This is a genomic window from Streptomyces sp. NBC_01410, from assembly GCF_045040195.1.
GTDB lineage: Bacteria > Actinomycetota > Actinomycetes > Streptomycetales > Streptomycetaceae > Streptomyces.
Genome location: NZ_CP109530.1, coordinates 7,274,000 through 7,504,685, shown reverse-complemented (window position 1 = coordinate 7,504,685; position 230,686 = coordinate 7,274,000). Strand labels below are relative to the sequence as shown.

Below are 230,686 nucleotides of genomic sequence, written 5' to 3'. Positions count from 1 at the left end.
CCCGGTGGACCGTGCCGCCTGTGCCGCGCCGTCTTTGGCCTCCATCCTCCTGGTGCACGCCAGGCGGGTGTAGCGCCATGTGGTGGGGGGTGGCATCGGCTCTGCTGGCCAACGTCTTCTACAGCACGGGCTTCGTACTGGAGAAGCGGGCGCTGTCGGGCCTGCCACGACTGAGCACCGGACAACCTGCGCGCGTCGTACGCCTGCTCATCGGCAGCCCGTTGTGGCTCGGCGGTTCGTTCGCGCTCGCCGCGGGCTTCGCCGCGCAGCTCGCCGTCTACCGCACCCTTCCCATCGCGGCCGCGCAGGGCATCTTCGTCTCCGGGCTCGTCCTGCTGCTTCTGCTCTCCTCGGTCGTGCTGGGCGAGCGCCCCAGCGGCCGCGAGCGACGGAGCGTGGTCGTGATCACCCTCGCGCTGCTGATGGTCGTGGCCTCGCTCCAGCACTCCGACTCCGTGGGCGGACATGCCTCGTCCGGCCGTGTGCTGCTGATCTGCCTGCCCGCGCTCGCGGCGGGGCTGTGGCTGTACGGCTCCGTGGAACGCAGGGCGCGCCGCCGTCACCGGCTGCCCACCGCGGGCGTCGAATACGGCGTTGCCGTCGGGCTGTTGTACGGAGTCAGCTCGCTCGCCATCAAGGGCGTCTCCGGCCATCTGACGACCCGCGGGTTCCAGGGCGCGGCCTTCGGCCTGCTGAAGTCCCCGTATCCGTACCTCCTGATCGTCACCGGAGTCACCGGCCTGATCCTGTCCCAGACCGCGCTGCAGCGCTGCCGGGCATCGCTGATCGTGCCCGTGTGCACGACCGTCACCTGCCTGTTCACGGCCGCGCTGGGCACGTTCGTCTTCGGCGAGTCCCTGCCCGAAGACCCGCTGCGGCTCGGGCTGCGGCTCGGCGGCACGGCGCTCGCCGTCTGTGTCCTGCTGATGCTTCCACGTCATGACGAACCCCCCACGCCGACAAAGGAGTTGGCCCATGAAGCCTGACGATCCGCTGCTCCGGATCATCGCCTGCCCGATCGACAAGGGACAGCTGACGCTGCTTCTGCCCGAGGAGGTCCTGTACAACCCGCGGCTGCACCGGCGCTATCCGATCATCGACGGGATCCCCCAGTTGCTTCCCTCCTCGGGTACGCGGGTGCCCGACGAGGAGCACGAGCGGATCCTCAGGCGGATCGGTCCATGACACTGGCCGCCCGGATCGCCCCTCGTCTGCCGCCCGCGCTGATCGCCACGGGCGTCGGTCTGCTGTATCCGCGGTACGAGCCGGAGCTGCGGCGGCTGGCGGACTTCTGCCCGGGCGGCGGCACGGCCGTGGATGTCGGCGGCTGGTACGGCCCGTGGTCCCGGCGGCTGGCCAGGCGGGCCGACCGGGTGGTGGTGATCGAGCCGGTCCCCCACCTCGCCCGGGTGCTGGCCGCCACCACACCGGCCCATGTCGACGTGGTGAACGCGGCGGCCACGGACCACGACGGCGGCACGGCGCACCTGTGGCTGCCGGCGGGCGACCGCGGCAACCGCGGTGTCTCCTCACTCGTCCGCAGAGACATCCACAGCAGGTCGATACCAGTACCGTGCGTCCGTATCGACAGTCTCGGCCTGACAGACGTCATCCTGATCAAGATCGATGTGGACGGCAGCGAGCTGGACGTGCTGCGCGGCGCCGAGGAGATCCTGGTCCGTGACCGCCCGGCGCTGTTCGTCGAGCTGGAGGCCCGGATCGGGCCGGTGGACCCGGTACTGAACCGGCTCGCCCACCATGGCTACCGGGGCTGGGTGCTGCCGGGCCGCGACTGGCTGCCGCTGTCCGACTTCGATCTGCCGGGCCGGCAGTTGCTGACGGCACACGTCGCCGAGCACGGACTGCTGCGCCGCAGCCTGAACCCCTTCCGGCGGCGGTACGTCAACTCGGTGCTCTTCCTCCACGGCTCCCGGCGGCCGGGCGGCGCGGAGGCGGCGAGCCGGGGCCGTAGCGGCCGAACGGGTACCGATGTTGGGCCGACCGGCCCTCTGCCGGCTGCCCCCGGTTCGGCGATGCTGAGGGGGCAGAGGCCGGTCCGAGTGACCGTGCCGCCCACCGAGTACGGAGGCAGCCCCATGACCCGCGCGATCGCTGTAGGAGTGGACGGATCCCCGGAAAGCCTGGCCGCGGCCGACTGGGCAGCCCGCGAAGCGACGATTCGGGGGCTGCCGCTCCGGATCGTGCACGCCTGGCTCTGGCAGACCATCGACGTGCCCGTGGTTCAGGACAGGGAAGCACTGACGCAATCGGCCAACTCCGTCGTACGGGAAGCCGAGACGCAACTGGCCGGCCGCTACCCGGACTTGTCGGTGTCCGCCGAGGTGGTGCCCGACACCGCTGTTGCCGCGCTGCTCGCGGCGAACGAGCAGGCCGAGATGCTGGTACTGGGATCGCGTGGGCACGGCGCCCTCGTCGGCTTCATGCTCGGCTCGTACGGTCAGCAGGTGATCGCTGCCGCCACGCGTCCCGTGGTCTCGGTCCGGGCCCGTGCGGAGGACGCGGGCGAGCCGGAGGGCGCTGAGATCGTCGTGGGGCAGCAGGGCGGGGCGGAGGACAGCGACGCGGTGCTGGGATTCGCCTTCGAGGCCGCGGCAGTACGGGGAGCGACGGTGCGAGCGGTGCGGGCCTGGAGTCTGCCGCCCGTCTTCGCCTACAGCCCTGGTTCGATGTACCTGGCCGACGAGGCAGGGGGGCTGGAACCCTTCGAGAAGAAGGCACTGGAGCAGGCGCTCGCCCCCTGGCGCGAGCGTTTTCCCAACGTGCCGGTGATCGAGCATGTCGAAATCGGGAGCGCGGGGGAGGTCCTCCTGTCGGCCGCCTCTCGTGCGCGGTTGCTCGTTGTGGGCCGCCGCGTACGCCGCTCCGGCATCGGTACGCGCATCGGGTCCGTCGCCCATGCGGCCCTCCACCATGCCACCTGTCCCGTCGCGGTGGTTCCGCACGCCTGAGAGCCGCCGGTCGGCGCGGAGCCGGGAAGGCGTCCGGCCCGGGGAGCGCCAACGGCCCGGTCTCTCGGAGGGGGCAGACAGTCACCTGTCGGACGGAGTGATGCGGCGACCCGTGAGGCGCGTGGGCCGGATCGACACCCACAGGTCGCGTTCACCTGCCCAGGGATCGGTGTGGGCCCGCTCGGCCAGCTGCCGCATCGCGTCGGGCTCGGTGACCGCCTGTGCGGGGCCGACGGCGAGCACACTCCAGCCCTGGCTCATGGCCTCGTCCACATGGTCCACCTCGAAGGCGACCTCTGCTCCCACAGCCGCTGCCGCATCGGAGCCAGGGGCCGTCCTGAAGACGATCGCATCGTCGATGACCTCGTAGTTCACCGGAACGACCGCCGGGCCGTCGGGCGTCGACACCGCGACACGTCCTACGCCGTGCGTGGACAGGCGGGCGCGGCATTCTTCGGCGGTGAGGTCCTCCAGCGTGGGGTGGCGGAGCGCCTGTCCCTGTCCGGGAGGCAGGTCCACCCCGCCTCCGCGCAGGTCGGCGACCCCGGTCCCCAGAGCCTCGGCCAGCCTGATGAGAGTCGCCGGGCTCGGGTGGGCCGACCGCTCTTCGAGATACCTCAGGTATTCCGGGGCGATTCTGGCGCGGCGAGCCGCTTCCGTACGGGTCAGTCCCTGGCGCTTTCGTTCGAGGGCCACGCGCCGTCCGATGTCGCCGGGGTCAGGGGCTCGCCGGGTCCTGTCGTCGGTCCCCCGGCGGGACACCTGCCGAAGGCTCTCCGGCCTGTGCTCACTGTGCCGGACATGCGCGTCGGGGCCCGGGAACACCAGCGTGATCTGTTCGGTGTCGGACCAGCGGACGTCGTAGGGAGGCGTGCCGTCCTCATGGTGGAGTCCGACGATCTCGCCGTCGCGCCGGGTCGAGCCCGTGGTCGGGCTTTCCACCACGAGTTGATCACCAATGTGGGCTCGCATGACCATCACCGCCTTCCGGCCCCCCAACCACCGTGCCACGCCTGGCGTGCGGTCGCATGGGGCGACATGCTGCCGAGCGGGCTGCCCGGTCGGGGCAGGCGCGGCATGTCGTCCAGGACGAATGACTCGAGCCGACAAACCCCGCTCCGCGGTGTGGGCCGCACGGCCGGCGACTGGGGACATTCGGCCCCAGCGCCGCCGGTGGGCACGACCTGATGCTGGAGGCGAGCCCCGAGGCCGGCCCGGCACAACGAACCTGATCCCGCCTCGCAGGCGCCCAGCGCTCCGCACGAAGGGAGGCCGTCGTGTCCGTGCCCGCTCTCGACACCACGACCATCGCCGCACTGGTGAAGGACGCCACCACCGCGCCGTCCATGCACAACGCCCAGCCGTGGCGGTTCCGGTTCCTGCGCGACTCCGGCACCGTCGAGCTGTACGCCGATCATGAACGTGCGATACCGCACGCCGATCCGGCCGGCCGCGCCCTCCACATCGGCTGCGGCGCCGCGCTGTTCACGCTGCGCGTCGCCGCCGAGCACGCGGGCCGGGAGCCGCATGTCCGGCTGCTGCCCGACCCCGAGCGCCCTCACCTCCTCGCGACGGTGGACCTGTCCGCGCCTGCCCAGCCCGGCGGCACTCTCGCCGGGCTGTACCCCGCCATCGCCCGCCGGCACACCAGCCGCTACCCCTTCGCGGACACGCCGATCCCCTCCCCCGTACGCGACGACCTGCGCGAAGCCGCACGGCTGGAGGGGGCCGCGCTGGACTTCCCAGGGCCCTGGCACCTGCGGTTTCTGCTGGACCTGGTGGAGGACGCGGAGAGGCTCGACCTGATGGACCCCGACCGCGTCGCAGACGTGGAGCAATGGACCCGCATCGGCGCGGAGACGGCTGCCGACGACGGTGTTCCCGAGTACGCCTTCGGGCCGCGCCGTCGCGGCGGCAGGGCACCTGTCCGTGACTTCGCGGGCCGGCGCCACCCGGCGGACCTGGGCACGACGGACTTCGAAGAGAAGCCCCAGCTCTCCCTGCTGGGAACGGAGAGGGATCGCCCCGGCGACTGGCTGCGCGCGGGCCAGGCCCTGCAGCGAGTGCTGCTCCGGGCCACCAGCCACGAGCTGGTCGCCTCCGTCACCACCCAGGCTCTCGAACGGCGCGACCTGCGCTGGGCGGCACGCGAACCGCTGTCGACGATGGCGCACGTCCATCTGGCGCTCCGCCTCGGCTACGGCCCCGTGGGCCCGACGAGCCCTCGTCGGGCCGTGCGGGACGTACTGGACTTCGTATGACCCGCCTTCGAATACTCCGTGAAGGACTCCAAGAAGAGACACGGCCATGAATACGACCACGATGATGCAGGCACTGCCCGCCGAGCACCGCGACCAGCTGCTGCGTATCGCGCGCGAGGTCAACTTCCCTCAGGGGACGCGAATCTTCGAGGAAGGCCGACGGGCGGACCGTTTCTGGATCATCCGCTCCGGCACGGTCACCCTCGACATGCATGTGCCGGGCCGCCGGGCGGCCATCATCGAGAATCTGGGCATCAACGAGCTCGTCGGCTGGTCCTGGCTGTTCCCGCCGCACACGTGGCAGCTGGGCGCCGAGGCGATGAGCCCGGTGCGGGCCTACGAGTTCGACGCCACGACGGTGCGCCTAATGTGCCAGGAAGACCCCGAATTCAGGGCAGCGGTCGCCCAGTGGGTCGGGCAGGTGACCGCCCACCGGCTGCATGCCGCCAGGACCCGGCTGCTCGACCTGTACGCCCCCTACGGCAGCGGCAGCCCGCGATGACCGTGCCCCCGGCGGGGCCGATCGGGGCCTCCACCGGACGCACATAGGGCCGGTCGGCCCTGGTACTCCTGCCCGGGCAGGGCGATGATCGTCTCGTCAGTCCTCACCGCGGGAGAGATCACGACCGAGGGGCCCGTCATGACCGAGGCACGGACATTCACGGCGGAGGATCCGGTACGGGTGTTCCTCGTCGACGACCACGAGGTCGTACGCCGTGGACTGACCGATCTCCTCGACGCCGAGCCGGACATCACCGTGGTCGGTGACGCGGGCAGCGTCGAACAGGCGCTGGCGCGCGGCCCGGCACTGCGCCCGAACGTGGCCGTGCTCGACGTGCGCCTGCCCGACGGCGACGGTATCGGTGTGTGCCGTGAACTGCGCAGCCGTATGCCGGAGTTGGCCTGTCTGATGCTGACCTCGTTCGACGACGAGGACGCCCTGCTCGACGCGATCATGGCCGGTGCGGCCGGCTACGTACTCAAGCAGATCAAGGGCTCCGATCTGGTGGCCGCGGTGCGTACGGTCGCGTCGGGCCAGTCCATGCTCGACCCGGCGACGACGGCCCGGCTGATGAGCAGCCTGCGCGCGGAGCCCGCCGGCACGGAAGCCGTGGCGCCTGCACTGGCGGCTCTCTCTCCACGTGAGCGGGACATTCTCGCGCTGATCGGGGAAGGGCTCACCAATCGGCAGATCGGCAAGCGGCTGTATCTGTCCGAGAAGACGGTGAAGAACCACATCTCCCGCCTGCTGGCCAAGCTGGGCGTCCAGCGCCGCGTCCAGGCAGCGGTCCTCGCGACCCAGCTGGAGCAGCCCGAGGCCACGGACCGCCCCTCCCGCTGAAGCGCGCGGTCGGAGCTACCGCGACGATCCGTCGTGACGCACCGGCACCCGCCAGCGCAGCTGGGTGCCGCCGCCTTCCGGCCGTTCACCGAGCGACAGCCCGCCGCCGAGTCCGGCGGCGCGCTCCTGCAGGTTCTTCAGTCCGCTGCGTACGACGTCCGCCGGGACGCCGCAGCCGTCGTCCGTCACGGTGAGCGTCAACTCCCCGTCGGCGCACCGCAGATGGACATCGACGGCCCGCGCGCCGGAGTGCCGGGCCGCGTTGCTGAGGGCTTCTCCGAGTACCGCGACCGCGTGATCCGCGACCGGGCCGGGGACGTCGGTGTCGACGAGCCCCTCGATCCGCAGCCCGGGAGAGAAGCCGAACGAGGCCGCCGATGCCTTCACCGCCGAGGTGAAGCGGCCTCGCAGCCCGCCCTCCCCGCCGCCCCCGGCGTGGGTCCGCAGCCCGAAGATCGTGGAGCGAATGATCTTGATGGTGTCGTCCAGGTCGTCGATGGCCCGGGCCAGCCGCTCGGTCGCCTCCGGGTGCTCCACGAAGCGCTGTGCGCTCTGCAGTGTCATGCCCGTCGCGAAGAGTCGCTGGATGGCGAGATCGTGCAGATCACGCGCAATGCGGTCGCGGTCCTGGAGCAGCGCGATCTTCTCCGCGTCACTGCGCCGCTCGGCCAGCTCCATCGCCAGCGCCGCCTGCCCGGCGAAACCGAGCAGAGGGTCGGCCTCCGCCTCGGTGAAGGAGGCACGGTCCGGCGTACGGCCCAGCAGCAGCACACCGCGTGCCGCTCCGCCGCTGCCGAGGGGCACCGCGACCACAGGCCCGAGCCCGGCCCACTGCGGCTCGTCACGGCCGGTGCGCGGATCCTGCCCGATGTGGGCGCTGATCACCGGTTCCGACGCCGCGAACGCCTCTCCGACGAAACCGTCCTTAGTCGACAGCACCATCCCGCTACGACGCCCCGCGGCGGGCCCGGCCGCCAGCGCCGGCCGCAGACTGCTCTCCCCCGCGTCACGCTCCGCGATCATCCCCATGTCCGCGGACGCGATCTCCCGGGCCTGCTCGACGATCAGCTGCAGCACCTCACCCCGAGGTGCTCCCGACAGCAGGGTGCTGGTGACCTCCGCGCTCGCCCGCTGCCAGCGCTCCCGGAGCCTGGCCTCCTCGTACAGCCGCGCGTTCTCGATGGCGACCCCGGCGGCCACGGCAAGCGTCGACAGCACCGACTCGTCCTCGGCGTCGAACTCCTTGGCGCTGCGTTTCTCGGTGAGGTAGATGTTCCCGAACACCTTGTCGCGGACCCGGATGGGTACACCGAGGAACGAGTGCATGGGGGGATGGTGCGCCGGAAATCCGTACGAGGCCGGGTGATCGGCGAGTTCGGCCAGCCGCAGCGGCTGCGGGTGCCGGATCAGCTCCCCCAGGATCCCGTGCCCGCTGGGCAGGGCCCCGATCTTTGCCCACCGCTCGTCGTCGATGCCGACCGGCAGGAACTGCGCGAGCTTGTGCTCGTCGCCGATCACGCCCAGCGCGCCGTACTCGGCGTCCACCAGCACCACGGCCGCCTCGACGATACTCCGCAGCACCTGCGCCAGATCCAGCTCCCGCCCGACCGACAGCACCGCCTCGAGCAGGCCGCGCACCCGGTCGCGTGTCCCGCGCACCGCGTCGATGCGCACCTGGAGCTCTTCCAGCAGCTCGTCCAGCCGCAGCTTGGGCAGCTGCTCGGCCGCCGTGTGCCCTTCCCTGCCCATCATTCCTCCGGCCGCCTCACGCAGACGGGGCGTTGGTGACCCCGTACGCAACCGTAGTCGCTCCGCAGGCCGCGCAGCAGGGCGTCGGACCTGTCACGGACGGCGCAGAACGTGGTGGGATGGCGCCGTGAGCCGCGCCGCAGAAGAGACCAACCGCCGCATGCTCCGGGCACGGGACACGATGGACCGCGCCTACGCGCAGCCGCTGGACGTCCCTGCCCTGGCGCGGATCGCCCATGTGTCTCCGGCGCACTTCACACGCACCTTCCGGGCCACGTTCGGCGAGACGCCGCACCGCTACCTGCAGCGCCGCCGTGTCGAGCGTGCGATGTTCCTGCTGCGGGAGACCGACCGCAGTGTGACGGACATCTGCTACCAGGTCGGCTTCGGCAGCCCGGGAACCTTCAGCCGTACGTTCCGCGACATCGTCGGCCGGTCACCGAGGACGTACCGCAAGGAGGCGGCTGCCACGGGCGTACCGACGTGCTTCACGATGGCCTGGACGCGGCCGAGCGCCTGACCGTCCGCACTGCCCGTACCGTCCGTCGACCGAGCAGTTTTGGATAAGTTTTCGTGGGGCCTTCCCACTAGCGTGATGCACATGTTGAACGCCATCACGCACTCGCAGATCTACGTCCTCGACCAGGACGAGGCCCTCGACTTCTACGTCGGCAAGCTCGGCCTGGAGGTCGGCGCCGACGTCGACATGGGCTTCATGCGCTGGCTGACCGTCAGCATCCCCGGTCACCCCGAGCGCCAGATCCTGCTGGAGAAGCCGGGCCCTCCCGCGATGTCCGACGAGACGGCGGAGCAGGTCCGCGAGCTGGTCACCAAGGGCGTCATGGGTGGCCATCTCATCTTCAGCACGGACGACTGCCGCAAGACGTACGAGACGCTGCTCGGCCGGGGCGTCGAGTTCACCGAGGAACCCACCGACCGCCCGTACGGAACCGACTGCGGCCTCCGCGACCCCTTCGGCAACCACATCCGCCTCACCCAGCCGAAGGCCTGAGGACAGCTCTCGCCGCGGGGATGCCGGTCCGCCGGCGGAAGAGAATGCCGGCCGGCGGACCGCCTCCCGATTCATCCCGCGGGCGCGCCCGCGGGGGCCGTGCCGTCGGCCCCTTCGTCCTTTCGCCAGGTCAAGGTGACTTTGAGATCCGCCGCCGCGTCGGCCGAGACCAGCAGACTGGTGAGGTGACCGGCCTTGGCGGAGACGTTGATGCCGAACTCGACGGTGACCTCTGCCGGGTTGACGGCCCGCACCGCGTTGAGCACCCCCTGCGAGATACCTTGAAGCGAGTCCATGACGTCGCGGAAATGGCGGGTCGAGTCGGCGACGTCCCTTGATTCGCCCACGCCCACATCGTTGCGTACCTCGATGAGGGCGTTGTTCGGCAGCAGGACTTGCGTCGTGTTCAGGCCCAGTTCGTCCATGGGATTCCTTTGCATCTCTCGTGTCTCGCAGGTCAGGTTCGTCGATTTCTTCGATGCGTGAGCGAACGGTCTATGTGCGGGTCCGGCCCGACGGGCGCCGCAGGCCGCCGCGACTGATGGACGACCCCGGGTATCCCGGCAGTGGCTCCCGCTTCCCCCGGCGGCGCAGCTCGACCGGATGGCTCGGCGTGGTCACGACACCGCGGCCCGACGTGCCGTTCGGCCAGACCGTCACGTTGAGGGGGCCCGCGCCGCGCAGTGCGCGCAGCGGTGACCAGTGAGTGGTGACCACCAGATTCTCGTACGCCGCCGAGCCCGGCCGATGCGTGGTCGCGGGCCACCACACACGCAGGGGAAGCGGAGGCCGGCCCGTTTGTACGATCCACAGCGTCGAGGGCAGGCCGAACAGCCTGACCAGCAGGAGCATCGCGAGGGCCGCCAGGACGGCGAGTTCGGCCAGCCAGGTCGCGGCCGCGGGAATGCCGAGGCTCGCCGTCTCCGTGTGCCGCTTCGGCTCGAACCGGTTCGCGGGCTTCTCGGCCCGGGACATCTGCCGGCTGTAGGGGCTGGTCAACCGGTAACCGATCGTCAGTTCCTCGTCGCGCGACGGCGGCGCGAGGGCGTACCACGGTTGGGGGACCGAGTCCCACGTCACCTCCAGCGCGGTGGAGACGGAGGCGCCGTTCTTGCCCTCGCCGAGTGCGATGTGGTCACGGCCTCGGGCCTCTCTGACCCGTAGCCCGCCCAGCCCGGAGCTGCTCACGGTGAAGTCGCTGACCCACAGGGGCAGCGCGTCGGTGCGGCAGGTGAAGGTCGCCTCAATCCGTGCCGAGAAGCCGTCGTCCGCCAACTCGGGACGGCCGAGTTTCAGCTCCACCGCGTCACCGGCCCTGACTTTCGCCGCGTCCGGCGCGAGCGCCGCCTCGAACTGGCGGTGCCCGAACTCGTCCGGGAGCCGGCGCAGAAAGTTCGCCGCGTCCTCGGGGCGCACCTCTTGAGTCTCCTCGCGGGAGAAGAGGCACCCGGCGATGGCCACACTGTCGGACGCCCGGCACCCGGACGAGCCGACGGGGAAGGGCCGGGTCGTGTCGGAGCCGCCCCAGGCGAGCACCGCGCTGCGCACCAACGGGTGGATCCTGCCTTCCTGTTGGCGTTCCCGCAGCCGCTTGATGCGCTCACGGATGGCGTCCCATGCCCGGGCTGTCGTCGCCGTGTGCTCGGTCTGCTGCGCGTCGGTCACCAAGATGACGGCCGCGGGCCTGATCTCGTTGCTGCTCTCCAGTTCGGACAGGGCCGCGGCGAAGCCACCGCTGATGTCCGTGCCGCCGCTTTCGACGGGCAGCCGGCTCACGACGGCTTCCGGGTCGGTCACCCGTTGCAGGGGGAAGACCGCGGTGGCCCGGTCGGGCGCCGCGCGGAAGGAAACGAGAGCGGCGCGGTCCCTGTCCGTCAGGGCGGAGAGCAGCGCCCGCACGGCGTTTTTCACCTGGCCTCGGTGCTGTGCCATGGAACCGGAGCTGTCGACGACGACGACATAGTCGCCTCCGGCGGTCAGGCCCATGGACCGCTTGGCCTGTTCCCAGCTCGCCTGTGGCGGCTCCACTGCTGTCACGGCACGTGATGCCTCCGTGCGGGACAAGTCGGCCCCGGACACGCTCGCTTGCGAGGAAGCGGCCAGGCCGGTGACGACGATTCCCGTGGCCGCCAGCCGGGTCAGGCCGGCGGCCATTCGTCTCCTACGTGTCACAGCGCCCCTCCCGCCGACTGGTTCGGCTCTTCTCCCAGCCGCATGCTGTGCGTACGTACCGCGCGTGCCTCCAGGTGCATCCGCAGCGCGTCGTCGATCCCGGCGAGACCCCGCCGATGCCGTTCGAGTGCCGCAAGGACGTCGGTGGTGTCCGGATCGGAGCGCGCTGCCGCGACGGCTCTCACGAGCTCGGCGTCCGCGTTGGCGTACAACCGCAGATCCTCCCTGGTCCGTTCGGTCTTCTCCGCCGCCGCGCGATGGCGCTCCGCGACGTCCTGCGCCTTGTGGGTGAGGCTGGTGAGATTGGCCTCCGTGTCCCGCAGCCCGGCCAGGGACTCGCGCAGTTCGGTACGGAGTTGCCGCGCGCGGTCGTACGTCTCCGCCACCTTGGGCCGCAGCACCCCTGCCAGTGCTTCGGCCGGTTCCAGCCAGGAGTCCAGGGCCACCGCGAGGGTGTCCTCCTCCGCCTCGGCGTCGGCGTCCGACAGTGCCGAGGACGCTTCCTTCAGCCGGGCCGCCGTTTCCCGAACGTGCGGGAGTTCCTCGGCCAGTTGCTGTCGCCGCTCCATGGAGGCGATCTCGGCGGTCAGCCGGGCGTGCTCCGCCTCGACGGCAGCCTCGTCCTGGGCGGGGTACTTCGCGTCGTAAGCGCTCTTGAGTTCCGAGAGCCCACGGGCGAGGGTGATGTTCTCCTCCGCCCTCTTCCGGAATTCGGCGCGCAACCGGTCGTCAAGGGCGGCCGCGTCGAGCAATCGGGAGATCCCGGCACCGACCCGGGGCATCGCGGCGATCGGTTCGCTCAGGGCGATGACCGCCTCGAAGGCCGTGTCGGGGCGCTCGGCCGCCTCCTTGAGTGCGGATTCCAGTGTCCGGTATGCCGTGTCGAGGGCCTGAAGCGCCTCGGCGAACGTGCCGGTCATAGGCCGTGCCCTGTACGGGAGCCGCCCGGCGAAGGGGACGGAGCGGACGACGGCATGGCGAGCGGCGCCACCTCGGTCAGCGGGCGGGAGACGATCGCCCCGTCGCTCACGCGCGCGAAGACCAGGACCGGCTTGGCCGGGCTGTCCAGCCGCAGGCCGATCCGGTAGCGCCCGGGAGTCAGCGTGAGCCCGGCGGTGTCCACCGGCAGCGGTGCGTACGGCGCTGTTCCCCCACGGCTGATCCACAGCGCCAGCGCGGCACTGCCCGACAGCTCGATCTCGGCGTCCCTGTCCCGGTCGGGGTCGTAGACGAATGCGGCCTCCCCGGTGTGCGGATCGGCGACGAGGGGCGCCAGCCGCTCGACCAGTTCCGTTCCCGACCTGCGGTGCACCAGCAGTGCGAGGAGGTGCTGGAACGCGTCGTTCAGGGTGATACGGCCTGCCGCGCTGAGCGCCGCCCCCCTGGCGGCCGCATGCTGCCTGACCGGATCGTCGTAGGCGGGCCGAGGATCCGGGGAACCGTCGGCCTGCCCGGCGACGGGGCCGGTGCGGCCGAGGCCGCGCAGCAGCGCCTCGCGGAGCGGACCGAAGCAGGCGCCCGCGCCGAGCAGCACCAGCTGGGCACCGCCGGTTTCCGGGCATGCCCGGTGCAGTCGGCTTGCCACCGCTTCGATGACGTCCGCGCGTTTCTCCAGGATGTCGAGCGCGGGGCCGACCGGGAGATCCGGCTGCGCGTAGAGGCGGAAGTCCTGCCAGACTTCCGGATCGCCCGCCGCCCGTTTCTCCTTCGCGTGCCGCAGGGCGGCGTCGGCGTGCCGCAGCTGACCGTATTTCAGGTCAAGCAGCAACTCCCGTGCAAATGCCAGCAATTGTGGGTGAGAGGCACGGGGGTTGGCCAGTTCGGCAAGGGCCCACAGCGGATCATGGGCGGGGTCGGGGGCTCCGGTGCTCGCCCAGGTGCGTGCCCGGGGCCCGTTGTCGGTGAACTCGCACAGCACCACTTCGCTGTGGGTGATGCCCAGATCGGCGACCACGACCCAGCGCCCTTCGGCAGAGATGGTGTCGCCGTCAAGGAGTCCCGCCAGGGCGGCGACAGGTGCGGACACGACGTCCACGGGCGCCTTGGTGACGCTGCTGAGCAGCGCCCTCAGCCCGGCGGTGTGAGCGTCCAGCGGGGTGCCCTCCACACCGGGTGCCAGCCAGGACTGCGGTACGGCGGCGGTGACGCGGGCCGCGTTGCCCAGCCGGGCGCTGAGCGCGCCGCGTACGGCATCCGCGTCGAGAGTGCCGCGCCCGGGTCCTCGGGCGTCCACGGGTGTGTCCTGCTGCTCGAATATGGGGGCGCCTTCCCCGCCCATCACGGCCACGCGAATGCCCCCGTGACCGATGTCGACACCCACGCTTCTTCCCGTACTCATCGCGCCGCTCATCCGGGCTTCTCCCCCTCGTCGTTCAGTAGGACTCTCAGCGCTTTCGCTCTGACGAGATCGTCGCTGCTGCGGCGCAGCCGCTCGGTGTGTTCTCTTTCGGCCCGGTCCAGTTCGGCGTCGGTCTGCGAGCCGAAGAGACCGGTCAGCACTGCCGACATCTCGTGGGGGACCTCTGCGCCGCCGACCGCTCGGTCAAGCAGATCGAGGATCTTCTCCATCCGGTCGAGGTCCCAGCCCAGCAACCGCACACCGGGCGGCGGGGGTTGAGTGCGGGGCTGTGCGGTCGGTGTCCGTCTGACCAGGTCACCCACTTCCCCGGCGATGAGTTCGTCGAGCCGGCGGTCCTCTCCGACGAGGCAGAGCAGCCAGGGGACAGCCGACCAGGACGCGGCCGGGCCGCCGTAGTGGTGTTCGACAGCCACCACGAGGCCTTCGCGGTCCCCGGGGCCGGCCGTGCCCAGGAAGGACCGCAACAGTCCTGCCCTCTGATCGGGAGCGGCGACCAGCGCGTCCACGAGCGCGGTGAACTCGTGTCCCGCTTGGGGCCCCGGAACCGGTTCAACTGGGGCCGGACCGGGTGCCAGCACCCTGTCGAGAACCAACAGAGCGGCTTCGGGGCTGCGACGGATGTCGAGAGCCTCCCGTTCCTGCCCCAGTCTGGAGACGAGGTCGGTGATCCGCTTCACCAGCCCCGCGCGGTCTCCCCCTTCGGCGCCCAAGCACTCCAGCAGCCGCTTGCGGTACTGCTCGCCGATCTCCGACGAGGGCAGCACCGGATCGGTGTCCTCGAAGTACACGTCGCTGTCGGAACGCGGCTCGTCGGCGACGGTGAGCATCGCGCGGACGCCGAAGGGCATCAGCGCAAGCACTCGATCGAGCTCGTCCAGCCTTCCCCCGCTGTCGAGTTCAGCCCCGTTCAGTGCAACGGGCTTCTGGGCGAGCAGGGCCGCGGCGCGGCGCGCATAGTGCTCGACGTCGTCCGCCATCGCCCCGGCGACCGTGCTCCACGAGGTGAGTCGCAGGCGCATGCTCGTGATGTCCGGGCGAGCCATGTGAACGGCGTCGTACAGCGCGCGGTATCCGGAAAACGACTGAACGCCGTCGTGGGCGGTCTCCTCGTACGCCAGTGCCGCCGTGCACGCCGCCTCCTGGTCGGCGATCGCCACCCACATCGTGCCGTCGGCGCTCTGGCCTGGGCCTATGAGAAATCGCTCCACGCCGTCAGGGGCTGGAGTCAGCCTGGGCTCAAGGAGGAACCTGAAGCTGATGTAGCGCGATACGGAGCCGTCTGTCATCGTGCCGCCCCCCGTCTGAGGCACAGCCGGTTCCACCGGGCCCTGATCCACCCAATCCGCTCGATACCGGCCTGCGCCCGTGCGATCTCGGCGTGCAGGTCCGCCTCCTTGCTGATCAGCTCCCTGGGCTGGTCACGGAATCCGGCGACGACATGGCCGGGGAACGTGGAGCGCGTCCCGTCTCCTGCCACCACGCACCTCATCAGCGTCCCGAGCAGCCAGATGTCGCCGTCCGCGATGCGTTCCAGAAGGTGGCGAAGCCGCTCCGTCTCACCGGACCCGTGCCAAGCGGCCAGCCGGGCCACCAGTGGCCCCGGTGGGCAGTCGCACCGCAGTGCCTCGCGGGCCGCCGTTGCGACCCGGGCCTCCGCCGCGTACTCCAACCCGTCGAACAGCGCGTCGAGTTCAGCGCGCGTGTCTTCGGCGCGCCGCTGCCGGGCCGCCCGCGCCTCCGCCTGCCGCAGCCATGGCTCGGCCGCTTTCCCCACCCGTCGGGCGATCCCGCGTACGACATCCAGGTAGCCGGGGTGGTCCGCGTCCAAGGCCGCGAGCAGGTCGCTCCCCGGCTCCGGCCCGCCGAGCACCAGCGCATACGGAGCCTTCAGCCAGTCGGGGGCACTCCGGCCCGGGGGGACGGCTGTACGCAGCAGAACGCGCACCCCGTCGAGACGGGATGACGGAGCGCTCTGCCGTCTCAGCAGCGCGAGCGGCACGGGAGAAGGCTCGGCGAGCGCGGCGCGCAGTTCTCGTGGCTCGTCGGCAGTCAAGTCTCCAAGCCTGCCGAGTACTTCGGCGAACCCGTCCAACGACGTCTCGCAGCGCGGCGTGAGCCGCCTCAGCAGTCCGGCCAGCAACCGGTCCGCAAGGCGCGCGGCCCGTGCCTGCCGTGCGTAGTGGAGGACGGTCTCCGGGCCGTCGGAGCTGCCGAGCACGGCGTACAGACCCGCCGTGAGCCGCTCCAGGTTCACCTCGGTCACCGGGAGTTCGAGATGACGCAGATCGACGGGAGCCAGAGCCACGCCGTCCGGCCAGCCGGGCTGGATACGGTCCCACAACCGGGCGCGCGCTCCCTCCGCACCCCGCGCACGGACCGGCCCCCTGCGCACAAAGACACGGGCCCGTTCCGCCGCGCCTGCTCCTTCCGCGAGATCTTCCTCGAGGCCCGCCAGGCTCGCCCGTCCGGCCAGGCGGATGACCGAATCGGCGTCGTCCACCGCACAGGGGTCCGCCAAGTCCATCAGTTCGGCGAACAGCTCATGGATCGCTTCCGCCGTGCCTGCACCCCTGCCGCTCCGGCGGGCCAGCTGCTTCCGGTAGCGCACTGCGGCTCCGGCCGCGAGGGCGGGCGGGGGCGCGGCCCAGGGCAGTTCGAACGCGTCCGGCGGCGCGGGATCACCGAAGAAGAGCCGGATGCCGTGCAGCCCGGTGCCCCGGGCGTAGGTGGCGGCGGAGAGCGTCGCGCGGACTCCGTACGGCAGCAGACCGCAGATGGCGTCGAGGCAGAGCAGCTTCTGCTCGACCGGTACCTGTCCTGCGCCGGTGATCACCACGCGTCCCGACAGCAGGGCCGCGGCCCCCGCCGCGAGCCAGTCCAGTTCGCGCACCCGCACACCATCGAGGGCGGCTTCCAACGCCGCCCCGGCGAGGTCGAGATAGGCCCATTCCTCGGGGTCGGCGGGCATCGAGCGGGCGGCCGCGTCCATGGCCGCGGCCAGATCCCGGTATCCGGCCGCGGTCTGGGCGGCGGGACCGCCGCCGACCAGGTGCCGTACTTCGGCGCTGAAGAACCGCAGCCGGTCGCTGAGCCGTCCGGAAGCGTCGCGTACGTCCGACTCGTCGGCCCGGCCGCAGTTCAGCGTGGGTTTGCCCGTCACCGTGTCGGGGCCCGGCCAGAAGACGTAGTACGGCCTCGGAGGTGCCTCGGCGCGGGCGGTCGGCGCCTCGGGCACATAGGGGCGGATCTGCTCGTCGAAGTAGTCCAGTTGGTTGTAGCTCGCCGAGAGCACCCGGTAGTCCCGCATGTCCCCGGGGAGTTTGCCGAAGACGGCCCAGGCCGCTGCGACCTGTCTGCTGTCGGCGGCGGGCGCATCCACGGTCAGCGCCTCCCGGGCGTGTCACGGCCCCGGAGCACGGCCAGGGACAGATCGATGACCGGCTCCAGCACATTCACCGGGAAGACAGGGCCGTCGATCCCCCTGACCCGCTTGCCCTCGCTGTCGTACCGGAACAGGTCGCCGTTGTTGACCCGTCGGCCGAACGGCTTGTCCTTCTCCCGGTGGAAACCGATCGCGGACGTGGCGTAGTAGCGGACCCGTCGCTGGTCGAACCTCCGCTCCAGCGAGGCGCGCACCAGATCGGACGCCTTGTCGTGGGCGTGGTGCTGACAGAGCCAGTTGAAGTAGGCGTGGGCATTGGCCTCGCTGATGGTGGGGGTGTGCGGGAAGTCTGCGGCAGGGACCACGAAGTGCCCGTCCAGCGCCGGTCCGTACACATGCTGATGGTCGAACTTGGTGATGCAGACGGCGACGTACTGGGGCAGTCTCCCGCCCACGAGACCCTCGCTGCGACCGGCCACCTCGTCCAGCATGTGCTGGAAGAACCCCATTGTCTGTTCCTCCTGGTCGTCCCGGTCGATCAGTGGGTTGTGGAGGTAGACGAACGCATCCGCCCGCGCCAGCTGCCGGGCGACCGACGGGCGGTGGGGGCTCGGGGTCCGGAAGTCGAAGATGCTTCCCGGCAGATCCTGGAGGTGCAAGGTGAACTGCATCGGCTGCTCGGCCTTGCTGCGGGCCCGCAGGAGGGAGGCAGGTATGTCCCGGGGCCTGCGCCGTCCGGGCTCAGGGGTGCCGAAGACGGTCCAGCTCGTGGGTTGCCCCGGGTTCACCGTCGCTGTGGGCAGCGAGCGTCCGGAGGTCATGGCGTCGATGACCGCCTGCTTCAGCCGGCGCGACTCCTCGTCCTGGGCGTCGATGAGCCAGTTGCCCTTGAGTTCGGTGCGCAGGGATGCGAGCAGCAGCGCCCACAGAAACGTGGTCTTCCCGGCCTGGGTCGGCGCCCAGAGGGCGATCTTCACCCCGTCGTCGTCGGGCCAGCTCAGCTCGTCCGGCGGTGTGCCCGGCGTCTTGGTCTCCCGCCGGCCGAAATTGAGGTCAGGTCCTTCTGATGTGGTCATGGTGGTCCACCTGTCCTTACGCCGAGGGTGTGAGCGGTGAGAGCGGGAAGGGGACCGGCCTCGCCGTGCGGGCCGACGGCGCCAGCGTGTTGGCGGCGTCCGCGAAGAACTCGGGGTCGGGGTCGTCGTCCGTGCCGAAGACCCCGCTGCTTTGCTGCTCGCCGCTCTCGACGGTCAGCTCGATGACGTCCCAGCCGTCGTCGGCGGCCTGCCGCCAGGTCCGGGCCGCGCTGCGCGCGGCCTCCCGGTCGTCGTAGTCCCCGTCTCCCGGCTCGGGTTCGACCAGCAGTACGGTCCGTCCGAGCCACTCGCCCGCCTCCCGGGCCAGGGTCCGCCAGTCCAGGCCCGCCGGGCAGGGCCTGGGATAGCCGCCCCACTTCCCGTCCGGGTCGCTGTAGGGTGCCCGGCTCGCGACGACGAGCAGGGAGCGGTCGCCGTCGTGCCAGCCTCCGAGTTCGGACATCCCGTCCAGCGCGTCCTCCAGTGCCGCGGCGTAATAGAGCACGGGCGCGTCGAACTCCTCAAGATCCTTGAGCTCTTCCAGCGCCGCGTCGAAGGACTTGAGCGGACGCTTGGGGGCGAAGGGCAGTGCACCGGGGTCGGTCCGGCCGCTGCGGCCGTGGTCATGGCGCCAGTAGGGGCGCACGCTGACATGGACGGACTCGGCCGGTCTTCCCTCCCTCACGTGCTCCAGCAGCCGCAGCGCTCCTTCGATGCGCAGCGCGTTGCGCTCCCCGCCGATCTCGATGAGGACGACCACGTCCAGCGGCAGCTCCCGCTGTGCGCGGTCCATCCGGTCGAGCAGTTCTCGCCAGGTCAGCGGTGATGTCTGCTGCTGGAGCCTGCCGTCCACCGAGATGCGTACGTCTCCCTCCCCTTCCAGGGTGAAGTCCAGACTCACCGAGGCGTCCGCCCGGACCTCCGTCTCGACGGCGCGGACCAGCTCCCACTCCTCGCGCCGCTCGCCGGTCAGGTCGACCACGGCGATCGCGATATTCACCGCGTACGAGCCGTCCGGTGCGGGCGGTGTGCGGACCTCGACGTGCTGGGCGCGCGAGGACGCGCCACCCGTCACGGTGAACAGCGGCAGCGGTTCGACGACATACAGGCCGGTGAGCTCGTCGTGACGGGTGAGGGCGAGGGCGTAGGCGTGCTGGGTCGGCAGTCCGCCCAGCAGATGGTCCACGGCCTCGGCGGGGGTGACCGACGGCTCGGCGAACAGTGTCGATGCGTTCGGGTGGCGTCGGCGCAGGATGCTCATCAGTCGTTCCGCCGACGGCCAGCCGGGCAACTGGGAGATCAGCACGACCCTGCCGCCCTCCGCGAGGCGGCCGACCGGCGCCAGAGCCTCTTCGGCGAAGGACAGTTCGCCCGCCCCTGCGCTTCGTCCGCCCGCGAGCAGGAAGCGGGCGTGGACGGGATCGTGCGGCAGTGCGGGAATCAGCGTCTGCCAAGGGATCGTCCGCGCCTCCGCGCTGTTCGGCCGCCCGCCGGGGCCACGGGTGACCGCGACGGCATACAGACCGTCACCACCCAGGACGGCAACGACGATCCGGTCGGCATCACCGTCAACGAGGGCCCGCAGTACGGGCGTGACGTCGTCGGACCTGGGCGCGGGCTCCGCCGCCAGTAAATCCTCGGCCGCGCGGCGTTCCTCCGCACTGACAGGTGCACCTGAGGAGCCGACGGCGTATGTCATCAGCCGGTCGGTCCACTCGGCGGCCCGGTCCCGAGGAGCACCGTGTGCGGCGCGCAGTGCGGCCTGGGTGCCCAACCCCCGCCGTGCGCGGTCGAGTTCCGTACGCAGGGCGGCCTGGGACTCACCGGTGACCGGACCGGCGACGAGCGGGCCGGTGATGTCCCAGCCGCAGTGCGCGGTGTCGGGTGAGGTTCCGGGCACACCGCAGACCGGGCACGCGGGAAGGCCCCCGGCTCCGGGGCCGGTGCCGGAACCGCGTCCCGGCAGAAGAGAGGGTGGTGCGGTCATACCGATGGCTCCCGGTAACTCGTCGGTACATCGTCGGCGGTGAGCGGAGCGGTGATGTCGGGCCGGCTGCGGGTGCGCTCGGCGGTTTGGCTGATGCGCACGGCCCAGCGCTGATGGGTCGCCTCGGCGAGGTTGCGCATCTCTCCCGCGTTGCCGAAGGTCTTGGCGTCGCGGTTGTCGTACAGATGGGTGACCAGACGCAGCAGGTGGTCGCTCAGCGCCAGGTCCGGGGTGTGACCGATGGTGGCGAGGATGCCCAGCAGAATGGCGTGGAGCTCTTCGGGGGTGTAGTCGGCGAAGTCGAGTTCGTTGCCCCGGCTGAAGCGCCGCCGCAGTCCCGGGTTGCTGGCGAGGAATCTGTCCATCTCCTGCGAGTAGCCGGCAACGATCACCACGAGGCGTTCGCGTTCGTTCTCCAGCCTGCTCAGGAGGGTGTCCACGGCTTCCTGGCCGAATCCGCCGCGGCCCTTGGCGGTGAGCCGGTATGCCTCGTCGATGAGGAGCACCCCGTCGATCGCCGAGTCGATGACCGCGCTGGTCTTCACGGCGGTACCGCCGATCACGTCCGCGACGAGTTCGTTGAGCTCGGGGCTGACGAGGTGGCCTCGCTTGAGAACACCGAGTTCCCGGTAGAGCTGCCCGATGATCTCCGCGACGGTGGTCTTGCCGGTTCCCGGATTGCCCCGGAAGACGAGGTGGCGCGAGGGCGGCGGCACCTTGACGCCCTTCTGCCGCAGCTGCTCGTCCACGGGCGACAGCGCGATGAGTCCCCGTACGTGCTCTTTCACGCTGTGCAGACCGGTCAGGGCGTCGAGCCGTTCGAGGGCGCTGCGGTCGTCGCGCTTTTGGCTGAGCCAGTGGCCGATCTCCGCCTCGGTGAACTCCCCTGCCTGGGACAGCCGTTTGAGCCAGGAGCCGGCGAGGACGTCTCCCTGCGCGGTCATCATGTTGACGAGCCTGTCCACCTGGTCCCAGTGCGGGACGACCAGGCCGTGGCGCAGCCTGGCGAGCTGGACGAGCCGGTGCAGCTCAGGGCGTTCCGGGGTGCGGATCTCTCCCGCGATCTTCGATCCGCTGCGCCCGCTGCGCCGTTCCACGTAGTCGGCGAGGGCCGCGGAGCTCCCGTACCGCCTGATCGCTTCGACGATCTGGGCCTGGCTGGACGCGGAGAAGACGAGGACGCACAGGTTGGTGCCCGCCGCACCCTGGACCCACTCGCCGAGGCGTCCGGCGAACTCTCGCCCGGCTTCGTTGCGGGCGAGAAAGTCCTCGGCCAGCTCGACGACGACCGCCGTGCGTACGTCGGTGCGTCGCATGTAGGCATTCAGGGTCTGCACGGCGGCGGCGTCGGTGATGGTGCCGCCCGTGCGGCCCGCGGCAGTCGGTGGCTCGTCGCCCTGCCCGTGGGCGAGGTCGGCCTGTTGTCCGGCTCCCCTGCCGAACTGGACACGCCGGCCCTGGGGGCCCACGATGGCGCGCGAGCGGCCCCGGCCCCCGGGCCGCCGGACGCTGAGGGATTCGGCGTCCAGGAAGTGCAGGGGCTCGGTACTGGAACTGAAGACCACGCGCCGGTACCCCGCGTTCTTCAGGAGCAGCAGGAGCGCCTCTTTGAGGGACCGCTGCTGGTAGTCGGTGCAGATGAAGGAGTCCTCGGTGCCGCTTCCGTACAGCACCAGGACGGGTTCGCCGGATTCGAGATGGAGGGCCTCTGCCAGCCGTTCCACGGTGGCGGGTGCCAGGGTTGCCGCCCGCTCGGCCGCGCCGGCGGTCATTCCGCCTCGATGCGCAGCGGGGAGCGGGTGGGCACATAGGCCGTCTGCTCAATCCGGCGCAGGTCGGCGAGACCGGGTTCCGGTTCGCCTGTCGCTTCGGGTTCGCGCACCTGAATGCCTGCGTCACGCAACCGGGCGGCCAGGGACCGGGCCCGCCTGAGCCGGATCTCGTCCGCACCGACGGCGTCGTGGAAGGTTGCCATCTCCAGTACGCAGTCGGGCCGTTCGCCGGGCAGCTGGGACACGGTGATGACGATCTCGCTGCCGTCCTCGTGGTTCACCTTGGCGGTGAAGGCGCCTCGTTCGTCACCGCCCTGATAGGTCCAGCCGTCCATCTCGTAGCCGTTCTCGATCAGTACGTCAACGGCGGTACTGGCGACATCGGCGCGGACCTGCGAGGCGAGCTGCTCGGCCCCCGCGAGCTGATTGATGTCCTTGAGGTGTTCGTACATCCGCGGCACGCGGTGCTCGAAGACCTGGCGCATGTCCTCGACGGACGAGGGACCCGACTCCTCCCTGACCCGGCGCAGCTCCGCCTCGATCTGGCGGTCGAGCAGGGTCAGGCTGCCGCTGCTCCACCGGTCCACATCCACTTCGGAATCGTTGAGTGAACCGTCGATGTTGACGCCGGAGCGGCGGCGGTTGTGATCGACCTGGTCGGCAAGCCTGCGCAGCGACCCGTCGGCGAGGCTGCGCATGGTGCGCCATTCACGGTCCCGCAGCTCCAACGCCACACGCAGCTCGCCGAGTTGCAGCCAGCACTCTTCGGCTGCGGCGAGGGTGGCCTCGGAGAATCCGGCGCCCAGATTGGCCTCGGCGCGCTCGATGCGCTGTTCCAGCTGGGCCAGCCGGCCGGGCGCGAATCGCTCGTGCGGCAGATGGCGGCGGATGTGGCCGGCCACCAGGACGGCCTGCTGAAGTGATTCGGTGGCCCGGGCAGTCGCCCGGGCCCGGTCGCCGAAGAGCTCGCTCATGCCTTCCTGCAGCTCGCTGACCTGACGGGTGCGCTCGGCCCGTTCGGCCGCGAGGACCTCCTCGGTCCAGCGATGTTCCGTTTCGATCAGCGCGTGGGTTTCCGCTCGTACATCGGTGAGGCCGGCGTCGATCCTGCCGATGAGTTCGGCTTCCTGCTCCGCCATGCGCCGGGCATGCTCTTCCAGGCGCTTGGCGGTCCGCTTTTCGAGATCGTTCATCTGCTTTCCCGCGGCGGAAAGCGATTTCTCGAATTCGCGCTGCCGCGCCTCCACGGTGGCGAATCCCCGCTCGAAGTCGCGTCGTGTGGTGCGGCGTACGTCGTCGAGAAGCGACGGCAGACTCTGGTTCAACTCCCGTAGGGAACGCGCGGCCTGGTGCAACCGCTGCCATTCGGCTTCGTCAACGACGATGCGCTTTCCTCGGCTCATGTTGTCTCTCCCCGCGCGGCGGAATGTAAGGAGGTACGAGGGGCCCTCGCGGCGGCCGCGTCGGCCGCCGCCGGATGACGCACGGAGGACAGCAGCCCGGGGGGCGGTACTCCGATGATCGTCAGTTCGCTGCCCCGCACGGTGACCCGGGCGGAGCGCGGCCCGTCGGCGAGGGCGGACGCCGCGTGGCGCAGCCTGCCGGTCAGATGGTGAACGGTCTGGTTGGCGCTGCCGCGCAGCCCCCGGCCGTCGTCGAGCCGGGCCACGTACTGTCCGTCGATCAGCACGTCGAGCCGGCCGAGCAGGTCGGCGACGCCGGGGTACGGCGGCCGTCGGCGCAGGCGGGAGAGCCGGAAGCCGGTGAAGCAGATGATGTCCGGCTCGGGGCGCCCGAGGGCGAGGGCACGAGCGCGTGCGTGGGCGGCGAGGGCAGCGAGGCCCTCGGCCTGGCGCATCGGCTCCCCTCCGGAGAAGGTCAGGCCGGTGACCCGCGGGTCGGCGAGCAACCGCTCGGCGAGTTCCCCGGGATCGATGACCTGAGCGGGCCGGTCAGGGATCCATTCGGGCGCCATGCAGCCACGGCAGTCGAAAGGACACCCCTGAACCCACACCACCCCCCGTAGCCCGGGCCCCAGCACTGTGGTCGTCGCCGCAGCAGCCACATTGAGCGCGGGAGAAACCAAGAGGAACACCCCCCGTTCCACTTCTTTCATCCGGCAAGACAAACAGCCTTACTGGAAACTGGAATTAATCATAGGTCATACGGCAACTGCCGACAGCTCTTTGAATGAATTCCATAAGTCCATCCATCTCCAGGGCATAGCGGATCCGCAAAGCGTTGGCCAATGATTCATCCTCGGTGGAGGTCATGCCGAGCTCCCGAAGGATCGCGATCCGCACATTCATGGCGTGCACCAGCCACAGCGCGTTGGTTTCGGCGTCCGCGCGCAGCAGTTCATGCCCCAGCGCCTCCGCCTCGTCGGCCGCCTCCAGCGCATCCGCGGGGCACCCGGCGGCCAGCCGGTGCAGAGCCTGGGCGATGAGCGCGTCGCGGACACCCCACTGTGCTCCGGCCGCACGGAACTCCGCTTCGGCCACCACGGAGTCGTCCAGGGCCAAAGGCAGGTCCCCCAGAAGACTCCGTACGTACGAGCGGCGCAGCCGCCACTCCGCCGCGAACCCCCTGTTGTCCTCCGAGCCCTCGTAGGCCGCCACCAGCTCGTCGCAGAGCGGCAGCGCGATCTCCTGGTGGCCGGCGGCGACATGTGTGTACGCCAGAGCGCCGAGGCTGTCGAGCACCTGCGGGTTCCCGGCGGCCGGGCCCGCCAACCTCCGGTAGGAGGCGAGGGCCTGACCCAGCGGAACCACGGCGTCGTCCAGCCGCCCCTCGAGCCGCATCGCCTCGCCCTGCAGCCGCAAGCCCCGGGCCAGCGCGCGCGCCGGGTCGTCGATCTTCCCGCACACCTCGCCGACGCGGACGAGATCGCGCAGGGCGCCCTCCGTGTCCCCGGCGCGGATACGCAACTCGACGAGGTAGAGCATCGGATGCGGCGCGTGCGCCAGGGGCGCGCAGACCTCCGGAGCCCCGAAGAACTCCCTCTCGACGCCCTCGGCGACGAACTCGATCGCCTCCGGCAACCTCTCCCGCAACACCAGGAGTTGACCGTGCTGAACGAGGGTGGTGGAGATCAGACCCGGGTTGGTCTCCGCGAGGACCCCGCGAAAGCGCAGATTGCGTGCCTGGAGCCGCTCGGACACTCCCAGTGCCTCCACCACACGTTCCAGTTCCACCAGGGTGACCATTTGCTGGGACATGGCGCGCGCCACCGGAGACAGCAGCCGTCCGGGCCGGGTCTCCAGCAGTTCGGCGCCCGCCGTGGCGGCCCGTGCGTACGCCGCCAGGGCGTTTTCCTGTTCCTCCAACGCGGCCTCGATACCGCCCAGGCCGATCAGCTCATCGACGAGCGCGGCCACTTGGCTGGCTCCCGGGTCGGTGTCGGCGAGCGACTGGCGCAGCTCCACCGTTCTCCGGGCGTAATCGCGTGCCTCACGCCAGTGCATCTTCTCGGCGTTCTCCTGGGGCACCACCCACAGGCTGAGGTCGTGCAGCAGATCGGCGGCCTCGCCCGGGAGGGTGACCCCGTCCTGGTTGTCGCCGGGCTCGGCAAGGGCCAGCGCCTCCCTGGCCAGCTCGACGGCCCGTTGCCGGTCCGTGTCCGCACACTCCTTGGCCAGCCGGTGCCGTACGAGGACCTGGGAGACCGTGTCGGGCGAGACGCCTTCCGCGATCTCCACGGTCTTGGTCGCCAGACGCAGCGCGAAGTCGGCTGTCGGCTCGAGTTCGTGGCCCTCGCCGGCCACCAAGTCCTCCGGACGGGGCAGCAGTTCCAAGAGGGATTCGGGGAGTGCGGCACCCATGTCGCGCAGTGAGGCCAGGGCGTGCACAAGCAGAAATCCGGCACGTCCGTAGCCCGCTTCGCGATGCTGGGCCGCGATCGCCGCGGCGCTGCGGCTCATCTCGCGCGCCCGCTTCGTCTCCCCGGCTTCGAAGGCGATGTGCGCGCGGGCCACCAGAAGGAAACACAGAGCCGTGTTCAGGGCCCGGATTCCCTGGCCGTTCAGCCATGTCAGGTGTGCCAGGGCCTCGTTCAGCAGTCGCTCGGTGTTGCGCGTGTCCTCGGCGGCGAAAGCGGTGATCGCCCGCGCGGATGCGACGGCGCCCAGTTCCAGGCCGTACAGGTCCCGGTTCTCCAGCGCTTCGGGCGGCAGGGATTCGTGTGCGGCGTCCGCCGCTCGCTGCGCCCGTTCCACCTGTCCCATCACGACGAGGATCTGCGCCTTGGTGGCCAGCGCCGCCGACACCATGGCCGCGTTGTCGATGACCTCGGGCGGCAGCGTGCGCATGGCGGCGATGGCCTGGTTCACGAGGTTCTCGGCCTCCGCCGCGCGCCCTGCGACCAGCAGAGCCTCCGCCGCCGACAGCAGGGCGACGACCCCGGAGCGTCCCGGTTCCTCGACCGTGCGGCAGATCCCGACCGCCTTCTTGCAGTACGCGACGGCTTCTTCGGCCCGCCCGGAATGGGCGAGTCCCACGCCGAGGGCGCCGTACGCGACGACGATGTCGTCGGTCTGGCTGCCCGGGTTCTCGCGCTCCAGGTCCTCGTACTGAACCACCGCGTCGCGCAGCGCCGCGACCCCCTCGGTGAGACTGCCCGTGGAGATCAGATCCGCCCCGTACTCCAGCAGCAGCCAGGGAGCCAGCTCGGACGCGTCCAGGTGGCCCATCAAGAAGCTGGACACCGGCGTCAGTTCGACACTGCTGACCGGCATGGCCTCCACGACGGCTTCGATGACGCCCTCGTCGAGTGCTTTCTCGGCGAGGACTTCCTTGATGACGGAGCCGAGGCCCCGGCCCACGCTCGGCGCGAGACGGACGGCGACGGGGAGGCGTTCCAACTGCCGCTTGCTCAGCAGGGTCACGGCAAGCGCTTGCGCCTCGGGGCTGTGCTGTGCGGCGCGGGCGAGCACGGTGAAAGCGTGCCGCAGCCGGTGCTCGTCGAGTCCGGTGAGCGCCTTGTCCGCCATGAACGGCTGCTGTCCGAACTCGACCGCGACATGGTGCTCTCCGATCAGGTCGGGGCGCAGCGGCGCCCAGTACCGCGATCCGTCGCCCTGGCCCACCGGGTAGAGCGAGCTCAGCCACTCCGCGATTTCCAGGCTCGTTCCCGTACGGAAGCCGAAGACCCGGCTGATGAGCTCGACGGCGGACTCCTGGTCGTCCGCACCGACGAGTACGGACAGCGCTACGGCCAGGTCCCGTTCGGAGGGTCCGACCTCCTGACTCAGCCGGTTCCTTCCGCTGCGGGTCCAGTAGCTGCGCTCCCGGTCCAGGAGTTCCTTGATGACCTCTGTGCCGGGCGTGACCGTGTGCTCGACCAGCGGGTTCTCCCGCGCCTTGAGGAGGGCGAGCAGGGCCGCGGCATGAACCTGGAGCACCGGTGGGTGGTCGTCGGGGCGCGTCTCCAGGGCAACCTGGGTGGGCACGGGTACACCGTGCCGCTTCGCGAACGCCTCCAGGGCGAAGGTGAACTCCGCCTGCCAGTCCTCGTCGGTGTCCGCGAGGCCGGCCAGCCCCAGCACATGACGGCTGTCATCCGCCTGGCGCCGCATCGCGCGGTCGGCGAGCTGCTCGCGCAGCGCCTTGGTCCACCAGGCTCCCGCCCTCCGGGCCAGCAGCAGCAGACGCAGGGTGGAGGACTCCTTGAAGTACTGGCCGCACAGATCGAGCAGTGTGCCGAGGCTGGACAGGCTCTCGGCGTAGTCGATCACCACCAGGGTGGGCTCTCCCAGTCCGGCGAGCCGCTTGATCATGTACGCCAGCCGCTCGGGCGACTGGTGGGTCACGGCCGCGCCGAGGGATCCTGCGATCCATCCGGCGCGCCGTCTGTCGTCCAGCAGTTCCAGAGCCGAGCGGGTCTTTCCCGCCCCGCCCTGTCCGGTGACGAGCCGCAGGGAGACGCCCTCGGCCGACTCGCACCAGCCGATCAGATCCCGTTGCCACTGGTCGCGGCCGTGGAAGGGGACGACTCCGTATTCGGGGCGCAGGGGCCACGAAGGGCTGTCCGCCTCGTCCGGCTTCGGCATGCGCCGCGGCATCGTCAGGAAGTCGTCGAGTTCGGGAAAGAGGGAGCGGCGGCGCGCCGCCCGCCAGCGTCCGCCACGGTTGACGAGTGTGGCCAGGGTGGGGTCGCGCTCGATGAGGGGCGGGAGCGAGACGGACCATCCTCCCGCTGCCAGACGCCGGTCGTCGGCGGTGCGCTTGATGACGGCGCAGATCCTCCCGGTCCGGGTGTTGAGGACGGGTGCGCCGCTCATTCCGGGCAGCATGACTCCCTCGCTGACCTGGAGCAGCTCCACCCCGTCCAGGACTGTGGTGCCCAGCGCGCGGTAGTCGGCCCGGTCCTGCAGGCGACGGGTGCCGTCGAACCGGCTAGTGAAACCGACCGTGCTGAGCTCGTCAGGTCTGCCCCCGGTGCCGGCCGGCTCCGTATCGAGGTCGGCGAACGGGTGCCCGGAAAAATGCGGAGTCTCGACGACGGCCAGGTCGGGCAGCGGGTAGTTGCCCCGCTGGGCGGGCGCCGACAACTCTTCCGGCAGTCTCAGCTTTACGGTTGCGGGCCGGGCCTCGCCCCGCCAGTGGACGGTGCAGTCGTCCTGCTGTACGACGTGTGCGGCCGTCAGGAGCGTGCCGGGTGCGATGAAGAACCCCGTCCCGTTCTGGCCGCCACAACTGATCCGCGCTGTCACGGCCAGGAGCAGGTCGGGCAGCGTCTCCTGTAAACCCTCGTGCCCCACGAAGCCTCCCCCAAGGCTGGTGTGCTGCCCCGTGTGCACCAAGCGCAGGGCACAGGCACGCGCCATGGCCTGATTCCGGTCGGAACGGCCACATCTGGACTATAGGTCTGGCCGTATTCGCTATGCCAGGGTCTGACGGGATCCGTCCGGATGGATCGTCAACTCGTCCACTTCTGAAGAAATTTGACGCCCGAAGACAGAGCCGGACCGGTATTCCCGTCAGCCCTCATGCCTGCCAACCACCCAGTCCTCGTTGCCGTTCGGCGCGACGGTAACCTCGAAACCGAGGACTTCCGCAGCCTGAGACCGTTGCCCTGAGGGACGCGGTTCGACGGCGACGACGGGTCGTCGGGGCGTCCTGAGAGCGCTCCCCGCCCGAGCGCAGATGCACAGTAAGGAGAACGCCCTGGACGGCGAGGAGCGTCGACGTGCCATTCTCGCGGTTGCCCGACGCAATGGATCGATGGAAGTCGCCGCCGTCGCGGCGGAGTTGAGGGTTTCCCCGGAGACCGTGCGGCGGGATCTGCGGGTGCTGGAGGAGTACGGCCTGGTCCGGCGTACGCACGGAGGTGCCTACCCTGTCGAGAGCGCCGGATTCGAGACGACGCTCGCAGCCCGCACCACCCGGTACGTACCGCAGAAGGCCCGCATCGCCACGGCAGCCGTCGAGTTGCTCGGCGAGGCGGAGACCGTCTTCGTCGACGAGGGCTTCACCCCGCAGCTGATCGCCGAGGCGCTGCCCCAGGACCGGCCGCTGACCGTCGTCACCGCGTCACTCTCCACCGCGGGCTCGCTGGCCGGGCGGGAGCACACACAGGTATTGCTGCTGGGCGGGCGGGTGCGGGGCAACACGCTGGCCACGGTGGATCACTGGGTGACCGGGATGCTGGCGGGCCTGGTGATCGATCTGGCGTATGTCGGGGCCAACGGCATCTCCCGGGAGCACGGGCTGACGACGCCCGATCCGGCGGTCGGGCATGTGAAGGCGCAGGCCATGAAGTCGGCCCGGCGCCGGATATTCTCCGGCATACACACCAAGTTCGGCGCGGTGAGTTTCTGCCGGTTCGCCGAGGTAACGGACTTCGAGGCCATCGTCACCGACACCTCGCTCTCGGCCGTGGAGGCCCAGCGCTATGCGCAGCTGGGCCCACAGGTCATCCGGGTGTGAGCGGTCCGGTCAGCCCTTCTCCGCACCGCCCTGCGGCCTAATCCGCTATCGCGGGGCCGATGCCGGGCTTGAGCGAGGACTGAGGTCACGAGGACAATGCGGCTCGTTCGGATTCGGCCAGCAATATGCAGAACTCGTTGCCCTCCGGGTCGGCGAGAACGACCCAGCCCCAGCCGTCGGGCTTGCGGCGATCGGCGACGAGGGAGGCGCCGAGCTTCAGCAGCCGCTCAACCTCTGCGTCCCGCGAGGTGTCCGGGCGCAGGCACAGATGGAGCCTGTTCTTGGCCGACTTCGGCTCTGGAACCTCGTTGAAGTGCAAGGCCGGGCCGCCGGGCAGCATGATCTCGGTCTCGTCGTCACCCGGTTCGTCCTCGGGATCCAGCGGGCGTCCAGTCACATCGCTCCAGAACCGCGCCAGTTGGTAGGCGTTCGCACAGTCGATCGCTATGTTCGTCACCGTTGAGATCATGCGCGCGATCATGTCCGAGAGGCGCCGCGCTCGCCACTGGAATATTGCCGCACCGCGGCCCACTGCTGCGGCCGAGAAGCACTCCTCGACTGCGATGCGGGCGCCGGCGGCCCGCACGACCTCCGCCATCAACCATGACGAAGACACTCCCTGGCTACGCGCAGGATGGGCAAAGTCCGCGGTAGGTGACCTCGACCTCTGACACCGTGAAGCCGAAGCGTTCCGCTGCCGGGAGGTCGGCCAGCGGATTGCCGGTCGGGTGGACATCGCGGATGGTGCCGCAGGTGGAGCACACCAGGTGCTGGTGCGGATGGTGTGCGTTGGGGTCGTAGCGCTTGGCGCGCCCTTCCGTGCAGACCTCTATGACCTCACCGAGGGAGACCAGCTCGCCCAGGGCGTTGTAGACGGTCGCCCGGGAGATCTCGGGCAGCCGTTGTGCCGCGTGGGCATGCACCTCGTCGGCCGTGAGGTGCACGTGGTCGCCGTCGAGGACCTCCGCAACGACACGCCGCTGGGAGGTCATCCGCCAGCCACGCCCCCGCAGTCGCTCCAGCAGGTCGCTCATATCGGTTCACCTATTCAGGTTCGGTGGGATACCCAGAGTTTACCGGTGGACATCCGGGTTCCGATGGGATACGGGTTTGGCGCGCTTATTGACTTGGATTCTGTCCATTGTAGGATCGGTTCCGGTGATAGCCAAGGGACAGGAAGACTCCAGTACGGCAGGAGAGACGTGATGGCCGGCCGCCAGGCCCGGTGCGAGGGACGTGTCGTGTCGACGCTGACGTCGGCTGCGCGGTCGGCGAGACCCCCTGCCTGCCCCGGTCCGACAACCCCGAATCTCGATCGACGAGGCCGAGGTCACCTACTGGGGCCCGAGCCCCGACTGTTCCACCGCCCGCAGTTCCTGAGCACCATGATCCGCCTGGTCCGGAAGGATTCCCATGTCTGAGAACCACGATGCAATCGTCACAGACGCGAAAACGGAGGATGGAGGTGGCTGCCCGGTCGCGCACGGGCGTGCCCCGCACCCGACCCAGGGCGGCGGAAACCGCCAGTGGTGGCCGGAGCGGCTCAACCTGAAGATCCTGGCCAAGAACCCCGCCGTGGCCAATCCCCTCGGCGAGGAGTTCGACTACGCCGAGGCGTTCAAGACCCTCGACCTCCCCGCGGTGAAGCGCGACATCGAGGAAGTGCTGACGACCTCGCAGGACTGGTGGCCCGCCGACTTCGGGCACTACGGCCCGTTCATGATCCGTATGGCGTGGCACAGCGCGGGCACCTACCGGATCAGCGACGGCCGCGGCGGCGCAGGGGCCGGCCAGCAGCGCTTCGCCCCCCTCAACAGCTGGCCGGACAACGGGAACCTGGACAAGGCCCGCCGCCTGCTGTGGCCGGTCAAGAAGAAGTACGGCCAGAACCTCTCGTGGGCCGACCTCATGATCCTCGCCGGCAACGTCGCCCTGGAGTCGATGGGCTTCGAGACCTTCGGCTTCGGCGGCGGCCGTGCGGACGTCTGGGAGCCCGACGAGGACGTGTACTGGGGTCCCGAGACCACCTGGCTCGGCGATGAGCGCTACACCGGCGACCGGGACCTGGAGAACCCCCTCGGCGCGGTGCAGATGGGCCTCATCTACGTCAACCCGGAGGGCCCGAACGGCAACCCGGACCCGATCGCCGCGGCCCGCGACATCCGCGAGACGTTCCGCCGGATGGCGATGAACGACGAGGAGACGGTCGCCCTGATCGCGGGCGGTCACACCTTCGGCAAGACCCATGGCGCGGGCCCGGCGGACCACGTGGGCGCCGACCCCGAGGCCGCCTCCATCGCGGAGCAGGGCCTCGGCTGGAAGAACACTTTCGGCACCGGCAAGGGCGCCGACGCGATCACCAGTGGCCTCGAGGTCACCTGGACCAGCACGCCGACCCGGTGGAGCAACAACTTCTTCCAGAACCTGTTCGGCTACGAGTGGGAGCTGACGGCGAGCCCCGCCGGCGCACACCAGTGGGTGGCGAAGGACGGTGCCGGTGCGGGCACCATCCCCCACGCCCACGACGCGTCGAAGAGCCTGGCTCCGACGATGCTGACGACCGACCTCTCGCTCCGGTTCGACCCGGCCTACGAGCAGATCTCGCGGCGTTTCCTGGAGAACCCCGACGAGTTCGCGGACGCCTTCGCCCGCGCGTGGTTCAAGCTGACCCACCGCGACATGGGCCCGGTCGTGCGCTACCTCGGCCCGGAGGTCCCGTCCGAGACGCTGGTGTGGCAGGACCCCCTGCCCGCCGTGACGCACGAGCTCGTCGACGCCGAGGACATCGCCTCCCTCAAGGCTCAGGTCCTCGAATCGGGCCTGTCGGTGTCCCAGCTCGTGTCCGCCGCGTGGGCGTCGGCCTCGTCCTTCCGTGGCAGCGACAAGCGCGGCGGCGCCAACGGTGCGCGCATCCGCCTCCAGCCGCAGAGCGGGTGGGAGGTCAACGAGCCCGACGAGCTGGCGACGGTTCTGCGCACCCTGGAGGGCATCCAGGAGTCCTTCAACGCGGCCCGGTCGGGCGGCAAGCAGGTCTCGCTCGCCGACCTGATCGTGCTCGCCGGCGGTGCGGGCGTCGAGAAGGCCGCCAAGGACGCCGGCTTCGACATCGAGGTCCCCTTCACGCCGGGCCGCGTCGACGCGTCGCAGGAGGAGACCGACGTGGAGTCGTTCGCCGCGCTCGAGCCGACCGCCGACGGATTCCGCAACTACCTCGGCAAGGGCAACCGCCTGCCGGCCGAGTACCTGCTGATCGACAAGGCGAACCTGCTGACGCTGAGCGCTCCCGAGCTGACGGTTCTCATCGGTGGCCTGCGCGTCCTGGGCGCGAACCACCAGCAGTCGTCGCTCGGCGTCCTCACCACGACGCCCGGGTCCCTGACCAATGACTTCTTCGTCAACCTGCTCGACCTGGGCACGACGTGGAAGGCGACGTCCGAGGACCAGAACACGTTCGAGGGGCGCGACGCCGCCACGGGCGAGGTCAAGTGGACCGGCACCCGTGCCGACCTCGTCTTCGGCTCGAACTCCGAGCTGCGCGCGCTCGCGGAGGTCTACGCGGGCGATGACGCGAAGGCGAAGTTCGTGAACGACTTCGTCGCGGCGTGGGACAAGGTGATGAACCTCGACCGGTTCGACCGCGTCTGATTCCGCCTGATCATGACGTCCAGGTCGGCCCGCGAGGGCCGGCCTGGACGTTTTGGCAAGGCAGGCCACGCGCCCCGAGGAAACGCACGGCGCACCGCCGCTTCCCTCACAGCGGGCCATACACGGCCCGTGCGCATTGCTTTCGACGCCATGCCCGAGCCCGAACTCTGCAGCAGCGCATGGCCGTTGTCCCCGCCGACGTCTGGTTCGCCGATCCCAGCGGCGCGAGTTCATGCGCGGACACCTGGCCCCGTCGTAGCCCTTCACCTCACCTCAGCGTGAGCCGGTCATCCCGTCCGAGCGTGGCCATTGCCGCAGTCCCCCGCCTCCACGCCGAAGGTCGACCCACCCCCTGACTGGCCCGGCAACCCCCTCCCGACCGGTCGACACGCTCACTCCTCGCGTTTGCACGTGATTACGCTCTGTGTTCCTATGTCACAGTCCGTAACATTCGGTCTATTCCGTTTGCATATTCACCACTCGCCCCCCAGGGCACGGTCATGCACACGGAGGCCGACAGGCCACGAGGAGTCCCATGTCACGACCACGACTGTCCACGCTGATCTCCGCCTGCGCCGTCATCTCCGCCCTGACCACCCCCCTCGTCACTGCCCTCCCTGCCGCCGCTCACGACGGCGCGTCCGAGCCGCGCCCCCTCCCCCGGGTGACAGAACGCGACACCGGCGGCAACGTCGCCGTTGACCAGGCCGAGGCCGCCGTCCTCGGCCAGGAGCACGCCGAGACGCACGCCAGGGCCCGCCGGGCGGCCGAGGACCTCGGCGACTACTCACAGCCGATGCGTACGGCACGCCTCGAGTCGCTCACCAAGTCCCAGGCGAAGCACAACGCCGCGTTCAGCGCGCAGGATTTCGGCGTCTTCAAGGAGTACTTCCCGTCACCCGACTTCGCCGTGCACGTGGCGCAACTGCCCACCGGCAAGGTCCTGATGTTCTCCTTCGAGAGGATCGAGACCAACCCCACGAAGGAGACCGCCCCCACCCAGATCATCGGCAAGGCGAATGCGGGCCGGGCGCATCTGTGGGACCCGGCCAAGGGCCGCGGCCCGGACGCGTTCAAGGAGGTCACGCCGCCCACCGTGATGATGCCGGACGGCAAGGACGAACCACGTCCCGCGCCGTTCTTCTGCGCCGGTCACGCCTTTCTGCCCAACGGCATGCTCGGCGTCTTCGGCGGCAATCTCGGCGGCAACCACGGCTCCGGTGCCAAGCTGTCCCTCGTCTTCGACCCCTGGACAGAGACCTGGTCCCTCAACGAGCAGATGTCCGTGGGCCGTTGGTATCCGAGCGCCGTGACCGGTGCCGACGGGCGGATCCTCATCATGTCCGGGCAGTCGGAGCTCGGCTGGGGCACGCCCACGCCCATCGTGGAACGCTTCCCGGCACTCGGCCTCCCGGTCCCGACCACGAAGACCGACGTCCCCGAGAACGTGCCCGTGGACGTCTTCAAGGCGGAAGCCCCGTTCAAGCACGACTATCCGCATCTGTTCTCTTTGCGTGACGGCAAGATCTACGGCCTCGGCCGCGATCACAACCAGCAGTGGCTCTTCAACCCGGTCACCGAGACCCGCACGAGCCTGCCCGACCGGCCCGGCGTCCTCCTGCGCAATTACGGCTCCGCGGTGCCGCTGCCCGCCGGTTTCAAGGGTCCCGACTCCGTCCTCGTCCTCGGCGGCGACCGGGACGACCCGAACACGTACCAGTTCGTCGGCGGCCAGTGGAAGACGAAGGACGCCCGCGCCTTCGGCCGTACGCAGGACGACACCCTGATCCTGCCCGACGGCACGCTGTTCACCGTCAACGGCTCCTACGACATCCGCGACTACGGGAACGGGCTCTACAACCCCAACGCCGACCTGAAGTACCGGCAGACCGAGATGCGCGACACCGACGGCAACTGGAAGCTCGGGCCCGCCCAGCGGCTGCCGCGCGGCTACCACTCCAACGCCGTGGTCCTGCCCGACGGCCGCATCATGGTCACCGGCGACGAGGCGCAGCAGATCGCCAACGACCCCGACATCAAAGACGACATGGACGGCTCCGTCGAGATCTACGAGCCGGCCTATCTGCACAACGGCGAGCGTCCCGACCTCTCCGCGGTGCCCCGGCGCACGGTCGGTTACGACGACCGGTTCACGGTCCTTACCTCGGACGCCGCGGACGTCAAGCGGGCCGTCCTGCTGGCCCCGACGACCGCGACCCACTCGGTGAACTTCAGCCAGCGCCATCTCGACGTGCGCATCAAGAGCCGGAGCGACGGATCCCTCGAACTGCAGGCGCCGCCCACGGCGGAAGCCGCGCCACCCGGCTACTACATGCTCTTCCTCCTCAACGAGGACGGCGTGCCGAGCGTGGCCAAGTTCGTGTCCTTCGGCCCGCCGAACACAGGCTGACGCCGCCCGCTGCCCGACGCAGGAATTCCATCCCCAAGAACCCGAGGAACTGGAGACACGATGACAGACCTGACACTGCGGGAGAGCACGGAGATCCAGGGCGATGTGATCGCCGGCTTCAAGAAGGACCACGTACAGCTACTGTTCCTGAAGTTCGACGACGCGACACGGGCACGCACCTGGCTGCGTCGCCTGAAGCCGCGCATCGCCACCACCCGGCAGGTCGCTGCGTTCAACGCGGCCTTCAGCAAGGCACGCGGCAACACCGGCGGTGACGACCCCAAGGCTCTCACCGCCGTATGGCGCAGCGTCAGCTTCACCCATGGCGGCATGCAGACGCTGACGGGCAAGGACCCCTTCCCCGGTACGGCGGAAGGCACGACGCAGCACGCGTTCAAGCAGGGCTCCGCCGTACGCGCCGGAATGCTCGGGGACACCGGGGAGAACTCCCCGGAGAACTGGCTCTTCGGCGACAGCAACGCGCAGCCCGTGCATGCGGTGCTCACCATCGCGGCCGACAGGGTCGCGGACCTCCGGGCGGCCCTCGCCCAGGAGCGGCAGGAAGCCTCCGTCCACAAAGTAGTGATCATCTTCGAGCAGGACGGCGGGACTCTGCTCGGTGACCGGAGGGGCAAGGAGCACTTCGGCTTCAAGGACGGCGTCAGCGAGCCGGCCGTCAAGGGATTCGACGAGCCCGACCCGATGCGTCCGGAGTGGAAGAACGGACACCCGGGCACCCGGATCATCCCGGCCGGCGAGTTCGTCGTCGGTGAGGAGACGGTCAGCGGCAAGCCCTCCGGTCTGCCGGAGTGGGCGCGGAACGGCTCGTTCCACGTGGTGCGCAGGCTCGGCCAGGACGTTCCGGGCTGGTGGGCGCAGATCGGGGCGCGGCTGAAGGAGCTGAAGAACACGAAGGCCGTGCCCCCGGAGGCCACCACGGAGTGGCTGGCGGCCCGGATGGTCGGGCGCTGGCGTTCGGGCACGCCCGTGGCGAAGTGCCCGCACGCCGACATGCCCTCCGACCCGGAGGCGGCGAACGACAACGACATCAGCTTCGCGAACGACCTGGAAGGGGAGATCACCCCGCTGTTCTCCCACCTTCGCAAGACCAACCCCCGTGACGGGCTTCTGTTCCAGCAGGGCGAGACGCCCGTACCGGAGAAGGGCAACCTCGACGGCCGGCGCATCATGCGCCGCGGCATCCCCTACGGCCTGCCCTTCGACCCGGCGGGAGCGGGCGGCCACGGACCTGACGCCGCTCGCGGTCTGGTCTTCGTCAGCTACCAGGCCGACCTGGTGAGGCAGTTCGAGTTCATCCAGAAGGACTGGGTCATCGAAACCGGCTTCCCGAAGCGCGATCCAAAGGTCGGCGCGGACCCGATGATCGGCCCGACGACCGATGTCTCCTTCGCCGGCAAGCAGGTGCGGTTCGAGCAGTTCGTACGGACCGAGGGAGCGGTGTACGCGTTCACGCCGTCACTGTCGACCCTCGACCGCCTGGCCGACGGCAAACTGTCGGACGAATCCCCGAAGATCAAGGTCCGGGTCACCGAGGACGGCAACCACGAGATCTCCGCCGTCTCCATCCTGGACATCGGTGACGAGGTCGACGCGGGCAAGGCGAAGCTGGTACTCCAGGACGACGGCAGGCTCGTGGTCTTCGACGAGAGGGAGTCCCCCCGCTGGGCCTCCAACAACCCGGCCACGCGGGGCGCTCGCGCCGTCTTCCAGGAGGACGGCAACCTGGTGATCTACACGCCGGACACCCAGCCGGTGTGGGCGTCGGCGACGGCCGGCAACCCGGGCGCCATGCTCGCGGTCCAGGCCGACGGCAATGTGGTGATCTACACCAGCACGGGCGAACCGATCTGGCACACCAACACCCGGCACTGACCGCCGTGAACGGGAGCAGTCCGCCGGAGCACCGGCGGACTGCTCCCGTGCGTCATGCCTCCGGTGCCCGAGAACTACTCATGGCCGCACCGGTCCGCGTGCGGCCAGGGCACGAAGCTTCCGTCCGCCCGTTCCACCAGGAGCCGCTTTCCGTGTGCCACCACACCGCGCGGCTGCAGTCCGCACAGGCTTGCGCTCGTGTACGCGGCGCACATGCTGTTGAGGTCGTGGACGAGGCCGATCCTGAACAGCGAACGGGTCTCCGCGATGGCCTCGTGGTCACCTGCGCGTATGACCACCCGAAGATCGGGTGCGACCGCCAGCGCGGCGACGGAGACCGCGATGTTGTCCAAGTCGTCCGAGGCGACGGCGGCCATCGCCTGCGCCTTGTTCAGGCCGAGTTCGCGCAGCACGAACCTGTCCGTCGCGTCGGCGACGACGACCGGCACGCCAAGTGCCCTGGCCAGCCGGAGGTTGGGAGCTGCCGGGTCCCGCTCCACGGCGACCACGCCGATGCCCAGGTCCTGCACCTGGGTACAGAGCCGCAGACCCACCTGTCCCAGCCCGACCACCACCACATGGCCCGCCCGGGGGAGGGCCCGGGGACCCACGATGCCGACCGAACGCGGAGCCAGGAGACGATCGATCAGGCCCGCGGTGAAAACGGCGGTGAACACGATGGTCAGGAGCATCGCGACGCTGGCGAACACCATGTACGCGTCCGAACCGTGCGCGGTCACGGGGCCGACGGCCGACACCGTTCGCGCCGCCTCGAACAGGGCCTCGACCGGCGGTCGGTGATGGAGAGTCACGGACCAGAGCCAGTCCAGGAACAGCACCAGGAGGAGCCCGGCGAGGCCGGTCAGCGTGATCCGCGAGCTGCTGTCGTGCGGCCGAAGCTGCCCCCGCAGCCTCCCGAGCCGTGCCGTATACCTCAAGGAGCGCGGTGGCCTGTAGGGCTCGAGACGGACACTGTCCCCCTCCCGGCGGGCGGCGACGTGGCCGGACGAGGTCCGTGTGAGGGCCAGTAGGTCGGACTCGACGCATGCGGCCAGGAAGGTCGGTGCGACGACGTCCGCCGGGGAGGTGACCCGGCAGTTCGGGACCACACGTACCAGCTGCTCGGCCACCGTCCGGTCGAAGATCGTAACCACCAGCGAGACGTTCGGACGGATGTGCTCCACCGCAAGGGCATAGCGCAGGGACTCGACATCATCATCGAGCAGGATCGCGACGCCTGCCACCTCCCGGTCCAGCGCCCGGCGCAGATCCTCGTCCGTGGGCTGAGCCAGGTGGCGCACCTGGTGACCGGCCGACTTCAGCGAGCCGCAGACCCTGCGCGCCACGTCGCTCCCGACGACGATGAAGCACTCGTCGGTACGCCGCCCGCCGGGAGGCGTGCCTGCGGCCGGGTCCCCCTCGGTAGCGCCGCCGTCGCGCGAACGCTCAGATTCCGAAGGTGCAGTCATCGGAACGATAGGGGTCGCAATCAAGGCAACGCAGGACACCGCAACCGGCGCAGCGCACCAACGACTGCCCGCAATGGCAGGCGGAGTCCTGCGTGTCCGGGGACCGGGGTGCATCGGCTGTGTTCCGAACGTCCGTCAAAGGCCGCTGTCCGTCGGGGCCAGGGCCGGTCGTGGCCGTCTCTGCGGGATCGCAGGCAATGCTCATCGGTACTCCCGTCACGAGGTGGTATGAGCGTCCCGGCCGACCATGGAGCACAGTGTCCGAGCGGCGTGGCCCGCTCAGCATCCGGCCTCCGGTTCGCCGTCGGGAAGATCTCGAAAGCCCATAACCCGGAGTTATGCGATTGCCGACCAGCACTGCAGCGGCGCGGCCGGGCCGCTACGCATGGCCGAAGCAGCGGGGGCGGGGACGGAAGCAGGGACGGAGGCCTCGGCCGGGCCCGGAGCCAGCAGTTCGAACCAGACCGTCTTTCCCTGGTGAGCCGCACGGACGCCGCAGCGGTGGGACAGCTCATGGAGCAACCGCATGCCTCGACCGGATTCGTCTTCGGCGCCGATTGCCATGAGGCAGGGGAAAGCCGGATGCGCATCGGTGACTTCGCACCGCAGTGACGTGCCGCGGACAGTCACACTGAGCAGGATCGGGCCGGCTCCGTGGCGTACGGCATTGGTAACCAGTTCGCTGACGAGCAGCTCGACGGTTTCCGAGTCCTCAAGGGGCTGTTCGACCAGGATGTCGCGGGTGAAGCTCCGGGCGGCGGACACGGAGGCCGGGTGGCGATCGAACCATTGAGATCTGGTCTCACCTCGGTATGGCCCGGGAACCAGGCGGCTGGGGTGGGCCGGGCCGTGGGCCGGGCGGCCGATCAGCGGGCCGTCCACGTCATTGATCGTCATGATCTGCCGCCCTTTTCGCATTCCGGATGACTTGAACCTCTGTCTCCACAGAACGCCGGCGGCCACCAAGAGATCAACGCGTAAGCGCACCCATTAAGTGGAGTAAACGATGGGTAGCGCCACCAGCCCCGGATTTCCTGGTTCATAACGCCATGTGATGAACAGGTGAGAGCTGCCCGAGGCGCTGACCGTCCCGCACTATGTCCCCCAACCGACATTCAAGCGGATCCTGCTCAGCGGCAATTCCAGGCGGCACCCCGCATGGACGGGCAGGTACGCTCCGCGATCGCCCGGAGGATCCGGAGGGTGAACCTCCGATGACGGCGCGATCCCCCGGGGCAGGTGAGAGCTCCCCTGAACGAGCCGCCGACCTGCCCTCCGCCACATCGCAACAGCTGCGAAGAGACGGCGAGCCGATCGCAGCTGCCGGGCCGAGCCCGGATCACTCCCCCCGGAGGCATACCTTGCGCTCTTCGACCTGGCCGCGGCGTCTTCTCCCCGCGGCGCCCCTGATCGTTCTGTCCGCGCTGCTCGCTCTGCTGGCCCTGGTCACCATCCCCGCCAACCCCGCCCATGCATTCAACGGGAGCACCTCCGCGTGTGCGCTCCAGGGCACGACCGGCTTCACCGATGAGGGCCAGCAAACCGACTACAACCGGTTCCAGAACCCGACCGGCACCAAGCGCGTAGGCGTGATCTACGTGGACTTCCCCGACGCCGTCGGCACCACCCTGCCCCTCACCCCGTACTACAACCAACTGTCCGGAGCCGCCAACTGGCTGTGGAACGCCTCCAACGGCAAGACCTGGCTGGATCTGCAAGCCCCGTACGGCAATTGGGTGCGCATGCCGAAGAACTCCACCGCCTACAACTGGCAACGCGAGTTCTCCTGGGCCACGCACCAGACCTATGTCAAGGACGCGCTCACAAGCGCCGCCGCTGCCGGCGTCAACCTCGCCAATTACGACACGTACTACATCGTGCCGACCAGCACCGCTGCCGCGATCAGTCACTCCCCCACCTTCATCCAGGACCCCAACAACGTGACCTGGGTCTGGAACGGGCAGACGAACAGTTGGCTGGTGATCCGCTGGGCGGTGACCTTCGGTCAGGACCTGTGGACCTGGGGCCCCAGGGTCGCCGTCCATGAGACCGGCCACACCTTCGGCCTGCCCGACCTCTACGCCTTCAGCGGCGAACTGCACCAGTACGTCGGCGGCTGGGACGTCATGGGCAAGGTCATCGGCCCCGCCCCGCAGTTCTTCGGCTGGCACGCGTGGAAGTTCGGCTGGATCACTGACAGCCAGGTCTCCTGTCTGTCCACGACCGGCTCATACTCCGCGACCCTCAACGGAGTGGAGTACGGGGGCAACGGCTACAAGCTGGCGGTGATCAAGACCAGCGCCACCACCGCCTACGTCGCCGAGTCCCGCAAGGCCGCCAACAACGACTCCAACGCCTGCGCCACCGGCGTCGTCATCTACAAGGTCGACACCTCCGTCACCACCGGCAACGGGCCGATCCGGATCGTGACGAACCCCTCCGCCGCCGCTCCCACCGGGAACTGCACCACGCTGGACATGCAGACCTGGAAGCCCGGCCAGTCGTTCCAGGACGACACCGCCCGCATCAGGATCTACGTGAACAGCTCCGACTCGTACAACGACACGGTCTGGACCTACAAGTGGTGACCGCTTAGCAGGTGTTCTTGTCAACGGGCGGTGTGGCCGGCGCGACATGCGCCGGCCACACCGCCCCGGCGTGCCGCTCAGTCCAGCAGCCGCGCCGAGTGCGGATGGCGTTCGTGCCACCGTGCGTACGCCGGGGTGGCGGCGCGGGTGGCCAGATAGCCCCTTCCGACCCTGCGGAAGATCTCGTCGCCGTGTGCGGCGAGCGGGCCGTCGCGACGCCAGGCAAGCACATGGCGGTACCAGATCGGATTCCCGGCGAGAGGGCGGACCGCGACGCCGGGCACCGCGATGAACGTGGCCTGGCAGAGGCTGACGGCCAGACCCGCCCGTACGAGCTCGATCAGCTGCCGGCCCTCCGCCTCGTAGGGCGTTTTCGGCTGGCGGTCCGCCAGGGCGAAGACGGACGCCCAGTATTCCCGGGTGCGGTCGGTGTCCGGGTGGGGCACGGCCCAGTCCTCCTCGATGAGCTGGTTCAGGCTCACCTCTTCCTGCTCTGCCAGCGGGTGGGCGGACGGGAGCAGGGCAAAGACGGGCTCGGTGGCCAGTGGGCGCAGTACGACCTCATCGCGTGGCGGGAGCTCCTGGCCAGGGTTGTCACCGAGGACCGCAGCCTCCAGGCGTCCCGCGGCGAGGTCGTCGAGCAGGGGTGACGGGGAGTACTGGCAGCGGACCGTCACCTCCGATCGGGGCGACAACTCCCTTACCGCCACGACGAGATCGGCAAGCATCGGGGCGCCCACCGATCCGAGGCGGATGCGGTCGGGTGTGGTTCGGCAGCGTGCGGCGCGGGCAGTGTCGGCCAGCAGGCCGTCGATGCCCGGCAGGATGGCACGTGCGCGCGTGAGCACCAGCTCGCCGAACGTGGTGGGGACGGCACCGGCCTGTCCACGGTCGAAGATCGCCCCGCCCAGCATGATCTCGATGCGCCGCAGCTGGGCGCTGAGCCCCGGCTGGGTCATGCCCAGCGATGCGGCGGCGCGGGTGAGACTGCCGGCCTCCGCGATCGAGCAGATCACTCGCAAATGCCGTACCTCGAGATCCATGGCGCGGATGCTAGAGACCTGCGGGAGCTCACGAACAGGGGAGGGAAACCTGCAGTTCTATGTGAAATGTCACATGTAATTCGTGCAGACACCCGGTGCAAGCGCGAGGACACTGCACCCGGGCCGACAGCGACAGCCGTCTTCAAAGTGCCGCGACCATCCGCCGGTCGTCCTTTCGCGCTTCGCCGGAGCGGGCTTAGCGTGGGGTGTACGAGGTTGCGGGTGTGACGCGGGATGTACGGGCAGCCACCCGGCCCGTGGCCGTGGTGAACGGCAGGGTGCTCATGAAGGTTGGTCCCGATCCCAGCCCCCGCGCCGCGGGCGGCGGAGGTTTCGCCTTTGTGGGCCGCCGGCGGGAGTCGGGCCTGCTGCGGGGCGCCCTTCAGCATCCACCCGCGGTGGTGCTGATCGAGGGAGAGGCCGGGGTCGGCAAGTCCCGCCTGGTCAGCGAGGTGACCGCGGACCTGGTCGGCCAGGGCGGGCGGGTCCTCTACGGGTGCTGCCACCCGCTGCGCGAACCTTTTCCCTATGGGCCGGTCATCGACGCCCTGCGTCAGGCCGGCCCCTACCTGCCACCGGCCCCCGAGATGTCCCCGCTGGCCGGCGTTCTGGCGCCGCTGCTGCCGGAACTGACCGACCACTTGCCTCCCGCGCCCGCCGAGGTGCAGGAGACCGGGGCTGAGCGCTACCAGTTGGTACGGGCGGTGCGCGCGGTCCTGGAGGCGTGCGGCACCGCGGTCCTGGTCATCGAGGATCTGCACTGGGTGGACGAAGCCACCCGCGAGCTGCTGCTGCTCCTGGCCCGCGACCTGCCGCCGCACCTGGGCCTGGTGCTCACCTACCGGCAGGAAGAGCTGGCGCCGCGCGCACCCGTCCTGGGCGCGGCCTACCGCCGCCCGCCGGGCACCAGCGGCGCGGAGATCCACCTGGCTCCGCTGACCGAATCCGACATCCATGACCTGACCGCTGCCGTCCTGGGCCCGCGCGCCACGCACGCACTGGGCCGCATCCTGTTCGACCGCAGTGCGGGCCTGCCCTTGGTGGTCGAGGAGGACCTGATCACCTTGAGTGAACAGGGACATCGGGGACACCTGAGCGTTGAGGTGGTCGATCCGGTGACCAGGCTCGGCCAGGCGGTGGTGCCTCGCGGGCTGCGGGAAGCGGTCACCACACGGGTGCGGGGCATGACGGCGCAGGCGGTGGCGGTGGCGGAGGCCGCCGCGGTGCTGGCGGTGCCCACCGCCGAACCCGTGCTGACCCAGGTCGCCGATCTCGACCCCGAACAGGGCATGGAGGCCTTGATGGAGGTGCTGGGGGCCGCGGTGCTGCGCGAGAACCGGCCGATGGAGTACGGGTTCCGCCACACGCTCGCCCAGCAGGCCGTGTACCAGACCATCCCGGGGCCGCAGCGTCGCCGCCTGCATGAGCGGGCGATCGCGGCCCTGCGCATGTCGGACAGCCCCCCGCTGGTGCAGATCGCCCACCACTTCCGTGCCCTGGGCGACCGGGAGGGCTGGCTCACACAGGCCGAGGCGGCCGCCGCCCAGGCGCTCGCGCTGGGTGACCAGGGCACCGCCGCAGCCGTTCTGCACGCCATCCTCGCCGAACCCGGGCTGGATGAGGAGGTACGTACCCGCGTGGCGCTGGCCCTCAGCCGCACCGCCACCTACAGCGTCGAGTACACGGCGTCGGCGGCGGTCCTGCAACGAATCCTGTCCGACCCCGAGCTGCCCGCCGCCACCCGCGGTGAGATCCGCGTCGGACTCGGCCTCATCCTCACCAGTCAGGCCGGCGCCCCCGCAGGCATCCGGGAGCTCGAGAGCGCCATCGAGGAGCTGGGCGACCAGCGCCCCGAGACCGCCGCGCACGCGATGAGTCATCTGGCCCTGTGGGCGACGTTCCGAGGGCGGCCCGCCGCGGAAGCACTGGCCTGGATCGAGCGCGCCGAACGCGCTGTGCAGGCCAGTCCCGATGAGGCGGCGCGGGCCACGGTGGACGCCAACAAGATCGCGGTGCTGGCCCAGATCGGGCATCCGCAGGTATGGGAACTGGTCGACCAGCTGCCCCGGGAAGGCAGAGACCTGGCCGTGCTGAGGCAGACCGCCAGGGCGCTGTACAACGCGGCCGATGCGGCGCTGGATCTCGGCCACGACGACCGGGTGGGCCCGCTGCTCGAACAGAGCCGGGACCTCGCCCACCGCACCGGTGCCCCGCAACTCGACGCCACCTGCCGCATACTGCGCCAGGAACTCGCCTGGTACTCGGGCGCCTGGAGCGACCTGGAGGCCGCCTACGCGTCCTTGTTCGCCCAGATCCCGGACATCCAGATGCTGGAGATCGAGGGATCGCTGGTTCTGGGGGCGCTCGCCGAGGCCCGAGGACAGTGGAGCCAGGCTCTGAAGAGGTACACCACCGCGAGAGACGCGAGTGACTACGCGGTCTGGAGCGCCGATGCGGCCGCCGGTATCGGCCGGGTGAGGCTTGCCCAGGGTGAGCCGGAGACGGCGTGGGCGATCAGCGCCCCGGCAGCGGACAGCCTGCGACACAACGGGCCCTGGCTCAGAGCCTCAGCCGTGGTTCCGGTCGCGGTCGAGGCCGCCCTGGCAACCGGGCGGCCCGAGTCGGCCAGGGAGCTGACCAGGGAGTTCGAGCGGGCAATCGAAGGCCAGGACGCGCCGGCCGCGATCGCCCACCTTCACCTCTGCCTCGGACTGCTTCTGCGCGACAACGACCCGGCCCGGGCTCGCGATCACTTCGACCGTGCTCGCGCCACGTTCCGGGGCATCGGCCGCCCCTACCCCGCAGCCCAGGCCGCCGAACACGCCGCCCGTACCTTGATCCCCACCACGCCCCACCGCGCCGCGCGGGACCTGACAGAGATCGACGAGGTCTACCGGCACCTGGGGGCCACCTTCGACGCCGCCCGCTGCCAGCGCACTCTGCGCGACCTCGGCGAAACCCGCCGCCCGGTCGGACGCCGCGGCTACGGCGAGCAGCTCTCCCCCCGCGAGCAGGAAGTCGCCGGCCTTCTCGCCACCGGTGCCTCCAACCGCGACATCGCCCATGCCCTCTTCCTCTCCCCCCGCACCGCGGAACACCACGTGGCCAGCGTCCTCAAGAAACTCGGCGTCACCAGTCGCCATGCCGTCCGCGACGCGCTGACCACCAACAACCCATAGGTCGCCGCGAGGTGGCGAATGCGGGTGCCAACGGGCCCCCTGGCCCCACCGGTACGGCCGGCCGCACATAGGCACACCTGGGGTCCGAACTACGCAGCGTTCTCTTCCACGGGCGGTACCCCATACCCAGCGATCCGCGGTACGGGCTGCCATCGGTGACCGGACTGTGTTCGTCCGGCCATGGACTTGGCCACCTTCTCTCCGTCTCCTGGATGAACCGGCCACATTCATCCGGGGAAATCCCGTTATGACTGGAGAGTCTGATGGCGGAGGAGAAATTCGCGGGCCTCGACCTTACCGAGTACGGCACGGTCAGGATCGCTGGATACCTTCGGTGCTTTCCCTTCGATGCCTGGGGAATGGAAACGCATCGGATCGCACTTCGCAGCTGTGCCGGAGAACTCGGACTGCCTGAGCCCTCGATCTACCTGGACAACGGCTTGCGCTCCCGGGGGCCGTTGCCGGGCCTGGAAAGGCTGATGGACCTGATCGCTTGCGGCGTCTACAACGTGCTGCTGATACCCGGGCCGTTCGTCTTCTCCGTCGCTGATCCAGAGGCCTCCTCAATCGTCGGGCGGATCACTGGCTTCGGCTGCACGGTGCTGGAACTCCCGCCCCTTCACGTCCCGCGGCACTCCGGACGGGAGCCGCCCGGTTCGATGACGCCGTCTTCGGTCTGCGCTGCCGATGACGCCATGGCCGGCCCGACGACAACGGTCGGGTTCAAGCCATTGACCGATCACCTTGGTGCGATGTGAAATGTCACACGCCACATGGCGCAGCGGGCTCCTACCCGGAACAGGGAAGAGCCGCGTCCTGAGCCGGCTGCCACTCACCGTGTCGCCCGCCGACCGATCCCCCAGGTCCTCCCAGGTCCTCACACCCGACCGTCCGCATTGCCTCGCAGAGGAGCGTCCCCCCGTGAAGAGACCCACCGTCCCCGTCCTGCCCTCAACCGCCCGCACCACATCCCGCGTCGTGGCGCTGACCTCGCTCCTCACGGTGGCCGCGCTGTCCACCACGGGCTGCAACGGACTGGTCGGCGGCAGCTCCGAGGGTGACAACAAGGGCCCCATCGTGCTCGGGATGGACATCCCGATGTCCGGCAGCAGCGCGGACATCGGCCCGTACATGAAGAACGGCGCGCAGCTTGCGATCGACGAGATCAACGCCAAGGGCGGCGTGCTGGGCCGGAAGCTGAAGCTGCAGGTCGAGGATGACGCCTGCGACCCGAAGACCGCGGTCGCGGCTGCCAACAAGCTGGTTGCGGCAGGCACGGTCGTCTCGGTCGGCGGCTATTGCTCGGGCGCCACGCTGCCCACCCTGCCTGTCTTCGGCAAGCGGGACATCCCCATGATCATTCCGGCGGCCAACTCCACCGAGCTGGTCGCGCAGCAACTCGACCATGTCTTCCTCATCAACGGCACCGGCAGCCAGCAGGCGGTCGCGGCGGTCAAGTGGCTGACCAAGGACGGGGCCAAGAAGGTCGCCGTCATGGACGACAACACCAGTTACTCCAAGGACATCGCCGACCTCACCTCGGTCAAGCTGGGCATCGGCGGCGCTCCGCCCAAGGCCGGTGAGGATTCGGTCAACCCCGGTGAGAGCGACTACAGCCCGAATGTCACCAGCGTGCTGAAGTCGAACCCCGACTACATCTACTGGACCGGCTACTACCAGGAGGGCGGCCTGCTGATCCGCCAGTTCCGCCAGGCCGGCTACAAGGGCAAGTTCCTCGTGGGCGACGGCTCGGTCGACGCGAAGCTCGTCGAGATCGCGGGCGCCGCGAACGGCAAGGGCGTCTACGCGACCATGACCCAGACCCCCGAGACAACTCCGGGCGCCGGCAGCTGGATCGCCGCCTACAAGAAGAAGTTCGGCTCCGAACCCGGCCCGTACTCGACCCAGTCCTACGACGCCGTGCGGGTCGCGGCCGAGGCCATCAAGAAGGCCGGAAGCACCGACGGCGACAAGATCATCAAGGCGCTCGAGGACCTGAACGGCTTCGACATCTTCTCCGGCCCGCTGAAGTTCACCGATGAACACACACTGAGCAACGGCGGATTCGTGATCCTGGGCGTCAGAAACGGCAAGTTCGTCCTTCAGGACTCCCTCAAGTAACCGGAGGAGTTCGCATGGCACAGCTTATCTGGAACGGGCTGTTCGTCGGCTCGTTCTACGCCCTGGTCGCCCTCGGCTACAGCATGGTCTACGGGATCATCAAGCTGCTCAACTTCGCCCACGGCGACCTCTACATGCTCGGAGCGTTCTCCGGATTCGCGCTGCTCGGCACGCTCGGCGCCGTCCCCGGCGGTTCGTTGGCCGCCCTGTTCGCGGTGCTCGTGCTGACGATGCTGGTGACCGGCCTGAGCGGCGTCGCGCTTGAGCGGGTGGCCTACCGGCCGCTGCGCGGGGCACCGCGGCTGTCGCTGCTCATCACCGCTGTGGGTGCGTCGTTCGCGCTGGAGTACGGGGTCCGCATCATCGCGGGGCCCAACCCGCGGGTGTATCCGGTACGCCTCGACGGCACCGCCGTCTCGGTGCTCGGCGCCAGGATCACTGTTCAGCAGCTCGTCCTCATGGTGGTCGCCGTCGGTCTCATGGTGACGCTCAACGCGCTCGTCATGCGCAGTCGCCAGGGCCGGGCGATGCGTGCCATCGCGCTGGACCCGAAAGGCTGTCTGATGATGGGCATCGACGTCGATGCGGTCATCTCCCGTACGTTCTTCATCGGTTCGGCCCTTGCCGGAGCGGCCGGAGTCATGGCGGGCGCCTACTACGGGAAGATCGACTTCCTGATGGGCTTCATCATCGGGCTCAAGGCGTTCACCGCGGCTGTCATCGGCGGCATCGGGAACATGAAGGGCACGATGCTCGGCGGCCTCGTCCTCGGTCTGCTGGAGTCCTTCAGCACCGACTGGTTCGGAGGCGAATGGCGCGATGTGTTCGCCTTCGGGTTCCTCATCCTCTTCCTGACCGTGCGGCCCACCGGCCTGCTCGGCGCGCGTGTGACGGAGCGAGTGTGATGACGGCCGTCGAGAACCAGAACCCACCGGTCAAGCCGGTCAGGGGCCGCGGCCCCTCGGTCATCACGCGGCTGCTCGAAAGCCGCAGACTCGGCTGGGCCGGGCTCGCGATCGGCCTGCTGGCCCCGTTCGTGACCGCCACCCCCTATGCCCTGAACGTGATGACCAGCGCGGCGGTCTTCGTGATGCTCGCCGTCGGTCTGAACATCGTCGTCGGCTACTGCGGCCTGCTCGACCTCGGTTTCGCCGCCTTCCTCGCCGTCGGCGCGTACACCGGCGGCATACTCGCGACGCGGCTGAACGTCCCGCTGCTGGCCACCGTGCCGGTCGTCGTTGTGGTGACGGTGGTGGCCGGAGTGGTGATCGGAGGCCCGACGCTACGGCTGCGCAGCGACTATCTGGCGATCGTCACCCTCGGCTTCGGGGAGATCATCCGCATCGTCGCCAACAACCTGGATATCACCGGCGGCCCTTCGGGGATCTACGGCATACCAGGGCTGCTCGGCGACACGCTCTCCGATCCGGTCGTCTTCTACTACACGACCGTGGTGATCGTCTCGGTCGCGGTGCTGTTCGCCGCCCGGCTCGGCCGCTCCCGTATCGGCCGTGCCTGGCGGTTCGTCCGGGAGGACGAGGACGCGGCCGAAGCCAGCGGAGTCAACACGTACCGGGTCAAGCTGGCGGCCTATGTCGCGGGCGCGGTCTGGGGAGGTCTCTCGGGCGTCCTGTTCTCCGCCCAGCTGTCGGCGGTCTCCCCGGCCAGCTTCACGTTCCTGCAGTCCGCCCTCGTCCTGATGGCGGTCGTGCTCGGTGGCATGGGCTCCACCCGCGGTGTCGTGGTCGGCGCCATCGCCATCAGCCTGCTCCCCGAACTGCTGCGGGACCTGGCGGACTACCGGTTCTTCGTGTTCGGCATGCTCCTCATCGTCGTCATGCTGCTCCGCCCCCAGGGCCTGTGGCCGCACCGCGCAGGCGAACCGGACGAGACGGCGGCGGCCCGAGGCACGCCCGGCGTACCAGCGACCGCACTGTCGGCGAAGGAAGACGAATGATGCTCGAAGTCAATGATCTGCGGCTGGCCTTCGGAGGAGTCCGCGCTGTCGACGGCCTGACTTTCTCGGTCGGCGAGAGTGAGATCGTCTCGGTCATCGGCCCCAATGGTGCGGGGAAGACGTCCGCGTTCAACTGCGTCAGCGGGTTCTACAAGCCGACCGGGGGTACCGTCCGGCTGGCCGGTCAGGACCTGACGGGCCGGCGCCCGTCGGCGATCGCCGCCTGTGGCCTCGCCCGTACCTTCCAGAACCTGAGGCTGTTCGGCGAGCTGTCGGTGCTGGACAACGTACGGGCGGGCACCCACCTCTGGCTGAAGCAGAGAGCCGTCGACGCGTTGTTGCACACCCCCCGCTACCGTCGCAGCGAACGCGAGGCCACCCACGAGGCCCACAAGTGGCTCGACTTCGTCGAGCTGCGCGGCGACCGTGCCGGTCTCGTCCGTAACCTGCCGTACGGCGAGCAGCGCCGCGTGGAGATCGCCCGCGCTCTTGCCCGGCGGCCGAAGCTGCTGCTGCTCGACGAGCCGGCCGCGGGGCTCAACCACGGCGAGAAGGCCGAACTGCTGACCCTGATCCGCCGGATCCGGGAACTGGGCATGGCGATCGCCCTGATCGAACACGACATGGGCCTGGTCATGGAGGTGTCCGAGCGGGTGGTCGTCCTGAACTTCGGTAAGGAAATCGCGGACGGCCGTCCTGACGACGTGCGACGCAACCCGGCAGTCATCGAGGCCTACCTCGGCCGGGATGCCGACGAAGACGAGGTCCACGCCGCTCGCACGGAGCTCGTGGGGGACGGAGCACAGCATGCTTGAGATCCACGGCCTCGAAGTCAGCTACGGAGGAGTGCGGGCGCTGCGCGGGCTCGACCTCACCGTCGGCGAAGGGGAGACCGTCGCCCTGCTCGGCAACAACGGCGCCGGCAAGACCACGACGCTGTCCGCCGTGTCAGGTCTGGTCAGACCCGCTGCGGGCCGGATCGTGCACGAGGGCGAGGACATCACCAGGACGGCTCCGCCGAAGATCGTCGCACGCGGGGTGGTGCATGTCCCCGAGGGGCGGCGGATCTTCAGCACGCTGACGGTGCACGAGAACCTGCTGATCGGCGGCTATCTGGTGCGCGACGGCGCAGAGCTGTCCCGACGGGTCGACGAGGTGTACTCGCTGCTGCCCCGGCTGGCCGAACGGCGGACCCAGCACGGCGGGACGCTGTCCGGCGGCGAGCAGCAGATGCTCGCCATGGGCAGGGCCCTCGTCGCCCGCCCCCGCCTGCTGATGCTCGACGAACCGTCGATGGGCCTGGCCCCGCTCATGGTCGCGGCCGTGATGGAGGTGATACGGGACATCGACCGCGGGGGCACGGCCGTGCTCCTCGTCGAACAGAACGCCAACGGGGCGCTGAAAATCGCGCACCGTGCGTATGTGATCGAGAACGGTGAAACGGTACTGGAGGGGACGGCAGCCGAACTGTCCGCCGACCCCCGCGTCGCCGAGGCCTATCTGGGTGGGGTTTCATGACCGGCTGGCTCGGACGGGTCAGGTCCGAACTCCGCCCGCTCGACTCAGGCCCGTGGTCGTCGAGTTGGTCGCGGTCGTCGACGGCCTGTTGGTCATCATGCCCGCATGCGGGGGCCAGAGACGTGTCGCAGTCCGGATGAGGTCGGCGACTGCTCTGGACCGGCTGTGCGGTGGCCAGGCGATCACGGTGGTGACCGTCGGCGCGTCCAGCACGGGCACGGCGGCGAGGTCACCGTGCAGTTGGGCTCGGCTCGACTCCGGTGAGACCGCGCAAGCGCGGCCGAGCGCGATCAGCTGTAGCAACTGCGTGTGGTCGCGGACCTGCGGGCCGGGGCCGGGCGGGTAGGTGCCGTCGCGGTCGGGCCAGCGTGGCAGGGGCAGGCCTGGCAGCGCGGAGATGTCGGCCATGTGCACGTGGGCCCGGCCGGCGAGCGGATGCCCGGCCGGCAGGACCACCACCTGGCTCTCCCTGCTGAGCTCTTCGGTGTCCAAACCGGCCGTCGAGTCGAACGGCCGGTGCAGCAGCGCCACGTCGGCCCGGCCCTCACGCAGGTGTCGTTCCTGCTCGCCCGGCCCGCACAGGGTGACGTCGACGGGGACCGCGCCGGGTTCGGCGGCGTAGGCGTCGAGCAGTTTCGCCAGCAGTTCGCTGGACGCGCCGGCTTTCGTGACCAGGACCAGGCCGGGACGGCCGGTCGCGGCGAGGGCGGCGCGACGTGTCCGGCGGTCGGCGGCGTCGACCGCGTCGAGGGCCGCCCGGCCCTCGGCCAGCAGCACCGAGCCGGCCTCGGTCAGCGTGACGGTGCGGCTGGTCCGGTCCAGCAGCGCTGCCCCGAGCCGACGTTCGAGCTGCTGGATCGCCCGTGACAAAGGCGGCTGTGCGATCCCGAGCCGCTGCGCGGCGCGCCCGAAGTGCAGCTCCTCAGCGACAGCGACGAAATATCGCAGTTCCCGGGTCTCCACGCAGCCATCGTATCCCCGGATCGATACCTGGGAGGTATCGATGCCCACCCGATCAGTGTTGGACCCCTCGCCAGGGTCCGGGCCAGCATTGTCCCTATGAGTGAACGAACGATTGCGCTGGTCACCGGCGCGAACAAGGGAATCGGGTACGAGATCGCGGCGGGCCTGGGAGCCCTCGGCTGGAGCGTCGGCGTCGGCGCCCGCGACGATCAGCGCCGCCAGGCCGCGGTGGAGAAGCTGCGCGCGGCAGGCATCGACGCGTTCGGTGTACCGCTGGACGTGACCGACGACGCGAGCGCGACTGCCGCCGCACGGCTGATCGAGGAGCAGGCCGGACGTCTCGACGTGCTGGTCAACAACGCCGGCATCGCCGGTGGCATGCCGCAGGAACCCACCCGGGTCGATCCCGCCACCATCCGGACGGTCGTGGAGACCAACGTGATCGGCGTCATACGCGTCACCAACGCGATGCTGCCGCTGCTGCGCCGCTCTGCCTCGCCACGGATCGTGAACATGTCCAGCAGTGTCGGCTCCCTCACCCGGCAGTCGGGAACCGCTGCTGAGCAGACGACGGGTCCGGTGGCCGTGGCGTACGCGCCGTCGAAGACGTTCCTGAACGCCGTCACCCTTCAGTACGCCAGGGAGTTGAGCGGCACGAACATCCTGATCAACGCAGGCTGCCCCGGATACGTCGCGACCGACCTCAACGGCTTCCGCGGGGTGCGTACCCCCGAACAGGGCGCGGGCATCGCCATCAAACTCGCGACCCTGCCCGACGACGGCCCGACCGGCGCATTCTTCGAGGACGCCGGCGTAGTGCCCTGGTGATGTGCACGGCGGTCATCACCCGCCGGGGTGAGACGGCTTCGCCAGCGCGTCCTGGGATACGGCGTGTGACGCGCTGACCGCGGGAGACAACTCAATCGGCCGGGTCGCGTCCAAGTAGGCCCACCAGGCTTCCGGGCCAACCGCCTCCGGCCTGGCAGCGGCGTGCGGGTCCAGGGAAGGGAACCAGGGATTTCCCGGAAGCCCCGGGGCGTCACCCGGCCCTAGCCTCACAGGTGTTGACCGGTCCGGCACACAACTGCCGGGCAGCGTCCGTGCCGTACTCGCACGATCAGGGGGTGGTCGCAGTGGGCAGTCCCGATGTGATCGCCGATGTGTCCGACATCCTGCTGAAGGTACTCGCCGCCGCGGTGCGCGAGTCCGGCTCCCAGGCCCAGGTGCGTCTCGTCGACCTCATCGGTCAGCAGCAGGGCGGCAACGCCGGGCTCGGTCTTGAGCTCTTCCTCTACGAGGTCGCCGAGGACCCCAGCGCACGCAACCGGGGCCCCCGCCACACCGTGGTGGAGGACCCGGTCACCGGTGCGGTCCGCCAAGAGCTCCGCCGGGCCGACATGGCCCTGTTGCTGCGCTATCTGCTCGTCCCGACCGGCGGCACCCCGGACGCCCAGCAGCGAATGCTCGGCCGGGCGATGCGGGCGCTGTACGACGACGCCATCCTGCAGGGTCCGTTGCTGGTGCCGGCCGCGGAGAGCAACAGCGTGGCCGAGGCCGGGGAGTCGCTGAAGCTGCGCCTGGCCCCGCTGTCGCTCGACGAGCGGGCGAAGGTGTGGTGGGCGATCTCGCAGCCATACCGGCTCTCCCTCAACTACGAGGTGCGGGTGGTCAATCTGGCCTCCCGCGACATCACCGCTGAAACAGCCGTAACCGGTGGCGGCGTCGGCGTCGGACAGCGCGTGGGAGCCCGCACGTGACGGCCGGCGGCGCGGCGGTGGACACCGTACGGATCGCACCGGGACCGGTCTGCCTGCTGCCGCTGGATGCCTTCACGGGACGCGCGCCCGTCGTGCGGGTCACCGCTGTGGTCGAGCGGCGCCTGGCCGGCGGGCGGTGGGCTGCCGAGGACGACGTACCGGTGGTGACGACTCCGAGCGGGGCGATCGTGTTGCCTTCCCTGGCGAGTGCGCATCCGGCTCCCGTGCCGGGCGCCGTGCAGCGGCTGCGTATCCGGCTCGTCTCGCCGTACCTGCTGGACGCGGAGCATCCGGACGGCGTGGAGTTCGACGCCCCGGCGTCGACTGCACCCGCCGTGACGCGCGTACGGCTGTATCCGTTGCCCGCCTATCCGTTCCCGCCCGGAACCCGGCTGCTGCGCGGGCGGGTGCGGCGTGGCGGGCCCGCCGGTGCGGCGGTGGCCGGAGCGGCGGTCAGCGGCCGGGCACGTGCGGACGCGGGCTCTGTGCCGCGGGTCGCCGAGTGGGCGGAGTACGCGGCGACGGCATGGGACGGCGCCTTCCGGCTGCCGCTGCGGCGGCCCGGCAGCAAGCCGCCACTGCCCGCACCGGATCCTGCCGTGCCCGAGGCCGAGTGGTTCACGGTCACGGCGCTCGCCGATCCCGGCCACGCCGGCGGCCCCGAGGCGTCGATCCATCTGACCGCGCTGGACATCAGCGGTACCGAGCAGCTCATCGAGATCCCGTAGCGGAGGAAGCCCCGATGCCCGAATATCTCAGCCCAGGCGTATTTGTCGAGGAGATCTCCACCGGCCCGAGGCCGATCACCGGGGTGGCCACCAGCACCGCCGGCATGGTCGGGGTGACTGCCCGGGGTCCTGACTCGGGCAAACCCAAGCTGGTGACAAGCCTGTTGGACTTCCACCGGCTCTTCGGCGGCTTTCTCCCCCGGCCGAGCGACGCCGACGTGGCCACGGCCGACACGAACGGCATCCGGTGGTGGCTGCTGCCGCTGGCGGTGAAGGGATTCTTCGACAACGGCGGGCAACGGCTCTACGTGAAGCGGATCGTGCCCCCGGCCGTGGGAAGCACCGCGGCTTCCGCGACGCTGCTGGACGATGCCACCCCGCCGGTAGCGGTCCTCGGCGCGCAGGCCGCACAGGCGGGCGAGGGAGGCAACAGCCTGCATGCCGTGCTCCGGATCGCGCGCTCCGCCACCTTCACCGTGGTGGCGCCGGCAGCCCCGCCCGCGGGCGACCCCCCGGCCACCGTGACGATCGCCGGCCTGGGCGCGATCGAAGACGGCAGCACGGTCCTCCTCGTCCCCGCCGACCGTACGCAGCAGCCCAGTCTGCACACGGTCTTGAGCCACGCCCCCGACGGCGTCAACCACACGCTCACCCTCGACCGCCCGCCCGCAGCCGCGGCCGTCGCGGGTGACACTCTCGTCCTGGCCGGCTTCCGGCTGGACATCATCGACGCGCCGCCCGGCGTCGCGAGGCAGACCCGGACGATCCCCTCGGCGCCCAACCCGCCCGCCGCCGACCTGGGGATGCTCGCCACGGCCGTCGGATCGGACCCGGACGCGCTGCTCTCTCTCACGATCGGCGCCGATCCGCTGCCGTTCCTGGGCAGGGGCATCTCCAGGACCGACCCTGGCCGGCCGCTCGCCACACTCGATCTGGTCGGCGGCGTCAGCGGCGGGGGAGGTCTCACGCCCGCCGACTACATCGGCGTGGACGGAGGCAGCGGGAACCGTACGGGCATCCAGGCCCTCGAGGATATCGACGAGGTGGCGATCTGCGCGGTGCCCGGCGTCTGGGAGCCGACCGTCCTCGACGGCCTCACCACGCACTGCGAGATCCTCGGCGACCGGTTCGCCGTGTTCGACGGACCTCCCACCGCCGACCTCGAAGGCATCAGGGACTTCCGCCAGCCGCTGTCGACCGACCGGGCGGCCCTGTACTACCCCTGGCTCCAGGTGCCGCATCCGGCGGGTGCCGGCACCGCGAAGGCGCCCCCGTCGGGGCACATGATCGGCGTCTACGCCCGTACCGACGTGGAGCGGGGAGTCCACAAGGCACCGGCCAACACGGTACTGCGCGGCATCGTCCCCGGCGCCGGTCTGGCCTCCGACGTCACCCGGCGCGAGCAGGACACCCTCAATCCCGTCGGGATCAACGTGCTGCGGGCCTTCCCCAATCTTGGCCAGCGCGTGTGGGGCGCGCGGACCCTGTCGGACGACACCCGGTGGCGGTACGTCAACGTCCGGCGGCTCTTCCTCTTCATCGAGGAGTCGCTTGACGAGGGGTTGCAGTGGGTCGTCTTCGAGCCCAACGCCGAGCAGCTGTGGGCCTCGGTCCGGCAGAGCATCAGCAGCTTCCTGACCGAGGTCTGGCGGGCCGGCGCGCTGGCCGGCACCACCCCGGAAGAAGCGTTCTACGTCGTCTGCGACCGGTCCACGATGACCGAGGACGACCTCGCGCAGGGCCGCCTGGTCTGCCAGGTCGGGGTCGCCCCCGTCTTTCCCGCCGAGTTCGTGATCGTGCGGATCCAGCAGGCGACCCGCGAGTCGAACACGTCCTGAACACCCGCACCGCCGCGACCACTCACAACGCTTCAACCGCCGCAAAAGAAAGGGGACGGCTGTGCCACCCGTTCAGCGTGACGATCCGTACGGCGCCTACAACTTCCTCGTGCAGGTCACCGGCGTCGCCGCCAACGGCCAGGACGTCCAGGCGTCCTTCACCGAGGTCTCCGGGCTCACCGTGGACATCCAGCCGATCGACTACCGCAACGGCAGCGAGGACATCCGGGTGCGCAAGATCCCCGGCCTCAAGAAATTCTCCAACCTGACGCTGAAACGCGGCATCACCGGCCATCCGGAATTCTGGAACTGGATCAAGAAGTCGATGAACGGCCAGACCCAGCGCGCTCCGGGAGCGATCCTCCTCCTCGACGAGAACCGCCAGGAGGTCATGCGCTGGAACTTCGACCGCGGCTGGCCGGTGAAGTACACCGGCCCCTCGCTCGGCGCGACCAAGAACGAGATCGCGATGGAGACGCTCGAACTCTGCGTCGAAGACCTCCAGATCGACGTGTGACCGGGAGACCGCCGTGTCCGCATCCGCCCTCGAGCCACCCCTGCCCGCCGAACCGTTGCTGCCGGGACTGACCGCGACGGCAGCCGCGGCGGTGGATCCCGTCCAGCCGCTGCGCACCGATGTGGCCTGCTTCGCGGGGCGCACCCGGCGCGGCCCGGTGGCCACCCCGGTCCGCGTCACGGACTGGGCGGCCTACACCGCGGCCTTCGGCGGCCTGGATGCCGCACTCGATCTGCCCTACGCGGTCCGCGGATTCTTCGCCAACGGCGGCACCGCGCTGTGGGTCCTGCGGACAGAACCGGCGGGCACGACCGCCGCCACGGCCGCCTGGCCGGCCGGGGCGCCCTCACCCTTCGCACCCGCGGCGGGCTGCCGGATCGATGCCGTGTCCCCGGGCGGCTGGGCCGACGGCACCCGGGTGACGGTCCGTCATCGCCTGACCGGATCCGCCGGGCACCCCCAGGTGCTGGTGCGGGTCGATGCCCCCGGCGAGTCCCCCGAGTCCTTCGGCTGGCTGCGCCCCACCGAACTCCCCGACGCCGTAGCAGCCGTCTCCCGGCTCATCCGGCTGATCCCCGACGGCCCCGCGCCCACCGGCCGGGCACCGGGCGCCCACGCGGGAACGCACACGGCCACCCTGGGCGGAGGAACTCCCGCCCCTGGCAGTCCCGATGACACCGGGACACTCGCCGACGCCTACGCCGACGCGGTACGGGCCATGGTGGAACTACCGGAGCCCGCCCTGCTGTCGCTGCCCGACCTGGACCGCGGCGGGGTCGGCAAGACCCACCGCGACGAGCTGGCCGATCTGCTGATCGAGGGGTGCGCGGACGCGCTCGACCGGCTCGCCCTGCTCGACCCGCCGCTCACGGGCGCCAGGACCTCCGACCCCGCCGCCGCCACCCGGCAGGTCACCGGCTGGATGGAAGCACTGCGCCGGCGGCATGACATACCGCGCCTGCAGGCGTGCGCCGTCCACTGGCCACCGCTGCGGGTGCCCGACCCACTGGCGACCGCGCTCCCGGCGCTGCGTACGGTGCCCGCCTCCGGCCATGTCGCCGGAGTGGCGGCGCGGCTGGACCGCGAGCGAGGCGTGTTCGCGACCCCGGCCAACGCCTCGCTCGAGGATGTCGTCGATCTCGCCCACGTACTGCGCTCCGATCAGGAGGTGTCGGTCTACGGATCGGGCGCCAATCTGCTGCGCTGCCCGCCCGGCAGAGGCCCTCTCGTGTGGGGCGGTCGTACAGCGGTGCCGCAATCGCAGGCGCAAGGGGTGGGCGACGGCTGGTTCATCGCCCACCGCAGGCTCGTCCACCGGCTGGTGCGGGCGGCCCGCGAGGTGGCCGGGCCGCTGCTCTTCGAGCCCGACACACCCGGTCTGCGGCTGCTGCTCGTCCAGGGGCTGACCGAAGTACTGCTCGGCCTGTTCGAGGCGGGTGCGCTGGCCGGGGACCGGCCCGCGGAGGCCTTCCGGGTGCGGTGCGACGAAGGGCTGAACCCTCCGGAGCGGGCGGCGCTCGGGCAGGTGGTCTGCCAGGTGGAGGTTGCTCCGGCCGCCCCCATGGAATTCATCGCGATCCGGCTGCTGATGGGCGGACGGGACCGGCTGGAGGTGGTGGAGGGATGACCGAGCAGGCGCTGGAGTTCTTCGCCGAGCCGCTGCCGAAGTACCGGTTCCTGGTCGTGCTCGGCCCGGCCGCCGCCCATCTGCCGCCCGCGCAGACGGCGTTGCTGCCGCTCACCGCCCAGGGCGCCTTCCAGCAGATCACCGGACTCGGTGCGCAACTGGAGGTCACCTCGTATCCGGAGGGCGGGGTCAACGACCGGGTACGGCAGTTCCCGGTACGCCACTCCTGGAACCGGATCGTGCTGCATCGCGGGGTGGCCCGGGGCACGGGCCTGTGGTCCTGGTACCAGGCCGGGCTCGGCAATCCGCTGGGCGCGCGCCGCAGCGGGGCGGTGCTGCTGCTGGACGGAGCCGGTGTGCCCGGCGCGGTGTGGGCCTTCCGGGGCGGCCTGGCCTCGAAGTGGACAGGCCCCGATCTGCACGCGGAACGCAGTGAAGTGGCCGTGGAGCAGCTGGAGATCGCGCACGAGGGTCTCGTGGCGGTGGAGCAGGCGGTGCCGGGGCTGGGCTGACGCACGCGGCAACGGCCGTGGGGAAATGCACCGCAAGTCGTGATCACGGTTCGGGAGAGAACAATGCTGACGATCCATCACCTTTCGGTCGACTTCGAGGTCGGCGGCGATGACACGGCGGTCTTCGCCCGGCTGTTCGCACAGCACATCCGGGAGTGGTCGCAGCGGCAGGAGGATGTCAGGGCCCGCGGCCGATTGCTGGCCAGGGAAGCGTCCCTGACCGGCTGCGAACCGGGCCAGGACCCTTCCGGCGGGTCCGCGGCCGGCTGCTTCGGGGGTGCCTGATGCCTGCGCTGCCCGGCCTCTCGGGGCGGGACGCCGCCGCGACGCAGGCGACCCTGAGCGTGCACCCGCCCGGTTCCGTGTCGGGGCCCGTGACCCCGCTGCTGACGCTGCCGGTCAATCCGACGGAGTACGCCGTCTCCAAAGCGGTGACGTTCGCCGAGATCGGCGTCCCGGGCCTGGACGCGCCCCCGCTGCAGTTCGTACGGGGCGGCGCGCGGACTCTCAAGCTGGACGCGCTGGTCGACGCGGCCGAGGAGCCGGTGCGCGGGCGCCGCGATGTACAGAAGCGGTGGCTCGATGACTTCCAGTCTCTGACGGTCCGTCAAGGCACTACCCACGCACCGCCGGTGGTGACCTTCGCCTGGGGCGCCAATCCGTCGTTCACCGGTGTGGTGGACAGCCTCTCCATCACCTACGTGCTCTTCGACCGGGACGGCACACCGACCCGGGCCAAAGTGTCGCTGTCGCTCAAGGAGTTCAGGACGGCGGAGGAGCAGAAGCTCACCACGCCCTTGAGTTCACCGACCGTGCAGAAGGTCTGGACGGTGCGGCGCGGCGACACGCTCTCCTCCATCGCCGCCGCGGTGTACCGGGACTCCGGGCGCTGGCGGGAACTGGCGGCCGCCAACGCCCTCGCCGATCCGCGGGCGCTCGCCCCGGGGATGGCGCTCGTCGTCCCCGCGCTGGACCGGGGGTGAGGTGTGATGGCGCTACTGGGAAGCACGACCGCGACACCGCTGCCGGCCGATACCTACGCCCCGTGTTTCGAGGTCGCCCTGGACGGCTCCGAGATCGCCGACCAGATGCGCAGTTGCGTGCTCGACATCCAGGTGGTCCGTGAGCTGGACAAGACCGGCACGTTCTCGCTGGCGCTGAGCAACTGGGACGAGCTGAATCTGCGGCTGCGTTTCGACGACCCGAAACACTTCGCCCCCGGCCAGGTGGTGGAGGTCCGGCTCGGCTACACCTCACAGCACCGGCCGCCGGTGGTGGCCAAGGGCCAGGTCACCACGATCCAGCCGGACTTCCCCTCCTCGGGGCCGCCCACGCTGCAGATCTCCTGCCAGGACCGCACCGCGCAGATGAAGGCCCGCAAGCCACGGGCCGACGAGGTGAAGAAGTATCTGGACCTCGCCGACTGGCAGATCGCGCAGAAGGTCGCGGAGCGGCACGGGCTGGAGCTGGTGGCCGAGAAGGAGGGCGTGGTGCATCCGCTGGTGATGCAGAAGAACCAGGACGATGTCGCCTTCCTGCTGGAACGGGCGAAAGGCGTCGACCGGGAGTGCTACGTGGCGCCCGACCCGAAGAGCGGGGTGGAGCAGCTGTACTTCGTCTCCCCCGCCGACGGCAGGGCGGGTTCGACGGCCCGCCGGCCGCGCACCTTCGACCTCTGGTACGCGGTGCTGGCCCGCGGCGCCCGCTCCGGACGCCCGGAACAGGGCGAGGCGTCCGGGACCTCCCCCGCACCCAACCTGATCTCGTTCCGCCCGACCCTGACCCTGTCGGGGCAGGTCGCCAAAGTGACGGTGCGCGGCTGGGATCCCCGGACGAAGAAGGCGATCGTCGGCAGTGCGACACAGGCGGATCTGCAGGCGGAGCGCGACGCCGGGCGCAGCGGTCCCGCGGCCGCCGCACAGGAGATGGGCGAGAGGGAAGAGGTCATCGTGGACCGCCCGGTGAGCTCGGAGCAGGAGGCGCGGGCGCTGGCGGTGAGCGTGCTGCGCGGCAAGTCGTACGAATTCGTCACCTGTGCGGGCCAGTTGGCCGGCCTGCCCGACCTGGTGCCGAGCGACTCGCTCCGGATCGGCGGGGTGGGGAGCAGGTTCGGCGGCACCTACTACACGACCAAGGTGACGCACTCCTTCAACTCATCCGGATTCCTGACCTCGTTCGAGGCACGGCGTACTTCCGAGGGGCGGTGACGAAGCGATGACGGGAATGCCGGGATCGACCGTGGACAAGCGGTATTTCGGTGTGGCCACGGGTGTCGTGGAGCGGGTGGAGGACGACCCGGAGAAGGAGTGCCGGGTGCAGTTGAGACTGCCGTGGTTCGACAGCGCCACGATCACCGAGTGGTGCCGGGTGGCACAGCCCTACGCGGGCAACGGATACGGCACGAGCTTCGTGCCGGAGTTGGGCGACGAGGTGCTCGTCGCCTTCGACCAGGGGGACATGCGGTTCCCCGTCGTCATCGGCAGCCTCTACAACGGCATGGACAAGCCGCCCACACACCGGGCGGGCGGCCGGGACGAGAAGCTGCTGCGGACCAAGCACGGCCACGAACTGGTTCTGGACGACAGCTCCGGCAACGAAGCCGTCCGGCTCACGTCGTCCGCCGGGCACCGCATCGAACTGGACGACGCGGGCAGCTCGGTGGTGGTGCGCACCGCGTCCGGCGGCAAGGTGACGGTGACCGCCGACGGCTCTGTGGAGATCAGTGCCGGTTCCGGCCCCGTGAAGGTCACCGGCGGCTCGGTGACGCTGGACGCACCGCAGGTTCGGCTGGGGACCGGAGCTTCGCAGCATGTGGTCCCGTGGGAGACCTTCCTGCCCTGGTTCATCGGGCACACCCACCCGGTCGTCTCGCCCGTCGCCACCGGTCCCGCGCTCCCCGCGCCCGGCCCGCCGCCGATGTCGACGACGGTGCAGGTGGCGCTGTGAACGGCGGCGCGCCCGGCGGCGCGGAGGCCTTCCTCGGACAGGGCTGGCGCTTCCCGCTGCTGCCGGACGCCTCGGGGCGACTGGCATACACGGCCGGCGAGGACAGCGTCCGCGACTGCCTGCTGGTGCTGGTGCGCACCGCGCTGGGCGAGCGGGTGATGCGCCCCACGCTGGGCACCCGCGCCCCGGAACTGGTCTTCGCGCCCGGCAGTTCGCGCTCACTGCGCGAGCTCGAGGACTCGGTACGTATCGCCATCCGCGACTTCGAGCCGCGGGCGGCCGTGGACGACGTACGGGCGCAGGCGCAGCCGGGCGAGGAGTGGCGGGTGACGGTCTTCGTCGACTACCGGGTCAGGGCGACCGGTCGGCACGAGACGCTGGTCTTCCCCTACTACCTCGACGGCGGCTCGGGACTGGTGGGCGGCGCGGGCGCGTTCGGGGCAGCCGGACCGGCGGGCGGCGGTGAAGCGTCATGACCCTGGCGCCGCTGCGGCTGGACGATCTGTCCTGGGCCGATCTGGTGGACGCGGTCCGCTCACGGATCCCCGCCGAATCCTCGGGCCGCTGGACCCTGCACGCCCCCGTCGACCCGGGCATGACGCTGCTGGACCTCCAGGCGTATCTGCTGGAGCAGCAGGTCTACCGGCTCGACCAGGTCCCCGACGCGGTCGTGCACGCGGTGCTGCGGCTGCTGGGCGTGCCCGGACCGGCCCCGGCGACGGCCGCGGTGACCGTACTCCAGATCGTCCCGCAGGCGCCCGGCACCCGGCTGCGGATCCGGGAGGGCACGTCGTTCAGCCGTGAACCGGGGCGCGGCAGGGACTTCTCCCTCGACCGGGACCTGGACGTACTGCCGGTGCGCGTGGCCGGGTTGTCGGTGCGGGACACGACGGGCGACCGGGACCGCACCGCCGACCTCGCCGCCGGCCGCCCGGTGCCCCTGACCGGCGCCTACGGCCGCCCGGCGCGGATCCGGATCCGGCTGTCTGTGTCCGGCGACGGATTTCCGGACGGCGGAACCCTTTCGCTGCTGCTCGCGCTGGAGGAGCCGACGGGGCCGTGGACCGGGAGCCGGACACCGGACGGCTGGACCGCCGGGGCCGTAGCCGACGTGCCGCCCCCGGCTCGACTCAGCTGGTCCTACGGGGCCGTTGGCGATACCGCCCCGCTGCCCGAGGGGGCTGTGGCGGACGGCACCGGCGGACTGCGCCGGTCCGGCCTGGTCCGGCTGGCCCTGCCTGCGACGGCCGCCGGGGCCGAGGTGGAGCTGGTGCTGGCCACGCCCGCCGCCACCTACGCCGCGCCGCCGCGACTGCTGCGGCTGTCCCCCAACTCCGTTCCCGCGCACCACGCGCAGCGCGTCCGCCTGGAAGAGGCTCCCGACGGGCCCGTGGTGGCTCAGCTCTCAGGCCGCCCGCCGCTTCCCGGCCTCACCGTCGTACTGCCAGGCGACGCCGCCGGCCGGCTGATCGACGTCGCGCGCTTCACGCTGCGTGAGACGGATGACGCCGGCAGCGGTCGTACCCACGACTGGACGGCCGTGCCGGATCTGGCGTTCAGCGGGCCGCTGGACCGGGTGTTCACCGTGGACCGGGCCTTGGGGGCGCTGCGCTTCGGCGACGGACTGACCGGGCGGATCCCAAGGCCCGACGTCACCGGGCCGGGGACCGTATTGCGGGCGGAGTACCGGCTGGGCGGCGGGCCGACCGGCAATGGCGGCGCAGACCCGGCAGTGGGCGCCCCCGCCCGCGCTGCCCAGCCGGCGGCGCTGCTGGCATTCCCCGCGCTGGCCGGATTCGCCCGCCCGCAGCCGCAGCGCGCGGCCGAGGAGGAATCGCCGCCCGGGGACTGGGTGTTCACCGGCGGATCTTCGGACACCGAACCACCCGATGCTCCCTGCACCGCTCGTGCCCTCGTTCCGTCCACGGGCGGTGCAGAGCCCGAGACCCCTGCGGCCGCGCGCCGCCGGGCGGCCACCGCGCTCGCCGTCGTCACCCGGGCCGTGACCGCCGCCGACCACGAGGAACTCGCCCTGTCCACGCCCGGGGTCGCCGTCGCCCGCGCCCACGCACTGGTCGGCGCCCACCCCTCGCACCCCTCGCGGAACGTGCCGGGCGCAGTGACCACCCTCGTCGTCCCCCGGGTGCCGCGCGCCGCCGGCGACAGCACCGCGCCCGACGCCGTACCCCTGCCCGTTCCCGACCCCGGCGCGCTGGCCGCCGTAAGCGCCCGGCTGGAGGCCGGACGCCTGCTGGGCGCCCATGTGTTCGCGGCGCCCCCGCGCTACCGTCCGGTCCGCGTCCGCATCACCCTCACCGCGGACACCGCCCGTCGGCAGCTCCTCGACGCGGCACTGCGTCGCTTCCTCGACCCCCTGACCGGCGGCGACGACGGCACCGGCTGGCCCTTCGGCGGCGTACTGCGCCCCTCGGCGCTGCTGCGAGCGGCCGAACGGGCTCTTCGAGCGGCGGGCGACCGCACCCCGGTGCAAGGCGTCGCCGCTGCCCTGGACGACGGTCCCTACGAATCCTGCGGCGATCTTCCGCTGCGCCCCGGTGAACTCCCCGGCCCCGTCGAGATCCTCGTGTGCACCACACAGCCGTCCGGTGCCGCTCCACGGGAGGTACGCGCATGACCGCCCACGGCCCCGACCGCTCCACCGCTCCCGATCCCTCCGCGAGGCTCGCCCCCGGGGCGGACGAACCGTGGTGGACGCTGTCCGCCGGCTCCGCGCGTACAGCACTGCTCGACGCGGACGGCCGCCCGGTGCTGCTGGGTGCCGCACGGGACGAGCTGGTCGCCGCGCTGCGCGCCCGGGTCGGCGGCTTCACCCCCGACTGGACCGGGACGGGCCCCGACGACGCGGGGGACGCGCTGCTGCGGCTGTTCGCGCTGATGGCCGAAGCGGTGGCCGCCCGCGTGGACCGGCTGCCCGCCAAGCTGCTCGTCGAGCATCTGCGGATCGCCGGGGTCTCCCCGCTGCCCGCCACGCCCGCCCAGGTGCTGCTTCGCCTCACCGCAACGGCGTCCGCCGGAGGGGGAGTTCAGGTCCCGGCGGGCTTCCAGGCCGGGGCGCCCGGCGAGGGCGGCGCCGAAGTGGTGATGGAGACCGTGGACGACATGTGGGTGTCGCCCGCCGAGCTCACGTCCCTGGCCGTGGGCCGCCCCGCGACCGGCAGTCTGCCGGGCCCCGTGGACGAGGTGACGCCGGGTCAGGACCCTTATGCGGACGGCTTCCTCCCGTTCGGCGTCCACAGCGCGCCCGGCTCGGCCCTCTGGCTGGGGTTCACCGCCCCCGAGGCGATCGAGGGCGGACTCTCGCTCGCCTTCGTCGCGGCCCCGCGCCCCGGCGGTCCGGCCGCCGCCGCCCGGGGAGCCGTCGCTCCGCCCGAGGCGGCCCCGCCGCAACTGCGCTGGTCCGTACTGGACGGTGACACCTTCCGCGCGGCCGACGTGGTGGTGGACCACACCGGCAGTCTCGCCGACACCGGGACCGTACAGCTGCGGCTGCCGACGGGCTGGCGGCCGGGCCGGCCGCCCGGCGGGGCCCAGCTTCCCGAAGCCCGCTGGCTGCGGGTGCGGCTCACCGCAGGGACGTACGCCGAGCCGCCGCGGCTCGCCGCCGTCCTGCCGCACACGGTGCTCGCGAGCGCCGTACGGACTGTGCGCGACGAGGTGTTGAGCCCGGCACCCGCGGATCCCCGGGAGCAGGACGGCGGCGCGGGCGTGCGGCTGCGCGTGGCGACGGCGCCCGTCGTTCCCGGATCCCTGACCGTCAGCGTCGCCGACGACCCCGCCGCGCCGCTCTTCCCCGTCGACGGCGCGGCCCCCACCGCGCACGACCCGGGGCCCGTGTGGCGGGAGGTGCCCGACCTGGTCCTCGCGGGCCCCGCCGACCGGGTGTTCGCGCTCGACGCCGACACCGGCGTCCTCACCTTCGGTGACGGGGTGCACGGGGTCGCGCTGCCGCCCGGCGTGGGCAATGTACGGGCCGTCAGCTACCGCACCGGAGGCGGCAGGCAGGGCGCCGTCGCGGCGGACACGGCCACAGTGCTGCGCACTGCGGTGCCCGGGGTGGCTTCGGTGACCAACCCGCTGCCCGCGACCGGCGGAACGGACACCGAGCCCTTCGGCGCGACCGTACGGCGCGGCGCGGCCGAGATCCGCACCGCCGGGCGGGCGGTCACCCCCGCGGACCACGCGCTGCTCGCGATGCGCGCCCCGGGTACGCGGATCGCACGCGCCCACGCCGTACCCGGGCACCACCCGGACCATCCCGGTGCCCGGCTGCCCGGCATCGTCGGCGTCTACCTGGTGCCGCCCGACGAGGACCCCGCCACCGCCGGTGCGCCGCTGCCCTCTGCCGGCGACCTCGAGTCCGTCACGGATCACCTGACGCGCACCCTTGCCCCGACCGGTATCACCGTCGTCACCGCAGCGCCCCGGTACGTCCGCGTCGACGCCCGGATCGTGCTGGCGCTCGTGACGGGCGCCGACCGTGCCGCAGCCGTACGCCGCGCCGAGGACGGGCTGCGCCGCTTCCTGCACCCGCTCGCCGGGGGCGCCGGCGGCGACGGCTGGCCCTTCGGCGGCCCCCTCGTCCACACCGCGCTGGCGCGCCGGCTGCTCACCGACGAGGAGGTGGCGGCCGTGCCACTGCTGACGCTCACCGTGGACGGCCTGCCCGTGCCGCCCTGCACCGATACGCCGTTGCCCGCGCACGCCCTGGTCCGCGTCGGACGGGTGACGGCCTCGGTCGTCACCAACACCGCCGCCGACATCACCGCGCAGAAGGGGAGGTGAGGCATGGACGTCCGCACCGACGCACCCGCGCACCTGCTGCTGGACTCCGCCTCGGGCTGGCGCCCGGCCGCAGGAGCGGCGGATCCCCTCCCCGAACCCGTCCAGGACGGCGACGCGCTGGTCCTGCCGCCGGGCGTGACAGAGGCGGCGCTGGTCACCGTCCCGCTCGACAGCGGCATCTCCCGGTGCCGCTGGCACCGGATCCGTGTCGACGCCGATGTCCCGTCGGGCAGCGCGCTGGTCGTCCAACTGGCCACCACCGGCGACGATCCCGACGGCATGCCGGGGCCCGACGACTGGCAGACGGCCGCAGGACCGGCCTACGACGTCCTGGTGGACCAGCCGCCGGGCCAGTACGTCGTCGTGCGGCTGCTGCTCGGCCGTACCGACGCCTCCGCGCCCGGTCCCACCGTGCGGCAGCTCCGACTTGACCTTCCCCGGGCCACCTCGGCCGACCTCCTCCCGGCCGTCTACCGCGAGGATCCGACCGCCGACGACTTCACCGAGCGGTTCCTCGCTCTGTTCGACTCGGTGGTCGAGACCCTCGACCGGGCCACGGAACGGGCCCCGGCACTGCTCGACCCGGCCGGCGTGCCGGACGGTGTGCTGCCGTGGATTGCGGGACTGCTCGGCATCGATCTGGGGCCCGACCCCGACCCGGCGCCGGGCGCGAGTTCCGGCGGCGGCCCCGGGAGCGGCACGAACCCGGGCGCCCCGGACCCGGGGACTGCGCAGCTCGCGCCGCCCGTGCTGCGCCGGCTCATTGCCGCGGCGCCCGAGTTGCGCAGACGGCGCGGTACGCCCTGCGGGCTCGCCCTCGCCCTGGAGATCGTGCTGGGGGTGCGCCCGGCGATCGTGGAACCGGCCGCAGCGCCGTGGGGTGCGGTGGGCCGGGACACGCGTCTGGGTGAGGTGCGGCTGTTCGGACGGTCGGCCACGCGGGTGCGGCTCGGCGGCCCCGCGGTCCTCGGTTCGCGGCTGGCAGGACCCGGCGCCCACCGGAGCGGAGCACCGTTGCGATCGCTCGGCAACCCGGACGATGACCCGCTGACCGGCACCACGTTCCGTTTCCGTGTACTGATCCCCCCGGGCCCGCCGCCCGGCACCCGGCGTCCAGCGTCGACCGACGGCACGGCCAGGACGGCTGCCGATCTGGTCGAACGGCTCTCCCCCGCCCACACCACGGCGACCGTCTGCATCGGCGGTCTCGGCTTCACCGTGGGCGAGCGCAGCGCGGTCGGTGTGGACACCCTCCTCGTCAGCCCCGCGCCGTCCCCGGCCGGCGTGGCTGTCCTGGGCGCCGACACCGTGCTCGGGGCGGACCGTTCGGGGCGACGCGGCATCCGCCTGGACGGCACGTCAGGTGCGGGCATCCGCACGGTCGCCCTGCACGAGGGCGGCAACGGCGCACACCCCGACGAGAAGAAAGGCAGGACCCCATGACGGCTCCCCCGACCGGGCGTGACAGCGCCCCGCGGACCGGCCGGCGGCGGCTGACGTACTTCCACGGCCAGTTGCTGTCCGCACAGGATCTCCGCCAGGAACAGGGGCAGTTCCTCGCACGGCTGCGCCTGCACAACCTCGCCCTGCACGGTTACGGCGTGGCCTACGGGCTGTGGACGCGCCCGGTGCCACCACCCGCCGCCGAGTGCCCCGATCCGGAGCGCGCTGCCCCCTGGTTCGAGGTGACCGACGGCCTGGCCGTCGACCGGCACGGCGACGAGGTGATCGTGCCGTGCGGCGTCCGGCCGAGACACGACCTGTGGCAACTGCTCGACGAGGACGAACGGTGCCGCGCCCTGGAGGAGATCCGCTCCGGTCGCGACGGCGTCACCGTCTATCTGACGATCCATCACTGCGAGGAGCCCGTCGACAGCGTCCGCGCCGTCTACACCGAAGCCTGCGACGGCCTCCCGCGCACCGCCTACTCCCACATCCGCGAAGGCTTCGCCCTGCGGGCGACAACCCGGCGGCCCGAGCCTGACTCCTGCGACCCTCCGTGCCCCTGCGAGCCGCCCACGGAGGGCGCACCGGAGTGGCACGGATGCGGTGACGGCAGGATCCTCGGCCCCGGGCTGCTGCTCGCCCGCGTGAACCACGTACGCCCCGACCGCGCGCTGGCCCCCGAGCAGATCCATCCCGAGGTCCGCCGGCCCCTCTCCCGGCGTCCCGCGACCGTGATCACCCGCATCTCATGGCCGCACGGCGGCCGGCTGACCACCCAGCAGGCCCGCGCACTGCTGGGCGAACGCGGCCTGCGGATCCGCTTCTCGCGGCCGGTGCGCACCGCCACCCTCCAGGACCCGGGTATCGCCGACCTGTTCCAGGTCACCGGCGGGCGGGGCGTCCACGGCACCGTCATGCGCCTGGAGACCCAGATCGAAACCGACGGGCCGGACGACGAGACCACGGACCGGATCACCATCCGGCAGACGGACATCGAGTACCTCAACGACGGCGACCGGATCCACCTGGTGCTGCGCACCCCGTTCGTCCTCGACATCTGCGGCGACCCGGTGGACGGCACCCACACCGGCGGGCTCGTACCGCAGCCCGGCGGCCCGGTCGCCCACCGTCCGGGGCTGCTGCCGCCCGACGGCTGCGGACCCCGCACCTCCGGGACGCCCTCAGGCGCGGCCGGCGTCTTCGAGAGCTGGATCTTCATCGACAACCACCGTCCGGACCCCGACGCCGAGGCCGAAGCCGAGGCGGAACCCACCGACCGGACGGACAGCGCGGCCGACGACAGCGAGACCCTTGAGGGGCAGCCATGACCACCTCCGGCACGCACACCGCCGGCCCCCGTGACTGCGGCTGCGGTTGCGGCGGAAGCGGCAGCACCGCGTCCACCACCTCACCTGCCGGATTCCGCGCGGGCGGACCGGTCCGCCCGGTCTTCTCCGCGGGCCAGCTGCTCACCGAGGACGACCTCGGACAGCTCACCGCCTGGACCACCGGACGCATCCGGCTCCACAACCGGTTGCGTTACGTATCGCCCGAAGGACAGGGCGCGGTCCTGTGCGGGCTCGCCGTCAGCTGCGACTCCTGCGCCCGCGGTGCGGTGCGCATCGGCGAGGGCCACGCGGTGGACGGCCTGGGCAACGACATCCCGGTCATCTGCGTCGAGGACGTGGATGTCGTCGCCCTGGTACGGGAGTTCCGCGCCACGGGCGGCGGCTGCCCCGACCCCTGCCCGCCCGGACCCGAGCGCACCTACGGCCTTTTTCTCCGCTACGAGGAGGAGTTCGCCGAGCCCGTCGCCCCGTACGATCCCGGCGACGGCTGCACGCCGGCCGGCTGCGTACCCACGCGGGTACGGGAGGGCCACCGCTACTCGGTGGGCTGCGTCCCCGACCCTCCCCGCGACCGTCTCTGCGAACTGCTGCGCCGCCGGTTCGGTGACGACCGGGAGTTTCTGGAGGCCTGCCAGAGCGAGAGCCGGCCCTCGGCGAGCGAACTCACGGACTGGCTCACCGCCCGCCTCGACGTCAACGGCGACCTGTGCGACCGCACTCCCCTGGCGCTGCTGTGCGAGGTACCGCCCAAACCGACCGGCAACGGCGTTCAGCACAACCTGCACCGCAAGGTGGGTGCCTGGCGCGCCTTCGAGGCGTATCTGGGCGCCGCCGTCCGCTCGCTCCTCGTCGTCCCCTGCCCCGGCGGCTGTGCCCCGGAGGTGCTGATCGCGGAGGTGACGCTGGACGGCTGCGATGTCGTACGGGCCGTGCCGGCCGGACGGCGGGGCGCCCAGTTGCCCGATCCGGTGGAACAGCGGTGGCGCATCCAGCTGGCCCGGCTCTTCGAACACGACGTCAGCACGGCGCAGTTGCTCGAGTTCCTGCTGGACCTCCTGGACCGCACGGGCTGCCTCCCGCCGCAGCCGACCGATACGTAGTAAGGAGCGCAGACATGCCGGCACCCCTGCGGCCAGAATTCCACGAGGGCCAGATCCTGGCCGCCGACGACCTGTCGGCCGTGGTGCGTTACGACCGTGACGCCGCCGCGCGCCACCACCGGCACCTGCACACCTGGGGGATCGCCTCGGGCCTGGAGGTGACGGTCCGCGCGCGGGCCGGCTCGGACATCTACAAGACAGTCGTCGTCGGCAGCGGCACCCTCCTCGACCCGTCGGGGCGGGAGATCGTGGTCCCGGCGCCGGTGGAACTCTCCACCCCCGACCAAGGGTTCGTGATCAGCGACCCCGACAACACCGCCGCCCGCCCGCTCATGCTCATGTGGAGCGACCAGCCATCGAACGGCGCCGCGACCGTGTCCTCGGGCGGCTGCGCCACGAACGGGGCAGCGCGCACCTCGGAGGGCTTCGCCCTGGTGGTGGGCGCCCCCGGCGACGAACTCGACCTCGGCGACCAGCAGCCGCCCCCGCCCGACGCGGGACCCGACTGGCTCGGCGGCGGCGACCGGGGCCGGGTGCTGCTCTCCTTCGTGACCTGGGGCGGCGGCCGGGACGGCGGCTTCACCGCGGTGCTGCCACGGGCGAACGGAGTTGGCCGACGGTACGCCGGCGTCCTCGCCGACCGGGTGTCCGCGCGCGGCGGCACACTGGAACTGGCGGCCGAGCCGCGCCCGGTGGCCGGAAAGGTGGGCGTCCGGATCGGCGGTGAGCACGGCAGTCTGGACATCGGCCGGTTCAACGCGGCCGGAGCACTCGCCCCGGCGCTGCGCGTCCTCGGCGACGGCAGTACCCAGATCCACGGCGACGTGAAGATCACTGGCGGGCTGTCCGTCACCGGCGCCGTCGACAGCCCGCTCGTCACCGGCAGCGTCCTCGTCCAGTCCGGCACCGCGACACACGGCGTCATCCTGCCGCTGCCCCCGCCGGTGACGGCAGATCAGGTGGAGTCGGGCGAGGTCGTTCTGCACCTCCAGGTGACGCCGCGGCTCCAGACGTACGGTGGGCCGCACGAAGGCGGTGTCGACGGATCCGGCTTCGGCGCACTGCCCGTGGTGCTGCGCTGCGAGGTGGACTCCCAGCGCCGGCTGAGCTGCCTGATCGCCTGGTACGGCGGGTTCGGCCCCGACGAGGCACTCGACTCTCCGACCGTACTGCCGGGCGCCGCCGACTACTTCGTGCTGGCCACGGCCCGGCCCACCACCTGACGCATCCCCACGGAAGCAACGAGGGAGAGCAACGATGACGATCACCGCGCAGGATCAATCGGTATCGCAGACACCGGAGTTGACCGTCACGGTCGTCCGCCTCGAACACACCGGCCATGTTCTCGCCGCACTCACCCGCGCCACCACCGGTCCCCCGCCCTCCGTACGGCTGCTGACGCGGAGCGCATTCCCGCTGGCCGTCCCGGGTGCCTCGGGGCTCGTCCTGGTCCCGGCCGAACTCCTCACGACCGAGGAACTCAGCGCGCCCCGGGACATCCTGGCCGCGCCCTGGCGCTGGTACGTCGACACCGGCGGCGAGCAGGCCGCCACCCCGGCAACGCCACAGCTCAAGCCGGTCTCCTGCCCCGCGCCCTCCGTCGGCGTCACCGAAGGATCGCTCACCATCACGTCCTCCACCACTGACGGCGCGGCCCCCGTCCTCGCGCTGGTCCATCCGACCGCCCAGTGGGGCACAGGCAGCGCCGTCAGTCTTCAGATCCGCGACGTCCTCGGCCCGGACGGAGCAGCCCTGCTGGGAAATGGCGCCGTCGAGGACAGCGACGAAGCCCTGGTCTTCGTCCGGGGGCGGCCGGTGACCGCGTACAGCCCGGGCGGGATCGACTGACGTAGACCAGCGGACGGACCAGGGCAGGACGCAGGTGACAGGCATGGTGACGGTTCACATGGATGCGACGACCGACGACGGTCTGATCGCCGCCCTCGGCGGCTGCACCGTGCTCGAATGCCGGGTGCGCGTCGTGAGGACGGACGGCTGGAGCTGGGGACCCGATCCCGCCGAACTGGCCCGTGGCGCGGTCGCGATGCTCCCCCGCGTGGTGGAGATGCACCTCGCCGGGGCACTGGCCCGCGCCGGTGTGTCGCTTCCCCCGCCCGTCGCGGGACAAGCACCGTACTCAGGCCTCATCCCGCAGGACATGGAGGTGACCGTCCCCGTGCACATAAGGTCCTTTGCGACTCTCGACGAGCTGGCGGGTGCCGCCCACCTGACGGACAGGACCATCGAGCCCGGATCCGGTCCTGACGCGACAGTGCTCCCCGACCACGGTCACGCGGGCCCATCGGCTCCGGGCACGACGCCGCTTTCCCGTCAAGCCGGATCCGATGCCGGACCCGGCGCCGACGCCCGTGCCGAAGCCCTGCGGGAGCCCGGCCGACCGGTGCCGCCCGCGCCTGCCCCCGACCGCGACCAGGTGCTGGTCGGCCTCCTCAACGAAGCCTCCGCGTGCGGGGCGTTCGAGACCGTACTGGCCGGGCTTCCGAAGGACGCGCTGCTGGTTCTGTTGCGCGCCCTCGATGCGGCGGGCAGCCGCCCGGCGTCCGGCCCCGGCTCTGCGGCCGAGGCGGCAACTCCGTTCCCCGGCAGGGCCGGAGCAGTCCCCGGCGATGCCCGGGACACAGACCGCGACCCCGACGCACTCGCCGCCGCCCTCGATGCGGCCCTGCGGTCCGAGCCACCCGTCGGGACGGACACCACGCTCCATGCGACTCACACCCCGCTCACCGCCACCGGACCCGAGCCCGCCCCCGACGCCGCGCCGCCCGCACTCCCCTCGCGGATCCCCCCGGCCCCCGGCCGGGCAGAACAGCACCACGCAGGTCCTGCGTCCGGCACGGTGACCGACATCGACCGCGTACTCCCCTTTCTCCTGCTGCCCCCGCTGCACGAGCGCGGCTATCTGGAAGCGATGGCCGCCGTCCTGAGCGGTGGTGGCGCACAGGCCCCCGACAGCACGGCCTTCGCCGCCTGCCTCGCGCACAAGGTGCTGCCTCCGCCGGCGCACGGCTGGCTGCGCTCACCGCAGGACACGCACGCGGTCGCCGTCTTCGCGGGCACGACGACGACAGGCCACGGCGCACCCGACATCTCCGCTCTGGATCTCGAACGGCATCTGGGCCCGCTGCTGGCCCTGCTCGACTCCCGGCTCGGACTCCAGACCGCCCAAGGACACACCGCCACCAGCCCCCTGCTGCTGCGGGCGGTGGCCCCGGGCCGGCTCCTCCTGCTGGACGTCGATGGCCTGTACCCGGTGTGGGACGCGACGAAGCCCGCAGAACTGCTCCGCCCCTGGGAACTGGCCGGGTCACCTCTCGTACTGCTGCCCTCCCAGCCCGATGTCCCCGCGGCCGGAGGGCTGACGCTCGCCCTGGACGCCCTCGGCATCGGCTTCGTGACCGATCTGCCGCCGGCCCGCGGCGAGCAGCTAAGCCGGGTGCCCGCTCCGCGCCGCTGCTGGACCAACACCGGGGCACGGCTCCCCGCCCGCTCCGCCCCGGACGACGCGCTGGTCGGGGCCGCACGGCGGCTGACGTACGAGGCGTCCCGCGCCGCACGGTTCACCGAGGCGCTGGTCGAGCTGCGTCCTGCCGTCCGCACGGGCCAGGCCCCTGCGGTCGAACGCACGGTGACGCTGGCCGCCGCGGTCGCGCTGGCCGATCTCTCCTGGAAGCTCTGGTCGGAGCGGGAGCCCTCCGACCCGATGTGTGCCCTCGACCGCTTCGCCGACCTGGGAGCCCGCGTGGCATTCCACGACAGCACCGTCGAGGTGCGCCTTCCGCTGGGTGCCCGCCACTCCGACCTCTACCGCCACCGACTGCTCGCCGACGTACCGGACGTGCCGTGGTTCGGCGGCCGCACCGTCGTGTTCTCAGGAGGGTGACATGCCGACCCGATCAGGCGCCGCCGCGGCCCACTTGACCCTTCGCTACGGCGCGATCCACCGCGCGCTGCGGGCGGCCGCGGCCCGCCGCGCGAAACGCTCCGGCCTGCTCGCCGGGGCCGAGCTGTCCCCCTACTGCGTCACCGACGAGCAGGCCGGACTGCTCCTCGACTCCACCGATCCCGCCGTGGTGCACCCGGCGCCCTGGAGCGGCGGCCCGCCCGCCGCACAGACCCACGCCGAGCGCGAACTCCGCTTCCAGGCGGCCGCAGAGGGCATTTCGCTGCCGCTCGACGAGCTGGCGTCCGCAGCGGACCTCGACCCTTTCGAGTGCGACGCGCTGCTGCTGTGCCTGGCGCCGGCGCTGGCCGCCGAGCACGCCCTGCTGTTCGGGTATCTCCTCGACGACCTCGACCAGCGCCGCCCCACAGCCGAGTTGATCCTCACGGTCCTGGCACCCTCCCCCACCGAGCGGTACGACCGGCTGCCGGCGCTGGGGCCGTACGGGCGGCTGCGCCGCTTCGGACTGCTGATCCAGGACGGCGACCCGGACACATACGGCGGACCGGAACCCTCTGGCGCCGATCTGCTGCGCCCGCTGCACATCCGCGCCGAACTGCCCGCCTTCCTCCTGCACGGGCTCGGGGATCCCGCACTCCTCGCGTACGACCCCGGCCAGGTACCCGCACCGCACCCTGCGCTGCTGGACGGGCCGACCCGTGGCCGCACCGCGCGGCTGGCCGCCCATCTGCAGGCGCACCCGGCCGGGATCGCAGCCCTCTGGGGGCTGCCGGACGGCAGCCAACTCGACGCGGCACACGCCGTGGCGGAGCAGGCGGGGCTCGCACTGCGCGCCGCTCCTGACCTGGAGCTGTGCCGGACCCCCGCCGAGGTACGGGCCGCCACAGGCCGGTCGCTGGCCGCGGCGGCCGCGCTCGGTACCGCACTGTGGCTGCCCGTCGACCGCTTCCACGACCCCGACGCCCGATGGGCCACGGCAGCGGCCGCCGACGTGCTGACACGGACCGGCGTCCCGGTCGTCCTCACCGGGCAGACCCCGTGGCGCCCCCTCGATCTGCTCTCCTCGGGCTGCTACGCGGAAGAAACCACGGACGAACCCGGCTACCGGGAACGCCGCACCCTCTGGAGCACCGCCACCGCCGGGGCGGACCCCGATCCCCGCGCCCTCGACGACCTCGCCGCCCGATTCCGGCTGTCGCCCGCCCAACTGCGGTCAGCCGTACGGCTCGCCGAGTCCGGCGGCATGCTGCTGGATACGGCGGTGCGCCGCGTCCTGGCCGCAACTCCGGGCCGCCTCGCCGATGTCCGCACTCCCTCCCGCGACCCTTCGGACCTCGTACTCCCCGCCGAACAGGCACAGCAGATCGGCGAACTCGCCGCCGCGTTCCGGGCCTGGCCCAAGGTCTCCCAGGAGTGGGGTTTCGGCGGGCAGCACGGCGGCCCCGGCCTCAAGGCCCTGTTCACGGGCGAGCCCGGCACCGGCAAGAGCCTCGCCGCCGAGGTGATCGCCGCCACACTCGGCGTCGACCTGATCAGGGTCGATCTCGCGCAGACCGTATCCAAGTGGGTCGGCGAGACCGAGAAGAACCTCGATGAGGCCTTCAGCCACGCGGAAGCCGCAGGCGCACTGCTGCTCTTCGACGAGGCCGACGCCGTCTTCGGCAAGCGCGGCGCGGTCAGCCGCGGCACCGACCGATACGCCAATCTCGAGGTCGGCTATCTGCTGCAACGCCTGGAGCGCAGCCCCGCGTTGGTCGTCCTCACCACCAACCTCCAGGGCAATCTGGACGAGGCATTCACCCGCCGCTTCCAGTTCGTGGTGCACTTCACGCGGCCCGGCGACCGGGAGCGGTACCGGCTCTGGCGGATGGCGTTCCCCGACAGCGCCCCGCTGGACCCGCAGTTGACGCTGGAGGGGCTCGCGCGGCTCGATCTCACCGGTGCGGGCATCATGGCCGCCGCCCGGGGCGCCGCGCTACTGGCGGCGGAGAGCGGAAGCGCGGTCATCGGCCGGGACCATCTCGCCGAGGCGATCGCGCGCCAGTTCCGCCAGGAGTCGCGGCTACCACGGTCCGGCGAGCTGGAGTTGGCGCTCGGCCCGGTGCCCGTACGGGAATCCCCCGCGTCAGTGGCGGCAGCAACCTCTTGCGTGCTGCCATGAGCGCCCCCGTGCGGACCCCCTCCACGCCACCGCCCGCCGTGACACAGGCGGGCGCCAGGCCGGCGCCGCCTCCACCCGGCAAGCTCAAGGCAGTACGGAAACGACCGGCCCAGGCGGCAGCCGCTCCGGCGCAGGAGCGCGGGGCCACCACCGCCACACCCACCAAACGCCCAGGCCGCGCCAGGCCCGCCGTCGGCAACGCCGCCACCGCCGCGCTGGCCGCCCGGGGCGCGCAGGCGCCGGCCGGCCACGACCAGGGCAAGACCCCAGGGCGCCCCGGCGCCGGCAAGAAGGCCGCCGCACCGGGGTTGCGCCGGATCGCCGCCCAGGTCACCGCGGGCAAGCGGATCCTCACCCGGCACCCCGCTCCGGCCGCCGAGGCCACGGCCGCCCAGCGCGCGGCCGTGGCGCCACCCGGTGAGCGTGCCGCGTTCGCCGGGCAGGACCAGGCGGCGGCGATCGCCTCGGCGCAGGCGAAGCCCTTCGGCCGGGCCGAGTTCATCGCGAAGTTCGAGAAACGCATCAAGGAGCAGCAGCCGGCCACCGCGGACGAGGCCAAGGCACTCGCGGACCCGGCCCGCCCGGACACCCTCACACCCCAGCTCTCCGGCGAGGTGAACGCCGCCGCCAATGCCTCGTCGAGTGAGGTGCGGGCGACCGCGGCGGCCCCGCCGGACCCGGCGCGTGTACCCGAGCGTCCCGCCGTACCCCTGTCGCCCGACCGCCCTCCGCCCGTCCCGGCCCCGCCCCGTGCGGCGGACGCCGTACCGGCGCCGGTGCCCGTCGCGACGGTGGACCTGTCCGCGCATGCGAGCGGGACGACGACAGAAATGGACAAGGCGGGGCTCACCGACGAGACCCTGCGGCGCGCCAACGAACCCGCGTTCACGGCCGCCCTGCAGTCCAAGAAGGCCGCGGAGAAGGACTCCGCCGCGGCGCCGGGCTCCTTCCGGGCCAAGGAGGCGGAGCAGCGGGCCGCAGCCGAGCAGCGTGCGGCCGCAGCCGGCAAGACGGCGATGGCCGCCATGGCCGGAGTGCGTGCCGCTACCGGCAAATCGGTGGCGGGCGGCAAACAGGCCGCCCAGGCACGTACTGAAGCGCGCCGTGCGGAGATCACGGCACAGCTCACCGGGATCTACGAGGAGACCAAACGCAATGTCGAGGCCGCGCTGGCGGGCCTGGACGACACGGTCCGCACGCTCTTCGACGACAGGGCCGGGCAGGCCCGGAAGCGTTTCCTCGCCGCGTGCGAGAAGAGCTGGTGGGACTTCTTCTCCGGCGAGCCCGACTATGCGAAGCACTCGGCCGTCTACACCGCCGAGATCCGGGGCGTGGTCGACGAGGTCGCCACCGTCGTGGAGAAGCGCGTCAACGACGCGCGGCAGAAGGCCGCGGACGGCCGGCGCCGGATGGCCGATTTCGTCGCGGGCCTCGAGCCCGCGATGCGGGGGTTCGGGGAGGAGACGGCTGCCGGATTCGCCGCGAAGTTCGACGAGTTGGAAGCGTCCATCGACGAGAAGGCCGACGCGATCGTCGACCAGCTCGCCGAGTCCTACGCGCAGGCGCAGGAGGCGACGAACGCGGCGCTGGCCGAGGTGAAGGAGTCCAACAAGGGCCTGTGGGAGCGGGCCCGCGACGCCGTGGTCGGCGCGATCAAGATCCTCATCGATCTGAAGAACCTGCTGGTCGGCGTGGTGAAGCGGGCGGCGGGTGTGGCCGAACGGATCATCAAGGATCCCATCCGCTTCCTCAGCAATCTGGGCGCATCGGTCAAGGCCGGGCTGACGCAGTTCCTGTCGAACATCGTCAAGCACCTCAAGGCGGCCCTCCAGGAATGGCTGTTCGGCAATCTGGCGGCAGCGGGGGTGGAACTGCCGGAGCAGTGGGATCTGCGCGGCATCGTCAAGATGGTGCTGTCGCTGTTCGGGATCAGCTGGGCCTTCATCCGCTCCGAACTCCTCAAGCACATGCCCGAGTCGGTGCTGAACACGGTGATCGGCGCCATCAAGATCATCGGAGTGATCCGGGACAAGGGCATCGGGGGCCTGTGGGAGGAGATCAAGGAGAAGATCGGGGACCTCAAGCAGCAGGCCTTCGAGATGATCAAGGGCTTTGTCGTCGAGACCGTCCTCAAGGCGGGCATCACCTGGCTGCTGTCCCTGATCACTCCGGCCGGCGCCCTGGTCAAGGCGGTCATGGCCGTCTACGACTTCGTCACCTTCCTGGTGGAAAAGGCCCGCGCACTGGCCGAATTCGTCAACAGCATCCTCGACACGCTCGAGGAGATCTGCAACGGCGTGTCCCAGAAGGTCGCCACGAAGATCGAGGACTCCCTCGCACGGACACTCCCGCTCGCCATCGACCTGCTCGCCCGGGTGCTCAAGCTCGGCGCGATCCCGGCGAAGATCAAGAGCGTGCTGGAGAAGGTCGGTGCGCCCGTCCGGGGCTTCATCTCCAAGATGATCGCCAAGGCGGCCGCGTACGGCAAGAAGCTGCTGGCCGGCGGGAAGAAGGCCCTCGGCAAACTCGTCGGCAAGGCGGACCGGCGTACGCCGGAGGAGAAGCGGCGCGATGTTCAGGCTGCCGTCGAGCTCGGTGTCACGACGGTCAACAAGCTGAAGGGAACCGCCCTCGACGAGAAGGTCCTCAAAGCCGTTCTCCTCGCCATCCGGATCCGGTACCGGCTCAAGTCCCTGGAGCCGGTGGACGACGACGGCGTGTGGAGCGTGGAAGGAAGCTTGAGTCCGAAAGTCAAGAAGAAGACCAAGCAGTCGTCCCTCGCGCCTCCCGGAAAGCCCAACTACGGCGCACTGGACAATGCCGACCGCGCCACCGGGATCGAAGCGACGCTGACCAAAGCTTCGATCGGCGGCAGGACCAATCCCTCGGTCGACCCCGCAGGCTGGGAGAGCAACAAGGGCTTCCACCGATCGCACCTGCTCGGCGCCCAGCTCGGTGGCTCCAACAGCGACAAGAGGAACTTCGTCACCTTGTACGCGCGCGCGAACACGCCCGAGATGCGCGGCATCGAAAACGCGGTGAGGAAGGCCGTGGAGGTCGCGGGCCAGCGGGTGGTGTACATCGTCACCCCTGTGTACAAGAAGAAGAACCTGCGGCCCGCCGAGAAACGCATCAAGGAACTGCTACGGCCGACCAAGGTGCACATCAAGGCCACAGGAAAGAAGTCCTACAGTGTCAACGAGACCGTGAGAAACGAGCCTTAGGCTCACGCCCCGCCCACCGTGTCATACGTCCGCGCCAGTTCACTGCGCGACCGCACCCCCAACTTCCGGTAGACATTGCCGAGATGAAACTCCACCGTCTTGGGGCTGAGGAACAGCGCCGCCGCCGTCTCCTTGTTGGTGGCGCCGCCCGCGACCAGCGCGGCGATACGGCTCTCCTGCTCGGTGAGCTGTCCGCACGCCGTCCGTACAGTGCGGGCGCCCGCCGCGCGGAGTTCGCTGCGGACCGCCTCCTCCCACGGGACCGCGCCGAGCGCCCCGAACGCCGACAGCGCCTCCTCCAGGGCGTCGCGCGCCTGCGGGGTGCGTCCCGTACGGCGCAGCCACTGCCCGTGGCAGAACACGGTCCGCGCCCGCTCGAAGACGACCGCACCACGCGCATGCCATTCCAGGGCCTCGTGGAAGGCCGCCTCGACAGCACCGGGCGTGCCGTGACCGCCGGCCTCCAGCAGCAGGGCGCGGCAGCGGGCGCTCACCGCAAGCGCCCAGGAGGGGCCCGAGCGCCGCATTTCGGCGTCGAAGCGGGCGTGTTCGCGCACCGCTTCCCCGATCCGCCCGCTGCGTACGTAGGCCTCGATCAGGTTCGCCGCCCACGGGGTCACCGACGGGTCCTCGATTCCCGCACTCCGCGCCAGGGCGCCCGCGCGCTCGTAACCGGCCACCGCCTCCTCGTACTTGCCCGCACCGAGCGCCAACAGGCCCTCGGCCACTGCGACCTGGCCCATGACGAGTTCGAGGCCGTGCGCCCGCGCCACTCCGGCAGCACGGGCCAGCACAGCTCCGCACTCCGTGACACGGCCCTGCGCTGCCTCGAGCCACCCCACCGCGACCAGCCCCTGGGCCAGCGAAGCGCTCTCCACCTGCCGCTCCGCGCACTCGACCACCTCCATCGCGTCAGAGCGGGCGCCGTGCCAGTCCCCGGTCCACAGCCGGATCCAGGCCCGGCAGCCGAGGGCGGCCGCCCGCCGCACCGCGTACGCCCTTCGCTCGGTGCCGGACTGCTGCTCCCCCAGTACACGGTCCAGGAGCACGCAGGCCGCCTCGTACTCCTCCAGCCGGCCCAGCACTTCCGCCCGCCCCACCAGAGTCCCCGCCGCCTCGCCCGCCATCTGCGCCAGCAGCAGTTCGCCGGCCTGCGCACGTTCCCCCCGCAGGGCCAAGACCTGCGCGAGATGCACGGCCGCGGCCTCGGCCAGATCCCCGCCGCACAGCCGGGTGAGCCGGTACGCCTGCCACGCGCTGCCGAGTGCGGCACGGCTGTCCGCCGCGCGGACCGCGGAATCGGAAGCCTCCAGCAGCAGTTCGGCCGCCCGGGAGGGCTCGCCCGCCAGCCGCCCGGCCGCATCGCGCAGCACCCGGTGCGCGATCCGCGGATGCCCGGTCGCACCGCGCTGCCGTGCCTGCAGGACGCCCAGTTCCCGGCGCAGACCCGGCTCACGCGCAAGTGCCATCGCCTTTCCCAGCAGCACCGGTACGTGCTCCGCTGCTCCGGCCCGCTGCCGGCAGCCCGCCGCCAGGCCCAGCAGCCGGGCCGCCTCGTCGTCATCGTCGGCGAAACCCGCGGCGCGCTCGTACAGTTCGGCGCATGCGTCCGGGTCCGCCTCCGCGGCCGCGCTCGCCGCCGCCTCAATGGCCTGTGCCACGGCCGGGCTCGGGGCGATGTGCGCGGCGGCCAGGTGGCGTGCCGCAGCCGTGCCGTGCAGGACCTGCGCGAGCGCCCGGTGGACGGCGCGCCGCCGCGATGTACAGGCGTCGTGGTACGCGACCAGGCGCAGCCGCCGGTCGGCGAAGGCCAGGCGCCCCCGGCGCAGTTCGAGGATCCCGTGCTCTTCGGCGGGCACCAGCGCGTCGGGCTCATGGCCGAGCAGCGCCAGTGCACGCTGTACGTCGCCGCTGCGGCCGTCGCCGGCCGCGGCGGGCACGAGCAGGGCGGCGCGGGCGGTGTCAGGGAGCCGGGCCAGTGTGGGCAGATGGGCGTCGCGCAGCCGCTCACCGGGGGTGAGCGGGTCGTCGAGGGGCAGGTTTCCCGCGCACTGGCCCGGCGTGAGGGCGAGCGGCAGCTCGGTGAGTGCGAGCGGATTGCCCTCCGCGACGGCGAGCAGCCGCTCGGCGACGTAACGCCGCAGCGGATGCGGGGCGCCCTGCTGGAGCAGGGTCCGCGCGTCGGCCGGGTCCAGCGGTCCCAGCCGCAGTTCCGGTACGCCGGTGACGGCCGGGCGGATTGCGGACATGGCGGCGGAGCAGCGGTGTTCCGCGGTGAGGAGCATGGCGATCGGCTCGCCCGCGATGCGCCGGGCGACGAAGAGCAGCACCTTCATGGACGGGGCGTCCAGCAGATGCGCATCGTCGATCGCGAGCAGCAGAGGACGCCGGGCGGCCGCGGCGCCGAGAAGACCGAGGGCCGCGGCGCCGACCGCCAGAGCGGTGTCCCCGGGCCGGTGGTGCCCGGTGGCCAAGAGGTGGCCGAGCAGATCGCGCTGGGGGGCAGGGAGCTGCGGCACAGAGCAGCGGTGCGCCTGGACGACCTGGTGCAGGCCCGCGTAGGGCAGCCCTGATTCGGCGGCAGTGCCCGCGAAGTACACCGATCGGAAGGTGGCGTCGAGGGTGAGGAGCCTGCGGAGCAGGGTGGTCCGTCCCACCCCCGGCTCTCCTATGATGAACAGCGCACCGCCACGCCCTGATGCCGTCTCACGGAGCAGCCGGGCCACGGCTGATGTTTCGACGGTCCTCCCCAGCACACGCACATTGCGCGCGGCAGTTCGGGAATCAGACGCGACGCCCCGCGCCTCCGGTTGCCGCTTCCCCCCTACGCAAGTCTGGCACGCGACGGTCCACCGGAACCGGGAAATTCCAGACATTCACCCGATCTCGCGACGCCTGCCCGACGGCGGACGGGGAACTGCGTCGCGCTGATCCGACCAGCCGGATCAGCGCACCCGTCCCCGCGGTTTCAGCGCCACCGGCGGCAGTTCGGGAGCAGCCAGCGGACCGCCGTCGTAGCCCTTCACCTCGCCGAAGCGGGAGCCGGTCATCCAGTCCGAGCGGGCCCGCTCGATCTCCTCGCGCGAACGCGCGACCTGGAGGTTCCCACGGAGCGCACACATCGAGAAGCACCGCGGTGTGAGCACCCGCATGCTCGACGGCCGTCAAGTCGCCGTGGGCGTGGAGTGGCGCCAAGGCGGATGTGAAGGACCGGGACCCTCGCAAGCTCCAGCACCCCGCCATATCAGCCAAGGGTGCCCCGGTCTTCATCGGGGCACCCTCGCCGTTTCAGACGGGCTACGGCTGGATGGGGTGGTCGTCGGCCGGTGCGATCTGCCTCGGCGTACCAGCTCGCGCTTGTCTTCGGCGTCCGTGCGAGCATCATCCGGTCACCGACTGCCGGTGGAGGCGAGGGACTTGCCCCCGGCCGCACGGCGACCCTTGTCAGGACGCCGTACGGCCCAATCGGTAGGCGGAGGCTCTTCAGGCCGACGGCATCAGCACACGCGCCACTCCCTTCTCCTTGTTGTGCCGGTCGGCCCAATTGGTGAGGGCCGTGCTGCACGCGTGATCGACATGCCGCAGATCGAGAAGGTCGAGCTCGATGTGCCGGTCCTTCGGCAGTCCTTCGAGGGTGTCGAGGATGCGGGGCAGCCGGAGGAAGGTCGCGTTGCCGGAGAGGACCACGCGCAGGGGTCCGTTCCGCTCGGCGCCTTCGTCCACCTGCACGTGGACGTGCGACGTCTCCCAGGCCGTCTTGGCGACAGCGAGCAGCAGCCCCGCCAGCACGCCCTCGAACATGCTGGTGGCGATGATGGCGACCGCGGTCGCCATCAGGATCAGCGCCTCCCCGCGGTGCTCGCGCCACAGCGGCCCGAGTTCCTTCAGCGGGATGAGCTTCCAGCCGGAGTAGACCAGGATGCCGGCGAGCGCGGCGACCGGTATGAGGCCGAGCGCGGCCGGTACGAGCGCCGCGAAGAGCAGCAGCCACACGCCGTGCAGCACCCGTGACGCCTTGGTTCGGGCACCCGCCTGCACGTTGGCCGAGCTGCGCACGATGACGGCGGTCATCGGCAGCGCCCCGAGGGCTCCGCACAAAGCGTTGCCCGCCCCCTGCGCCATCAGCTCCTTGTCGTAGTCGGTACCGGGTCCGCTGTGCAGCCGGTCGACGGCGGCGGCGCTGAACAGACTTTCCGCCGAGGCGATGAGCGTGATGGCGGCGACCGTGCCGATCGCCCCGACCACTCCGGCATTTGTGATGCTGCCGAGGTCGTCGAAGGACGGTGGCCGGATCGCGCCCAGCAGTCCCTGCACATCGACCCGCTTCACGGACAGTCCGAACAGCGCGACGACGGACGTGGTCAGAGCGACGGCGGCCAGCGGTGCGGGGACCACTCGGACCTTCGGCGGCAGATGTTTCCACAGTGCCATCAGCACCACGGTGACCGCGCCGAGACCGAAGGCGGTCAACGCTTCCGGCGAGCGGGCCGTGCGGATGAGCAGCTCGGGCATGCCCATCAGGTTTGCCGGGCCCGAGCCTGGCGCCTTCGCGTCGGCCATGGCGTAGAACTGACCGGCGATCAGCACGAGACCGATACCGGCCAGCATCCCTTCCACCACGGCGATGGAGATGGCGCGGAACCAGCGGCCCAGCCGCAATGCGCCCATGCCCAGCTGGAGAACGCCCGCCGTGAGGACGAAGACGCCCAGGGCCCCGAGTCCGAATTCGTTGACGGCTTCGAGGACGAGGACCGTAAGCCCCGCGGCGGGTCCGCTGACCTGGAGGCTGCTTCCGGGGAGCAGCCCGGTGACGAGCCCCCCGACGATGCCGGTGACCAGGCCGAGTTCCGCCGGGACGCCGGAGGCTACGGCCACGCCCACGCACAGAGGCAGGGCGACGAGGAAGACGACGACGGACGCGGTGAGATCGGCTCGCAGCGTCGAGGCTGACGGTCGCTCCACGCGCTGCGACGCGGCCCGCCGGTGGCGCCCGCGGTTCCCGCGTTCGCGGGTGTCGGCGGCGCTCACAGCGGGAGGAACGCGTCGTCGTGCGACCCGTGGACGAGCACGGCGCCGGTGTCTATCTCGTAGAACCATCCGTGCAGCCTCAGCCGTCCATCCGCGGCCCGGCGGGCGACGCAGGGGTAGTCGCCCAACCTCCGGAGCTGGCGCAGCACATGGTGCTGGACGGCCTGGGCGATGGCGGGGGACGAAGTGTCCGCAAAGTGGGGCGGCGGTGACGCACTCTCGAGCCAGCCGCGAACCGCGGGGACGGCGGAGAGGTCTTCGCGGCGCACCATCGCGCCGACGGCACCGCAGTGGGAGTGGCCGCAGACGACGATGTCGGCGACGCCCAGCACTTCTACGGCGTACTCGATGGTGGCCGCTTCGCTCGAGTGCCGGTCGGGGTCGTGTTCGGGGAGGATGCTGCCCGCTGTGCGGAGTTCGAAGAGTTCACCGGGGCGGGCTCCGGTGATCAGCGATGGGATCACCCGCGAATCGGAGCAGGTGATGAACATCGCTTGTGGGGACTGACCGTCCGCGAGGCGGCCGAACTCCTCGGCCTGGGCGGCGGCCCGCTGCCGGAAGGCGCGGGCATTCTTCATGAGCATGTGCATGGGGGTGTTCCTCCAGCGCGCCTGGGCGCGCGGTGGTGAGCCGTCATGTCGGATCGGATCGCAGGTACGTGGTGGGGGCCGTGCGGGATTCGACGCATCGATCAGAGGCGGAACACCTGCAGCACGGCGGGCCGCGGTGCAGGGCACTGTTCGGTTGGACCGAGAAGTGGTGCCCCGTGCACCGGGGAGGCGGCAAAGCCGCCGTCACCCGTGGGGGCCGATGAGGGGCGATCGCCTGTGGGCGGAGACTGGGCGGTCGGCGGGCTGTTGGGCCGGCCGCCGTTGCCTGAGGGGGGTGGCTTGTCCTGGGGATCCGGATCGTCCCGGGACGAGTTGGCGGGTGAGCCGCGTAAGCCGGGTTCGTCGGTCGGGTCGGATTCGCCTGGTACCTCGGGTGAGAGGTCGGCGACTTGGGTAGTCCCTCCGGCGCTCGACTCCTCTCCCGCTGCGGCGAATACGGGTGCCTGGCAATGCGCGAGGACCGCGAGCAGCAGGGTGCACAGCGCGGCGAGTGCGTACGGTGCTGCGTTTCGCCGCGTCACGGTTCCTCCCGACTTCAGCCCTCAACATTGGTCCAACTGGTCAGTAACTCCAGCCTCTTCAGTCACTGTGACACCACGGCGTCGCAAAAGTCAGCGATTCGTTAAACATTCGTGAGCGTCACACCTCTTGACAGTCACCATTTGGCAGGGCTACCGCGAGTCACCCCAGATGAGGCGCTGATGACGTCCGGCATCGCCGCAGGACGGCCTTCTGCGTCGGCGGCCGGGGCGGCGGGCCCCGACGGCGGCGGACGTGTCCGGGGCGCCCCCGGACACCCGCGATGAGCGAGCGGGTCCGACCCCTTGGGCTCTCGGGCAGCCGGGCGCGCCATCTCGATCACCGCGCGCGCTCAACTCCCCATCGCGCCAACGCAACGCCGCTCGCTCCCGCGGTGACTGCGTCCCGTCACTGGTCACGAGCCTGGACGGCTTCTCCAAAGCCCTTGCCGAACTACGGGAGAGCCGGCCCGAATCCGCGACCGGTGTCCTCGCGGCCCCGTTGCGGGATGCTGCCCAGACTCCGGCAGGAGACTGGTCCAGCGTGATCGTCGGGCTCGGGTGGCCGAGCCAGCGCGCCAGCGTGACCACGGACTCACCCGCTTCGAGGATGATCGACGCATAGATGTGCCGGAGCATGGGATCGCTTCGGAGCGCATGACGGTCAATCGTGCAGGTGGGTACAGACGCTCACTTCTGCGTTCAGGCGGAGTCGGGCAGTCCGGCCGGTAGTGCGTCGCGTTCCTGCTCGACGACGGGCTCGCCGGAGGAAGGGAGCAGTTGCGGGATGCCGTCGACGATCGGATAGCGGCGGTGCAGGCGCGGGTTGTAGAGAGCGCCCCCGGTCTCGTCGAGGATCAGCGGACCCTTGTCGAGCGGGCAGGCGAGAATCTTCAGCAGCGGGTTGTCAGGCTTCATGGCAGGGTTCCCTCGGAAGTGGGGGTGGCCGCGTCGTGCCGCGGCATGGTGAGCAGGACCGTCAGGGCCAACGCGGTGCCGCCGAGGCGCAGCAGCAGCCGCAGCGGGTCCTCGGGCAATGGCTCGTCGAACGCGATCGCGCCGCTGACGATGGTGAACACGCAGGTCACCGTCGAGCAGACCGGGACGATCAGCGACGCGCGGCAGCGCTGCAGGGCGGTCTGGGACAGCACCAGTCCGCTGATCCCGGTGAACAGCAGAAGGTACGGGTAGGGGGAGGCGAGCAAGGCCGGCACGGAGCCTTGGAGGTCCGAGGTGCTCAGGTGCCCGGAGATGCCCTTGATGGCGAGCGAGCTGACCCCGTACAGCAGACCGACCGCCACCGCGTAGGCCACTCCGGTGGTCGGCTGCCGGTGACGCCGGCGCGCTCGCCGTTCCGCGGCCGCGTACAGGAGCAGTCCGGCCGCGAGTGTCGGCACGCACAGTGCCAGCAGGAGACCTGAGGGCGCGCTGCGGCTGATCTCCTCGCTGCTCTCGTACAGCGAGGACACCACCATGACCAGCGCCAGCCCGATGACGGCCACCGCGCGCTGTTCACGGCCGGAGGGGCGCTCACCGAGCACCACCGACGAGACGCGTGAATCCTGAGTCGGATGGAGCCCAGGAGGACCACGAGGGCACTTGTTGGCGACTAGCAGCGGGGCACAATTTCCGCAGCTCAGCGCACTCTTCCCCGCGGTTTCAGCGCCACCGGCGGGAGTTCGGGAGCCGGCAGTGGAGCGCCGTCGTAGCCCTTCACCTCGCCGAAGCGGGAGCCGGTCATCCAGTCCGAGCGGGCCTGCTCGATCTCCTCGTGCGAACGGCCCACGAAATTCCACCACATGACGATCTCCTCCTCGAACGGCTCGCCGCCGAGGAGCATCAGACCAGCGTCGGATTCGGCGCGCAGCGGGAGTTCGGTGCGGCCGCAGCCCAGGTAGAGCATCGAGCCTGGCAGTACCGGCACGCCGTCTACATGAGCCTCGCCCGACATGGCGAGTACCGCGTACTCGAAGTCGGGGTCCAGCGGCAGGTTCAGTTCGGCGCCGCGCGTGAGCGCCAGGTCGGCGCCGACGAGCGGGGTGTACGTGGTGCCGGGCGAGGCGGCGCCCGCCAGTTCGCCGAGGATGACCGTGGCGCTCAGGCCGGGTGAGGTGACCGTCGGCAGGTCGGTGTGGTGCTGGAAGTGCGGCTCGACGTTCCGCTGCCCGTCGGGCAGCGCGACCCAGAGCTGGGCTCCGTGCAGGAAGCGGGCGTGCGGCTTGGGGCTCTCCTCGGAGTGGCTGATCGCGCGGCCCGAGGTCATCAGGCCGAGTTCGCGCGGCCGGATGGTGGCGAGGCTGCCGGTGCTGTCGCGGTGCAGCACCTCCCCGTCGTGAAGCCAGCTGACGGTCTGGAGGCCCATGTGCGGGTGGGGCGGGACCTGCATGCCGGGCTCGTCGGCGATGTCGTCGGGCCCGTAGTGGTCGACGAAGGCCCAGGCGCCGACCATCCGGCGGCCCAGGTTGGGCAGGAGCCGGCGGACCACGGTGGACTCGCCGAGCTGGACCCGGCGGGGGCTGAGGAGTTCACGGACGGGCTCGGCGACGACAAAGCCACGACCGCCGCAGACGGAGAGGGCGGCCTGACGATCGAGATTGCTCATGGGGCTCAACCTATTCCTGTTGGGGCGCGAGCCGTCAGTCCCCACGCCCACCTGATAGTGGAATGTTCAACCATCCTTCGGTGTTGAGCTGCGTGCAAGCAGCGGACCGGGGAGATTCCGAGGAGGAGAGCACTTGACTCCTCCCCTCCCTAAGGGAGGGGATTCCTGGCTCACGTTGGCTGCGGACCCGCGGTCCGCCAGCTCTTACACGATCAGCACCAGCCGGGTTGAGACCAGCCCGGACGAGCATCACGCGGGCGGAGTTCTTATCCCTGGGGGATACGGCTCCGCACGCGGTGCAGGCATAGGTTCGTTCGGAAAGAGGTAGTGCGTGCTTGGTTCTCGCTCCGCACTGCGCGCAGTCCATCGTGGTGTGCGCGGGATGTACCAGGTGCACGGCACGTCCGTGCCTGCGGCCCATTTCGATCAGGGCCGCTTTGACGGCACCGATCGCGGCGTCGGCGGCCTTGTTGGCCATGGTCGATTTGGCGAGGAACTTCGGCCGGAAGTCCTCGACGGCGAGGGCGTCATGGTCGCGGACCACGTACTTGGCCCACTTGCGGGCGGTGTCCTGCCGCTGCCGGGCGACCTTCCGGCACAGCTTGGCCCGCAGCCGCCTGGCCTCACGGTAGCCCTTCGATCCGGGCTGCCCCTTCTTCGGCCTGCGCCGGGCCATCATCCGGTCGTACCGGGCCAGCTTCGCCTGGGCTCTCTTCCCATGCCCCGCATGGGGCAGGTCGTGCATGTCGGACGTGGTGGTGGCGGTCTCCCTCACCCCCCAGTCCACACCAATCACACGGCCCGTGGCAGGCAGGGCCTCAGTCGTGGCGGGGACAACGAACGAGCAATACCAATGCCCAATGCCGTCGCGGTACACGCGCACGCTGGACGGAGGTTTAGGCAGATCCCGCGACCACACCACGGCCAGGACGATGCCCCCAGCCAGGTGCAGGCGACCGTCCTGCAACCGGAAGCCACGCTGCGTGTAGTTCAGCGACGGCTCTGCCTCACGCTTCTTCTTGTACTTCGGCATCCCCGCCCGCTGACGAATCGGCAGCCGCGCCCTCATGTCCTTCAAAGCTTTGGCGCGGGACCTGGCGAAGTCCCGGATGATCTGCTGCTGCGCGACCGAACTGCCCTCCCGCAGCCACACGTTCGCAGCCCGGGCTTCGGTCAGCATCTTGTCCAGCCGGGCCGGGCCGCACTCCTCGTCCCCGGCGTGCGCCTTCCTCGACCGGGCGCAGCACTCGTTCCAGATCCACCGGCACCGCGCCCACTCAACCTCCAGCGCGGCAAGCGCGGTGGACGACACACGAAGCCTGTAGGTGTACCGGGCATGCCCAGCATCCTCGGCCATCTGTAGTGTCGTCATGCCACCAACCTACTACTACGATGGGCCGCATGGATCACGAAGTACGCATCACCCTCAGACTCCCCGCCGACCTCCACGCATGGCTCACCACTCAAGCAAAGTCCGCCCGGCGATCCCTCAACTCCGAAATCCTGCACCGCCTCGAGGCCGAGCGCGGCACTCCCGTTACAGACGACGAATCACCCTGACCGCGATTCGGCTTCCCCTGCCCCGCAGGGGCCCGATCCCTCCCCGGCCCAAAGGCCGGGGCACCCTCGGAGGTACCCAGTGAACGAGACGTACTACGAGTTCGGCACCCCCGCCGAGCGGTGGGACCGGGCGCAGCTGTTCTTCGACGCCAAGGAGTACGTCACCGCCGCCCGCATTCTCGGCGGGCTGGTCGCGGAGGCGCCGGAGCAGATCGCGCCGCGGCTGCTGCTCGCCCGCGCCTACTACCACTCGGCGCGGCTGCGCCTGGCCGAGGCGGAGCTGCGCGCCGTCCTGGAGCTCAGCCCCGTGGAGTACTACGCGCGCCTCATGCTCGGCCGCACGCTGGAGCGTCAGGGGCGGCCCGAGGACGCCGCGCCCCATCTGCGGATGGCCGCGGCGATGTCCGGAGAAGCCTCGCCGGTCTGACCGGCAGGGGTCAGGCCAGCAACCAGGTGATGAGCGAGAGTGAGCCCATCGACAGCAGCGTGGACTGCAGGACGGTGTCCCTGGCCAGATCCGTGTTCAGCCGGTATTCGGAGGCGAAGATGAAGGCGTTCTGCGCCGTCGGCAGGCCGGCGCAGAGCACCACGGCGAAAAGTTCGTGCCCGCCGAGACCGAAGCCCCAGCGTGCGAGCGCGTAGGCGAGCAGCGGCTGGACTGCGATCTTGAGGGCCACCAGCACCCGGCGCTCCGCGCGGCCCGCGGCGTCGGGACGCTCCGCCCGCGCGTTCAGCGACATACCGAGGGCGAAGAGCGCAGCGGGCACGGCCGCACCGCCGAGCATCTGGACCGGAGCGGTCAGCTCGGCGGGCAGCCGCCAGCCCGCGGCCGCGACCGTCACCCCGGCGGCGGACGCCGCGATGATGGGGTTGCGCAGCGGCAGCATCAGGATCCGGCCCCAGCGGTCGCGCGCTCCGCGCCGTACGTCCAGATCTATGAGAACCAGGATCAGGGGCGTGATGAACAGCGTCTGGAACAGCGCGGCCGCGATCATGAACGAGGCGTCGTCGAGGACATGAACGGCGATGGGGATACCCAGATTGGCGGAGTTGACGTACGCCCCGGCCATGGCGCCTATCGCCCGGTCGGCCCGACGGCGGCGGAAGACCCACCGCCCCAGCAGCAGTCCCACCGCGAACACGATGACGAGGCTGGCCGCGAACACGGCGACACCGGGACTGGCCAGCTTCGACACCCGTGACCTGGACAGCGTGAGGAACAGCAGCGCGGGCATGGCGAACGCGAAGGCGAACCGCCCCAGCACGCTCTGCGCCTGACCGCCGAGCACATTGAACCTGCCCGCCGCCCAACCGACGGCGGTGATCGCCCAGATGGGCAGGAAGCCGGAGAGCAGGGTCACCCGGCCAGCATGCAGGACCGCGATCATCGCGCCGCGGCCGCCCCCGAGAGCGCTACCTACGCGTCCCAAGGCAACGGGAGTGGGGCCCGGTCTTCACCGTCGGGCGCCCAGGAAGTGGAAGCCGGGACGGGGGTGCATCAGGAAGTCGTGGTGGGAGATGTTCCACGCGTACGCCCCGGCCAGCGCGAACACCACACGGTCCCCCGCCCGTAGACCCGCCGCCGGGACCCGGCGGGCCAGGACGTCCTTGGGTGTGCACAGCTGGCCCGCCAGGGTGACCAGATGCTGACGGGCCACGGGCCGCGGCCACGCGTGCGGCCAGTGGTCGACCGGAAGGACCACGCAGGGCTGGTCGTGGCCCTTGGTCGCCGGGGTGCGCAGATGGTGCGTGCCGCCGCGGACGACGGCGAACTCCTCGCCGTGGCTGGGCTTCACGTCCAGGACCTCGGTGGCGTACCAGCCGCAGTAGGCGGTCAGCGAGCGGCCCGGCTCGATGCGCAGTGTCAGACCGGGGTGAGCGGCGGTGATGCGGGCGAGGCCGGCGCCGAAGGCGGGCCAGTCGAAGCGGGCTTCGGGGGCGGCGTAGTCGACGGTCATGCCGCCGCCGACGTTCACCTCGGGCAGCTCGATGGTGTGGCGGGCGGCGAGGCTCGCCGCCCAGGTCACGATGGACTCGGCGGCGGCGAGCTGGCGAGGGGCGTCGAGTCCGCTGGCCAGGTGGGCGTGGATGCCGAGGAGTTGAAGGTGCGGGTAGGTACCGTCGGTCAGGAGACGGACGGCGGCGTCCGCCTGGGTGGGGTCGAGGCCGAACGGCGTCGGGCGGCCGCCCATGGACAGGGCACTGGCCTGAAGTGATGCGCCGGCCAGCGGAAGGTTGAAGCGCAGCAGTACGCCGACGGGCGCGGCACAGGCCCGCAGCAGGGCCAGATCCGCCAGCATCCTGAGCTCGTGGAGGCTCTCGACGTGGAAGCGCTCCACGCCGAGGTCAAGCGCCGCGGTGATCTCGGCGGGCGTTTTGCCGGGGCCGCCGAAGGCCAGCGGACGCTCCGGGACGATCTTTGCGACGTGGGCGAGTTCGCCGCCCGACGAGACCTCGTAGCCGTCCACGTACGGGGCGAGGGCGGCCAGGATCTCCGGTTCCGGGTTGGCCTTGGCGGCGTAGTACAGCTCGACGCGGTCGGGCAGCACCGAGCGGACGGACGCGGCGTGCCTGCGCAGCGCACCGAGGTCGTACAGATAGGCGGGCAGGGACGGGGCCGGGAGCGACAGGGCACGCTCGCGCACCGGCGGTGTGAGGACGGTCATCGGGCGCTCCAGACATCATCGGTGCGGGTCGCCCCGGAGAGCACGTCCCGGGGAAGCGCGTCGTCGCTGAAGGGGGAGGGCAGGCGCACATAGCCGGCGTCACGGTCGGCCGTGCGCTCCCAGCGGGTGAGCAGGTTGGCCTTGGCCGGCAGCGGCGCTCCGGCCAGCAGGGCGGCGAGCCGGGGCGGGCAGCCGTGCTCGTCCGCGTACTCCTCGAGCGCCCGCCGGACAAGGGACCACAGCGCCGCCTCGGTCTCCGGGTGGAGATCGGCGAGCGCGGCGAGCATGTCGGACACATGGTTCACGACGAGGCAGTAGACGACCCGGTCCCAGCCGCGTTCGGCGTCGTACGTCAGCGGACCCGCGACCTCCGGCGGCAGCCCGGCCAGCCCCTCGGCGTGGTGTCCGGCGATGAGCTTGGTGCCCTCCAGGTCCCGGAACAGGACGCGGGCGGGTCTGCCGTCGGCGTCGACGCAGACGACGACGTTCTGGAGATGCGGTTCGAGGACCAGGCCGTGGTCGAAGTAGGCGGCGAGGACGGGCGGGACGAGCAGCGCGAGGTATGTCCGCCACCAGCTCAGGGCGCTCGCGGGGTCCGAGCCGGCCAGCAGCCGGGAGATGTGGGCTGGGCCCGTGGGGTATTCGTCGGCGACGGCGGCGGCGAGGAGCGGGGTGGTGCCGGGCCGCAGATGGCTGGCGAGGCCCTCGCGGACGATGACGCCGAAGCCTTCGAGGAGTGCGAGATCGGGTCGCCCGCCCGGGCCGGGGAGCGCGAGGCTGCGATAGGCGGGTTCGCGGAGGATGCCGCTGCCGGGGAAGCGGGCGGCCAGGTCGGCGAGGACCGGTCCCAGCAGGCTGGTGAGCGCGACGGCACCCGACAGCTCGTAACTGGCGTTCTTGCGCACGCAGTTGGTGATGCGCACATTGAGGCTGAACTTCAGGAAGGTGTCGCCGTCGTAGAGCGTGCGGACGGACGCGGTCGCGGCGAACAGGGTCCGGCCGGTGCCCAGGTCGAGTACGTCGCCCCGGGCCAGGGCCGCCCGCAACGACGGGTGTTCGTGGAGCAGTTCGTACTGCCAGGGGTGCGCGGGCAGCAGCCGGTAGCCCGCGGGGACCGCGTGCAGCCGGTCCAGCGGGTCGGTCGCGCCGGGCTCGGCCCACTCCTGGACGACCAGCTCCTCCCGCACGGCGAGCAGCCGGAGCGGGAAGGCTGCCGCGGCCTCGGGGGCGTACGCGGACCAGAGGGCGGGATCGCCGCTGCGGGCTTTGGGGGTGGGGTGGAAGCGGTGGCCGAGGGTGAGGGACTGTTCGGATACCAGATAGGCCGACAGCGGGCTCCCGTCCAGCCGCGGACGCGGTACGGCCAGGGCGGCGCCGACTCCCTGGTGGCTCGCGTCGACCTGGGCCAGGAATTCGTCGTTGCGCGCGCCGGTACGCAGCGAGAGCTCGGCATGGGCGTACTCGGCGAGGCGGCGCCAGCCGAGCTCGAACCAGCCGCTGCCGGTCTGTTCGGCGACCGGGCCGGTGAAGCGGTGCGCTCCGACGAGGGACGTGCGGCGCAGGGCCACCCTCAGCAGCACCCCGAGCCGTGGCAGACGCAGCAGCAGATGGCCGTCGATGACGGCGGTCTCGTGCTCGGGACCGGAGACCTCGCGGAGCAGACAGTTGAGGAGGGTGTGGGTCACGGCCTCGTCCGCGGTGGGAAGCCGGGCCGGGACCGCGGAACGGCCGGGGGCCGGCGCCAGAGGCTCCGGCGGATACGGCGGGCGGCAGGCGGGTTGTGTGCCGGGCACCGGCGCTCACACCTCCCGCGACAGGTAGTTGGGACCGGTGGTGTAGTGCTTGTTGATGTCGGACGCGCCCGAGCGCTCCTTGCTGAGCAGGGTGCCCGCGGTCACCATCGCCTTGACGGGAAGGCGCGCGGCATCCAGGACGTGTTCGCGCAGCACGGCGCCAGGCTGCCCGGGACCGGCCCCGAGCCGCTCCACGGCTTCGGTGAGACGGTCCCGTACGAGACTCAGCAGCCGGTGGAGCGGGGCGCGGCCGTGGCCGGCGAGACCGAAGGCGTACGCACCCGCGCAGAGGTGGACCGTGATGGTGGTGAACAGATCGACGACCGGAGCGTCGGTGTCACCGAGGATCCGGGCATCGTCGAACTCGCAGGCGTCGGGCGCCTGCGCGCTGAGGGCCGAACGCATCCGGACGGCATTGATGCGCGGTCCGTCGTTGTCCTTGAGCAGCAGCCTGATCCGGGTGCGGTTCGCGTGCGTGTCCAGCACCAGCGAGATGTTCTGCTGATGGGACTCCAGGGCGATCCCGTACCCGAAGAGCGTCGTCTGCCAGTCGAAGAGCAGGGCGAGCACGGCGTCGAGGAGTGCGAGGGGATCGCCGCCGTGGAAGCGGTCGGCGAGGTGGTCGATCAGCAGCCGCCCGCCGGTTTCGCTCAGCAGGGCAGCCATCGGGACGACGACGGCGTCGTCCAGACCGGCCGGATACCGGCGGAGCAGAACGGCGAGAAGTTCATGCCCGGCGTGGGCGAAGCTCGTCTCGTCGGTGTGCAGGACGCTGTCCCGGAAGCGGGGCTCGCGGGCGATCACGGTCCCGAGCAGACGCTGGACCGCGGCGCCGTCGACGAGTGTGCCGGGCTTGATCGTGCGCCGGTTGCGCATGCCCAAGGTGGCGGTGGGCAGGGGCAGTTTGAGATGGATGCGCGGATACGGAGCGAGGGCCACGGTCCGCATCGACAAGGTCGGCACGACCTCCAGGTGGGGACGGTCGGACAGCACCGCGCGGCTGTCGAGCCCGGAGCTGCGCAGTGCGTCGCGCAGCGGTGCGCCCACGGTGAGCGGATGCACGGGCAGGGCGACATGGCTGTCGTCGAGCTCCGGCAGGCCGAGCGCCGACACAGTGGGCCAGGCCGGGTCCGACGGACCGGCAGTGCCCCGCATCGTGACTACGTCCCTCGGCAGCGCGAGCCAGCGCAGCCGGAACCGGGGGTGGAACTCCGGTGCGTACGCACGCAGTTGGTCCGTGGTGAGTCCCAGGCGGCCGCGCGCGGTGGGGTAGACGGGGTGGTCGAGGCGGGCGGCGAGCGTGTCGTGCGCGAGCCCGCCCGCAAGTCCGGTCCACTGCCCGGGATCGGTGCCGTACCGGGCGGCGAGCAACGCGCCGGTCTCGTCGTGCGTTGCGGCGTGCAGCCGAAGAGTCGCGAGCGTCTGACGGCATTCCTCGGCGAGGGCGTCGAAGCCGCCGCGGTCCTCCGGGTCCGCGAGCGCGCCGAGCGCGGCCAGGATGTCGTCGGCGGTTGTCAGTTCCCTGCGGTCGGACTCCCGGCGCAGCAGGGGCAGGCGGGCGCCTCTCTCGTACTGGAACCCGTCCTCGCGTACGGGCAGCTCGAGCGCGTCCCCGTCTGCGGCGTCCACACGCAGCCAGGTCCCGTCCGGGTGCTCTATCGCGGTGGAGCGGGTGCGCAGACCGGCGACGTCCTCGCGCAGGAGCGCGCCGAGCAGGCGGAGGACGAGGTCCGTCTCGGCCGGACAGACGGCTGTGGTTGTGGCGGTCACGGAGTGATCTCCCAGCGCTGGGCGGCGAGGAAGTCGGCGACGGCCCCGTCCACGCTCTTCTGGTCGGTGCCGATGGCCCGGACGACGCCCAGGAGGTCGCGGTTGGTGCGGTACACCTCGTGCCGCTCACCGATACGCCGCAGGGGCCGGTAGGTCAACTCGACGTCGTCGATGATGAGTTCGGCCGCCTCGGGCGCGGACGTCAGTTTTCCGGCACGCTCGGCGCACGGGTAGTCGAGCCGGGCGGCGCCGCCGGTCCGGGCCCTCAGGTCCGCCGGCAGGGGCTCGCCCAGATGCGTACGCAGGATGTGCTCGAAGAGCGGGATGCCGAGCAGCCGGGCGAGGAGCAGATCGCACTGGTCCCCGATCGCGCGGTAGTTGACCTCGATGATGCGCGCGCGTCCTTCGTGCACGACGAACTCGGTGTGGCAGGCGCCGAATCCGACACCGAGGGCGTCCAGCTGGGCCAGGACCTGCTCGACCACGGGCTCCGGGTGGGCCGGAACGTAGGTCAGGCGCTCCTCGACGAAGTACGGGGGCGGGGACAGTTCGGTGCGGAAACCGCCGAGCACATGAAGGACCCGGCCGTCGCCGAGCGTCTCCATGGTGTGCAGCTCGCCGGGCAGATACTCCTCGACGACCAGGGCGGCTCCCGGCCGGCGCGCCCGTATCTCCTTGCAGCGCAGAGCAAGGTCCCCGGGCCCCTCGACGAGGACGACGTCCTCGCTGGCGACTCCCTCGCGCGGTTTGACGACGCACGGATACGGCATGCCGAGACCGGCGAGCGCGGATACGGGGTCCTGTCCGGCGGCGATTTCCACCGAGCCGACCGTGTCCATGCCGGTGGCGGAGAGGTGGCGGCGCATCTGAGCCTTGTCCTTGGTGCGCAGCGCGGTCTGCCAGCTCTTGGCGGGGAGGCCGAAGTAGTCGGCGGCGAGGGCGGTCTGGGTCTGGAGATGGTCGCTGTTGGTGAAGACGGCGTCCGGCGGGCGGTTGGTGGAGATGCGGGTGATGACCGCCCGGAAGTCGCGTACGTCGCAGGCGAGGATCTCGATGTCCGGGCAGACGGCGCGGTGTGCCTCGGGCTGGTCGGTGAGCAGGGTGATGTCGAGGCCGAGCCGGCGGGCTGCGGGGAGGAACCCTTCGGTGACCGAGTCGGTCGGGTTGAGGGCAAGCAGGTACAGCTGCATGAAGGGTTTTCACTTCCGCGCGCGAGGTCGGACCGTCCGAAGCGACCCAAATTCTTCTGGGACACGAGCGGAAAGCCTAAGTTAGGTATACCTAACACTGTCAATTCGTCGCCGCGCGGCCCCGGTTCACGGAATGGCGCCTCCATGTGGTTAAGGTGAGCCTTGCCTTACCGCTTGTGAGGCCTCTTGTGTGGCCTCCCCTGTGTTCGCCCTTGGTATTGAGGAGTACCCGTGACCCTGGCCCCGGCGCTGGCGGCCCCGGCCGGACCCGCCGTGAGCTGCTCCGCCCTGCTCGCCACGACGTACCAAGGGCTCGCCGGGCTCTGCGAGTCCTTGGACGTGGACGTCACGGCTCCCGGCTCGCCGGCCGCCCAGGGGTGGGCCGACGGCGCCGAACTGGCGGAGCGTCCGGAATTCCTCGAAGCGTTCCTCGACGCCGAGGCCCGGCGTATCCAGGAGGAGCACGCCCACACGGCCCGGCGGGACGTCGCCGCGTCGCGTGCGCTGCACGGCTACCTCTGGTCCGTCTGCCTGCTGATGAGCGGCCCCTGGTATCTGGAGCGGCGCGTGCCGCGGATCCGTCCGCGCGACGTCCGGATCAGCCTCACCACCGGAGCGTTCGTGATCGTCCCGGGCCCTTTCGCCTGTCTCCCCGACGATCCGGCGGCCGGCCTTCCCGGCGCCCGCGTGGTGGCTCACGAGGAAGCGCTGCGGGCCGAGTTGCGGGCCGCGGTCGCCGACCACGTACGGCCCCTGCTCGCGGCGGTCGGTCCGCAGATGCGGCGCGGGCCGCGGGCGCTGTGGGGCATGGTCGGCGACGACCTGGTCTCCGGCATCTGGTACCTCGGCCGCATGCTGGACTTGGAGGAGCATGCGGTGCGGGCGGCCGGTGAACTGCTTCCGGGGCCTGTGCCGCCCTTCCCCGGCGGCGCCGACTTCCGTCGGCTGACGGGCCGGGCAGGGCAGTCGTATCTCACGCGGACCCGGCTGGGCTGCTGCCTCTACTACTCGATCCGCCCCGCCGAGGCCTGCGGCACCTGCCCGCGGACCTGTGACACCGAGCGGCTGCGCCGGTTCGGGGGCGACGCACCCGGCAACACCGTCAGTGCAGGTGACTGACGACGTTGACGACTCGTCCGTTGGGATCGCGTACGAAGAAGCGGCGTACGCCCCACTCCTCGTCGCGCAGCGAGTGCACGATCTCCGCTCCACGCTCCAGCATGGCCGCGTACACGGCGTCCACGTCGTCCACCTCGATGCTCAGGTCGGCCGGGACCGGCGCGGTCGCGTCGTGGGTGGCGAGGGTGACCTGGGCGGTGGGGTTGGACCGGGAAGCGAGCGTCATGACCCAGCCGTGGTTCATGACCTCCTCGAGACCGATGAGGCCGTAGAAGTCCCGGCTCTCCTCCATGGCCTCGGTTCGGATGTCGGGCACGACCCGGCGTACGGACATCGGCGCTTCCTCTCTGCGAACGGACCGTCCACGGTACGACTCCGGCGGCACGGAGGGCCCGCGAACGGTCCGTTCGGGCGTACTAGGGAGTGTCTTCGAAGTCCCGTCGTCCGCCCGAAGGGCGGGCCTGGCGGCGTCTGGTGCGTGCGATCGCAAGGCGGAGGATGGAGCCCACGCGGAGCGTAGGCGACGGACGACAACGCAGCGAGCGTGCGTGCCAGGCGTCGCCAGGCAGACGGGACTTCGAAGACACGACCTAGCTGAACGGGTCCAGCGTGATGTACGCCTGCTGCGGGTTGCCGTCGTGGACCAGCGACTCATGGGCGCCGACGTCGTCGAAGGCGAAGGCGTACGCCTTGCCGTCCACCATCTGCGCGTGGATCTTGCGGGCGTAGTGATTGGTCACCACGTCCTGGTAGAAGTTCGCCGGACCGGTGTCGGGCTGGTTGGGGTTGGTGAGGAGGGTGGAGCGGTTGAATCCTGCGCACAGCGTGCGCGAGATCGGGCCGCGCACCTGGTCGTTTGGCGCGTCCAGCCGCTTGTAGCAGCCGAAGATGCTGTCGGAGTCGGGCTTCTGGAACGAGGTGACGACCGCTCCGGAACCGTTGGTGAAGTTCATGACGCCGCCCGAGACCCTGCCGTAGTACTTGGTGCCCGGCTGGTTGGCGAAGGGTGTGACGGTCAGCGTCGAGGCGGAGTACTTGCTCCACACCCGGTTGACGTAGTCGTCCATGACACCCGCCGGCAGGGCGCCGGCCTCGATGCCGTGGCCGGGTGCGAGGGCGCGCAGGACGGTGCCGTCGGAGCGCCTCTGGATCAGGTTGCCCCAGCCGCCGGGCTGTCCCCTGAGGGCGTTGTAGAAGCCGTTGTATCCGCCGGGCTTGAGATGTCCGGTGCTCCTGGTGGCTCTGCCCGCCGGCCGGACGCCGACGGCGTACGGGGCCGAGAACATGTCGACCTGGGTGCTGTTGATCCACAGACCGGCGTCGTTGAGCGTGTACTCGGACCAGTTGAAGAGGATGTTCCGGTTCGGGTCGGTCGGATTCTGCACCGCGGGCTGCACGAGGCCGCCGGTGGTGAGCTTGAAGACGAGCTTCTGCCCGTAGGAGAAGTAGATCCTCCCGGAGAACTTGGGTATGCGGATCGTCTTGGACTGGCCGGCCGCCGGTCCGGCGATGGAGGCGTCGGGCGCGGGCGTGGGCGGGTTGCCGCCGGCGGGCCAGGCGTGGAAGGTGCCGTTCGCGTCGGCCCAGCCCTGTTGGCCCGTGGTGAGCAGCGTCCCGAGGTTGTAGATGTAGATCTGGTCGCCGCGCCCGGAGTTGTTGGTGAAGGTGAGGGGAATGGTCGCGGGGACCGCGGCCTGTGCGGGGGGTGTGGGTCCGGCCGCCGTGATTCCCGCGGCGAGCAGCACCGCGGTGACCAGTAACGCCAGGACGTTTCGTTTGGCGAGCACGCTCATCCTCCCAGTCGGGTGGAGCTGTGGGGGTCACTCTGAGAGCGCTCTCAGCGTCATCTCCCACAGCGGGAGCGTCAAGCACCTCGACAAAGCTCGGTGAACTCGCCCCGTCCCGGCGGCAGTTGCCGGTCGGAGCGATCGGCGCCGCCGCGCGGCTCGCTCCGTTCGGCCCGCCCGCACCTTCGCGCAGTGGGCGCGGCGCACTATCGCGGCGTTAATGTGGCATTTCGTTACGGCACTCAGCCGCGGTACGTCTCCAGCAGGCGCAGCCACACCTCGCTGATCGTCGGGAACGCGGGCACCGCATGCCACAGCCGCTCGATCGGCACCTCGCCCGCGACCGCCACCGTCGCCGAATGCAGCAACTCGCCCACGCCCGGGCCCACGAAGGTGACCCCCAGCAGAATCTCGCGGTCCAGGTCGACGACCATCCGGGCGTGGCCGCGGTAGCCGTCGCCGTACAGTCCGGCGCCCGAGACCGACGCCAGGTCGTAGTCGACGGCCCGGACCCGGTGTCCCGCCTCCTCGGCCTCGGCGAGCGACAGGCCGACGGCCGTGGCCTCCGGGTCGGTGAAGACGACCTGCGGGACGGCGGCGTGGTCGGCCGTGGCGGAGTGCGCGCCCCAGCGGTCGGTCTCCAGGAGCGGAACATGCTGTGCCCTGGCCGCGATGGCTGCGCCCGCGATCCGGGCCTGGTACTTGCCCTGGTGGGTGAGGAGCGCGCGGTGGTTCACATCGCCCACCGCGTACAGCCAGTCGCTGCCCTCGACCCGGCAGCTGTCGTCGACGGGCAGCCACGAGCCCGGCGCCAGGCCCACTGTCTCCAGGCCGATGCCGTCGGTGCGCGGGGAGCGGCCGGTGGCGAAGAGGACCTCGTCGGCCTCGATCCGCCCGCCGTCGCCGAGGACGAGCGTGACGGGACCGGTGCCGCCCATGCGTTCCACGGAGGTGACGGATGTGTGCGTACGGACTTTGGCACCGGCCTCGGTCAACGCCTCGATGACATGCTCGCCGACGAAGGGTTCCATCCGGGGCAGCACTCCCCCGCCCCGTACGAGCAGGGTGACCTGGGAGCCGAGCGCCTGCCAGGCGGTGGCCATCTCCACGCCGACCACGCCGCCGCCGACGACCGCGAGCCGCCCGGGCACCCGGTGGGCGCTGGTGGCCTCGCGGCTCGTCCACGCCTTCGCGCCGACCAGACCCGGGATGTCGGGCAGCACGGCACGGCTGCCGGTGGACACGACCACGGCGTGCCGGGCTGTCAGCACATGATGCTCACCCTCGGGACCGTCGACCAGGACCTTCTTGGGGCCGTGCAGTCTGCCCGTACCGCGATAGATGCGGGCGCCGATCGAGTCCAGCCAGCGGACCTGGCCGTCGTCCTTCCAGTGGGAGACGTATTCGTCACGGTGGGCCAGCACGGCCTCGGCGTCGAGCGGTCCCTGCACCGCGTGGCGGAGGCCGGGAACACGGCGGGCGTCGGCGCGGGCGAGCCCGGAGCGGAGCAGCGCCTTGCTCGGAATACACGCCCAGTACGAACACTCGCCCCCGATCAGCTCGCTCTCCACGACCGCGGTGCTCAGGCCCGCCGCCCTGGTGCGGTCCACCACGTTCTCCCCGACAGGTCCTGCGCCCAGCACCACAACGTCGTACTCCACGGCTTCCGTCATAGGGACAGTCTGGTCCCGGGTGTGCGTCCTGGCCACATGGGCAGGGGCAGGAATAGCACGGCCCCGGGCACCGTTGTCGGGGGCGAGTCCACGGACATCAGGAAGAGGTAGCGCGTCATGAGCACTGTTGAGCTCACCAAGGAAAACTTCGATCAGGTTGTAACAGACAACGACTTCATCCTGATCGACTTCTGGGCTTCCTGGTGCGGTCCTTGCCGTCAGTTCGCCCCGGTCTACGAGGGTGCCGCCGAGCGCCACCCCGACCTGGTGTTCGCGAAGGTCGACACGGAGGCTCAGCAGGAGCTCGCGGCCGCGTTCGAGATCCGCTCCATCCCGACGCTGATGATCGTCCGTGACAACGTCGCGGTCTTCGCCCAGCCCGGCGCGCTGCCCGAGGCCGCGCTGGAGGACGTGATCGGTCAGGCCCGCGCGCTGGACATGGACGAGGTCCGCAAGTCGATCGACGAGGCCCAGAGCGGCAGCGCGGGGGCGGAGACCGCTTCGGAAGCCTGACCGCCGCCGCGGCCGCCCGGTCGCCCTGGTCGTCCCGGTGCGGGACGACCAGGGGTGTCATAGGGCAACGGTGCTCACACCACGGGGACTTGATCGCAACAGCGGGGTTTCAGCGTTCTGCCGGGTCGACGACTCGCGCCGAAAGCCCGTAGTCCAGTTCCGATCCGTCAACGAGCAGCGCCTCGACCGTACGTGTGACCGGGTCGATGTCCGCCTCCAGGCCGTCGCCGGAGAAGCGCGGATATCCGGATGACCCGTACTGACCGGTGGCCACCACGACGGCCGAGCGGATGGCGCTCGCGGCCAGCTGGGCCACGTCGCTGCCCTCGACATGCTCGGGCACCACCAGGATCTCGAAGCGCTGCGGATCTGTGCTCATGCAAGAGACGCTAGACACGCACCGCGCGGCCCGCATGTCGTCGGGCCGAGGGCGTGGGGCGCGCGGGTCAGCTGGACTCGCGGAGCAGTGCCCGCGCCTCCATCAGATCGTGCCGCTCCGGCTCGGCGCCGGGGTCACGCACGACACGGTCGACGAGTTCGGCGAGCCGCTGACCGGTCACCATGTCGATCTGCACGGTGCTCAGCCGCGGCCGCAGCAGACTTCCGAGCAGCAGATCGTCCGCACCGATCACCGCGGTCCCGCCGGGGACATCGATGTTCGCGTCCTGAAGGGCCCGCATCAGGAGCATGGCGTACTCGTCGTTGTACGCGTAGACGGCATCGAGACCGAGTGCGCGCCAGCGGGCGGCGAGCCCGGCGGCCGATTCCTCGTCGTACGGCAGGGGCAGCGGCTCGATCCGGGCGCCCGTGCCCGCCGCGGCCCGCCGGGCACCTTCCAGGCGCGGCTCGGAGAACAGCTCCAGGCCCCTCTCCTGCGGCATGACGACGCCGATGGCGCGCCGGCCGCGCCCGACCAGATGCGCCACAGCGCAGTGGCCGATCTCGCTCTGGTCCATGACGAGGGAGTGGGCGCCCTCGACGCGCTGCGGTCCGAGGGTGATGACGGCTTTCGCGCCGGAGCGTTTGAGGACGTCGACACCGTACGGGGTGAGCGCGACCTCGCCGAGCGAGACGACCGCGACGGGACGCAGTTCGGCCCAGGCCCTGGCCGCCTCGTCGCCGGCGAGGCCGAGGCTGCCGTACTGCACGACGGTGTAGTCGAGGCGGCGCAGCGCCCACTGGAGCTCGTTGAAGAAGCGGCTGTAGAGCGGCCCTACGGGGAAGTGCGCGGTGGGGAGGAGCACCATCCGGGTGTGCCCGGCGCGCAGACTGCGGGCGGCCGCGTGGGGCACATAGCCGAGCTCTTCGGCGGCTTCGCGGACGCGGCGGCGGGTGGGCTCGCTGATCCGTACGGCGGAGGTGTTGTTGAGCACGTAGGAGACGGTGGCCCGGGAAACACCGGCCAGCCGGGCGACGTCGGCACTGGTCGGAACGGGGCGTTCTGCGGACTGCTTGGGTGACTGGCTCATCGCCCTCGGCATCCTTCCAGAACGGCTCCGCACGGGGTCCGGCAGATGGCCGGAAACGAGTGCCGCGCAGCATCGTCCGTATCCGCGGCGATGGTCGTGGCGGACGAGCCGAAGGAATGAGGGCGGCACCCGCCCTGCTGGAAGGACCGGGCAGGTCCTACCGTGTGGCGGGTGACGATCTCCCCTGACGCATCCCACAGCCCTGCCGAGCTGCCCGGCCAGTCCGGCCCCGCGGCCACCACCGAGGCCGATCCCGCCGAGGTCGGCCCTGTCCGCACCTCGTACGCCCCCGACCGCGACGGCGACCCCGACCCCGGCGAGATCGTCTGGACCTGGGTCCCGTTCGAGGAGCTGGACGGACGCGGCAAGGACCGTCCGGTCCTGGTGGTGGCCCGTGAGGAGGCCGGAACGCTGCTGGCCGTGCAGTTGTCCAGCAAGCGCCACGACCGGGACCGTGAGTGGGTGGCGATCGGCGTCGGGCCGTGGGACCGGGCGGGACGCGAGTCCTGGGTGGATCTGGACCGGGTGCTGCGGGTGCACGAGCGGGGTATGCGCCGTGAGGCGTGCGCGCTGGACCGGCCGCGTTTCGACCGGGTCGTGCACCGGCTGCGGGAGCGCTACGGCTGGAGCTGACCCGGCGCCCTAGAACTGGAGCTGACCGGCGAAGGCCCGGCGGAAGGCTCCGAGCGTCGGCCCGGCGGAGCTACGGTCCAGTACGGCGAAGACGATCTGCTCGAAATGGCCCGCGAAGCGGCCGTCCTCAGTGAGCAGGGCGTGGAACGCGGCCGCGACCACCGCGGGGTCGTTGCGGAAGACCCCGCAGCCCCAGGCTCCCAGCACCAGGCGCCGGTAGCCCTCCCGGGCCGCTGTCTCCAGCACCCGCTCGGCGCGCGCGGCAACCGCGGCCGGGATGCGGTGCGCCTGCTCGGGGGTCCGGCTCGTGATCACCCCGGCGTTCGGCGCGGGCGAGGTCAGAAATCCCACGGTGCATGGCTCGTCGAGGAGCCGTCCGCGGTCGTCGCGGAAGACCGGGACGCCAGGTGAGTGGATGACCCGGTCGGTGTAGAAGGGGCTGCGCTCGGCGCGGTGGTGCTCGTAGAACTCGGGGGCGCGCAGGAGCGTGGCGTAGAGCGCCGAGGCGCGGCAGAGCGCCTCTTCCTGTGCCTGCGCGCCGTTCAGATAGCCGCCGCCGGGGTTGCGCGCCGAGGCGAAGTTCAGAACGGCGACGGGGCCGCTGTCGGTCGCAGTGAGACGCCGGGCCGCCTCGGTGCTGCTCTCCCCCGTGACCTCGAAGGATGTCGTGCGGTCGGTGTCCGGCACGACGTCCACGGCCTCGGGTCCGTACATCCGGGTCCCCGCCAGTGCGGCGGCCAGCTCCCGACCGATGTCCACCGTCCGGCCGTCGGAGGCCAGGTAGTGGCCGGTCTCGACGATCTCTTCGGTCTGCCGTGCGATCCCCCGCAGTCGTGCACTCATGGCGACATCGTGGGCGTTCTGCCGCGGGCGCGGCAATCGGATTTCTTACGTCCCACGAACATCCAACGGGCACTCTTGTGCGAACCGGCGGCCTTGGCTTTAGGTTGGCAGAGTGCCTTTGAAAGAGGAACCGGACATGCACCCACCCGATGCAAGCGGCTTCGGCCACCCCATCGAGGAAGCAGAGGCAGAGGATCTGCTCCGATGTATCTGCTTCAAGAACGGCCCGCCCCGCTTCGTGGGCGTGGAGGTCGAATGGCTCGTCCATGAGCTGGAGCGGCCCGATCGCCCCGTCCCCGCCGGCCGTCTCGTCGCGGCCCACGACCAGATACGTGCTCTACAACTGAATTCGGCCCTCACCTTCGAGCCCGGCGGACAGCTGGAGCTCAGCTCGCCCCCCGCCGCTTCCCTGATGGAGTGCATCGACTCCGTCGCCGCCGATCTGGACGCCGTACGCACCGCGCTCCGCCCGGCAGGCCTCACTCTCAGCGGAATCGGGCTCGATCCCCTCAATCCGCCGCGCAGGCTGCTCCACGAACCCCGCTATGACGCCATGGAGGCGTACTTCGACCGGACAGGTGCGTCCGGCCGCGCCATGATGTGCAGTTCCGCCTCGGTCCAGGTGTGCCTTGACGCCGGTGCCGAGGAGCCGGGCCCGCTCGGGCACGGTCGTCGCTGGCAGCTCGCGCACCTGCTCGGCGCGGTGTTGATGGCGTCGTTCGCCAACTCGCCCGTACAGGGCGGGCGTTACACCGGCTGGCGCTCGACCCGGCAGGCCGTATGGTCCTCGCTCGATGCCGTACGGCCGCTCGCGCCGCCCCTCGGCGTGGAACCGCGCTCCGCCTGGACCGCGCACGCCCTGGACGCACCGGTGATGTGCATACGGGGGGACGGCGACCCGTGGGAGCTGCCCGACGGGCTCACCTTCCGTCAGTGGATACGCTCCGGCGTCGTACGCCCGCCGACCCGGCAGGATCTCGACTACCACCTGACCACCCTCTTCCCGCCCGTGCGGCCACGGGGCCATCTCGAACTGCGCATGATCGACGCGCAGCCGGGCGACGACGGCTGGATGGTGCCGCTCGCGGTCACCACGGCGCTGTTCGACGACCCCGAGGCCGCCGAGACGGTCTACCGCGTCGTGAAACCACTGGCGGAGTACGCAGGTTCGCGGCCCGCGCCGCGCAATCCGCTGTGGACCAACGCCGCACGGCACGGACTGGCCGATCCCGAACTGCACGCCGCCGCCACAACCTGCTTCGCCGTCGCCCTGGAGGCGCTCCCCCGCATCGGCGCGTCCTCCGCCGTACAGGACGCCGTCGCCGCATTCAACGAGCACTACGTCCTGCGGGGTCGATGTCCTGCCGACGAGCTGCGCATCCCCTCCCTCGGGAAGGAACCGATCAGATGACCGAAGACCTCCGGCTCCGCGCCCTGGACGCGCTGACCGCCGCCCGAGCCCGTACGGCCACGCTCACCTCGTGCGTCGACGACCATGAACTGACCGCCCAGCATTCGCCGTTGATGTCCCCGCTGGTGTGGGACCTGGCCCATATCGGCAACCAGGAGGAGCAGTGGCTGCTGCGCACCGTCGCCGGACGTGAGGCGCTGCGCCCCGAGATCGACTCCGTCTACGACGCCTTCGAGCATCCGCGGGCCCTGCGGCCCACGCTGCCGCTGCTCGCCCCGGCCGAGGCGCGCGCGTACGCCTCCGATGTGCGCGGCAGGGTCCTGGACGTCCTGGAGAGCACCCCGCTGGAGGGCCGGCCGCTTCTCGACGCCGCCTTCGCCTTCGGGATGATCGCCCAGCACGAGCAGCAGCACGACGAGACGATGCTGATCACGCATCAGCTGCGCAAGGGGCCCGCGGCCCTCACCGCGCCCGAGCCGCCGGCCGGCAGCGCGCAGGGCCTGCCCGCCGAAGTCCTGGTCCCGGGCGGCCCGTTCACGATGGGTACATCGACCGAGCCCTGGGCGCTGGACAACGAACGGCCCGCGCACCAGCGGGTCGTTCCGGGGTTCTTCATCGACACCGTGCCCGTGACCTGCGGCGCCTACCAGGCCTTCATCGAGGACGGCGGCTATACCGATCCCCGCTGGTGGGCGGCCGAGGGCTGGGAACAGATCCGCCGGCACGACATCGCCGCGCCGCTGTTCTGGCGCCGCGAGGGCGGCCAGTGGCTGCGCCGCCGCTTCGGCGTGACCGAGCCGGTGCCCGCGGACGAGCCGGTGCTGCATGTCAGCTGGTACGAAGCCGATGCGTACGCCCGCCAGGCGGGGCGGCGGCTGCCCACCGAGGAGGAGTGGGAGAAGGCCGCCCGCCACGATCCCGACTCGGGCCGCTCGCGCCGCTTCCCGTGGGGCGACGAGGATCCGAAGCCCTCGTACGCCAACCTCGGTCAGCGCCATCTGCGGCCCGCCCCGGTCGGCAGTTATCCGGAGGGAGAATCGCCGCTCGGGATACGGCAGTTGATCGGCGATGTGTGGGAGTGGACGGCGAGCGACTTCCTGCCCTACCCGGGCTTCGCGGCCTTCCCGTACCGCGAGTACTCCGAGGTGTTCTTCGGCAGCGCGCACAAGGTGCTGCGCGGCGGGTCGTTCGCCGTCGACCAGGTGGCCTGCCGCGGCACCTTCCGCAACTGGGACCTTCCGGTGCGCCGTCAGATCTTCTCCGGCTTCCGTACGGCACGGGACGCACACGTGCGGGAGGAGTCGGCCTGATGTGCCGCCATATCGCCTTTCTCGGCCCGCCGCTGCCGCTTCGGCAGCTGCTCATCGAGCCCGCGCACGGGCTGTTCAGGCAGTCCTGGGCGCCGCGTCACCAGCGGCACGGAACCGTCAACGCCGACGGCTTCGGCGTCGGCTGGTACGCCGAGGGCGACCCGGTCCCCGCCCGGTACCGGCGCCCGGGCCCCATCTGGGCCGACCTTTCCTTCGCCGATCTCGCCCGCGTGGTCCGCAGCGGCGCCCTGCTCGCCGCCGTCCGCGACGCCACCGAGGCGGGCGCGGACGGTGAGGCGGCGGCCGCGCCGTTCGCGGCCGGGCCCTGGCTGTTCAGCCACAACGGCGCGGTCACGGGCTGGCCCGGCTCGCTGGCCCCGCTCGCCCTGACCCTGCCCGCGGCCGAGCTGCTGTCGCTGGAGGCACGCTGCGACTCCGCGCTGGTGTGGGCGCTGGTGCTGCACCGGCTGCGCGAAGGCGACGAGCTCGGCCAGGCGCTGGCCGACACGGTCCGCGAGGTCGGCGAGGCCGCGCCGGGCTCCCGGCTCAATCTGCTTCTCACCGACGGAGAGACCGTCGCGGCCACCGCGTGGGGCGACACGCTCTGGTATCTGGCCGAGCCCGGGCGCCGCACGGTCGTCGCCTCGGAGCCTTACGACGACGATCCGCACTGGCGCGAGGTCCCCGACCGCACCCTGCTGGCGGCGACCCGCACCGATGTCCTTCTGACCCCGCTCAAGGAGCCACCCGCGTGAGCCCGTTCCTGCTGACCCGAACCCTGCCCGAGGACGCCACCGACGCCGCTCTGCGCGCGGACGTGCTGCACGGTCTGACCCGTACGCCCAAGACGCTGCCGCCCAAGTGGTTCTACGACGCCCGCGGCAGCGAGCTCTTCGAGGAGATCACCCGGCTCCCCGAGTACTACCCGACCCGCGCCGAGCGCGAGATCCTGCTCGCCCGCTCGACCGAGATCGCCGCGGCGACCGGGGCGCGCACCCTCGTGGAGCTGGGCTCGGGCTCCTCGGAGAAGACCCGGCATCTGCTGGACGAGCTGCCGCAGCTGCACACGTATGTGCCGGTCGACGTGAGCGAGAGCGCGCTGACCGGCGCGGCCGAGGCGCTGCTCGCCGAGCGGCCCTCGCTCAATGTCCATGCCCTGATCGCCGACTTCACCCACGGTCTGTCCCTGCCCGGCACCCCGGGACCGCGGCTCATCGCCTTCCTCGGGGGCACAATCGGCAATCTGCTGCCCGAGGAGCGCGCGGCGTTCCTGCACTCCGTGCGCTCGATGATGGACCCCGGCGACGCGCTGCTGCTCGGCACGGATCTGGTGAAGGACGAGAACGTGCTGGTGCGGGCGTACGACGACGCGGCCGGGGTGACGGCCGCGTTCAACAAGAACGTGCTGTCCGTCATCGCGCGTGAGCTGGATGCGGACGTCGACCCCGACGACTTCGAGCATGTGGCGCTGTGGGACCGCGAGCAGGAGTGGATCGAGATGCGGCTGCGGGCGCGCTCCGCACTGACCGTGAAGATCCCCGAGCTGGATCTCGTGGTGCCGTTCGAAGCGGGCGAGGAGATGCGTACGGAGGTGTCGGCGAAGTTCCGTCAGGAAGGTGTACGGACCGAACTGGCTGCGGCGGAACTCGAGCTGACGAACTGGTGGACGGACACGGAAGGCAGGTTCGCACTCTCTCTGGCGACGGCCAGCTGAGCCGCGCGGGCCAGTGAGCGGCGGTCGGGGCAGCTCCCCGCGGGGATGGCCGGCAGCAGCCGGATCTCCGCGGTGAGCCCGCCGGCCGCCACGACCCGCCACAGGGACGCGGTCAGCGAGTCCTCCCCGACGAAGGCGGCGGCGCCGGTGGGCAGATAGCTGATGCGTACGGGCTGGACGTCCGCGCCCGCGTCCAGTGCGGCCTGGAAGACGGCGGGCCTGAAGCGGCCCTGGGCCCGGCCGCACCAGGTGGAGCCCTCGGGGAAGGCTATGACGCGCGCGCCGCCGTTCATCGCGGACGCCATCTCGCGGACGGTGCCGGGCAGCGTACGCAGCCGGTCGCGCTCCAGGAAGAACGTGCCGCCGCGAGCGGCCAGCGGTCCGAGCAGCGGCCAGCGCCGGACCTCGCTCTTGGCCAGCATCCGTCCGGGCAGGGCCGCCGCGATCAGCGGTATGTCCAGCCACGAGATGTGGTTGGCGACGACCAGGGATCCCACGGTGCTCGGCGTCCGGCCCGCGCCGACGACCCGGACGCGGACGCCGAAGGCGCGTACCACCGCACGCGCCCAGCAGCGGGTCGCCAGATGACGGAACCGGGTTCCGAGTACCACCGCGAGCAGCGCGACCACCGGCCCGAGCAGAAGTCCGGCGAGGACCGTCGCGATGCCGGCGAGCAGCCGGGCGGCGGCCCTGAGCGAGCCGGCCGCCGGGCCGTGATGGGTCGCGCAGCCCCGCGGGGTGCAGGGCGCGCTGGGCAGCCAGACGCTCATCGCACCGGGGCGAGGGAGAGGAAGTGGCGCAGGTAGCGCGGGTTGGTGCGGCGCAGCGAGAGCAGCACATAGAGGTCCGCGACACCGAAGTCCGGGTCGTGGGCGGGCGCTCCGCAGACCCAGGCGCCGAGCCGCAGATAGCCGCGGAGCAGTGCGGGCAGCTCGGTGCGGCCCTCGGGGCGGGCGACGGAGTCGGGGTTCCACAGCTTGTGCGGGGTGACCCAGTACTCCTCGGGGGCGAGGTTCTTGGCCTTCACCGTGTCCCAGGTGGCCGCGGCGAGGGTGCCGCCGTCCGCGAGCGGGATGGAGCAGCAGCCGGCCAGCCAGTTGTGGCCGGTGCGGGTCATGTAGCGGGCGAGCCCGGCCCAGATGAGGGCGATGACGGCGCCGTTGCGGTGCAGGGGGTGGACGCAGGAGCGGCCGACCTCGACGAGGTCGTCGCGGATGGGGGCGAGCCTGGCCAGGTCGAACTCGGTCTCGGAGTAGAGCCGGCCCGCGACCCGGGCGCGGTCGGGCGGCAGCAGGCGGTAGGTGCCGACGACCTCTCCGGTCTCGGCCTCGCGCACGAGGAGGTGGTCGCAGTACGCGTCGAAGGCGTCGATGTCCAGACCCGGCTCGGGCCCCTCCAGCCTGGCGCCCATCTCACCGGCGAACACCTGGTGCCGCAGGCGCTGCGCGGCCCGTACGTCCTCCTCGTCCCGGGCGAGCGAGACGACGTAGCGCTGCTCGTCCCCCTCACGCAGAGGCCCGGGGGCGGGCGAGGGCAGGGGCGCGGCGAGCTGGGTGGGGAGCTGCGCGGGGACGGCGAGCGGGGCGGCGAGTGGGGCGGCGACGACAGCTGGCGATGCGGGCATGACGGTCTCCTGTGCCGGACGGAAGGGGACGGACCGCGGGTGCGGCGGCCCGGCTCCTTACTTCTTCCGTGGCTGGCTGGATTCGACATGACCGCCCGGCGGAGTGTGGATGTGCGACGGCTGAATGCCGGGGAATGGCGTGCCGGGGACCTGGCACACAGGGTAAGGAGAGCCGTCGGTTCAGTGAGGAGCGAGGGCTTCGGCATCCGCTTGGGGGCCTTGCGCACCGCCCGCCGCAGGTGCCAGGACACGTCAGGCGGCCCGGTCATGCGCGCTACGCGGAGTCGAGATGGGCGAACACCACCACATTCTCGGTGTAGTCCTTCTTCTTTCGGTCGTACGAGCCCCCACAGGTGATGAGACGCAGCTGCGGGTTCGGGGTATCGGCGTAGACCCGCTCATTGGGGAAGCGCGCCTTGCTGAAGCTCTCGACGGAGTCGACCACGAACGAGGCGACCGTGCCGTCCTCGCGGGTGATGGCGACCTTGCCCCCGGGCTTGAGCAGACGCAGCTGCACGAACACGGCCGGGCCGGTCTTGGTGTCGACATGGCCCGCGACAATCGCCGCGCCGCGCTCCCCGGGCGAGACGCCTCCCGCGAACCAGCCGACCAGGTTGCTGTCGTTGGCGGGCGGTGCGTCGAGCCGCCCGGACTTGCCGATGGACAGGGTCGTGAAGGGGGCGTTGACGCCGATCTGTGGGATCGAGAGCCGCTTCGGCGCGGAATGGGGCAGCACCAGCTCGCCGACGGGCGGCGCGACCGGGCCGTACGTGGGCGGGGCAGCGACCACCGGAAGAACCTCGGGAACGCTGTCCGCGGAGGATCCGGAGGAGTTGAGGATGACGATGACGCCCAGCCCGATCGAGGCGATGGCCCACAGCATCGAGCGGCCGACGGAACGGGATGCGGAGGCGGGCGGGTTCGGGCCGGGGGACTGCAGGGCGGCCATGGGGGCGTGCCTTTCGTGGACGTGGGCCGGTGGGTCGCGAGCGGGCGGCCGCGCGGGGGTTGCTGGGGCGTGTTCTGAGAACCAGCCCTGGGAGAACCAGCCACCGCGGCCACCGTCCGGGAAGGACGGCGGCCGCGGCGGGAAGTGACTACGGGTGGCCCGGGCTATCAAGCCACCGCGCCACTCGTCGCGTTGCGGCGGCGCAGCGTGTACGCACCGAAGCCGATGCCGCCGAGCAGCAGGAGGGAGCCTGCGGCCAGGCCGCCACCGGACTCGGCCAGACCGCCGCCACCGGCGTGGACGCCGCCCGCCGGCTTCTCCTTCTTCCAGGAGCTGCCGCTCTCCGAGGAGGAGCCGCTGTCCTGACCCCAGTCCTCGGCCACGAGCTTGGCCAGGGCGCCACCACCGGTGTGGACACCGCCCCACGGCTTGTCCTTCTTCCAGGCTTCCTTCTTCGCCGGCGCCTCGGTCGTCGCCGACTCCTCAGTGGCGGTCGCCGACTCTTCGGTGGTGGTCGCCGACTCTCCGGTCGTCGCCGACTCCTTCTTCCAGGACTCCTTCTTCGACTCGCCGGTCGTCGCGGAGTCTCCGGTCGCCGACTCTCCGGTCGTCGCGGAGTCCCCGGTCGTCGCGGAGTCTCCGGTCGCCGACTCCTTCTTCCAGGACTCCTTCTTCGCCGACGGGTCGGCCGCGGTGGAGGAGTCTTCCGTGGTGGAGTCCTGCGCGGTGGAGTCCTGCTTGCCGGTCTTGCCGTAGCCGCTGCTGGAGGAGGAGCTGTCTTGCCCGTAGTCCTCGTCCAACGTGATGGCATTCGCAGCGGGCGCGGTGATGGCGAGGACCGCCGTCACGGCGGCCGAGGCGAACAGTGTGCGGGCAGAGCGCATGGGGCACTTTCCTTTCGCCGCGCTGCGAAGGCTGACACTTCGTCGGCTCATCGGATCGCAGTACGACATGATCCACCGTCAGCCCGATCACGGCTCAGCACCAGTCGACACCACCGCAATCGAGGGAGACCCTGGGCCCTTCGAGTGGCGAAGGCCGGAATATCACTCGTTGGACTGCACAACACGCCGAGGCGATGTTTCAGCAGCGGCAATCACGTCTTCACCTGACGGTGCATCACCTTGAAACAGTTCTGACCTGCGAAGACGAGAAGCAGGCGGGCGGAAACCATGCTCGAAGCCTCGTTCTCGCCGAGGACCGGCGTCCGGCGACGCGATCCCTCCGAGCGCACCCTCAGCCCCGGACTCGGCGCCGACCGGTCGCTCCACCGCCAGGCCGGGACGGCGCTCGGCACGGCCCCGGACGACCGTCCGGTCCCGACGCCTCGCGCGCCGCCTCCCGGTGGGGCACCGTGGAGTGAACGCATCGAGAGGAGTGCGACACACATGTCGAATCACACCTACCGGGTCACCGAGATCGTCGGCACCTCGCCCGACGGCATCGACCAGGCCATCCGCAACGGCATCCACCGGGCGTCCCAGACCCTCCGCGCTCTGGACTGGTTCGAGATGACCGAGGTCCGCGGCCAGATCGTCGACGGGCAGATCCAGCACTGGCAGGTCGGGCTCAAGGTCGGATTCCGGCTCGAGGACGGCAGCTGACAGGCCGGCCGCACGGACATCCGGGTGCCTGAGGGCTCACCCGTACGGACCCTCAGGTGCGGCCCTCGCCGCTCGTGATCCATGCGCCTGGGGAATCCTCGCGCGGCGCGGACGTTGAATCCTGTGTGAGCGCATTGATCGAGTCGACCCGCCTCTCCGTACTGGACCGTTCCCGCATCCGCGAGGGGCACGACGGGCCTGCGGCCCTGCGGGACACGGTGCGGCTCGCCCAGGAGCTGGAAGCGCTGGGATACCACCGCTTCTGGGTGTCCGAGCACCACAGCGTCCCCGGAGTGGCGGGCTCCGCGCCGACTGTTCTCGCGGCCGCGGTCGCCGCCGCGACCTCGACGATCCGTGTCGGCACGGGCGGAGTGATGCTCCCGAACCATCAACCGCTGGTCGTGGCCGAGCAGTTCGGGGTACTCGAAGCGCTCTTCCCCGGCCGGATCGACATGGGTCTCGGCCGCTCGGTGGGCTTCACGGACGGCATTCGCAAGGCCCTGGGCCGGGACAAGCAGGACGCCGAGGACTTCTCCGGGCAGCTGGAAGAACTGCTCGGCTGGTTCGACGGCCGGCAGACGGCGCATCCGCAGGTGCACGCCCGCCCCGCGGAGGGCCTGCGGGTCCCGCCGTATCTGCTGGCCACCGGCCAAAGAGCACAGATCGCAGCCGCCGCCGGCCTGCCGCTGGTCATCGGCGACATACGGGGCCGCGACCGGATACTCGCGGCCATCGACCGCTACCGCCGGGACTTCCGGCCGTCCACCTGGTCCGAGCGGCCGTACGTAGTCGTCTCGGGCACGGTCGTCGTCGCCGCCACGGAGCGGGAGGCGCACCGGCTGCTGAAGCCGGAGGCCTGGTCGCTGGCGTACTCCCGGACGCACGGCGTCTTCCCGCCGCTCGCCCCGCCGGAGCGGATCGACGCGCTGACGATGACGGCCCGGGAGCGCCAGTTCTACGAGTCCGGGCTCGGCGGCCACATCGCGGGCACCGAGGAGCAGGTCACGGACGCGCTGGAGAAGGTCGTCAAGGACAGTGGCGCCGACGAAGTGCTGGTCACGACGAGTACGTACGACCGTGAGGCCCTGCTGGACTCCTTCCGCGGGCTCGCCCGGATCGCGGGGCTGACCGGCGCGAACAGTCGTCCGCTGTCACAGCCCTCACGACCCGTTTGTGCGCTGTAGCGCCTACGCCGCCGTGTCGAAGGTGTAGTGGCGGGTGTGATCCAGCATGTCGGCCGGGGTCACGTCGTTCCAGGGGCGCATGGTCTCCTGCAGATCGACGACATTGGGCGTGCCGGCGGCCGGGAGATAGGTCGAGTCGGGGTGACGTGTCTGCCACTCGGCCCAGAGCTTGTCGATGAAGGCGTGATGCATCCAGAACACCGGGTCGTTGGGCGAGACTCCGGTGGCCATCTGGCCGCCGACCCAGACATGCACCCGGTTGTGCAGATTGACGCCGCGCCAGCCTTCCAGGTGATTACGGAAGCCGTCCGAGGCGCTGTTCCACGGCGGAGCGTCATAGGTGGCCATGCCGAGTACGGAGTCCACCTCGGCCCGGGTCGGGAGCTGACGGCCCCCGGCGCCGAGGTCCCGGCGCAGATAGCCGCGGCCGTCCACGCGTATGCTCACCGGCCATTTGCCGGCCGCGAAGGCGAACGGGCCGTCCGTCACCCGGCCGTCCCTGCTGCGCCCGGTGCCGCCGAGGAAGTCGGCCGCCCAGAGCGAGGAGGCGGCGGTGCGGTCGGCGGTCCAGTCCCAGTACGGGAGCGCCACGGAGGGGTCCACGGCCTGGAGCTGCTGCTCGAACTGTATGAGGAACCTGCGGTGCCAGGGCAGGAAGGAGGGCGAGCGGTGGCCGACGCGCTCGCCGTTGTCGGTGTCGCCCATGATGAAGGCGTTGTGGGTGGTGACGAAGGTGTCGTACTGCCCATTGCGCTTGAGTTCGAGCAGCGCGTCGACGAAGCGGCGCTTCTCGGTGGCGGTGAGCTGCGCCTGGTTCTTGCGTACGGTCATGACGGTGCGGGCTCCTGGATCAGGTGGTGACGAGCGGGACGAGGGCGGCGCCCTGGAGTTCGGCAACGGCGGCGCGGGCCACCGCGCGGGGCGTGGCGAACGTCTCGTAGTGGTTGACGACGCTGATCCAGGTGCCGTCGGCGTTGCGCATCACATGCAGTTCTTCGCCGTCGATGTGTACGGCGAAGCCGCCCCCGTGTCCGCCTCCGTGATGTCCGCCTCCGTGGTGTCCGCCTCCGTGGTGTCCGCCTCCGTGATGCCCGCTCGCCTCGGAGGGCGCGCCTTGTATACGGCGGCCCTGGAAGACCTCGTCGAACGAGGCCGGTTCGGCCGAGTGGCCGGAGACGGTCCGCCCGGTCCGCGCGGCAGCGGCCGTGGTGCCCGCTACGGCCACGGCGGCGGCCGCTCCTGCGACGGCGCCCAGGGCGCGTCGGCGGGTGAGTTCAGGCATGGCAAATACCCCCAGATGTTTCGGTGGTTCGGTTCGGTCGGTCACGGGCGTGGTCGGCGCCCGTGACCCGGCTCCATGCCTACCGGTTCACCCGAACTCCGGGGAAATCTCCGGGAATTGGTTCGCTGCTATGCGGACATGTCGCGATACGCAGTGCAGCGTTGAACAAGGTTGATCTTGCTGTCTGCGCGTCCCGTTGCCGCCAGAGACGTAAATTCTGCGGCGGATGTGACAGTTACGTGAAGAGTTTGTTGCTCACGTCGGGAAGACGTGCGCGGCCTCACACCGGGAAGCTGTCCGGATCTCATGGCTCAGCGGCGGGCCTTCCGGCTCGCCCGCAGCCACTCCTTGTTCATCGCGGCAATGGACGGCAACGGGATCCCCTTCGGGCAGGCCGTGGCGCATTCGCCGGTCAGGGTGCAGCCGCCGAAGCCCTCCTCGTCCATCGTGGCGACCATGTCGAGCACGCGCGTCTCGCGCTCGGGCGCGCCCTGGGGCAGCACATTGAGATGGTTGATCTTCGCCGAAGTGAAGAGCATCGCCGAGCCGTTGGGGCAGGCCGCCACGCACGCGCCGCAGCCGATGCACTCGGCGTGCTCGAAGGCGAAGTCGGCGTCCGGCTTGGGGACGGGCGTGGCATGGGCCTCGGGTGCCGCGCCGGTGGGGGCGGTGATGTAGCCGCCGGCCTGGATGATCCGGTCGAAGGCGCTGCGGTCCACCACCAGGTCCTTGACCACCGGGAACGCGGAGGCACGCCACGGCTCGACGTCGATCGTGTCGCCGTCCTGGAAGGACCGCATGTGGAGCTGGCAGGTGGTGGTGCGTTCGGGGCCGTGCGCATCGCCGTTGATGACCAGGCTGCACGCGCCGCAGATGCCCTCGCGGCAGTCGTGGTCGAAGGCGACGGGGTCCTCTCCGCGAAGGATGAGTTCCTCGTTGAGGGTGTCGAGCATCTCCAGGAAGGACATGTCCTTGGAGATCCCGTCGACCTCGTACGTGGCCATGGCGCCGGGCGCTTCGGCGTTCCGCTGGCGCCAGACGCGCAGTTTGAGCTTCATGCGTAGCTCCGCTGGGTGGGGTGGACGTACTCGAAGACCAGGTCTTCCCTGTGCAGAACGGGGGCTTCCCCGGCGCTGTGCTCCCCCGGCGGACGACCCCCGGACCCCCGAAATTCCCAGGCAGCCACGTACGAGAACTCCTCGTCCCTCCGCGCCGCCTCACCGTCCGGCGTCTGGGACTCCTCGCGGAAGTGGCCGCCGCAGGACTCGGAGCGGTGCAGTGCGTCGAGGCACATCAGCTCGGCGAGCTCCAGATAGTCGACGACGCGGTTGGCCTTCTCCAGCGACTGGTTGAACTCTCCCCCTCGCTTCGCTGGGGGGACCCCCAGCCCGGTGCCGGGCACCTTGATGCGGCGCCAGAACTCCTCGCGGATCTGCGGGATGCGCTCCAGAGCCTTGCGCAGGCCCGCGTCCGTACGCGCCATTCCGCAGAACTCCCACATGAGTGCGCCCAGTTCGCGGTGGAAGGAGTCGGGCGTGCGGTCGCCGTCGACCGCGAGCAGCAGGTTCAGCCGGTCCTCGGTCTCCGCGAGCACCTCTGCCACCACCGGGTGCGAGGCGTCGACGCTCTCGGTGTGCGGGTTGCGGGCGAGATAGTCGTTGATGGTGGACGGCAGGACGAAGTACCCGTCCGCCAGGCCCTGCATCAGCGCGGACGCTCCCAGCCGGTTCGCGCCGTGGTCGGAGAAGTTGGCCTCGCCGATCGCGAAGAGCCCCGGGACGGTGGTCTGCAGGTCGTAGTCGACCCAGAGCCCGCCCATCGTGTAGTGCACGGCGGGATAGATCCGCATCGGCACCTCGTACGGATTCTCGGCGGTGATCCGCTCGTACATGTCGAAGAGGTTTCCGTACTTCTCCTCCACCGCCTTGCGGCCCATACGCGAGATCGCGTCCGCGAAGTCCAGATAGACGCCCTGCCCGCCGGGTCCCACGCCGCGGCACTCGTCGCAGACGTTCTTCGCGGCGCGCGAGGCGATGTCGCGGGGGACGAGATTGCCGAAGGACGGGTAGATCCGCTCCAGGTAGTAGTCGCGCTCGTCCTCGGGGATCTCGTTCGGCGGCCTGCCCTCGCCCTTCGCCGCGGGCACCCAGATGCGGCCGTCGTTGCGCAGCGACTCGCTCATCAGGGTCAGCTTGGACTGGTGGTCGCCGGTGCGCGGGATGCAGGTCGGGTGGATCTGGGTGAAGCAGGGATTGGCGAAGTACGCGCCGCGCCGGTGGGCGCGCCAGATGGCGGTGGCGTTGGAGTTCATGGCGTTGGTCGACAGATAGAAGACGTTGCCGTAGCCGCCGGAGGCCAGGACCACCGCGTCGGCGAAGTGGCTGGAGATCTTCCCGGTGACCAGATCGCGGGCGACGATGCCGCGGGCCCGCCCGTCGACGACGATGAGATCGAGCATTTCGGTACGGGCGTGCATGGTCACGGTGCCTGCGGCGATCTGCCGCGACAGGGCCTGGTAGGCGCCGAGCAGGAGCTGCTGACCGGTCTGGCCGCGGGCGTAGAAGGTACGGGAGACCTGGACGCCGCCGAAGGAGCGGGTGTCGAGCAGTCCGCCGTACTCCCGGGCGAACGGCACGCCCTGGGCCACGCACTGGTCGATGATCTCGACCGAGATCTGGGCGAGCCGGTGCACGTTGGACTCGCGGGCGCGGAAGTCGCCGCCCTTGACGGTGTCGTAGAAGAGACGGTGGATCGAGTCACCGTCGTTGCGGTAGTTCTTGGCCGCGTTGATGCCGCCCTGGGCTGCGATGGAGTGGGCCCGGCGCGGGGAGTCCTGGTAGCAGAACTGCTCGACGTGGTAGCCCTGTTCGGCCAGTGTCGCGCCCGCGGCGCCGCCCGCGAGGCCGGTGCCGACGACGATGACGGTGTGCTTGCGGCGGTTGGCCGGGTTGACCAGCCGGGCCTCGAAGCGCCGACGGTCCCAGCGCTCGGCGACGGGCCCTTCGGGCGCCTTGGTGTCGGCGAGGGGAGCGCCGACCGTGTAGTTGAGAAGGCTCATGTCAGCCCACCACTCCTGTCATGACGGCGACCGGTACGGAGATGAACCCAGCGGTGAGGACCATCGCGAGGACATTGGCGACGGTCTTGAGCGTGCGGTCGCGGGTGGCGTTGCCGACACCGAGGGTCTGGGCGGCGCTCCAGAAGCCGTGGCGGACGTGCAGTCCGACGGCGAGCATCGCGACGATGTAGATGACGTTGCCGTACCAGGTAGAGAAGGTCGCAACGACGTTCTCGTACGGATGGCCAGGCGCCGCGTTCTCGTTCACCGTCAGAGTCGTCAGGTCGAGCAGGTGCCAGACGATGAACAGCGCCAGGATGATCCCGCCCCAGCGCATGGTGCGGGTGGCGTAACTGGCCCTGCGCCGCTTGTGCGCGTACTGCACCGGCCGGGCCCGGAGGTCCTGCCTGCTGAGCTGGTACGCCGAGACCGCGTGCCCCACGACGGCCGCCAGCAGCACGATGCGGACGATCCACAGACCCCACGAGTAGTGCAGTACAGGTTCGCCCATGGTGCGCAGCCAGTGGCCGTAGGCGTTGAACTCCCCCGCTCCGAAGAAGACCTTGAGGTTGCCCATCACATGCGCGACCAGATAGCCGAGCATGATCAGGCCGCTCACGGCCATCACCGTCTTCTTGCCGACCGTCGATCCCCAGAAGGTGCGCGTGGGCGACGGTTTTCGATCCGTCCGCGTTGCCAGAGCCATACCGGGAACGCTAGGGCCGGGACACTCAAGAGGTCCAAGACATGATCCGGCTCATCTCCATAGCCCTGGCCTATCGTAGAAGCCATGCAGTTCCAGCAGCTTCTCTATTTTGTGGCGGTCGCCGAGACCCGGCACTTCACCCAAGCCGCCGAGCGCGTCCATGTCTCCCAGCCGTCGCTCTCCCAGCAGATCAGGGCGCTGGAGAAGGAGCTGGGCGCCGAGCTGTTCAGCCGGGCCCGCGGCAATATCGCGCTCACGGACGCGGGCGAGGCGCTGTTGCCACTGGCCCGCCGGATCCTCGCCGACGCCGACACCGCCCGGCACGAGGTGCAGGAGCTGGTGCAGCTGCGCCGCGGCAGGGTCAGGCTCGGCGCGACACCCAGCCTCTGCACCGGGCTGCTCCCCGATGTGCTGCGCGCCTTCCACGATCTGCATCCGGGCATCGAGCTGCTGATCGAGGAGAGCGGTTCGCACGATCTCGTACGGGAGCTGGCGCGCGGCTCTCTCGATCTGGCCCTGATCGTGCTGCCGCTGCCGCCCGCCTCACCCGCGCTGACCACGGTCGAGCTGCTGCGCGAGGACCTGGTGGTGGTGTCGTCCGCATCGGTGCCCGGACCGCGGAGCCCGGTGCGGATCGCCGATCTGCGCGATCAGCCGCTGGTGATGTTCCGGCACGGCTACGACCTGCGCGAGCTGACGGTCGCCGCGTGCCGCGCGGAGGGCTTCGAGCCGGGCTTCACCGTGGAGGGCGGCGAGATGGACGCGGTGCTCGGTTTCGTACGGGCGGGGCTCGGCATCGCGGTGGTGCCGAGCATGGTCGCCGACCGGGCCGGCCGCGACCTGCGGGTCACACCGCTCGCCCGGCCGGGACTGCGCCGTACGATCGCGCTCGCGCACCGCAGCGACGTGGCGCCGCCGCGGGCGGCCCGCGAGCTCCAGCGGGTACTGCTCGGCTCGCGGGCGGCGGTGCGTTAGCTACGGCCCCCAGTTATGGCTACCGGACTGGCCGGTCACACCGCGTCCGCCAGAGACAGCGCGTGCAGCTTGTCCGGCGGGCCCGGGCGCGCGTAGTACCAGCCCTGAGCGGTGTCGCAGCCGAGCTCCCGCAGCTGCTCCGCCTGCGCGCCCGTCTCCACCCCCTCGACCGTGACCGCGAGTTCCAGGCTGTGCGCCAGCGAGACGATCCCCTCGACGATTTTCAGGTCGACGGGGTCGGCCGGATGGCGCTGCATTCCCTGGGTGAAGGAGCGGTCGAGTTTGAGGACGCTCACCGGCAGCCGGCGCAGGTTCGCCAGGTTCGAGTACCCCGTACCGAAGTCGTCGAGCGCTATGTCCACGCCCATCTCGGCGAGTTGGCGCAGCGGCTTGAGCAAGTCCTCGTCCGCGCCGATCAGCGCGGACTCGGTCACCTCCAGGCACAGCGCGCCCGGTTCGAGGCCGGAGCGTTCGAGGACGTCGACGGTGTCGGCGACCAGGCCCGGGTGGTGCAGCTGCGCGGGCGAGAGGTTCACATTGATCCGCAGCGGACCGCCGTCGGAGTGGCGCTCCTGCCAGTATCTGGCCTGGCGTACGGCTTCTTGGAGCACCCAGCGGCCCAGCGGCACGATCAGTCCGGTGTGCTCGGCGAGCGGAATGAACTGGTCCGGTCCCAGCACTCCGTGCTGCGGATGGCACCAGCGTACGAGTGCCTCCGCACCGTGCACGCTTCCGTCGCCCAGATGCACCAGCGGCTGGTACTCGATGAAGAACTCACCGCGCTCCAGAGCCGCGGGCAGCGCGGTGGTCAGACCGTGCCGGGTGATCGCGCGGGCGTCCGCCTCAGGATCGGCGAGCTCGAAGCGGTTGCCGCCCGCGGACTTGGCCCGGTACATCGTGATGTCGGCGCTGCGCAGCACCTCGGCGGGGGTGCGCTCGCCCGCGGGGCCCTCGACGATGCCGATGCTTCCGCGGACCGTGAACTCCCGTCCGTCGACCCGGATCGGGGATGCGAGAGCGCCGAGAATACGGCCCGCGAGCTCGTCGACACCGATCTGCGTATCGGGTCCGGTGGTCAGCGCCACGAACTCGTCGCCGCCGAGGCGGGCCACCATCTCGCCCTGCGCGGTGGCGCAGCTCTGCAGCCGGTCGGCGACCTCCACAAGGAGCCGGTCGCCCGCCGCGTGGCCGAGGCTGTCGTTGATCGCCTTGAATCCGTCGAGATCGAGGTAGCAGAGCCCGAAGCGTGAGCCCTCGCCGCCGGACAGGGCCTTCTCCAGCCGTTCGAAGAAGAGCGTCCGGTTGGGCAGCCCGGTCAGGGCGTCGTGCGTGGCCTCGTAGCGCAGCCGCAGGTTGAGCAGCCGACGTTCCGTGGTGTCCTCCATCAGCGCCAGCTGGTACTGCGGCTTGCCCTCGGCGTCCCGCAGCAGAGAGACCGTCAGATTGGTCCAGAGCACGGTGCCGTCATTGCGGAAGAACGGCTTCTCGACGCGGTAGTCGTCGCGTTCGCCGCGTACCAACTCCCGGTACAGCTCCCAGACATGGGGCCTGTCCTCGGGATGGGACCACTCGGTCACCTTCCGGCCGCGCACATGGTGTTCGAGGCCGCCGAACATCCTCGTCAGGGTCTCGTTGACCTCGAGGATATTGCCCTCGAGGTCGGCGATCCCGATGCCGATCGCGGCTCCCTCGAACACCGCCCGGAAGCGGGCCTCGGTCGCGTGCAGCGCCTGTACGGCGTCGCTGCGGGCCAGCAGCGAGGAGCGGGCGATGGCCTCCTGCTCGGCGAGGGTGCGCTCGCGCAGCCCCTGGGCGAAGCCGGCGGCCAGCGCGTGCTGCAGCTTCGCGCAGCGGGCCCGGCTCTCCTCGGCCGACTGCTCGGGATCACCGCTGCCGCAGTAGAGCACCAGATAGGCGTCGACGACGCCGAGCGTGCGGCTGAGCGCCTCCGGGTGGGTGCAGTGGACATCGATGAGGGCTGCCCCGATCCGCTGGGCGCTCTGCGGGTCGAAGGGGCGTGCGTGCAGCGACTGGCTCAACTTCCGTGCCAGTGGCAGCAGATGCTCCTCGACCTCGGGCCGGGTCAGCGAGGTGGCCGTCACCGGGAACACGGCACGGCTCCAGATCGTCGCGAACCGGCGGAGTCTGTCCTCCAGGCTGTCCGGGTCCGCCGGGGAACCCGCCGCCTGCGCCGGCGCCATCACGCCTTGCGCCCCACCCCTGCGAAGCCCGAGAAGGCATATGGGTCCTCCTGCTCGGTGGGGGTGTCGGGCCGCCAGTGCGGCATGGACACCAGGCCGGGCTCGACCATCTCGTACCCCTCGAAGAACCGCGTGATCTGCTCGTGCGAGCGCATGATCAGCGGGTTGCGTATGTTCCGGTAGACGCCCACGGCACCGCCCGCCTGCTCCTCGGACAGCGGGATGCCTTCGTACGAGGCGTGGGTGACGACGACGAGACTGCCGGGCGCGAGCGCGTCCCGCAGCAGGGCCACGGCGTTGTACGGGTCGTCCTCGTCCTCGACGAAGTGCAGTACGGCGACGAGGAGCAGCGCCACCGGCCGCTCCAGGTCGAGCAGTCCGACGACCTCGGGGTGGTCGAGTATCTGCTGCGGCTTGCGCAGATCGGCGGAGACGACGGCCGAGCGCTCGTCGCCGTCCAGGACCGCCCGGCTGTGCGCGACGGCGACCGGATCGTGGTCGACGTAGACGACCCTGGCCTCGGCGCTGGCCTGCTGCGCCACCTCATGGACATTACCGAAGGTCGGAATGCCGGAGCCGATGTCGAGGAACTGGGTGACGCCCTCGCTCACCGCGTAATTCACGGCCCGGCGCATGAACGCCCGGTTCGCCTGCATGATCTTGGGCAGGCCCGGCATGAACTCCATCGCCCTGCGGGCCGCTTCCCTGTCGACCTCGAAATTGTGCGAACCGCCCAGGTAGTAGTCGTAAATGCGGGACACGCTCGGCACCGATATGTCGATGCCGTGCGGGGCCCAGGCGGGACGCTCCATCGATGTCTCCAACAAGTCGCCACGGGGGAGTTCGGCCATGTCCATGGCCAGTGTTCGAGCCGAGGCTACTGATCGCCCGCCTGGAGAGCGAGCCCAAACGGAAATTAGCGGTCCGTTCTTGGTCACACGTGTTGCTCCGCACGGGTGTTGACATAACGACCGGCCCGCCTGCACGCGGGGGGCGTGAGACGGGCCGGCCGGGCCGGAGGCGCAGCGTGGGGACTACTTGGGCGCTCCGACCGGCTTGCCCTGGGGAGATACCGCGTACCAGGTGCCGCCAACGCCCTGACCGTTGGTGTCACCGGCCTTGGCGTCGCCCGCGAAGGTGTAGATCGGCCAGCAGTCGATGGTCTGCTGCTTGATTCCGTCCGGGCGGTCGAAGGTGACAAAGCCCTTCTTGAGGATTCCCTCGGTGTCGTTCTTGTTCATAGGGGCGACAACCGGCCACTTCTTGAGGCAGTCACCCGTGCAGGCGGTCTTCATCGGCCATGCCGAGTCCTTCATGAACCGGTAGACCGTCATTCCGTTCTTGTCGACGACAATCTCGCCGAGCTTGGGGTCCTTGCGGACCGAGAGGCCCGCGAGATCCGCCTGCTCGCCGCCCGCTTCCTCGCCGCCGTCGCCGTAACCGCCCTCGCCGGAGTCCGAGCCACCGCCGGCGCCGCCCGCGGCCTTCTTGCCGTCGGGGGCGGAGGCGAACCACGTGCCGCCCACGCCCTGGCCCTTGGCGTCACCGGGCTTGGCGTCCTTGGCGTAGCGGTACATCGCCCAGCCGCCGATGGTGAGCTGCTTGGTGCCGTCGGACCGGGTGACCTCGCCGATCAGGGAGGGGTCGACGCCGGGAGCGGCCGAGGCACCGCCGGCGGCCACGACGGGCCAGGTCTTCGCGCACTCGCCTTCGCAATTCGACTTCGGCGGGCTGGCGGTGTCCTTGTCGAAACGGTAGAGAGTGAAGCCCGCGCTGTCGGTGACGACCTTGCCGAGCTCCTTGCTGTCCCACACGGCCAGCTGGCCGGCGGGCTTGGCCGCCGCCTGGGCCGCGGTGCCGGAATCGGCACCGTAGTCGGAGCCGTAGCCGCCGCTGCCGGGCTGGGCGGGATTGACGGCGCCGACGGCCTGGCCGTTGGGGGTCTCGGTGCCCTTTTCCTGACCGCACGCCGTCGTCAGCGCGAGTACGGCCGCCGCAGTCACCGCGAGCGAGGCGTTACGCCAGGTGTTCATGTCCACTCCCGTTAGTCCATCGAACCTGTTGCGACGCCTGGGTGCGCCGTGTTCATGGCCCTAGGTACGGACAGCGGGGCGGGATGTGTTCAACGCGTCGGGAAAAATATCCGAGGTCGCGAACGCGAATCGTCGAAATCCCGCTTCCATCAGGGGAATTCACCCCACAACGGAATGGCTTGATCTCAACTGCCCCACAGGTTCCTTCAGTCACTCAGTCACTCAGTCACTCAGGGAGCCGAACCGGTCCAGTGCTCCGCGCACCTGCTCCCGCATCGACCGGCTGCCCTGATGCCCGGCGTCGTCGACAACCACGAGTTCCGCGCCGGGCCACGCGCGCGTGAGTTCCCAGGGGGTGTCGAGCGGGCTGCTCAGGTCGAGCCGGCCGTGGAAGAGCACGCCCGGGATTCCCTTCAGCCGGCCGGCGTCGCGCAGCAGGGCGCCCTCCTCCAGCCAGGCGCCGTGCGCGAAGTAGTGGGAGGCGATCCGTACGAGCGCCAGCCGCGCGGCCGGCGGGCGGCCGCCGTAGGGGCTGGGCACGCCCTGGGGTTCCATGGACAGCACGGTGTCCTCCCACCGGCACCACTCGGCGGCGGCGCTCTCCCGTACGCGGGGGTCGGGGTCCGCCATCAGACGCGCGTAGGCGGCCACCGGATTGACCTCGTCACCGGCGACCGGGGCGAAGGAGCGGAAGCGGTCCCATGCCTCGGGGAAGAACCGTCCGACGCCGCGGTAGAGCCAGTCGATCTCGGACCGCCGGGTCGTGGTGACCCCGTTGACGACGATCTGGGAGACCCTCCGCGGATACCGCTCGGCGTAGGCGAGAAGCAGCGTCGAACCCCACGAGCCGCCGAAGAGCAGCCAGCGCTCGATCCCGAGGTGCTCGCGCAGGCGCTCCATGTCGGCGAGGAGATGGCCGGTGGTGTTGTGGGTCAGATCGGACGCGGGGTCGGCGGCGTGCGGTGTGCTGCGTCCGCAGCCTCGCTGGTCGAACAGGACGACGCGATAGCGGTCCGGGTCGAAGTAGCTGCGTACGCCGGTGGAACATCCGGATCCCGGGCCGCCGTGGACGACGAGTGCGGGTTTGCCCTCGGGGTTGCCGCAGACCTCCCAGTGGACGAGGTGCCCCTCGCCGGCATCGAGCATCCCCTGCTCGTACGGCTCGATCGGCGGATACAGCTCGGACATACCCTGCGCTCCCTGTCTGTACGGACGGCTCGGCCGCCCAGTACACCCCGGGCCGGGGCCGCCGCGCCGCTCCTTTCTCATCCGCCGACCCGGACAACGCCCCGACACCCCCTGGCCGTCCGCCGCACGGGGGACACGGGTGCCCCATTCGCGCTACAGCGATCGCGGGGTGTAACCCCCGCTTCTAGCGTTTCGGGCATCGAGGTGCATTCCCCGCATTTTGTGGAAACAGGTTCCGCAGCTGCTCCTCGGAGACCCGGAGGACTGACCATGCGCGCGAAACGTGCCGCATCCGCCGCTCTGCTGGGAGTGGCCTCACTCGCCCTGACCGCCCCCATCGCCATGGCCGCCGACAGCCAGGCGTCGTCGCCCGTCTTCAGCGTCGCCCCCTCGACCGTCTCGCCGGGCGGCCGCGTCACCCTGTCCGCCAGCGGGTGCAACACGACCTCCACCGCCTCTTCCGGGGTCTTCGACACCGTCAGCATCAGCCCGGGCTCCTCGGCCACGGTCACGGTCGACCTCGACGCGCGCCCGGGCGCCCAGTACTCGGTCCAGTTCAACTGCCCGGGGCAGGGCACGGGCTCGTTCAACCTCACCATCAGCGGCGGCCGGTCCACGCCGACCATCAGGACCACGTCCGCCTCCACCGCGCCCGCGGGTGTCAGGGGCGGGCTCGGCGGCAGCATCGGCGGGCTGAACGCCGGGGAACTCGCCGCGGGCACCGCGCTGGTGGTGGCCGCGGCCACCGGCACCATCTTCGTCGTACGCAGGCGCGCCGAGAGCCGCCGGCACTGACACCCGCCCGCCCCCTGACCGCTGATCGACCCCTGGGGGGTGTCCGGCGGACACCCCCTAACCGCCCGTCGCCCCGAGTCCTGGCCAGGACTCGGGGCGACGGGCGGTTACGGCCTACCGGGAGGTTCGGCCGGTCAGACCTTTCCGCTGATCATGCGGCGGCGCCGGACGATGAAGAGCGAACCGCCGACGGCCGCCGTGGCGACGAGTCCGCCGCCGATCGCCATTTCGGTGCCGCTCGGGCCGACCGAGCCGCCGAGGCCGCCCATCGCGCCGCGGGCCGCCAGCACGGTGAACTGCGCGGTCGCCACGTTCTGGCTGTCGTTGCACCTGACGGCCAGGTTGTACTGTCCCGGCGCCGCGTTGTCGTTGACCCGTGCGGTGGCGGTCGAGATGCCGTTGCGGGGCTGGGAGAGATTGGTCTGCGGGAAGGCGTTGGACGTGACCGTTCCGCCGCGGTTGCAACCCCGGACGGTGACGGTCAGGGTGCCGCCCTGGTGGACAGCCTCCGGGCTGACGGAGAGGACCTGGACTCCGCCGTCGCCCCCCTGTCCTCTTCCACTCTGACCCCCTTGGCCGACGTCGCCGCCCGCGGCGGCCATCGGGGCAGAGAGCCCGACGGCCGCGATGGCGGCCGCGGCCACTGCGAGAGCGCGTGATGCACGCATCGTAGAACCTCCTGTGGAAGACGCCCCAAAGCGGCGCTCCGGGAGATTCGACGAGTACGTCTTCCACGACGAACCCTCACCGGGCGGGACAACCACCGCATTTCGGAATTGGTCCCTTCCGGTGAGCGACACGCCGACGACACGCCGGGAGATCTGACGGAGTCCCAGGTCACGGACCGTCAGAATTTTTATCCGACAAATACGTCGGATGGGCCAGCGCCACCCGGCCCGCCACCCGTTCGCCCCTCCCTCCTCGCCGGTCCCCCTGCGCTCACTTAGCGTGCGTACAGGGCCTACGAAAAGGGAGTGTCATGGGCGAGTTGTACAGCGGCTCGGAGTCGAGGAAACGCTCGCCCTGGGGCGTACTGGCTCTTGTCATGCTCACCGGGTTGGCGATGATGAGGAATGGCGTCGACGTGGGCCTGGGCCCGCCCCAGCCGGCGGCCGCCGCCTCGCAGAGCCGCCCCGGCGAGACCTTCGCCCCGCTGGTCGCCGCTCAGACACTGCCGTACGCACCCGCGGAACGCGTGCGCATCCCTGCGATCAAGGTCGACGCGCCGGTCATGAACGTGGGCCTGGACTCCGACGGCTGGATCGAGGCACCGCCGCCCCAGGACCCCAATATCGCGGGCTGGTACCAGAACGGCATCTCCCCGGGCCAGCGCGGCACCGCGGTCGTGGTCGGCCATGTCGACAACCTGTCGGGGCCCGCGGTCTTCTACGGGCTCGGCTCCATCGAGAAGGGCGAGCACATCGAGGTCGCCCGCTTCGACGGGAAGGCCGCGGTCTTCGAGGTGTACGGAGTCGAGGTGTTCTCCAAGGCGAACTTCCCCGGTGCCCATGTCTACGGCGACACGGGATATGCCGAACTGCGCGTGATCACCTGCGGCGGCGGCTATTCGAAGGGCCGCGGCTACGACGGCAATGTCGTCGTCTTCGCCCGGATGGTCAAGGTCCGCTGATCCGGGCCCGGATGAGCCGGCCCGCCAGTCCGCTGCCAGTCCGCCGCCGCTCGCTGCTGCTGCTGCTGATCAGCGGTGCGGCACGGTGATGCTGTATCCAGCGTCCAGCAGTTCGGGCAGATAGCGGCGCAGAGCAGCGACGCTCTGCGAACGGTTGCCGCCCGCGTCGTGCGAGAGGATCACGACGCCCGGCGCCACGCCGCCGAGCACCCTGCGGACGATGGACGCCGTGCCCGGCTCGGTCCAGTCGCGCGAGTCGAGGGTCCAGCCCAAGGGCTCCATGCCGAGTTCCGCGCCGATTTCGAAGGAGAGCTTGTTCCAGGCTCCGTACGGGGCGCGGTACCACAGCGGCGCGGCGCCCAGGGTCTGCTCGACAAGCTCGCTGGTGCGGCTCAGTTCGCTGCGGATCTTCGAGGGCGGGAGCCCGGGGATCAGTGGGTGGGACCAGGTGTGGTTGCCCACAATGTGTCCGTCGTGGGCAATCTGGCGCAGCAGTTCGCGGTTGTCGGCGGCCATCGAGCCGCAGACGAAGAACATCGCGCTCACGTGGTACTGGCGCAGGGTGCTCAGAATGCCCGGCGTGTAGCGGGGATCAGGCCCGTCGTCGAAGGTGAGCACCAGGCTGCGGCCCGGCGCCCGAAACCGCTCGAAGGGTCTGGTGCGCACGGGCGGCAGCGCACGGCGGAATCGCGGTGGGACGTCCGCCGTCATGGGCTGCAACCGGTACGCCGACTCCCTCACCGGCGGGCCCGCGGCGGCGGGCTGGGCGCCCGCTGCCGGGCCCGGGGCTGCCGCCCCGTCGGGGCTCCGGCCCAGCTCGGTGAAGAGCGTCCCGGTGGTGGCGGCCGCGCCGAGGCAGGCCGCGATACGGAGTACCGATCGACGGCTCGGGAGCATCTGATCAGATTTCATGACTAACTGCTCGCACGGTCGGGGCCCCTGGCACCTCACCCACACCGTTCGGGCGGGTGAAAGCACCCGATGGGAGCAACCCGGGAGCGCGCGCGGGCGCGTCAGTTGCGGCGCACGAGCGGGAAGGGCAGTGTCTCGCGGATGGTCAGCCCGGTGAGGAACATGACGAGCCGGTCGACCCCGATGCCGAGACCGCCGGTCGGCGGCATCGCGTACTCCAGCGCGTCCAGGAAGTCCTCGTCGATCTCCATGGCCTCCGGGTCGCCGCCCGCGGCCAGCAGGGACTGCGCGGTGAGCCGGCGCCGCTGCTCGACCGGGTCGGTCAACTCCGAGTAGGCGGTGCCCAGTTCGGTCCCGAAGGCGACCAGGTCCCAGCGTTCGGCCAGGCGCGGGTCACGGCGGTGCTGGCGGGTGAGCGGGGAGACGTCGGTCGGGAAGTCCTTGTAGAAGGTGGGCAGCTTCGTCCGCTCCTCGACGAGGCGCTCGTACATCTTGAGGACCACGTCGCCGCGGGTGTCGTCCGGGATGTGCGGCACACCCACCCGGTCGCACAGTCTGCGCAGCACGGCCTCGTCGGTGTCGGCGTCGACCTCCTCGCCGAGCGCGTCGGACACCGCTCCGTACAGCGTCCTGACCGGCCAGACGCCGGAGATGTCGTGCTCTACCAACTTGCCGTCCGGGCCCGCCTTGTGCGCGATCGGGGCGCCGAAGGCGGCGGTGGCCGCGCCCTGGATCAGCTCGCGGGTCAGATCGAGCATCACGTCGTAGTCGGCGAAGGCCTGATAGGCCTCCAGCATCGTGAACTCGGGGTTGTGCTTGTAGGAGACGCCTTCGTTGCGGAAGGTGCGGCCCATCTCGAAGACCTTCTCCAGACCGCCCACACACAAGCGCTTGAGATAGAGCTCGGGGGCGATCCGCAGATAGAGATCGAGGTCGTAGGCGTTGATGTGGGTGGTGAAGGGGCGGGCGTTGGCGCCGCCGTGGATCTGCTGCAGCATCGGCGTCTCGACCTCGAGATAGCCGCGCTCCAGCAGGCCCTGGCGCAGCGCCTGGACGGCCGTGGAGCGGTGGCGTACGACATCGCGGGCGCCGGGGCTGGACACCAGGTCGAGATAGCGGCGGCGGACGCGCGCCTCGGGGTCGGCGAGGCCGCGGCGTTTGTCGGGCAGCGGGCGCAGGCACTTGCCGGTCAGCTGCCACGCGCTGACGAAGAGGGACAGCTCTCCCTTGTCGCTGGCGCCGATCTCGCCGGTGGCGGTGATGTGGTCGCCGAAGTCGACGTCGGAGGTGAAGCCGTTCAGTACGTCCGCGCCGCAGGTGTCACGGGTGAAGGCGAGCTGGAGGTCGCCGGACCAGTCGCGCAGCACGGCGAAGACGACACCGCCGAGGTCGCGTACGAGCATCACGCGCCCGGCGACGGTGGCCTTCCGGCCGGTGCGGGTACCGGCCGCGGGCGCGGGGTTGAGGCTTCGGATCTCGGCGAGCGTGTCCGTGCGCTGGGCGATACCGACAGGGTAGGGATCGATGCCGTCCGCCCGCAGCCGCTCCAGCTTGCGGTGACGGATGCGTACCTGCTCGGGCAGCCGCTGCTCCCCCGCCGCCTCCGCCGAGGCCGGGCCCACCAGGCCGAGGGAGTCGATGGACGGCAGCCCCGCGGTCGTGACGGGGCTGACGACGCCCCGGTGCCGTGCCTTCCCCTTGCCCCAGAGCTTGCGCAGGCTCGGTACGGAGACGAAACCTTCCGCGATCGCCGAGGCCATGCCGACCCGGGCGAGGGAGCCGGCGTCTCCGTAGCAGAGGAAGCGCGGATACCACTCGGGCTGGTACTTCACGTTGGAGCGGTACAGGGCTTCCAGCTGCCACCACTTGGAGAAGAAGAGGAGCAGCCTGCGCCACATCCGCAGGACCGGGCCCGCGCCGATGCGGGCGCCCTCCTCGAAGGCCGAGCGGAAGACGGCGAAGTTGAGGGAGATCCGGCGGACGCCGAGTCTGGGGGCCTGGGCGCAGAGTTCGGCGACCATGAACTCCATGACGCCGTTGGGGGCGGTGCGGTCACGGCGCATCAGGTCGAGCGAGATGCCGTCCTTGCCCCAGGGGACGAAGGAGAGCAGGGCGATCAGATTGCCGTCGGCGTCGAAGGCCTCGACGAGCAGGCAGTCCCCGTCGGACGGGTCGCCGAGGCGGTCCAGTGCCATGGAGAAGCCGCGTTCGGTCTCGGTGTCCCGCCAGGCGTCGGCCTTGTCGACGATGCCCCGCATCTCCTCGTCCGTCAGGGCGGAGTGGCGGCGGATCCGGACGGTGGCTCCGGTGCGCTTGACCCGGTTCACGGCCTGCCGGGTGACGCGCATGTCGCGGCCGTCCAGGTCGAAGCGGGCGACGTTCAGGATCGCCTCGTCGCCGAGCTGGATCGCGCCGAGTCCGGAGCGCGCGAAGGCCGTGGCGCCCTCCTCCGAGGCTCCCATCACGGCGGGGGCCCAGGCATAGCGCTTGGCGAGGTCCAGCCAGGCCTGGATGGCCGGGGCCCAGGACGCCCGGTCGCCGATCGGATCTCCACTGGCCAGAGCGACTCCGGCCTCGACGCGGTAGGTGACGGCGCCCCTGCCGCTGGGCGAGAATACGACGGCCTTGTCGCGACGGGTGGCGAAGTAGCCGAGTGAGTCCTGGGCGCCGTACGCACCGAGCAGGGCCCTGATCCGGGGCTCCTCGTCGCCGTGCAGAGCGGCTTCCATGCGCTGTGAACGAAAGAGTGTGGCGGCCGCGCTGAGCAGGGCGATCGCTCCGAAGAGACCCAGCAGGAAGAAGAGGAAGCGGGGCGGGTGGCCGTCGAACTGGTCACCCGAGGCCAGTCCGCCGAGCACCCGGTTGGCGGCCCACAGCAGGCGCTGGTTCTGCGGCAGAGTGCCGGGGAACAGCTCGACAAGGCCCCAGCCGACGAGTACGCCCGCGGCCAGCCCGATGACCAGGACGAGCAGCGCGTGACGCAGCGACGCGCGCCGGGACTCGGCGTAGAACTCCCCGCGTGCCGCGACGAGCACCGCGACGGCGGCGGTGCACAGCACCAGATTGGGGATCCACGTCCACTCGTGGTCGACGGCCAGGACCAGTACGTCCGCGAACAGCAGGAGGGCCAGATAGCTGACGACCAGCCACCACGCGGCCTTCTTCCGCGCGCCGATCGCCGCGGCGAGCAGCAGCAGGAACACCGCGTAGGCGAGGTTCGCGCTGACGGGGATCGCGACGCGGTCCAGGAAGACGGCGACGGGGCGCAGCAGGCGCCGCAGCGGAGGGATGAGCGCGAGGATCACGCAGAAGGCACCGAGAGCGGCGAAGAACATCGCGAAAGCGCCGGGCACCCTGCTGAGCAATCCGCCACGGGCTGACGTGGGCTGCTCCACGGTGACACTCATGATCTGCACTTTAAGGAGGCCACCGGCGGGGCGCCTGTTGGAAAGGATGAGGTCCGTTCCGGTTGATCGGGCCCGCAGGACCGGCCGGGCAGGGCATAACCTCGATGCTGTGACAGAACAGCGGCCCCAGCAGCAGCCTCAGCGCTTCGAGCGCGGCACCGACGGCCCGAAGGTGATCGTCGTCGGCCTGGACGGATCCGATTCCTCGATGCGGGCGGCGGCGTACGCCGGAGGTCTCGCCCGGCGGCAGAACGCCCTGCTCGCGATCGTGTACGTCCAGCCGGTGATGCCGACGGGTGCCGCGTTCGGTGCTCTGGTCGGGGACGCGACCGGGGACGTCGCCGAGGAGCTGGTGGGCGAGATCCGCTCGGCGGCCGAACGGGTCAAGGGGATCTGGGACGTCCGCTGGGAGTTCCACACCGTCCGCGGTGACCCGTACAGCGGACTGGTCGCCGCGGCCGACGAGCTGAAGGCGGACGCCGTGGTGGTGGGTGCTTCGGAGTCGGCGGGCCACCGGATCATCGGCTCGGTGGCGGTCAGGCTGGTCAAGGCGGGCCGCTGGCCGGTGACGGTCGTTCCGTAACGCCGTCAGCCGTCAGCGGCCGAGGGTGAGGCCGTCCCCGGCGGCGCCGCGGCCGAGCACCGCCGCGCGGATCGCCTGCTGTGCCTCGCGAAGCTCGTCCCGGCCCGCCTCTCGTCGCAGCGCCTCCGGGAGATTGATGACGCGTCCGGCGTCGGTGTCCGTCCACGTCGGGACGAACTCCGCCTTCTTCGCCACCCAGCGCCGACCGGGCTCGGCGGGCGGTGCGAAGGTGAAGCGGCCGATGGACCCGTGGACGGCGCCCATGCCGTAGACGATCCAGGTGCCGTTGACCTTCTCGTACGGCTGTGGCACTTGGGCCCGTGTGCCGAGGACGAGGTCGATGTCGGGGCGGCCGGCGCCGGTGGACTCCGTGAGCCGCCTGCCGAGGTTCAGCTGATGCTCGTCGGGCTCGGTCTGCCACCGCGTGCCCCAGTCCAGACTGACGACGACCACATCCGCTCCGGCACTGCGGGCGGCGCGCGCGTCGGCGACGATCTTCTTCTCGTCGATAAGACTGACCGCCCAGGGCCGCTTGCCGTCGAGCGCGGAGCCGTTGGTGCCGGAGGTGTAGGCCAGTTGGGCGACCTTGGCGCCGCCGGCCTTCAGCCAGGCGGGGCGGCGAGCCTCGGCAGCGGTACGGGCCGATCCCGCATGTCTGACGCCCGCCGTGTCGAGCGCGTCGAGGCTCTGGTTCGAGGTGGTGGAGCAGGAGTCGTACCCGGTGGAGCCCAGCGCCTTCGCGAGCTGCGGCAGGGACGTGGTGGTGGGGTAGTGGCAGATCGCCAGATCGGCCCGGGAGACGACGGGCTTGATGCCCGCGAGCATGGGCCGGAAGTCGTAGCCGTCGCCGCCCGCGTCCGCCCTGGCCCGGCCGACGACCGAGTCGTGCGCGAGCATGTCACCGCCGGCGACGAGCGTGAAGCCGCGGGTCGCGCCGGCACCGCCCGCGGCGGAGGGGGCGGGGTGCACGGTCCCCCGGTTCTGCGGGGTGCGGGCGGGGCCCGTCTGTCCCATGCAGCCTGCCGCAGTGGTGAGGAGCAGGAGGACGGCGGCCACCGTTCCCTGACGCGTGCGCTGAGTCATCGGTCAGGGTTGCCGGTCGGGGCAGGGTCGAGTCAAGCGACAAAGCCGTCATGTCACTGAGACGGAGGTAGGGGGTGTCCGCCGGACACCCCCTGGGCGATGTCCGGCCGTTCGATTGCTCCCGGCCGCCCGCTCGTCGCACCATTCGCCGCTCCGTGCGACCACTCGCCGACAACCGCTGCACGTCACCTGTCCCTTCGCGCCCTGATGCGTTCGTATACGCCACGTGGCGGCGACCTCTGCACGAAAGGGTGTTTGGCAATGGCGACGGCGACCGAGACGACCGACGAGCGGGCCATGGCAGAGCTGCAGCGTGAGCACGGGCCCGCACTGCTCAGCTTTCTGCTCGGTCTGACCTACGGGGACCAGCAACGCGCCGAGGACCTGCTGCAGGAGACGCTCGTACGTGCCTGGCAGCACCCCGAGGCCTTCGACGGGCCCTACGAGTCGATGCGGCCCTGGCTCTTCACGGTCGGCAGGCGGCTCGCGATCGACGCCAGGCGCTCCCGGTTGGCCCGGCCGACCGAGATCGGCGACGGCGTCCTGGCCACCACGCCGGACCCGGCGGACGTCACGGAGACGGCCGTCGCAGCGATGGATGTCCGGGCCGCGGTCGAGTCGCTGAGCCCGGAGCACCGCGCGGTGCTGGTGCACATCTACTTCCACGGGCTGAGCGTGAACGAGGCGGCGGAGGAGCTCGGTATACCGGCCGGAACGGTCAAGTCGCGTTCGTACTACGCACTGCGTGCGCTGGCCCGCTGTCTGCCGGGGTACGCGCGGCGCCGCTGACGACCAGCCCGGCTTTCGCACCGCTCGTCGCGCCGGGCCGACCGTTCGTCGCGGCTCCAGGTGGCGGCGGGGCGAGGCGGCACGGGTGGGCGCACGGGGGGCGGCTGAACCAGGAGGGCGCGCCGTGCGTAATGTCCGAAGTGACCATCGCACGCTTTGACCATCCGAGGACGGTTCCTGTGACCGAGACGCCCTCATCCCGGCGGTCGGCGATCGCCGAGACGGCGCTCGCCGCTCTGGCGCTCGGCCGCTGCCCCGATGCGGCTGCCGCCCGGGCGGCCCGTCGTGCGCGCCGCTGGCTGCGCGGCGCCTCGCCCCAACCGGCGTACTCCACAGCCGGGTTGATCGAAACGGCGCTGCGTACGCTCGCTCTCCGCGAAGGCGAGCCGGTCGATCTCGGTCACCCGCTGCTCTCCGCACCCGGCTGCGCCGCGCTCACCCGGATCGTCCACGCGGTCGCTGTCCACGTCGATCTGGCCGTGGTCGGCGGCGCCCCGATCGGCAGGCTGGGCGGGCTGCTGGCCCGTGACATCGCGACCGGTACGCCGTGCCCCTTCACCGGCCGGCCCGGCTCCCCCGCCCTGCTCGCGGCCCGGCTTCTGGTCGAGCATCCGGCGGCGGGCCGCCTGCCGGTGCGCGAGGCGGTGGCCCGTATCGCGGCCTCGCGGCGGGACGAGGCGCGCATCGAGGACGAGCCGCCCGCCACGGCGCTGGCTCTGCTCGCGCTCAGCGCGGCGGACGCGGGCAGTCCCGCGTGGCGCAGATGCCGGGCGGGGCTGTTGCGCATTCAGCTCCACGACGGCAGTTGGCGGCACCGGCCGGTCCCGGTGGCGGCCTGACGCCATGGCCCGGGCCGGCCGTCCGTCTGTCCCTCTGTCTGTCCGTCGATCCGTCCGAGAATCAGTCCCGCGCGCCCCGGATGTCCCTGCGGTGTCCTTGTCCCCCTCGGGCCACGTCCAAGGAGCGACAGTATGCGAAACCTCACGCGCAAGTTGAGTAAAGACGGGCTCCTGACCGTGTCTGACGGTGGAGGCTCGTCGTCGTGTCGGCACGAAGTCGTCCGGAAGGAAGGTGGAAAGGGTGCAGCCCGAGAGTACGAACGGAACCAGCGGCGGCGGGCTGGCAGTCCCCATGGCGTGGCTGTGCGCCGAGTACATCGCCGACGAGATGCTGCGGGCGGGCGCGCTCGTGCAGGGCGGTTCGCTCGAATACCGCGCCGGCAGACAGACGCTGGCCCTCACCATCTATCTGTGCGACAGCGCGGACGAGCTGGCGGGCGTGCGGGTGGTCTCCCGGATCGACGAGTGGCTGTCACTGACCTCGTACGGCCATCCCTGGCAGGAGTGGGCGCAGGAGCGGCTGACCGCCCGGCAGGAGCGGGAACGGGACCTCGACGAGGGAGCCGATCCGGATCTGGCACTCGCGCTGGACGCCTGGCGCTGGCTGCGGCAGACGGAGCTGCTCGCCGCCGATCTCGGGGACAGCGAGCCCTGGCACCCGGCCGGTCCGCAGTCCGGCGCCGTGGACGAGTACGCGGAGATATGGACTCCGGCCTGGCAGCTGGGTCTGCCGCTGAGCCACCTGGCCATCCATCTCTTCTGCTGAAGGTCCGGCGACGGCTATGTCTCAGCCCGTGGACCGACGGCCTGCCGAGGGGTGCACGCCCGAGTGGTACTTGGGGAGCCGGATCGTGATCTTCATGCCCGCGCCGACGCCCGTCTCGACGACCAGTCCGTGATCGTCGCCGTACACCTGGCGCAGCCGCTCGTCGACATTGGACAGGCCGATGCCCGACGAGGCCGTCCGCTCCCCCGCGAGGATCCTCCGCAGCACGGCCGGGTCCATGCCCACGCCGTCGTCCTCGATGGTCACCATGGCCTCGGATCCGGCGTCCTGTGCCGCGATGGTGACGCGGCAGTCGTTCCTGGAGTCCTCCAGACCGTGTTTGACGGCGTTCTCGACGAGCGGCTGCAGACACAGGAACGGCAGGGTCACCGGCAGGACTTCGGGTGCCACCTGGAGCGTCACCTTGAGACGGTCCCCGAAGCGGGCACCGGCGAGCGCCAAGTACTGCTCGATGGAGCGCAGTTCGTCGGCGAGATTGGTGAAGTCGCCGTGCCTGCGGAAGGAGTAGCGGGTGAAGTCTGCGAATTCCAGGAGCAGTTCACGTGCGCGCTCGGGATCGGTGCGGACGAAGGAGGCGATCGCGGCGAGCGAGTTGAAGATGAAGTGCGGCGAAATCTGGGCGCGCAGTGCGCGGATCTCGGCCTCGATGAGCCGGGTGCGGGACCGGTCGAGCTCGGCGAGTTCCAGTTGTACGGAGACCCAGCGGGCCACTTCGGTCGCGGCCCGCACCAGGACGGCCGACTCCCGCGAGCCGTAGGCGACGAGCGCCCCGAGCACACCCTCCTCGCCGGTGAGCGGGGCGATCACGGCCCAGCGCAGGGGGCACTCCAGGTCCTCGCACTCGGTGTGGACGCTCTGGCTGCGCCCGGAGTCCAGCATGTCGGCGACGCGCACCATCACCCGTTGCTCGTGGTGGTCGGCGCCGGGACCGTCCCAGGCGAGCACGGATTCACGGTCGGTGAGGCACAGCGCCTCGGTGCCGAGCAGGGAGCGCAGCCGCCGGGCGGCCTTGCGTGCGGTGTCCTCGGTGAGGCCCGCGCGCAGCGGGGGCGCGGCGAGCGATGCGGTGTGCAGGGTGTGGAAGGTGGCGCGCTCGACGGGTGTGCCCAGGTCGAGGTCGGGTTTGGTGCCGCGCCGTGCGGTCAGTCTGCCGAGTGCGACACCGGCGGCGAGCAGGAGCGCTCCGGCCACGGCCAGTGCGGCCGTCGCAGTCCCGGTCATCGTTCCGCTCCTTCGGACTGCGGCCTGGCGACGAGGTCTTCCGGCAGATGCAGCCGCGCGAGGATGGCGGCGGCGCCGGGAGGTATGTGGCGCTGGGTGGCCAGGGACACCAGCACCATGGTCAGGAAGCCGACGGGTACCGACCACACTGCGGGCCACGCCATCAGGGTGTGCACCCACCCGGCCGGGGCGAGGCCCGCGCGGGTGGCCATCACCGCGGTGAGTGCCGAGCCGCCGCCGGCGACGAGCCCGGCGGCGGCGCCGGGCGGGGTGAGTCCGCGCCACCAGATGCCGAGCACGAGCAGCGGGCAGAAGGAGGATGCCGAGACGGCGAAGGCAAGCCCCACGGCGTCGGCGACCGGCACATTGGTCGCCATCACGCTCAGGGCCAGCGGCACCGCCATGGCGAGCAGGGTCGCGAGGCGGAAGTGCCGTACGCCGCGCGAGGGCAGCACGTCCTGGGTGATGACACCCGCGACGGACATGGTCAGTCCGGATGCGGTGGACAGGAACGCCGCGAACGCCCCGCCCGCGAGCAGCGCCCCGAGCAGGTCCCCGCCGATGCCGCCCACCATCCGCTCGGGCAGCACCAGCACGGCCGCGTCCGCGTCGCCGGTGAGCGAGAGTTCGGGGGCGTAGATCCGTCCGAGTGCGCCGTAGACGGGCGGCAGCAGATAGAAGGCGCCGACCAGCCCGAGGACGACGAGTGTGGTGCGCCGGGCGGCGCGCCCGTTGGGGCTGGTGTAGAAGCGGACTGCGACATGCGGGAGCCCCATCGTGCCGAGGAAGGTGGCGAGGATGAGTCCGTACGTCGCGTACAGGTGGTAGCCGTCCCTGCCGCCGGACAGCGGCTGGGACCAGCCGGCCGGATCGGAGCCGGAGGAGGCCCGCTGGGGCACCTCGGCGCCCTGCGGGAAGCCCAGGCTGGTCCCCGCCCCGATGCGGTGGGTGCCCCGGTCGAGGGTGACCTTCCCCTTCTCGTACGGGGTGTTGTCGATGTCTCCGGTGACGGTGAGGGTCAGCGGTTTGTCGAAGTCGACGCGGACGGTGTCGTCGATGCGCACGGTGGTGTGTTCGCGGAACAGGGCCGGTGCGTCGAAGCGGGCCCGCGGTGTGTCGTCACCGGCCCAGACCGCCAGGAGGAAGAGGGCGGGCACCAGCAGAGCGGTGAGCTTGAGCCAGTACTGGAAGGCCTGCACAAACGTGATGCTGCGCATGCCTCCCGCCGCGACGGCCCCCGTGACGACGAAGGCGACGACCACGCCGCCCACCCAGTCGGGTGCGCCGGTGAGGATCTCCAGCGTCAGTCCGGCGCCCTGGAGTTGGGGCAGAAGGTAGAGCCAGCCGATGCCGACGACGAAGAGGCTGGCGAGTCTGCGCACGGCCGCGGACTCGAGCCGCGCCTCGGCGAAGTCGGAGAGGGTGTACGCGCCCGAGCGGCGCAGCGGGGCGGCCACGAGGACCAGCAGGACGAGGTAGCCGGCGGTGTACCCGACGGGGTACCAGAGCATGTCGGGGCCCTGGAGGAGCACCAGTCCGGCTATGCCGAGGAAGGAGGCTGCGGAGAGGTACTCGCCGCTGATGGCGGCGGCGTTGAGACCGGGCTTCACGGTGCGCGACGCGACGTAGAAGTCGGAGGTGGTACGGGATATGCGCAGGCCGAGCGCGCCGATGAGCACGGTGGCCAGCACCACGACGGTGACGGCGGTCACCGCGTAGGTCTGGTTCATGTCCGGTCACCGACGCGCACGGTCAGCGGCCCTCGACAAGTCTGCTGAAGTCCTGCTCGTTGCGCTCGGCACGGCGTACGTACCAGCGGGCCGTCAGCCACATCACCGGGTAGACGGCCACGCCGAGCGCCACCCAGACGAACGGCTCGGGTGAGGAGAGGGTGCCGCCGAAGGCGGCCGGGAGCGCGAACAGCAGCGGCAGTGAGCCGACGAGCAGGGCGAGCGCCCCCAGTGCGTAGAGGGCGGCCCGCAGCTGGCTGCGCATCAGGGAGCGGACATAGGTGGCACCGAGTGTGGTCTGCTCGCTGATCTCGGACCGGGCGGGCGCGTGCCCCGGTGCACGCCGGGCGGCGCGGGGCACTCCGGTGACCACCTCGCGGCGGGGCTGTTGCTCTGCAGACATCGTCGTCCGCTCCAGCATCGGTAGGCGAACTGTCGGGAGCTGTGGAGTCTACGCAGGCCCGATTACCTGCGGTAGGGGTGTCTTGTGAATCAGACCAGGTCAGTGGCCGGTGCGCCGGCCGCAGTCGCTCAGCGCGATCTCCAGCTCGACATAGGACTCCTCGGCCCTGCGGAAGGCGACTTCGAGGGCCGCTTCCGCGCGCGGGCCGACAAGCCCCTGGGCCGACTCCTGGATCTCGTACAGCACATCCGCCCAGCGTCCCGCGGCGCTCTTGACCGTGGCGAGCAGGGCCTGGAGGTCATCAGCGCCGGCCACCCGGGTCGCGGGCAGGCTCCGGAGTTCCTCCAGCAGTGCTTCGATGTCGGACATCAGGCCCCTTCCCCGCTTGCCGGATCAAGGTTAGGCGGCGGCCGGGGGCGGCTGCGGCCGAATGGGAGACCGGTCGGTCAGCGGACGGCGCGCGTCGCCGTGCGGCTGCGACGGGTCGACGAGCGGCCGCCCACGGCCGCCGAACGGTCACACGTCCGCGTGTCAGCCCCTGGCGTGCCGCATCAGCAGATCGCGCAGCTGGCGGGCGTGACGGCGGCTGACGGCGAGCTCCGCGTCGCCCACCCGGACCGTGGTCGTCCCGGCGTCCAGGCGCAGTTCGTCGATGCGGGCGAGGGCGACGAGGTGGCTGCGGTGTATGCGTACGAAGCCACGGGAGGCCCAGCGCTCCTCCAGTGTGGACAGCGGGATGCGCACCAGATGACTGCCGTCCTTGGTGTGGAGGCGGGCGTAGTCGCCCTGGGCCTCGACATAGGCGATGTCGTCGATCGGTACGAACCGTGTGACACCGCCCAGTTCGACCGGTATCTGCTCGGGACCGGCGCTACTCCCGGCGGGGGTGTGCTGCGGAGCAGCCGCTGCGGTGTGCGGTACGGGGGTGTGCGCCGCATGGTCCTCCGGCGCGGGCCGCCGGGGCTCGCGCGCCGAGACGACCAGGTCACGGACCCGCCGTACGGCTTCTGCCAGCCGCTCCCTGCGCACGGGCTTGAGGACATAGTCGACGGCCTTGAGGTCGAATGCCTGGACGGCGAAGCCCTCGTGGGCCGTGACGAACACGATCAGCGGCGGGCGCGCGAACCCTGCGAGCAGCCGGGCGACATCGAGGCCCGTCAGCCCTGCCATGTGGATGTCCAGGAAGACGACATCGATGCCTTCCTCGCCGTCCGGGCCCGCCTCCAGCGCGCGGCTGATGCGGCGCAGTGCCTCGGTGGCGTCCGTGGCTCCCTCCGCGCTCCGGATCCGGGAGTCGGAACGCAGCAGGTAGAGCAGTTCCTCAAGTGCCGGTTTCTCGTCGTCGACAGCCAGTACGCGCAGCATGCTGCGGAGTGTAGGCGCGCCCGGACGGCGGGACTACGGGGTGTCGCCGCCGAGACCGCCGGGCAGGTCGGCGCCTGTCGCGTTGCGCTTGTGACACATGGGTTGAGCAGAGCGCGCACCTGATGCGTACTCCATGGCGACAGACCGCAACGAAGTCAGCACCGCAAGAGACGAATCGAGGACGCCATGAGCATGCAGCAGCGGCACCGGGACGTCGCCGCCTATGCGCTGGGCGTCCTGGAACCCGCGGACGCCTTCCGCTTCGAGGAGCACCTCGCCGAGTGCATGATGTGCACCGTACAGCTCTCGGACTTCACCTCGGTTGCCGCTTCGCTGGCCGAACTCGGGGGACCCGAGCGGGTCGAGGCCTCCCTGAGCCCGCGCCTGCTCGACCGGCTGACCGGCGAGGTCGCGGCGGAACGGCGGCGGGGCCGCAGACGCCGGCTTCAGCTGGTGGCGGCGGCCGCCGCGCTGATCGTGACCCTGCCGGTGGCGGCGGTCGCCCTCCGGGGCGGCGGCTCGGGACCGGCCGGCCAGCGGGTCGAGGCGACGGACGCCAAGACGGGCGTCACCGCGTCCGCGGCACTGCAGGACCGGCAGTGGGGCACCGCGGTCTCGCTGCATCTGTCCCAACTCAAAGGGCCGCGCACCTGCTCGCTGGTCGCCGTCGGCAAGAACGGCATCGAACACCCGGTCCTCAGCTGGGCGGTGCCGGAGGGCGGCTACGGGATCCCGGGGTCACCCGGGCACGAGGAGCCGCTGGACATCGAGGGCGGTACGGATCTGCCGAGCGGCGAGATCGCCCGCTGGGAGGTCCGCGCGGCCGACGGGCAGCCGCTGGTCACCCTCGGGGGGTAGCCTCTGTGCCGCCCGGCGCCGACAGCTCGCCTATTTGAGCAGGCGGGAGAGCCGGCGGTCGGCGAGCGGCTTGCCGCCGGTCTGGCAGGTGGGGCAGTACTGCAGCGAGGAGTCGCTGAAGGAGACCTCGCGGATGGTGTCGCCGCAGACGGGACACGGCCGACCGGTGCGGCCGTGAACGCGCAGGCCGCTCTTCTTCTCGGCCTTCAGCCGGCCCGCCGCCACTCCGCGGGAGCGCTCGACCGCCTCGGTCAGCGTGGCGCGCAGCGCCTCGTACAGGGCGGTGATCCCGGCCTCGTCGAGGTTCTGCACCGGTTTGAACGGGGACATCTTCGCGGCGTGCAGGATCTCGTCGCTGTAGGCGTTGCCGATGCCCGCGATCAGGCTCTGGTCGCGCAGGGCGCCCTTGACCTGCCGCCGTTCCCCGGCGAGGAGGGCGGCGAAGGCGTCGCGGTCGAAGCCGTCGGCGAGCGGATCGGGGCCGAGGCGTGCGATGCCCGGCACTTCGGCGGGGTCGTGCACGAGGTGGACGGCGAGGCGTTTGGTGGTGCCCGCCTCGGTCAGGTCGAAGCCGCCGCCGGATTCGAGGACGGTACGCAGGGCGAGCGGCCCCTTGCCGGGGCGCGGCGGAGCGGCCGGGAACTCGTCCTTCCACTGGAGCCAGCCCGCCCGGGCGAGATGGGCGACGAGATGGAGCCCGCCCGCGCTGATGTCGAGCCACTTCCCGTGCCGGTCGACGGCGGTGACCTCGGCGCCCTCGACGGCGGTCAGGGGCGGGTCGTACGTCTTGAGGACGCTGATCGCCAGTGGCAGGACGCGGACGATCCGCTGTCCCACGAGGTGATCGTCGAGGAACTCTCTCAGCGCTTCGACTTCGGGCAGCTCCGGCATGCATCCAGAGTGCCAAAGGCATCAGGGGGCCGCAGGTTCACGGCTCGCGCAGTCCGTAGACGCGGCGCGCGGTCCCGTCGAGACGGCGGTGCGCTCGCCCTCGCTCAGCCGATGGGTCAGAGCGGGGGCCGCGGCCACCACCTCGGCACAGCTCGCGGCGAGCCGGCAGACCGGCCGGTCGGAGCCGAACATCAGCCGGTCGGGGCCGAAGGCATCGAGGACGGATTCGGCGTACGGGCGGGCGATGGAGGGCCGAGCTGTCCGATCTATCGGCTGAGCGCGAGGAGTTCGTCGAGCTCCTCCCCCAGGCTGCGAGCGAGCCGGTCGAGGTCCGGAACGGCCTTGCCGTCGGCGACCAGGCCGGCATGCACCCGCCCGCCGTACGTCGACAGCGCGATCGCCAGGGACTGCCCGCGGGCGAGCGGCGCCATCGGGTAGATCTCCCGCAGCGGGCAGCCGCCCAGCGACAGGGCCGAGCGCGGCAGCGGCACGCTGGTCACCAGGACGTCGAACAGCATCCGGGCCGCCCCTCCGGCCAGGGGCGCGCCGAACCGGTGTGCCAGCGGCGGCAGTTGGTCGGCGAGTACGGTGAGCGCCCCGGCCCCGCGGGAGGGCCCGGCCGCCTTGTTGCGGTCCATGGCGCTGCGTACGCGATCCAGCCGTGAGCGCGGATCCGGGTCGCCGACCGGCAGTTCGAGCAGATACGCGGAGAACTTGTTGCCCGATCCGGGCGGGCTGCCCGGCCGGCGCCGGGAGACGGGCACCAGGGCACGCGGGCCGACGTCCGGCAGCGGCTCGCCGCGAGCCTCCAGCCAGCGACGCAACCCACCGGCGACGACGGCGAGCAGCACATCGTTGGCGGTCCCGCCCGCCGCTCTGCGGACGCGCTGGACGTCTTCGAGGTCGAGCACGGCGGTGCCGAGCCGCCGGGTGCCGCTGGAGCCGGCCGAGAGTGCGGGCACGCCGCGCGGGTCGAGCCTGCTGGCCCGTACGACCGAGGCGCCGACGCCGACGGCCCGGCCCAGCTCCTCGATACGGCCCCGGGCGAAACCGGCCACCTGCCGGGGGCCCGAGAGCCAGGACGTGGGCTGCACTGCCCGCGCCCGGCGGACACCGACGGTGCGGGCGTCGGCGATCTCGTCGAAGATCCCGGCCCCGATGGCGACCGCGCGCATACCGTCGGCCAGCGCGTGGTGGAGCTTGACCAGCACCGCGAACGGGCCGCCGGCCTCCCCGGTCAGCAGGTACATCTCCCAGGGCGGCAGGCCCCGTTCGAGCGGCCGCTCCATCAGCTCACCGGCGATCGAGACGGCCCCGGCGGCGAAGTCGCCGTCGGGGATGCGGATCTGATGCACATGCCGCCGTACGTCGAAGTCCTTGGCCACGGACCAGGCCGCACCGCCAACGGGCAGCAGGACGTCCCGTACGTGCATCCGCAGCCGGCGGATCGCCGCGGCGCGGGTGGCGAGCAGTTCGAGGACACCCTCTCCGCCCTGCCCTCCCGGGGCCGGGGCGAAGCAGGCGAGGGCGCCGAGATGCATCGGATGTCCGGCGGACTCGAGATGCCAGAACGCCAGGTCGAGGGGGGCAAGAAGCTCGCTGCTCAAAGGGGTCCTCTTGTCCTAGAAGTGTCCCGGAAGGCCACGGAATGCGAAGTCAACCGCCTGCGGTCGGTTACGGTCAAGTACGATCAGTTCACGGACAGTTAACAACAGGTAATCATCGGCGGCCCTGCCTGTCCGGAACGATGAATTCGCACCAGACACACTTGCCGGTGCCTCTCGATTCGACGCCCCAGGCCTCGGTCAGCCGGTCCACCAGCATCAGCCCGCGGCCCGAGACTCCCGACTCCCCCGCCTCGCGGCGGCGCGGCAGCGCGCTGGAACGGTCCTCGACCTCCACCCGCAGCCGCCGCTCGGGGCCCGCCAGCGCGCGCAGCGTCACGATCGCGCCTCCGTCGGTGTGCACCAGCGCGTTGGTGATCATCTCGTCCGCCGCGAGCTCGATCTCGTCCGACCGCTCGCGCGCGCCCCACGCCCGTACCGCCGCCCGGATCATGTGCCGGGCCGAGCGCAGCGCCTCCGGGTCGTTCTGCCCGACATGCTGCTGGAGCCGGCCGCCCGACTGCGAGGTGAACGCGCCCCTGCGGCGCAGCAGCAGGAGCGCCACGTCGTCCTCGCCGCCCCGCTCGTCCACCACCTCGCACAGGCGGTCGGCGAGCAGCTGCAGATCCCGCGGACCGGAGCGCACCAGCGAGGTCAGCAACTGCATGCCGTCGTCGAGGTCGATGCCGGGCTGTTCGACCAGCCCGTCGGTGCAGAGCACAAGGGTCTGTCCGGGATCCAGTTCGACGGTGCTGACGGGGTATTCGAGCCTGCCGAACTCCGCCGAGAGCCCCAGTGGCAGCCCGCCCTCCACAGGCAGCCTGCGGCAGTCGCCGTCGGTGTCCCGGATCAGCGGGTCGATATGCCCGGCGCGCACCAGCTGCACCACGCCGGTCGTGAGGTCCGCCTCCGCGTACATGCAGGTCGCGAAGCGTTCGGTGTCCAGCTCATGGAGGAAGACCGAGGCACGCGCCATCACGGTGGCCGGGGTGTGCCCCTCGGCCGCGTACGCCCGCAGGACGATCCGCAGCTGCCCCATCACCGCGGCCGCGTCGGTGTCGTGCCCCTGTACGTCGCCGATGACCGCGCCGACCCGTCCGCCGGGCAGCGCGATGATGTCGTACCAGTCGCCGCCGATGTCCCGGCCCAGCCGCGCGGAACGGTAGCGCACGGCGATCTGCGCCCCGGGCACGTAGGGGATCCGACGTGGCAGCATCGCCTGCTGCAGTCCCTCGGCGAGGTCGTGCTCCTGCTCGTACAGGACGGCGCGCTGCAGGCTCTGCGCGATGCTGCTGCCGAGCGCGACCAGCAGATTGCGCTCGTCGGGGGTGAAACCGGTCTTGTCGCTGTACAGCAGGCCGAGGGCCCCGATGGGGCGGGCCTGGGCGATCAGCGGCAGATAGGCGGCCGCGCTGATGTCGAGCCCTTTGATGTGCGGCCACAGCCGCGGGTAGGACTCGGCGAAGTCCTCTTCGGACTCGATGAAACGGGGCGCGAGGGTGCGGATCACCTCGCTCATCGGGTACTCCTCGTCGACGCGCGTGTAGCGCGTGCCGGGCACGAAGGAGCTCTCGGGACCTTCGGCGACGAGATGGATCCGGCCCGCCTCGAGCAGCCCCATGACCAGGCTGGTGGCTCCGAAGCGCTCCAGGCCGTGCGAGCCCTTCAGCACGTCGATGACGTCCTGGACGGTCCTGGCGTGGGCGAGGGCCGCGGTGGTGCTCTCCACGATGCTGGTCTGTCTGCGCCGGTCGCTGTCTGCCGCCACCCGCGCGGTGTACTGCGCGAGCTCTTCGGTGGCGTCGCGGATGATGCCGATGATGCGCAGCGGACGTCCGCTCTCGTCCCGGCGGACGGATGCCTGGGTGTGGGTCCAGCGCAGCTTTCCGTCACGGCGGCGGATGCGGAAGTACGCGCCGTAGCGATCGCTGCCCTTCTTGAGCGCCTGGGTCACCATCGAGTCCAGCCGGGCGGCCTCGTCCGCCGGCACCCGGCTCGAGAGACTTTCCGGGCGGCCGTCGTACTCCTCGGGTCGCAGATCGAACACCTCAAGAGCGGGCCTGTCCATATGCATGAGCCCGCTGACCAGGTCCCAGTCGAAGCTGCCCATCCGATTGAGGGTCAGGCTCAGATCCGAGTCGGCCGGCCAGTCGTCGGGAAGCGACAGGGCACCCGCTGCCCGATCAACCATGTCGCCACTCTGCCATCATTTGTCGGATTCTTCGACCGATTCGGACCGATCCGCTCAGCCCTGGAAGGTGTCCGGCTCCGCCGGTTCCTCGGAGGGCAGGAGCAGGTCCGGCTGGGACGGAGCGACCTCCTCGGAGGGCACATCGGGCTCGACGGGCGGGGGCAGCTGCTCATTGGGCATGTCCGGCACCGGTTCCACGGGCGGGTTCACCGGCTGCTCGGGCGGGGCGGGGCTGCTCGTACCGTCGCTCGGCCCGGTCGAGTCGCCCGGCTGTGTCGAGTCACCGGCTCCGGGCGGCTCGGTGAGCGGCGGGTAGGTGAAGATGTCGTCCGGGGTCACGGGCGGGAGCACATCGGGCCGCTTGTCCTCTTCGCCGTCGGTCCCGGCGTTCCGCTCGATCCAGGTGTTGTTGATGACGTTCACGATCACCAGGCTGTTGATGATCTGGACCGTGGGCTTGATGACGACCACCTTGTCGGGCCGGTAGCCGTCCCAGGACTGACCCGTGTGGAGCACGGCCCCCTTGACGGCGACCGGTGGCTTCAGCGGGTTTCCGCAGGCGCATCTGACCTTCGGTGCTCCGTGTCCGTCGACGAGGACCGCGGTCCCGGCCTGCAGCACGGCCTGGAAGCTGACGGCGGAGCCGGCGCGATAGCCGTGGTTGGTGACACGCGTGTCGGCGCGCAGGACGACCGGGGTGAGTCCTCGCAGATAGTCGGGGATGTCGGCCTGGGAGATGCCCGCGCCCCGGGCGAAGGCACGCGCCCTGGCCTGGTCGCCGCCCAGGAACATCGCCTGCTGCTCGACGTCGCAGCTGCCGATCGACTGGGTGCCGCCGTAGAGACCGGGCGTCGCGCCGGACAGCGTGCGCAGCGTGAGGCCCCTGGTGGGGCTCGGCTCGCTCGACGGTACGGGCGGCACAGGCGGGGGCGCACCCCCGGAGAGAGCGGTGGTGGCGGTGTACGGGTCCGGCCCCTGGGCCGCGGCCGGCTGGAGGAAGACCTCCCCCTGCCCGTCCGTCGCCGCGCTGCTGGCGCCGCCGCAGCCGGCGGCCAGGAGCGTGACGAAGAGCGCCGCGGCAACCGCGGCGTACCGACGACGTTTGGGTGGACGCACGAAGTTCTCCCGCCTCTTCACCCGCTGTGTTCCTTCGAGCCGATGTGATTCCTCCAAGTTCTGCCGGACTGCCGCCGCCCTCGCGACTTGAACGCGTTCAAGTTTGGCCCTAGTCTCTGAGCGCAGAGAGTTGAACACGTTCAAGCCTGGGGTGGGGTGCGCGATGTCCGTACTGGTCAACGTGATCGTGATGCTCGGCATGCTGGTGGTCGTGCCCGCCGGACTGCGCCTCATGGACGCCGCCGAGCTCGCGTCCATTCGGCGGATCTGGCCGGTGTTCGCGGTCCCGGGAGCGGTCGCGCTCTGGCTGCCGCGCTCGACGACGGCCGCCGTCCTCGCGGGCCTCTACGCACTCGGCACGCTCGCCCTCGCCGTGCAGGCCCCAGCCCGCACCCGCTCGCTCGCGCCGGCCGAGGTCGCACAACTCACCGCGCTCGTGACCCCGTCCGTCGCGGCGCTCGCACTCGTCGCGGAACGCGCCGGGTACGAGCTCTTCGGTTTCGGCCTGACGGTCCTCGCGCTCACCGTGCCGCACTTCCACTTCGCCGGATTCACCGCTGCCCTGGTGGCGGGCCTGGTCTGCCGCACAACGCCCGGAGCCGCCGGGCGCTTCGCCGCGCTGAGCGTGCCGCTGGGCACCCTGCTCGTCCTGGCCGGGTACTTCCTCGACGACTGGGCCGAACTGCTCGGGGCACTCGTACTGACCGCGGGCATGTGGACCGTGGCCCTGCTGACCTGGCGCGATGTCCGGGCCGGCGGACGCGACGGGGTCACCCGCACCCTGCTCGCCGTCTCGGCCGCAGTCCTCGTGGCGACGATGCTGCTGGCCCTGAGCTGGGCGCTCGGCGAGGCCACCGGCCTGCCCCACCCGAATCTCACCTGGATGGCCGCCACCCATGGCCTCGGCAACGCCCTCGGCTTCGCGCTCTGCTCGGTGCTCGCCTGGCGACGACTCAAGGAGACGACCGTATGAAGGACGACGGCATCAACAGCGTCCGCCCCGCCACCGGCCGCGGCCTCAGCTACCCCGAGGTGGGCGCCACCCGGCTCGGCCCGCTGCCCGACGGCTACCACCATCTCCACCACACCACCCGCATCGGCCGCGGCCGGGCCGTCTTCGACGCGGCCGGCGAGGCGGTCACCACCTGGCGGATGCACCGCACTTCGGGGGCACGGGTGCGCAGCGCGGCGGTTCGCGCCGAGCCCGGCGCCCGGCTCCAGGTCTCGCTCGGCGTGGGACCGCTGCGCATCGCCGCGCCGTGCGAGGTGATCTGGACGGCGTACGAGAGAAACCGCACCGGCTTCGCGTACGGCACGCTGGCCGGGCATCCCGAGCGCGGTGAGGAGTCCTTCGTCGTCGACATCCGCGACGACGGCTCGGTGTGGTTCACCGTCATGGCGTTCAGCCGCCCCGCCCGCTGGTACACCCGGCTCGCCGGCCCGCTCGTGCCCGTAGTGCAGAAGTGGTACGCCCGGCGGCTGGGTCACACCGTGCGGCGGCTTGCCGCGGACCGATACTGGAAGTGATGGAGTGGTTCACGGACAGCGACTACTGGCTCAGCCGGCTGGTCTTCCAGCGGGCACTGGCCGCCGTGTATCTGGTCGCCTTTCTCACCGCCGCGCTGCAGTTCCGGGCGCTGATCGGCGAGCGGGGCATGCTGCCGGTGCCCGCGTACGTACGCCGGGTACCGATGCGGCGCGCGCCGAGCCTGTTCCAACTGCGCTACTCCGACCGGCTCTTCGCACTCTGCGCCTGGTGCGGGGCGCTGCTCTCGGCGGGCCTGGTCGCGGGCGCCGCCGACGACATCCCGCTCCCGGTCGCGATGCTGTGGTGGGCGGCGCTGTGGGTGCTCTATCTGTCGATCGTGAACGTCGGTCAGACCTGGTACGGCTTCGGCTGGGAGTCGCTGCTGCTGGAGGTCGGCTTTCTCGCCGTCTTCCTCGGCAATGAGCGCACGGGCCCCCCGGTGCTCGTGCTGTGGCTGCTGCGCTGGGTGCTGTTCCGGGTGGAGTTCGGCGCGGGACTGATCAAGATCCGGGGCGACCAGTGCTGGCGCGATCTGACCTGTCTCTACTACCACCACGAGACCCAGCCGATGCCGGGCCCGCTGAGCTGGTTCTTCCACCGTCTGCCCAGGCCCTTCCACCGGGTGGAGGTGGCGGCCAACCATGTGACCCAACTCTTCGTGCCCGTCCTGCTGTTCACCCCGCAGCCGATCGCGAGCGGAGCCGCCGCGATCATTGTGCTGACCCAGCTGTGGCTGGTGCTCTCGGGCAACTTCTCCTGGCTGAACTGGATCACGATCGTCCTCGCCATGTCCGTCGTGGACGGCTCCCTGATCGCCGATCCGCACGCGCTGCCCGGCTCCCCGCTCTGGTACGAAGTCGTGGTCATCGCCTTCAGCGCGCTGCTGCTCGGCCTGAGTTACCGCCCGGCCCGCAATCTCCTCTCCCGGCGGCAGTCGATGAACCGCTCCTACGACCCCTTCCACCTGGTCAACGCCTACGGCGCGTTCGGCACGGTGGGGCGGGTGCGCTTCGAGCTGGTGGTCGAGGGCACGGACGAGAGGACGATCCACCCGGGCACGGTCTGGCGGGAGTACGGCTTCAAGGGCAAGCCCGGTGATGTGCGGAGGCTGCCGCGCCAGTACGCCCCGTACCATCTGCGGCTCGACTGGATGATGTGGTTCGCCGCGCTCTCCCCCGCCTATGCCCAGCCCTGGTTCGGCCCCTTCATGGAGCGGCTCCTCGACGGCGACCGGGACACCCTGCGGCTGCTGAGCCGCAATCCTTTCCCGGACGCCCCGCCCGCGTACGTCCGCGCCAGGCTGTACCACTACCGGTACACGACCTGGCGCGAACTGCGGGACACGGGCGCCTGGTGGCACCGGACCTATGTGCGCGAATTCCTCAGACCGACCAGGCTGCTGTGAACACCCGGGCGATCGCCTCGCCGTTGACCTTGAGCAGCGGCTCGCACCGGCTCTCTGACCGTCCGTGCCCCCTGCCTGTGGAGGCAGGGGGCACGGGGGCGAAACGGTCCGCTCAGTCGATGCTGGGCAGGATATGCGGCTCGGCGAGGTCTTCCTCGTAGCCGGCCAGCCGGATCGGGGCCGATCGGGCCCACACTTCGAGACTGCCGAGTTCTTCGGACCGAGTGGTCCGTTCGCCGCTGCGTTCTTGCGGGCGCTTCTCGTGCTTCTTCACTTCTGATGTCACCGCGCACTCCTCTGTGTCGCGTAACTGGGACAGGGCAGTTCGGGTCGCGGTGGCGCCGTTACTCGGGCGGGACCGCAGCCTGGTTGCAGACTTGTCCCAGGACGGTCAAGGGAGTTTCGTGGATCCCTTGGTGGCGTCCGTTCACCCCAGGGTAACCATATGAGCGGCCCCCTGCTCGATGGGGCCTGTAAATCTCCTGTAAAACCAACCCAATTCCGGCCAACGATCTACCTCTGTGCGGGGCTTCGCGGGACCGTACGCGGATGATTTCCGGGCGGGCAGAGGCCGCCTCGAAGGCAGAACGGCCCTGGTGACGGGGGCTTCAGGGGTTTCGGTCGCGCCGTCGCCGGGGCACTGACCGCGGCCGGGGCGAAGGTGATGGTCACGGCCCGGACACGGATGGAGTAACAGAGGCCGTGGCCGGGCTGCGGAAGTCGGGGCGCACAGTCGGCTGCGCGGGCAGCGTCAGCAAGGCAGCCATGTTGCACCTCACCCAGCAGCTCACGGGCGAACTCGCCCCGGGTGTACGCGTGAACGCTGTCTCACCCGGGCCGGTCCCCACCGAAATGGCCCGTTTTGTCTGGGAGAGCCCTACCAGTTCGCCGGAGCGTAGTCCTTGAGGAAGCAGCCGTAGAGGTCCTCGCCGTCCTCGCCGCGCACGATGGGGTCGTAGACGCGGGCCGCGCCGTCGACCAGGTCGAGCGGGGCGTGGAAGCCCTCGTCGGCCAGGCGCATCTTGTCCGGATGCGGGCGCTCGTCGGTGATCCAGCCGGTGTCCACGGCGGTCATCAGGATGCCGTCGGTCTCGAACATCTCCTGGGCACTGGTGCGGGTGAGCATGTTCAGCGCGGCCTTGGCCATGTTGGTGTGCGGATGGCCGGCGCCCTTGTAGCCGCGGCTGAAGACGCCCTCCATCGCGGAGACGTTCACCACATAGGTGCGCTTGCCCCGCGAGGCGGCCATGACCGGGCGGAGCCGGCTGATCAGGATGAAGGGCGCGGTGGAGTTGCACAGCTGCACTTCGAGCAGCTCGACCGGGTCCACTTCGGAGACCGTCTGGATCCAGCTGTTGGTGTCGTGCAGATCGGGGACGAGACCGCCGGCGTCGATGGCGGTGCCCGCGGCGATGCGCTCCAGTGAGGCCGAGCCGCTGACAAGTGCCAGCTCCGTGACGTCCTGGGCGCTCAGGCCCTCGCCCGCGCCGGAGGGCAGTGCGGCCACGGAATCCACGGCGCCGCTGCCGAAGGTGCCGATGACCTGGGCGGGCGGCAGCTCGCCGGCGGGCAGCGGCGCGGACTCTGCGGCGACCAGTTCGCTGTAGGCCCCCGGGGAGCGGCGTACGGTCTGGGCGGCGTTGTTGATCAGGATGTCCAGCGGGCCTTCGGCGGCCACCGAGTCGGCGAGCGCGACGACCTGGGCGGGGTCACGCAGATCGATGCCGACGATCTTGAGGCGGTGGATCCACTCGTCGCTGTCCGGCATCGCCTTGAAGCGGCGGATCGCGTCGTTGGGGAAGCGGGTGGTGATGGTGGTGTGGGCACCGTCACGCAGCAGTCGCAGCGCGATGTACATGCCGATCTTGGCCCGGCCGCCGGTGAGAAGGGCGCGCTTGCCGGTCAGATCCGTGCGGGCGTCACGGCGTGCGCGGTTCTCGGCCGCGCACTTCTGGCACAGCTGGTGGTAGAAGGCGTCGACCTCGACATAGCGGGCCTTGCAGATGTAGCAGGACCGGGGGCGCTGGAGTATCCCCGCGATCTCGCCGCTGACCGAGGAGGACGGCAGCAGACCTTCGGTCTCGTCGTCGATGCGCTCGGCGGAACCGGTCGCGGTGGCCTCGGTGACCGCCTTGTCGTGGGCGGTCTTGGCGGCCCGGCGCTCCTGGCGGCGGCGCTGCTTCACGGTGCGGTAGATGCCCGCGGTGGCGCGGCGCACCATGATCGCGTCGGGGTGGTCGACGTCCAGCTTGTCGAGCTCGTCGAGCACGCTGAGGCAGACGGCCAGGCGCTCCGGGTCGATGCCCGGGCCGAACGCCGGGCTGTCCTCTGTCACCGTCATTGCCTTTGCCGTTCCTCAGTCACTCGTACGCAGTGGTTTTCAAAAGCGCAACTTTACTGAGCAAAAGGGTGACGACAAAATCCCGTGACCGGCGGCTTCGGGACAGGACCTCGCCCGCGGACCCAGGTCCGCGGGCGAAGGCCCCTGCGAGTTCCCGACCGGGTCACGCGAACAGGCCGGTCAGCCACGCCCGCCAGGCGTCCTCGTTCTTCCCCGCGTCCGCGCCGCTCGCGAAGTCGTGCACGCTGACGCCGACCGGCGCACCGAAGTGATTGCGGCCGAAGACGCGGTACATCGCCTCGTCCGTGCGCAGCCCGACGAAGTACGGGTTGCGGTAGTCGAGGACCGCGTCGACCGCTCCGGCGCCCGGCACCTCGACCCGTACGGTCGCGCCCTCGGCGGCGTCGTCCGGCAGCCCGAGTCCGCGGCTGACGACCTCCAGGGCGCCCGGGGCGTTCGACGCGGCGGGAGCGTCCAGGGTGGTGAAGGTGACCGCCCGGCCGGTGAAGTGCTTCAAGTACTGCCGCAGGGTGTGCAGATAGAAGTCCGTGTGCTTGCTCGCACCGTCGTACTGGTTGTCCCAGTCGTCGACGAAGATGCCGCTGTGCACGTAGCGCACCCAGGAGCCGCCGCCCTCACGAGGCTCGATGACATGGTCGAGCTGGTTGTAGGTCTGCTGGGGAATGTCCTCCACGTTCTCGGTGCGCCCGGTCAGCCGGCGGGGCGGATCCCATGCGGTGACGGTGCTGCCGAAGGGACCGGCGCCGCCCTTCTTGGGCTCGTACTCCAAGGGCCACAGCCAGCCTCCCGTGCCGGAGGTGATCGCCTCCCAGACTTCTTCGGGGCTTGCGTCGACCTCGAACTCGCGGACGATCTCGAACTCTTTGGACATGGTGACTCCCGGTACTCAGGCGCTCTCGGGCGCATTCTCAATGGCGGGGACGGCGGGTGGTGTTTTCACCGTGGGGTGGAGGGCGACGACGATGCGGTGCTCTCGGCCGCCCGGCGCGTCCTGGTCGTGGTACTTGGCGATCAGCGCGCCGACGCCCTGCGTCAGCTCCTCCACGAACGCGGCCCGGTCGGCCGCCGAGGCGAAGCGCACCTCGCCGTCGAGGGCGTAGGTGGCGAGCCGTTTACGGGCCTTGGCGGCGCCCGTGATCAGCGTGCCGACGTCGCGCACGAGCCGCGCGGCGACCGCGAGCATCCAGCGGGCGGAGAGCTGGTCGCGGAAGCGGCCCGGGTCGGGCTGCACGGCGGCCAGGGCGAGCGGCGAGATGACATAGGAAGCCGCGGTGGCCCGCATCAGCCGCTCGGTGACATTGCCCTTCCTGCGCTCGCCGGCGAGCTCGACCAGGCCGTGCCGCTCCAGTGCCTTGAGGTGGTAGTTCACCTTCTGGCGGGGCAGCCCGACCCGGGCGGCCAGCATGGCCGCCGAGGCTGGACCGGCGGCGAGCTCGGCGAGCAGCCGGGAGCGCATGGGGTCCAGCGAGACGGCGGCAGCCGCCGAGTCCTCGATCACGGTCACGTCCAACATGTCTTCACTCTCTCACCGACAACTTTTTTTGTCCAGACTCATTTCATTGTCGGCGAGCGATGATGGCGGGACGCAGGGACCTGTGCCGCGAGCGCGGCTTCGACGCCGCATGACCGCCGCATGTCGGTGGGCCTCAAGAACGACCTTCCCCAAGTCGCCCAGCTGGTGGGGGACTTCGGCCTGGCCTCAAGTACGCGCTGCCGGTCGACAAGTTCTGCGGGCGCGCCCGCCAAAACTGGGGCTCAGCTTCATGCGCAAGAAGCTCGACCTGGGGGGTGTGGCGTCAGCCGTGCTGAGGTGGCGGCCTTGAGGATCTGGTCCTCAGTACGCGGCGAGCACAGCCTGGACGGTCTTGCCGCCCCCGGGTCCACCCCGTACCGCGAAGTGCTGCGACAGCTCGCGCACCATCACGATGCCCCGTCCGCCCTCGTCCAGGTCCAGCGGCGAGCACAGCCGCGGGTGTACCGGACTGGCGTCCTCCACCTCGACGGTGACCAGCCCCGGGTCGACGTGCAGCCGCAGCCGGCAGCTGCTCCTGCCGTGCCGGGTGGCGTTGGTGACCAGCTCGGACACGACCAGGGTCGCGTCCTCCACCTGGTCGCCGGACAGCTTCTCGCCGCAGCCCCGGGTGAGGTAGGCCGTCGTCAGGTGACGTGCCCAGCGGGCGGAGTTCTCTGCCTGGGGCAGGAGATACGTCGCGCATGCGGCGCGCCGACGAGAGCGTCCGTGCGCACGCATGTCATCACTCCGTTTCCGATCGGAACCAGCCAGGAATGCCATGTGGGGCTTTTGTCCGCGGTCCAAGCGCAACGACAGGCCCCTCACCCCAGTGATTCCCGCGGGGGGTGATCGGCAATCGGCCATGGCGCCGCGATGCGGCTTCAGAGCACCGGTCGGCCCTTGCCCAGCGCGATGACTCCGTTCTTGGAGACGGTGTAAAGCTCCTGGTCACGCTCGGGATTGACACCGATCGTCGCGCCGGGCGGGACATCGACGTTCTTGTCGAGAATCGAGCCGCGCACCACCGCTCCCCGACCGATACGCACGTTGTCGTGGAGGACCGAGCCCTGCACCACCGCTCCCTCCCCCACCGTCACACCCGGCGAGAGGACGGAGCGGGTGACCTGTCCGCGGACGATGCAGCCCGGGCTGACGACGGACTCGCTCGCGATGCCGGCGCCGATGAACCGGGCCGGCGGAAGCTGCCCGGGGTGGGTGTAGATGGGCCAGCGGCGGTTGTCGAGGTCGAAGACCGGGCGGTCCGAAATCAGATCCATATGCGCTTCGTAGTACGTGTCGAGCGTGCCCACATCGCGCCAGTAACCGTGCTCCCGGGCGCTCTCACCGGGCACATGGTTCTCATCGAAGTCGTAGAGCTGCGCCATACCCCGCTCGGTGAGCATCGGCAGGATCGAGCCGCCCATGTCATGGACGGAGTGCGGGTCCTCCGCGTCCCGGTGGAGTGCGTCGACGAGGACCTTGGTGGTGAAGAGATAGTTGCCCATGGAGGCGAAGACCCGGCCGGGGTCGCCGGGCAGCCCGGGCGGGTCGGCGGGCTTCTCCAGGAACCTCTCGACGCGGGAGCCGTCGGATGCGGGGGTGATGATCCCGAACGAGGACGCCTCGGAGCGCGGCACCTTGATCCCGGCGACCGTCACGCCCGCGCCGCCCTCGACGTGCTGCTTCAGCATCTGCCGCGGGTCCATCCGGTACACATGGTCCGCGCCGAACACCGCTATGTAGTCCGGCCGTTCGTCGTTGACGAGGTTGAGGGACTGCAGAATCGCGTCCGCGCTGCCGAGATACCAGCGCCGTCCGAGCCGCTGCTGCGCCGGGACCGGCGTGACGTAGTTGCCGAGCAGGCTCGACATCCGCCAGGTGGTGGTCACATGGCGGTCCAGGGAGTGGGATTTGTACTGCGTGAGCACACAGATCCGCAGGATGTCGCCGTTGACCAGGCTGGAGAGCACGAAGTCGACGAGCCGGTACATGCCGCCGAAGGTCACCGCCGGTTTCGCGCGGTCGGCGGTCAGCGGCATCAGCCGTTTGCCCTCCCCTCCGGCCAGTACGATTCCGAGCACCGAAGGTCCACCGCGCATCGCCGCCCCTCTCTGCATGCCGTGTCCGCTACTCCTGCTTGAGCAACTCCTCGTACACCTCGTACGTGCGCCGGGCCACCTGGTCCCAGCCGAACTCGCGCACCGCGCGCTCGCGTCCGGCGGCGCCCATCCTGGCGGCCTGTCCGGCGTCGTCGAGTAGTCGGTTCACGGACTGGGTGAGACCCGACTCGAAGGCTTCGGGACGATCGGCGTCGTACGGCACGAGCAGCCCGGTGCGTCCGTCGTCCACCACCTCGGGGATGCCGCCGACCGCGGACGCGACGACTGCCGTGCCGCAGGCCATGGCCTCCAGATTGACGATGCCCAGCGGCTCGTACACGGACGGGCAGATGAACACGGTCGCGTGGCTGAGGAGTTGGATGACCTGGGGTCGCGGCAGCATCTCGGGAATCCAGTGCACGCCGTCGCGTACCTGCTCCAACTCGTCGACGAGCTGCCGGAATTCACGGCCGATCTCCGGCGTGTCCGGGGTGCCCGCGCAGAGCACCAACTGGGTTCCGGGATCGAACGAGCGGGCGGCGCGCAGCAGATGCGGAACGCCCTTCTGGCGGGTGATGCGCCCGACGAATAGGGCGAAGGGCCGGTCCGGGTCGAGGCCGATGCGCTCCAGGACGTCCGTGTCGGCGTCGGGGCGGTACATACGGGTGTCGATGCCGTTGTGGACGACGCGCACGCGGTCCGGGTCGAGGGCCGGATAGCAGGCGAGGATGTCGGCGCGCATGCCGTGGGAGACGGCGATCACGGCGTCGGCTGCCTCGATCGCGGTGCGCTCGGCCCAGCTGGACAGCGCGTAGCCGCCGCCGAGTTGTTCGGCCTTCCAGGGGCGCAGCGGTTCGAGCGAGTGGGCGGTCATCACATGCGGGACGCCGTAGAGCAGCTTGGCGAGATGGCCGGCGAGGCCGGCGTACCAGGTGTGGGAGTGGACCAGTTCGCGGCCCTGCAGCTCGGCGGCCATCGCCAGGTCCACGGAGAAGGTGCGCAGGGCGTCGTTGGCGTTCTCAAGTCCCGCGAGTGCCTGGTGGCGCAGGACACCTTCGGCCTCACCTTCGCCCCAGCAGTGCACTTCCAGATCGGCCAGGGCTCTCAACTCGCGGACCAGGAACTCCACATGGACCCCGGCGCCCCCGTAGACGTCCGGCGGATATTCGCGCGTGAGCAGTCCCACCTTCACGGAGTCTCACCTCGCGAGGGCGGTCGGCTCAGCCCCCATGGCCTGTCTCTCTGCCGGGGGTCCGGGGGTGGTCCCCCGGGAAGACACAGCACCTCATGATGGTCACTCAGATGCGGCGTGCGGGGAAGAGCACGGCCAGGATCACTCCGCTTCTGTCGCCTTCACCGCATCGTGCCGTGCTGCGGCGGGCGGTCGAAGACGCAGTCGCCGCAGAGCCCGCCGCCGGGGCAGCGGTAGTAGAGGCAGCAGGTCCGCCGCCGCATGGCGGGACCTTCGACCGTGCCGGACAGATCGGGGTGGGCGAAGAGCCCGGCGGCGAGGGCCGAGGCCCGCTCGGCGACGTCCGTCCGGCCACCGCGCCCGGCCCAGGCACGCAGTTCGCGCACCGCTCCGGCGAGCGCGGAGCCCGCGTTGCCCCACAGCAGCTGCCGTGAGATGCGGGTGTCGCCGGTGAGTGCGTCGGCAAGCGGTACGAGATGGCCGTACTGGACCACCTCGCGAACCGTGGCCGCGCTGGCGGGCACGGTCCGGGTGGCTGTCAGACAGAGATCGTCGGGTGCGCCGAGCCGCGGGTCCCAGTGCAGCCGGGTGGGGTCGAGATCGGGGAGCTCGCCGTGCAGCGCGGCACATCCGAGCGCCACCGACCACAGGCGGGCAGCGAACCCGAGGTGCGCGACGGAGGCAGCTACCCGCCGCTCGGGGGTGCGCAGCCGTGCGGCGACCGTGTCGACCCGGGCGGTCAGGGGTGCCGTGTCGCCCGCGTACAGCCGGGCCAGCGGCATATGCCCATCGCCAGGCTCGCCGGTCCGCAGGGCGAAGAAACCGCCCACGGACGCCACCTCGTCGAGATCCACACCCACGTTTCCGTCCCTGGTGTCAGCTTCTTGTCAGCCCTGCCGCGGCGCCTGGCCGCCTGCGTCACGGTAGCGATAGCGTCGGCTGTCCCCCTGCGCGCTGACCTGCCCACCCGTCGCAAGGGGGACTTTTGACCTAGGCTCGTACTACGTCGGCAGTACGTCCAAGTGCCTGCTCAAGGACGACGACGCGAACGCTGAAGAGGGAGATCGTGGTCTCTATGAGTTCCCTCGCGCTGGCCGTGGTGCTGTCACTGGTCTCCGCGGTCGCATATGCGGCCGGGGCGATCATGCAGGAGCATGTCGCCGCCACCACCTCGGCCCGGCCGTACGCCCCGCTGCACCACGCCGCGTGGTGGGTCGCCGTCGCCCTCAACGGCCTCGGCGCCCTCCTGCACGTCGCGGCGCTGGCGTACGGGCCGCTGAGCGTGGTCCAGCCGCTCGGAGCGCTGACGATCGTCTTCGCCCTGCCGATGGCCGCGCTGTTCGTACGGCGCAGGGCGGGCGCGGCCGCCTGGCGCGGCGCGATCATCACCACGGCCGGGCTCGCCGGACTGCTGGCGCTGACCGGAACATCCGCATCCCAGTCGCTGGACGGCGGGCAGCGCGGACTGCTCGCCGGTGCGACCTTCGGCGGGGTGGCGCTGCTCTTCCTGGTCGCCCAGACCGTGAACCGGCCGATCATCCGCAGTGTGCTGCTCGCCGCCGCGGCGGGTGTGGCCTTCGGCATCGCCTCGGTGTTCACCAAGACCGTCGCGGTGGACTGGACGTGGTCGGCACCGCTCGACCAGTGGCCGAGCCTGGTGGCGATCGCCGTCCTGGCCTGCGGCGGGCTGCTGCTGTCTCAGTCCTCGTACCACGGCGCGGGCCTCGCGGCCCCGCTGGCCACCGTCACGGTCGTCAATCCGGTGATCGCGGCAGCCGTCGGCCTCACGATGTTCGGCGAGACCTTCCGGTACGGCATGGTGGGAACGGTGTTCGCGCTGGCCTTCGGGGCTGTGGCGGCGGGCGGGCTGATCCTGCTGACAACGGAACGGATCAAGGCCACGAGTACGGAAGCGGAAGCCCCGGCTCAGGCAGAGCCCCCGGCGCAGATACGCGCGGCGGAGGCGCCCTCGCGACAGACGGCGCGCCACGCAGAGCCGCGGGTGCTCCACGCGGACGGTGCGCCGCGGCCCTCGGACCGGCGGGTGCTGTCCTCAGACGCTGACGCCGCCGGACCTGAGGTAGGCGAGGGGATCGATGTCGGACCCGTATCCGGGCCCTGTACGCACTTCGAAATGCAGATGCGGCCCTGAGGAGTTGCCGGTCGAGCCCGAGCGCGCGATCCGCTGACCGCTGCTGACCTGCTGGCCCGAGCGCACAGTGAGCGCCGACAGATGCGCGTACTGGCTGTACCTGCCGTCCGTGTGCCGGATGACGACCTGGTAGCCGTACGCACCGCCCCAGCCGGCCGAGACGACGCGGCCGGAGGCGACGGCCTTCACCGAGGTGCCGGTGGGGACCGGGAAGTCGACGCCCGTGTGGTAGCCGCTGGCCCAGGCGGAGCCCGGCTTGCCGTACCGCGTGCCGACGCTCGCCTCGACGGGGGCGCTGAATCCGCTCTTGTGCGCGGGCTTGGTCGCGTGCGTCTGCTTGGGGGCCTGCTGTTTCGGCTGGGCCTTGGGCTTCGGTGCCTGCCTCTTCGGTGCCTGCTGCTTGGGGGCCTGCTGTTCGGCGGCCTGCTGCTTCGGCTGAGCCGTGGGCTTCGGCTGAGCCGTGGGCTTCTGCTGGGCCGTCGGCTTCGGCTTGCCGGGCACCTCGACGCGGAGGATCAGCTTCTGGCCGGGGAAGATCAGGTCGGGGTCGCTGCCGATGACGGTGCGGTTCTGCGCGTACAGGCGCTGCCAGCCGCCGGCGACGTCCTCCGAGTCCGCGATCTTGGAGAGCGAGTCGCCGCGGGCCACCGTGTAGCCCTCACGGTGCGTGGGCACGGTGGTCGGCGTGGCCTTGCGGGGTGCGGTCTTCCGCTCGCTGTGCGTCTGTAAGCCCCTGGCCGGTGCGATGTCGGGGGCGTCGCCGCCACGGGTGAGACCCGCGCGGGCGGAGCAGGCGGGCCATGCCCTCGGGCCCTGGCCCTTGAGTACCTTCTCGGCGATGGCTATCTGCTGGTCCTTGCTGGCCAGATCCGCGCGCGGGGCATAGTGCCTGCCGCCGTACGCCTCCCAGGTGGACTGGGTGAACTGAAGCCCGCCGTAGTAGCCGTTGCCGGTGTTGATCTTCCAGTTGTTGGTGGACTCGCAGGCCGCGACCTTCTCCCAGACATCCACGGACGCGGCATGCGTCGTGCCCGCGCCGATGAGCGGCAGGGCCATGCCCGCACCGCCCGCGGTGACGGTGAGGGAAGCACGGTTGATACGGCTCGGCTGGTATCGGCGGTGCCGACCGGTTGCGCCCATGGTGAGACTCCCCCACTGCCATGTAGGTCACGCATGCAGTCACGTCGCAAGCGGTCAACTTAGGTGCTTGGCCCGGACCATGACAAGGGTTCAGGCCCGGCGCACTGTTGCCGGGCGGCTGCCACCGCGCGCCAGGAAGTCGGCCAGCGGAAGCGTCGCAGCCCCGACCGTGACCGCGTCCGGGCCGAGCCGTCCCAGCTCGATGGTGGTGCGGTCGGCCGCGTGCCGCAGGGCGTACTCCCCCGCGTACCGGCGCACTTCGGGAAGCAGATGCGGGCCGATGAGCAGTCCCGCCCAGCCGCCGATCAGGATCCGTTCGGGCCGGAAGAGATTGATCAGGTCCGCCACGGCCGCGCCCAGGTACTCGGCGGTGTCGTCGAGGAGGGAGAGCGCCACCGGGTCGGGCTTCGGTCCCTCCTCGCCGGGGAAGGCCGCGGCCAGCAGGGCGGCGAGCGCGGTCTCGTCGTCGGCGTCGGCGGGGAGCGGTCCGCCGGCCTCCTGCCACCGTTCGCGCAGCGCTTCGGCCCCCGCGTACGCCTCCAGGCAGCCGAGAGAGCCGCAGCGGCAGCGCCGTCCCCGGATCTGTACGGTCGTATGGCCCCATTCGAGGGCGCTGCTGCGGGCGTTCTCGTCGGGGGTGGCGGCATGCACGACACAGGCGCCGACTCCTGAGCCGATGAGGGCGACGGCGGCCTCGCGGGAGCCGCGCCCGCCGCCGAACCACATCTCGGCCTGGCCCAGCGTCTTGGCGCCGTTGTCGATGAACACCGGGACTTCCGCGGGCAGTTCGACGGCGTCCCGGAGCAGTTTCTCGAGCGGCACGGCGCTCCAGCCGATGGTCTGGCCGTGCACGATCGCGCCGGTCGCTCCGGCACCGGTGTCCTGCTCGATGATGCCGGGGACACCGATCCCGATGCCGAGCAGCCTGTCGGCACCGACGCCCGCCTCGTCCAGGACATCGGCGATGCCGGTACGGACATGGGCGACGATGCGCTCGACGTCGTAGCCGTGCTGGGCCAACAGTCGTTCGGTGCGGGCGAGTTCGGTGAGCGAGAGGTCGAAGAGCTCGACGCGCACGCGGGTCTCGCCGATGTCGATGCCGATCAGCAGGCCGCTGGTGGGGGTGACGCGGAGCAGGGTGCGCGGGCGGCCGCCGTCGGAGTCGACCACTCCGGCTTCTTCGAGCACCCCTTCGGCAACGAGTTCCGCGACGACGTTGCTGATGGAACCTGAACTCAGCCCCGTGGCCGGCCCCAGCTCCTGGCGGCTCAACGGGCCGTCGAAATACAACCGTTGCAGAACCCGCGCGCGGTTGCCCCGCCGCAGGTCACGCACTGTCCGTCTGTTGCGCTCCGCCATGGTGCTCCTTCCCTGGAGGGAACATACCCCGGTCACAGACCTTGACGCGCCCTTCTCTCACCTCTTAAATCACGGCATAAATTAAGTCATGGAGGCCGTTCGGGAACCGAACGCAGCCACCCCCGGGAAGGGGCCACCTCTCATGCGCACGTTCAGAGCCGCAGCAACCTTCAAGGCCGCAGCAAGCCTCGCCGTCGTCACCGCGCTCGCCGCCGCCACCGGCTGCGGCGGTGGCACCTCCGCCGACGGAGCGGGCAGCAACGATTCGCCGAGGACGCTCACCTACTGGGCCTCCAATCAGGGCCCCAGCATCGAGGCCGACAAGAAGATCCTCACACCCGAGCTGGAGAAGTTCGAGAAGCAGACGGGTATCAAGGTCAAGCTCGAAGTGATCCCCTGGTCCGATCTGCTCAACCGGATCCTCGCCGCCACCGCCTCCGGCCAGGGTCCCGACGTCCTGAACATCGGCAACACCTGGTCGGCCTCCCTCCAGGCGACCGGCGCGCTGCTGCCCTGGGACCAGAAGAACTTCGACGCGATCGGCGGACGGGACCGCTTCGTCGACTCGGCGGTCGCATCGGCCGGGGCCGAGGGCAAGGACCCGGCGGCCGTGCCCCTGTACTCGCTCGCGTACGCGCTCTACTACAACAAGAAGATGTTCGCCGAGGCCGGGATCTCGCAGCCACCGGCCACCTGGGACCAACTGGTCGCGGACGGCAAGAAGATCTCGAAGAACGGGAAGTGGGCGCTGGGCGCCGAGGGCGGGAGCCTCGCCAACAACATCCACCAGGTCTTCGTCCTCGGCAAGCAGCACGGCGCGGACTTCTTCGACTCCTCGGCCAAGCCGACCTTCACCTCGGACGGCGCGGTCGCGGCCGTGAAGCAGTACGTCGACTTCATGGCCAAGGACAAGATCGTCGCCCCGGGCAACGCGGAGTACGCGCAGAACCAGTCGCTCCAGGACTTCGCGCGCGGCAAGACGGCCATGGTGCTGTGGCAGGCGGCCGCATCCACCTTCGCCGCCCAGGGCATGAAGCCCGCCGACTGGGGAGTCGCTCCCGTACCCGTCCCCGCGGGTGCTCCCGGCACCGGCCAGAACACCAACTCCATGGTCGCCGGGATCAACATGGCCGTCTTCAAGAACACCAAGAACATCGACGGCGCCAAGAAGTTCGTGAAGTTCATGACGAGCGAGGCGGAGCAGAAGCTGCTCAACAAGACGTACGGATCCATCCCGCCGGTCAAGGCCGCGCAGCAGGATCCGGCGTTCTCGGCCCCCGACCTGAAGGTGCTGCGCGACACGCTGGCGACCAGTGCCGCGCCGCTGCCGCAGGTGCCCGCCGAGTCGCAGTTCGAGACGACCGTCGGCACGGCCGTCAAGGATCTGTGGGCCGATGCCGCGGCCGGACGGCCGGTGACGACCGAGTCCGTCAAAGCGCGCCTGGCCAAGGCCGAGCAGCTGATGCAGCAGTGAGGCCCGTGCGATGACCGCCACCGTGACCGAGGACCGCACGGACCGGGCGGGCAGCGGTGAGAGCGTGGGCACGGGGGAAGCGCGCAGGAGACTGCCGCGCATCCCCGACCGGATCCGCCGTGGCGGCCTGCCCTATCTTCTGCTGCTGCCCGCCGTCGTGCTCGAACTGCTCGTCCATCTCATCCCGATGGTCATGGGCATCGTGATGAGCTTCCGTCAGCTCACCCAGTTCTATGTACGCAACTGGGGCGAGGCCCCGTGGGCGGCGTTCGACAACTACAAGGTCGCCGTCGACTTCACGCCCCGCTCGGCGAGGCCCTGCTCCACTCCTTCTACGTCACCTGCGTGTTCACCGTCATCGCGGTCGGCCTGTCCTGGCTGTTCGGCGTGGCCGCGGCGATCATGATGCAGGAGAACTTCCGTGGCCGGGGCCTGCTGCGGGCCGTCTTCCTCACTCCGTACGCCCTGCCCGTGTACGCGGCCGTCATCACCTGGGCCTTCATGTTCCAGCGCGACAACGGCCTGATCAATCACGTCCTGCACGACCAGCTCGGCCTCACCGACGAGCCCTCCTTCTGGCTGATCGGCGACAACAGCCTCATCGCGCTGGTGGTGGTGGCCGTCTGGAAGTCCTGGCCGTTCGCCTTCCTCATCCTCATGGCGGGCCTGCAGAACATCCCGCGCGAGCTGTACGAGGCGGCGGCGATCGACGGCGCGGGCATCTGGCAGCAGATCCGCAGGATCACCCTGCCGTCGCTGCGCCCGGTCAACCAGGTGCTGGTGCTCGTGCTGTTCCTGTGGACCTTCAACGACTTCAACACGCCGTATGTGCTGTTCGGGCGGGCGGCACCGGAGGCCGCCGACCTCATCTCGATCCATATCTACCAGTCGTCGTTCGTCACCTGGAACTTCGGTTCGGGCTCGGCGATGTCCGTCCTGCTGCTGCTCTTCCTGCTGGTGGTCACGGCCGTCTATCTGCTGCTGACCTCGCGAACCTCACGGGGAAGGAGGAGCGCCGATGCCTAGGACGGCCGTCTCTCCCAGTGCACCGCCGCGGTCCTTCGTATGGACGCGCCGTATCATCCTGAGCTTCCTGACGGCCTTCGCGCTGCTGCCCGTCTATGTGATGCTCAGCAGCTCGCTCAAGCCGCTTCAGGACGTGTCGGGCACGTTCCGGTGGATCCCCTCCGGGCTCACGATCCGCCCGTACATCGACATCTGGCACACGGTGCCGCTCGCCCGCTACTTCCTCAACTCACTGATCGTGGCGGGCGCGGCGACCGTGCTGTCCGTGGTGATCGCGGTGTTCGCCGCCTACGCGGTGAGCCGCTACCGCTTCCGCGGGAAGCGGGTCTTCACCGTCACGGTGCTCTCCACGCAGATGTTCCCCGGCATCCTCTTCCTCCTCCCGCTGTTCCTGATCTTCGTCAACGTCGGGAACAGCACCGGCATCGCCCTCTACGGCTCGCGCGGCGGACTGATCCTCACCTATCTGACGTTCTCGCTGCCCTTCTCCATCTGGATGCTGATCGGCTACTTCGACTCGATCCCCCGGGATCTCGACGAAGCCGCGATGGTGGACGGCTGCGGGGCGCTCGGCGCGCTCTTCCGGGTCGTCGTTCCGGCAGCGGTCCCCGGCATCGTCGCCGTGGCCGTCTACGCCTTCATGACGGCCTGGGGCGAAGTCCTGTTCGCCTCCGTCATGACCAACGACACCACCCGCACGCTCTCCGTCGGGCTCAAGGGCTACGCCACCCAGAACGACGTCTACTGGAACCAGGTCATGGCCGCGTCGCTCGTCGTCAGCGTGCCCGTCGTCGCCGGGTTCCTGCTGCTCCAGCGCTATCTCGTCGCCGGCCTCACCGCGGGCGCCGTCAAGTGAACCGTCCCCGACCCCAGCAGAAAGGCAGTCCGTGAACGACCTCAACGCCCTTCCGGCCGACTTCACTTGGGGCGCGGCCACCGCCGCGTACCAGATCGAGGGTGCCGTGGCCGAGGACGGCCGCTCCCCGTCGATCTGGGACACCTTCTCCCACACCCCGGGAGCGGTGGCGGGCGGCGACACCGGCGACGTGGCCTGCGACCACTACCACCGCTGGCCCGAGGACATCGCGCTGATGAAACAACTCGGCCTCGGCGCCTACCGGTTCTCGATCGCCTGGCCCCGGGTCGTGCCGGGCGGCGACGGTCCGGTGAACAAGGCGGGCCTGGACTTCTACGACCGGCTGGTGGACGGGCTCTTGGACGCGGGCATCACGCCCTTCGCGACGCTCTACCACTGGGACCTGCCGCAGGCGCTCCAGGACCGCGGCGGCTGGCCGTCCCGCGAAACCGCCGAGCACTTCGCGGCGTACGCCTCCGTCGTCACCGAGCGCCTCGGCGACCGGGTCAAGGACTGGGCAACCCTCAACGAGCCGCTGTGCTCGGCCTGGATCGGCCATCTGGAGGGCCGGATGGCACCGGGTCTCACGGACATCGGGGCCGCCGTGCACGCCTCGTACCATCTGCACCTCGGCCACGGCCTGGCCGTCCAGGCGATCCGCGCGGCCTCGCCCGACGCCCGCGTCGGCATCGTCAACAACCTCAGCCCGATCGAACCGGCCACCGACCGCCCTGAGGACCACGCCGCCGCGGCCCGGGCGGACGGCCACACCAACCGCTGGTGGCTGGACCCGATCCACGGCCGCGGCTATCCGCAGGACATGCTCGACCTGTACGGCGTCGAACTGCCCGAGCGGGCAGGCGACTTGGAGACCATCGCGGTACGGCTGGACTGGCTGGGCCTGAACTACTACTTCCGCCAGATCGTCACCGCCGACCCCACCGGCCCGCTGCCCCACGCCAAGCAGATCCACCTCCCGGACGCCCGCCACACGGCCATGGACTGGGAGGTCCACGCGGACGGCCTGGAACAACTCCTGCTGCGCCTGACCGAGGAATACGGCGCGGCCCGCATCCACGTCACCGAAAACGGCTCCGCCTACCCCGACGTGGTCCGCGCGGACGGCACGATCGACGACCCGGAACGGGTGCGGTACCTGGAGGAACACGTGGCAGCATGCGCCCGGGCGGCCCGCCAGGGGGCCCCGGTGGCCGGGTACTTCGCGTGGTCGCTGATGGACAACTTCGAGTGGGCGTACGGCTACGACAAGCGCTTTGGCCTGGTGCACGTGGACTACGCGACGCAACGCCGCACGATCAAGGCGAGCGGGCACCGGTACGCGAACATCATCCGGGGGGCGTCGCGGAGGGGGCGGAATGCGGCGTGAGCCGGCGCCCACGCCACCCGGCTTTCCCATCCCGGCCGAATGACCGCTAGTCGTTTCCGCCCGGCTCCTCGCGGCGAGGGGCTGGGCCTGTCACTCCGGGGTGAACTCGTACTGCAGCTCGTAGAGATGTCCTGCCTTGACCATGACCGTGGCTTCGATGGGGCGGTCGTGGTCGCTGTACACCACGCGCAGGGTCCGGAGGACGGGCAGATCGCTGGGCAGTTGAAGTGCCGTGTACTGCTCCTGTGTGGGAACTCGCGCGGAGATCCTGTCCACGCTCAGCCGAGGCCGGTATCCGAGTTCGGCGAGGAGCGTCGGCGTGCCGCCCTTGATCTTGCGGCGCTCCATCATCGCGGTACCGCGGGCAATCTCCACGGGGTAGTAGGACGTGACCAGTTCCGCCGGCTCGTCGCCGAGCAGGAGCACCTGGCGACGCATCAGCGCTGTGCCGCCCTCCGGAAGATTCAAGGCGGCGCAGACGTCCGCAGGGGGCACGGCTTCCGCGACTTCGAGCAGTCGGCTCCGCGCAGGCGCGCCGTGCTTGGCGGCCTCGGTGAGCCAGCGGTACGGCGCACCCGGCTCCGCCGGAGCCATGTACGACGCGGGCCGCATGGTCCGCTGCCGGTGTTCGCGGACCGTGACGGCCGCGCCTGCCCGTCCGATGACCAGGCCCTCGTCCTTGAGAAGCTGCAATGCCTTCTGCACTGTGGCGTTCGAGGCGTCGAACCTGGCCTTGAGCTGCACGGTGGATGGCAGTTTGGCCCCGGGACCGAGGTCGCCGCTCATGATTTCGTCGCGCAGGTCGGCGGCGATCCGCTCGTGCAGGGAACGGTGGTCGAACGCGTTCGCTTCGGTCGTGGGCACTGTCATCCGATTCTGATCTCGTATCGCAGCCGCTGACGGTCGGCGGGCATGGTCATCATGTCCACCTGAATCGGCTGGTCGTCGCTGTCCAGTGTGGTCCGTGTCAGTTGCAGGACAGGGGTGTCCGGCCCGGTCTGCAAGGCCTCCCGTTCTTCTGCATGGGGCATCCGAGCGATCACGTCCTCACGGACGCGTACGCCAACGTGCCCGAGCTCGGCGAGGAGCGTGACCGCACCCCCGGGGATCTTGGCCGTCCCGGCAAGACGGGTCCCCCCGGCGATGTCCAAGGGGTAGTAGGTGTCCGTCAGTTCGCACGGCCGACCGTCGAAGAACATCATGCGCCGACGCACGACGACCGCATCCCCTTCGGCGACGCCCAGCGCCTCCGCCACCTCAGCCGGCGCGGCCACTTCGCCCGCGTGAACGATGCGCTGACTGCCTCGCTTGCCTGCCTCAGCCCCCCAGGCATCGGGCTGCCCCTTCCCCCGTGCCGTCAGATACGGCATCGAGGTGCTGACCCAGTCGCTGGTGCCCACGGCGTCCTCCTGTACTGGTGACGATCCCAACCTTGCTGCTTTACACGGTAAGCGCATCACTCACCGTATCCACCCTGGGGGAAGCTTGCCGCTTTTCGTGAATAGCAGTACGGTGCTCGCGAGCCTACAACCCCGGATCAAGGTGGTGTTCACCGTGCCCCTCTCACGGCAGCAGAGATTCCCCCGATCCCGCATCTCTGTCGGCGCTGCGCGCGCCTTCGTTATCGGCACCGCCACAGAGTGGGGCGTCGCTGATCGGCAGGACGACATACGGCTGTGTGTCTCCGAACTGGCCACGAACGCCCTGCTCCACGGAGTGCCACCGGGCCGGGAGTTCTGCGTGAAGCTGACGACGGACGGTGACCTCTTACGGATCGAGGTACGGGACAGCGGTGACGGGCACCCCGAGGTCCGTTCCCCATGCGTTCACGAGAGCACGGGGCGCGGGCTTCGCCTGGTCAAGGAGCTGGCCGATGACTACGGAGTCGTCGAACACACCGTCGGGAAGACCGTATGGCTCGCATTCAAACTGCCGCCCGCATTGGAAGGACCTCGCTGAATGGAAGCCTTCGAACGCGCCCGCCTGGATGCCTACTTCGGCCGGATTGCAGCGCGCCCTGGCCCTTGCCCTCGGGCCCTTCCGCCGCTGGTTCTATCCGCCCTGGTGCCCGTCGGAGCGGAAGGTGCGGCGGTGGGTCGCGGGGCCCACCCCCCGGCGGGCGGCGAAGTGGTGGCGCAGGGTGTCGCTGCTGCCGAAGCCCGCGCGGGTGGCTACCCCGTCGACCGGCAGGTCAGTGGTCTCCAGCAGTTCCTCGGCAAGCTGTAGCCGTTGGTCGAGCAGCCATCGGTGGGCGGTGGTGCCCGTGACCGATTTGAAGCGTCTGGCGAAGGTCCGCGTCGACATCGCCGCCCGCGCGGCCAGGCTCTCCACGGTCATCGGGTGGTCGAGATGCGCCTGCATCCAGTCGATCAGGCCGGACAGTTCATAGGTGGTGCGGACCTCAGGGACGGGCATTTCGATGAACTGCGCCTGCCCGCCGGATCGGTGAGCGGGCACCACCATGCGACGAGCCAAGGCGTTGGCTGTCGCGGCGCCGTGCTCGCGGCGCACCACATGGAGACAGGCGTCGATTCCGGCAGCCGCTCCGGCGCTGGTGAGGATGGGACCGTCTTCGACGTACAGCACCTCACGGTCGACCTGCACGGTGGGATACCGCTCGGCGAGCAGGTCGGTGAACTGCCAGTGGGTTGCGGCTCGTCGCCCGTCGAGCAGGCCCGCTTCGGCGAGCAGGAACGCCCCCGTACATACGGAGAGCACCTGCGAGCCCCGGGCGACCGCGGTACACAGCGCCTCCAGAAGTGCCGGCGGCGCGGCTCGGTCCAGCTGTGGCCAGGCGGGGATGGTGACGAGGTCCGCGGCCGCCAGCCGGTCAAGACCGTGGTCGACCTGAAGGGAGAATCCGGACGCCGTTCTGACCGCGCCCGGGGAGGGCGCGCACACGGCGAAGTCGTAGACCGGCAGGCCGTCGGCCAGGCGGTCCAGGCCGAAGACCTGACAGACCACGCCAAGCTCGAAGGCCGCAGCCTGCTCTCCGACCACGGCAGCCACGTTGCGGATCACGCCACCATGATGGCAGAAAATTCCCGGACCATGGCAACCATGCCACTGTTCGCCGGGTGCCCGGGCTCGTCAGGCTGTGCTCATGGCAATCAGCGAACACATCAGCTTTCCCCTTCCGGGGAGCGGGCGCGCCGTAGTCGCCGTGGCCGCGCCCGGACCCGGGCCACAGCAGTGGGCAGGCGCGCCGAGCGCCGCCCTCGACGTCGACGGGTCCGTGGTCCTGGCCTACCGCATGCGTGCCGAGCAGGACTTCAATGTCATCGCGCGATCCGCCGACGGCGAGCGGTTCACCACCGTCGGCATCCTGACCACGGACCGCTTGGGCGCCGCCATGGTCGAGCGCCCGGCCCTGGCGCCAACCGGCTCCGGCATATGGCGGCTCTACGTCAGCTGCGCTACTCCCGGCACCAAGCACTGGTGGATCGGCGTTGCCGAAGCCCGCGATCCGGAGGGACTGGCCGAGGCCGAGATACGCCCGGTGTTCGAGGGCGACAAGGACACGGCGGTCAAGGATCCGGTAATCCGGTACGACGGCCGGAGGTGGCACGCATGGATCTGCTGCCACCCCCTCGACGAGCCGGGCGAAGAGGACCGCATGACGACGGCGTATGCCATAAGCGACGACGGATTGCGCTGGCAGTGGCAAGGCACGGTGCTGACCGGCCGCCCCCGTGAGTGGGATGCGCGTGGCGCACGGCTGACCAGCATCCTGGCCGACGGCCGCGCCAGCTATGACGGGCGCGCCAGTGGGCGAGAGAACTGGTTCGAGCGGACCGGGCTGGCGGCGGTGACCGGTACCGCCGGAGGGCGACGGATCACGCCGCTCGAGAACTCCCCTGTCGTGGACGTCCGTTACCTCGACGTCCTCACGCTGCCCGGCGGCGGCTACCGGATCTATTACGAGGCGCGACTGCCCGACGAAAGCCATGAGCTGCGGACCGAATTGATTCCGCCCATCGGCGCAGGCTGACGCTGCCGCCCTCCGGATCAGCCGTTGTCGACCTCGGTTCGCTCCGAACCCAGTCTGCCCAGCGGGTCTTCGTCGTGCCTGGCCTCAGTTGCCGAGGTCGAAGCGGGCGCCTGCCTGGGCGGCGAAGGAAGCGCGGTAGGCGCGGGGGCTGGTGGCGAGGCGCGAGGCGAAGTGCTGGCGCATCGTGATTTCGCTGCCAAAGCCCGTACGACGGGCGACTTCGGGCATGGGTAGGTCGGTGTGTTCAAGGAGCTTTTGGGCGGCCGCGATGCGCTGGTCCAGGAGCCAGCGAAGGGGTGTCGTGCCCGTGGCCGCGGCGAAGTGGCGGGCGAAGGAACGTGACGACATTCCCGCGTGGGCGGCGAGATCAGCGACGGCGAGCGGTTCGTGGAGGTGCTGGAGGGCGTATTCGCGCACGGATGCGAGGGCGTCAGCGTCGCGGTCGGTGCGTGGAGTGGGGTGTTCGATGAACTGAGCCTGGGTTCCTGTGCGGAAGGGGGCGGTGACCATCGAGCGGGCGATCGTCGCGGCCGCCTCGGCGCCGTGAGCCGTGCGGACCAGGTGCAGGCACAGGTCGATGCCGGCGGCCGTACCGGCGGCGGTCCAGATGTTGCCGTCCTCGATGAAGAGGGCGTCGGGTTCGACGGTGACGTGGGGGTAATGGGCGCGGAGCAGATTGACGAGGTTCCAGTGTGTGACCGCGCGGCGACCGTCGAGGAGGCCGGCCTGGGCGAGTGTGAAGGCGCCGCCACACAGGGCGGCGATAGTGGTGCCGCGGACGTGGGCGCGGCGCAGGGCCTCGAGTACCGGTTCCGGTGCGCGGGTGAGATGGTCGTCCAGGCCGGGGACCAGGATCAGGTCTGTGCGGGCCAGCCAAGCGAAGGTGCGGTCGGGGCTGAGGCTGAGGCCCCCACGCATGGGGACGGGCGTGGTGTTGGCAGCGACGCGGCGCAGGTCGAAGGCGGGGACACCGCGCTCGGTGCGATCCGTGCCCCAGACCTCGGTGATGACGGAGACGTCAAAGGCCCGGATGCCCGGAAAGCTGACGAGGGCGACACGGTACGGGACGGGTTCGGTGGCCACCGTGGCAGTAAACCATCGATCGCTGACTTGCGCTCCTCTGGAGCCAGGTCGATCGGGGCGGCAGCATCGTGGGCATGGAGATCACACAGAGCGCAGCACTGGTCGTGGTGGACGTACAGAAGGGCTTCGACGAGCTGGACTTCTGGGGTCGGCGGAACAATCCGGAGGCTGACGCGAACATCGCCTCGCTCATCGACGCATGGCAGGCCACAGGGCGACCGATCGTCTTCGTGCGGCACGACTCGTCGAAGCCGGAGTCGCCGCTGCGACAGGGGCAGGAGGGGAACGACTTCAAGGAGTACGTCGAGCAGCGGCGAGGGAAGGGGGCTGGGGCTGAGCTGTTCGTGACGAAGACCGTGAATTCAGCCTTCTACGGCACGCCAGACCTGAATGCATGGTTCAAGGCGGAGGGCATTTCGCAGTTCGTGGTGGCCGGGATCCAGACCAATATGTGCGCGGAGACGACAGCACGGATGGGCGGGAACCTCAGGTACGAGGTGCTCTTCGCGCTGGACGCGACGTATACGTTCGATCTCGAGGGGCCGTTCGGCTGGCGGCGGTCCGCAGACGAACTGGCGCAGACGTCGGCTGTGTCACTGCACGGCGGAGGCTTCGCGACGGTGGTGACGACCAAGGAGCTCGTGGCCGCAGCGGCCTGAGCGACGCCCCGCCCATACGTCATAACCGATCGACACCCTGATCGTGATGGCGTTAGCTGGCCGGCATGCCAGAACTGCGTACCGATCGTCTCCTGCTCCGCCGGTGGCGGGAGTCCGACCTCGAACGGTGGGCGGCGATGAACGCCGATCCCGAAGTCCGAGAACATTTGGGGGAACTGCTGACGCGGGAGCAAAGCGATGCCGCGGTGGCACTCATGCAGGCCGAGTTCGACGAGCGAGGTTTTGGGTGGTGGGCGCTCGAAGCACGGGAGACTGGTGAGTTCATCGGCCGCGTCGGCTTGGACGAGGTGGACGAGGACATGCCGTTCGCGGGGGTGGATATCGGGTGGCGGTTGACGCGTTCGGCGTGGGGTCACGGTTACGCCACCGAGGCCGCCCTGGCCTGCCTGGCCTTCGGCTTCGAGGCCCTCGGGCTGCCGGAGGTCGTTGCGTCGACGACCGTCAACAACCTTCGTTCCCAGGCAGTGATGCGCCGGATCGGCATGACCCGCGACCCGGCCGACGACTTCGAGGATCCGAGCGTGCCCGAGGGGCCGCTTCGCCAGTGTGTGCTGTACCGGACCCCCCGCAAGATGCCCACGGGCTACGCCACGCGGCGGGACACGACCCAGGTCGGCTGAACCAGGTCAGAGTTCGATTCGGCGCTTCCACCATGGAAGGTCAGGTGCCGCGAAGGGGTTGTTGACCGTGCGCCGGAGAGTCTGTTCATGGGGCGCAGTTGGTGACTCAGGCCGTACTCCGTGGTCACCTGCGCCCGACGCGCCGGTGACCGAAGAGTTGGTGTCGTCAGATTCGCGGCCGGCGCGCCGAGTGGACCTCAGGCATCCGTACGCCGTATGTGCAGATGGCCATCGAGAGGGTACGAGGGCGGCGCTGCCGGCAGGACTCTGTCGAACTCGTACCGGCTCTTCTGCGCAACCCGGCACGATGCCTGGTTGTCCACCTGATGAAGGAGTTCGAGACGTTCCAGACCATCGGCCCCGAAGGTGTCGAAGGCCCAGCGGGTGAGAACCTCCAGAGCGCGGGGGGCCACGCCCCGCCCGCGAGCGTGCGCCGCTGTCCAATAGCCCACTTCCGCCGAGGGTTCGCCGGTCGTGACGTCCTTGAGGACTACGTTGCCCACCAACTGTCGGTGAGCTGAACCGAGTTGTGCTTCAAGGACTGCGAAGCCGAACCGGTCTCCTGCTGCCCAGCTCTGTTGCTGGGCCTGGACCCATCGCGCCCCGTCGGCATCGTTGTCCACGGAAGAGCTGGTCCAGTGGCGCAGAGCGGGATCCCGGCAGACCTCAACCAGTGCGGCAATGTCCTCCACACACCAGGGGCGAAGAACGAGAGCGGGAGCGGACTGCGTCGCGCCCGCCTGCAGTATGACGGCGGCAATCACCAAGCGATCATAGGCTGGCTCAGCCCTTGTCGACCTCGTCGATCCGCCGCCGCAGGCGCCGCATCCCCCGGAGCCACCTGTCCGTGTCGGTCGCCCGGAACGCGTAGTGGTCCCGCACCTCCCCGTGCGGCAGGATCAGGAAGCGCCCGTCCGCGAGTCCCTCCATGACCTCGTCTGCGACCTGCTCGGGTTCGAGGACGTTGCCGCCGAGGACCGCCTTGGCCGCCGCGTCCGTCTTCTCGTACATCTCGGTGCGGACGCCCAGCGGGCAGACGACCTGGACCGTCAGGCCCCGGTCGCCGTACGTGGCCGAGAGCCACTCGGCGAAGGCCAGCGCGCCGTGCTTGGACACCGAATACGGCGCCGATTCGAGGTGGGTCAGCAGGCCCGCCGCGGAGACCGTGGCCAGGAAGTGACCGCGTCCCCGTTCCAGCCACGGCCCGACGAGGTGACGGGCCACCCGCACGTGTCCCATGACGTTCACCTGCCAGACCTGGTCCCACACGTCCTCCGGGGCGTGCAGCCCCCCGCCGGGCTCGATGCCCGCGTTCGCGCAGAACAGGTCGATCTCGCCGAGGTGGGCGCGCGCCGCCGCGACCATGGCGGCCACGCTCGCCTCGGCTCCGGCGTCGCCCGGCACGGCGAGCCCGCCGACCTCGGCGGCGACCCGGGCGGCCGCCGCGCCGTCCAGGTCGTTGATCACGAGCCGGGCGCCCTCGGCGGCGAAGCGGCGGGCGAGCGCCGCTCCGATGCCCGATCCGGCGCCCGTGACGACCACACCCGCGTCCTTGAGATTCATCGCCGCCATCTCGATCACGCGTCCGCGACCTGGAGGACGAGCTTGCCGAGGTTCTCGCCGCGGAACAGCCGCATCAAGGTCTCGGGGAAGGCCTCGACCCCGCCGGACACGACATCCTCCATCGACCGCAGCCGGCCCGCCGCCAGCCACTCCCCCAGCTGCGTGGTGGCCTCGGCGTACCGGTCGGCGTAGTCGAAGACGACCATGCCCGTCATGGAAGCGCGGTTGACGAGCAGCGACATGTAGTTGCTCGGGCCCTTGACCGGTTCGGTGTTGTTGTACTGGGAGACCGCGCCGCAGATGACGATGCGGGCGCCGCGCGCCAGCCGGGTCAGCACGGCGTCCAGGATGTCGCCGCCGACGTTGTCGAAGTAGACGTCCACGCCGTCGGGGGCGTGCTCGCGCAGTGCCTTGCGTACGTCCTCGGTCCGGTAGTCGATCGCGGCGTCGAACCCGAACTCTTCGACCACCGCACGGCACTTGCGCTCACCGCCGGCGATGCCGATGACCCGGCAGCCCAGGATCTTCGCGATCTGGCCGACCACACTGCCGACCGCACCGGCCGCGCCGGAGACGACGACGGTCTGACCGGCCAGCGGACGCCCGATGTCGAGCAGGCCGAAGTAGGCCGTGATGCCCGTCATGCCGAGCGTGCCGAGGTGGACGGGCAGGGGCGCCGGCTCCGGGTCGACCTTGATGACGCCGCGACCGTCCGAGACGCAGTACTCCTGGACACCGAACGTGCCCGACACGTGGTCCCCGACCGCGAAGCCCGGGTGCCGGGTGGCGATGACCCGGCCCACCGCGCCGGCGCGCATCACCTCGCCGATTTCGACGGGGCGTATGTAGGACTTGCCCGCGTTCATCCAGCCGCGCATCGCCGGGTCGATCGACAGGTAGAGCACCTGCACCAGGAACTCGCCGTCGCCCGGCTCGGCGACCGGCTCCTCGACGTGCTGCCAGTCGGTGGGCCGGGGCTCCCCCACGGGGCGGGCGGCCAGGCGCAGTTGACGGTTGGTACGGCTCATCTTCGGCTCCTCGGCCGTAGCGGGCGGTCCAGCACGTACCAACTGGTCGGTACGTCTCCCGTGAGGCTAGATGCCGCCGCAACAGGAGGCAAGCGGCCCACCGAAGCGCACGAGTGGTGCCCATCACATCGCCGGTTGCCGGCCCGCCCCGCCGGAGGGGGATGGTTCCGGCGGGGCGGGAGTTCATACGGAGGCCGGTGCCGAGGGCTCCGTTCCCGGCTGGGTGACCACCGACGCCGCCACTTGTGCCGCGAATTCCAGCATGCTCACCGCGCGGTCCGGGCTCAGAGCGCGCTCCCAGCCACCCGTCGTCGCAAGCCAGGCCAGGACGCCCGCCATGAAGGCGTCACCGGCACCGATGGTGTTGACCACCTCGACCGGGACGGCCGGGACCGAGACGGGCGGGCCGGACGGGGTGTGGGCGGTGGAGCCCCGGGCGCCGCGGGTGAGGATCACCAGGCGGCCGCCCGCGGCCAGGCGACTGCAGGTCTCGTCCGGGGCCGTGTCCGGCCACAGCCGCAGCAGGTCCTCGTCGCTGGCCTTGACCACATGCGCGAGTTCGCACAGGTCACGCAGCAGGTCCAGGCTCCGGCCGGGGTCGATTGTGCGGTCCTCGCGGACGTTGGGGTCCACCACGAGCAGCGAGTGCCGGGCGGCGGCCCGCGCCGTGGACGCGACGGCGCCGGCCGCCGGATCGACGACGGCCGCCAGACCTCCCGCGTACACCGCGCCGAAGCGGCCCACGTCGGCCGCCCGGTCGGGGAAGCGGAAGGTCGCCGTGTCCTGGAGGTGGAAGTGGTAGCCGTTCCCCGACTCCCCCGGGTCGGCGACCGCCAGCGCCGTGGGCAGGTCGGGGCGGGCGCAGAGGGTGAGGTCGACACCCGCGTCCGTGAGCCGCCGTTCGATCGTCCGCGCGAAGCCGTCGGCGCCGAGGGCTCCGGCGAATGCGACGGGCCTGCCGAGGCGGGCCAGACCCGCCGCGACATTGGCGGGGGCACCGCCGGGCTGGGCGCGCAGGCTGTCCGGCTCGCCCGGCACGGGGACAAGGTCGATGAGCGCCTCGCCCAGGACCAGCACGGAGCCGGGCCTGCCCACCGAGCCGCGCCCGCCTGCCAAGCCGGGCCTGCCTACGGAGTCGAGTCCGCCTGCCGAGCCGGGCTTGCCCACCGGGCCGAGCCCGCCACTCACGGCTCCACCACGATCTTGCGGCCCTGCCCCGCCTTGAACCGGTCGATGGCCTCGGGGTACTGGTCCAGCGGCAGCCGGTCGCTGATGAAGACGGACGGGTCGAGCACACCGCTCGCGAAGAGCGCCGCGGCCCGCTCGTAGCTGTGCAGCACCGCCATGGAGCCGGTGATGGTGATCTCCTGGTTGTAGATGCGGTACGGCTCGATCACGGCGGTCGTCGCATAGTCGGCGACGCCGAACTGCAGAAAGGTACCCCCCTTCGCGACCCGTCCCAGGCCGTCCTGGATCGCCCCCGCGTTGCCGGTCGCGTCGATGACGAAGTCCCAGCCACCCGGCTGATCCAGTTCGTCCGCGCCGGCTGCCGAGCGGGAGCAGCCGAGCACCGACGCCGTCGCGAGGCGGTCCGGGTTGATGTCGAGTATGTCGATGCTCGCGGCGCCGGTGCGCTTGGCGAGTTCCAGCATCATCAGGCCCATGGTCCCCGAGCCATAGATCAGCACATTGGCGCCGAGGGTGCTGCTGTTCAGTACGTCGTATCCGCGCACCGCGCAGGACAGCGGCTCGATCAGCGCCGCGTCCTTGACGTCGATGTGGTCGGGCAGCCGTACGCAGTTGGCGACGGGCGCGACGGCGAACTCCGCCGCGCCGCCGGGCTCGGTGACACCGATGGCGGCCCACCGGTCGCAGAGATTGCCGCGGCCTGCACGGCAGTAACGGCATTCGTGACAGTGCAGGGACGGATCGACGGCGACCTTGTCCCCGACGGCGAGCTCGGTGACGTCCCTGCCGATCCCGACGATCTCACCGGCGAACTCGTGCCCGGGCAGGATCGGCAGGGTGGGCGCGAACTCGCCCTGCAGAATGTGCAGATCGGTGCCGCACAGACCGCACGAGGCCACCGAGACGACGACCTCCCGAGGTCCCGGGGTGGGGTCGGGAACCGTCGTGACGGAGACCTTGCCGGGGGCTTCGACGATCGCTGCCCTCATTTAACAGCTCCAAGGGAAAGGCCCTGGACGAGCTTGTCCTGGGCGGCGTATCCGGCGGCGAGCACCGGCAGGGACACAACGACGGACGCGGCGCACAGCTGGGCGAGGAACAGGCCCTGGCTGGTGACGAATCCGGTCAGGTAGACGGGCGCGGTCTGGGCGACGACGCCTGTCAGTACGCGGGCGAAGAGCAGCTCGTTCCAGCTGAAGATGAAGCAGATCAGGGCGGTGGCCGCGATCCCGGGGGCGGCCACCGGCGCGACCACCCGGGCCAGGACCGTGGGCAGGCGCGCGCCGTCGACCTGCGCGGCTTCGATGATCGAGACCGGTACGTCCGCGAGGAAGGACTGCATCATCCACACCGCGATCGGCAGATTCATCGAGGTGTAGAGGATGACGAGGAGCCAGATGTTGTCCAGCATCCCGGCGTTCTTCGCGAAGAGATAGACGGGCAGCAGCCCGGCGACGACCGGCAGCATCTTGGTGGACAGGAAGAAGAACATCACGTCCGTCCACTTGCGTACGCGCCGGATGGAGAGCGCGTACGCCGCCGGGAGGGCGAGGAGGAGCACCAGCAGGGTGGAAAAGGCGGACGCCGTCAGGGAGTTGATCAGGGAGGGCCAGGGGCTCGGCCCGCCGCCGGCGCCGAAGAACTCCCGGTAGCTGTCGAGGCTCAGCGGGGCCGCGACGGACGGCGGATTGGTCGCCGCGTCCGCCTCCGAGTGCAGGGAGGTCAGCAGCATCCATGCGGCGGGCAGACAGAATCCGATGCCCGCCACCCAGGCCAGCAGGCCCAGCACGGCGGACCGGCGCCTGGCCCGGCGCGCCGCGGGCGGCAGAAGCCCGGGCGGCTTTTTCGACGGAGCCGGGGCGGCTGCGGGAGCGGGAGCGGTATGAGCGGTCATGCGCGGTTCGCCTCCTCACGGAAGAGGGACGAGACCACCCGGAGCGCGAACGTCGCGATGATCATCGTGCCGATCACGACGACGACTCCCGCGGCGGACGCCAGTCCGTACTCGTGGGCCTGGTAGAAGGTCTGGTAGATCGTGTACGGGAGGTTGGCGGTGCCGAGCCCTCCGGAGGTGATCGTGAACACCGCGTCGAAGTTCTGGACGATGTACACGGAACCGAGCAGCACGCCCAGTTCGAGATAGCGGCGCAGATGCGGCAGCGTGAGATAGCGGAAGGACTGCCAGGCGCTCGCGCCGTCGAGGCGCGCGGCCTCCATCATCTCGGCGGGCCTGCTCTGCAGCCCCGCCAGCAGGATCAGCATCATGAACGGCGTCCACTGCCACACCAGCGCGGCCTCGACCGCGATCAGCGGCATGCCGGATATCCAGTCCGGCTGGGCGGGAGTGTCGTCGCCGAAGAGTCCGGCGACCCAGTTCCAGGCCCCGTTGAGCAGTCCGTACTCCGGGTTGTAGAGCGCGTGCTTCCACAGCAGCGCGGCCGAGACGGGGACGATGAGGAAGGGCGTGATGAGCAGGGTGCGCACCATGCCGCGGCCGAAGAACGTGCGGTCGAGGAGCAGGGCGAGCAGCAGTCCGAGCAGCACGGTGGCGATGACGACGCTCGCGGTGAGCAGGACCGTGGTGAAGACCGAGTCACGCAGCTCCGGGTCGGTGACCACGGTTCCGTAGTTGGCGAGCCCGGCGAAGCTGCGCTCGTCGGGGCTCAGGGAGTTCCAGTCGAAGAGCGAGATCACCAGCGTTGCCACGAAGGGCAGTTGGGTGACGGCGATCAGAAAGATGAGGGCGGGAAGGAGCGGGGCCCGGGTGGCCCAGGCCCGTACGCCCCCCTTGCGCTCCTTCGGCTGCCGCGCCTGCTTCGAGCGGACCTGCGGGTTCAGCGGCTGGGTGGTGACGGAGGCACTCACTGCTGCTCCTTGCCGACCTTCTCGGCCAGCTTCTGCGAGTCGGCCAGGGCCTGGTCGACCGACTGACGGCCGGCGATGGCGGCGCTGATCTCCTGTGAGACCTTGGTTCCGAGGTCGGTGAACTCGGGGATGCCGACGAACTGGATTCCGGCCGCAGGGCGCGGCTGGACGCCTGGGTTCTCCGGGTTGGCGCTCGCGATGGCCTTCTGGGTGATGTCCGCGAAGGCGCCCACCGCCTTGCGGTACTCGGGGTTGGCGTAGGTGGAGGCCCGCTTGCCCGCGGGCACATTGGCCCAGCCGCTCTTCGCGCCGACCAGAGCCTCGTACTTCTTGCTCGACGCCCACGAGATGAACTTCCAGGCGCTGTCGGTCTTCTTGGACGCCTTCTGCATGCCCCAGGCCCAGGTGTAGAGCCAGCCGGAGCTCTGCGTCTTCTCCACCGGCGCCGGTACGTATCCGATCTTGCCCTTCACCGGGGATCCGGCCGCTTCCAGGGACCCGGCCCCTGCCGTGGCGTCGTACCACATCGCCGTCTTGCCCTGGGTCATGTTGTTGAGGCACTCGGCGTACCCGGACTGGGCCGCGCCCGCCTCACCGTGCTTGCGCACGAGGTCGACATAGAACTGGGTGGCCTTCTTGAACTCCGGGGATGTCAGCTGCGCCTTCCAGTCCTGGGTGAACCAGGTGCCGCCCATGGTGTTGACGACGGTGGTGAGCGGGGCGATGACCTCGCCCCAGCCGGGCAGCCCGCGCAGGCAGATGCCCTTCATCCCGCTCTCCGCGCCGTCCGCCTTGGCCGCGAGATCGGCCACCTGCTGCCAGGTGGGCTTCGCGGGCATCGTCAGCCCCTTCTTGGCCAGGACGTCCTTGCGGTACATCAGGAAGGACGACTCGCCGTAGAAGGGCTCGGCGTAGAGCTTTCCGTCCTTGGCGGTGAGCGAGTCCCGCAAGGGCTTGAGTATGTCGTTCTGGTCGAAGGCGGTGTCCTTGGCCGCGTACTCGTCGAGCCCGTGCAGCCAGCCGTTCTTGGCGTAGAACGGCACCTCGAAATTGCTGATCGTGGCCACGTCGTACTGGCCCGCCTGGTTGGAGAAGTCCTGACTGATCTTGTCGCGGACGTCGTTCTCCGGGAGCACAGTGAAGTTGACCTTGATACCGGTCTCCTTGGTGAAGTTCTCCGCGGTCAGCTTCTGCAGCTCGACCATCTGCGGGTTGTTCACCATGAGTACGTTCACGGCCTCGCCCCCTCCCGAGGACGATGCTCCTGCTCCGCTGCATCCCGCGAGCAGGGCCATGGCGGCCGTGCCCGCCCCCACAGTCAGGTGGATTCCACGTCGTCGGCGCTGGAGGGACATGATGTCTCCTGATGATTCGTAGCGGCTCGGTGATCGATGTTGGGGCGTGGTGGCCCTGCCCCCCGGCCGATGGCCGGGGATCAACGCGCTTATGGGATATGGGAGTCGGCCGTCGGGGGCGCGCCGGGTCAGACGCGGATGATCTGCGGGCCGAGCAGGGAGTAGCGCTGCGCCTCGGCCGAGGGCAGGCCCACGTCGGTGACGATGGCCTCGAAGTCGCCGACCTCGGCGAAGCGGCAGAAGCTCACCGCGCCGAACTTGGTATGGATTCCGGCGAAGATCCGTCGGCGTGAGCTGCGCATGGCCTGCGCCTTGACCTCGCTGACCGCGGGGTCGGGTGTGGTCAGTCCGTACTCACGGGAGATGCCGTTCGCGCCGACGTACGCCAGATCGATGACGAAGTCGGCGAGCATCCGGGTGGCCCAGTGGTCGACCGTGGCCATGGTGCCGCCGCGGACGCGTCCGCCGAGCAGCAGTACGGAGATCTTCTCGGCGTCCGCCAGGACGGTCGCCACCGCCAGGGACGCGGTGACGACTGTCAGCGGCCGGTCTCGCGGCAGAGCCTCGGCGACGAGCTGCGGGGTGAAGCCCTCGTCGACGAAGACCGTCTCCGCGTCACCGAGGAGTTCGGACGCGGCCGCGGCGATCCGGGACTTCTGCGGGACATGACGGGTGGTCCGTACCGCGAGCGTGGTCTCGAAGCCGGCGGACTCGACGGGGTAGGCACCGCCGTGCGTACGCCGCACCAGGCCGTGTTCCTCCAGGGCGTGCAGATCCCGCCTGATGGTCTCCTTGGCCACCTGGAACTGCGCGGCGAGCCGGTTGACGTCGACCGACCCGTCCCGGCGGGCCGACTCGAGAATTCCCCGCCGGCGTTCCTCGGTGTCCACGGCACCCTTCCCTGCTTCTGCTTGTCTTCGGTACTGAGGGCCCGGCGTCCGTTCGGGCCCATGCGTCGTTTGTACAAGCAGGCAAGGCGGCTCGACCAGGCTCTTCACAGGATCCGCTGCGCCCGATCGTGCCCGTTTCGCCGGGGCGTCGGCCCTGGTAGCACCGCCGGTCAGGGGTCCCACGCCCGGCGGCGGCGCCCGCTTCCCGCCGTCATGGCGTCCGAAGCCTGCCCGTGGGCGGACACTGGAGCCGCGACGGGATTCGGCCGCGACGGAAATACGGAAGCATGGGCAGGGCTTGAGGATCAATGAATGGCCGGCCGTGCGCGTACGTATGCGTAGAGGCCGGATTTTCCGACGGACATCCAGGAGCGCACGTATGAGTGGAACAGCCCAGATCGGCGTCACGGGGCTCGCGGTGATGGGCCGCAATCTCGCCCGTAACTTCGCCCGCAACGGCCTCACCGTCGCCGTGCACAACCGCACGGCGGCCAGGACGCGTGCGCTGGTCGAGGAGTTCGGCGACGAGGGCACCTTTGTGCCCGCCGAGTCGCCCGAGGAGTTCGTCGCGGCTCTGGAGCGCCCGCGCCGCCTGATCATCATGGTCAAGGCCGGCGACCCGACAGATGCCGTGATCGAGGAGTTCGCGCCACTGCTCGAAGAGGGCGACGTCATCATCGACGGCGGCAACGCCCACTTCGCCGACACCGTCCGCCGCGAGAAGGAGCTGCGGGAGCGCGGCATCCACTTCGTGGGCACGGGCATCTCTGGCGGCGAGGAGGGCGCGCTGCACGGGCCGAGCATCATGCCCGGCGGCTCCACCGAGTCGTACGCCTCACTGGGACCGCTGCTCGAGAAGATCGCCGCGAAGGCTCCCGACGGCACCCCGACCGTCGCGCACATCGGCCCGGACGGCGCCGGGCACTTCGTGAAGATGGTCCACAACGGCATCGAGTACGCCGATATGCAGCTGATCGCCGAGGCGTACCACCTGCTGCGCGCCGTCGCGGGCTACTCCCCCGCGCAGATCGCCGAGACCTTCCGCACCTGGAACACCGGGCGCCTGGACTCGTATCTGATCGAGATCACGGCGGAGGTGCTGGCCCATACAGACGCCGCGACCGGAAATCCCTTTGTCGACATCGTCACCGACCAGGCGGAGCAGAAGGGCACGGGCCGCTGGACCGTGCAGATCGCGCTCGATCTCGGTGTGCCGGTCTCCGGCATCGCGGAGGCCGTGTTCGCCCGCTCCCTGTCGGGCCATGCCGATCTGCGCGAGGCCTCACGCACGCTGCCCGGGCCGACGGCGCAGCCGCTGAGCCCGGCCGAGGCCGGGCGCTTCGCCGACCATGTCGAGCAGGCGCTGTACGCGTCCAAGATCGTGTCGTACACCCAGGGCTTCCACCAGATCCAGGCGGGCAGCGAGGCGTACGACTGGAACATCGATCTCGGTTCGGTGGCCGCGATCTGGCGGGCCGGCTGCATCATCAGGGCGGCATTCCTGGACCGCATCCGCGGCGCGTACGACGCGCAGCGCGACCTGCCCAGTCTGCTCTCCGACAAGCAGTTCGCCGAGGAGATCGGCGCGGCGCAGGACGACTGGCGCGAGGTGGTCGCGACGGCCGCACGGCAGGGCGTGCCGACGCCGGGCTTCTCGGCGGCCCTCGCCTACTACGACGCGCTGCGCGCGGAGCGGCTGCCCGCGGCGCTCACGCAGGGGCAGCGCGACTTCTTCGGTGCGCACACCTACCGGCGGACCGACCGGGCGGGCTCGTTCCACACCCTCTGGGGCGGCGACCGCTCGGAGGTGGGCACCGACTGAGTCCGCGCGCCCGCGCTGAGGCGATCAGCTCGAAGGCCCCGGCTGGGGCTCCGGCTCCGGCGGGGGTACGGGCTCGGGGCGGGGGCCCGGCGGCTGCGGAACGGGGTCCGGCGGGGGTCCCGGGGGCGGTGCCGGAGGCGGCACCGGGCTGGGCAGGGGCCCCGGATCAGGTCCCGGGAGGGGCGGCGAAGGCGGTACGGGCGGCTGGGTCATGCCGGACCTCCTGAGGTACGGAGTCGTGCGTTCCCAATGTCTCCCGTTGCGCGTGCCCACGCGCGCCGGGTCCACGCGTCATGCTCCGGACGCGATGGCCCCGGCGGCGGCCCGCAGTCCGGGCCTCGGGCTGGACAGGACGGGGACGGCGGTCGTCGCACGGACTGCCGCGTCCGCCATCGAAGCCTGGGCCAGCACGATGACATCCGCCTCCCGCACCCCGTCGAGGGCGGTGGCAACCGCGTCCAGATACCCGTCGCGGTCGCCCGCCTCGAACAGCTCCCAGGCGCCCTCGACAAGCAGTGTGCGCACGTTGACGCCCCGGCCCGCGGCCTCGTCACGGATCAGCGCGAGGGTCGGCTCCAGGGTGCTGTGCACGGCGGCGACCACGACGATCCGGCCGGCCGCAGCCGCCGCAGCGGCCATCGGGCGGTCGACCCGCAGCACCGGCACGCCGAGCCCGGCGGCGCATGCCTCGGCAACGCCGCCGATCGTGGAACAGGTACACAGAACGGCGCTCGCCCCCTCGTCGACCGCCTGTGCCAGCACGGCCGCGACGGCGGGGGCGACGGCCTGGGGCCCTTGTTCCCGGGCCCGGGCGAGCAAGTCCTCGCGGACGAGATGACGCAGCCCGAGGCCCGGATGGTCCGTGTCCCGCAGCCCCTCGAAGACCGGGACATGGACGGGCGAGGTGTGCAGCAGCGCCAGCGTCCCCGAAGGGCCGGTGGGCACTACCAGAGCTCCGCGTGGTCGGCCTCGAGCTGCGCCTTGGCCTCCTGCACCAGTTCGGCCGGGGCCGCGGGGGCCTCGTCGGGGTGCTTGGCGGCCCATGCGGCGGCGTACGGACACAGGGGCACGACGGGTACGCCCTCGCGTGCCGCCATCGCGTAGAACTCCCGCACCAGGGCGCTCGCGATGCCCTTGCCCTCGTGTTCCGGCTCCACCACGGTGTGCACGGCGACCAGGGCTGCGGGATCCGCGTCGAGGGTGAAGTAGACGATGCGGCCCGTCACGCGACCGTCCTCGTACACCTCCAGGAGTCCCTTCGGCCGGTTGTCACGGATGTCGCGTTCTGCCATGGCGGCTTGCTCCTTCCGGCGCTGGTGAGTGGTCACACGACGGCGTGCGGACTGCGTTCCGTATCACTGCCGGGTACGGGCGCGGAGGCGTCCGCGCCGAGCGCGACGATCCTGTTCTGCGCGTCGACATGGACCACACTCGGCACCAGTGTGCGCGCCTCGTCGTTGTCGACCTGGGCATAGCTGATCAGGATCACCAGGTCGCCGGGGTGGACGAGATGGGCGGCCGCGCCGTTGATACCGATGACGCCGGAGCCGCGCTCGCCCTCGATGACGTACGTCTCGAGGCGGGCGCCGTTGGTGATGTCGACGATGTGGACCAGCTCGCCGGGCAGCAGATCGGCCGCCTCCATCAGCGCGGCGTCCACGGTGACGGATCCGACGTAGTGAAGATCGGCCTGGGTCACGGTGGCCCGGTGGATCTTGGACTTGAACATGGTACGAAGCATCGAGAAACTCCCGGAATGTCTGCTCCCTGCCTGCTTTCCGCAGGTCAAGGGCGATGTGCAGAGCCTACAACGATTCGCATCTCCGGTCAGCTGTCCCCAGGTGTTGAAGGACTGACGCTGACCCTTGCTGACCTTCCTGACGCCTCATCAACCCTGAGCGGAGCCCACTTCACCTCCGCTTCTCTGCCCTGAGAACTGCTCGCCGAGGACGGTCAGCGCCACAACGACCACGCCCCCACATGCCCCAGCCGCACCCCGGCCGTCGGTGGAGTTCATCACCTGCACCGGCTGGGTACCTTTCGCCAGCGCCGCCACCTCGCATGGATCGCCGGCCTCGCCCCGGTCCACGCCCTCCACCTACGAGCCACGGGGCGGTCGGGGGCACGGAACTGGGCGCCGTCCGGCAGACGGTCGGCGAGGGCTCGTGCGGTCAGGGCGAGGTCGGCGACGACGGGTCCCCGACGGGCGCCTTGGCGGCCTCGTCGGCGTCGCGGGTCACGAGGACCAGCTCAGCGCTGGCCTATTTGACTGCGGGCTGCGGGCTGCGGGCTGCGGGCTGCGGGCTGCGGCAGGAGGATGGCCTGCGGGTCAGCGAGCAGCACCTCCATGGTGAGCTTGGCCCGCACCTGCTGCCCGGCGGTGACGACCATCAGGGTGCGGTTGGCGCGGGCGTTGAGCATGGCGCCCATGGCGTTGCCGGTGCCGGGCCCGTGTGCAGGTTGACCAGCGCGGTGGTCCCGGAGGCGAGCGCGAACCCGTCCGCCATCCCGACGACGACGGCCCCCTGCAGGCCGAGCACGTAGCGGAAGTCCTCGGGGAACTGCTTGCCGATACCGGACGGCCACAGCCTGCCACCCTCGGCAGGCGGATCCCTCTTACGGGTGACCGCCGCAACTCCTGGCGCGCCGACCCGGCGCCGAGGCGGCGCCAGAACAAAGAAGCGCGGCGCGCCGCGCCTCCGAAGAGGCACGACGCGCCGCTGACCCGATCAGAAGACCAACGGGCCGTCTTCTGTTTCCCGCCACAGGGGTCCGCCGGTAGGCCAACCGGGAGGGAATTCCCCCAGCTTCAGGATCCCGCGGAGGAAATCAGAGAAATCCCCGTCGAAGACCTTGAATCGGTGGTACTGGCGGAAGGCCACGGCCACGCGCCAGCCATCACCCTCGACCGGAGGCAGGAGCACGCACGTGTCGCCGTCCCAGTTGTGGTAGGCCCAGGGAATCATGCGGTTCCACGATTCTCGGACCCGTTCGGGCATGTCCGAATCAGGCTCGAACACCTCCCGAAGGGTCTCGTTCTCGCTCTCGATGAACTCAGCCAGACTTGGCGAACTCATCGGATGCGGAACGTAGAGGTGATCGAACAGCATCGCCTCGCCGTATCCGTCCACAAATTCCTTGTAGTCGGATGGGAGGTCGACACCGATGATCTGCTCGAGGGCAGACCATGCGCCGGCGGGAGCCAGCCTGTCACGCCGGACTTCCCCCAGCAGATCGTGAATGAATGAGAGGCTCAATCCTCAATACCCCGCTCTGACAGGCAAATCGCTTTCGCCTTACCCGGCACGTTGGGCACATGGCAATCCACGTCGAGGCCGCCGTTCCCCCTGGCTTGCAGGTGGATGTAGTCAGGAATTCCTGATGTGGGATCACCATAGATGGGCGTCACAGCATATACCACCCTCTGACCCTCATGGACTTGCTTGGCGATCCGGCCCTCGATCTTACTCATGACGGGACTGTTCGCATCCTTGTGCAGGGGAACAAGGTTCGCCAGATCAGTGCCGGATCCACCAAACTGGCATCCGATCAAGTGACCTCGCGCCCTTCTCTTTTCCGGGATCTTCTTGTAGTCGGGCGGGTCGATCTGACCGGTGATGCAATTCCACTGCCAGGCAGTCTTGCTGCCGCCTTCCTTGGATTCATCACCGTTGAATACCGCGATACCCCCGGTTGCACGGCACCCGTCGTTCCCTGGACGGAATCTCTCACGCGGAAGGTAGGTGATGTTGCCGTTCGAGTTTCCGCCGGTGCTGTCGTCACAGCGTCCGTCGTCGTTGTCGGAATCGCCACCACGGTCCCGCGCCTCTTCCGGGAACTGCTGCTCACTGGGAACAAATCCCAAGACGTCTGCGAAGAAGTCAAGGAATATGCTCTTGTCGTACTGAATGTCCCAGCCGTCCCCCAGGGACCAGGTCGCGTCACGGACCGCGTCCATCGCGATGTCGGCGACATGCTTGGGCGCTGGGACCGGGGTCTTGCCGTTGTTGGGGTTCTGGTCGATCGGGGGCGGGAGGGGTCGGCTGGGCCTGGGGGCGCCGGTGCCGACGTTGCAGTGTCGCTTGCATCCCTTCGGGGGAGGACCGTAGTACCGGGTTCTGGTCTCGGTCCAGGCCCAACCGATGTCCGTGGACGCGGCCGTGGGCCTGGGTGCAGTGCCGGTGCCGCACATCCAATGGTTGCAGCCACCGCTGCCCGGACCCGGACTCCAGCCCCATGCGTTCTGGTTCAGGCGCTCGTTGTACCGGCGAATGATGGCTTCGCGGTCGACCTTGTGGGTGATCATTCCCAGCAGGCCCAGAACGCCACCGCCCCGGAACCCGATGACGGGAGGACGTGGCACCACGGGCGGTCTCCCGAGGTTCGGGATGGTCCTGGGCGCGCTATAGCGCCCGTTACCCGTGTCCTGCCAGTGTCCGGTGGGGTCGGTGCCGTTGAGCGGGCTCGCGTTGCCATACGTGTAGCGGTTGGCCTGGACCGAGGGGTCCGGGTCGAGTTGCCAGGTGTCGCGGCTGGTGAAGCTGCCAGTGCCCGGCTGGTACCAGCGGGAGGCCATGTTGACCTCGCCCGTGGACGAGTCCGTCCACCCCGACTGGTAGCCGAGGGACGGGTTCGCGCCCGTGGACGCCGTCACGTTGCCGAAGGCGTCGTACGCGCGGGACGAGGAGACCGTGGTCCCGTCCGGGGTGAGCCCGGCGACCACGTCGGTGTGCCCGTCCGTGACGGACAGCTGGGCGCTGCCTGCCGTGCCGGTCACTGCGGACGCGAGCAGCGCGCCGCCGGGCGTCCGGCTGTAGGTCGACGTGCCGTCCTTTACCAGGTTGTTGGAGCCGCCGTCGTAGCTGAAGGCGCTGCCGCCGTTGGTCAGGACCCGGTCGAGCGAGTCGTACGTGAAGGTGCTCGTGCCGTTGTTGACCGTGCGCTCGAAGGCGTCGGAGCTGATGACGCGGCTGGTGGCGCCGTCGGTGACCGTCTTGATCGTGCCGCGGGCGCTGTAGTCGAAATTCTGCGTGCCCCAGGTCTGGACACGGTTGCGGGAGTCGTAGGTGGCGGTGACGTCACCCTTCTTGGTCAGGTTGCCGGCCTTGTCCCACTCGTACGGGGTGGTGGTGCTCCCCGCAGTGGTGGAGGTCATCCGGCCGGCCAGGTCGTAGGCGTAGGACTGGATGCCCGCGCCCGCCGTGCCGGTCGTGGTCTTCTTGGCCAGACGGTCTTCGAGGTCGTACTCGTAGGCGATGCCCTGGACCTCGGTGCCGCCCGCGGTGCGGGCCACCGCGTCCTTGGTGACCCGGCCCAGAGCGTCGTACGTGTACGAGCGCTTCGCGCCGATCGTCCAGGTGCCGCCGGCTGCCGGGCGTGCGTACTCGTCGACCGTCGGTCGCCCGGCCGCGTCGTAGTCGCTGCGTACCTGGGTGCCGGTGAGCGGGTCGGTCGTCGTGTCGAGACGCCCGGCCGGGTCGTAGGTGAAGGCCGTCGCGCCCGCCGCGTCCGTGCGGGACGCCATCTGGCCGTCCGCGTCGTACGTGTAGGCGGACGTGCCCGAGGGACCGTCGCTGTTCAGGAGCTGACCGCGGTCGTTGTAGGAGTACGTGTTGCCCGCGAGGACACCGTCACCGCCCACACCGGTCAGACGGCCGACGAGGTCGTACGACAGGCTGCGCGGCCGGGTGGCCACGGCGGTGCCGGAGCCGGTCTCAGCGGTGAGCCGGCCCAGGTTGTCGTACGTCTTGTTGCGCTTGACGCTGCCCGGGAGCAGCTCGGTGACGACCCGGCCAGCCGCGTCGTAGGCGTTGGTCCACGTGCGGTTGTTCAGCGCCGAGTGCTGGGTGGTGCTCGGTTCGATCGTGGACTCGGGCAGGCCCCACGTGTTGAACGTGTAGTACGTGGCCTTGCCGCGGCCGTCGGTCAGGCGCGCGCGGTGGCCCGCCGCGTCGTAGCCGAAGGTCGTCGTGATCGAGTCCGTGCCCGTGACCGGTTCGACCTGCTTGGTCAGCTGGCCCAGGGCGTCGTACGTGTACGTGCGGCGCGCGCCGGTGGCCGAGACGGATGCAGTGACGTTTCCGTCGGCGTCGTACTCGGTGGTGGCCGTGCGCAGGGCCGTCGTACCCGTGCCGTAGTCCGTTTCGGACAACGGCTTGCCCATGAGGTTGTACGCGGTGACCGTCTTGCGGCCGGTCGCGTCCTTGCTCTCGGTCTTGCGGCCGAGGCCGTCGTAGACGGCGCTGCTGGCGCCGCCGGCCGGGTCGGTGACCGTCAGGGTCTGGCCGGCCTTGTCGTAGGTCGCGCTGGTGACCCGCCCGCCGGGCGTGGTCGAGGAGACCTGGTTGTCCGCGTCGTCCCAGGTGAAGCGGGAGACGAGGTTCCGGAGGGTGGGCTTGCGCTCGACCGTGGTGGCGGTGAGCTTGCGGCCCAGTTCGTCGTAGGTGGACTCGGTGCGCGCTCCTGTCGGGTCGGTCGCGGAGAGCGGCTGACCGGTCGGGGTCCAGGTGTAGGTGGAGACCCCGCGGCCGGACAGGTCGGTCGAGGTTTCGTTGAAGGTGGTGGATCCGGGCGCCTGCAGCGTCGCTCCGCCACTGACGAGCGGGTCCGTCTTGCGTACGAGGTTGCCCATCTGGTCGTACGCGTAGTACGTGGCGATGCCCAGCGGGTCGGTCGTGGAGGCCGTGTTGCCGAGGGCGTCGTACGTCGTGCGCGAGACGGCCGTGATGGCCGCGGTCGTGCCCGGCGGCGTGTAGTCGGGCAGCGTGACCGCGACGGGGCGGCCCAGCTTGTCGGTCTGCGTACGGGTCACCAGGCCGCGCGTGTCACGCGACTCGGTGGCCTCGCCGAAGGTGTTGTAGCCGACGAGGGTCTTCGGGGTGACGGCCGCGGCCGCACCGCCGTTCTCCTCGGCCTGCACCTGCGGTGCGGTCGTCTCGACCAGGCGGCCCAGCTCGTCGAACCGGCCGGTACTGGTGTTGCCGCGCGGGGTGACCTGGGTCAGCGGGAGGCCCCGCTGGTCGAAGGTGGTCGAGGAGACCCGGGTCGTGGTGCCGTCGGTGACGGTCGTCTTCTTCGGGTTGCCCACCGCGTCGAACTCGGTGGTCGAGGTCACCTTCTTGCCGGTGCCGTCGATGGACTGGGTCTGCTCGGTGAGCCGGTCCTCCGCGTCGTACGCGTAGGTGGAGACCCGGTTCAGGCCGTTGGGGTCGAACACCGAGCGGGTGGTGCGGCCCAGGGCGTCGACCGTGTTCACAACCGTGCGGCCGCCGCTCGCGGTGGCCGAGACCGCGTGGCCCGCGCCGTCGTAGACCGTCGACCCGAGCAGGATGTCCTTCTTGGAGCCGTCGGACTGGGTGACCTGCTTCGCCGTCGTCGTGGCCTTGAGGCCGTCGTCGTAGTAGGTGAAGGCGGTCGTGGCGCCCATGGCATCGGTCGTCGAAGCCAGGCGGCCCACCGGGTCGTAGGCGTTCGAGCTCAGGACCAGGTCGCGGGTCTGGCCGGACGGGTCGCCGGTCCAGTTCTTCAGGACCGACTCGGCCGGCTGGCCGCGCTTGGTGTAGGTGTGCGTGACGACGTTGCCCGCGGGGTCCGTCTCACTGATCACGCGGCCCAGGGCGTCGTGGTTGAACGTCGCCTCGTTGCCGGCCGCGTCCGTCACGCTGTCGTTGAAGCCGCGTGTGTTGTAGCGGTAGGTGGTGGTGCGGGTGGCGTCGCCGCCGGTGGTGTCCTCCGTGGATTCGGTCAGCAGGTTGCCGTCCGCGTCGTACGTGCGGTTGATCCTTGCGGTGTGGGTGACACCGGTGATCTCGTTCTTGACGCCTGGGCCGGTCTCCGCGGAGACACGGGACATGGCGTTGTAGGCATACGTCGTGGTGACGCCCGCCGGGGTGGCGTCGGAGACCTGGGTCTCGGTGACCTTCCGGCCGATGCCGTCGTAGGTGTACGTCGTCACCACGCCGGAGGGCGCCGTCGACTTGGCCAGGTCACCGCTCGCGAAGTACGCGTACGAGACGATGGCGCCGCCGGTGCTCTTCTTGGTGGCGACCAGGCCCTTCGGAGTCGAACCGCCGCCCACCGCGGGCTCCGTGCCCGTGGTGTACGTGGTCGACGCCGTACGGCCGTCGACCGAGGTGACCGTGTCGGTCAGGCCCAGCTCCGTGTACGAGGTCGTCGTCCGGTACCGGTTGTCGTCCGGGCCGGAGGAACGGCCGTCGCGGATCGCGATCTGCTTGCCGTTGCGGAGGTCCAGCTTGTCCGCGGGGTTGTTGTAGTACTCCGCGAAGGAGGTCCAACAGGAGTTCGCGTCCCGGCAGGTCGTCGTCGAGACGGTGTTGCCGCGCTCGTCGTGACCGGTGATGGTCGCGTGACCGTTCGGGTCGGTGACCGTGTGCAGGAAGCCGCCGGTGTCGTACGCGTACGTGGTGACACCGCCGTCCGCGTTCGTCGACGCGGTACGGCGCTGGCCGCGGACCGCGTCGAAGGTGCTGCTGGTCTTCGCACCCGTCGGGTCGGTGACCGTCACCGTCGAGGACAGGGCGGAACCCGAGGCCTGGGCACGGGCACCGTAGTGCCGGGCGACCTGGTCACCGGTGAGGGTCCGCGGGTAGACCGCGACCTCGTCGATCTGGCCGGTGAAGTACTGGACGCCGTCGCCCGGGGACGCGGGCCACCACTTGGTGTAGCCGGCGCCGATGTACGCGAGCTTGTTGGTCTCGTGGGTGACCGGCACGGTGGTGGTCTGGGCGACCTGGGCGCCGTCGAGGTACAGCGAGTGGGTTGCCCCCAGCGCTGTCACCACGGCGTGGTGCCACTCGTTGTCCGTGACCGTGTTCGGCGAGGTGTTCGTGGCGCCGACGCCACGGGTGAAGTACTGCCCGTGCAGCTTGTTGTCCGAGCCGACGTACAGCACGGGCGCGTAGGCGACGGCGTCCGGGAGCGGCTTCTCCTGGTCGCTGAAGAGCACGCCCGGCTTGGTGGTCTTGAACCACAGCTCGACCGACAGGTCGGTGTTCGCCAGGTGGCCGCCGGCGAGCTCGGCCCACCCGTCACCGGAGAATTCCGCCGCGGAACCGTCGCCGGTCCCGAACGCGCCGGGCTTGCCCAGCGTCGCCTTGGTGTAGGTGCCGTTGGCACCGGCGGCGGCGACCTTGTTCACGACGGTCGTGCCGCCGGACTCGTCCAGCTGCCAGTAGCCGGCCGGGGCGTCCGCCATCACGACGCCCTCGTACTGGTCGCCGTTGCCGGAGACCAGCCGGTTGCGGGCCTTGAAGTGGTCCGCGACGGTCTGGGCGGTCAGTTCCTTGGTGTAGAACGCGGCCTCGTCGAGCTGGCCGTTGAAGTAGCGGGTCGCACGGGCCTGTCCGTCCCACTCCTCACTGGAGTAGCCGCTGCCGATGTAGGCGTGAACGAGGGTCTCCGGCTTGACCACACCGGACTTGGAGCCGATCTTGGCGCCGTCGAGGTAGAGCGACTGACCGGCGGAACCGCCGGTGATCACGACGTGGTGCCACTTGTTGTCCGTGACCTTCACGCCGCCCATGACCGGCCAGCCCGCGGACGGACCGTCCCACAGGTGACCGCGGAGTTTGCCTTCCCCGTCGACGAGCAGACTCGCGTTCCACATCGTCGGGGTGGTGCCGAGCTCGGTGTTCTGCAGGCCGAGCAGGACACCGCCGGGCTTGTCCGTCTTGAACCACAGCTCCGCGGTGAGCGCGGTGGCGTCGCTGATCGACTCGGACGGTACTTCGATGGCGCCCTTGGACCCGTCGAGGGTGACCGCGCCGTCGTCGCCGTCGAGGAACGCCCCGACACCGCCGAGCGCGACACCTTCGCGGTAGGAGCCGTTGCCGCCGCCGGACATCTCGTCCGCCGCCGACGCGCCGCCGCTGTCACCGAGGCGCCAGTAGTTGACGGGCCCCGACGCCGTGACGGCATCGCCGTAGGCCTGCGAGCCCGCCTCGTAGCGCGGCTCGGAGATCTGCCACAGGCCACCGCTCTCGTCGGTGACCTTCGTCGCGCGGCCGGTGTCGCCGTCGTACTCGACCGTCGCACCCACCCGGCCCGACGGCAGGGTGGACTTGGTCAGCTTCGAGGCTCCCGTACGCGCCTCGAAGTGGGCTCGGATCGCCCCGGCGTCGAGCGCCCGGTGGTACACCGCGACCTCGTCCATGGAGCCGGTGAAGCGGCGTACCCCTGCGGGGCCGCCGTCCCAGCTCGAGTTGGAGTAGCCGGCGCCCAGGTAGGTGAAGGTCTTGCCGTAGTGGTCGACCACGCCGGGAACGGAGCCGAGGCGCGTGCCGTCGAGGTAGAGGATCTGCTCGGTGCCCGTGCTGGTCAGCACGGCGTGGTGCCACGCGTTGTCGGTGACCGTGCCCGGGGAGGTGACGGGGGTGGTCCCTACGCCCTTGAGCTCGAAACCGCCGTGCAGCTTGCCCGCCTGGTTGATGCCCAGAATCGGGTTCCACCGGTTCGGCTGGCCCTCGGACAGCTGCTTGTCCTGGAAGCCGACGAGCGTCCCCGGCGTGGTCGTCTTGAACCACAGTTCGACGGACAGGACGGTCGAGGCGGACAGGGCGGTTCCCGGCAGCTCCACGTAGGAGTTGGCGCCGTCGAACGACGCCGCCTTGTTGCCGGTCGCGCCCAGCGCGCCCGCCGACCCAAGGGGCACGTCGCGGTAGTGGCCGGCGTTCATGCCCGTGCGGGAGACCGCCTCACTGGCCGCGGACTCGCCCTCGGCCTCGTTCAGCCGCCAGTACCCGACCGGGTTGGCGTCCTGCACCATGCCCCGGTAGTTCGAACCCGCCGTGTACTCGTACCTAGAGCACGCCGTGGTCGAAGACGGCGGGCACACCTTCACCAGGCGGTCACCGTCGTACGTGTACGACCAGGTGAGCGCCGGGGCGATCGGTCCGACGGCGTCCGTGGACACCGAGGCGATGTGCGCGCCCTGCCAGGTGAAGGACAGCGCGCGCTGAGACAGCGCGTCCGTGGCCTTGGTGAGCTTGCCGGCCGTGTAGGTGAGCAGCTGCTCGCGGCCGTGGCCGTCCTTGACCTTGGTCAGGCGGCCCGTCGCGTCGAAGGTGTGGACCGCGGCCGCCGCATCGCGCAGCGTCCAGCCGCCGCCGGCGACCTCGGTCAGCACGCCCACCGAACCGGACGGCGCGCTGTAGGTGCCGTCGGCGTTGCGGCCGAAGCGGACCTGGCTGCCGCTGTCCAGGGTGATGACGACACTGCCGTCGGGCTCGGCGACTGCTCGCATGTCCCAGCGGGTCGCCCAGCCGGCGCCGAAGGCGTTCGCCTGGCGCGGGTCCTGCGAGTTGTACGTACGCGTGACCGCGAGCTCCGGGCCCACGCTCGGTACGGCGGCGTCCGTGGCAGCGGTGGCGTAGTTGCCGGCCCGCTCGCCGAAGGTCCGGCCGCTGTCGGCGCCGCCCAGGTGGGAGGTGATGACGGGCTGCGGTACCTGCGTGCTCAGGATCGACGGCGCGGTGCGCGCCGACTGGTCCTTGCCGTCGTTGGCGTACGCGTACCAGGCGTACGTCTTGGCCCAGTTGAGCCAGCCGGCCGGAACCGTCCAGCTCTCGGACGCCGCATGCGTGTTGCCGTGGCAGTTCTTCCGGACGTCCTTGCCCTCGACCTCACACACCTCGAACTGGTACGTCAGCGCACCCGGGGACTTGTCCCGGTCGGTGGCCGTCGCCCACAGCGTCGGGGTCAGGGTGTCCACGACCGTGCCGCTCGGCGGAGCCGCACCCGTCAGGTACGGCGGCGCGTTGACTGCGTCGAAGCGCACGGTGGGACCAGGGACCCCGTCGTCGACGAAGCTCCGCACCTGGAATTCGTCCATGGTCCACTGGAGCGTGTACGTTCCGGGCTCCAGCGGGGCGATCTTGGCGTCGAGGGTGACCGTGCCGCCCGGCGCGATGTCGTACGGCATCGGCGTCCACCGGATCTTGCTCCAGTAGTCACCGCCGACCTTGTTGCCGTTGGCGTCGAACAGGTCGTAGCGCAGCTTGTAGTTGCTGGTCGCGCCCCAGGTCTGCTGACCCTGGTTGGTGACGGTGACCTTGAAGGTGCCCTCGGCGGTGGCCGTCGGGGGCTGAACGAAGCCGCCCAGGCCGTACGTGGCCCCGTACTTCGACCACGTGACGTCGAGGCTGGGCTTGCCGTTGGGGTAGTCGTCGGAGCCGAACTGCTTCCAGGTCCTCGAGTCGTCCGTCGCCGCCTTCACAGCCAGGCCGTAGTTGGCCTTGCGGCCGTGCGTCCAGTCGTCGACCAGCCTGCGGCCCGACTCGCCGAGCGGGATCGCCTCCCACGCCGCGGGCCCACAGGGCCAGTTGGTCGTGCCTTCCGGGCGCCATGCATGCGCGAAGGACTTGGAGCCCAGGGCGCCGCCGGTCGCGGGACCGGGGTAGCTGGACGTGCTGCCCTCGGACCAGTTCGAGGTGATCTCGTGGACCGTCACCGGCCGTGCGGTGCACGAGTACGAGAAGGTGTTGTAGAGGCTCAGGTTCGCATTGATCACAAATGCGTTCTTGAGGGTGGTGTCCAGGCCGTTGAACTTCAGGAACGAGGCCGCCTTGTGGCCGCCGCCGTCGTACGTGCCGACCTTGAGTTCGGTGGCGCTGGAGAAGTTCTGGTTGTAGGGCGACTCGACGTACGTGCCGGAGGCCGCCTCCAGGCCGTTCGCCGAGGGGTCGACCTTCACGGGGAAGACCCGCTCGGGATCCGACAGCCACTTCCGGTCCAGCTTCACAACCAGGACCTGGCGGGAGCCCTCCCGCACGATGTCGTAGGTGACACCGGAGGAGATGACGCCCTCGTTGGAGTTCGGCGCCTTCTTCGAGTCCTCCATCCAGCCGGCCGGCATCCACGCCTGCTGGCGGCCCGTCCGGTCGGTGAAGGAGACGCCGCCGTGCCCGTCGAGCTTCGCCGTCAGCCCCTTCAGAGTCAGCGCGAAGCGCCACTCGGTCGGCGCGCCCTTGTCCTTGAGGATCAGCGTCTCCTTCACGGAGTCACTGCCGGCGATCAGTTCCACGTCCGTCGAAGGGCGGACCTCCGGATACGTGATCACGCTGCCGTTCACGCGCCCCTGCGAGCGGGCCGCGCCCTCGATCGCGTAGCCGATCGCAGCGGTGTCGCCGACACCGAGACGCACCAGCGTCTGCGCATCCGCGAATTCGGAGAAGTAGACCTTGTCCTCGGTCGACCGGGCCTGCCAGCCGGATCCCGGGACGGGCTCGGTCCCCGCACCCGCGGAGGCCTTCGCCAGCCGGGTGTCGATTTCCTTCCACTTGCCGTCGTCGCCGCGGAAGTTGACCTGCTCGTTGTAGAAGCGGGTCGTGAAGGTACCGTCCGGGTTGGCGAACGTACGCGCCTTCTCTGCGCGCTTGCCGGTGACTTCGGAACTGGCCTTGGGGTCGAAGCCCTTGGGCGCGGCCCGGCGCGGCGCGGGCACCTTGCGGTAGGAAGACACGGCCGCCTTGGGCGCGTTGCCCAGCCTCAGCCGGGTGGTGCCGGAGTCGGGCGCGAGTTCGCCGGGCGCCATCAGAGCGCCACTGCGGCCGCCGGCCGCAGCCGCGTCCGTGGCGTCACCGGACGCCTTGTGCCCACGCCCGCGGGCCGATCCCCAATTCTGTTCGGGTAGTTCGCCGGCCCCGGGGCCGGATCTCGCCTCGCCCCAGCGGTTGACCGCCAGGGCTGTCTGTTCCGTGCCCGCAAGCACGGCCATGGTGAACGCCATGAATATGACGAGTGGACGCGTGATACGCACCTTAAAGCCCCCACGAAAATGATCAGTGGGGGGTAGTCCTATCCGGATTCACAGGGAACGCACAAACTCCGCACAGGATCTGACGAACTGGATCCCGGGCAGGGAGTGTGGCCATATCACTCATGTCGTGATGGACTTATCAAACTCACCACCGGCGAGCAGCGACCCCGTGACGGAAGTCACGCCGACTCATTCCGGACTCGGCGTTTTCGGGGCAGCTGTCCGCCGTTCCACCCTCGAGCCCCTGGGGCTGCTCGCCCTGATCGCAATACAGTCCGGCAGGTCATCGCGGGCCTGGACGGCGCGGTGTTCGGTGCAACGGCTCGCGAGAGGCCACAACGCCGCTTCGCGCGAGAGTGGGTTCGCCTCCGCGGTAGAAGCCCTCCCGCTCCTCCACGGCGTATGGGCCACGACCTCACGCCGCCGTTGCTCCGCGTCGGAGGACGGCCACGCGTCGCACGGTTGTCCAGACCGCCTCCGAGCCGGTCGCTCCCGTGCCGCGTCGGCTGCCCGTCATCGACGGCCGCGACCTCGTGGGCATCGTCGATGCGGCCGGCATCGCCACGGGGTGAAGAGCGCGCTCCACCACCACACCCCGGGGAGCAAGGGGCGGTACAGAGTTTCGACTGATGCTGACCGTTTGCTGACCAAACTCCGACTGCCACGCCCCTGACCTGCGGAAATGTCCGGGTGCTAGATGTCGGACTTGAACATGGTACGAAGCATCGAGAAACCGCCGGAATGTCTGCTCCCTGCCTGCTTCCTCCAGGTCAAGGGCGTTGCCCGGGAGCCTACGACGATTTGACGCCGTTCCGGCCGTCGTCGATACCGACGCGGGTCACTCGTCGCTGCTCAGGCGTCCGGGTGGCCGGCGATGTTCAGGATGTTGCCGTCGGGTGCGCGGACGAAGAACCGGCGCAGGCCCCACGGTTCTTCGGTGAGCGGGTGGACGATCCCGAATCCGCGCCGTCGTGCCTCGGCGTATGCGTCGTCGACAGCCGCACCGACCTTGACCGAGACGACGGGATCCTGGGGCGCGGTTGCGTCGCGCGTAAGGAGCTGGATCTCCGCACGTCCATCCGGCGACCGGTAGCGGGCCACCCAGCCCATATTAAAATCTTCGACGCTCAGGCCGAGATAGCCGGTGTAGAAGTCGCGGGCGGCCCCGATGTCCGGGACACGCAGATTCGCTGTGATGCCGTTGGCTTCCATCGTTGCTCCTCGAAAGCGGCTCGCTTGTCCAGCGGCGCGCAGCCAGGTACGCGCACCCTCACCCTGCCACCGAACCACAGCACCCGTCCGGCAACGCACGGATGCGCCGATCAGTGGCGGCTCACTGCCGGGCCGTGAGCGCCGAGGACTCATCAGAAGCGGGCCGCATTCGCGAGTGCTGGGGAGCCAGTCGGGTGCAACCGGTGCGCCGACCCGTGGAACACCCTGGCGAGCCTGTTTGTCCTGAACCGCCCACGTCTATGGATTGTGTTGCTTATTCGGTCGATGCCTTGCTGTCCGAGTCATGGCCCCAGAAGTCGTCCACCCCGCGCCGAGAACAACAAACGATCACTGCCCAAGGCCTTCTGAAGGAGCCGAACACGATGCTCAGACGATCAAGACGGCGTGTCGCCATGGCCGCCGCCACCGCAGCCCTGATTGCCGCCGCTCCGATGGTGCTTGCCGAGCCGGCCTACGCACAGTACCCACCATGCCCTCCCCCTGAGCTGAGCGATGACACCGTGGCCCCCGGTGATGAGCTCACCTTCTCCGCGACGTGCTTCGAAGCGGGTGAGGAGGTAGTCGCCCTCCTGGTCCCCGGCGGTGCCGCGACCACCCGAAGCGGCGCGTCCACGGCCGCACTCAGGACATCGCCGTCGTCCGTGCTGCCCATCGTGTCGCCCACTGTGGAGGGCGGAGAAGGTGGCGGAGACGGTGGCGGACGCGGGGACTCCGTGTACCTGGGCACCTTCACAGCCGACGGCGACGGAGCTGTCAGCGGGACGGTCACCATCCCCGAGGACGTTCGCCCCGGTGACTACCGCTTCGCGCTCAGGGGCCGGTCATCGGGAGATTGGCTCTCCGCGGCGCTGACAGTCGCCCGCGACGGGGACGGTCCCTGGGACAACCACGGACGCCCCGGCCACCCGGGCCATCGTCACGACCCCTCGCAGCTCGCGAAGACAGGTTCCTCGGATGCGACGGTGGCGCTGCTCAGCGCGGCGGGCGCTCTGGTGCTTCTCGGCGGCGGGTCACTCGTGATCGTACGGCGGCGGCGCAGCCACACCGAACGCGGCTGAGAGAGGCCAGCGGATGCCGTGGACGACCCGCAAAATCCGGGACAGCGCGGTTGTGTCCCACTTCACCGGCCTGGTGCGACGGAATCACCGCCGCGCCAGGCCGCTGATGTGGGCAACGGCAGCCACTTTCCTCGCCGGTTCGTGCTGGCTGGTCGTCACGGGCCTGTACGCCCGTAGCGAGCTGCTCGCGGCCCGCGGCGATCTGGAAACCCTGCGGAACTCGGTGACGGCGTCCGCCTCGTCGGTCTCGACGACAAAGGACGCCGCGGGCCGCCGGGAGCGCGGCGAAGCCGCGGCCCGGTCCGCCGCGGCGCACGCGGACCGGGCGCACAGCCTCACCACCGGACCCGCTTGGTCCATGGCGACGTATCTGCCGGGCCTCGGCGGCACGGTGGAGACCGTCCGCGGTACGGCCAAGGCAGTCGACCGGCTGACCGGTGACGTTCTGCCCGCCGTCGTACGAACCGCCGCCAATCTCGCCGACGATGCGGGCGCCGACGGCGGCCACCTGGACCTCTCCGAACTGCGCAGGGCGGCCCCGGCTCTCGAGAACGTCTCACGCCAGGTGGCCGTGACCCGTGCCGAGACCCGCAAGCTGCCCAGCCACACATGGCTGCCCGCCCTGGACCGGGTCCGGGGCGAACTCCTCGGCCGGCTGGACCGGATGGCGCCCGCCGTGGAGGACGCCGCCACCGGCGCCCGCCTTCTGCCGGCGATGCTGGGGGAAGACCGTCCACGGCGTTACCTGGTGGTGTTCCAGAACCCCGCAGAGGCGCGGGGAACCGGTGGAATGCCCGGTGCTCATGCCCTGATGACAGCCGACAGGGGCAGGCTGGCCCTGACGCACTTCGGACACGACGCCGAGATGGTGACCACCCACCCCAAGGTGGATCTCGGTGCCGAATTCACCGCCATGTACGGTCACTACGACGCGGTCAACACATGGCCCAATTCCAATATGAGCCCGCACTTCCCCTACGCGGCACGCATCTGGTCGGCCGCCTGGCTCGACAAGAGTGGCGAGCGTGTCGACGGCGTGTTGTCACTGGACCCGGGCGCGCTGGCTCGACTGCTCGCAGCCACCGGGCCGACGCGCACGACCGACGGCACCGTCGTCACGGCGGACAACGTGGTGGATCTCAGCGAGCGCACCAACTACACGAGGTACTCGGACCCGCTCAAGCGCAAGGCTTTCCTGCTCGACATGGCCCGGGCCTCTGCCGGGCAGTTGCTGGCCGCCGCCGAAGATCCCCAGCGGCGGCCGGGGCTGCTGCTCGGCCTGTACGACGTGCTGAGCAACGGGCAGATGAACATCTGGAGCGCCCACAGCGACGAGCAGCGGGAGCTGGAGTCACGCCCGGCCGGCGGCGCCCTGCCGCAGAGGCCGGAGCCCTACGCCGGGCTGGTGGTCAACAATGCGGCCGGCACCAAGCTGGACTACTACCTCGACCGCACCCTGGACTGGCGTCCCGGTCGCTGCACCGCGGCCGGCCGCGAGGTCACGGTCAAAGCCGTCCTCGCCAACAGTGCGCCGTCCCAAGGACTTCCGACGTACGTCACCGACCGCCTGGACAAGCCGCCGTATGCCACGCGCGAGGGTGACAATCGCCTGCTCGTCTCCTACTACGCGACCGCAGGGGCGAATCTGATCAAGGCGAACGTCGACGGGCGCACCGCTCTCATGTCACCGGGCATCGAGCGCGGACATCCCGTGTACACGCTCGACGTCGAGGTACCCGCGGGCAGCAGCCGCACGGTGACGCTGCACCTGCTGGAGCCCCCGGCCGACGACGCGCCAACTGTGCTGCACCAGCGGCTTCCCCGCCCGCTCCACGCCACGGTGCACCCTTCCTCGGGCTGCGACGGGGGACTGAGCGGGGACCCCACCGGTCAGCCCAGCACTGCCGCGGTGATCCCTTCCACCGCTTCCGCGATCCGGGCGGCGCACGCCCTTGCCTCGTCCTCGGACGCACCATAGGGGTCGTCCAGGTCGTCGTCCCACGATCCCACGCCGCTTGCTCCCCGCCGGGCCGCGGCCCCTCTGGTCAGGGCCGTGGCCCGCTCGACGGGGTCGGTCAGACCGGCCGCGTCGTCCTCGTGCAGCAGCCGCGCGAACTCCCGCAACGTAAAGGCGCGTCCGAGCCCATGCACCGGGGAGAGCCGGACGGCCGCCTCGCGGTGCTCCGTCGCGGCACCCAACACCAGTTCCGCGTCGCTCACGAGCGGCGCGGTGAGCCGTCGGGCGGCGGCTCCGGCGGGGTCCCCGCCCAGCTCGGTGAGCAGGGAGGCTGCGGCCGGGTCCATCGGCGCCCCGTTCTCCGCGATGGTTCCCGCGCTCGACACATGGAACCTGCCCCCGGCCGGGGCGAGTCGGAAGGCCAGCAGACGCTCTGCCAAGGGTGAGCGATGCAGGTTCCCGGTGCAGACGACAAGCACACGGAACGGTTCACGCACGGCCGAGCACCGCGAACATGGTGCGCCCGTACTCGCCCCGGGACGCGAAGCGGCAGGGATTCGGCGAAGAAGCCGACACCGGGAAATCCTTTCAGGAGGCGTTTCTACGTGTGGCGTTCACGAAATAGACGTGGCGCACCACGCCGGACGCACGTGAACGCCAGAGGAACGGCCAGACCCAGGACGCACACCGCCAGATATTTGCTCCACGCCGTGGGGGTGAGGTGCGGGCTGTGGACGACGGCCACGGCAGCGATGGCGGCGAGCCACACGTGGATCCGCATCATGGCCTTGGCAGGAGAGAGAGGGAGGTAGAGCACCACGAGAATGAGCAGCATGCATTCGAGCAGGGAACGCTGCCGGTAGAAGGCTCCGCCGAAGGCCGCCAGATAAGCAGCGGCATAGGCCGAGGCTCCCAGCACGGCGGCGCGCCCGACCCCCGTGGTGTCCGCCCAGGCCCTGCGCAGTGCGGTAGGACCAAGGAAAAGAGAGGCGATCCAGATGACGGTTCCCAGATAGAGCCAGCGTTCCGGCACGGCGGTCTCCGGGCCGAACTCCCAGGGGAACGGCCCGAGCAGCAAGGTCACCAGATACTGAGGATGATTCAGCAGGTTCTGGGAGCCGTATCCCCCGCCGAAGGCGAGACGGGTTCCGTCGTGTACCTCCAGACTGTCCACAAGGCCGAAGAGCGTCATCAGGCGAGGAAGAATGAAGACGGCGGCGGCCCCGACGAGGACAAGGGAGCCCGTCAGGTACTCACGGCGGAATCTCATCCGGGCGAGCAGAGCTACCCCGAGAAAGAGGGCTGCCGCTGGTCTCAGGTACAGACATGCGTAGATGCTCAGCAGCGTGCTGACACAGGCGAGCGAGAAGCGCGCCCGGGTCTGCACGAGCAGGGACCACAGGACGATGCTGGTGATCAGCCCGTCCTTCAGGCCCCAGGCATCCCACAGCAAGAGGGACGGACTCGCGCCCACCATCAGTCCGGCGGCGGCGGCGCGCTTACGCCCCCGCCCGGACGTGAGAGCCAGTCCGTACGCGGCGACCGCGCCGGTGGCCGCGAGAAGAGCCAGAACCGTCTTGGCGGCCAGCCAGCCACCACCGGTCAGGAGCCTGCACAGGGCCATGACCGCCGGGTAGCCCCACACCGCGGAACCGACCATGCCCGAGATATTGCGCGGCTCCCAGGGGCTCCCGCTGCGCCAGGCCGCGGCAATCATGTCGCTGGCCGATCTATAGCCCTGAGCATCCGGAAAGAGCGCGTCGCCATTGGTCTGCGAGTGAACGACCAGAACAACACCGACGTGGAGAACAGCCGCCGCGGCGAGTACCGCCAGAGCGCCCAAGAAAGTACGTCGCGGACTGTCGGTCGGGGAAGGATCAGGACCGGCCGGTTTTCTGAGCACGGTCGCTGCGCGCATGGTCAACCGGCCTCTTTCGATCTGTATTACTTCGTTCCACGGACGACATAGAGCCCGCGAATGCGTTCGATCTCGAATTCGCTCAGGCGAAGATCCCTGCACCAGCGCTCGAGTCGGCGCCGCGGCTGGGGCCGCTCGAATTGCGGCGAGAGCCAGTCGAAGGTGTCCAGGATCGTCCAGGTCCGCAAGGTTTGACTGTCGGTCAGCCCGAGGTGGCGGTGATTGGCGACGGGAACCAGCCGGGTCAGGTAGTCGCCCACCCGTGGAACTGCGCCGAGACGCATGGAAACGGGCAGCAGTCGCGGCGCCACGGATTGGACAACGCTGTAGAGCTTGCCGGGAGGAATTCGCTTGGTGACGGGCCGCAGCAGTTGCCGTAGATGCGGATAGGCGACGATCGCCGCGTACACGTCGATGCAGAACTTTCCACCGGGACGGAGGTAACGGAAGATCGTCTTGAAGGACCGCTCGACGTCGGGCGTGTGCTGGATGACCCCGAGGCAGACGAGGTAGTCGAACGACTCGTCCACCAGGGGGAGATCGTAGATGCTGGCCTGGAGCAGCCGCAGGTTGGCGAATCGGCCGTTGGATGTGGCGTTGGCGTCCACCGCTTTGGAAATGTCGAAGGAGGTTACGGCAGCGCCCGTCTGGCAGAGCACTTCCGTGAAGCGTCCGGCGCCGCTTCCGCACTCAAGAACTTCGCGGTCCTGAAGTTCATCAGCGGTCCAGCCGCTCTCCCGTAGCAGGCGATCTCTGGATACGGGGAGCCCCACATACGAGTCGAGCTGGGTAAGCCGATGCGCATTCCATTGATACCCGAACGATTTCGCGTAGTTGTCCTCGGGAACGAACCGCGGGATCCCGTCACGCACCGGATAGGTCCCTCTGCACCTTTCGCAGGTCAGTGTGGTCTCTCCGTGAAGCCGCGCACGGCAGTTCGGACACCGAAGCGTTTCGAACCAGCCACCGTCTCGGTTCTCCTCAGCGAGGCCATCGGCCAATCTCCCGTGCATGCAGGACAAGCTAACTGATCGGTCGCATTGCGGCGGGCAAGCACTCGCGTGTCGTGTTCTTGCCGCATATTACGACGAGTTAGACATGCAACCGAATCACGAGATCCACCATTCACCCGCCAGAAGAGGTCACCGATTCAGAGCACACCGCGACGTTTCCCGAATCGAGGGGCGGGCGTTGCGCGACAAACCGGGCGAAATGGCCGTATCCGTGTGGTATGTATCTCGGGGCCTCGGCGGTCAGCCCGCGAGGCAGTGCACCGGCGAGCGGGAGCCCGCGATGTTGGCGGACCGGTCATCCGACGGTGCAACACAGGGGAGCGTTTATGTGCGGTGTAGCTGGAATCGTGTCCACCAGCCCTCCCGATCCCGAACAGGTGCGGACGATGTGCCGCCTCATCACCCATCGGGGGCCCGACGGAGAGGGCTACCACACCGACGCCAACGCAGCGCTGGGGATGCGGCGACTCGCCATCATCGACGTGGTCGGCGGAGGCCAGCCCGTCTACAACGAGGACCGCACCGTCGCGGCGGTCTTCAACGGAGAGATCTACAACTTCGTCGAGCTGCGCGAGCAACTGATCGCGCGCGGGCACCGATTCGCCACCGACGGCGACACCGAGGTACTTGTCCACCTGTACGAGGACCACGGCGAGGACCTGGTCGCGCATCTGCGGGGGATGTTCGCCTTCGCGATCTGGGACATGTCACGGCGCCGGCTGCTGATCGCACGGGACCGGGTGGGCAAGAAGCCGCTGTACTACCGGCAGTCCGGGACCTCACTGGCGTTCGCGTCGGAGCTGAAGGCTCTGATGGCCGATCCGGCGGTGTCCCGTGAGGTGGACCCGGTGGCTCTGCATCACTATCTGACCTACCAGTACGTGCCGGCACCCTGGTCGATCTACCGCGGAGTCCGCAAGCTGTCCCCCGGGCACCTGCTGGTCTGGCAGGACGGGGAGGTGAGTGAGAAGCGCTACTGGAAGCTGGACTTCACGCCCCGGCCGGTGGGCTCCGAGCAGGATGCGGCCCAGCAGGCAAGGGAATTGCTTCTGGATGCAACGCGGGTCCGAATGGTCAGCGAGCGTCCGCTGGGGGCGTTTCTGTCCGGTGGCATCGACTCCTCCGCGGTGGTGGCCGCCATGGCCCGCCTCAGCGACCGGCCCGTGAAGACGTTCTGCATCGGATTCGACGACCAGCGTTTCGACGAGCGTTCCTACGCGGCGACCGTGGCTCGCCGCTATGGAACCGACCACCATGAGTTCGTGGTGGCGGGATCGGCCGCGCTGGAGGTTCTGCCCACGGTGACGCGGCACTTCGACGAGCCGTTCGCCGACTCCTCCGCCATCCCCTCCTTCTTCGTGGCCGAACTGAGCCGCCGGCACGTGACGGTGGTGCTCAACGGCGACGGTGGGGACGAAAGCTTCGGAGGCTACCGGCGCTATGCGTACATGAAGAAGGTGGGGCGGCGGCAAGCCCCCCGCCGGCTGCACGGCGTGCTGAACCGTGTCGGCTCGGCACTGGCGGAGGCCAGCACCACGCCCCGGTTGCGCAGGGTCGGACGGGGCCTGCGGCTGCTGGGCGAGACGCCACAGCACCGCTACGCCAGCCTCATGTCCTACTTCACCAACGAGAGCAAGGACGCTCTCTACACGGATGCGATGCACGAGCAGCTGGACCACCTCGACAGCTACGAGCTGATCGGGGAGGTGTTCGACACGTCCCGTGCAGACGAGGACGTCAACCGGTTGATGGACGTCGACGTCAACACCTACCTTCCGGGAGACCTGCTCGTGAAGGTGGACATCACCACGATGGCTCACTCGCTGGAGGCCCGCTCTCCGTTCCTGGACCACCATCTGATGGAGTGGGCCGCGGGGCTGCCCGGCCGGTGGAAGGTCGACGGCCAGGTGACCAAGGCCCTGTTGAAGAAGGCGATGGCTCCTTGGCTGCCGTCCGAGCTGATCACGCGGCCCAAGGCCGGCTTCGGGGTGCCGCTGGCGGACTGGCTTCGCAGCGAGCTGCGACCGCTGGCTTTCGATCTGCTGACCGACCACACCGCCCGCTCTCGTGGCCTGTTCCGGCCCGAGGTCGTGCGCGGGCTGCTGCAGGACCATGACGAAGGGCGCGACCGTTCCACGCGGCTGTGGTCACTCCTGCAGTTCGAGTTGTGGCATCGCACATGCGCCGAGACCTCCTGCGACATCGCAACTGCCCCTCCCGAACCCGCCGCCCAGGGGCACTGTGGCTGACACCGCGCGACAGGTTCTCGGCATACTGGGCAGCCGGGCTGCCTGCCTGATGCTCTCCCTTGTCACCAGCGCTGTTATCGCCCAGTCGCTGCAGCCGGAGGGCCGCGGTGTCTACTACATGGCGGTCACGGTCGCCACAACCGCCACCATGCTGGGGCACCTGTCCGGGGAGCAGGCGCAGAGCGCCCTGTGGACCGGCACCGAGCGCCGCGAGGCACTCGCGGGCAACAGCGTGCCACTCGCCCTCACGCTCGGGACACTCAGCGGGCTTGCGGGGACCGCCTTTGTGGCCGTGGTCGGCCCTGAAACCCTGAACCTGCCGGGGCAGTACCTGGTGGTGATGGCCTGCCTGAGCGTGCCCTTCGGCATCGCATCGAACTACGCCGCAAACATCGCTTTGCTGCGGGGGCGAGTCGATGTGGCGAATTGGTCGATGCTGGCGGGTGCGCTCGCCCAGTGCGCCGCGGTGGCCGCACTGGCGGCCGGGGGGCGGTTGAGCGTCGGAGCCGCGGTGATTGTCTGGGTCGCCGCCGGCTGTGTCCCCCTGGTGGTGTTCACCGCCGCGGGGGCAGCTGCGGGACGCCGCCGGGACCTGAAGCTGGCGCGCACGACACTGACCACCGGCGCCCGCTACCACCTCGGACCCGCCTCGGTTTACCTCTTGATGAACGCCGACATCTACCTGCTCAGCGCACTCACCGGCGCGCGGGAGGTGGGCATCTACTCCCTGGCTGTGGGCCTTGCCGGGTACAGCCGCATGCTGGCGGATGTCGTCTCCCAGGTGATGCTCAAACGCCAGTTCAACTCCAGCGACACCGAATCCGCCGACGTCACCGCCCGGATCACCCGGTACGCGGTCCTGCTGGCCACGGGCTCGGCACTGGTGCTGACGCTGGCCGCGCCGCTGCTGGTTTCCGCCGTGTACGGTGCGGCGTACGCCGAAGCCGTGCCCCTCGTGCTGCTGCTGGCTCCCGGCGTGATGGCCCTGGGGGCGAGCCGGCTTCCGAGCACCTACCTGCTGCGGTCGCGCCGCGCGCGGACGGTCGTCGTCCCGTCCGTGATCGCGTTGACGGTCAACATGGCCCTGAACCTGCTGCTGATTCCCCTGTGGGGTGCCGCGGGCTGCGCGCTGGCGTCCTCGCTGGCATACGTACTGCTGGCCGCCCTTCAGACGCGACTGTTCACCAGGATGACCGGCGTCCCGGCCCGGGAGCTGCTGCCGACGGCCGCGGATCTCCTCACCCTCCTCGCTTCCGCGCGTCGCTGCGTTCCGGACAAGCGAGCTGCCGTCTGACTGCCACTCGACAGTGGCTTCGGACTGGCGACAGCCGCCGGGCGGCCGTTCACCCGGACGACGGCGCGTCGCGATCGATACCAGAACAAATGCGACTGAGAGCCTGGATGGAAGGAGCACCCCCCGTGTGCGGAACTGCTGCTGGACGGAGCTGTGATCAGTGACTGGATGCCGCGACACCGAGGCCGTACGGATCACCGGGAATGCCGCCACCGATACCGAGCTGGCGCGAGTGAGCCTGATGATCGGTCAACTGGGGCTGGGCGGGGCCGAGAAGCAGGTCGTGATGCTGGCCCGTGGTCTGGTCGCCCAAGGCATTGAGACCACGTTGCTCCTGCTGTGCCAGCGAGGGCCGCGTGAGGAAGAGCTGGCCGGTTCCGGAGTGAGGATCGTCAGCCTGGGTTACCGGGGAATCACGCGGCCATGGGTGGACCTCCGGCGCGCCGTCAGCGACACCGCTGCCGCCCTGCGGGCGTTCGCCCGGCTCGTGGCCCACCTGCGGCGCGCGCGACCGCAAGTCCTGCACGCCTACTTGTTCCACTGCTACATCGCGGCAGCTCCCGCGGCCCGCCTGGCGCGCGTTCCGGTGTGCGTGGCCGGGCGGCGCAGTCTGGGCACGTTCAAGGAAGGGCGCCGCGTGCAGCTGGCCGTGGAGCGCGTGGCCACCCGTATGACCGACTTCGTCGTGGCGAACGCGCATGCCGTCGCCGCGGACGCCCTGCGCCAGGAAGGCTTGCCGCAGGACAAGATCGCCGTCATTCACAACGGCATGGAGGAGCAGGACTTCCGGGCGGTCGCACCGGCTGACCTGACAACGGATCTGCCCGTGGTGCTGTGCGTCGCCAACCTGCGTACGTACAAGGGCCACCAGTACCTGCTGGACGCCGTCTGCCGGTTGCAGCAGCGGGGGCAGCGCTGCACACTCGTCCTGATCGGGGAGGGTCCGCAGCGGCCCGATCTGGAACAGCAGGCAGAGCGGCTGGGCATCGACGTACGCTTTCTGGGCCATCGCACCGATGTGGCAGCTTTCCTCGCCCGCGCGGACGTCGTCGTACTGCCTTCCCTGGAGGAGGGCTTGAGCAATGCGGTCATGGAGGCCATGGCCGCCGGCCGGCCGGTGGTGGCGACCGCCGTCGGCGGAACACCTGAACTGCTGCGCGACCGTGGGGTGCTGGTGCGAGCGGCTGATGCCGAAGCTCTGGCGGAGGGCCTGCACTGGATGCTCACGGACCACACCGCCGCCGCACGACTGGGAAAGGCCGCCCGGGAATGGGCACTTGAGCACCTGAGCGCGGACACCATGGTGGAACGGCACGTCAGCCTTTACCGGAAACTGCTGGAGCGCGGATAGCCCCTCGACCGGGAACGCGGCGCCGCCCGCGCCGGGCGGTTCGCACCCGGCGCGGGCGGTTCGCAGGGGCTTCGGTTCGTGACGAAGGTCAGGCTGCAGCTGTCACGCTGCGAGCAGCAGGCGACGTCTGCGCGTTGTTCTGATCAGTGATCGAGGCGAAGACATACTCGTTGCAGCCCAGACCCCCTCTGCAGGTCTTGAGATGGCGCAGCTCCAGCCCATGGCGCCGGCCCACACGGAACACCTCTTCCGGAGCGGCGACTTCGAAGGGATAGCCGCCGACCCAGTCGATGAGGTCGTAGCGGGCCGACATCCCGCGAGCGCGGCGGTCCTCACCGCCGGCGGGGCGACGCCCCGTCGTGACCGACTTCAGCAGGGTGACCGCCCTTTGGGGAGTCCTCAGGTACAACCCGCTTCCGGCGACCAGCAGGCGTCGCGCCAGCGGGCCGGAGGAGTTGTAGGTGCGCTTGACGCCCCTCCACATCCGGCTGCGCAGACCCTGATCGTTGTAGATCGACACGTACAGCAGGCCGCCGGGAGCGACCAGTCGGCAGGCGGTGTCCAACGCCTCCCACAGGGCGCCCGTGTGGTGCAGCACTCCCCAGGAGTAGACGATGTCGAACTGTCCGAGGCGGGAGACGAGGGAGGAATCGAGCACCGAACCCTGCTCGACATGCCAGTCGCTGCCGGGTGCGTATCGGTCGCGCAGCTGCTTGGTGGTCGCCACGGCGTCGGGGTCGTAGTCGAAGGAGTGCACCCTGGCACCGAGTTGAAGCGCGGCCAGCGAGAAGAGCCCGCTGCCACAGCCGATGTCCAGGAAGGCGCGCCCCGTAAGGTCGCCGGTTCCCAAGGCCGCCACGAGGGAGTCCCGGGCGGCGGCAATACGGTCCTCGTCGACCAGCTGGCTGAACTTCTGCCAATTCTGGCCAAAGGCAAAGCGCTTACCCTGCTCAACCTCGCTGGTGCAGTCGATCACCTCAAGGTCTCCTTCCTTCTGGGGGCGTGTACCGCAGGCGCCGGCGCCACCCCCTGTGCTCGACCCGAGGAGAAACGCGCGTACTGACGCGGTATATCAGACGCCCGGCCGAGAAGGGGGTCGACGCTGCGGTGACGGATACGGAATCGGCCGAATAGCGGGCCTCCGACGGACTCCTTGGCCTGTCGAAATATTTCCGAGAGGGGTTTCCAAAGCGACAGAAACACAATTCGCGCCCTTGCCGGATACCGGAGTGCGCTCGGCCTAATATCGGGCACATGTCGACCACCACGCACAGAAGTACGGGTTCCGGCATTCCACGCCTGCGCGTGATGAGAGTCATCACGCGAATGAACGTCGGTGGTCCGGCAGTTCAGGTCTCGGCCCTCATGCGAGGGCTGGATCCCGAACGATTCGACCATCTTCTGATCACCGGTCAGGTGGGTTCGGGTGAGGCGGACTATCTGGATCAGCAAGCGGCCGACCTGCCTGTCCATCGGCTCGAATGGCTGGGACGGGCCGTGCGGCCCACCGACGACGTGCGCTGCGTTGTCGAACTGGCCAGAGCCATGCGCCGATTCCGGCCCCATATCGTCCACACGCACACTGCGAAAGCGGGCGCCCTCGGTCGGGCGGCCGCCGTCATGGCGCGTGTCCCCTCAAGGGTGCACACCTTTCACGGCCATCTCCTGCACGGTTATTTCTCCCCGGCGAAGACCCGCGTCGTGGTGCAGGCAGAGCGCTCGCTGGCAGCTTTCAGCGATCGCCTGGTCGCCGTTGGCAGCCGGGTGCGGGACGACTTGCTCGCCGCCGGTATCGGAAAGGTGAAGCAATATACGGTCGTGCCGCCGGGAACCAGGCTCGCAGGCGCACCGGAAACCTCGGAAGCCCGGCGGTTGCTCGGTCTCCCGCAGGACTGTCCCGTGGTCGCCTACGTGGGGCGAATTACCGGAATCAAGCGGCCAGATCGCTTTCTGGCCGTGGCATGCGAAGTACGTCGCGCCGTTCCCGCGGCGCATTTCGTGGTGTGCGGAGAAGGTGACTTCGAGCCCGATCCGGAGGTGGTCGCCGAACTCGGTGACTCGCTCCACCGGCTGGGCTGGCGCGCGGATGTGGAGACCGTCTACGCGGCCGCCGACCTGGTGTTGCTCACCTCGGACAACGAAGGCATGCCGGTCAGCCTGATCGAGGCCGGGCTGGCGGGACTTCCCGTGGTGGCCACGAACGTCGGCAGCGTCGCGGAGGTCGTGCAGGACGGTACGACGGGGCTCCTCGCACAGCCGTCGTCCACCGAACTCGCCCGGCACACGGTGACGCTTCTGCGCGACGGACAACTGCGCCAGGAGATGGGGGCACGGGCACGAACGTTCACCGCCCGGCACTTCGGCGAGGAACGTCTTGTGGCCGACACGCAGGCTCTCTACACCTCCATCGCGGTCGCCCGCCAGTGGTGGACCGCATCCCCGTTCGAAAGGTCAGCACTGTGAACGTCCTAGTCACCGGAGGTGCCGGATTCATCGGTGCCAACCTCTGCCGAGAGCTCGCATCACGTCCGACCGTGGGCAAGGTCATCGCTCTGGATGACCTGAGCACAGGATTCGCGGCCAATCTGGCGGGAGTCGACGCGGAGCTGATCGAGGGCAGCATTCTCGACCCCGAACTCCTCGACGACATCGTGTCGGGAGTGGATGCTGTCGTCCACCTTGCGGCCCGCCCGTCGGTACCGCGGTCTCTGGCGGACCCCCTCGCCAGTCACAACGTCAACGCGAACGGGACGGTGTACGTCCTCGAGGCCTGCCGACGCCATCGCGTCCCCGTGGTCGCCGCCTCGTCCTCCTCGGTCTACGGAGCCGTCCCCGTACTTCCCAAGCACGAGGACCTGCCCACGCGGCCCATGAGCCCCTACGCCGCGAGCAAGCTCGCCACCGAGTCGTACGTCCTTGCCTACGGGGCCTCGTTCGGCCTCCCGGTCCTGGCGTTCCGGTTCTTCAACGTCTACGGGCCGCTGCAGGCGGCGGGTCACGCCTATGCCGCCGTCGTACCGGCCTTCATCGATGCCCTGCTGCGCGGCACACCGGTGAGAATCTTCGGCGACGGACTCCAGACGCGGGACTTCACCTACATCGGAACCGTCGTCAGGGTGCTGGCCGACGCCGTCCTGCGCGAGGTCACGTGCCCCGGTCCGGTCAACCTGGCCTTCGGTACGCGGGTGCCGGTCATCGACCTGACCCGGCAGCTCGCGGACATCATCGGGGCTCCGGCCGACATCCGGCACGAGGCGGCGAGGCAGGGAGACGTCCGCCACTCCCAGGCCTCGGGCGGCCTCCTGCGCGAACTCTTCCCGGATATCGCCCAAGTGCCGCTGGAGCAGGGGCTGGCCGAGACCGTGCGCTGGTTCCGTACCCTGCCCGAGTACGAGGCGGCGGCGCCTGCCGAGCGCCTCACGGTGGAAGTGGGCTGACCACAGTTCTGAGGGGAGCCCCGGCGATACGCCGGGGCTCCCCTCAACTCTGTGGCCGCGCCGTCTACGTGTACACAGGGACTCTCAACAGCAGACCCCACGCCAGCGCGGTCACCGCGGTCACCACAACCACCGCGGCAAGCACCGCGCTCTGCGGGAACACCCTGAACATGACGAGCACCGCCGTCAGAGACGACATGGCCGCGAAACCGCCGAGGACAACGGTCACCTGGCGGACGGTCAGCCCGAGGCTGCGCAGCCGGTGGGCGATGTGGTCCCTGCCGCCCTGCAGCAGGGGCCTGCCCTCCCTGCGGCGGGCGACCATGACCAGGCCGGTGTCCGCGGTGACCACCAGCGTGATGAGCAACAGGCTGGTGTACCCGGAAAGGGCGGCGGTGTCCCTGTGCAGGGTCACGGTGGCGGACGACACCAGAAAGCCCACGAAGAGCGAGCCCGCGTCACCGAGAAAGATCCGCGCGGGATGCCAGTTGTGGAAAAGGAAGCCCGCGCTGGCTCCGGCGAGGGCAGCCATGACCGGGGCAAGGCCGGCCAGTCCCACGGAGAGGGCGGCGCAGCACAGGAATCCCGCGGTGACGGCGGTCACGGTGGACACCACGCCGTCCATGTTGTCCAGCAGGTTGAACGCGTTGGTGGTGAAGAGGATCCATCCGACCGCGACCACCACGTCGAGCCATGAACCGAAGAGAACGGGATGGCCGCACCACAGCACCACCGCCAGGGCTGCCGCCGCCTCGACACACAGACGCAGACGAATGCTGAGCGGACGCAGGTCGTCGCCGAGGCCCAACACGGCGATGAGCGAGGCGCTTGCGAGCAGGACGAGGACTGTGGTGTCGGTCCCCGTCACGACGACTGTCGCCGCGCACGCCGAGCCGACCGTGGCGATCGCGACCGCGATGCCGCCGAGATAGGGAGTGGGACGGACATGGACTTTGCGTGCGCTCGGCCGGTCGGTGTACCCGCGCCGCAGGGCCAGGCGTCGCAGGGGCTCGGTCAGCAGGGCGGCGATGAAGAGTGCCCCCACGCCTGCGACCGCCGACACGAGCCACGGACTCAGACCGGACATGGACCCACCAGCGCCGTCCGGCTCTTGGCGTCGCCTGGTCCTCCCTTCGCCGAGCTGTCGGCGGCCCCGAGTGCCTGCCTCCTCACGTCGCTCCGGGCGTCTTCGACGGCGTCGACCAACACGTCGTCGAGGTTCCGATGCGGCTGCCAGCCGGTGAAGTTCCTCAGTTTCGTGGTGTCGGGGACCCTGCGCTCCATGTCCTCGAACTCCGGTCCGTAGACCTCGCTGTACGAGAGACGATGCACCGTCGAACTGCTCTTGGCGCACGCGATGATCCGCCGCGCCAGTTCCAGAACGCTGATCTCCTCGTCGCTCCCGATGTTGAAGGTCTGGCCCACGGCCTCCGGACGGTCGATCAGCAACAAGAGCGCTTGGACCACGTCTGCGACATGGAGGAAGCAGCGGCTCTGCTGTCCGGTGCCGTAGACGGTGAGGGGTTCTCCCCTCACTGCCTGACGGGCGAATCTCGGGATGACCATGCCGTAGGCGGCGCTCTGTCGAGGGCCGACGGTGTTGAAGAACCGCACGATGGTGGACCGCAGTCCGTACTCCCGGCGGTAGAGCTCGGCAAGGATCTCATCGACCGCCTTGGCGGTGCTGTAGGACCACCGCGGGACGGAGGTGCTGCCGAGGACGCGGTCGGAAGTCTCGCTCAGCGGTCCGGACGAGTTCTTGCCGTAGATCTCCGACGTGCTGGCAATGAGGACTCTCCGGCCATGGCGGTGAGCGGAACTGAGCACCGTTTCAGTGCCCTTGGTGTTGATGGTGAAGGAATTCAGTGGCTGTTCCACGATGAGTTTCACACCTACGGCCGCCGCCAGATGCACCACGACATCGCATTCACTGACCAGCTTGTCGACGAGCGATGTATCCAGTACGGAACCGTGGACGAACTGGAAGTGACCCTGCTCGCGCGCTCGTGCAAGGTTCACCAGGCTTCCCGTGCTGATGTCGTCGAGTGCGACGACCGGCTCACCACGCGCCAGAAGTGCATCGACGAGATGGGAGCCGATGAAGCCGGCTCCTCCGGTGACCAGGTATTTCGGACGTTCCATCACGCCGTCACTCCATGTCTGCGGGTGGGCGTTGCCGGGGGCAAGTGCCCGGCAACGCACGGAAACCATAGCCAGGGATGGCGCAAAAAGAATGAATTGAATCCCGCCCTTAGACCATTCGCACTCCTTGGCTGCCGACATGCCCCCATTCGCCTGGCGCGTGTTCACTCGGGAGACGGACAGAAAGCCGCGTCGGGCGAGCACCGGGCATATCCCAACGAAACATTCTGCATGGCCAGCAGAGAGGAGTCCGACCATGTCGGAGGCAACAAAGAAGGTAGTGGTGGTCGGCCAGGGGTACGTGGGCCTTCCACTTGCCGTTCGCGCAGTGGAGGCCGGGCGCAACGTCGTCGGTCTCGATGTGGACGAGATGCGCGTCAAGCGTCTGGCCGGCGGCGAGTCGTTCGCCGAGGACGTGACGTCGCCCCGCCTGCTGGCCGCCCTCAACTCGGGCCGCTATGTGCTGAGTACCGACTACGCGGACGCGGCGGACTTCGATGTCTGCGTCATCACGGTGCCCACGCCTCTGAAGGAGGGCGCCCCCGACCTGAGTTTCGTGGAGAGCGCCGCGCGGGAAATCGCCCTGCACCTCCGGCCGAACGCCACGGTGATCCTGGAGTCGACCACGTACCCGTGCACGACCGAGCACGTGGTGTGCCCGATCCTGGAGGCGGGCAGCGGGCTTCAGGCGGGCAAGGACTTCTTCCTCGGATACAGCCCGGAAAGGATCGACCCGGGAAACCCGACCTGGCGGCTGGAGAACACCCCGAAGGTCGTCTCCGGAATGGACGAGGACTCCCTGCGACATGTGGAGCTCTTCTACGAAGACATCGTGGACCGCACCGTCCCTGTCAGCTCACCCCGCACGGCCGAGCTGACCAAGCTCCTGGAGAACACGTTCCGCCATGTCAACATCGCCCTCGTCAACGAGCTGGCGATGTTCTGCAAACCGCTCGGCATCGACATCTGGGAAGTGATCGACGCCGCTTCGACGAAGCCCTTCGGCTACATGCGCTTTCTGCCCGGGCCCGGCGTCGGCGGACATTGCCTGCCCATTGACCCGTCCTACCTCTCGTGGCAGGTCAAGCAGAGGCTGCGGCACGACTTCCGCTTCGTGGCATTGGCCAACGACATCAACAGCCATATGCCCGACCATGTGGTGCTGCGGGTGGCCAGAGGGCTCAACGCCCGGCGCAAGCCGGTCAACGGCAGCCAGGTTCTGGTCCTCGGGCTCGCTTACAAGAGGAACACCGGCGACATCCGGGAGTCCCCTTCCGTCGCGGTGGCTCTCGGGCTCCAGCACATGGGCGCTCACGTCCTCGCCGTGGAACCGCACGTCGACCCTCGTCAGCTGCCCGACGACATTCTGTGCGTCGACCTCACGGAGGAACAAGTCGCGGCCGCCGATGCCGTGGTCATTGCCACCGACCACGACTCGTTCGACTACGCAATGGTGGAGCGTGTCGCCGACTACGTATTCGACGCCTGCAATCGATGCCGCGTGGAAACAGTCGAGCGTCTCTGAAAAGGCGGCCGGTGCACTCCATTGGGGTACGAAAAGTCGAGTGCACATGCCATGCGCCCCAAATCCCTGAGCCTGCTCCTAGGCTGACTGCTCACTCACTGCCTCCGACTGGGGAATGGCCTTGGATCTGCGCGACTACCTACGTGTCCTTTCCCGTCGTTGGCACGTCATCGCCCTCGTGACTGTGCTGGGGACGGTGGCGGGCGTCCTGGCGAGTGTCCTCGTCACTCCGGAGTACCGGGCGACGACCACGCTCTTCGTGTCCCTCCAGGCCGACACCAACACCTCCCAGCTCAACGAGGGCAACTCGTTCGCCCAGGCCAGAGTCCAGTCCTACGCCGACGTGGCGGAGAGCCCCGCGGTGACCGGACCGGTCGTGAAATCCCTCGGGCTCACGATGACGTCGGACCAGCTGGCTGAGCGGGTCGAGGCAGAGGCGCCGCTCAACACCGTTCTGGTCCGCCTGACCGTCACCGACACCGGTGCGGAACAAGCCGCCCTGCTCAGCAACGCGGTCGCTCGGCGCTTCGCCGACGTGATCAGGAAGCTGGAGCGTCCCGAGTCGAGCAAGCTCCCCTCCCCGGTACGGCTCACCGTGACACACCCTGCCGCCGTGCCGACCGCGCCCTCGTCCCCGAACACCGCGGTCAACGTTGCCCTGGGTCTGGCGGTGGGCCTGCTGCTCGGACTCGGGCTGGGTGTGGCGCTGGAGACGGTGGACACGTCGATGCGTGACTCCAAGGCCCTCGCCGAGTGCCTGGCAGCCGCCGGGGGGCCCGCCGTACTGTCCAGCATCGTTCAGGACCCGCGTGCCGCACGGCAACCGGTCTCCCTGCGCGACGACATGCACAGTCCGCGTGCCGAGGGCTTCCGGAAGCTTCGTGTCAACCTGCAGTTCGCGGAAGTGGACCAGCGGCCGAAGGTGATCGCCGTCACCAGCCCGCTGCCGCGTGAGGGCAAGAGCAGCGTGTCGGTCAACCTGGCCGCCACACTGGCCGAAGAAGGGGCAAAGGTATGTCTGATCGACTGCGACCTGCGCCGGCCGTCGATTGCTCCGGCCCTCGGCCTGGTCAGGGACGCCGGGCTCACCACCGCTCTGGTGGGCCAGGCCGAACTGCATGAGGTACTCCAGTCGGCCGGTACCTTCTCGGTGCTCGCCAGCGGGAGGATCCCTCCCAACCCGACGCAGCTCCTGGGCAGCACCTATTTCGCCTCCCTGCTGCGCACTCTTGCCGAGCAGTTCGACCACGTCGTGGTGGACACGGCCCCGGTACTCCCCTTCGCCGACACCACAGCGATGGCACCCGCCATCGACGGCTACCTGCTCGTGGCGCGCGCCGGGCGGACGAGCCGGAGCCAGGTCGTCGACGCCTTGCGCATCCTCGAACGCGTCAACGTCCCTGTGCTGGGAGCCGTGTTGAACGCGGCTCCGGTACGCGGAGAGGGCGACGCACACGCCTATGCGTACAGCTACCGGCCCAAGCAGGACACGACAGCCCGGCTCACCGCGCTCGTGTCGTCGCGCTTGGCGGCAGTGGTGCCCGGCCGACGGCCGGCCGACAAGGAGCACGGAGCGCGGGTGCCGTCCAAGACACGATCGTAGAACCGGGCAGCGTGAGGTCATGCGTGCCGCACTGACGGTCCCCGTCGTGGTCGTGGCTCTGGTCGGTGGACTGCTCGCCACGTCGTGTGGGACGGGGGGCGGGGCCGGGGAGATCGGCCGCGGCCCTGCGGTGCGGGCCGCGACAGGGATCGAGCAATTGCGGGCCGAGGTCGTCGGAACCCTGCCCCATGACCCGAAGGCCTTCACCCAGGGCCTGGAGATGACCGAAGACGGCACGCTGTACGAGAGCACGGGCGTGGTCGGACAGTCCTCGGTCCGGGCGGGCCCGCTCGACGGATTTCCGGCAGTCCGCGCCGAGTTGGCCCGGCCGCTGTTCGGCGAAGGGATCACCGTCATGGGACCCACTCTGTGGCAGCTCACCTGGCGGAACGGCCTGGCCCTCGAACGGGACGCGCGAACGCTGGCCGAGCTGCGCCGGGTCCCGTACGGGGACGAGGGCTGGGGCCTGTGCCACCAGCGGCATCGCGACCGGCTGGTGACGAGCAACGGCTCCTCCCGGCTCACGTTCCGGAACCCCAGGACACTCGTGAAAACAGGGGAGGTTGCCGTCACCGCCGGTGGGCGCCCCGTGAGCCGGCTGAATGAGCTCGAATGCGTCGGCGACCTCGTGTACGCCAACGTCTGGCGGTCGGACCGGATCATGCGCATCGACGGGAATAGCGGCACGGTCACCGGGGAAATCGACGCCGCGGGGCTGCTCACGCCACAGGAGGCTGCCCGAGCGGATGTCCTGAACGGTATCGCGGCCGTTCCCGGGACCCGCCAGTTCCTGCTCACCGGCAAGTGGTGGCCCAAGATGTTCCGGGTCGCGTTCGTTCCCCGGTGACCCACACCGTCGGCCGTTTGTGGATCAGCTTCCGGACGCCCTGGCCCACAGGTGGTGCATCGCGTACGACCTCCACGGCCGCCACCTCTCCCCATCCCCCGTCTGCGCTCGCACCGCCACGTCGTCCGGCAGCAGGACGTCCGGGTCGCCGAGCGCCCGCATCCGGATGTAGCCCGCCGTCCGGCGGTCGATGCCCGGCAGCGTGAGCAGCTGCTGTTCCGCCTCGCCCCGGTCAGCCCCAAGGTCGAGGATCAGCGAGCCGTCCGCGAGCGCGGTCGCCAGGGTGCGTAGCGCGGTGGGCTCCGCAGCCGTCAAGTCCTCGACGCGCGGGAAGAGATGTGTCAGCCCGCCGCTCGGCTCGGGCAGCTTCTGCCCGTACGCCGCGACAATCTCGTCGCAGAGCTCCCGCCGGCCCAGCACGGCCCGTACCGCGAGCTCGTGGGGATCGGCCGTGCCCGGCGCGCGCAGACCGGGGCGGGCCGCGACCAGGGGAGCCAGAGCCGGGTCTGCGCCGAGGCGTTCGGCGACAGCGCAGGGGTCGGCGTCGAGGTCGAAGAGGCGGCGCATCCGCTGGGTGGCGGTCGTCAGGTCCCGCAGGTCCGTGAGGTGCAGTCGGCACTCCAACCAGCCCCCCGCGCCCGGCTGTTCGGCGACCTCGGCCACGCCGGATCCGCCGGGCAGCCGCAGAGTGCGCCGGTAGGTCCGGGTACCGCGCTCGCCGACGATCTCCTCGATGCCGGTGACGGCACGCGCGGTGAGGTGGTCGAAGACCTCCGCCGAGGCGTACGGGCCGCGATAGGCAAGCCGCAGTGGCACCCCGGAGGCGCCGTTGGCCGGGGCGACCGGGCCGAAGCGCGAGCCGCGTCCGGGCCGGGCGGAGCGCAGTTCGCTGGGGGTGGCCGCGTAGATCTCGCGGATGGTGTCGTTGAACTGCCGCACGCTCGCGAAACCCGAGGCGAAAGCGATCTCCGCCGCCTGCAGGGTGGTCGTCTGCAGCAGTACGCGTGCGGTGTGTCCGCGCTGGGCGCGGGCGAGGGCTATGGGGCCGGCGCCGAGCTCCGCGTTCAGCTGCCGCTGGACCTGGCGGGCGCTGTAGCCGAGCCGGTCGGCGAGGCCCGCGACGCCCTCGCGGTCCACGATGCCGTCGCCGATCAGCCGCATGGCCCGGCCGACGACATCGGCGCGGGCGTTCCACTCGGCGGAGCCCGGCACCGCGTCGGGGCGACAGCGGCGGCAGGCCCGGAATCCCGCGCCCTGGGCGGCTGCGGCCGTCCGGTAGAAGGTCACGTTCTGGCGCTTGGCCGTGATCGCGGGACAGCTGGGGCGGCAGTAGATCCCGGTGGTGGCCACGGCGAAGAAGAACATCCCGTCGAACCGGGCGTCCCGGCTGCTCACCGCCTCGTACCTGCTGTCCATCCTGCTGTCCTCGATCGTCATACGGCCAGTATGGGCACCGCCGGGGGCCGGGGCTGGCGGAAATCGGACATGACGTTCGGCGTGGAGTTGTGCGGCGCACGGCCACCGAGAAGTTGCCCTCCGGCCTCGAACAGGTCCGTCGCGCGGCGCGGTTCATCGGGACGCCGCGTCGGGACACTCGTCGTTCACGGCACCGACGACGCCTCCAACCCGACGGTGAACGCACCGCTGATCACGGGGGCGTTCCGGCCGCCCCCGCGGTGCGCGAGGATGCAGGGTGTCCGGATGCCGCCGGGCCATGATGGACGGACGCTGGAGACATGGCTGTGCACCCACCGATCGTTGTACACCGGATCTCCCCGTCGGGTGGCCGCCGGGTCACCGTGCGGGATCAGATCATGGGGCTCGCCCACTCCGACGACCAGTTGCTGGAATTCCTCCGCCGGGCCGGGCTGCCCGACGCGGACAATCTGCTCGACGACCCGACCTGGATCGAGTGGGTGGGCGACCGGCCCCATGAGTACGACCCCCTGGAACTCATGCCGTGAACTGCCCCCGCCCTGCGGCAGGGCCGGGCGAACCCGCTGCCCGGCGTGCATTGTCAGTGCCTCGCGAGATGCTTGACGGTCCGACACCTTTCCAAGGGGGCAACCGACATGACCGACTCCGAACTCGCCGCGGCACAGGCGTACGTACGACTGCTGCAGACCACCCGGGCCGTCCTCTCCGAAACGGAACAGCCGCTGCTCCCCCTGCCGCTGCTCACCGCGCCTATCGCCGAGGCGGACGAGGCGCTGAGCGCTCTCGGCATGGCGGGCAACGAGGCCGACTTCTTCCGTCTGGTGTCCAGGCTCCAACCCGCGCTGCGCGAGGACAGGCGGGTTTCCTGAGTGCGGGGCGCCGGTTGAACTGACAACTATCCGCCCTTCCGGCGTACTCCCCTACGCCCTCTCAGGCGAGTCGTGGCCGGACAGCGGGCCGCCCCGGGACCGTAGCCCCGGGGCAGCCCGTCCACCTGGCCGGGGACTTACCGTCCGCCCGGCTTCCTCGCCTGGTCGGCGGCCTTTCGCACGGCCTCCTGGGTCGAGCCGGCGATCTGCTCGCCCCGGCCCTCCGCCTGCATGCCCCGGTCGCCCATGGCCTTGCCCGCGGATTCCTTCATCCGACCCTTGACCTGCTTGCCCTTGGCCTTTGCCTTACCCATGACATGTCCTTTCGGGTTTCTCGGGTGTGGCGTGGAACGCCGTAACCACACTGCGCCCATCGCTCAAAGTACGCAACTGAACACTTATCGTGACAATTTGATTGATCTTGCTCGACCTGTGACGCACTCCAAGGGCTCAGCCGCCGAATTCCGGCAGGAACGTCGAGCAGAACGCCTTCAGATCGGCCGGTCTACGGCTCGTGATCAGCGTTGCCGGGGCGGCGCGGCAGACCGCGACCTCCTCGTCGACCCAGGTCCCGCCCGCGTTGCGGATATCGGTTCGTAGGCTGGGCCACGAGGTCAGGGTCCGACGGCGGACCACGTCCGCCTCCACCAGCGTCCACGGGGCGTGGCAGATCGCGGCCACCGGCTTGGCGAGGCCGAAGAAGCGTTTGACGAACGCGACGGCCGCTTCGTCCATACGCAGTGCGTCCGGATTGGCGACGCCTCCCGGGAGCACCAGCCCGTCGTAGACCGCGGCATCACTCTCGGCGACCGTCCGGTCGACGGCGAAGGTGTCGGCCTTGTCGAGGTGACGGAATGCCTGCACACGGCCGGGCTTCGTCGACAGCAGTTCCGGCTCTCCACCGGCGTCGACGACGGCCTGCCACGGCTCGGTCAGCTCGATCTGTTCGACCCCTTGGGGGGCCATGAGGAACGCCACTCTCATGGGGCTCACGTCCTTTCGCGCGCCTTGCTCGTGCCGCTGTCGGTCGCCGGGTTCCCATGGCTCGGCGGAGTATCCCCCGTTACGAGTTCGGGGTTGATCACCGGCAAACCGGCGACGAGCCACAGTCCGCGGCCACACCTGCCGACCGGGCGCCCGAGCCGACGGGGCACAACAGCGACGGCTGACGACCTGCCCCAAGGACAGGCCGTCAGCCGTTCACGTGGTGCGGGCACCTACAGGGGGCGAGGGTCCCCGCTGCCCATGCCGCCTTCCTGCTCGCTCTGCTCCTGCAGCTTCCGGGCCTTCTCCTGGAGCCGCTGACGCTCCTGCGGGTCGTTCGTGCGCTCCGCGGCCTCCTGCATCTGCTTGGCCTTCTCGCGCATCTGCCGGACTCGGCCACCGGATTCACCTGCAACGCTCATCGTCACTCCCTGGACGTCGGGTAGAGCGGACTCCCTCAGCGAAGCAGCGCCCCGACACGCTCGCAATATGAACCGTTACGCGCTGCAACCACCGCAGGACCGCGCCGCGGACGGTGCCCGTGAGCGGTCCGGGTCCACGAACGGGTCGTTGCTCGGGTGCGCCTCAACTTGCTCGATTCCGCAGGGCACTTTGGGCAGGTCGTCGTAATCTGGTAGTAATCACCCTCCCAAGCCTGGGGGAGATCATGGAACTTGCTTTTCTCAAGCCGCTCTTCGATCGTCCAGGCCCCTGGGCCTCCGTCTACATCGACACCTCGCGCGCGACCGAGGAAGCCACAAAGGTCCAGAAGCTCCGTGAGCGCTTTGTGGCGGCGCAGCTCATCGACGCCAGCGCCGACGCCTACACCGTCAAGGCGGTGATCGACACGCTCTCCCATGAGCCGGTCTCCGGGGCGCCTCCCGGCCGGGCGATCTTCGCCGCCGGCGCCGAGGTCGTGCTCGACCTACGGCTCGCCGTATCTCCCCTCAACACCGAGGCGACGTGGTCGATCCTGCCCCACGTCGCCCCGCTCGCCGGGCTGCGTGGCGACGAACCCCCCTGCCTGGTGGCGTACATCGACCGGACCGGCGCCGATCTGGAGCTGCGCGACGCACACCACCGCGAGACCCTGGGCCATGCCAACGGCAAGGAGTGGCGGGGCCGCGGGCATCGCAGCATCCCCGCCGACCGTTACGAGTGGCACTACCGGAACAAGGTCGAGAACAGCTGGAACGAAACCGCCGACATCATCGCGGGCGAGATCGCGAAGCAGTGGCCCGACAGCGGCGCCCGGCTGCTGGTCCTGACCGGAGACTCCCGCGAGCGCAAGGCGGTGCACCACCGGCTGCCGGAACACATCCGGTCCGCTGCCGTCGAGGCCGAGAGCGGCAGCAGATCGCCGGGCGCCTCCAAGAGCGTGCTCGACCGCCAGATCGCCGAGGCCCGTGAGGCGTACGCGCGCAACCGGCTCCAGAGCGCCCTGGAGCGCTTCCGTATCGGACGCGGCCGCCCGGGCGAGCACCGCAAAGCCTCCGTCGACACCGGCCGCGGGGATGCCGCGGAAGGGGTTCCGGCTGTCGTGGACGCGGCCCGCAGCCACCAGGTGGCCACGCTCCTGCTCGCGCAGGACGCGTCGGACGCGGCACGCGACGTATGGATCGGCCCCGGCGTGGACGACGTCGCCGTACAGCGCGGCCAGGCCCAGGCGATGGGCGTCGCCAAGCCCGTCCAGGCACGCGCGGACGACGCGCTGCTGCGGGCGGCCGCGGCGGCCGACGCCGAGGTACTGCTCGTGCCTCAGGGCATGCACGGTCCGGCGGGCGGGCTGGGAGCGGTGCTGCGCTGGAGCACGCCGTGACCATCCAGGTGGCCGATGTCCAGGCACCTGGGACCAGTTGGGGACCATCTGTTCTGCACGATGCTCAGGGGCAGGACATGCTCATGTAGATCGCCTGCTCGCCCTCGGATTCGGTGCCGTGGTAGAGGGCAGTGTCCAGTCCGCAGAAGGCGAAGCCCATCCGCGGTTCACGCCGCCAACTGACGCGGTCAAGCCCGTTGTTCCGCAACTGGCCCCAAGAATGGTCAAGGGCCGTTTCAGATTGCACTGAAACGGCCCCTGATCTGCGACTCTTACAAGTCGGGACGACAGGATTTGAACCTGCGACCCCTTGACCCCCAGTCAAGTGCGCTACCAAGCTGCGCCACGTCCCGCTGCGCGAATCCTCCCGGTTTCCCGGCCGAGCGCGCAGGAGAACACTACCTCACCGCACCGGGCCACCGGACGCACGGCCTGCGGTCATTCGCTCCCGGCCGACGAGTCGGCAGCCGGGGACTCGACGGGTCCGGAGGAATTCCAGCCGGGCGTGCGCACGTCCAGCCGCAGATCCTCGGGCACGACCTCCTGGCCGCAGTGACGGCAGCTGTGGACCATGTCCAGCTCTTCGCCGCACGAGTGGCCGAAGACGGCGGGCGGCTCGGCGACGAGCCACCGGTCGCCCCACGCGCGCAGCGTGGTCAGCACCACCAGCAGGTCCCGCCCCGCCTCGGTGAGGTGGTACTCGAAGCGCGGAGGGTGCTCGCTGTACTGCCGCCGGGTCAGGACGCCGACGGACTCCAGATGACGCAGGCGCGCGGTGAGGACATCGCGGGGAGCGCCGGTGTTGCGCGCGATCGCGGCGAAGCGGCGGTTGCCGAAGCTGATCTCCCGCACCGCCAGCAGTGACCACTTCTCGCCGACGGCCTGGAGCGATGCGGCGATCGAACAGGGCCGGCCACGCGAGTCGAGGGCGAGTGCGGGGAGCTTGTGGTCCTCGGTGGTGCGTGCCTTCATGCCACTAGGTTGCCACATCCAACTCACTCCCTGCCGTCTGCCGACGCCCCCGCCCGGGCACCTGGTCCGTGGCACGGGGGACAATCGATGGGTGGACAAGGCACGCAGGGACCGCGACACCGAAGGGCGCGCCCGCAGCGCACGGCCGCGCGACGGGCTGGGGCGCCCTCTCCCGTACGGGACGCAGGGAGTGGAACGGCAGCCCGAGGGCGTCGTCCGCGCCCCCGGCCAGACGCTCGCCGATGCCCAGCGGCTGCTCGACGCGGGCATGCCCTTCCACGCCCACGAGGTCTTCGAGGACGCCTGGAAGACCGGGCCCGAGGCGGAGCGCGAGCTCTGGCGCGGACTGGCGCAGCTGGCGGTGGGGCTCACGCATGCCGCCCGCGGCAATACGGCGGGCGGGGCGCGGTTGCTGCTGCGCGGCGCGGACCGGATCTCCGGCTACCACGACCCGTACGCCATCGATGTGGCCGGTCTGACGGCCTGGGCACGGCAGCTCGCGGCCCGGCTCGACGGACCGGTTGACGCGGGCGCCGAGGCGCCGCAGCTGATCTCGGTCTCGTAGCAGGCTCAGTCCCGCAGCAGTACGACCTCAAGGGTGCGGGGGCCGTGGACGCCCTCGACCCGGTCGAGCTCGATGTCGCTGGTGGCCGAGGGACCGGAGATCCAGGTCAGCGGGCGGGTCGGGTCGATGCGCGGCATCGCCTGCGGCACGGAGGCGACGATCTGCCCCGGGGCCCTGACGACGCAGATGTGCAGATCGGGAACGAGCGTGAGCGCCCGGCGCCCCTGCCCGGGGCCCGCGTCCAGGACGATCGTGCCGGTCTCGGCGATGGCGAGGGCGCAGCCGGTCACCACGGCGTCAATGGCGTCCAGCTCGTACGGAGTGAGCGGACCGTCGTCCGTGCGCTGTTCGGCGGTCGTGTCGGTGAGCCAGGCTTCGGGCAGCCCGTCCGGTACGACGACCGATCGCGCACGGTGAGTGTCGAGCAACTCGGCGATGAGGGCGGGCAGTTCGGCTTCGGTGGCGCGGTGCACGATCGCCCGGTAGTCCGCGAGGTTCTCGTGCAGCAGATCGAGGATCTCGGCGGGATCGTCGGAGGTATGGCTCTCCAGGTAGTCGCGGGCAGGCTCGGGCGCCTCGGGGGCGTCGGCCACAGCCGCACGGACACGGGCGAGGATGCGCTCGCGTGAGGCGCTCATGTGCGGTTCCTCTTCCACCAGTCACGGAAGGATTGGGCGGGCATTTCGGGCAGTTCCCGGTCCGCGGTCCATGCCCCCGCGCCCGGGAGTTTCTTCGGATGCAGTTTGCGGGTCCTGGCGGCGGCCTTCTCCCCGGCGGCGAGCGCGGCCGGATGGTCGAGGATCCACCCCGCCGCCTTGATCGCCGCCTTTTCGACGCGGTGCCCCTTGCCGCCCCGGTCGGCGACCTTCTCCCGGAGGTGGACGAGGACTTCGGGGATGTCGATGGCGACCGGGCACACCTCGTAGCAGGCGCCGCACAGCGAGGACGCGAACGGCAGCGAGGCGTCGATCTCGCTCTGGATTCCCCGCAGTTGGGGACTGAGGATGGCTCCGATCGGGCCGGGGTAGACCGAGCCGTAGGCATGGCCGCCGGCCCGCTCGTACACCGGGCAGACGTTCAGGCAGGCCGAGCAGCGGATGCAGCGCAGCGCCTGGCGGCCGACCTCGTCGGCGAGGGTCTCGGTCCTGCCGTTGTCGAGCAGGACCAGGTGGAAGGTCCGCGGTCCGTCGGCGTCGGCCGTCCCCGTCCACATCGAGGTGTACGGGTTCATGCGCTCGGCCGTCGACGAGCGCGGCAGGGTCTGGAGGAAGACCTCGAGGTCGCGCCAGGTGGGGACCACCTTCTCGATGCCGACGACTGAGATCAGGGTCTCGGGGAGGGTCAGACACATCCGCCCGTTGCCCTCGGACTCGAAGACGACGAGGGTGCCGGTCTCGGCGACCATGAAGTTCGCGCCGGAGATGCCGACCTTGGCGCGCAGGAACTTCTCACGCAGATGCAGGCGCGCGGCTTCGGCGAGGTCGGCGGGGGTGTCGGTCAGTCCTTCCGGGGCCGCTCTGCCCCAACTGCCCATCTCCTTGCGGAAGATGTCGCGGATCTCGCCGCGATTGCGGTGGATGGCCGGGACGAGGATGTGGGACGGGCGGTCGTGGCCGAGCTGCACGATGAGTTCGGCGAGGTCGGTCTCGTACGCCGCAATGCCCTCGGCCTCCAGCGCTTCGTTGAGGCCGATCTCCTGGGTCGCCATCGACTTGACCTTGACGACCTCGCTCCGGCCCGTCGCCTTCACCAGATCGGCGACGATGCGATTGGCCTCGGCGGCGTCGGCGGCCCAGTGGACCGTGCCCCCGGCCGCGACGACTGCCGACTCCAACTGCTCCAGGTAGCGGTCGAGATGGCGGAGCGTGTGGTTCTTGATCTGCTTGCCCGCTTCGCGCAGCAGCGCCCAGTCCTCCAGCTCCGCCACGGCTTTGGCCCGCTTGTCGCGGATGGTGTGGGTGGCGTGGCGCAGATTGGCGCGCAGCGTCACATCGTGGACGGCGTCCGCGGCGGCCTTGGGGAAGGACGGCATGCCGAGATACGTACCGCTCACAGCAAGGGCTCCTCTTCGGTACTGGCGAGGATGTCGGCGATGTGCAGGGCGCGCTGCGGGGCGTCCT

General features: G+C 70.3%; 196 protein-coding genes, 1 tRNA gene and 8 pseudogenes (2 of these 205 cut by a window edge). 91 read left to right on the top strand and 114 right to left on the bottom strand.

Annotated features, from left to right (window positions below):
- The 5 genes and pseudogenes from OG741_RS34330 to OG741_RS34310 all read left to right on the top strand — a co-directional run.
- Positions 1-73, top strand: the end of a protein-coding gene (locus OG741_RS34330) for a class I SAM-dependent methyltransferase (protein ID WP_405604179.1). It extends 647 nt beyond the left edge of the window; 73 of the gene's 720 nt are visible here — the last part of the coding sequence; its start codon lies beyond the left edge, outside the window; it ends in the stop codon at positions 71-73.
- 4 nt (positions 74-77) lie between these two features.
- Complete coding sequence (locus tag OG741_RS34325; RefSeq protein WP_405604177.1) at positions 78-986, top strand: hypothetical protein; 909 nt, start codon at positions 78-80, stop codon at positions 984-986.
- A complete protein-coding gene (locus tag OG741_RS34320; protein WP_108150550.1) occupies positions 976-1,185 on the top strand; it encodes a Trm112 family protein in 210 nt (69 codons plus the stop codon). The genes OG741_RS34325 and OG741_RS34320 overlap by 11 nt, the downstream gene beginning before the upstream one ends.
- Positions 1,182-1,757: pseudogene (locus OG741_RS34315) on the top strand (FkbM family methyltransferase); the annotation flags it as partial. The gene OG741_RS34320 and the pseudogene OG741_RS34315, both read left to right, overlap by 4 nt.
- A gap of 339 nt (positions 1,758-2,096) precedes the next feature.
- The gene (locus tag OG741_RS34310; RefSeq protein WP_405605926.1) at positions 2,097-2,969 is read left to right on the top strand and encodes a universal stress protein; all 873 of its coding nucleotides are present in this window, start codon (positions 2,097-2,099) and stop codon (positions 2,967-2,969) included.
- 81 nt (positions 2,970-3,050) lie between these two features.
- On the opposite strand, the gene OG741_RS34305 is transcribed toward OG741_RS34310, so the two are convergent.
- Positions 3,051-3,941, bottom strand: a complete 891-nt coding sequence (locus tag OG741_RS34305; protein ID WP_405604175.1) for a pyridoxamine 5'-phosphate oxidase family protein — start codon at positions 3,939-3,941, stop codon at positions 3,051-3,053.
- Positions 3,942-4,246: 305 nt separating this feature from the next.
- Between OG741_RS34305 and OG741_RS34300 the strand changes: the two genes are divergently transcribed.
- From OG741_RS34300 to OG741_RS34290, 3 genes are all read left to right on the top strand, one after another.
- Positions 4,247-5,230: an Acg family FMN-binding oxidoreductase gene (locus OG741_RS34300; RefSeq protein ID WP_405604173.1), complete on the top strand. Its 984-nt coding sequence runs from the start codon at positions 4,247-4,249 to the stop codon at positions 5,228-5,230.
- A 46-nt stretch (positions 5,231-5,276) separates the two neighbouring features.
- Entirely contained in the window at positions 5,277-5,732 is a 456-nt protein-coding gene (locus tag OG741_RS34295; protein WP_405604171.1) for a Crp/Fnr family transcriptional regulator, read from the top strand.
- Between the two features lie 138 nt (positions 5,733-5,870).
- The gene (locus OG741_RS34290) at positions 5,871-6,572 is read left to right on the top strand and encodes a response regulator (protein WP_405604169.1); all 702 of its coding nucleotides are present in this window, start codon (positions 5,871-5,873) and stop codon (positions 6,570-6,572) included.
- A gap of 15 nt (positions 6,573-6,587) precedes the next feature.
- Here the strand turns inward: OG741_RS34290 and OG741_RS34285 are convergent, their stop codons facing one another.
- Positions 6,588-8,321, bottom strand: a complete 1,734-nt coding sequence (locus OG741_RS34285) for a GAF domain-containing protein (protein WP_405605924.1) — start codon at positions 8,319-8,321, stop codon at positions 6,588-6,590.
- 127 nt (positions 8,322-8,448) lie between these two features.
- Between OG741_RS34285 and OG741_RS34280 the strand changes: the two genes are divergently transcribed.
- Together OG741_RS34280 and OG741_RS34275 are read left to right on the top strand one after the other, a co-directional pair.
- Positions 8,449-8,841, top strand: coding sequence for a helix-turn-helix domain-containing protein (locus OG741_RS34280; protein WP_405604167.1), 393 nt, complete (start codon positions 8,449-8,451; stop codon positions 8,839-8,841).
- An 81-nt stretch (positions 8,842-8,922) separates the two neighbouring features.
- On the top strand, positions 8,923-9,333 hold the full coding sequence (locus tag OG741_RS34275) for a VOC family protein (RefSeq protein WP_405604165.1): 411 nt from the start codon (positions 8,923-8,925) through the stop codon (positions 9,331-9,333).
- A gap of 71 nt (positions 9,334-9,404) precedes the next feature.
- On the opposite strand, the gene OG741_RS34270 is transcribed toward OG741_RS34275, so the two are convergent.
- The 12 genes from OG741_RS34270 to OG741_RS34215 form a co-directional block, all read right to left on the bottom strand.
- A complete protein-coding gene (locus tag OG741_RS34270; protein ID WP_405604163.1) occupies positions 9,405-9,758 on the bottom strand; it encodes a CU044_2847 family protein in 354 nt (117 codons plus the stop codon).
- 70 nt (positions 9,759-9,828) lie between these two features.
- Entirely contained in the window at positions 9,829-11,487 is a 1,659-nt protein-coding gene (locus OG741_RS34265; RefSeq protein WP_405604161.1) for a vWA domain-containing protein, read from the bottom strand.
- Between the two features lie 14 nt (positions 11,488-11,501).
- Positions 11,502-12,425 (bottom strand): hypothetical protein, encoded by a 924-nt coding sequence (locus OG741_RS34260; RefSeq protein WP_405604159.1) that lies wholly within the window; start codon positions 12,423-12,425, stop codon positions 11,502-11,504.
- Entirely contained in the window at positions 12,422-13,843 is a 1,422-nt protein-coding gene (locus tag OG741_RS34255) for a hypothetical protein (RefSeq protein WP_405604157.1), read from the bottom strand. Before OG741_RS34255 ends, OG741_RS34260 begins: the two co-directional genes overlap by 4 nt.
- Before the next feature lie 8 nt (positions 13,844-13,851).
- A complete protein-coding gene (locus OG741_RS34250; protein ID WP_405604155.1) occupies positions 13,852-15,072 on the bottom strand; it encodes a hypothetical protein in 1,221 nt (406 codons plus the stop codon).
- 74 nt (positions 15,073-15,146) lie between these two features.
- Positions 15,147-17,243, bottom strand: a complete 2,097-nt coding sequence (locus OG741_RS34245; protein ID WP_405604153.1) for a hypothetical protein — start codon at positions 17,241-17,243, stop codon at positions 15,147-15,149.
- Between the two features lie 2 nt (positions 17,244-17,245).
- Complete coding sequence (locus OG741_RS34240; RefSeq protein ID WP_405604151.1) at positions 17,246-18,322, bottom strand: hypothetical protein; 1,077 nt, start codon at positions 18,320-18,322, stop codon at positions 17,246-17,248.
- Between the two features lie 16 nt (positions 18,323-18,338).
- On the bottom strand, positions 18,339-20,309 hold the full coding sequence (locus tag OG741_RS34235) for a hypothetical protein (protein WP_405604150.1): 1,971 nt from the start codon (positions 20,307-20,309) through the stop codon (positions 18,339-18,341).
- Positions 20,306-22,081: an AAA family ATPase gene (locus OG741_RS34230; protein WP_405604149.1), complete on the bottom strand. Its 1,776-nt coding sequence runs from the start codon at positions 22,079-22,081 to the stop codon at positions 20,306-20,308. The genes OG741_RS34235 and OG741_RS34230 overlap by 4 nt, the downstream gene beginning before the upstream one ends.
- Positions 22,078-23,484, bottom strand: a complete 1,407-nt coding sequence (locus tag OG741_RS34225; RefSeq protein WP_405604147.1) for a hypothetical protein — start codon at positions 23,482-23,484, stop codon at positions 22,078-22,080. The genes OG741_RS34230 and OG741_RS34225 overlap by 4 nt, the downstream gene beginning before the upstream one ends.
- Positions 23,481-24,197 (bottom strand): 4Fe-4S single cluster domain-containing protein, encoded by a 717-nt coding sequence (locus OG741_RS34220; protein ID WP_405604145.1) that lies wholly within the window; start codon positions 24,195-24,197, stop codon positions 23,481-23,483. The genes OG741_RS34225 and OG741_RS34220 overlap by 4 nt, the downstream gene beginning before the upstream one ends.
- Positions 24,198-24,231: 34 nt before the next feature.
- Positions 24,232-28,839 (bottom strand): trypsin-like peptidase domain-containing protein, encoded by a 4,608-nt coding sequence (locus OG741_RS34215; RefSeq protein WP_405604143.1) that lies wholly within the window; start codon positions 28,837-28,839, stop codon positions 24,232-24,234.
- Between the two features lie 406 nt (positions 28,840-29,245).
- On the opposite strand from OG741_RS34215, the gene OG741_RS34210 reads away from it, so the two are divergent.
- Complete coding sequence (locus OG741_RS34210) at positions 29,246-30,007, top strand: DeoR/GlpR family DNA-binding transcription regulator (protein ID WP_405605922.1); 762 nt, start codon at positions 29,246-29,248, stop codon at positions 30,005-30,007.
- An 85-nt stretch (positions 30,008-30,092) separates the two neighbouring features.
- Here OG741_RS34210 and OG741_RS34205 read toward each other — a convergent pair whose 3' ends face one another.
- Both OG741_RS34205 and OG741_RS34200 read right to left on the bottom strand, forming a co-directional pair.
- A complete protein-coding gene (locus tag OG741_RS34205) occupies positions 30,093-30,476 on the bottom strand; it encodes a VOC family protein (protein WP_405605920.1) in 384 nt (127 codons plus the stop codon).
- A gap of 154 nt (positions 30,477-30,630) precedes the next feature.
- Positions 30,631-31,041 carry a Fur family transcriptional regulator gene (locus OG741_RS34200; RefSeq protein WP_405604141.1) on the bottom strand — a complete coding sequence of 137 codons (411 nt, stop codon included), beginning with the start codon at positions 31,039-31,041 and terminating at the stop codon, positions 30,631-30,633.
- A gap of 379 nt (positions 31,042-31,420) precedes the next feature.
- Between OG741_RS34200 and katG the strand changes: the two genes are divergently transcribed.
- The 3 genes from katG (at position 31,421) to OG741_RS34185 (ending at position 37,955) form a co-directional block, all read left to right on the top strand.
- Positions 31,421-33,652: a catalase/peroxidase HPI gene (gene katG / locus OG741_RS34195; protein WP_405604139.1), complete on the top strand. Its 2,232-nt coding sequence runs from the start codon at positions 31,421-31,423 to the stop codon at positions 33,650-33,652.
- Between the two features lie 535 nt (positions 33,653-34,187).
- A complete protein-coding gene (locus OG741_RS34190) occupies positions 34,188-36,062 on the top strand; it encodes a galactose oxidase-like domain-containing protein (protein ID WP_405604137.1) in 1,875 nt (624 codons plus the stop codon).
- A 60-nt stretch (positions 36,063-36,122) separates the two neighbouring features.
- On the top strand, positions 36,123-37,955 hold the full coding sequence (locus OG741_RS34185; protein WP_405604135.1) for a Dyp-type peroxidase: 1,833 nt from the start codon (positions 36,123-36,125) through the stop codon (positions 37,953-37,955).
- 74 nt (positions 37,956-38,029) lie between these two features.
- On the opposite strand, the gene OG741_RS34180 is transcribed toward OG741_RS34185, so the two are convergent.
- The gene (locus OG741_RS34180; RefSeq protein ID WP_405604133.1) at positions 38,030-39,424 is read right to left on the bottom strand and encodes an NAD-binding protein; all 1,395 of its coding nucleotides are present in this window, start codon (positions 39,422-39,424) and stop codon (positions 38,030-38,032) included.
- A 336-nt stretch (positions 39,425-39,760) separates the two neighbouring features.
- On the bottom strand, positions 39,761-40,306 hold the full coding sequence (locus OG741_RS34175) for an ATP-binding protein (RefSeq protein ID WP_405604131.1): 546 nt from the start codon (positions 40,304-40,306) through the stop codon (positions 39,761-39,763).
- 479 nt (positions 40,307-40,785) lie between these two features.
- Between OG741_RS34175 and OG741_RS34170 the strand changes: the two genes are divergently transcribed.
- Positions 40,786-42,012, top strand: coding sequence for a peptidase M6 (locus tag OG741_RS34170; protein ID WP_405604129.1), 1,227 nt, complete (start codon positions 40,786-40,788; stop codon positions 42,010-42,012).
- Between the two features lie 77 nt (positions 42,013-42,089).
- Here the strand turns inward: OG741_RS34170 and OG741_RS34165 are convergent, their stop codons facing one another.
- Positions 42,090-43,055, bottom strand: a complete 966-nt coding sequence (locus OG741_RS34165; RefSeq protein WP_405604127.1) for a LysR family transcriptional regulator — start codon at positions 43,053-43,055, stop codon at positions 42,090-42,092.
- Between the two features lie 224 nt (positions 43,056-43,279).
- Between OG741_RS34165 and OG741_RS34160 the strand changes: the two genes are divergently transcribed.
- The 7 genes from OG741_RS34160 to OG741_RS34130 all read left to right on the top strand — a co-directional run bounded on the left by OG741_RS34160 (position 43,280) and on the right by OG741_RS34130 (position 51,830).
- Positions 43,280-46,234, top strand: a complete 2,955-nt coding sequence (locus tag OG741_RS34160) for an ATP-binding protein (RefSeq protein WP_405604125.1) — start codon at positions 43,280-43,282, stop codon at positions 46,232-46,234.
- Between the two features lie 263 nt (positions 46,235-46,497).
- Positions 46,498-46,992, top strand: a complete 495-nt coding sequence (locus tag OG741_RS34155) for a hypothetical protein (protein WP_405604123.1) — start codon at positions 46,498-46,500, stop codon at positions 46,990-46,992.
- Between the two features lie 163 nt (positions 46,993-47,155).
- On the top strand, positions 47,156-48,355 hold the full coding sequence (locus OG741_RS34150; RefSeq protein ID WP_405604121.1) for a branched-chain amino acid ABC transporter substrate-binding protein: 1,200 nt from the start codon (positions 47,156-47,158) through the stop codon (positions 48,353-48,355).
- Positions 48,356-48,369: 14 nt separating this feature from the next.
- Positions 48,370-49,260 (top strand): branched-chain amino acid ABC transporter permease, encoded by an 891-nt coding sequence (locus OG741_RS34145; protein ID WP_405604119.1) that lies wholly within the window; start codon positions 48,370-48,372, stop codon positions 49,258-49,260.
- Positions 49,260-50,312, top strand: coding sequence for a branched-chain amino acid ABC transporter permease (locus tag OG741_RS34140; RefSeq protein ID WP_405604117.1), 1,053 nt, complete (start codon positions 49,260-49,262; stop codon positions 50,310-50,312). Before OG741_RS34145 ends, OG741_RS34140 begins: the two co-directional genes overlap by 1 nt.
- Complete coding sequence (locus tag OG741_RS34135) at positions 50,309-51,127, top strand: ABC transporter ATP-binding protein (RefSeq protein WP_405604115.1); 819 nt, start codon at positions 50,309-50,311, stop codon at positions 51,125-51,127. The genes OG741_RS34140 and OG741_RS34135 overlap by 4 nt, the downstream gene beginning before the upstream one ends.
- Positions 51,120-51,830, top strand: a complete 711-nt coding sequence (locus OG741_RS34130) for an ABC transporter ATP-binding protein (protein WP_405604113.1) — start codon at positions 51,120-51,122, stop codon at positions 51,828-51,830. The genes OG741_RS34135 and OG741_RS34130 overlap by 8 nt, the downstream gene beginning before the upstream one ends.
- 18 nt (positions 51,831-51,848) lie before the next feature.
- Here the strand turns inward: OG741_RS34130 and OG741_RS34125 are convergent, their stop codons facing one another.
- Positions 51,849-52,793: a LysR family transcriptional regulator gene (locus OG741_RS34125; protein WP_405604111.1), complete on the bottom strand. Its 945-nt coding sequence runs from the start codon at positions 52,791-52,793 to the stop codon at positions 51,849-51,851.
- Positions 52,794-52,889: 96 nt separating this feature from the next.
- Between OG741_RS34125 and OG741_RS34120 the strand changes: the two genes are divergently transcribed.
- The 22 genes from OG741_RS34120 to OG741_RS34015 all read left to right on the top strand — a co-directional run bounded on the left by OG741_RS34120 (position 52,890) and on the right by OG741_RS34015 (position 80,723).
- Positions 52,890-53,621, top strand: a complete 732-nt coding sequence (locus tag OG741_RS34120) for an SDR family oxidoreductase (protein WP_405604109.1) — start codon at positions 52,890-52,892, stop codon at positions 53,619-53,621.
- A 296-nt stretch (positions 53,622-53,917) separates the two neighbouring features.
- The gene (locus OG741_RS34115) at positions 53,918-54,550 is read left to right on the top strand and encodes a DUF4255 domain-containing protein (protein WP_405604107.1); all 633 of its coding nucleotides are present in this window, start codon (positions 53,918-53,920) and stop codon (positions 54,548-54,550) included.
- A complete protein-coding gene (locus OG741_RS34110) occupies positions 54,547-55,278 on the top strand; it encodes a hypothetical protein (protein WP_405604105.1) in 732 nt (243 codons plus the stop codon). Before OG741_RS34115 ends, OG741_RS34110 begins: the two co-directional genes overlap by 4 nt.
- Positions 55,279-55,292: 14 nt before the next feature.
- On the top strand, positions 55,293-57,116 hold the full coding sequence (locus tag OG741_RS34105; RefSeq protein ID WP_405604103.1) for a phage tail sheath family protein: 1,824 nt from the start codon (positions 55,293-55,295) through the stop codon (positions 57,114-57,116).
- Between the two features lie 61 nt (positions 57,117-57,177).
- Positions 57,178-57,633, top strand: coding sequence for a phage tail protein (locus OG741_RS34100; protein ID WP_266484108.1), 456 nt, complete (start codon positions 57,178-57,180; stop codon positions 57,631-57,633).
- A gap of 13 nt (positions 57,634-57,646) precedes the next feature.
- Positions 57,647-59,260: a phage tail sheath subtilisin-like domain-containing protein gene (locus tag OG741_RS34095; RefSeq protein WP_405604100.1), complete on the top strand. Its 1,614-nt coding sequence runs from the start codon at positions 57,647-57,649 to the stop codon at positions 59,258-59,260.
- Positions 59,257-59,772, top strand: coding sequence for a phage tail protein (locus OG741_RS34090; RefSeq protein WP_266484103.1), 516 nt, complete (start codon positions 59,257-59,259; stop codon positions 59,770-59,772). Before OG741_RS34095 ends, OG741_RS34090 begins: the two co-directional genes overlap by 4 nt.
- A gap of 63 nt (positions 59,773-59,835) precedes the next feature.
- Complete coding sequence (locus OG741_RS34085; protein WP_405604098.1) at positions 59,836-60,057, top strand: putative phage tail protein; 222 nt, start codon at positions 59,836-59,838, stop codon at positions 60,055-60,057.
- Positions 60,057-60,755, top strand: coding sequence for a LysM peptidoglycan-binding domain-containing protein (locus OG741_RS34080; protein ID WP_405604096.1), 699 nt, complete (start codon positions 60,057-60,059; stop codon positions 60,753-60,755). Before OG741_RS34085 ends, OG741_RS34080 begins: the two co-directional genes overlap by 1 nt.
- Before the next feature lie 6 nt (positions 60,756-60,761).
- Positions 60,762-61,979 carry a phage late control D family protein gene (locus OG741_RS34075; RefSeq protein ID WP_405604094.1) on the top strand — a complete coding sequence of 406 codons (1,218 nt, stop codon included), beginning with the start codon at positions 60,762-60,764 and terminating at the stop codon, positions 61,977-61,979.
- Between the two features lie 31 nt (positions 61,980-62,010).
- The gene (locus OG741_RS34070) at positions 62,011-62,718 is read left to right on the top strand and encodes a phage baseplate assembly protein V (RefSeq protein ID WP_405604092.1); all 708 of its coding nucleotides are present in this window, start codon (positions 62,011-62,013) and stop codon (positions 62,716-62,718) included.
- Positions 62,715-63,194, top strand: a complete 480-nt coding sequence (locus tag OG741_RS34065) for a GPW/gp25 family protein (RefSeq protein WP_266484083.1) — start codon at positions 62,715-62,717, stop codon at positions 63,192-63,194. The genes OG741_RS34070 and OG741_RS34065 overlap by 4 nt, the downstream gene beginning before the upstream one ends.
- On the top strand, positions 63,191-65,353 hold the full coding sequence (locus OG741_RS34060) for a baseplate J/gp47 family protein (protein ID WP_405604090.1): 2,163 nt from the start codon (positions 63,191-63,193) through the stop codon (positions 65,351-65,353). The genes OG741_RS34065 and OG741_RS34060 overlap by 4 nt, the downstream gene beginning before the upstream one ends.
- Positions 65,350-67,521 (top strand): putative baseplate assembly protein, encoded by a 2,172-nt coding sequence (locus tag OG741_RS34055; RefSeq protein WP_405604088.1) that lies wholly within the window; start codon positions 65,350-65,352, stop codon positions 67,519-67,521. The genes OG741_RS34060 and OG741_RS34055 overlap by 4 nt, the downstream gene beginning before the upstream one ends.
- A 3-nt stretch (positions 67,522-67,524) precedes the next feature.
- Complete coding sequence (locus OG741_RS34050) at positions 67,525-68,964, top strand: hypothetical protein (protein WP_405604086.1); 1,440 nt, start codon at positions 67,525-67,527, stop codon at positions 68,962-68,964.
- On the top strand, positions 68,961-70,295 hold the full coding sequence (locus OG741_RS34045) for a hypothetical protein (RefSeq protein ID WP_405604084.1): 1,335 nt from the start codon (positions 68,961-68,963) through the stop codon (positions 70,293-70,295). Before OG741_RS34050 ends, OG741_RS34045 begins: the two co-directional genes overlap by 4 nt.
- Entirely contained in the window at positions 70,292-71,416 is a 1,125-nt protein-coding gene (locus OG741_RS34040) for a hypothetical protein (protein ID WP_405604082.1), read from the top strand. The genes OG741_RS34045 and OG741_RS34040 overlap by 4 nt, the downstream gene beginning before the upstream one ends.
- Positions 71,417-71,430: 14 nt before the next feature.
- Positions 71,431-72,639 (top strand): hypothetical protein, encoded by a 1,209-nt coding sequence (locus tag OG741_RS34035; RefSeq protein ID WP_405604080.1) that lies wholly within the window; start codon positions 71,431-71,433, stop codon positions 72,637-72,639.
- A gap of 34 nt (positions 72,640-72,673) precedes the next feature.
- The gene (locus OG741_RS34030) at positions 72,674-73,264 is read left to right on the top strand and encodes a hypothetical protein (protein ID WP_405604078.1); all 591 of its coding nucleotides are present in this window, start codon (positions 72,674-72,676) and stop codon (positions 73,262-73,264) included.
- A 43-nt stretch (positions 73,265-73,307) separates the two neighbouring features.
- Positions 73,308-75,317 (top strand): hypothetical protein, encoded by a 2,010-nt coding sequence (locus OG741_RS34025; RefSeq protein ID WP_405604076.1) that lies wholly within the window; start codon positions 73,308-73,310, stop codon positions 75,315-75,317.
- A 1-nt stretch (position 75,318) separates the two neighbouring features.
- On the top strand, positions 75,319-77,499 hold the full coding sequence (locus tag OG741_RS34020) for an ATP-binding protein (RefSeq protein ID WP_405604074.1): 2,181 nt from the start codon (positions 75,319-75,321) through the stop codon (positions 77,497-77,499).
- Positions 77,496-80,723, top strand: coding sequence for a DNA/RNA non-specific endonuclease (locus OG741_RS34015; RefSeq protein WP_405604072.1), 3,228 nt, complete (start codon positions 77,496-77,498; stop codon positions 80,721-80,723). The genes OG741_RS34020 and OG741_RS34015 overlap by 4 nt, the downstream gene beginning before the upstream one ends.
- A gap of 2 nt (positions 80,724-80,725) precedes the next feature.
- On the opposite strand, the gene OG741_RS34010 is transcribed toward OG741_RS34015, so the two are convergent.
- From OG741_RS34010 to OG741_RS33970, 9 genes and pseudogenes are all read right to left on the bottom strand, one after another.
- Positions 80,726-83,599, bottom strand: coding sequence for a LuxR C-terminal-related transcriptional regulator (locus tag OG741_RS34010; RefSeq protein ID WP_405604070.1), 2,874 nt, complete (start codon positions 83,597-83,599; stop codon positions 80,726-80,728).
- Between the two features lie 69 nt (positions 83,600-83,668).
- Positions 83,669-83,818: pseudogene (locus OG741_RS34005) on the bottom strand (pirin family protein); the annotation flags it as partial.
- A gap of 388 nt (positions 83,819-84,206) precedes the next feature.
- Positions 84,207-85,751, bottom strand: coding sequence for a SulP family inorganic anion transporter (locus OG741_RS34000; RefSeq protein WP_405604068.1), 1,545 nt, complete (start codon positions 85,749-85,751; stop codon positions 84,207-84,209).
- Positions 85,748-86,341 (bottom strand): carbonic anhydrase, encoded by a 594-nt coding sequence (locus tag OG741_RS33995; protein WP_266484055.1) that lies wholly within the window; start codon positions 86,339-86,341, stop codon positions 85,748-85,750. Before OG741_RS33995 ends, OG741_RS34000 begins: the two co-directional genes overlap by 4 nt.
- A gap of 692 nt (positions 86,342-87,033) precedes the next feature.
- Positions 87,034-87,519, bottom strand: a pseudogene (locus OG741_RS33990) (hypothetical protein); the annotation flags it as partial.
- Between the two features lie 63 nt (positions 87,520-87,582).
- Positions 87,583-87,798 (bottom strand): Trm112 family protein, encoded by a 216-nt coding sequence (locus OG741_RS33985; protein ID WP_266484053.1) that lies wholly within the window; start codon positions 87,796-87,798, stop codon positions 87,583-87,585.
- Positions 87,795-88,433: pseudogene (locus OG741_RS33980) on the bottom strand (hypothetical protein); the annotation flags it as partial. The pseudogene OG741_RS33980 and the gene OG741_RS33985, both read right to left, overlap by 4 nt.
- Before the next feature lie 83 nt (positions 88,434-88,516).
- Positions 88,517-89,482 carry a pirin family protein gene (locus OG741_RS33975; RefSeq protein ID WP_405604066.1) on the bottom strand — a complete coding sequence of 322 codons (966 nt, stop codon included), beginning with the start codon at positions 89,480-89,482 and terminating at the stop codon, positions 88,517-88,519.
- 34 nt (positions 89,483-89,516) lie between these two features.
- Positions 89,517-90,854 (bottom strand): RNA-guided endonuclease InsQ/TnpB family protein, encoded by a 1,338-nt coding sequence (locus OG741_RS33970; protein ID WP_405604064.1) that lies wholly within the window; start codon positions 90,852-90,854, stop codon positions 89,517-89,519.
- Between the two features lie 29 nt (positions 90,855-90,883).
- Between OG741_RS33970 and OG741_RS33965 the strand changes: the two genes are divergently transcribed.
- The gene (locus tag OG741_RS33965; RefSeq protein WP_405604062.1) at positions 90,884-91,042 is read left to right on the top strand and encodes an Arc family DNA-binding protein; all 159 of its coding nucleotides are present in this window, start codon (positions 90,884-90,886) and stop codon (positions 91,040-91,042) included.
- Between the two features lie 79 nt (positions 91,043-91,121).
- Entirely contained in the window at positions 91,122-91,469 is a 348-nt protein-coding gene (locus OG741_RS33960) for a tetratricopeptide repeat protein (protein WP_405604060.1), read from the top strand.
- Between the two features lie 10 nt (positions 91,470-91,479).
- Here the strand turns inward: OG741_RS33960 and OG741_RS33955 are convergent, their stop codons facing one another.
- From OG741_RS33955 to OG741_RS33935, 5 genes are all read right to left on the bottom strand, one after another.
- Positions 91,480-92,403, bottom strand: a complete 924-nt coding sequence (locus tag OG741_RS33955; RefSeq protein ID WP_405604058.1) for an AEC family transporter — start codon at positions 92,401-92,403, stop codon at positions 91,480-91,482.
- 93 nt (positions 92,404-92,496) lie between these two features.
- Positions 92,497-93,708, bottom strand: coding sequence for a type III PLP-dependent enzyme (locus OG741_RS33950; protein ID WP_405604056.1), 1,212 nt, complete (start codon positions 93,706-93,708; stop codon positions 92,497-92,499).
- Positions 93,705-95,453: an IucA/IucC family protein gene (locus tag OG741_RS33945; protein ID WP_405605918.1), complete on the bottom strand. Its 1,749-nt coding sequence runs from the start codon at positions 95,451-95,453 to the stop codon at positions 93,705-93,707. Before OG741_RS33945 ends, OG741_RS33950 begins: the two co-directional genes overlap by 4 nt.
- A gap of 54 nt (positions 95,454-95,507) precedes the next feature.
- Positions 95,508-97,271, bottom strand: coding sequence for an IucA/IucC family protein (locus OG741_RS33940; RefSeq protein ID WP_405604054.1), 1,764 nt, complete (start codon positions 97,269-97,271; stop codon positions 95,508-95,510).
- Positions 97,268-98,461, bottom strand: coding sequence for an acetyl-CoA carboxylase biotin carboxylase subunit family protein (locus OG741_RS33935; protein ID WP_405604052.1), 1,194 nt, complete (start codon positions 98,459-98,461; stop codon positions 97,268-97,270). Before OG741_RS33935 ends, OG741_RS33940 begins: the two co-directional genes overlap by 4 nt.
- 231 nt (positions 98,462-98,692) lie before the next feature.
- On the opposite strand from OG741_RS33935, the gene OG741_RS33930 reads away from it, so the two are divergent.
- Entirely contained in the window at positions 98,693-99,580 is an 888-nt protein-coding gene (locus OG741_RS33930; protein ID WP_405604050.1) for a (2Fe-2S)-binding protein, read from the top strand.
- Here OG741_RS33930 and OG741_RS33925 read toward each other — a convergent pair.
- The 3 genes from OG741_RS33925 to OG741_RS33915 all read right to left on the bottom strand — a co-directional run bounded on the left by OG741_RS33925 (position 99,564) and on the right by OG741_RS33915 (position 103,040).
- Positions 99,564-99,914 (bottom strand): VOC family protein, encoded by a 351-nt coding sequence (locus OG741_RS33925; protein ID WP_405604048.1) that lies wholly within the window; start codon positions 99,912-99,914, stop codon positions 99,564-99,566. The two genes, OG741_RS33930 and OG741_RS33925, sit on opposite strands and share 17 nt — an antisense overlap.
- Before the next feature lie 256 nt (positions 99,915-100,170).
- Positions 100,171-101,337 (bottom strand): glycoside hydrolase family 64 protein, encoded by a 1,167-nt coding sequence (locus OG741_RS33920; RefSeq protein WP_405605916.1) that lies wholly within the window; start codon positions 101,335-101,337, stop codon positions 100,171-100,173.
- 272 nt (positions 101,338-101,609) lie between these two features.
- Entirely contained in the window at positions 101,610-103,040 is a 1,431-nt protein-coding gene (locus OG741_RS33915) for a dihydrolipoyl dehydrogenase family protein (RefSeq protein WP_405604046.1), read from the bottom strand.
- A gap of 117 nt (positions 103,041-103,157) precedes the next feature.
- Here OG741_RS33915 and trxA point away from each other — a divergent pair, with 117 nt between their 5' ends.
- On the top strand, positions 103,158-103,553 hold the full coding sequence (gene trxA, locus OG741_RS33910; RefSeq protein WP_266484006.1) for a thioredoxin: 396 nt from the start codon (positions 103,158-103,160) through the stop codon (positions 103,551-103,553).
- 109 nt (positions 103,554-103,662) lie between these two features.
- Here trxA and OG741_RS33905 read toward each other — a convergent pair whose 3' ends face one another.
- Together OG741_RS33905 and OG741_RS33900 are read right to left on the bottom strand one after the other, a co-directional pair.
- The gene (locus OG741_RS33905; protein ID WP_405604044.1) at positions 103,663-103,932 is read right to left on the bottom strand and encodes a hypothetical protein; all 270 of its coding nucleotides are present in this window, start codon (positions 103,930-103,932) and stop codon (positions 103,663-103,665) included.
- A 67-nt stretch (positions 103,933-103,999) separates the two neighbouring features.
- Positions 104,000-105,022 carry a LacI family DNA-binding transcriptional regulator gene (locus OG741_RS33900; protein WP_405604042.1) on the bottom strand — a complete coding sequence of 341 codons (1,023 nt, stop codon included), beginning with the start codon at positions 105,020-105,022 and terminating at the stop codon, positions 104,000-104,002.
- 171 nt (positions 105,023-105,193) lie between these two features.
- Between OG741_RS33900 and OG741_RS33895 the strand changes: the two genes are divergently transcribed.
- On the top strand, positions 105,194-105,655 hold the full coding sequence (locus tag OG741_RS33895) for a type II toxin-antitoxin system PemK/MazF family toxin (RefSeq protein ID WP_405604040.1): 462 nt from the start codon (positions 105,194-105,196) through the stop codon (positions 105,653-105,655).
- 9 nt (positions 105,656-105,664) lie between these two features.
- Here OG741_RS33895 and OG741_RS33890 read toward each other — a convergent pair whose 3' ends face one another.
- Positions 105,665-106,498, bottom strand: a complete 834-nt coding sequence (locus OG741_RS33890; RefSeq protein ID WP_405604038.1) for a TIGR02452 family protein — start codon at positions 106,496-106,498, stop codon at positions 105,665-105,667.
- A 136-nt stretch (positions 106,499-106,634) separates the two neighbouring features.
- Between OG741_RS33890 and egtA the strand changes: the two genes are divergently transcribed.
- Genes egtA through egtD form a run of 4 tightly spaced genes read left to right on the top strand, consistent with a single transcriptional unit; the run spans position 106,635 to position 110,933 of the window.
- The gene (egtA, locus tag OG741_RS33885) at positions 106,635-107,909 is read left to right on the top strand and encodes an ergothioneine biosynthesis glutamate--cysteine ligase EgtA (protein WP_405604036.1); all 1,275 of its coding nucleotides are present in this window, start codon (positions 106,635-106,637) and stop codon (positions 107,907-107,909) included.
- Positions 107,906-109,219 carry an ergothioneine biosynthesis protein EgtB gene (gene egtB / locus OG741_RS33880; RefSeq protein WP_405604034.1) on the top strand — a complete coding sequence of 438 codons (1,314 nt, stop codon included), beginning with the start codon at positions 107,906-107,908 and terminating at the stop codon, positions 109,217-109,219. The genes egtA and egtB overlap by 4 nt, the downstream gene beginning before the upstream one ends.
- A complete protein-coding gene (egtC, locus tag OG741_RS33875; RefSeq protein WP_405604032.1) occupies positions 109,219-109,974 on the top strand; it encodes an ergothioneine biosynthesis protein EgtC in 756 nt (251 codons plus the stop codon). Before egtB ends, egtC begins: the two co-directional genes overlap by 1 nt.
- Positions 109,971-110,933: an L-histidine N(alpha)-methyltransferase gene (gene egtD / locus OG741_RS33870; RefSeq protein WP_405604030.1), complete on the top strand. Its 963-nt coding sequence runs from the start codon at positions 109,971-109,973 to the stop codon at positions 110,931-110,933. Before egtC ends, egtD begins: the two co-directional genes overlap by 4 nt.
- On the opposite strand, the gene OG741_RS33865 is transcribed toward egtD, so the two are convergent.
- The 4 genes from OG741_RS33865 to OG741_RS33850 all read right to left on the bottom strand — a co-directional run bounded on the left by OG741_RS33865 (position 110,828) and on the right by OG741_RS33850 (position 114,390).
- Positions 110,828-111,703, bottom strand: a complete 876-nt coding sequence (locus OG741_RS33865; RefSeq protein ID WP_405604028.1) for a lysophospholipid acyltransferase family protein — start codon at positions 111,701-111,703, stop codon at positions 110,828-110,830. The genes egtD and OG741_RS33865 overlap by 106 nt on opposite strands.
- Entirely contained in the window at positions 111,700-112,557 is an 858-nt protein-coding gene (locus OG741_RS33860) for a GNAT family N-acetyltransferase (protein WP_405604026.1), read from the bottom strand. The genes OG741_RS33865 and OG741_RS33860 overlap by 4 nt, the downstream gene beginning before the upstream one ends.
- A 274-nt stretch (positions 112,558-112,831) precedes the next feature.
- Entirely contained in the window at positions 112,832-113,506 is a 675-nt protein-coding gene (locus OG741_RS33855) for a class F sortase (RefSeq protein WP_405604024.1), read from the bottom strand.
- A 167-nt stretch (positions 113,507-113,673) separates the two neighbouring features.
- On the bottom strand, positions 113,674-114,390 hold the full coding sequence (locus tag OG741_RS33850) for a hypothetical protein (protein WP_405604022.1): 717 nt from the start codon (positions 114,388-114,390) through the stop codon (positions 113,674-113,676).
- Positions 114,391-114,894: 504 nt separating this feature from the next.
- Between OG741_RS33850 and OG741_RS33845 the strand changes: the two genes are divergently transcribed.
- Together OG741_RS33845 and OG741_RS33840 are read left to right on the top strand one after the other, a co-directional pair.
- Positions 114,895-115,110, top strand: coding sequence for a dodecin (locus OG741_RS33845; RefSeq protein ID WP_266483971.1), 216 nt, complete (start codon positions 114,895-114,897; stop codon positions 115,108-115,110).
- A gap of 125 nt (positions 115,111-115,235) precedes the next feature.
- Positions 115,236-116,294 (top strand): LLM class flavin-dependent oxidoreductase, encoded by a 1,059-nt coding sequence (locus OG741_RS33840; protein ID WP_405604020.1) that lies wholly within the window; start codon positions 115,236-115,238, stop codon positions 116,292-116,294.
- Between the two features lie 3 nt (positions 116,295-116,297).
- Here the strand turns inward: OG741_RS33840 and OG741_RS33835 are convergent, their stop codons facing one another.
- From OG741_RS33835 to OG741_RS33815, 5 genes are all read right to left on the bottom strand, one after another.
- Positions 116,298-117,125: a tyrosinase family protein gene (locus tag OG741_RS33835; protein ID WP_405604018.1), complete on the bottom strand. Its 828-nt coding sequence runs from the start codon at positions 117,123-117,125 to the stop codon at positions 116,298-116,300.
- A gap of 19 nt (positions 117,126-117,144) precedes the next feature.
- Positions 117,145-117,576, bottom strand: coding sequence for a tyrosinase cofactor (locus OG741_RS33830; RefSeq protein WP_405604016.1), 432 nt, complete (start codon positions 117,574-117,576; stop codon positions 117,145-117,147).
- 311 nt (positions 117,577-117,887) lie between these two features.
- The gene (locus OG741_RS33825) at positions 117,888-118,634 is read right to left on the bottom strand and encodes a succinate dehydrogenase/fumarate reductase iron-sulfur subunit (RefSeq protein WP_405604014.1); all 747 of its coding nucleotides are present in this window, start codon (positions 118,632-118,634) and stop codon (positions 117,888-117,890) included.
- Complete coding sequence (locus tag OG741_RS33820) at positions 118,631-120,634, bottom strand: fumarate reductase/succinate dehydrogenase flavoprotein subunit (protein ID WP_405604012.1); 2,004 nt, start codon at positions 120,632-120,634, stop codon at positions 118,631-118,633. Before OG741_RS33820 ends, OG741_RS33825 begins: the two co-directional genes overlap by 4 nt.
- 1 nt (position 120,635) lies before the next feature.
- Positions 120,636-121,340 carry a succinate dehydrogenase cytochrome b subunit gene (locus OG741_RS33815; protein ID WP_405604010.1) on the bottom strand — a complete coding sequence of 235 codons (705 nt, stop codon included), beginning with the start codon at positions 121,338-121,340 and terminating at the stop codon, positions 120,636-120,638.
- An 84-nt stretch (positions 121,341-121,424) separates the two neighbouring features.
- Between OG741_RS33815 and OG741_RS33810 the strand changes: the two genes are divergently transcribed.
- The gene (locus OG741_RS33810) at positions 121,425-122,315 is read left to right on the top strand and encodes a LysR family transcriptional regulator (protein WP_405604008.1); all 891 of its coding nucleotides are present in this window, start codon (positions 121,425-121,427) and stop codon (positions 122,313-122,315) included.
- Positions 122,316-122,350: 35 nt separating this feature from the next.
- Here OG741_RS33810 and OG741_RS33805 read toward each other — a convergent pair whose 3' ends face one another.
- The 4 genes from OG741_RS33805 to pip all read right to left on the bottom strand — a co-directional run bounded on the left by OG741_RS33805 (position 122,351) and on the right by pip (position 127,737).
- Entirely contained in the window at positions 122,351-124,519 is a 2,169-nt protein-coding gene (locus OG741_RS33805) for a putative bifunctional diguanylate cyclase/phosphodiesterase (protein ID WP_405604006.1), read from the bottom strand.
- Complete coding sequence (locus OG741_RS33800; RefSeq protein WP_405604005.1) at positions 124,516-125,328, bottom strand: SAM-dependent methyltransferase; 813 nt, start codon at positions 125,326-125,328, stop codon at positions 124,516-124,518. The genes OG741_RS33805 and OG741_RS33800 overlap by 4 nt, the downstream gene beginning before the upstream one ends.
- Before the next feature lie 222 nt (positions 125,329-125,550).
- A complete protein-coding gene (locus OG741_RS33795; RefSeq protein ID WP_405604003.1) occupies positions 125,551-126,549 on the bottom strand; it encodes an SCO0930 family lipoprotein in 999 nt (332 codons plus the stop codon).
- 222 nt (positions 126,550-126,771) lie between these two features.
- Positions 126,772-127,737 (bottom strand): prolyl aminopeptidase, encoded by a 966-nt coding sequence (pip, locus tag OG741_RS33790; protein WP_405604001.1) that lies wholly within the window; start codon positions 127,735-127,737, stop codon positions 126,772-126,774.
- 270 nt (positions 127,738-128,007) lie between these two features.
- Here pip and OG741_RS33785 point away from each other — a divergent pair, with 270 nt between their 5' ends.
- On the top strand, positions 128,008-128,532 hold the full coding sequence (locus OG741_RS33785) for a hypothetical protein (protein WP_405603999.1): 525 nt from the start codon (positions 128,008-128,010) through the stop codon (positions 128,530-128,532).
- Between the two features lie 134 nt (positions 128,533-128,666).
- On the opposite strand, the gene OG741_RS33780 is transcribed toward OG741_RS33785, so the two are convergent.
- The gene (locus OG741_RS33780; protein ID WP_324988604.1) at positions 128,667-129,200 is read right to left on the bottom strand and encodes a hypothetical protein; all 534 of its coding nucleotides are present in this window, start codon (positions 129,198-129,200) and stop codon (positions 128,667-128,669) included.
- Positions 129,201-129,511: 311 nt separating this feature from the next.
- Here OG741_RS33780 and OG741_RS33775 point away from each other — a divergent pair, with 311 nt between their 5' ends.
- Positions 129,512-130,162, top strand: coding sequence for a class F sortase (locus OG741_RS33775; protein ID WP_405603997.1), 651 nt, complete (start codon positions 129,512-129,514; stop codon positions 130,160-130,162).
- Positions 130,163-130,231: 69 nt separating this feature from the next.
- Here the strand turns inward: OG741_RS33775 and OG741_RS33770 are convergent, their stop codons facing one another.
- On the bottom strand, positions 130,232-131,074 hold the full coding sequence (locus OG741_RS33770; RefSeq protein WP_405603995.1) for a polysaccharide deacetylase family protein: 843 nt from the start codon (positions 131,072-131,074) through the stop codon (positions 130,232-130,234).
- A gap of 101 nt (positions 131,075-131,175) precedes the next feature.
- A complete protein-coding gene (gene lysX / locus OG741_RS33765) occupies positions 131,176-134,481 on the bottom strand; it encodes a bifunctional lysylphosphatidylglycerol synthetase/lysine--tRNA ligase LysX (RefSeq protein ID WP_405603993.1) in 3,306 nt (1,101 codons plus the stop codon).
- A gap of 109 nt (positions 134,482-134,590) precedes the next feature.
- Between lysX and OG741_RS33760 the strand changes: the two genes are divergently transcribed.
- Positions 134,591-135,064, top strand: coding sequence for a universal stress protein (locus OG741_RS33760; RefSeq protein WP_405603991.1), 474 nt, complete (start codon positions 134,591-134,593; stop codon positions 135,062-135,064).
- A 12-nt stretch (positions 135,065-135,076) separates the two neighbouring features.
- Here OG741_RS33760 and OG741_RS33755 read toward each other — a convergent pair whose 3' ends face one another.
- On the bottom strand, positions 135,077-136,147 hold the full coding sequence (locus OG741_RS33755) for a CapA family protein (protein WP_405603989.1): 1,071 nt from the start codon (positions 136,145-136,147) through the stop codon (positions 135,077-135,079).
- 261 nt (positions 136,148-136,408) lie between these two features.
- Here OG741_RS33755 and OG741_RS33750 point away from each other — a divergent pair, with 261 nt between their 5' ends.
- The 3 genes from OG741_RS33750 (at position 136,409) to OG741_RS33740 (ending at position 138,541) form a co-directional block, all read left to right on the top strand.
- The gene (locus tag OG741_RS33750) at positions 136,409-136,936 is read left to right on the top strand and encodes a sigma-70 family RNA polymerase sigma factor (RefSeq protein ID WP_405603987.1); all 528 of its coding nucleotides are present in this window, start codon (positions 136,409-136,411) and stop codon (positions 136,934-136,936) included.
- A gap of 179 nt (positions 136,937-137,115) precedes the next feature.
- A complete protein-coding gene (locus tag OG741_RS33745; protein ID WP_405603985.1) occupies positions 137,116-137,775 on the top strand; it encodes a hypothetical protein in 660 nt (219 codons plus the stop codon).
- Between the two features lie 241 nt (positions 137,776-138,016).
- Positions 138,017-138,541: a hypothetical protein gene (locus tag OG741_RS33740; protein WP_405603983.1), complete on the top strand. Its 525-nt coding sequence runs from the start codon at positions 138,017-138,019 to the stop codon at positions 138,539-138,541.
- A gap of 21 nt (positions 138,542-138,562) precedes the next feature.
- Here the strand turns inward: OG741_RS33740 and OG741_RS33735 are convergent, their stop codons facing one another.
- From OG741_RS33735 to OG741_RS33715, 5 genes are all read right to left on the bottom strand, one after another.
- Positions 138,563-139,783, bottom strand: coding sequence for a sensor histidine kinase (locus OG741_RS33735; protein WP_405603981.1), 1,221 nt, complete (start codon positions 139,781-139,783; stop codon positions 138,563-138,565).
- The gene (locus tag OG741_RS33730; RefSeq protein WP_405603979.1) at positions 139,780-141,513 is read right to left on the bottom strand and encodes a cation acetate symporter; all 1,734 of its coding nucleotides are present in this window, start codon (positions 141,511-141,513) and stop codon (positions 139,780-139,782) included. The genes OG741_RS33735 and OG741_RS33730 overlap by 4 nt, the downstream gene beginning before the upstream one ends.
- A 22-nt stretch (positions 141,514-141,535) precedes the next feature.
- Positions 141,536-141,916, bottom strand: coding sequence for a hypothetical protein (locus OG741_RS33725; protein ID WP_405603977.1), 381 nt, complete (start codon positions 141,914-141,916; stop codon positions 141,536-141,538).
- Positions 141,917-142,015: 99 nt separating this feature from the next.
- Positions 142,016-142,285: a hypothetical protein gene (locus tag OG741_RS33720; RefSeq protein ID WP_405603975.1), complete on the bottom strand. Its 270-nt coding sequence runs from the start codon at positions 142,283-142,285 to the stop codon at positions 142,016-142,018.
- A gap of 162 nt (positions 142,286-142,447) precedes the next feature.
- Positions 142,448-143,281: a LytR/AlgR family response regulator transcription factor gene (locus tag OG741_RS33715; RefSeq protein WP_405603973.1), complete on the bottom strand. Its 834-nt coding sequence runs from the start codon at positions 143,279-143,281 to the stop codon at positions 142,448-142,450.
- A gap of 186 nt (positions 143,282-143,467) precedes the next feature.
- Here OG741_RS33715 and OG741_RS33710 point away from each other — a divergent pair, with 186 nt between their 5' ends.
- Positions 143,468-144,139: an anti-sigma factor family protein gene (locus tag OG741_RS33710; RefSeq protein ID WP_405603971.1), complete on the top strand. Its 672-nt coding sequence runs from the start codon at positions 143,468-143,470 to the stop codon at positions 144,137-144,139.
- Between the two features lie 30 nt (positions 144,140-144,169).
- Here the strand turns inward: OG741_RS33710 and OG741_RS33705 are convergent, their stop codons facing one another.
- From OG741_RS33705 to OG741_RS33685, 5 genes and pseudogenes are all read right to left on the bottom strand, one after another.
- A complete protein-coding gene (locus tag OG741_RS33705; RefSeq protein WP_405603969.1) occupies positions 144,170-145,030 on the bottom strand; it encodes an Fpg/Nei family DNA glycosylase in 861 nt (286 codons plus the stop codon).
- A 37-nt stretch (positions 145,031-145,067) separates the two neighbouring features.
- Positions 145,068-145,270: pseudogene (locus OG741_RS33700) on the bottom strand (amidohydrolase family protein); the annotation flags it as partial.
- A 26-nt stretch (positions 145,271-145,296) separates the two neighbouring features.
- Positions 145,297-146,637 (bottom strand): wax ester/triacylglycerol synthase family O-acyltransferase, encoded by a 1,341-nt coding sequence (locus OG741_RS33695; RefSeq protein ID WP_405603967.1) that lies wholly within the window; start codon positions 146,635-146,637, stop codon positions 145,297-145,299.
- Between the two features lie 112 nt (positions 146,638-146,749).
- A complete protein-coding gene (locus OG741_RS33690) occupies positions 146,750-148,825 on the bottom strand; it encodes a SpoIIE family protein phosphatase (RefSeq protein ID WP_405603965.1) in 2,076 nt (691 codons plus the stop codon).
- A 54-nt stretch (positions 148,826-148,879) separates the two neighbouring features.
- On the bottom strand, positions 148,880-149,941 hold the full coding sequence (locus OG741_RS33685) for a DUF6777 domain-containing protein (RefSeq protein ID WP_405603963.1): 1,062 nt from the start codon (positions 149,939-149,941) through the stop codon (positions 148,880-148,882).
- A gap of 163 nt (positions 149,942-150,104) precedes the next feature.
- Here OG741_RS33685 and OG741_RS33680 point away from each other — a divergent pair, with 163 nt between their 5' ends.
- From OG741_RS33680 to OG741_RS33670, 3 genes are read left to right on the top strand one after another with little or no spacing between them, the layout of a single operon-like run.
- Positions 150,105-150,914, top strand: a complete 810-nt coding sequence (locus tag OG741_RS33680) for a YndJ family protein (RefSeq protein ID WP_405603961.1) — start codon at positions 150,105-150,107, stop codon at positions 150,912-150,914.
- A complete protein-coding gene (locus OG741_RS33675) occupies positions 150,911-151,468 on the top strand; it encodes a DUF1990 family protein (RefSeq protein WP_405603959.1) in 558 nt (185 codons plus the stop codon). The genes OG741_RS33680 and OG741_RS33675 overlap by 4 nt, the downstream gene beginning before the upstream one ends.
- Positions 151,468-152,874: a lipase maturation factor family protein gene (locus tag OG741_RS33670; RefSeq protein WP_405603957.1), complete on the top strand. Its 1,407-nt coding sequence runs from the start codon at positions 151,468-151,470 to the stop codon at positions 152,872-152,874. The genes OG741_RS33675 and OG741_RS33670 overlap by 1 nt, the downstream gene beginning before the upstream one ends.
- Positions 152,875-152,986: 112 nt before the next feature.
- On the opposite strand, the gene OG741_RS33665 is transcribed toward OG741_RS33670, so the two are convergent.
- On the bottom strand, positions 152,987-153,160 hold the full coding sequence (locus OG741_RS33665; protein WP_186356859.1) for a hypothetical protein: 174 nt from the start codon (positions 153,158-153,160) through the stop codon (positions 152,987-152,989).
- Positions 153,161-153,597: 437 nt separating this feature from the next.
- On the opposite strand from OG741_RS33665, the pseudogene OG741_RS33660 reads away from it, so the two are divergent.
- Positions 153,598-153,747 (top strand): annotated as a pseudogene (locus OG741_RS33660) (SDR family oxidoreductase); the annotation flags it as partial.
- A 4-nt stretch (positions 153,748-153,751) separates the two neighbouring features.
- Here OG741_RS33660 and OG741_RS33655 read toward each other — a convergent pair.
- From OG741_RS33655 to OG741_RS33625, 7 genes are all read right to left on the bottom strand, one after another.
- Positions 153,752-155,215, bottom strand: coding sequence for an SDR family NAD(P)-dependent oxidoreductase (locus tag OG741_RS33655; protein ID WP_405603955.1), 1,464 nt, complete (start codon positions 155,213-155,215; stop codon positions 153,752-153,754).
- Between the two features lie 163 nt (positions 155,216-155,378).
- Complete coding sequence (locus OG741_RS33650; RefSeq protein ID WP_405603953.1) at positions 155,379-156,107, bottom strand: SRPBCC domain-containing protein; 729 nt, start codon at positions 156,105-156,107, stop codon at positions 155,379-155,381.
- A gap of 15 nt (positions 156,108-156,122) precedes the next feature.
- Positions 156,123-156,749: an ArsR/SmtB family transcription factor gene (locus OG741_RS33645; protein WP_405603951.1), complete on the bottom strand. Its 627-nt coding sequence runs from the start codon at positions 156,747-156,749 to the stop codon at positions 156,123-156,125.
- A gap of 321 nt (positions 156,750-157,070) precedes the next feature.
- Positions 157,071-157,487, bottom strand: a complete 417-nt coding sequence (locus OG741_RS33640) for an ATP-binding protein (RefSeq protein ID WP_405603949.1) — start codon at positions 157,485-157,487, stop codon at positions 157,071-157,073.
- A 143-nt stretch (positions 157,488-157,630) separates the two neighbouring features.
- Positions 157,631-158,848, bottom strand: a complete 1,218-nt coding sequence (gene glgC, locus OG741_RS33635) for a glucose-1-phosphate adenylyltransferase (protein ID WP_405603947.1) — start codon at positions 158,846-158,848, stop codon at positions 157,631-157,633.
- Positions 158,849-158,876: 28 nt separating this feature from the next.
- Positions 158,877-160,040 carry a glycogen synthase gene (gene glgA / locus OG741_RS33630; protein WP_405603945.1) on the bottom strand — a complete coding sequence of 388 codons (1,164 nt, stop codon included), beginning with the start codon at positions 160,038-160,040 and terminating at the stop codon, positions 158,877-158,879.
- Between the two features lie 161 nt (positions 160,041-160,201).
- Positions 160,202-160,894, bottom strand: a complete 693-nt coding sequence (locus OG741_RS33625) for a (2Fe-2S)-binding protein (protein WP_405605914.1) — start codon at positions 160,892-160,894, stop codon at positions 160,202-160,204.
- A 221-nt stretch (positions 160,895-161,115) separates the two neighbouring features.
- On the opposite strand from OG741_RS33625, the gene OG741_RS33620 reads away from it, so the two are divergent.
- Positions 161,116-162,192, top strand: a complete 1,077-nt coding sequence (locus OG741_RS33620) for a DMT family transporter (RefSeq protein ID WP_405603943.1) — start codon at positions 161,116-161,118, stop codon at positions 162,190-162,192.
- On the opposite strand, the gene OG741_RS33615 is transcribed toward OG741_RS33620, so the two are convergent.
- Both OG741_RS33615 and OG741_RS33610 read right to left on the bottom strand, forming a co-directional pair.
- A complete protein-coding gene (locus OG741_RS33615) occupies positions 162,094-163,332 on the bottom strand; it encodes a transglycosylase family protein (protein ID WP_405603941.1) in 1,239 nt (412 codons plus the stop codon). The two genes, OG741_RS33620 and OG741_RS33615, sit on opposite strands and share 99 nt — an antisense overlap.
- 90 nt (positions 163,333-163,422) lie before the next feature.
- A complete protein-coding gene (locus tag OG741_RS33610) occupies positions 163,423-164,691 on the bottom strand; it encodes an ROK family protein (protein ID WP_405603939.1) in 1,269 nt (422 codons plus the stop codon).
- 142 nt (positions 164,692-164,833) lie between these two features.
- On the opposite strand from OG741_RS33610, the gene OG741_RS33605 reads away from it, so the two are divergent.
- The 4 genes and pseudogenes from OG741_RS33605 (at position 164,834) to OG741_RS33590 (ending at position 169,434) form a co-directional block, all read left to right on the top strand.
- Entirely contained in the window at positions 164,834-166,165 is a 1,332-nt protein-coding gene (locus OG741_RS33605; RefSeq protein ID WP_405603937.1) for an ABC transporter substrate-binding protein, read from the top strand.
- 10 nt (positions 166,166-166,175) lie between these two features.
- Positions 166,176-167,191: pseudogene (locus OG741_RS33600) on the top strand (carbohydrate ABC transporter permease).
- Positions 167,184-168,047, top strand: coding sequence for a carbohydrate ABC transporter permease (locus OG741_RS33595; protein WP_405603935.1), 864 nt, complete (start codon positions 167,184-167,186; stop codon positions 168,045-168,047). Before OG741_RS33600 ends, OG741_RS33595 begins: the two are co-directional and overlap by 8 nt.
- A 31-nt stretch (positions 168,048-168,078) precedes the next feature.
- Positions 168,079-169,434 carry a GH1 family beta-glucosidase gene (locus OG741_RS33590; RefSeq protein WP_405603933.1) on the top strand — a complete coding sequence of 452 codons (1,356 nt, stop codon included), beginning with the start codon at positions 168,079-168,081 and terminating at the stop codon, positions 169,432-169,434.
- A 90-nt stretch (positions 169,435-169,524) separates the two neighbouring features.
- Here OG741_RS33590 and OG741_RS33585 read toward each other — a convergent pair whose 3' ends face one another.
- Both OG741_RS33585 and OG741_RS33580 read right to left on the bottom strand, forming a co-directional pair.
- Positions 169,525-170,304 carry a GntR family transcriptional regulator gene (locus OG741_RS33585; RefSeq protein WP_405603931.1) on the bottom strand — a complete coding sequence of 260 codons (780 nt, stop codon included), beginning with the start codon at positions 170,302-170,304 and terminating at the stop codon, positions 169,525-169,527.
- Positions 170,301-170,834: a GntR family transcriptional regulator gene (locus tag OG741_RS33580; protein ID WP_405603929.1), complete on the bottom strand. Its 534-nt coding sequence runs from the start codon at positions 170,832-170,834 to the stop codon at positions 170,301-170,303. The genes OG741_RS33585 and OG741_RS33580 overlap by 4 nt, the downstream gene beginning before the upstream one ends.
- Before the next feature lie 154 nt (positions 170,835-170,988).
- On the opposite strand from OG741_RS33580, the gene OG741_RS33575 reads away from it, so the two are divergent.
- The gene (locus OG741_RS33575) at positions 170,989-171,393 is read left to right on the top strand and encodes an ATP-binding protein (protein WP_405603927.1); all 405 of its coding nucleotides are present in this window, start codon (positions 170,989-170,991) and stop codon (positions 171,391-171,393) included.
- A gap of 93 nt (positions 171,394-171,486) precedes the next feature.
- Here OG741_RS33575 and OG741_RS33570 read toward each other — a convergent pair whose 3' ends face one another.
- A complete protein-coding gene (locus tag OG741_RS33570; RefSeq protein WP_405603925.1) occupies positions 171,487-172,455 on the bottom strand; it encodes a helix-turn-helix domain-containing protein in 969 nt (322 codons plus the stop codon).
- Positions 172,456-172,537: 82 nt separating this feature from the next.
- Between OG741_RS33570 and OG741_RS33565 the strand changes: the two genes are divergently transcribed.
- Complete coding sequence (locus tag OG741_RS33565; protein ID WP_405603923.1) at positions 172,538-173,425, top strand: hypothetical protein; 888 nt, start codon at positions 172,538-172,540, stop codon at positions 173,423-173,425.
- Between the two features lie 84 nt (positions 173,426-173,509).
- On the opposite strand, the gene OG741_RS33560 is transcribed toward OG741_RS33565, so the two are convergent.
- Positions 173,510-174,508, bottom strand: a complete 999-nt coding sequence (locus OG741_RS33560) for a GlxA family transcriptional regulator (RefSeq protein ID WP_405603921.1) — start codon at positions 174,506-174,508, stop codon at positions 173,510-173,512.
- Between the two features lie 74 nt (positions 174,509-174,582).
- Here OG741_RS33560 and OG741_RS33555 point away from each other — a divergent pair, with 74 nt between their 5' ends.
- Together OG741_RS33555 and OG741_RS33550 are read left to right on the top strand one after the other, a co-directional pair.
- A complete protein-coding gene (locus OG741_RS33555; protein ID WP_405603919.1) occupies positions 174,583-175,167 on the top strand; it encodes a cysteine hydrolase family protein in 585 nt (194 codons plus the stop codon).
- A 65-nt stretch (positions 175,168-175,232) separates the two neighbouring features.
- Complete coding sequence (locus OG741_RS33550; protein ID WP_405603917.1) at positions 175,233-175,808, top strand: GNAT family N-acetyltransferase; 576 nt, start codon at positions 175,233-175,235, stop codon at positions 175,806-175,808.
- A 197-nt stretch (positions 175,809-176,005) separates the two neighbouring features.
- Here OG741_RS33550 and OG741_RS33545 read toward each other — a convergent pair whose 3' ends face one another.
- The 9 genes from OG741_RS33545 to OG741_RS33505 form a co-directional block, all read right to left on the bottom strand.
- A complete protein-coding gene (locus OG741_RS33545) occupies positions 176,006-176,554 on the bottom strand; it encodes a GNAT family N-acetyltransferase (RefSeq protein ID WP_405605912.1) in 549 nt (182 codons plus the stop codon).
- A gap of 37 nt (positions 176,555-176,591) precedes the next feature.
- Positions 176,592-177,380 carry an SDR family oxidoreductase gene (locus tag OG741_RS33540; RefSeq protein ID WP_405605910.1) on the bottom strand — a complete coding sequence of 263 codons (789 nt, stop codon included), beginning with the start codon at positions 177,378-177,380 and terminating at the stop codon, positions 176,592-176,594.
- 5 nt (positions 177,381-177,385) lie between these two features.
- Entirely contained in the window at positions 177,386-178,399 is a 1,014-nt protein-coding gene (locus OG741_RS33535; protein WP_405603915.1) for an NADP-dependent oxidoreductase, read from the bottom strand.
- Positions 178,400-178,582: 183 nt separating this feature from the next.
- Positions 178,583-179,515, bottom strand: coding sequence for a PfkB family carbohydrate kinase (locus OG741_RS33530; protein ID WP_405605908.1), 933 nt, complete (start codon positions 179,513-179,515; stop codon positions 178,583-178,585).
- Between the two features lie 68 nt (positions 179,516-179,583).
- Positions 179,584-180,576, bottom strand: coding sequence for a zinc-dependent alcohol dehydrogenase family protein (locus tag OG741_RS33525; RefSeq protein WP_405603913.1), 993 nt, complete (start codon positions 180,574-180,576; stop codon positions 179,584-179,586).
- Positions 180,573-181,481, bottom strand: a complete 909-nt coding sequence (locus OG741_RS33520) for a carbohydrate ABC transporter permease (protein ID WP_405603911.1) — start codon at positions 181,479-181,481, stop codon at positions 180,573-180,575. Before OG741_RS33520 ends, OG741_RS33525 begins: the two co-directional genes overlap by 4 nt.
- On the bottom strand, positions 181,478-182,425 hold the full coding sequence (locus OG741_RS33515; RefSeq protein WP_405605906.1) for a carbohydrate ABC transporter permease: 948 nt from the start codon (positions 182,423-182,425) through the stop codon (positions 181,478-181,480). Before OG741_RS33515 ends, OG741_RS33520 begins: the two co-directional genes overlap by 4 nt.
- Before the next feature lie 23 nt (positions 182,426-182,448).
- Positions 182,449-183,807 (bottom strand): ABC transporter substrate-binding protein, encoded by a 1,359-nt coding sequence (locus OG741_RS33510; protein ID WP_405603909.1) that lies wholly within the window; start codon positions 183,805-183,807, stop codon positions 182,449-182,451.
- A gap of 128 nt (positions 183,808-183,935) precedes the next feature.
- Positions 183,936-184,697, bottom strand: a complete 762-nt coding sequence (locus OG741_RS33505; RefSeq protein WP_266483777.1) for a DeoR/GlpR family DNA-binding transcription regulator — start codon at positions 184,695-184,697, stop codon at positions 183,936-183,938.
- Between the two features lie 379 nt (positions 184,698-185,076).
- Here OG741_RS33505 and gndA point away from each other — a divergent pair, with 379 nt between their 5' ends.
- Entirely contained in the window at positions 185,077-186,519 is a 1,443-nt protein-coding gene (gene gndA, locus OG741_RS33500; RefSeq protein ID WP_405603907.1) for an NADP-dependent phosphogluconate dehydrogenase, read from the top strand.
- 291 nt (positions 186,520-186,810) lie between these two features.
- On the opposite strand, the gene OG741_RS33495 is transcribed toward gndA, so the two are convergent.
- From OG741_RS33495 to OG741_RS33465, 7 genes are all read right to left on the bottom strand, one after another.
- Positions 186,811-187,464 carry an aspartate/glutamate racemase family protein gene (locus tag OG741_RS33495; RefSeq protein ID WP_405603905.1) on the bottom strand — a complete coding sequence of 218 codons (654 nt, stop codon included), beginning with the start codon at positions 187,462-187,464 and terminating at the stop codon, positions 186,811-186,813.
- Positions 187,464-187,811 (bottom strand): GNAT family N-acetyltransferase, encoded by a 348-nt coding sequence (locus OG741_RS33490; protein WP_405603903.1) that lies wholly within the window; start codon positions 187,809-187,811, stop codon positions 187,464-187,466. The genes OG741_RS33495 and OG741_RS33490 overlap by 1 nt, the downstream gene beginning before the upstream one ends.
- Before the next feature lie 32 nt (positions 187,812-187,843).
- Positions 187,844-188,260 carry an aspartate 1-decarboxylase gene (panD, locus tag OG741_RS33485; RefSeq protein WP_328666595.1) on the bottom strand — a complete coding sequence of 139 codons (417 nt, stop codon included), beginning with the start codon at positions 188,258-188,260 and terminating at the stop codon, positions 187,844-187,846.
- A 509-nt stretch (positions 188,261-188,769) separates the two neighbouring features.
- Positions 188,770-188,949 carry a hypothetical protein gene (locus OG741_RS33480; protein ID WP_405603901.1) on the bottom strand — a complete coding sequence of 60 codons (180 nt, stop codon included), beginning with the start codon at positions 188,947-188,949 and terminating at the stop codon, positions 188,770-188,772.
- Positions 188,950-189,248: 299 nt separating this feature from the next.
- Positions 189,249-189,776, bottom strand: a complete 528-nt coding sequence (locus OG741_RS33475; protein WP_405603899.1) for a hypothetical protein — start codon at positions 189,774-189,776, stop codon at positions 189,249-189,251.
- Entirely contained in the window at positions 189,773-200,263 is a 10,491-nt protein-coding gene (locus tag OG741_RS33470; protein ID WP_405603897.1) for a LamG-like jellyroll fold domain-containing protein, read from the bottom strand. Before OG741_RS33470 ends, OG741_RS33475 begins: the two co-directional genes overlap by 4 nt.
- Positions 200,264-201,145: 882 nt before the next feature.
- On the bottom strand, positions 201,146-201,505 hold the full coding sequence (locus tag OG741_RS33465; protein ID WP_405603896.1) for a VOC family protein: 360 nt from the start codon (positions 201,503-201,505) through the stop codon (positions 201,146-201,148).
- Between the two features lie 383 nt (positions 201,506-201,888).
- Between OG741_RS33465 and OG741_RS33460 the strand changes: the two genes are divergently transcribed.
- Both OG741_RS33460 and OG741_RS33455 read left to right on the top strand, forming a co-directional pair.
- Positions 201,889-202,584 carry an LPXTG cell wall anchor domain-containing protein gene (locus OG741_RS33460; RefSeq protein WP_405603894.1) on the top strand — a complete coding sequence of 232 codons (696 nt, stop codon included), beginning with the start codon at positions 201,889-201,891 and terminating at the stop codon, positions 202,582-202,584.
- A 13-nt stretch (positions 202,585-202,597) separates the two neighbouring features.
- Positions 202,598-204,562, top strand: coding sequence for a DUF4012 domain-containing protein (locus tag OG741_RS33455; RefSeq protein WP_405603892.1), 1,965 nt, complete (start codon positions 202,598-202,600; stop codon positions 204,560-204,562).
- Here OG741_RS33455 and OG741_RS33450 read toward each other — a convergent pair.
- From OG741_RS33450 to OG741_RS33435, 4 genes and pseudogenes are all read right to left on the bottom strand, one after another.
- Entirely contained in the window at positions 204,475-205,020 is a 546-nt protein-coding gene (locus OG741_RS33450) for a low molecular weight phosphatase family protein (RefSeq protein WP_405605904.1), read from the bottom strand. The genes OG741_RS33455 and OG741_RS33450 overlap by 88 nt on opposite strands.
- A gap of 122 nt (positions 205,021-205,142) precedes the next feature.
- Positions 205,143-206,384: a hypothetical protein gene (locus tag OG741_RS33445; protein ID WP_405603890.1), complete on the bottom strand. Its 1,242-nt coding sequence runs from the start codon at positions 206,382-206,384 to the stop codon at positions 205,143-205,145.
- A gap of 101 nt (positions 206,385-206,485) precedes the next feature.
- On the bottom strand, positions 206,486-207,331 hold the full coding sequence (locus tag OG741_RS33440; protein WP_405605902.1) for a class I SAM-dependent methyltransferase: 846 nt from the start codon (positions 207,329-207,331) through the stop codon (positions 206,486-206,488).
- Positions 207,332-207,472: pseudogene (locus OG741_RS33435) on the bottom strand (Trm112 family protein); the annotation flags it as partial.
- Positions 207,473-207,690: 218 nt separating this feature from the next.
- Here OG741_RS33435 and asnB point away from each other — a divergent pair.
- From asnB to OG741_RS33420, 3 genes are all read left to right on the top strand, one after another.
- Positions 207,691-209,721 (top strand): asparagine synthase (glutamine-hydrolyzing), encoded by a 2,031-nt coding sequence (asnB, locus tag OG741_RS33430; RefSeq protein ID WP_405603888.1) that lies wholly within the window; start codon positions 207,691-207,693, stop codon positions 209,719-209,721.
- A complete protein-coding gene (locus tag OG741_RS33425) occupies positions 209,714-211,015 on the top strand; it encodes a lipopolysaccharide biosynthesis protein (protein ID WP_405603886.1) in 1,302 nt (433 codons plus the stop codon). Before asnB ends, OG741_RS33425 begins: the two co-directional genes overlap by 8 nt.
- A gap of 160 nt (positions 211,016-211,175) precedes the next feature.
- On the top strand, positions 211,176-212,366 hold the full coding sequence (locus OG741_RS33420) for a glycosyltransferase (protein ID WP_405603884.1): 1,191 nt from the start codon (positions 211,176-211,178) through the stop codon (positions 212,364-212,366).
- Positions 212,367-212,454: 88 nt separating this feature from the next.
- Here the strand turns inward: OG741_RS33420 and OG741_RS33415 are convergent, their stop codons facing one another.
- A complete protein-coding gene (locus tag OG741_RS33415) occupies positions 212,455-213,342 on the bottom strand; it encodes a class I SAM-dependent methyltransferase (protein WP_405603882.1) in 888 nt (295 codons plus the stop codon).
- A gap of 278 nt (positions 213,343-213,620) precedes the next feature.
- Here OG741_RS33415 and OG741_RS33410 point away from each other — a divergent pair, with 278 nt between their 5' ends.
- On the top strand, positions 213,621-214,829 hold the full coding sequence (locus OG741_RS33410; protein ID WP_405603880.1) for a glycosyltransferase: 1,209 nt from the start codon (positions 213,621-213,623) through the stop codon (positions 214,827-214,829).
- On the top strand, positions 214,826-215,803 hold the full coding sequence (locus OG741_RS33405) for an NAD-dependent epimerase/dehydratase family protein (RefSeq protein ID WP_405603878.1): 978 nt from the start codon (positions 214,826-214,828) through the stop codon (positions 215,801-215,803). The genes OG741_RS33410 and OG741_RS33405 overlap by 4 nt, the downstream gene beginning before the upstream one ends.
- Before the next feature lie 64 nt (positions 215,804-215,867).
- Here the strand turns inward: OG741_RS33405 and OG741_RS33400 are convergent, their stop codons facing one another.
- Together OG741_RS33400 and OG741_RS33395 are read right to left on the bottom strand one after the other, a co-directional pair.
- Complete coding sequence (locus tag OG741_RS33400; RefSeq protein WP_405603876.1) at positions 215,868-216,890, bottom strand: MraY family glycosyltransferase; 1,023 nt, start codon at positions 216,888-216,890, stop codon at positions 215,868-215,870.
- Positions 216,878-218,086, bottom strand: a complete 1,209-nt coding sequence (locus OG741_RS33395; protein WP_405603874.1) for an NAD-dependent epimerase/dehydratase family protein — start codon at positions 218,084-218,086, stop codon at positions 216,878-216,880. The genes OG741_RS33400 and OG741_RS33395 overlap by 13 nt, the downstream gene beginning before the upstream one ends.
- Before the next feature lie 115 nt (positions 218,087-218,201).
- Between OG741_RS33395 and OG741_RS33390 the strand changes: the two genes are divergently transcribed.
- The 3 genes from OG741_RS33390 (at position 218,202) to OG741_RS33380 (ending at position 221,920) form a co-directional block, all read left to right on the top strand.
- The gene (locus OG741_RS33390) at positions 218,202-219,470 is read left to right on the top strand and encodes a nucleotide sugar dehydrogenase (protein ID WP_266483707.1); all 1,269 of its coding nucleotides are present in this window, start codon (positions 218,202-218,204) and stop codon (positions 219,468-219,470) included.
- A 115-nt stretch (positions 219,471-219,585) separates the two neighbouring features.
- Entirely contained in the window at positions 219,586-221,073 is a 1,488-nt protein-coding gene (locus OG741_RS33385) for a polysaccharide biosynthesis tyrosine autokinase (protein WP_405603872.1), read from the top strand.
- Between the two features lie 19 nt (positions 221,074-221,092).
- A complete protein-coding gene (locus tag OG741_RS33380) occupies positions 221,093-221,920 on the top strand; it encodes a glutaminyl-peptide cyclotransferase (RefSeq protein ID WP_405603870.1) in 828 nt (275 codons plus the stop codon).
- 24 nt (positions 221,921-221,944) lie between these two features.
- Here the strand turns inward: OG741_RS33380 and OG741_RS33375 are convergent, their stop codons facing one another.
- Positions 221,945-223,357 (bottom strand): DNA-3-methyladenine glycosylase 2 family protein, encoded by a 1,413-nt coding sequence (locus OG741_RS33375; RefSeq protein ID WP_405603868.1) that lies wholly within the window; start codon positions 223,355-223,357, stop codon positions 221,945-221,947.
- A gap of 299 nt (positions 223,358-223,656) precedes the next feature.
- Between OG741_RS33375 and OG741_RS33370 the strand changes: the two genes are divergently transcribed.
- Both OG741_RS33370 and OG741_RS33365 read left to right on the top strand, forming a co-directional pair.
- Positions 223,657-223,884 (top strand): hypothetical protein, encoded by a 228-nt coding sequence (locus OG741_RS33370; protein WP_266483695.1) that lies wholly within the window; start codon positions 223,657-223,659, stop codon positions 223,882-223,884.
- Positions 223,885-223,992: 108 nt separating this feature from the next.
- Positions 223,993-224,226 carry a hypothetical protein gene (locus tag OG741_RS33365; RefSeq protein WP_405603866.1) on the top strand — a complete coding sequence of 78 codons (234 nt, stop codon included), beginning with the start codon at positions 223,993-223,995 and terminating at the stop codon, positions 224,224-224,226.
- A gap of 137 nt (positions 224,227-224,363) precedes the next feature.
- Here the strand turns inward: OG741_RS33365 and OG741_RS33360 are convergent, their stop codons facing one another.
- The 3 genes from OG741_RS33360 to OG741_RS33350 form a co-directional block, all read right to left on the bottom strand.
- On the bottom strand, positions 224,364-224,540 hold the full coding sequence (locus tag OG741_RS33360) for a CsbD family protein (RefSeq protein ID WP_405603864.1): 177 nt from the start codon (positions 224,538-224,540) through the stop codon (positions 224,364-224,366).
- Between the two features lie 136 nt (positions 224,541-224,676).
- A complete protein-coding gene (locus tag OG741_RS33355; RefSeq protein ID WP_405603862.1) occupies positions 224,677-225,210 on the bottom strand; it encodes a type 1 glutamine amidotransferase domain-containing protein in 534 nt (177 codons plus the stop codon).
- Positions 225,211-225,443: 233 nt separating this feature from the next.
- The gene (locus tag OG741_RS33350; protein WP_405603860.1) at positions 225,444-225,632 is read right to left on the bottom strand and encodes a DUF6381 family protein; all 189 of its coding nucleotides are present in this window, start codon (positions 225,630-225,632) and stop codon (positions 225,444-225,446) included.
- Between the two features lie 245 nt (positions 225,633-225,877).
- Between OG741_RS33350 and OG741_RS33345 the strand changes: the two genes are divergently transcribed.
- Positions 225,878-227,029, top strand: coding sequence for a hypothetical protein (locus OG741_RS33345; protein ID WP_405603858.1), 1,152 nt, complete (start codon positions 225,878-225,880; stop codon positions 227,027-227,029).
- A 64-nt stretch (positions 227,030-227,093) separates the two neighbouring features.
- Here the strand turns inward: OG741_RS33345 and OG741_RS33340 are convergent, their stop codons facing one another.
- The 3 genes from OG741_RS33340 to OG741_RS33330 all read right to left on the bottom strand — a co-directional run bounded on the left by OG741_RS33340 (position 227,094) and on the right by OG741_RS33330 (position 228,001).
- Entirely contained in the window at positions 227,094-227,237 is a 144-nt protein-coding gene (locus OG741_RS33340; RefSeq protein WP_405603856.1) for a hypothetical protein, read from the bottom strand.
- 71 nt (positions 227,238-227,308) lie between these two features.
- Positions 227,309-227,382, bottom strand: a tRNA-Pro gene (locus OG741_RS33335).
- A gap of 85 nt (positions 227,383-227,467) precedes the next feature.
- Positions 227,468-228,001, bottom strand: a complete 534-nt coding sequence (locus tag OG741_RS33330; RefSeq protein WP_405603855.1) for a winged helix-turn-helix transcriptional regulator — start codon at positions 227,999-228,001, stop codon at positions 227,468-227,470.
- A gap of 91 nt (positions 228,002-228,092) precedes the next feature.
- Here OG741_RS33330 and OG741_RS33325 point away from each other — a divergent pair, with 91 nt between their 5' ends.
- Positions 228,093-228,566 carry a DUF309 domain-containing protein gene (locus OG741_RS33325; protein WP_405603854.1) on the top strand — a complete coding sequence of 158 codons (474 nt, stop codon included), beginning with the start codon at positions 228,093-228,095 and terminating at the stop codon, positions 228,564-228,566.
- 5 nt (positions 228,567-228,571) lie between these two features.
- Here OG741_RS33325 and OG741_RS33320 read toward each other — a convergent pair whose 3' ends face one another.
- The 3 genes in view from OG741_RS33320 to OG741_RS33310 are tightly spaced (each overlapping or abutting the next) and all read right to left on the bottom strand, a layout consistent with a single transcriptional unit that may run on beyond the window.
- A complete protein-coding gene (locus OG741_RS33320) occupies positions 228,572-229,204 on the bottom strand; it encodes a lactate utilization protein C (protein ID WP_405603853.1) in 633 nt (210 codons plus the stop codon).
- Positions 229,201-230,619, bottom strand: coding sequence for a LutB/LldF family L-lactate oxidation iron-sulfur protein (locus tag OG741_RS33315; protein WP_405603852.1), 1,419 nt, complete (start codon positions 230,617-230,619; stop codon positions 229,201-229,203). Before OG741_RS33315 ends, OG741_RS33320 begins: the two co-directional genes overlap by 4 nt.
- Positions 230,616-230,686, bottom strand: partial view of a (Fe-S)-binding protein gene (locus tag OG741_RS33310; protein WP_405603851.1) — the final stretch only. The gene runs 640 nt beyond the window's last position; the window shows 71 of its 711 coding nt (coding positions 641-711); its start codon lies off the right edge, out of view — the gene reads right to left on this strand; its stop codon occupies positions 230,616-230,618. Before OG741_RS33310 ends, OG741_RS33315 begins: the two co-directional genes overlap by 4 nt.

What these genes read in the sequence shown, in the direction of transcription:
- OG741_RS33615 (WP_405603941.1), bottom strand. Translation starts at nt 163,332, where the DNA reads ATGGGCGCAACCGGTCGGCACCGCCGATACCAGCCGAGCCGTATCAAC.
- OG741_RS33860 (WP_405604026.1), bottom strand. Translation starts at nt 112,557, where the DNA reads ATGCCCGCATCGCCAGCTGTCGTCGCCGCCCCACTCGCCGCCCCGCTC.
- OG741_RS34225 (WP_405604147.1), bottom strand. Translation starts at nt 23,484, where the DNA reads ATGAGCCGAGGAAAGCGCATCGTCGTTGACGAAGCCGAATGGCAGCGG.
- OG741_RS34260 (WP_405604159.1), bottom strand. Translation starts at nt 12,425, where the DNA reads ATGACCGGCACGTTCGCCGAGGCGCTTCAGGCCCTCGACACGGCATAC.
- OG741_RS33375 (WP_405603868.1), bottom strand. Translation starts at nt 223,357, where the DNA reads ATGACGATCGAGGACAGCAGGATGGACAGCAGGTACGAGGCGGTGAGC.
- lysX (WP_405603993.1), bottom strand. Translation starts at nt 134,481, where the DNA reads ATGAGTGTCACCGTGGAGCAGCCCACGTCAGCCCGTGGCGGATTGCTC.
- OG741_RS34265 (WP_405604161.1), bottom strand. Translation starts at nt 11,487, where the DNA reads ATGGCCGCCGGCCTGACCCGGCTGGCGGCCACGGGAATCGTCGTCACC.
- OG741_RS33380 (WP_405603870.1), top strand. Translation starts at nt 221,093, where the DNA reads ATGCGTGCCGCACTGACGGTCCCCGTCGTGGTCGTGGCTCTGGTCGGT.
- OG741_RS34180 (WP_405604133.1), bottom strand. Translation starts at nt 39,424, where the DNA reads ATGACTGCACCTTCGGAATCTGAGCGTTCGCGCGACGGCGGCGCTACC.
- OG741_RS33720 (WP_405603975.1), bottom strand. Translation starts at nt 142,285, where the DNA reads ATGTCCGACATCGAAGCACTGCTGGAGGAACTCCGGAGCCTGCCCGCG.
- OG741_RS33925 (WP_405604048.1), bottom strand. Translation starts at nt 99,914, where the DNA reads ATGTCCGTACGCCGGGTCGTGCCCGACATCCGAACCGAGGCCATGGAG.
- OG741_RS33715 (WP_405603973.1), bottom strand. Translation starts at nt 143,281, where the DNA reads ATGCTGCGCGTACTGGCTGTCGACGACGAGAAACCGGCACTTGAGGAA.
- OG741_RS33705 (WP_405603969.1), bottom strand. Translation starts at nt 145,030, where the DNA reads ATGCCGGAGCTGCCCGAAGTCGAAGCGCTGAGAGAGTTCCTCGACGAT.
- OG741_RS34190 (WP_405604137.1), top strand. Translation starts at nt 34,188, where the DNA reads ATGTCACGACCACGACTGTCCACGCTGATCTCCGCCTGCGCCGTCATC.
- OG741_RS33320 (WP_405603853.1), bottom strand. Translation starts at nt 229,204, where the DNA reads ATGAGCGCCTCACGCGAGCGCATCCTCGCCCGTGTCCGTGCGGCTGTG.
- OG741_RS34290 (WP_405604169.1), top strand. Translation starts at nt 5,871, where the DNA reads ATGACCGAGGCACGGACATTCACGGCGGAGGATCCGGTACGGGTGTTC.
- OG741_RS34310 (WP_405605926.1), top strand. Translation starts at nt 2,097, where the DNA reads ATGACCCGCGCGATCGCTGTAGGAGTGGACGGATCCCCGGAAAGCCTG.
- OG741_RS34305 (WP_405604175.1), bottom strand. Translation starts at nt 3,941, where the DNA reads ATGCGAGCCCACATTGGTGATCAACTCGTGGTGGAAAGCCCGACCACG.
- OG741_RS34185 (WP_405604135.1), top strand. Translation starts at nt 36,123, where the DNA reads ATGACAGACCTGACACTGCGGGAGAGCACGGAGATCCAGGGCGATGTG.
- OG741_RS33825 (WP_405604014.1), bottom strand. Translation starts at nt 118,634, where the DNA reads ATGAAGCTCAAACTGCGCGTCTGGCGCCAGCGGAACGCCGAAGCGCCC.
- OG741_RS33400 (WP_405603876.1), bottom strand. Translation starts at nt 216,890, where the DNA reads ATGTCCGGTCTGAGTCCGTGGCTCGTGTCGGCGGTCGCAGGCGTGGGG.
- OG741_RS33550 (WP_405603917.1), top strand. Translation starts at nt 175,233, where the DNA reads ATGCCAGAACTGCGTACCGATCGTCTCCTGCTCCGCCGGTGGCGGGAG.
- OG741_RS33395 (WP_405603874.1), bottom strand. Translation starts at nt 218,086, where the DNA reads ATGTCGGCAGCCAAGGAGTGCGAATGGTCTAAGGGCGGGATTCAATTC.
- OG741_RS33950 (WP_405604056.1), bottom strand. Translation starts at nt 93,708, where the DNA reads ATGACCGTCCTCACACCGCCGGTGCGCGAGCGTGCCCTGTCGCTCCCG.
- OG741_RS33470 (WP_405603897.1), bottom strand. Translation starts at nt 200,263, where the DNA reads ATGGCGTTCACCATGGCCGTGCTTGCGGGCACGGAACAGACAGCCCTG.
- OG741_RS33725 (WP_405603977.1), bottom strand. Translation starts at nt 141,916, where the DNA reads ATGTCTGCAGAGCAACAGCCCCGCCGCGAGGTGGTCACCGGAGTGCCC.
- OG741_RS34075 (WP_405604094.1), top strand. Translation starts at nt 60,762, where the DNA reads ATGGCGCTACTGGGAAGCACGACCGCGACACCGCTGCCGGCCGATACC.
- OG741_RS34060 (WP_405604090.1), top strand. Translation starts at nt 63,191, where the DNA reads ATGACCCTGGCGCCGCTGCGGCTGGACGATCTGTCCTGGGCCGATCTG.
- OG741_RS34275 (WP_405604165.1), top strand. Translation starts at nt 8,923, where the DNA reads ATGTTGAACGCCATCACGCACTCGCAGATCTACGTCCTCGACCAGGAC.
- gndA (WP_405603907.1), top strand. Translation starts at nt 185,077, where the DNA reads ATGAGTGGAACAGCCCAGATCGGCGTCACGGGGCTCGCGGTGATGGGC.
- OG741_RS33540 (WP_405605910.1), bottom strand. Translation starts at nt 177,380, where the DNA reads ATGGCGGCGATGAATCTCAAGGACGCGGGTGTGGTCGTCACGGGCGCC.
- OG741_RS34295 (WP_405604171.1), top strand. Translation starts at nt 5,277, where the DNA reads ATGAATACGACCACGATGATGCAGGCACTGCCCGCCGAGCACCGCGAC.
- OG741_RS33855 (WP_405604024.1), bottom strand. Translation starts at nt 113,506, where the DNA reads ATGGCCGCCCTGCAGTCCCCCGGCCCGAACCCGCCCGCCTCCGCATCC.
- OG741_RS34240 (WP_405604151.1), bottom strand. Translation starts at nt 18,322, where the DNA reads ATGACCACATCAGAAGGACCTGACCTCAATTTCGGCCGGCGGGAGACC.
- OG741_RS33330 (WP_405603855.1), bottom strand. Translation starts at nt 228,001, where the DNA reads ATGAAGGCACGCACCACCGAGGACCACAAGCTCCCCGCACTCGCCCTC.
- egtC (WP_405604032.1), top strand. Translation starts at nt 109,219, where the DNA reads ATGTGCCGCCATATCGCCTTTCTCGGCCCGCCGCTGCCGCTTCGGCAG.
- OG741_RS33795 (WP_405604003.1), bottom strand. Translation starts at nt 126,549, where the DNA reads ATGAACACCTGGCGTAACGCCTCGCTCGCGGTGACTGCGGCGGCCGTA.
- glgC (WP_405603947.1), bottom strand. Translation starts at nt 158,848, where the DNA reads ATGCGCGGTGGACCTTCGGTGCTCGGAATCGTACTGGCCGGAGGGGAG.
- OG741_RS34140 (WP_405604117.1), top strand. Translation starts at nt 49,260, where the DNA reads ATGACGGCCGTCGAGAACCAGAACCCACCGGTCAAGCCGGTCAGGGGC.
- OG741_RS33975 (WP_405604066.1), bottom strand. Translation starts at nt 89,482, where the DNA reads ATGAGCAATCTCGATCGTCAGGCCGCCCTCTCCGTCTGCGGCGGTCGT.
- OG741_RS33830 (WP_405604016.1), bottom strand. Translation starts at nt 117,576, where the DNA reads ATGCCTGAACTCACCCGCCGACGCGCCCTGGGCGCCGTCGCAGGAGCG.
- OG741_RS34035 (WP_405604080.1), top strand. Translation starts at nt 71,431, where the DNA reads ATGCCGGCACCCCTGCGGCCAGAATTCCACGAGGGCCAGATCCTGGCC.
- OG741_RS33680 (WP_405603961.1), top strand. Translation starts at nt 150,105, where the DNA reads ATGTCCGTACTGGTCAACGTGATCGTGATGCTCGGCATGCTGGTGGTC.
- OG741_RS33845 (WP_266483971.1), top strand. Translation starts at nt 114,895, where the DNA reads ATGTCGAATCACACCTACCGGGTCACCGAGATCGTCGGCACCTCGCCC.
- OG741_RS33645 (WP_405603951.1), bottom strand. Translation starts at nt 156,749, where the DNA reads ATGTTGGACGTGACCGTGATCGAGGACTCGGCGGCTGCCGCCGTCTCG.
- OG741_RS33820 (WP_405604012.1), bottom strand. Translation starts at nt 120,634, where the DNA reads ATGAGCCTTCTCAACTACACGGTCGGCGCTCCCCTCGCCGACACCAAG.
- OG741_RS33775 (WP_405603997.1), top strand. Translation starts at nt 129,512, where the DNA reads ATGGGCGAGTTGTACAGCGGCTCGGAGTCGAGGAAACGCTCGCCCTGG.
- OG741_RS34120 (WP_405604109.1), top strand. Translation starts at nt 52,890, where the DNA reads ATGAGTGAACGAACGATTGCGCTGGTCACCGGCGCGAACAAGGGAATC.
- OG741_RS33670 (WP_405603957.1), top strand. Translation starts at nt 151,468, where the DNA reads ATGGAGTGGTTCACGGACAGCGACTACTGGCTCAGCCGGCTGGTCTTC.
- OG741_RS34325 (WP_405604177.1), top strand. Translation starts at nt 78, where the DNA reads ATGTGGTGGGGGGTGGCATCGGCTCTGCTGGCCAACGTCTTCTACAGC.
- OG741_RS33785 (WP_405603999.1), top strand. Translation starts at nt 128,008, where the DNA reads ATGCGCGCGAAACGTGCCGCATCCGCCGCTCTGCTGGGAGTGGCCTCA.
- OG741_RS33585 (WP_405603931.1), bottom strand. Translation starts at nt 170,304, where the DNA reads ATGACAGTGCCCACGACCGAAGCGAACGCGTTCGACCACCGTTCCCTG.
- OG741_RS33835 (WP_405604018.1), bottom strand. Translation starts at nt 117,125, where the DNA reads ATGACCGTACGCAAGAACCAGGCGCAGCTCACCGCCACCGAGAAGCGC.
- egtA (WP_405604036.1), top strand. Translation starts at nt 106,635, where the DNA reads ATGCACCCACCCGATGCAAGCGGCTTCGGCCACCCCATCGAGGAAGCA.
- OG741_RS33370 (WP_266483695.1), top strand. Translation starts at nt 223,657, where the DNA reads ATGGCTGTGCACCCACCGATCGTTGTACACCGGATCTCCCCGTCGGGT.
- OG741_RS33650 (WP_405603953.1), bottom strand. Translation starts at nt 156,107, where the DNA reads ATGTCCAAAGAGTTCGAGATCGTCCGCGAGTTCGAGGTCGACGCAAGC.
- OG741_RS34040 (WP_405604082.1), top strand. Translation starts at nt 70,292, where the DNA reads ATGACCACCTCCGGCACGCACACCGCCGGCCCCCGTGACTGCGGCTGC.
- OG741_RS33995 (WP_266484055.1), bottom strand. Translation starts at nt 86,341, where the DNA reads ATGCACATGCTCATGAAGAATGCCCGCGCCTTCCGGCAGCGGGCCGCC.
- OG741_RS34025 (WP_405604076.1), top strand. Translation starts at nt 73,308, where the DNA reads ATGGTGACGGTTCACATGGATGCGACGACCGACGACGGTCTGATCGCC.
- OG741_RS33915 (WP_405604046.1), bottom strand. Translation starts at nt 103,040, where the DNA reads ATGACGGAAGCCGTGGAGTACGACGTTGTGGTGCTGGGCGCAGGACCT.
- OG741_RS33410 (WP_405603880.1), top strand. Translation starts at nt 213,621, where the DNA reads ATGTCGACCACCACGCACAGAAGTACGGGTTCCGGCATTCCACGCCTG.
- OG741_RS33345 (WP_405603858.1), top strand. Translation starts at nt 225,878, where the DNA reads ATGGAACTTGCTTTTCTCAAGCCGCTCTTCGATCGTCCAGGCCCCTGG.
- OG741_RS33735 (WP_405603981.1), bottom strand. Translation starts at nt 139,783, where the DNA reads ATGACCGGGACTGCGACGGCCGCACTGGCCGTGGCCGGAGCGCTCCTG.
- OG741_RS33610 (WP_405603939.1), bottom strand. Translation starts at nt 164,691, where the DNA reads ATGGCGGAGCGCAACAGACGGACAGTGCGTGACCTGCGGCGGGGCAAC.
- OG741_RS33810 (WP_405604008.1), top strand. Translation starts at nt 121,425, where the DNA reads ATGCAGTTCCAGCAGCTTCTCTATTTTGTGGCGGTCGCCGAGACCCGG.
- OG741_RS33770 (WP_405603995.1), bottom strand. Translation starts at nt 131,074, where the DNA reads ATGAAATCTGATCAGATGCTCCCGAGCCGTCGATCGGTACTCCGTATC.
- OG741_RS33465 (WP_405603896.1), bottom strand. Translation starts at nt 201,505, where the DNA reads ATGGAAGCCAACGGCATCACAGCGAATCTGCGTGTCCCGGACATCGGG.
- OG741_RS34320 (WP_108150550.1), top strand. Translation starts at nt 976, where the DNA reads ATGAAGCCTGACGATCCGCTGCTCCGGATCATCGCCTGCCCGATCGAC.
- OG741_RS33455 (WP_405603892.1), top strand. Translation starts at nt 202,598, where the DNA reads ATGCCGTGGACGACCCGCAAAATCCGGGACAGCGCGGTTGTGTCCCAC.
- OG741_RS34045 (WP_405604084.1), top strand. Translation starts at nt 68,961, where the DNA reads ATGACGGCTCCCCCGACCGGGCGTGACAGCGCCCCGCGGACCGGCCGG.
- OG741_RS33460 (WP_405603894.1), top strand. Translation starts at nt 201,889, where the DNA reads ATGCTCAGACGATCAAGACGGCGTGTCGCCATGGCCGCCGCCACCGCA.
- OG741_RS33905 (WP_405604044.1), bottom strand. Translation starts at nt 103,932, where the DNA reads ATGAGCACAGATCCGCAGCGCTTCGAGATCCTGGTGGTGCCCGAGCAT.
- OG741_RS33755 (WP_405603989.1), bottom strand. Translation starts at nt 136,147, where the DNA reads ATGACTCAGCGCACGCGTCAGGGAACGGTGGCCGCCGTCCTCCTGCTC.
- OG741_RS33365 (WP_405603866.1), top strand. Translation starts at nt 223,993, where the DNA reads ATGACCGACTCCGAACTCGCCGCGGCACAGGCGTACGTACGACTGCTG.
- OG741_RS33640 (WP_405603949.1), bottom strand. Translation starts at nt 157,487, where the DNA reads ATGCGTGCGCACGGACGCTCTCGTCGGCGCGCCGCATGCGCGACGTAT.
- OG741_RS33385 (WP_405603872.1), top strand. Translation starts at nt 219,586, where the DNA reads ATGGCCTTGGATCTGCGCGACTACCTACGTGTCCTTTCCCGTCGTTGG.
- OG741_RS33890 (WP_405604038.1), bottom strand. Translation starts at nt 106,498, where the DNA reads ATGAGTGCACGACTGCGGGGGATCGCACGGCAGACCGAAGAGATCGTC.
- OG741_RS34085 (WP_405604098.1), top strand. Translation starts at nt 59,836, where the DNA reads ATGCTGACGATCCATCACCTTTCGGTCGACTTCGAGGTCGGCGGCGAT.
- OG741_RS33985 (WP_266484053.1), bottom strand. Translation starts at nt 87,798, where the DNA reads ATGAAGCCTGACAACCCGCTGCTGAAGATTCTCGCCTGCCCGCTCGAC.
- pip (WP_405604001.1), bottom strand. Translation starts at nt 127,737, where the DNA reads ATGTCCGAGCTGTATCCGCCGATCGAGCCGTACGAGCAGGGGATGCTC.
- OG741_RS33655 (WP_405603955.1), bottom strand. Translation starts at nt 155,215, where the DNA reads ATGACGGTGACAGAGGACAGCCCGGCGTTCGGCCCGGGCATCGACCCG.
- OG741_RS34200 (WP_405604141.1), bottom strand. Translation starts at nt 31,041, where the DNA reads ATGAGCGACCTGCTGGAGCGACTGCGGGGGCGTGGCTGGCGGATGACC.
- egtB (WP_405604034.1), top strand. Translation starts at nt 107,906, where the DNA reads ATGACCGAAGACCTCCGGCTCCGCGCCCTGGACGCGCTGACCGCCGCC.
- OG741_RS34015 (WP_405604072.1), top strand. Translation starts at nt 77,496, where the DNA reads ATGAGCGCCCCCGTGCGGACCCCCTCCACGCCACCGCCCGCCGTGACA.
- OG741_RS34230 (WP_405604149.1), bottom strand. Translation starts at nt 22,081, where the DNA reads ATGACCGCCGGCGCGGCCGAGCGGGCGGCAACCCTGGCACCCGCCACC.
- OG741_RS33350 (WP_405603860.1), bottom strand. Translation starts at nt 225,632, where the DNA reads ATGAGCGTTGCAGGTGAATCCGGTGGCCGAGTCCGGCAGATGCGCGAG.
- OG741_RS33360 (WP_405603864.1), bottom strand. Translation starts at nt 224,540, where the DNA reads ATGGGTAAGGCAAAGGCCAAGGGCAAGCAGGTCAAGGGTCGGATGAAG.
- OG741_RS34165 (WP_405604127.1), bottom strand. Translation starts at nt 43,055, where the DNA reads ATGGATCTCGAGGTACGGCATTTGCGAGTGATCTGCTCGATCGCGGAG.
- OG741_RS34285 (WP_405605924.1), bottom strand. Translation starts at nt 8,321, where the DNA reads ATGGGCAGGGAAGGGCACACGGCGGCCGAGCAGCTGCCCAAGCTGCGG.
- OG741_RS33800 (WP_405604005.1), bottom strand. Translation starts at nt 125,328, where the DNA reads ATGGAGCGTCCCGCCTGGGCCCCGCACGGCATCGACATATCGGTGCCG.
- OG741_RS34270 (WP_405604163.1), bottom strand. Translation starts at nt 9,758, where the DNA reads ATGGACGAACTGGGCCTGAACACGACGCAAGTCCTGCTGCCGAACAAC.
- OG741_RS33690 (WP_405603965.1), bottom strand. Translation starts at nt 148,825, where the DNA reads ATGGTTGATCGGGCAGCGGGTGCCCTGTCGCTTCCCGACGACTGGCCG.
- OG741_RS33620 (WP_405603943.1), top strand. Translation starts at nt 161,116, where the DNA reads ATGAGTTCCCTCGCGCTGGCCGTGGTGCTGTCACTGGTCTCCGCGGTC.
- OG741_RS34255 (WP_405604157.1), bottom strand. Translation starts at nt 13,843, where the DNA reads ATGAGTACGGGAAGAAGCGTGGGTGTCGACATCGGTCACGGGGGCATT.
- trxA (WP_266484006.1), top strand. Translation starts at nt 103,158, where the DNA reads ATGAGCACTGTTGAGCTCACCAAGGAAAACTTCGATCAGGTTGTAACA.
- OG741_RS33815 (WP_405604010.1), bottom strand. Translation starts at nt 121,340, where the DNA reads ATGGCTCTGGCAACGCGGACGGATCGAAAACCGTCGCCCACGCGCACC.
- OG741_RS33520 (WP_405603911.1), bottom strand. Translation starts at nt 181,481, where the DNA reads ATGACCGCTCATACCGCTCCCGCTCCCGCAGCCGCCCCGGCTCCGTCG.
- OG741_RS33865 (WP_405604028.1), bottom strand. Translation starts at nt 111,703, where the DNA reads ATGAGCGTCTGGCTGCCCAGCGCGCCCTGCACCCCGCGGGGCTGCGCG.
- OG741_RS33970 (WP_405604064.1), bottom strand. Translation starts at nt 90,854, where the DNA reads ATGACGACACTACAGATGGCCGAGGATGCTGGGCATGCCCGGTACACC.
- OG741_RS34030 (WP_405604078.1), top strand. Translation starts at nt 72,674, where the DNA reads ATGACGATCACCGCGCAGGATCAATCGGTATCGCAGACACCGGAGTTG.
- OG741_RS33565 (WP_405603923.1), top strand. Translation starts at nt 172,538, where the DNA reads ATGGCAATCAGCGAACACATCAGCTTTCCCCTTCCGGGGAGCGGGCGC.
- OG741_RS34020 (WP_405604074.1), top strand. Translation starts at nt 75,319, where the DNA reads ATGCCGACCCGATCAGGCGCCGCCGCGGCCCACTTGACCCTTCGCTAC.
- OG741_RS34090 (WP_266484103.1), top strand. Translation starts at nt 59,257, where the DNA reads ATGACCGAGCAGGCGCTGGAGTTCTTCGCCGAGCCGCTGCCGAAGTAC.
- OG741_RS33605 (WP_405603937.1), top strand. Translation starts at nt 164,834, where the DNA reads ATGCGCACGTTCAGAGCCGCAGCAACCTTCAAGGCCGCAGCAAGCCTC.
- OG741_RS33510 (WP_405603909.1), bottom strand. Translation starts at nt 183,807, where the DNA reads ATGTCCCTCCAGCGCCGACGACGTGGAATCCACCTGACTGTGGGGGCG.
- OG741_RS33390 (WP_266483707.1), top strand. Translation starts at nt 218,202, where the DNA reads ATGTCGGAGGCAACAAAGAAGGTAGTGGTGGTCGGCCAGGGGTACGTG.
- OG741_RS33595 (WP_405603935.1), top strand. Translation starts at nt 167,184, where the DNA reads ATGCCTAGGACGGCCGTCTCTCCCAGTGCACCGCCGCGGTCCTTCGTA.
- OG741_RS34105 (WP_405604103.1), top strand. Translation starts at nt 55,293, where the DNA reads ATGCCCGAATATCTCAGCCCAGGCGTATTTGTCGAGGAGATCTCCACC.
- OG741_RS34050 (WP_405604086.1), top strand. Translation starts at nt 67,525, where the DNA reads ATGGACGTCCGCACCGACGCACCCGCGCACCTGCTGCTGGACTCCGCC.
- asnB (WP_405603888.1), top strand. Translation starts at nt 207,691, where the DNA reads ATGTATCTCGGGGCCTCGGCGGTCAGCCCGCGAGGCAGTGCACCGGCG.
- katG (WP_405604139.1), top strand. Translation starts at nt 31,421, where the DNA reads ATGTCTGAGAACCACGATGCAATCGTCACAGACGCGAAAACGGAGGAT.
- OG741_RS33750 (WP_405603987.1), top strand. Translation starts at nt 136,409, where the DNA reads ATGGCGACGGCGACCGAGACGACCGACGAGCGGGCCATGGCAGAGCTG.
- OG741_RS33900 (WP_405604042.1), bottom strand. Translation starts at nt 105,022, where the DNA reads ATGAGCCAGTCACCCAAGCAGTCCGCAGAACGCCCCGTTCCGACCAGT.
- OG741_RS33490 (WP_405603903.1), bottom strand. Translation starts at nt 187,811, where the DNA reads ATGGCAGAACGCGACATCCGTGACAACCGGCCGAAGGGACTCCTGGAG.
- OG741_RS33780 (WP_324988604.1), bottom strand. Translation starts at nt 129,200, where the DNA reads ATGCGTGCATCACGCGCTCTCGCAGTGGCCGCGGCCGCCATCGCGGCC.
- OG741_RS33935 (WP_405604052.1), bottom strand. Translation starts at nt 98,461, where the DNA reads ATGCAGCTGTACCTGCTTGCCCTCAACCCGACCGACTCGGTCACCGAA.
- OG741_RS34205 (WP_405605920.1), bottom strand. Translation starts at nt 30,476, where the DNA reads ATGATCTCAACGGTGACGAACATAGCGATCGACTGTGCGAACGCCTAC.
- OG741_RS33730 (WP_405603979.1), bottom strand. Translation starts at nt 141,513, where the DNA reads ATGAACCAGACCTACGCGGTGACCGCCGTCACCGTCGTGGTGCTGGCC.
- OG741_RS33525 (WP_405603913.1), bottom strand. Translation starts at nt 180,576, where the DNA reads ATGAGGGCAGCGATCGTCGAAGCCCCCGGCAAGGTCTCCGTCACGACG.
- OG741_RS34235 (WP_405604150.1), bottom strand. Translation starts at nt 20,309, where the DNA reads ATGACCGCACCACCCTCTCTTCTGCCGGGACGCGGTTCCGGCACCGGC.
- OG741_RS33480 (WP_405603901.1), bottom strand. Translation starts at nt 188,949, where the DNA reads ATGGGCGCCATGCTCAACGCCCGCGCCAACCGCACCCTGATGGTCGTC.
- OG741_RS34145 (WP_405604119.1), top strand. Translation starts at nt 48,370, where the DNA reads ATGGCACAGCTTATCTGGAACGGGCTGTTCGTCGGCTCGTTCTACGCC.
- OG741_RS34130 (WP_405604113.1), top strand. Translation starts at nt 51,120, where the DNA reads ATGCTTGAGATCCACGGCCTCGAAGTCAGCTACGGAGGAGTGCGGGCG.
- OG741_RS34010 (WP_405604070.1), bottom strand. Translation starts at nt 83,599, where the DNA reads ATGTCTGGAATTTCCCGGTTCCGGTGGACCGTCGCGTGCCAGACTTGC.
- OG741_RS33535 (WP_405603915.1), bottom strand. Translation starts at nt 178,399, where the DNA reads ATGAGCCGTACCAACCGTCAACTGCGCCTGGCCGCCCGCCCCGTGGGG.
- OG741_RS33675 (WP_405603959.1), top strand. Translation starts at nt 150,911, where the DNA reads ATGAAGGACGACGGCATCAACAGCGTCCGCCCCGCCACCGGCCGCGGC.
- OG741_RS33710 (WP_405603971.1), top strand. Translation starts at nt 143,468, where the DNA reads ATGAGCATGCAGCAGCGGCACCGGGACGTCGCCGCCTATGCGCTGGGC.
- OG741_RS34080 (WP_405604096.1), top strand. Translation starts at nt 60,057, where the DNA reads ATGCCTGCGCTGCCCGGCCTCTCGGGGCGGGACGCCGCCGCGACGCAG.
- OG741_RS34155 (WP_405604123.1), top strand. Translation starts at nt 46,498, where the DNA reads ATGGCGGAGGAGAAATTCGCGGGCCTCGACCTTACCGAGTACGGCACG.
- OG741_RS34055 (WP_405604088.1), top strand. Translation starts at nt 65,350, where the DNA reads ATGACCGCCCACGGCCCCGACCGCTCCACCGCTCCCGATCCCTCCGCG.
- OG741_RS33355 (WP_405603862.1), bottom strand. Translation starts at nt 225,210, where the DNA reads ATGAGAGTGGCGTTCCTCATGGCCCCCCAAGGGGTCGAACAGATCGAG.
- OG741_RS34135 (WP_405604115.1), top strand. Translation starts at nt 50,309, where the DNA reads ATGATGCTCGAAGTCAATGATCTGCGGCTGGCCTTCGGAGGAGTCCGC.
- OG741_RS33850 (WP_405604022.1), bottom strand. Translation starts at nt 114,390, where the DNA reads ATGCGCTCTGCCCGCACACTGTTCGCCTCGGCCGCCGTGACGGCGGTC.
- panD (WP_328666595.1), bottom strand. Translation starts at nt 188,260, where the DNA reads ATGCTTCGTACCATGTTCAAGTCCAAGATCCACCGGGCCACCGTGACC.
- OG741_RS33555 (WP_405603919.1), top strand. Translation starts at nt 174,583, where the DNA reads ATGGAGATCACACAGAGCGCAGCACTGGTCGTGGTGGACGTACAGAAG.
- OG741_RS34220 (WP_405604145.1), bottom strand. Translation starts at nt 24,197, where the DNA reads ATGAAAGAAGTGGAACGGGGGGTGTTCCTCTTGGTTTCTCCCGCGCTC.
- OG741_RS33965 (WP_405604062.1), top strand. Translation starts at nt 90,884, where the DNA reads ATGGATCACGAAGTACGCATCACCCTCAGACTCCCCGCCGACCTCCAC.